Genomic DNA, 166,740 nt, shown 5'->3' on the forward strand with positions numbered 1-166,740 from the left:
CACCCATCACGGCAACGTCAGGATTTCGGCGCCTGTTTCCGTTACGACCCAACAGCACGAGCTTCGAACCATGCGGCCCACCCATCACGGCAACGTCAGGACTTCGGCGCCCGTTTCCGTTACGACCCAACAGCACGAGCTTCGAACCATGCGGCCCACCCATCACGGCAACGTGAGGACTTCGGCGCCTGTTTCCGTTACGACCAACGTGTGTTCGAACTGTGCGGTCCACTTGCGGTCCTTGGTGACCACGGTCCAGCCGTCGTCCCAGATCTCGTAGTCGATGCCGCCGAGGTTGATCATCGGTTCGATGGTGAAGGTCATGCCGGGCTCGATGATTGATTCGATGGCGGGCTGGTCGTAGTGCAGGATGACCAGGCCGCTGTGGAAGGTGGGGCCGACGCCGTGCCCGGTGAAATCGCGCACCACGCCGTAGCCGAACCGGTTGGCGTAGGACTCGATGACGCGCCCGATCACATTGAGCGCACGGCCCGGCCGGACCGCCTTGATCGCCCGCATGGTCGCCTCTTCCGTCCGCTCGACCAGCAGCCGCACCTCCTCGTCGACAGCACCGGCCAGGAAGGTCTTATTGGTATCGCCGTGCACGCCATCGATGTAGGCGGTCACATCGATATTGACGATGTCACCGTCCTGGATCACCGTCGAATCCGGAATGCCATGGCAGATCACTTCGTTCAGCGAGGTGCAGCACGACTTCGGAAAACCCTTGTAGCCCAACGTCGATGGGTAGGCGCCGTGATCGCACATGTACTCGTGCGCGATCCGATCCAGCTCATCGGTGGTGACACCGGGCGCGACCGCCTTGCCCGCCTCCTCGAGCGCCTGCGCCGCGATCTTGCCCGCGATCCGCATCTTCTCGATGGTCTCCACGGTCTGTACCCAGGGTTCGCGGCCCTCGTTCGCGGTCTTCTTCCACGCATACTCCGGACGCTCGATCGAGCGCGGAACCTCACGGGTGGGCGAGAGCGTGCCGGGAACAAGCGGCTGGCGGGTACGCACTGACATGGAACAAGACTATCCGCACCGGTCAATCGCGCACCGTCCGTGCCCGCGCCCGACCTGACCGCGAACGCGTCTTCAGCGGCCGGAATAGTTCCGGACCACGGTCCGTTTAGGCTAGTGGTTGACGTAGAAACTACACACGAACAGGACTCGAGCTGTGGAACTGGGACTCACGACGTTCGCGGAGCTGTACCCGGTCGGCAACCGACCGGCGCCCACCGCGGCCGAACGGCTGCGCGAGGTGGTGGACGAGGCGGTCGCGACCGAGCGCGCCGGACTCGACGTCTATGGCGTCGGCGAACATCACCGCAAGGACTTCGCGGCATCGGCGCCCGCGGTCGTATTGGCCGCGATTGCGGCACGAACCGAGCGGATTCAGCTCACCAGCGCGGTGAGCGTGCTGAGTTCGGATGATCCGGTACGGATGTACCAGGATTTCGCCACGCTGGACGGACTGTCGAACGGTCGCGCCGAATTGATGGCCGGACGCGGTTCGTTCACCGAGAGCTTTCCCCTATTCGGTTATGACCTGAGCGACTATGACGAACTCTTCGAAGAGAAACTGGCGCTGCTGCTGCACATTCGCGCGGACGAGCCGGTGACCTGGCACGGCAAATTCCGTGCCCCACTGCGCGATGCGGTGATCTACCCGCGCACCGACAATCGTCCGCTGCCGGTCTGGATCGCGGTGGGCGGCAGCCCGGAATCCGTGGTCCGCGCCGGACTGCTCGGCCTACCGCTGGCGATCGCGATCATCGGCGGTCAGCCCGCGCGCTTCGAGCCGCTGGTGGACCTGTACCACCGCGCGCTCGAAGAGGGCGGTCACCAGCGACAGCCCGTCGCGGTACACGCACACGGCTATATCGCCGACACCGACGAACAAGCCGTCGCCGACTTCTACGAACCGTACGCCGGGGCAATGAGCACCATTGGGCGCGAACGCGGTTGGGGCCCGATGACCCGCGCGCAGTTCGACGCCCTACGCTCCCAGAGCGGTTCACTCTTCGTCGGCACGCCCGACTACGTCGCCGAAAAGATCACCGACATCCGTGACACCCTCGGCTTGGACCGCTTCATGCTGCACACCAGCGTGGGCACCCTGCCGCACGAAAAGGTGTTGCACAATATCGAATTGCTCGGCGCCAAGGTCGCACCCCAGGTGCGCTGAAGAACCCGGCGCGCCAGGCATTCATGACGTCACTGCCTCCGGGATGTGTTGTCGATGCCGGGCTTGCGGTGTCGGAAGCGCGCCGAGAATTCCCAAATCGGGTCGCGCGCAGGCGTAGAAGCGATCCCTGGCTTCCGACGCGGCCTCGAGGGCAAATCCGACGGCCTCCGCGGAAACCGACTCATCGGTGTGCAGTACCCGCAGGTCCCACACCTGCTGCTGCCAGACCCGTGCCGCCGCCACGGTCGGACCGTCCGCGAGCAGGAGTATCGCTTCGAGCAGATCCGCGCGCGCATCCTCGGCGGCGACCAGCATCGGCCAGCCTTCCGATACCTCCAATGTTTCATGCCCCGGCCAGAGGTCCGGATGCCTGCCCGCCGCCATCTTGGTGTGCAGCCGGACCTCGTGCTTGATAGCAGCGGCGAAGGCGACATACGCCTCCCGCCGGGCGCCATCCCATCGTGTCGCATGCTGGCGGTCCCATTGCAAACGATCCTTGCGGATATTGAAGTAGTAACCGATCCAGGCCGAAGTGGCACCGGTCACGATCGCGATGGCGGCACTGTAGAGGGCGAACACCGGCCCAGCGTACGTGGCCGATCACCCACGCGCGCAACGGATCTCGGCGATATTTCGAACGGTGCCCAGCCAGCAGATCCCGGCGCATCGTGGCGGTCGGCGGACGGCGGCGAGCTTATCCGGGTTGGTTGTCGTCGAGGCTCTTCGCCACGCCGCGGCCGCCGCTGTCGGTCTACCGGGTGACCTCGGGTGCGAGGGCCGCTACGAGGGCGGTGAGATCACCGCCGAGTGTCGCGGCCATCAGTCGTTCGGCGGCCTCGGTGCCGGTATCCGGGCGCGATGTGGTGCGCGTACGTCGGGCGTGGATATGACGGCGAGCCCGTACCGCGAGTTGGCGCACCGCCGCCGGTGAGCGATCGAGCATCTCGGCGATCTCGCCGTGTGCGAACCCGAAGACGTCGTGCAGTACGAAAACGACCACACAGGCGATGTTCGCGGTCCGCTCGATCAGGCAGGCCACCGCACCGAATTCCGCGCCAGTGACGCACCCCGGATCCAGCCCGGCAGCGACCAGCAGACGAGCGGCGCGAGCTGACCGGTCCGGTTCGAGACCCTACTTGCCGAGCCGGGCTTCGAAGGCGATGCGGTCGCCACGGTAGAGGGAGCGGACGCGTTCGACCGGCTCGCCGTCGCGGTCGACGCTGCGCCGATGCAGCAGCAGTAGCGGTAGCGCCGTGGTGCATTCGAGTAGCGCGGCCTCGCGGGGGGATGCCAGTACCGTCTCGATACGCTCGGTAGCACTGCCGAGATCCACACCGGAGGCGCGGACGGCCGCATACAGCGATGCGGTCGGATCGTAGGTGCCGCGCAGGTGGCCGAAACGATCGAGCGACAGGAAAGTGCTCTCCAACCCGATGCGTTCACCGTCCGCGAGCAGCACCTGCTCCAGGTGCATGACCGGCGTGCCGATGGCGAGGCCGAGATCGCGGGCGGTATCGGCGTCGGCGGGGATATCGTCCCAACCGACCAGGAGCCGACCCGGCACGCGGCCGTGACTGATGGCACCCTCGGTGTAGGAGCGCAGCGACAGCGGCTGCACCATCTTCGGCCGCGACACCACCGTACCCCGACCCTGACGGCGGATTCGGCCCTTCGCCTTCGATGTGGACCAGGCACCGTACGAACACCTCACCGCCGTCACCGAGGAACTGCTTGGGCGCAAACTCCCGCAGGTGGTGCGGCGCTGGGCGGGCGTTTACAGCCAGAGCAGCGATCCCTGCACCATCGTGACCCGCGCGCAGGCCGGCGCGCACATCTGGGTCGTCACCGGTCCGGGTGGCCGCGGCATGACCCTCGGACCCGCGATCGGCGCGGAAACCGCCGATCTGCTGAATCTGTGAGGAGCACCGTGTCGGATAACCCTACGATGGCCCCATGTCAGCATTGCCCCTGATCTTCACCGCGGGCTGGGCGAGCGGGGTCAATGCCTATGCGGTGGTCCTGCTGCTCGGCATCTTCGGCGTGACCGGTCTGTCCGATGATGTGCCGGAAGCACTGCAGCGCACCGATGTGTTGATCGCGGCCGGTGTGTTGTTCCTCATCGAGGCCGTCGCGGACAAGGTCCCCTATCTCGACAGCTTCTGGGATGCGGTGCACACCATCGTGCGCCCGACATCGGGCGCGGTCGTCGCGGCACTGCTGGCAGGCCAGGATGGTTCGCTGCCCCAACTGGCGGCCGGTGCGGTCGGCGGAACCACCGCCCTGGCAAGCCATCTCGTCAAGGCCGGAACGCGAATGGCGATCAATACCTCGCCGGAGCCGGCGAGCAATATCGTCATGAGCCTCGTCGAGGACCTGACTGTCGGCGGCATCGTCACCCTCGCGATCTTCCACCCGGTCGCGGCGGCCGTCTGCGCGGGCACACTGCTGGTGATCGGGGTGCTCTTGGTCTATCTGCTGGCGAGCCGGATCCGCCGCTACCGCATGCGCCGCAGACAACGTCGCGAGGCCAAACGCGCGGCGGCCGTCTGAGCACGTCTACACCGGTTTGCGCCACACCAGCGAATAGCGCCAGAAGACCAGCCGACGCACTCGCGCGCCGGGCAGAATCGCGGCGACCCGCGCCCGCACCTGCCGCGTGGTCAGCGGCGGATCGAGAACAACCGGCATGACATCGTGCGATGCCTCGACCGCATACCAACTCCCCCGCCCACGCGACCGAAGCATCCGAAATACGATCCCGAACACCCGATGTCCGATCGCCGCCGCCAATTCGACGGGCAGTTCCCGCACGAGATCGGGCCGCGGCAATGCCACAGCCGCGATCACCCCACCCGGCCGCACCGCCCGCGCCAATACCGGCAGCACCTCATCGAGGGGCATATGGTGCAACGTGCTCATCGAAACGATCGCGTCGTAGGTTTCGTCCGGCAGCGGCTGTTCCAGCACATCTCCGAGAATGCACCTGACATTCTGCGGCACCGTCTGCTTCGCCAGGTCGATCATCACCGCAGACCGATCGATCGCATCGACATGCTCGACGTGCCGCGCAAGTTCCCCGGCGAACGCCCCGGCCCCACAGCCGACGTCCAACACCCGCGTACCCGGGGTGGGCAGCTGCCGCATGAGAAACCGTTGGTAGTACGCGTTGTGACTCCAATTGAGTTTGCTCATCCGGGACCCCTTGCCACGCGTCCGCGGAAAGTGCTTCCGCACTTGAAATTATGTTCCGATCGCGACGAAATTCCGTTGCGGAGCAGAGGATATCGATTAGGTGCTTCGCGGCGCGGAGGGTGATCGACACTGGCCTGGCCCGGACTCCACGGTCCGGAGTCATTCGATCACACCATTGGAGACAGTATGACCGAGTCGGTCATCCAGCTGCCGACCGCTGGAGAGACGGTTCTCGAGACCTACGAGCGAATTTCGCAACGCGGGCCGGTGGTTCCGGTCGAGTTGACCGGCGGCGTCGCGGCCTGGGTCGCGGCGAGCCACAAGGCGGTGACCGACGTTCTGGCGGGCGACGGCACAGTATTCAGCAAGAACGCCAAGAACTGTGCGGCCCTGCACGACGGCACCATTCCGGCGGATTGGCCGATGCGCGCGTTTACCGATATCGACCACATGCTGAACAAGGACGGCGAGGACCATCGGAGGCTGCGCCGGACGATCAGCGCCGCGTTCACGCCGGCTCGGGTCGCCGCACTCGAATCCCGGATTCAGCAGATCACGACGGAGTTCATCGACGACTTCGCCGGCGAGCAGGACGAAGTCGATCTTGTCCCGCGATTCACCCTCCCGTTCCCGGTGCGGGTGATCTGTGAACTGTACGGGGTCGGCGCGGCGGATCAGTCGCGGATCCGCGACTGGGCTACCACCCTCATGTCGCAAACCAGCACCGGTGAGCAGATGCAGGCCGCCATGACGGAGATGCTGGCGTACCTCGCGGAATTCCTCGAGGCCAAACGGCACGAGCCGGGCGACGACCTCACCTCCGCCATGCTCGCGGCCAACACCGACAACCTGACCGCCGACGATATGGTCAACATGTTGTGGCTGGTGATCATGGCCGGCCACGAGACCACGGTGCACCTGCTGGCCAATGCGATCATCGCACTGTGCGAGAACCCGGCACAGCTGGACAAGGCCCGCACCGAGGACCGCTGGGCGGACGTGGTCGAGGAGGCACTGCGCTTCCGGTCACCGGTCTACAGCGCCAACCTTCGTTATGCCCAGCAGGATGTCACCATCGCGGGCGTCGACCTGCCGGCGGGCGCGATCGTCATCTGGAACGGCAATGTCGGGCGAGACCCGGAGCGATACCCGAACGCCGATGCGTTCGACATCGAGCACGATCACCGCGGGCAGTTGGCCTTCGGCAGGGGCCCGCACGTCTGCCTGGGCGCACCGCTGGCCCGCCTGGAGGCGCGCATCGCGCTGTCCACGCTGTTCCATCGCTTCCCGCGGCTACGCCTGGCCCGGGATGCGGCGCTGCTTCCGGTCAGCCCGCAGTTCATGACCGCGGGCCCGCTCACTCTGCCGGTGCGGTTGCAGCCAGCCGACTGACCACCGATGCCGGCTGGCCGGTCTCGGCCAGCCGGCGTTTGCGGAATTCCCTCGGGGTTTCGCCGTATCGCGTCTTGAACGCGGCGGAGAACCAGGTGACCGTGAATCCGCTGCGCGCGGCGATTTCGCCGATGGTCATCGTCGTGCCGGGACTTTCGAGCATGGCGCGCGCCGCACGCAGTGATTCATCCTGGCGCACTTCACGATACGTGGTTCCGGCTTGCTCCAGCGCGGTACGCAATTGCCGTGGCGACCAGCTCAATGCCCGAGCCACCGCGGCCAGCCGGAGATCGGCGACTCCGATATTGTCGCGCACATACCGGCGTACGGCCTCGGCTGTCTCGGCCAGCTGGGTTCGCTGCGGAGTACTGTCGCCGACGGCCATCATGCACAGCAGTTCGGTGGTCCGGTCGCAGACCGCATTGAATTGACGGCCGGTGAGCCGGGATCGCTCGTTATGGGTGTCGCGGATCATGCTCCGGGCGATGCGTCCGAGTCCGGATTCGAGGTCGAATACCGGTCGGCGCGCGCCGAGTGGTGATATCGCGTGGTCGACCTCGGTACGTGGGATCTGGAAGCCGAATGCCACCGAGCTGGGCACCCCCAACCGCAGGGTCTGATCCAAACCGATCAGCACCGCCTGACCCGGTGCGATACAAGTGGTTTCGTGATCATCGGCGACCGTGAATGTGCCCCGCTCCGGGACCACCAGCCAGTAGAAGTCGTCGGCAGGGCCCCTGCGGATGTGTGACGGCGTGCGGAAGGCCAGCCGGTCGCCGGGCTGATCCCAGCGCAGCAGGTTGTAACTCCCCATGCTCTGGGTGATCAGTGTGACCTGCCACCGGTTCCGGTCGCGATATCGGTGATCCATCGGCATGATGCTGTTCGCCACGGCGGTCCATTCATCGACACCGGTCACGTGCAGTTCGTCATAGATCATGTCGACACCCCGATCACCTCACCGGATAACGATATCCGCTCCACTGAACAAAAGGTCGGCCGGTCGAGATCGGGCGGAGCGTGCCGACCCGACCAGTTGCGCGTGCGGCGCGCGGTTGTGCAGTTCACGCAGAAACACTTCCACCGCCAGCTGTGCCAATTGCTTTCCTGGACAGGTGTGCCTGCCGAATCCAAAGGTCAATGGCACCTTTCCGGCGCTGTCCATGGCCAGTGGATCAGCGAACGCCCGCGGATCACGATTGGCGGCACCGAACATTACCAGCACCGGCCCTCTCGGAAGCGCGGTTCCGCTTCGTAAAGTAGTGGGACGCACGATGTTTCGCTTCCAGCCAACCAACCCCGGATCGAGCTGCAGCACCTTGGCCGCGACGTCGGCGGTGCCCTTGACTTCGCCGAGCAGCTTCCACCACTGCCGATCCGGATCGCCGAGCAGTCGCTGCAGGCCCTGCTGGATGGTGCCGCTGACCGTGTGCACACCGGCCGCCAGCGAGTTCGCGACCACGGAGACCGCCACTCGCGGCGGAATACCGGCCGCGTGCAGATGCCCGGAAAAGCCCGCGGCGTGCTGGCGGCTGTGCGCCACCGCCAGTCCGCTGACGGTGAACAGTCGGCCGAGTGCACCGACCGCGTCGGCCAACTCGCGTCCGCGCATCCGCCGACCGAGCAGGCCCGACTGGGCACCGCTCCATTCCGCCACCGCGGGCCAAACTCGTTCGGGCAGACCGATGGTTTCGCCGATGACGCGGGTGGCGTAGACAATCGATGCGGCAGTCACGTCGAGCGGTTCGGATAGGTCCCCCGAGACCGGCAACGAGTGCCGGAAATGCTCGGCGAGCGCCTCGGCCCGCTCGGATCGCGTATCCGCGGGCACCGTGAAGTACCCGGTCGGTCCCGCCATAGTGGCCCATACTCGCCGATGCAAGACATCATCGGTCAGATCCGCCGTCGCCTTGGCGGGCAGCGGGAGCAAGTGCCGACAAAGATGGCCGACGGCACGCGGATTCGCGGCGATACGTCCGAAACCGACCAGCGGTCGCAGCGCGTGCGCATTCGAGATCTCGGGTGCCGTGGCTTCCAGCAGTTCGCGCACATCGGCGTAGCGCCATACCATATGCAGCCCGGAATCGTGGCGGTAACTGGGCTCGGGCCACGCATGCAGCCGCCGATACCCCTCGTCACGCTCCGAATAGGTCAGCTGGTTGGAAGTCAACTGTGCGAAGGGGAATTCCGCCGCCATTCCGCCTGCCTATCGGTCGAATACTGCGCGATGCAGCAAATATCCTGCCCGACAACTGAACCCACGTATTCGCGGCTGTCCCGAAAACATAACTTCTCTGCCTCGGAACATAATTGACGAGGCGTCCGTGACGTGGGCGACAAGTTCGTCGACCGCATGCGGCGCTCACCGTGGTCGCGGCCGGACGCAAGCCGCCGGGTAGCGCGGTCCGGTGGGACCGGCGCGGTGCTGCCCGATCGGCTTCCGGTCGCGATCGCGTGCCGAGGAATGGCGGATGGCGTAATCCTCGGCGAGCAGGGCGAGCAACCCGGCGCCGGCCAGCACGTCGCCCGATGCCGCCGCACCGGTCCCACGCGCGGCCAGTGCCGTGCACATACCGCAGGGGGCCAACTGCACGGCGGCGACGGGGAATATCCGCTGCACCGCCGCCACAATGCCGAATCCCGCACGCCATTCCAGGATTTCCGCGGGCGCGACCACCCCGGCGCGCATTCGTATTCGCCCGGCGGCGGCAATGCCGACCGCAGTGATCTCGTCGTCGCCCGCGACGTCCAGGAGCAGGTCCCGACAGCTCTGCCACACCCCGCGCGCCGGGATCTCGCGCCACACGAGGGTGCGGCCGTCGATGCCGACGACCCGATCGGCGGCGAATTCGGTGGGACGGAACACCAATGCCAGCGCGGTCACGGCGCCTCCCGGTTCGATCACAGGGTCACATGCGATATCCGGTCCAGTGTCATTGCCACCGAACCGCCTCCGGCTCGTATTCACGGACGCACAGTCTCCCAGCGTAAATTCTCTGCCCCGCAACGGAATTGCGTGCGCGCACCGCCCGGATCATCCCGCGATGGCACGGCGATCGAGGCACTCGACCAGCACCCCGCGACAGTCGAATCCGATTACCCGGCTGGGCAACTCAGCTCGATGGTGCCACCGACATACGCTCCTCACATCAGCTGGGGCAGCATGATGAGCGCGACGGTGAGCGCGAGGACGGACAGGATGATTCCCGTTACCGCCAGCCCCTTGGCGCGGCGTCGTCCGACACTGCCGACGATACCGAGGACGAGTCCGGCAATTGCGAACGGCAGACCGATCAACGGTCGCACGCCGGTCAGATCGATCGGCAGGAAGGGGAGCACACAACCGGCGATGCCGAGGATCACCGCCCCGACGGCAAGCCATGGTCCCTGCCGCCGATCGGTCGGCGGCGGGCCGCCTTGCCATCCGGGGTCGTTCGTATACACCCAGGGTTGTTGCTGCTGAGGAGGATTCGGCGACAGTGGTCCCGACGGCGGGATGGGCGCGGAGTATCCGGCGTTCGGACCGGGAGTCGCCGCGCCGGGATGCCACGCCGGGTTGGTCGGTTCCGGCGGCGGACGGTACGACATCGGTAATCCTCACTCACGAATTCTCCGAGAATGGCCTTCCATCGTTCGCGAGCCACGATAGCCGCATACCGGACGCTCGGCCCGACGCGAGTGTGCCCCCGCCGGTGACGGCTACACCCGACATCACGGGCAATCTGAAAATGGTTCCGTTCCAGGGCGGCGCAACATATATTCGAATACGCGTTCGAGGCATGGGCTCGACCGTTCGGTTTCGGCACCATCCGGCGCATCGGACATATCCTCGCAGCACGGATTCGAACGGCGGTACGACAGAGGGGCAATCGAGTATGGCAGTACAGGCGACCAAGCTGTTGCGCGATATCGAGCCGTTGACGGCCCCCGAGCGGCAGCATGCGATCGCGGCGGGGGCATTGCGATTGGCCGGCACGCCCGAGCTCGGTCAGATACTGGCCGACCTGGCTGAACGGGGATACTACGAGCGGGTCATCGCGATTCGCATGGCGGCGATCGTCGCCGAGCATGAGCATCTGCTGACCGAACTCGATTCGGGCGGGCCGGAATTCGGCACCCGAGCGGTCGTCGGGCTGGTGCGGACAGGCGTGGAGCCCGAGGTGCTGATCGAGCGACTGCCCCGGATGTCACAGCGGGTACGGCGCACCATGTATCGGGCCCTCGGCTACGGTCAGCGCTCCCGACTCGCCGATTCCCTGCTGCCGGAAGTTCGCCGCTGGTTCGGCGCTGCCGAAGCCGCTCGAGTACTGCCGAATTGCTCACCTCGGGTGGTCGCCAAATATTTGCCGGAGCTCGATTACGCGGTAGCGAACTGGGCCGCGTTGGGCCGCAGGCATATTGATGCGGTCCTCGATCATGTCGAGGGACGCGCGGCGGAAGCAGGCGAGTCGGGCTGGCCGAACCTGTGGCGATGGATTGCGGCCGGAGCCGTCCCGGCCGCCAAGCGCCACCCGAATCGGCTGCTTGCCCTCGCCGCTCAGGCAGTCCGGTACACCTCGATCTATGAACTGAGTTCGGCGGCCGGAGCACTCGCCCGGCACGACTCTGTCCGGGTCGTCGAGCTGATTCTGGATCCGACCGGGAACGGCACCGGCATGAGCGGAACCGCGCTGTGGCGGGCGCTGAGTGAACTCCCTGACGATCGGCTGGTGGCACTGGGCACGGTTTACTCCGGATGCCAGCGTGACCGGTTCCTGCACGCACTTCCGCTGGACCGGCGCGCCATTGTGGTTCGACAGATCTTCGCCCGCCCCGGTGTCGATCCCGACCTCGTCCCGATGACCGCACTCGATGCCCTGCCGCGCCAGGAACGTATGGCGCTCGCGCGGGAACTCCTGGACCGGTCCGGCGGATCCGATGAGCGCGCGGTCCGCGAACGGTTGACCGCACGTCTGCCCTGGGACCAGGCCGAACCGGTACTGGCCGAGGCGATTCGCCGCCCGAACTCGGACGAGCGCGCGCAGGCATACCCGCTGTTCATCACGGCGGCCGAGGGCACCCGCGATCCCATGATCGTCGGCGCCATGCTCGAATCCCTGCGCCGCCTGCGCAATGAACAGGACCCGGTGCGCTACACCGCACTCCAGGCGGTCAACCACCTTTCGCCGACGTTGTTGCGCGCCGAACATCTCACCGCCCTCGAACAACTCGGCACCGACGCACTGCAGGCACGCGACTGTTCCTATCCGACCAGGACGGCCATCTCCGGGCTGGCGCGAACACTGCTGCGTCGAGGCATCGAAATCGATGACCCATCGTTCACCGACTCCGCTCTGCGCCTGATCGAAAACCTGGCAGCCCACGCGATTTCCCCGGATCTGGCCGACTTGGACCGATCGCTGCCGCACGGCACGGAACAGCAAATTTTCGCGGCGCTACGCCGACGGATCGACAACGACGCCGCCCGCGACGAATGGCGCCTGACCCTCGATCTGGCCGATGGTCTGCATCGGCGCGCCTGGAAAATCCCTGCTCTGCAACAACTCCTGATACGCGCCTGCGGCGCACGCGACGATCAGGTGGTCCGGCGCGCGGTGCGATTGGCGCTGAGCAATCCGAGCACGCGCGACCAGACCCTCGCCACCCTGCTGAACCGGGACCGCTCGCTGATCACGATGGATATCGTGCAGCGGTTGATCGCCACCCGACGAACCGATCTGCTCGATTCGCTGCTCGGCTCCGCGACGCCCGGACGGTTCGCATCGCCGAAAGTGCGCCTGGTACCCGAGTTCTACTCCGGATTCGACCGGTGGACCCCACGGCAGGTCGAATCGTATGCCCGGCTGCTGATCGGTCATGCCGAGTCGAAGAAGTCGTCACAATACGAAAAGGTGCGGTCGGTTAGGATTCTGGGCCGGCTGCCGGGCAGCGCGGACCGGCTCGGGGAATACACCGATCACCCCGATATATCGATTGCCGAGGCGGCACTCACCGCCTTGGGGCGCAGCGACCAACCCGAAGCGGCGATCGCACTGCTCGCCCGCCACGTCGACACCGATCGCGCGCGCGTAGCAGTCAGCAGCATCGCGACCTGCACCAAAGGCCTTGGCCCCGATAAGGTCGCTAGTGCTGTCGCCTCACTCCTCCACTCCCCCAAGATCACCTCGCGCAAAGAAGGCGTCCGGCTGCTCGCCGAACTTCACACCCCCGATGCGATGGCAGCGATCCAATCGCTGTGGGCGCAACCGGATCAGCACCGCGATGTCCGCCGCGCCGTGGTCTTCGCCTGCCGCTGGCTGCTGGACACCGACGCGGCCTGGCGGATATTCGCCGATGCCGCAGCCGATCCCTCCGTCGCGGATGAAATCCTGAACCTGCGTCCAGAACTGCTACCGCTCGCACAGCGTTACCGCATGGCCGAGCTGATCCGGCAGATAGCGGGCGGCACCGACAGACAACTCGCCGCTCACGCAATTCCGGTACTGAACCGCTGGAGCCGGTGGAGTCCGCCCGATACCGCGATGATGTTGGCGCACCGGATCTGCGACCTCGACGAACTCGGTCTGTGGTTGCCCGCCGCGCAGGCGCTCGTCGCCGATATCGTGACCACCGTGAACGATTCGGCACTGATAACCGCAGTCGATCGGCTACTCGCAGCGAGTGATCACGTCATCCCCGGACGCGACCTACCTGCCGTACAGCGCCTGGTCGGGCTGGCCACCGCGCTCGGCGCGGCGGCCGAACGCTCCGATGCGGCCAGGTCCGCGGCGGGCGCGCTGGCCGATCGGTTGTCGACCGAGCCGTTCTGGCGTGCAGCGGCCAGCAATCTATATTTGGCCCAAATCCGCTGGGCAGAACGCGAACCGACCGCCCGGTTGATTCAACAGGCGAGTGCGGTCGCGGGTGGCGCGCTGGTCGATCATCCCGCGCAACGGCTGAAGGTGACCTTGCCGGGCGCACTGCGCACCGCGCGGCCGGAGACAATGCTCGCCATCGCGGGGGCCCTATCCGGTAGCGGCGAGTTGGCCGGCCTGCTTGCCATGGTGATGCTCATCCAGCAGTGCGGCAAGCACTTCGGCTGGTCGGCACCGTGGGTCGATCTGCTCGCCGCACTGCGCGCACACGAGATAGTCGATGTGCGGGCCGCGGCCGCAGCGGTCTGGATGGTCACCGAATGAGTTCGGGCACTGTCGAATTCACGGTAGTGGCGAATTCGAGGAGCGGCGACTTCGTGGCGGGCGTGCCGCGCCAGTCGACCACGCGGCACGCCGGGCGGGGCGCCCCGTTGCGCCCGCCGTCACTGTGCCGGCGACATTAGCATCCGGGGCGGGTCATTGGTCGGATGACGCGGACCCGGGACGTCGCCCCTCGAGCAGTACCCCTGTGGGGCAGTGTCACTATTGCGGACGAAGGTCGCCGTCGGGTCTTCACTGTTCAGGCAAACGGCGGCGGCCACCGGCCACGTCGGTTACCAGATCAGTGTAGCCGTCGACGAGTTCTGCCAAGTGGTACCAGTGTTTATGGGTATTGTCGCTGCGCGCACCATCGACATCGATCGCCGTGTTGGCGTCCACCCAACTGCGCGCCATTCGATCAACCACCGCACCGAGGCTCTCGGTATGTAGCGAGGCACCATTGCGATGCTGCGGGATCTCCTGCGCAATCCACTCATTGATATCGTCGATGAGTTCGCTACGACGGCAATCGATTTCGGCAACGAGGTTCATGTCTTGAACCTCGGCACGGCGTGCGTGCAGTTCGGCGAGAGCGTGTGCGGAACGCAGTAATTCACGATCTTGAAAACGTCGCCCCTGAAATGCGCACAATATCTGCGGAGCGGTCGGCAGCACCCCCACCGTCGGCGCGCTCATCGCCGTACCCCGAATTCACCCGACACCAACGCGCTTTGTACCAACATGATTGGCTCTCGATTCGGTTATCCCGGTCATCGGATCGGTTCTTCACAACTAGCGTAGCTGGATCATGCTCTTACAAATGCAAGAACGCAAGAGTGCGTTCTCATTGCTGCGGTAACAACCGGATCACCGCGCCGCGAACCCCACTGACAGCTGGTGACAACGACTTTCACGCTCGATACTCGATGGGAACTGAACCGGTGGCCAAGAGTTTGCCACATTCCGGCCCGGCGCGTGGGCGGTATGCGATCGGCCGCCCGCTGGGCTCGGCGTGCCGCGGTCCGCCGATCCCGTGTCGCCTACCCGGCGCCACGGCGACAGGGACGAATACCCCATATCCGGCCATCGCCGCGCGGATCTGCCGTGACGAGGGCATATCGCATCGAAAACTCCGAACTTCGTTGCTGCGAAAGGCGGTAGTCTCTGATCACACTGCGATTGCATATTCGCGGTGGTTGGCGGGCACTCACCACAACATGTACGCAAGAGTGCTAACCAGTGCGCAGGGCGAAAGGGTTGTCATGGCAGGCAAGCGCACAGTTCTCACCGCGGGTTTGCGGCGGCTCTCGGTGCTGCTGACCGAGATGCGCGATCATGCGGGGCTGAGCAAAGAGGATGTCAGCGGCAAGACCGGCATCAATATCACCACGCTGTACCGCATCGAGACGGCGCAGGCGCGGCCGCAGCGGCGCACGCTGATGGCGATGCTGGATCTCTACGACGTCACCGAACAGCAGCGCACCGACGCGCTCGAGCTGCTGTCGGACGCACTCAAGCCCGGTATGTCCCGCCCATACGAGGCGACGCTGACCGAGGTGCACGCGGCCTATATCAACTTCGAATCCGAGGCGCTCTCGGCCCGGCACTACCAAACCTCCTACATCCCAGGACTATTGCAGACCTCGGAGTACGCCGAGGCCGTCATCGACACCAATATGCCGAAGCTGGACGGTGCCACCGTGCAGCACAATGTGCGAGCGCGGATGGATCGTGCCATGCATCTCACCAAACCGGATCCGCTCGAGCTGTGGGTGGTGCTCGACGAGGCGGCGATCCGGCGCATGGTCGGCGGGCCCGATGTCATGAAGGCACAGCTGAAGCGACTGCTCGACGATTCGCAGATGAAAAACGTTATCCTGCAGATACTTCCGTTCAGCGCGGGGGTGCATCCCGGCATGGCCGGATCCTTCACGCTGCTGGACTTCAAGGATCCGGCCGATCCCGAGCTGGTGTATGTCGAGGGCATCGCCGGCGATCAACTGATCGAGGGGCATCCCCAGATCCGCCGCTTCGGCATCATTTTCGACCAACTGCGCGCCATGGCGCTCAGCCCGCGTGACTCCATGGCACTGATCGACAGGGCCACCATGGAGATGACCTGTTGACATCCTCTCCGCGGCTCGAGCCGGGGGATTCCAACTTTGAACATCGGTACCTCGACGATCTGTGTGCCCGTGTACCGGGCAGCGCTCCGCAACGCCAACTCCAGCCGATGCCACCCCATCGCGAGGATCGCCCGATTCAACCCGGCCTGCTGAGCGACCCACACCGCCGATATTCGCGTCGCTGTTCGAGCCGGGTAAGAAGACCGGACGATCCGCGTGTGGGATCTCTCGACAGGGCAGTGCGCGCGGGTGCTCGATCACCACGGCGACCTCGGTCCTACTCTGCGGGTCGGGGTCAGCGCTGACGGTGAGTTTGCCGTCGGCGCCACCGAATTCGAGGTGCGATTCTGGAGCCTGAGCAGCGGCAGCTGCGCGTGGGCGGCGAAGGCGATGCCACACCGGTTGTCAGGAGGCGGGAACGAGCTCGCGGTGGGTGGCAGGTTCACGTTCACCGCCTTCGGCGACTGCGCAATCCACATGTGGGACATGGAAACCGGGCGCAGGGTGCAATTTTTCGAGGGACATCCGACCGGTGTCGAGATCGTTCGCGCGAGCGCGGACGGCAGCGTTCTCGTATCGGCCGGTGTCGGGGACATCCGGGTGTGGCAGACAGCATCCGGGCGCGAGTGTCGCACGCTGACCGGTCACACCGGGGCAATCAATGACCTGAGTGTTGGTCTCGACGGCAGCGTGGCGATATCGGCGGGGACGGACGGGACGCTGCGTGTGTGGGACCTGACCCATGCGACCTGCCTGTACACCCTCGAAGGACATAGCCGGCCGGTGACGTCGGTCGTGCTGGGTTCCGACTGCCACACCGCGTTGTCCGCGAGTGCGGATCGCACCTTGCGTGCGTGGGAGCTGGACTGGGACTACGACTACGGTGGCGGCGCCGACCCGCGGGTGGGTGAATCCGCAGCTACGGATCTTCGCGAGCTCACCGACGCCCTCGCGGCCGTAGAGCCGTGGGTCCGGATGGCAGCGCGGTATTTTCACGCGCCGCATCTAATTGGTTGCCGAGAAGACTGTGCGGGTCCTCATCGAGGAACTCGACCGAGCTCGCGAGGAGACGCGGCCCACTGGCGACCTCACCGAGGAACTGCTCCGTCATCGAGACCTCGACCTGCTCTTCGCCCGGATCGAGGAACAGGCGGTAGAAGTGGTCCGCCGCACGAACCGCGCGCGCGCTTTGCCGCGGATCTTGGAGCACAAACATCCCGCAAGTGCCATCGAAGAGATAACCGCCCACGGTGTGCGCAGATTGAACCTGGACTATGCCTCGACCCGGCTGCCCGTCGTCCGGATCATCACCGCCCTGGAGCGCGGCGTCGCTTCCGTCATAGGGCTTGCGGGAGCCGTCGAACGCGCCCTTGACCCGACCGCTGCCTCGGATTTCACCTTGGATCGAAGTATCGCCCTGGCTCACGACCGTGCACACGCTCTCGAGCGCACCGTGGCCGCAATGATGCGCGCGCTCAACGACTTTGTGGGAGCGGATCTGCACGGCGCCGATCCGGCGCAAATCCCGCTGACCGGCGTCGTCTGGTCGAACACTACGCAATGGCCGCCGGACCGGTATCGGTCGATCGTGCGTGCCTCCGTCGAGATCCGCCCCGGCGTCTTCGTCATCCGGGTGTAACGCCATGCCTGCCGCTGTGACGTTGCCACTCGCTCGCTATCGCAAAACATGTTCGAACCCGGTCTCGTCGGGTCGCGAGACGATGCGCTGGCCTCGCGGCCTGAACCGAGGGTCTGCGCGCGCCAAGGTTTCTCTGATCAGCTCCGGCTGGCCCGCCGATAGCCGACCGCCGCGGGAATCGCGAAGACCACGAGCGCACCGAGACACCAGGCAAGGGTGGCCAAGAGTGGACCACGCACCGGACCGCCGAGTGACAGCCCGCGCATGGCATCAATGGCGTAGGACATCGGCTGATGCTGCACGATCGGCTTGGCCCATTTCGGGTACGCGACCAGCGGTACGAATCCGGAACTGAAGAACATCAGCAGTGACGAACCGAGCGAAACCGCCTCGACCAGAGCGGCTTTCGCACTGAATACGGCCACCGCCGTCACCATGGTGGAGAAGGCGATACCGAACAGCAGCGGCACCCCGAACAGCGCGATGCTCGCGACCATGCCCTGCTGGAATCGGAAGCCGAGTGCGACACCCACCGCGAACAACACCGCGGTGCACAACAGGATCCGGATCGCCTCGGCCAGGATCCGCGCGGCGAGTCCGGACGCGCGGTGCACCGGCAATACCCAGAAGCGGGCGAGCAGCCCCTCGTCGCGTTCGCGACCGAGGGTGATGGCACCGGCCACCGATCCGGACATCACGCCGACCAGCGCTACCATCGGCACCGAACCGTAGAGCGCACTCGCGCCGGAGAAGGCCGAAATCTGGCGTCCGAGCACGGTATTCAGCATCACCAGCAGCAGCGCGGGAAACAGCAGCGACTGCACGACGGTCAGCGGATCACGCCACCAGCGCACCAGCAACCGCTTGGTCTGGATCAGCGTCTGCGGGATAAGCAGCCGCCAGGTCTCGGTCCGACCGGAGACCTTGGGCAGTTCCTCGGTGCGAGTCAGTACCTCGGTCATGCCGACCTCCGGATCGAAACGTATACCGCCCCCACACCGAAGAGGATGGTCTGACCGAGCGTCCAGGCCATCGCGGGCCCGAAGATCGACCAGCCGACCACGCCTGCATTGCCCGATGGGTCACCGGCCAGCGCCCGCAGCCCGTATACGTAATGCGATACCGGTTGGTTGCGCGCGAAGCCCTGGATCCAGTGCGGGAATTGGTGGGCCGGGGCAAATCCGGTGGAGACCATGCCGAGGATCAGCTGCGGCAGGATGAGCGCCTGTGTGGTCGCCTCCGGACTCTTGGTCAGGCTGCCGAGCAGATCGGCGCCCAGGCACAGCGTCAGTCCGATCAGCAGCGCGAAACCGACGAAGCCCAGCGTGTCCCACCAGCTTCCATAGAAGCGGAAACCGATCACATAGCCGCATACCAGCGCCGCGGCCAAGGCGACCGCGGCCCGGTACATCCCGGCGGTGACGCGCGCCGCCAGCGGCACCGACGAGCCCATCGGCATCGATCCGAAGCGGATATTGAGCCCGTCCTTGGCGTCGGAGGCGGCCCGGAATGCCGCGGTGATCGCACAGAAGGCGATCGCCTGCATCACGATCATCGGCATGAGGAATTGGGCATAGCTGCTCAGGCCGTGCCCGTAGACGGTCATCACGAGGTTGAGCGGCACATAGAAGCCGACGGTGAAGACCACTGGCGCAAGCAGTGCGGTGATCAACTCACCATTGCGCCAGGACGGCCGGACCAGGCGGCTGGTCAGCGCCCACCATTGCGCCACCGTCGCCGTGCGCGGCGGCGGTGCGTCCACCAGCCGCTCGCTGCTCAGTCGGCGTAGCTCGCCGTCGCCCCGTTCCCGCTGGACGGTGCTCGAACCCGCGTCACCACCGCTGTTCATCTGCACGCTCCCATCCTGCGCGTCACCCGTGCCGTTCGGTCGGGAACGCGCTGGTCTCAGCATGTCGATACCGCATTGTCATTCTCGCTCGCTTTCGTCCCCCGCCGACCGAAAATCGGGCACGCCGCGGACCGGCGGACGACGGGTCGTCGTCCAATCTCGCCGCACCGACGATATTTCGATACCGCCCCCGAGTGTCGGCACTGTGACTCCGAGGGGTGATGAATCCCCACCAAGGTGTCCCCCTTTGCGTGAACTATGTAGTGTTGCTATAGGTTTCGCCGGATTGTCCGGTTCGCGAGGTGACTACCGCGCGTGGGGTGAGTAATGTATGCCCCGATGACCAGCATGGAAGCCCGGATCCGCGAAGCAGCGCGGACCGTGCCCCTCCCCAGTCCGTGGAATCTGTCCGCCTACCTCGCAAATATCGCCGCGCATCGCGGTCGTTCCATCTCGCTGCAGGCGGTCCCCGCGGCCGCGCTCGCGGATATCGGGTGTCGTGGCAGTGGACTCTGGGTGACACGCGGTCGCGACGACATCATCGTCTACGACGCGTCCGCCACCGGGCGCAATGCGGACCACATCATCCTGCACGAGATCGGCCACATGCTGTTCGGGCACGGCAAGCAGGACACGGCGGCGGGCGAGCCGATCACACCGTCGCTGGCCACACTGTTGCCATCCATCTCGCCGTCCTCCATCAGGCACGTACTCGGCCGCGAGTATTTCGGCGCCGACCGCGAACGGGAAGCGGAGGTATTCGCCGATATGACCATGGTCTACGCCACGCTGCCGCGCCGCCCAGCGCGTTCGTTCCGCCTGTTCGGGCGCGGGCGCTAGCCACCGGGTAGTCGGCGGGCGCCCTCGCGCAGATCGTCGATGAGATCCTGATAAATATCCGCCAGCTCGTTGAGCTGCACCCAAGCGTCATAGAAGACCGCTTCCGGCGCCGCGGACAGTGGCACGAAGGCCTGTGTGGTCAATCTGGCCAGCCGATCCACCAGCTGGCCGACGGTTTCGGAATGCAGCCGCGCTGCGGCGCACGGCACCGGCATCGCCAGCGTCACCCAGCGGTCGATCGACCGCGTCAGTTGGGCGCGCCGCCGATCCAGCTTGGCCATCTCGGATATCGGCGTTCGCTCACGAATTTCGTGTAGCTGCGCCAACTCCCCCGCGGCCTCCAGCATCGGATGATCGTCGTGCGGCAGCCCGCGGCAGGCGGCCAGCAACGTATCCCGGCCCGGAACTATCCGGCAATTTCCGACATCGCTCATCTCGGCCTCCTGCCGACGCCGGAGCCCGCAGCCGTCGGCCAACCGCCCGACCAGCAATGTCGTTGCCGCACGGCACGACCGCGCTCCTCGCCCTCGATTATCGACCCAGATCCCCGCCCACAACCAGAAACCGACGATATCAATTTGTTATAGACATGCACGCCAATGGCAAATCTTCAGTAACCAGAACTATGGTCCGACAGTCGATCGAGCGGGTGCGCGGAGTCACACCGAACCGTTCGACTAGGCGGGGATCTCCTCGGCCAGTCCGTCCGCGAGATAGTCCTGACCGCCGACGTAGAACGTGCGACCGGATTCGCTTGCCGCACTTGCGGCTTCGGCGACGACGGCGGCGAACTCCGTGACGGTCGGCAGTGTGCCGTGATCGCGGCGGGCCGAAACCGCCTCCGGATTACGGCGTTCCAGCAGGCGAACGATGATCGTGCCATCGATCATGTCGCCGGACACCACATTCAAACCGATGCCGCGTTCGGCCAGCTCCGGAATCATTGCGCGCAAGGCATCTTCGCCGGCACGCTTGCTGGCGGCGATCGGCTCATAGTCCGCCGGAACGGGTTTGCGGCCGTGGAAGTGGGCCTGATGGCTGGTCACGAAGACGATCCGGCCACCGGATGGCAGGTGCGGCAATACCTCTCGCACCAGACGGACCTGTGCGTCACGGTTCAATGCCATCGCATAGTCGGGCGCGGCATTGCGCTCGAGTCCGCCGGACGCGTTGAGCACCAGCACATCCAACCGCCCGAATTCAGCGACCACATCGGCGATCAGAGCCGCCGTGGCGTCGGCATCCGCGATATCCGCACCCGCGATCGACGCACTGCCACCGGCCGCCCCGATCTCATCGGCGATCGTCCGGGCACGCTTGCGCTTCTCCCGATAGTTGATGATCACATGATCACCGCCTGTCGCCAGCACCTTCGCCGTCTCGGCCCCTATCCCCCGCGACGCGCCGGTGATCAGCACAATTCGTCGTTCCGTCGAGTCGCCCACCATCTGCCTCTCGCTTGTGTTGATTGTTCGCTCGCTCATCCAACCCACAGCAACGCTTCTAATTTAGAATCACTATGGTAGTTCGAAATGAGAAGTGCAAATGGCGCCAAGCCGTCGCGCGGGCGAAACGACCCGGCGCACGCGCCCATGCTGGCCACCATGGAGCTCATCGGCCAACGCTGGATCCTGCGCGTCCTCTGGGAATTGGCACCCGGCCGCCTCGGCTTCCTCGAACTGCGCCGCCGCATGGGCAACTGCTCGTCGAGCATGCTCTCGACCCGCCTGCAACATCTCCAGAGCGCGGGGGTGATCACCAAGAACGCGGACAAGACCTACGAACTCACCCCCGCTGGCCACGAACTCACCACGGCCTTGCAACCACTGTGGAGCTGGTCCGAACGCTGGACCCCGCAAACCCCCGCGTCCGACTAGGACACACAACAAAGGCGGCCCCCGCACTGCCGGGAACCGCCTTCGTCTACGACCGGGTTACTTCAAGCGGAGCTTGCCGAAAAGGCCTTCCTTCTCGTCATCCGGGCCCGCGGTGAAGTACAGCGAGTCGGCGTCGCCGAGGCTCTCGCCATTGCCGAACATCAAGGCCCACAGACCTTCGATCTCGACCGGCTGTCCCTTCTCATCGCGCAGATAGTCGACGAACTTGCCGGTGGCGTCGTCATAAGCGAGCACATGGCCGAGACCGCCGAAATTGCCGACCAGCAGCTTGCCGCTCAGCGGACCGAAGTTCGCGGGAGCCACCGTGACGCCCCACGGCGCATTCAGGCGACCGCCGTCGTCGAGGATACGCACGAGCTTGCCGTTGCCGTCGAACTCCGCGACCTTGCCCTTGGCCGGCTTGCCGTTGGCGTCCTTCTCCTGGTCCTTGTCCAGTGAATCCTCTTCGGCCTTGTCGAACTTGGACGCGTCCTGCTCATCCGGCTTGGTATCGGCGTAGGAGACGAATACGCGGTTGCCGATGGTGGTCACATTGAACGGCGCGGGATCGCCGGGCTTGGCCGTCTTGCCCTTATCGGGTGCGGCCGCGTCGATCTGGTCGCCGGTGGCGAAGGGGTTGGCGAAGCCGACGGTCGGGATCAGCTGCCAGTCCTTGTCGAAGGTGCGGATCTGCGGGCTCTCGCCGAAGTCGGCGGCGAGCAGCTTGTCACCGGACGGGGCGAGCGCGATGCCGAAGAACGCCATGCCCTGGGACTCACCGTCGAAGACCAGATTCGCGGGACCGTCGTGCCGGATGATCGCGCCCTCGGGACCCTGCTCGGTCCAGGCCGAAATCTTGCCGGAGTCGGTGGCGAAGATGAACCGCGACGATCCGGTCAGCGGCACCGGCGCACCGTCGACGTCCACCGGCTGGTCACGCACGACGAACAGATCGGAGGTGATGGGAGCGCCATTGAAGACGACACCGGTGGTCTTGCCGATGCTCTTATCCGAGGTGTCGGCATCCGCGCCGGGAATGGTGACGATCTTCAGCGGATCCTGGAACAGTTTCTGCACCTTGGGATCCGCGGACGCGCCGACATCGCCGACGAACTGGAAGGACTTACCACCCGCGCCGACCCAGAAATGCCCGCCCGCGCCCTTGGGGCGATCGGCGAGCCCCCACGCGTTCACCATGTCCGGAAAGGTGTACTGCGCTTTGAATTCGGCATTGTTGGCGGCGAGGTTGGTCTGCGCGTAGTGGTTGCCGTCGAGGGCAGGTACTTCATCGTTCGACGACTTCGAATCCGAGCATGCCGCGGCCACAACCAGGGCAGCACCGAGCACCGACGCGCGCAGCAGACCATTGCGGGTCCGCGACCGCCAGGCACCGTTGCGGCGCGATTCACTAAGGCGTGCGTTCAACTTTTCGTCCTTTCCAGCCACTCGCAACCCTCATTCGGCGATTAGGCGATGCTAACCTTAGCTTGGAAGAATTTCGACCGTACGGGAACACCTCGAATCCGACAGGTTTAAGCTGTCGCGCGTGGTCGCCCCCCAACCTGCTGTCGCTCCCCATCCCGATATCGCTCCGCTCGCACCCTTGCTGGGCACATGGCGCGGACCCGGGCACGGTGAATACCCGACCATCGAGTCATTCGACTACGTCGAGGAAATCAAGTTCGGCCACCTCGGCCGTCCGTTCCTCACCTACCGCCAGCGCACCCGCGCCGCCGACGGCAGCCGGCCGATGCACGCCGAAACCGGTTATCTGCGTTGCCCGCGGCCGGATCACGTCGAGTTGATCCTCGCCCACCCGACCGGCATCACCGAGATCTGTGAGGGCAGCCTCACCATTGTCGATGGCGAACTGCATATGGAGTTCGAATCGACCAGCATCGGCCGCAGCAGCACCGCGAAACTGGTGACCGCGCTCGGCCGTTCGATGGTATTGACCGGCGACACCATCGAATACTCGCTGCGCATGGCCGCGGTCGGCGAACCGCTGACCCACCACCTCGCGGCGACCCTGCACCGCGCCTGACCGAGTCGCACCGGTCGCGTCGACACGCACGCTCAACCACATGCAGGTGTCGCCGGCGCACTGACGCTCACCTCAGGTCAGCCACGCGTCGGGTCCGGGCGCCACGGCACATAGATCCGTCCTGCGGCCTCGGCGGCAGCCTCGGCCGAGTGGAGCTGATATGGGGTGATACCGCCTGCTTCCCAAGCCCCCACCGAACCTGCCGCGACGGCTTCCGGTGACTTCGCGGTCAACCCGATCTCATTGCGCACCACCGCGATCGGCCGATCGGCCAGCGTAAACCAGTCCAGGTCCAGGAAATCGTGGCTGCCATAGGTGAGCGCCCCGCGGCGCATGGCATCGCCAAGGCGGGTCGCCATGCCCGCGGTGCTCAAATGTCCTTCGTTGGCTTCGAACAATCCGGCTCCCGCATGGAGGTAGCCGGTTTCGAAGAGCGAAATCACCATGGCGAGCAGGCTGAACGCGCGCGGGTCATCGTTGGCCCGCGCCATGAAGGCGAATACCTCGATCTCGTTCTCCAGCGTCGTGCCGTATCCGGCGAGCACATGCACCCAGTCGTGCTGGGCGAGCAGCGGCGGCGCCGAACCCGGTAGGCCGGGCGTGACGAAACCACGGTCGGCATAGAAATCGGCGACGCCGCGCCCGAGTGTGCCGACGGGCAATTCGCGCAGGGTGGCCCAGTGCGCGGCCAAGTCCGGATCATCGCTGACCTGCCCCCAGGACGAATCCAGACTTTCGGTGTGCAGTGCGGTCAACCGGCTCGGATCCAGCCCGCCGAGGTAGCCGTTGCGGTCGAAGTCGACAGCGGCCAGTTCGATCGCACCTTCGGCGTACTTCTGCGCCACCGCGATCATGTCGTCGTCGACCTCGAGCGCGTCGGCGAACTCCCGCAGTTTCGCCGCGACGGCAGGTGGCAATGGCCGCACCACCAGCGCGGACAGCAGCATCGTCTGCACGATTCGTTCCCGGAAGATCCGGTTGCGCCTGGCCAGCCCGACCGCGAAGGTTTCGGCATCGGTATGCGGCAGCGTCTCCAGTTCGACCCGATGTCCGGTCATCGACAGGAACAGTGACGGAATCAGCAACTGCTGCAGCGGGGTCAGCCCGTCCGCACCGGACGCCGCGGCGACCACACCGCTCGCCAGCAGCGCCACTTCGGCCGCATCCGGTGGGGTCAGCAGTACTTCGTCCATCCGGTCAACTCCAACAAGATCGCCGACGAGGTCCACCACGGCGGTGGACGATCCCATTATCGAGCCGAATTCGGCACGGCGCGTGGTCGTTTCGCCGACGGCGTATTCGCGGCCGGACATTACCGGCACAGTGTGCCATCGGTGCGTATGCTGAATTCCATCGCGTGACGCTTCCGTCGGCGAAACAGTCGTGGGGCAGCGGCGGCCCGGAAGCGGATTGCGTTCGGAGGGAATCCGGTGGGCTCCGCGGGCTCGAATCGACCAGCGCTCGATCTTCGAGTGCTCGGACCGGTGCGCCTGCTGGTCGACGATCGAGCGGTACCGTTGCCCGGCACCAAACTCCGGGCGCTGCTCGCCATGCTCGTCATCAACCGCCGCAACGCCGTCGCGAAAACCACACTGGCGAACAGCATCTGGGACGACGAGATGCCGAATCGCTCAGTCGACGGTCTCTACGCCTACGTCTCGAATCTGCGCACCGTGTTACGTTCGGCCGGAGTCGACGACCGGGCCATCCTGCGCACCGTGCACGCCGGATACCTCCTCGATATCGGCGAGGACCAATGCGATGTCGGCCGCTTCGAGCGGGCCAGGACCCAGGGTTCGCTGGCCTTCACCACCGGCGATCTGGAAACCGCGGCCGAATGCTTCGCCGACGCGCTCGCGCAGTGGAGCGGTGAGGCGGTCGCCGGATTGCGCGGCCTGCGCTTCGCCGACAATTTCGCCACCGATATGGACGAGCGCCGGTTGAATGCCATCGCCGATCGCCTGGACGCGGATATCGCGTGCGGGCGCGAGGGCGCAGTTCTCGGCGAACTGACCGCATTGACCGCCGAACATGGCGTGAACGAGCGCCTCTGGCGGCTGTTCATTTCCGCGCTCTACCGCGCGGGCCGCCAGGCCGACGCACTGGCCGCCTGTCTGCGCATCCGCCGCAACCTGGCCGACCAGCAGGGCATCGACCCGGATCCGCGCACCCTGGCGTTGGAGGAGGCGATCCGCAGCCAGCAGGCGTTGCCGACGGTCTCCTCCCCCGGCGCGACCAAGCGGGATCTGCCCGATGTGCTGCGGCAGGCCTGGCTGCGAGTCGGCGACGGTGAGGCGATCGCCATACCGGCGACCGGACTGCGGATCGGCCGCGAATGGGATAACGACATCGTGCTCGACGACGTCCGCGTCAGCCGCAAACACGCACGCATCGTGCCGCGCGACAACCGGATCTTCATCCGGGATCGGGATTCGGCCAACGGCGTGTACGTCAACGGTGTGCCGATCGGTGCCGATACCGCACTCGCGGACGGTGATGTCATCCGAATCGGTTCCACCACACTGCGTTATGAGATGCCAGATCGCGGCACCCCGCCGGAGACCACCGGTCGCACCGGTTCCAGGCGGGTTCAGTAGCCCGCGGGCAGGGCGGCGAGCATATCGCGCGTCACCGCGACGGCATTATCCGAACTGCCGCCCTTGACCAGCAATGTCGCGAAGGCCAGATCGCCGCGATAGCCGACGAACCACGAATGCGAGCCACCATCGACCTCGGCCTCCCCGGTCTTGCCGTACACCTCGCCCTGGTCGGCAATGCGTTCGGCGGTACCGCCGGTCACCACTTTGCGCATCATCAGGCGCAAACCATCGATCACCTCCGAACCGATGGCCGGACGGTCACCCTTGATCTCGGTGGTCCGTCCGGCGATCAGATACAGCACCGGCACCGACCCGTGCGCGACGGTCGCGGCGAGCACGGCCATGCCGAACGGACTCACCACCACCCTGCCCTGTCCGATACCGTCCTCGGTGCGCTGGATCATATCGTCGGCCGGTGGTACCGAACCCGATTCGGTCGGCAGGCCGGGAACCGTATAGGCCTGCCCCACACCGAGTTTCGCGGCGGTATCGTGCAGTGCGTCACTCGGCAGGGCACTGGCCAACTTCGCGAACGCGGTATTGCAGGATCGCTCGTAGGCGGTGGCCATCGGTACATCACCGAGTTGGAAGAGGTTGTAGTTCGGAATTGTTCGCTCCCCGATGACAATTCGGCTCGGACACGGCAAAACCGTTTCGGGAGTCGCCTTTCCGAGTGCCATGGCGGCGGCCGCCGTCACCGTCTTGAAGACCGAACCCGGCGGGTACTGGCCGATGGTGGCCACCGGACCGTCACGGTCGGCCGCCTTGTTCTGTGCGACAGCGAGAATCGCGCCGGTCGACGGCCGCAGCACCACCATCATGGTCTGCTCCGCGCGGCCGCCGACGGCACGCTGTGCGGAGTTCTGCACATTGCGGTCGATGCTGAGCGAGAACGACGGGGCAGGTTGTGCGGGCACCTCGGTGAGTACGTCGGTATCGGCGCCGTTGGCGTTCATGGTGACAACGCTCCAGCCCGCCTTGCCGTCCACCTCGGCGATCACCGTCTTGCGCACCTGCGCGAGCAGATCAGGCGCGAAATCGCGGTCGGTGGGGACCATATCCCACTGCTGGGTCAGCGTTACCCCGGGCAGACCGATGAGATCGGCACTGACCTGGCCGAATTCGTACTCGCTCAGTAGCGCGACGGTGTACTCGCCCTTGGCGGCGTATGCCGCGCTCAGGATCGCCTCGGGGGTGAGCCGGTCATCGAAGCGGTTCAGCGCTGCCGCCAACGAGGTCGCCGTATAACCCGGATCCGGTGCGGAGGTCACGGCGAACGCGACCCGAGATACCTTGCCCGGCACCAGCACATCACTGCCGGACTGCTCGTTCACGCTGGCTCGGGGAGCGGGGTTCGCGCGCAGTGCCATGGTCTGGGTGGCGCCGAGTTTGGGGTGGATATCGGAGGAGGTCCAGCGCACCATCCAGCGGCCGTCACTGCGGCCCATCTGCAATTGGCCGGTGTACTTCCAGATCCGGTCCTTGGGCAGGCGCCACTCGTAGGTGTAGTCGACGGTCGCGGTATCGCCGGTGACCCTGGCCGCGCCGGTATGCGCGGCCAACTTCTCGGCCTGCAACTCGTCCCATGCGGAACGCAGTGCGGCGGTTGCCTTCTCGGGTTGACTGGTCAGTTCGGCCGCGGCCGCGATGTCGTGGCCGGCGAAGGCGGCGAGGAAGGCATCGGCCGCGGGCACCGGTCCCTGCGGACTGGCCGAGCAGCCGGATCCCGCCGCCGCGAACGCCGCGACGGCCAGCGTAATGAGCATGCGAGTCGACATCGGGACAGATCGTATAGCCATCGGCGAGCAAACGGCTGTGGCACACCGATGTTCGGCGCCGCGTTCAGTCGAGCAGGACGGTGGCGAAGGTGGCGATCTGCCGGAATCCGACCCGGCTGTAGGCCCGGCGGGCGATGTTGTTGTAGTCGTTCACGTAGAGGCTGGCGGTGCGCCCGGATGCCACCACCGCATTCGCCACGGCAGCCGTACCTCGGGTGCCCAAACCCTTGCCGCGACGTTCGGGATGTACCCAAACGCCCTGGATCTGCCCGGTACGCCGGGACAGCGATCCGACCTCGGCCTTGAACACCACCGCGCCGTCCTCGAAACGTGCCCAGGCGCGGCCGGATTCGATCAGACTCTGAATCCGGCGCCGATAGCCGCGACCGCCGTCACCCGCGCGCGGGTCGACCCCGACCTCCTCGATGAACATGGCGATCGCCGCGGTGAGATAGCGCTCCAACTCGTCCGGCCGTACTCGGCGGACCTGCGCATCGGCGGTGGCCAGCGCGGGCTGGCCGAGGGCGAGCAGCGGCTGTGCCCGGCGTAGCTCCCGTTCCGGTCCCCAATGCGCGGACAACATCTCCCACAGTGGCAGCGTCAATTCCTGACGCCCGACCACCGACGAACACACCCGCGGCCACCGGAGCGCCCGCGTGGCGAAGGCGCGCAACGCGTCCTCATCGCCACGCAGGGGCACCAGATTCGCGCCGGAGAAGCACAGCGATTCGGCTGGACCGCCCCGGCTCCACAGTTCACCGTGGCCGACGCCGGTATCCAAGCCGAATTCCTGTAACCGCGCCGCGACCATGCACGAGGCGATCGGATCGCTGTCCAGCACCCGTAGCACCTGTGCCAGATCCCGATTCGCGAGCTGACGCGCGGGGGCATCCTTGGCCCGTCGCGCCGGCTCCAGCAGACTCCGCACATCGACAGCCTGCCACGAATCGCTCGACCGCGGTACGGCTACTCCGGAACCCACGATCACTTGCGGATCGCTCGAAGGGGTCAGCCGACCGTGACCACAGGTTCGCCGGCGCCGACCGTCTCGCCCATCTCCTCGGCGATGCGCATGGCCTCTTCGATCAAGGTCTCCACGATCTGCGCCTCCGGCACGGTCTTGATGACCTGGCCCTTGACGAAGATCTGGCCCTTGCCATTGCCCGAGGCCACACCGAGGTCGGCTTCCCGTGCCTCACCCGGACCGTTCACCACGCAGCCCATCACGGCCACCCGCAGCGGCACCTCCATGCCCTCCAGACCGGCGCTCACCGCATTGGCCAGGGTGTACACATCGACCTGGGCGCGACCGCAAGACGGGCAGGAGACGATCTCGAGTTTGCGCGGGCGCAGGTTCAGCGACTGCAGGATCTGCCCGCCGACCTTGACCTCCTCGGCCGGCGGCGCGGACAGCGACACCCGAATCGTGTCGCCGATGCCCTCGGACAGCAGCGCGCCGAAGGCGACGGCGGATTTGATCGTGCCCTGGAACGCGGGACCGGCCTCGGTCACACCGAGATGCAGCGGGTAATCGGACTGGGCGGCCAATTGGCGATAGGCCTCGACCATGACCACCGGATCGTTGTGCTTGACCGAGATCTTGATATCGCCGAAGCCGTGCTCCTCGAACAGGCTCGCCTCCCACAGCGCCGACTCCACCAGCGCCTCCGGGGTCGCCTTGCCGTACTTCTCCAACATCCGCTTATCCAGCGAACCGGCGTTCACGCCGATGCGAATCGGAATGCCCGCAGCGCCCGCGGCCTTGGCCACCTCGCCGACCCGGCCGTCGAATTCCTTGATATTGCCCGGGTTCACGCGCACCGCGGCACAGCCCGCATCGATGGCGGCGAAGATATAGCGCGGCTGGAAATGGATATCCGCGATCACCGGGATCTGGCTCTTGCGCGCGATGGTCGCCAGTGCGTCGGCGTCCTCCTGGCGCGGGCAGGCAACGCGCACGATATCGCAGCCCGAGGCCGTCAGTTCGGCGATCTGCTGCAGGGTGGCGTTGACGTCGTGGGTCTTGGTGGTGGTCATCGACTGCACGGAAATCGGGTGATCGCTGCCGACGCCCACATTGCCCACCGTCAATTGGCGGGTCTTGCGGCGAGGCGCGAGAACGGCCGCGCGTGCGGTCGGCATCCCCAATCCGATTGTGCTGGTCACTTTCGGCTGCCTACTTTCGTGCGTACTTTTTCGGGCCGTTCGCCTACCGAGCTTAGCCGCGTACTGCGGCTGCCCACCCTGTGACAGCCATGACATGAGCCATGACACACAGCTGTCCCGAAATGCCAGCAATCCGGCATTCGCGGCAGTTATCGCGGCACAACCGCGACAGGTTAGCGCGTCAGCGGAACAACTGGATCGGGTTCACGATGTCGGCGACCAGCGTGAGCACCATATACGCACCGCCGACACCACTGCGACGTAGGTCACCGGAAGCAGTTTCAGATAGTCGACCGGACCGCTCGGCGCCAGCCCCTTCCAGGCACGAACGGTATCGCGGATCTTCTCGTAGCGCACCACCGCGATATGCCCGCCGTCCAGCAGGGCAAGGGCCTGAATCGCGCCGACCGGCTCCAGCCGTACCCGATGGATATACCGACCGGCTCCAGCTTCGCTGCGCACAGCCCGTGCTAACCATGACCCGAGCGGCCTGACGTCACCGCGCAACCCTCAGAAAAGTCGGATCGGGTTCACGATATCCGCGGCGATCGTCAACAGCATGTACGCACCACCTATCACCACAACGACATAGGTGACTGGCAGTAGCTTCAGATAGTCGACCGGCGCGCCCGGCGCCAGCCCCTTCCAGCCACGAATCGTGTTTCGCGCCTTCTCGTACAGCACCACGGCGATATGCCCACCGTCCAGCGGCAACAGTGGTAGCAGGTTGAATGCGCCGAGGAAGAAATTCAGACTGGCCAGCACCAAAATGAAGACGTTCCACAAGCCGCGCTCCGCGGTCTCGCCGCCGATCTTGCTGGCACCATACACGCTGACCGGTGTCTCCGGATCGCGCTCACCGCCGGTTACCGCGGTCCACAGCGCGGAGACCTTTTGCGGCATCTGAGCCAGCGATACGAAGGTACGAGTGAACACCTGCCCGGTATATGCACCGGCCGCCGGGATCGCGGCCAGCACGTTGTACTGCAGCGGCTCGTAGTACTCCGAGCCGACGCCGACCGCGCTGACCTCCCTGCCCGGTCCATTCTTCTCCGCGTAGCGGGTGACGCGCTGCGGGGTGACCTCGATCGTCTCGGTCTTGCCGTCGCGTTCGATGGTGTAGCTGAAGGTGCCGGTCTGTTTCTGGGTTTCGGCGGTGAACTGTTGCCAGGTGTCCACCTTCACGCCGTTGACCTTCTTGACCACGTCACCGCGCTGCAGTCCGGCCCGCTGCGCCGGCCCGGTGCCGTCACAGCTCACCATCGACTGGTCCGGATTCTGCTGCGGCACACAGCTCATCGCACCGATGGTGGTAGCGGGCGGCTGGTCCAAGCGCGGCAGGCCCCAACCGACCGCGAGCACGACCAGCAGCAGGAAGCCGAGCACGAAGTTCATCGCGATCCCGCCGAACATCACGACCAGGCGCTTCCAGGTGGCCTGGCGGTACATGGCGCGGTCGAGATCCTCGGGTGCCAGTTCGTCCAATGCGGTCATGCCCGCGATATCGCAGAAGCCGCCGAGCGGCAGCGCCTTGAGGCCGTATTCGGTTTCACCGCGGCGGAACGAGAAAATCTTGGGACCGAAGCCGATGAAATAGCGCCGCACCTTCATGCCGGTGGACTGGGCGGCCCACATATGCCCGCATTCGTGCAGCGCGATCGATATCGTGATGCCGAGGGCGAACAGTACGAACCCCAACGCGAACACCATTTGCTGTACAGCCCTCCTGCGTTGCGCAGCTCGCCTCAAATGAAGTGCGGCCGCCCGCAGCGGCCGCGACTACCCGCGGACGCACACTCGTTCCGCACCGCGAGCACCCCGACCACAGTAACCGGACGCCGAGCAACCTTCGCTGCCAAGTCTGCCAGGCCACCATCCAGCGGCGCGTCCGATCGCATCGACGCTCGTTCGGTGCGGACGATCCGCCTGCGCACACATGCCACGCAAACCGCCGGTTAGGGCGCGCAATGCGGCTCATCAGGACGATGGATCACCGATCGACGAGCGCGCGGGCGTAGTCGCGCGCCCAGGTGTCGGCCGCCAGCACGTCCTGGAGTGTCTCGGGCTCGGCCCGCCACTGATCGGCGGCCTCGACGGCGCGGGCGACGGTCCGCACGATATCCGGGAAGCGAATGATCCCGTCCAGGAAGGCTTGCACCGCAATCTCATTCGCCGCGTTGTAGACCGCGGTGACGCTGCCGCCCGCCGTGCCCGCCTGCCTGGCCAGCTCGACCGCGGGGAATACCGCATTGTCGACCGGCTCGAATTCCCAGGTCGACGCCGTGCTGAAATCGCAGGCCGTGGCCGCGCCCGGCACGCGATCGGGCCAGCCGAGAGCCAATGCGATCGGCAGCTTCATATCGGGCGGACTGGCCTGGGCCAGTGTGGAGCCGTCTGTGAAGGTGACCATGGAATGCACGATCGACTGCGGATGCACCGTGACATCGATGCGGTCGTAGGGCACCCCGAACAGCAGATGTGTCTCGATCAGTTCGAGGCCCTTGTTCACCAGCGATGCCGAATTCAGGGTATTCATCAACCCCATCGACCAGGTCGGATGCGCCTTCGCCTCGGACGGATTCACCGACTCCAGCATTTCGGTGGTCCAGCCGCGGAACGGGCCGCCCGATGCGGTCAACACCAGCCGGTCCACCTCGTCGGCTCGGCCGCCGCGCAGGCACTGGGCAAGCGCGGAATGTTCGGAATCGACCGGCACGATCTGGCCGGGTGCGGCGGCACGGGTCACCAAGGAGCCGCCCGCGACCAGGGATTCCTTATTCGCCAGCGCCAGCCGGGTGCCCGATTGCAGGGTGGCCAGGGTCGGCTCCAGGCCGAGCGAGCCGACCAATGCGTTGAGTACGACATCCGCCTCGGTGCGGCGCACCAGTTCGGTGACCGCGCCGGGACCGCTCAGTGTCAGGTCGAGTCGCGTTCCAGCGGCCGGATCGGCGACCGCGACATTGCTGGTCCCGGTGGCCGCCATCTGCGCCGCGAGCAGCTCGGTATTGCCGCCGCGCGCGGCCAGGCCGACCACCTCGAACTTGTCGGGATTGGCGGCAATCACCTCGAGCGCCTGGGTACCGATGGAACCGGTGCTGCCGAGCAGAAGGACTCTCACAATGTCGGACACGGCCCCATTGTGGCAGCGGGGCTGGCGACGCGTCCGAGGGCGGTAGCCCGCGTAACCACGTAGGACACCGCTTGCACCGCCGATCGACACAGCCCTGTTCGCTACGACGAGCGGTCGTATGCCACGATATCGGCAGCAACGCCTACACCGAGCTAAGGAGCGATCGTGGCCGCCACGGAACTCGAACCCACCAGTGACCGCGCAATCGTCACCCATGTGGATACCGCCGAGGTTCCGTCCGCCGAATGGGGCTGGAGCGGGGAATCGCGCCGCACCTTCCGCACCGCGGGCTGGATCGTCTGCATCATCCTGGTGGCCATGACGATCGGCAACCACAAGGGCCATATCGAGGACGTGTTCCTTGTCGGCTTCGCCGCCGTGATCGCGGGCGTCATGATCCGCGACTCGATTCTGCGCCGCAAGCCACGGTAGTCCACGCCGAAAGGCATTGACTCGGTTGCGAATTCGCCCGCCTAACGCCCTCGGCGCTTGGCGGGCTTTTTCTTGGCTCCGGTGCTCTTGACGCCGCTCTTCCCCGTACCCCGAGTGGAGCGCTTCGCGGTGGTCTTCTTCGGCTCGGTCTTCTTGCGCTGAGCCTGGGTGCGCGAACTGCGTTCCGAGCGGCCGCGCACGATGCCGACGAACTCCTCGATCAGCTCGGTGGTCTGTGCCGCGGGCCAGGCCAGTGCGATTTCCGTATCCGGGACGCCCATCATCGTCCGATAGACGAGGTCGCGGCGGGCGTGCAGACGGGCAATCGAATGCGGAACGATGGCGACACCGACCCCGGCCGCGACCAATTCGATGGTGCTCGCGATCGCATCGATATCACCCGAGTCCTGAATCCGTTCACCCTCCAGATCGCCCATGCCCACCTGTTCGAACAGCGACAGGGTGTGGTCCTTGGGCAGCACGACGACAGGCAATTCGCGGTAGAGCGGAATCGCGCTGAGACCCGCACGGTCGATGGGTAGGCGAACGAAGCAGGCGTCGACGCGACCCTCACGTAGCGCCGCGAGTTGTTCGGCCATCGGAATCGGGATCACCTCCAGCGACGTGTCCGGAAACCGCTCACCCCAGATCCGCACCCACTTGGACACCGTGACGCCCGGTACGAAGCCGACCCGCAGTGCGACATCCTCCGCGGCCACGGGCTCGGGCTCGTCGGCGTGCGCGATGATATCCCTGGCAGCGCGCAGCAACTGCTGTCCGGCCTCGGTCAGCTGGGTCGGCTGCGCCCCGGGCACGAAGAGTTCGGTCCCGAGTTCGCGCTCCAAGTCGATCACCGTATGACTCAACTTCTGCCGAGAGATGTGCAGCGATTTCGCCGCGCGGGCGAAATGCAGTTCCTCGGCAACCGCGACGAACCAGCGCAGGCGGGTCACGTCGATGGACTCGGGGTTCATTCGTACGAGGGTATTGCCATCCGGGTCGGGGATCCGCGAGGCGGGTGGTCTGGAGCCGTGCGATGGCCGGATATTCTGTACCGGTGAGCCCGGATAAGAAACCGCAGACCATGAAGCCGCTGACCGCGGCGAACAAGCTCGGCATCTACCTTCCGGCGACGCCCGAGGAATTCCGCAACTCCCCGATCTCCCGCGCCGACCTCGAACAACTGCGCACCGATCCCCCGGCCTGGCTGACCGAGCTGCGCAAGACGGGCCCCTTCCCCCGCGATATCGTCGCCCGCAAACTCGGAGTTTCCAATACCGGCCTGGCCCGCGCCGAAGTCTCCGACGCGATGAATGCCGAGGAGATCGCCGCGCTGCTCGCCGACCCGCCCGAATGGCTGATTCGCGAGCGCGAGAACTACGCCGCAGTGCGGAAGGACGACGAGCGCATCAAAGCCCGACAGGCCGAACGCCGCGCCGCGTCCAACCGCCCCGCGAAGAACCGCCCCTAGCGCAACAGCCGCACCCATTTCGGGGTGCGGCTGTCTTTCGGGGTGATGGAAGCGGTTATGCCGCACCGGGTTTCGTGGTGACCAGTTGGCAAGTCCCGTCGGTGCACGAACGCCGCCATCGGCCACGCGAGAGGGTCTGGAGCAAGCCGATCGTCCAGCAGGTGGGGCAGCCGCGCAGTGCGACCAGGCCGACCGGCAGGAGCAGCAGGCTTATCGCGCCCACCACCGGCAGCAATGCGAATGAACCGATTGCGGCGCCGAATCCGATTGCGCCACGGGCCAAATGGCGCGATAACGACGCACTCGCGAAATCATTACGCATTACCGACCTCCAGACGCTGCTGCACCGCCACACGCGCCCGATGCAGTCGTGATTTCATCGCCGCGGTGCTCAGTCCGAGCAGATCCGCGACCATTCGACCGCTGTACCCCTGCACATCCCGCATGATCAGCACTCGCCGCTGATCGCCGGGCAGTGCCGCGATCGCCGCGGCCACCCGCTCGGCCTCCCAGCGATTGATCGCCTCCTCTTCCGCCGATGCGATGGCCGAGTCGGGAATCGGTTCGGCCCGACGCGCGCGCAACCGCAATTGCCGCAGACACTCGTTGCGCACGATCCGAAACATCCACGAGGCCAACGCACCCGAAGCCCGCAGCGTCCCGATCTTGCGATACAGAATGATCAACGCCTCCTGCGCCGCGTCCTCGGCATCCTCCGGCGTCGCGCACAGCGAGTAGGCGAACCGCCGCACATGCGGATGCGATCCGGATACCAGCGTGGTGATCGATTCGATATCGCCCTCCCGAGCCGCGGCGACGAGATGTTCGTCGGGCCAGCACCCCTCGGTCACCGCGACCGGCTCCGCCGCCGCAGCACGGTGATGCTGCACGCACAAATGAGCAGCGCCCCAACGACAATCGCGGCAATGATCACGACAAACCTCCCGATCTCGTGCCGGCCGTGTTGCCGACACAAGTATGAGAGGTGTAAACCCGCACAAAGGATTCACCGCAATCGAACGGCGCGGCTCGATCGAGGCGGACAAATGACCAGACGTTGTTACGATTTGTCGAAGAACATCAAGGAGGTGCGGTGGCTGAGGCCGATCGGGCACCGGCGGGCGTCGATCCATCCAAGCCGAACGCAGCTCGGGTGTACAACTACCTGCTCGGCGGTAAAGACAACTACACGGTGGACCAACGGGTCGCCGAGCGAATGCTCGCGGTCGCACCGGACACCAAGTCGACGGCTTGGTTCAGTCGCAAATTCCTCCACAGAGCCGTGGCAGAAGCCGCAGAGGCCGGAATTCGGCAGTTCATCGATATCGGTGCCGGTATCCCCATCTCGCCCAATGTGCACGAGGTTGCGCAGAAGATCGACTCCTCGGCGCGCGTTGTGATGATCGACTACGACCCGGTCGTGTACGTGCACACTCACGCGCTGTTGTCCGGTGCGTCCGGTGTCACATCGATACTCGGTGATATTCGTCGAACGGACGAGATCATCGAGAAGACCAAGACCGAGGGGCACATCGACTTCGACCAGCCGGTCGCGATCCTGATCGTCGGCGTGCTGCACTTCGTGATGGACGATGAGTATCCGGCGGATATCGTCGCACGCTTGCGCGATGAGATGGCGCCGGGAAGCATCCTGGCCTTCACGCACGGATCCGTCGATACGCAACCGGAGTTCGTCGAGCGGTCGACCGGAGACACCGACGGCAGCTCGGCACAGGTCCGGTTCCGGACCCCGGAAATGGTGGCCGCCTACCTGGACGGTTTCGAGGTGGTCGAACCCGGTCTGGTGCCGATACAGGAATGGCTCGACGACGACCTGCCGCGCACCAAGTTGGTGATGCTGGGCGGCGTCGGACGTAAACCCTAGGCCGCGGCGAGCGTATCGGCACGGGCCGCGAGCGTGTCGGCGATCGGACGCGGACGACGACCGAGGCCACATGAGCTCGCGACGCCGTCGACCGGTCTACCCAGTGCGTTCTCGATCATCCGTAAGGTCTCGACCTGCTCGGCGACCGTAGGAGTTTCGTGCACGAATCCCGCGTAGAAATTGGTGCCCTCGGCGAGTGACAGATCGGCGAGCGGGGCATAGAACGCGGGATTCGCCGACGGCGGGATATCTCCGGCCGCGAACGGACCGTGCAGATAGGTCAGCGGGCGATCCGACGGCCACTGCCGGACAACAGAATTGGCCAGCTCCACGAAGGGGCGCAGATCGCGCATGCTGACCCGGGACTTGTTGCGCATGCTGCCGACGCACAGATGGACGCCGAATCTGGTTCCCGCGGGCGCGGATTCGGCCAGCGCCGCGATCCCCGCGCCCAGCCGCAATGCCGCATCCAGCCGTCGGTGCAGTGGTTGTGTCCGCGCCATGAGCACCATTTCCGCTGTGGCCTCCAGCTGCAGGACCCCGTCAGTACCGACGAGTTCGTGGATGGCCGCGATATCGCGCACGGTCGCGTCACGGAATGCCTTGCGGTGTGCGCGGACACCGGAAATGCCCATGGCGATGAAAGCCAGGGTGAGATCGGTCGGCATGCCGATCTGGAGGGTCAGTTCGGGCAACTCGCGCGTCGCGCGCAGATCCCGGAATATCGGGAGCGCCTCCTGGGCCTCGGCGAGATAACCGAGGTCCATCATGTCGCCCGTCAGCTCGCGCCCCTGCGGAACCCGATGGATGGTCCGCTCCCGACTCGACTGCCATGTGCCCGATTTCTTCACCTCCAACGCGCCCTGCGCCACCAGATCCTCGATGATCGGCTGGATGTAGAACTCGTAGCGACGTGTCTCCCCGGTCGCGAGCGTGCGTAGCCGCGGTCCCGCGGCATCGAGCATCGCGCGCATCGCGTCGTCCGTACTCGTACCCGGAAAGCTACCGACGAAATGCACACCACGCGAACCCATGCGGTGCATCGTAGATCGCGTCTCCGGCACGCAACCCCATAGCTACGGATCTTCCTGTGCGGTATGGTGATTCGCCAGAAGATGGCGCGGCACACGATATTTCCCGTTCGGAGGGAACGCGGTGACGAAAAAGCTCTACGCCCGAATGCTGGTGGCCGCTACCGCGGCGGCGACAATGCTCGGTGTCGTGCCGGGCGTGGCCGATGCCGATCCGGCCGCCTCGCCGGACCGGTGTCAGGAGATCACATTCCCGGTACCGCAGGGAACCCTGGGCGCTACCCTGTGCCTGCCGGACCGGCCGACCGACACCGTCATGGTGTTGATGGCGGGCTCCAACTACAACCACACCTACTGGGATTTCCCTTACGCCCCAGAGACTTACAACTTCCGGCGCGCGATGAACGCCGCGGGCTACGCGACGCTGGTGGCCGATCGACTCGGTAACGGCGCGAGCACTCGCCCGCCGAGCATGTCACTGACCGCGACGGCCACCGCACAAGCCCTGCACGACATCGTGCAGGCCCTGCGCCACGGTCTCGCGGGTGCACAACCCTTCGGTAAGGTCGTCACCGGTGGTCATTCGCTGAGCTCGGGCACCTCGGTCATGGAGGCCACCACCTACCACGACGTCGACGGCGTGCTGCTCACCGGATACTCACACACGTTGAGCGTGCCGGACGTTCTCGGTGTGATCAGCACTTACTACCAGGCCGTGCAGGATCCCATATTCGCCAGCCGCGGATTCGATTCGGGCTATCTCGTGACCCGGCCGGGCACCAGGGCCGTCGATTTCTTCGGGCCGGACAATGTCGATCCACAGGTGCTCGCGATCGATGAGGCGACCAAGGAAACCTTCTCGCTCACCGAATATCCCGACGGGCTCACCTCTACCCTGCCCGGGATGTCGAGCCTCATCACCGCCCCGGTCATGGTGGTCAACGGCAGTTTGGACCGGTTGTCGTGCGGACCCGCCTATGCGATCTGCGCCGATGCCGCAACCCTGCAGGCCGCGGAAGCGGCGTTTTTCGGTCCGGCCGCGCGGTTGCGCACCTTCGTACTCCCCGGCAGCGGGCATTCGGTGAATCTCGCGCGGAATACCGCGCAATATCAGGCCGCCGTCATCGACTGGATGAAGTCGATCACCGGATAAGCCCGTAGCTCGATCCGCCTGCGACAGTTGGGATTCTGCGATCATGCCGGGCAACCGAAAATGAGGGCCATCATGCCAGCTCCGAAGAACCCCGGGCAGTTCGGCAATCGCAGGGACACCCGGGAGCAGGCCAGCAAGGGTGGAAGAGCCAGCAGCGGCAGCTTCGGCCGGCAGAACGCCGCGGACCCGAGCGAAACCGGTCGCAAGGGCGCACAGGCGCAGCCGACGACGGCCAAGCAGAAGGGCGGCCAGCACAGCCACAGCGGCAGCTAGCGCCACCCGTCGAACGGGCCTCGGTCTTGTCGATCCGAGGCCCGTTCGCGTGCATCGCATACCACACGCGAACCTGACACATTCTCGCCGATCCGTGGCCGAGCTGAAACGTCAGGCCCGACACCGCGACGGTCGACGGGCGCCAGACCCGGTGCTGAGCAAGCACATTCGCGAATACGTCGATGACGTCCTCGGCCACCCTCGCGCCGATGGCGGTCGTGGTGCGACACCTGTTCGCCGCATCCCGTCACTGGCCACCGAAACTCGGCCATCCGGAAGAAATGTGCCGCGCAGACCGCGATCGCCACCTGGCTGGGGTGCCCAATTCTGGTCGGACAGCAACCGCATCAGGCAAGGCCGGGCTGCCGATGATGGGCTTCCGGCTCGGTCATCTGGGCCCCGGGCTGCCCTCGCCGCGCCGGATAGCCATAGCGGGTCGGTTCCTGTTCGGCTTCCGCGACGTGATCGACTCGTTCGTCGCACACTGCCAGACCACGGCCGGATATCGCCGACCACCGGCTTAGCATTGCGAACGCAATGATTGGAGTGAGGTAGGCCTCGGCTCCGCAGATGGACCGATGCTATCGTTGCTATAGAACCGTTAAAGGCTGCCGATGCCGGACCAGCCGATCGATCACACCCGCCTGCGCACATTAACACTGCGATAGCAATGATAGGAGACAGGTGACACGGCCGAAACCCCGTCGCCGATCTCGAGGCGAGACTGGTCCGCTTGCTTCCTTCGCGGCATTCGTCGCAGAGCGGCGACGCACCCTCGAGCTGACCCAACTTGATCTAGCCGACCTGGCCGATGTCGGCGTTTCATCGGTACGGACCCTGGAGGCCGGACAAACGTCACCAACCCTCGCAATCACCCTGCGCATCATGGATGCCCTCGGACTGGCGCTCGTCGGCATGCCGAACGCGGATGCTCGAGCCCTGACCGACAGCGCCGTTACACTGCACGCCGCGGAGGACCGGTGACGGCATCCGGCGACCTGACCGACCTGCGCGACGTCGACGAAGCCGATGTCTACAAGGCCGGTCAGTTCGCCGGACAATTGCGCCGCGAACGCGACGATGTTGTGTTCATCTATGCCGAGCCATATCTAGCCGCCCGAGCGACACCACCGATCGCTTTCACCTTGCCGAAGCAGGCACGGCTGTCCCGGGCGACCGGAGGCTCGGTGCCAGCCTTCTTCGCTGGCTTGCTGCCCGAAGGACTGCGACTGACGGCGATTACATCGGCCACAAGGACCAGTGCGGACGACCACTTCAGCATTCTGCTGGCAGTCGGTGCCGACACCATCGGCGACATCCAGGTGCTGCCCGCCGGAACCGTTCTGAATGACCCACCCGCTTTGTTCGACCAGACAGACACCACGACTGCGGACTTCGCGACACTGTTCACCCGCGCCACCTCCACCGATGCCGGCGACCTCGACCGCGCCGCGCTACCCGGCGTCCAGGTCAAGGTCTCCGCACAAATGATTTCGACGCCGATCTCCACTACGCGCGGGCCGGCCATTCTGAAACTCAACCCACCGGAATACCCATTCATGGTCGAGAACGAGAACTTCTTTCTCGACATGGCCGATGCGTGCGGCATCCGAGTCCCCCACCATCAACTCGCTACCGACAGAAACGGCCGCACAGCACTGTTCATCGACCGGTTCGACCGTGTCATCCAACACGGGAAAGTCGTCCGCTTGGCACAAGAAGACGCCTGTCAGATTCTGGGACGCTACCCTGCCGCCAAGTACCGAATCACATTGCAGGAAGCGATCAAAGGCCTCGCTGCAGCCGTCGAACTGGGGCGCGGATCACGGCCTCTGGCCACACTGCAGATGCTCGAAATCGCGGCATTCAGCTATCTCATCGGAAACGGCGATCTGCACGGCAAAAATCTATCTGTCCGGCAGGATCCCGCTGGGATGTGGGAAGTGACACCTGCTTACGACCTACTCAGCACCCAACCGTATCTGGGCTGGAGCGATCCAATGGCCCTGTCGCTCTTTGGGCGCGATGGAAATCTTGGCTACCGGTGGTGGGCCGAGGCAGCCGCCCGCCTCGGAGTGCCGAAGCGAGCCATCGACCGCAGCCTGTCACGGATCGTCGAGGCGGCAGAACCATGGCTGGAGCAACTGTCCGATATCGGTTTCGACGACAAGACAACCCACCAACTGGCGAATCTGATCTCGCTGCGACGCAAGGAACTTCACCAGCCGCCCAGCACTTGAAGGTTCCGAATCCGACTGCTGCACTCGGGCTTCGTCAAACCACTGGGATCGCGGTCACAACGGACACCGAGCGCACCGCCGCTATAGCGCCGCTTCCCACGGCGGGTCGCCGAACAACACCTCTTCGCCACAGAACCGACCGCATCGAATCCCTCGACCTGCTCCGCTCAGGTTGGAACGCCGACCACCGCTAACCTTCGGCGGCGAGCTGTCCGCAGGCGGCGGCGATTTCCTGGCCTCGGGTATCACGCACTGTACACGGCACGCCCTGTGCGTTGACGCGCCGAACGAATTCGGCCTCAACAGGTTTCGGGCTGGCATCCCACTTGCTACCCGGAGTCGGGTTCAACGGGATGACGTTCACATGCACACGCGAGCCCAAGGCCTTGTGCAGCTTGGCGCCGAGCATATCCGCGCGCCACGGTTGGTCATTGATATCGCGGATCAGCGCGTATTCGATCGACACCCGACGACCACTCTTATCGGCGTAGTAGCGGGCGGCATCGAGGACCTCGGTGAGCGGCCACCGGTTGTTCACCGGCACCAGCGTGTCGCGCAGTTCGTCGTCCGGGGTGTGCAGCGATACCGCGAGCGTGACCGACAGGTCCTCGTCGGCCAGCTTACGAATGGCCGGAGCCAAGCCCACCGTGGAGACGACCACATTGCGCTGAGAAATACCGAACCCGTCAGGCGCGGGTGAGGTGATGCGGCGAACGGCGGCCACCACCCGCTTGTAGTTGGCCAGCGGCTCGCCCATACCCATGAAGACGATATTCGACAGCCGGCCCGGCCCGCCCGAAACCTCACCATCGCGCATGGCGGCGGCCGCGGCGCGGACCTGGTCGACGATTTCGGCGGTGGACAGATTGCGGTTGAGGCCGCCCTGTCCGGTGGCGCAGAACGGGCAGGCCATGCCGCAGCCTGCCTGACTGGAAATGCAGAGGGTGGCCCGGTCCGGATAGCGCATCAGGACGGACTCCAGCAGGGTGCCATCGCCCGCGCGCCACAAGGTTTTTCGCGTCTGGCCGCCGTCACAGGCAACGTGCTTGACCACCGACATCAGCGGCGGAAACAGCGCCTCGCCGATCTTGTCGCGCACCGCGGCGGGCAGATCGGTCATCTGCTCCGGATCGGCCTGCAGGCGGCCGTAGTATTGGCGCGCGATCTGGTCGGCGCGGAACTTCGGCAGACCGAGCTCCTCGACCGCGGCCTTGCGCCCGTCGGCATCGAGGTCGGCGAGGTGCCGCGGCGGCATGCCGCGGCGCGGAGCATCGAAGACGAGGGGCAGGGAGGCGGTCATAGTCTGTCCAGTGTCCCATCTCGCGTGTGCGGCTCGGACCGAAGGTCACCATTACGACGCCCGACGCGACGAAGGTCACCTTCGAGCCGACCGGCACCAGCGCTCGCGCAGCGGCCTCGCCTGGTTTGGCGGCACACCGATCCGCGGTGGCGAAACACGTGCGCCGACCATAGCGATCAGCCATGATCGGACCATGACCAGCCACGCCGAGTCGCCGGAGCCGGAGCACACCGAGGAGGTCGCACCCCCGTCGCCGGCCGACCGCAAGACCGTTGAGCCGTCCGGCCGCAAGACGGTGACGAAGACCCGGACCGGCCAGACCTGGGTCGGGTTGATCGTCGCGGCACTGATCGGGATCGTGGTGCTGATCTTCATCCTGCAGAACCTGGAACAGCAGCGAGTGGACCTGTTCTTCTGGAACTTCTCGCTGCCCGTCGGAATCCTGGTTCTGCTGTCGGCGATCGCTGGCGCCCTGGTGATGGCGCTGGTGGGTGGGGTGCGCATCTTCCAACTCCGCCGCGCCGTGAAGCGCTAGTACGCATCCCTGCCTCGTCGCCGCCGGCCGGCGAATCGGCATTGGAACGCTCGGCTGAACGCGATATCCGACGCATACCGCCACGACCTGCCCGATGCCACATCGGCGGTCGAACGCCTCGAGCGCACGGAGGGGTCGAGGTGGTCAGATCAGTGTGGACAGCACCAGCCAGGACACGAATGCCGAGGGCAGCATCGAGTCGAGGCGGTCCATGATGCCGCCGTGGCCGGGCAGCAGGGTACCCATATCCTTGATGCCCAATTCACGCTTGACCTGGGATTCGATCAGATCGCCGACCGTCGCGATCAGTACCAGGCCGACGCCGAGCACCACGCCGATCATCGAATTGGCTTTCAGCAACAGAGTGACCGTCAGCAGGCCGCCGATCACGCTGAAAACCAGTGAACCGCAGAAACCCTCCCAGGACTTCTTCGGGCTGATGGCGGGCACCATCGGATGCCGACCGAACAGCACACCCGCGACGTAACCGCCGACATCGGAGCAGACCACCAGGATCATGAAGGTCAGCACCCGAAGATTGCCGTCGGGCTCGAGCAGCAGCAGCGTCGCGAACGAGGCGAGCAGCGGAATCCAGGCCAGGGTGAAGATCGCGATCGCGGTGTCGCGCAAGAAGTTTCGCGGCGCGGTTTGCAAGCCGTGATCGAAAAGGCGCCACACCATGCAGATCAGTGTGGTCGCGGCGAAGGCGCCCGCCACGCCGCTGGCACCCCACGGCCAGCCGAGCCAGAACACCGCCTGGCCGCCGACAATGAGCGGGATGCGCGGGACGAGGACATCCGCCTCCCGAAGCCGCTTGGCGACCTCCCAGGTGGCGACGCCGACTCCGGCGGCCGCGACGCCGATGAATACCTTCGGCACGAACAGCAGGATCGCGATGAGCGAAAGACCGAGACCGAAGCCGACGGCCAAGGCGGCGGGCAGATTGCGGCCGGCGCGCGAGGCGGGGGCCGCAGGCTCCCCCGGGTTCTCCTGCTGGGCGGCGGCATTCACCGGTTCGCCCGTCGCATGTTCGGGGGTGGGGGTCGCGGATTCCTCGTTCTCGGGTCCGGGCGTCAGCGGTCCCCAGGCCGAGAGCCCACCGCTCGCAGGTGCCGGAATCGCGGGGCCATCCGCCGCGGGTCCGGGCGTCGTCGGCCCTGCGGGTGTAGCCATCGCCTTTCCAGTGGTCACGGGAGTGGTTGATCCCCGCCGCGCAGCCTCGGAGGTCGCGGAATCGGTGCGCACGGGTTCGGGAGGTGCGGCTTCGGGAACCGCGGCATCGACCGCGCGCCCGTCCGTCGCATCAACTGTGCCGTTGGCCGGCCTCGGCTCCTCGGCCGCACCGGTCGCGGCGGCGTTCTCGGCCACGATTGTCCCGTCGCTCAACTCGTCGTTCCGTTCGTCCCCCGCCCGAGCGGGCCCGAAAGATCCGGCCTCGGACCTCAGACCTCGAGCAGTTCAGCTTCCTTGTGTTTGACCAGTTCGTCTACCTGGCCGACATATTTCGCGGTGGTCCTGTCGAGCTCCTTCTCGGCCCGCCCGACCTCGTCCTCACCCGCCTCGCCATCCTTCTGGATCCGCGACAGTTCGTCCATGGCCTTGCGGCGGACATTTCGAATCGAGACCTTGGCGTCCTCGCCCTTGCCTTTGGCCTGTTTGGCCAGTTCACGGCGCCGCTCCTCGGTGAGCTGCGGAACCGAGATCCGAATGATGTCACCGTTATTGGTGGGGTTGACACCGAGATCCGAATTGCGGATCGCGGTTTCGATCGCGCCGAGCGTCGACTGCTCGTACGGCTTGATCACCACCATCCGCGGCTCGGGCACGGTAATGCTCGACACCTGGGTAATCGGGGTCGGCGAACCGTAGTAGTCGATGACAATCCGCTGGAACATACCCGGATTCGCTCGACCGGTACGGATGGACCCGAGATCGTCCTTCGCCACCGAGACGGCCTTCTCCATCTTCTCCTCGGCGTCGAAGAGCGCTTCTTCAATCACGACCGTTTCCTCCAGAGCGTCGTCATCGTCATGATCCGCGGGCGCGGGGTCAGGACCGAACCAATGTGCCGATCTTCTCACCGGCGACCGCACGGGCGATATTGCCCTTCGTCAACAAATTGAACACCAGCATGGGCATCTGGTTGTCCATACACAGGCTGAAGGCCGTCGCGTCGGCGACCTTCAGGTCACGCTCGATGACCTCTTTATGGGTGATTTCGGTGTACATGGTCGCGCTCTCATCGACCCGGGGATCCGCGGTGAAGACCCCGTCGACGGCCTTGGCCAGCAGCACCACATCGGCGCCGATCTCCAGCGCGCGCTGGGCGGCGGTGGTGTCGGTGGAGAAGTAGGGCATACCCATGCCCGCACCGAAGATGACAACGCGACCCTTCTCCAGGTGCCGCTTGGCGCGCAGCGGCAGATACGGCTCGGCCACCTGCCCCATCGTGATCGCGGTCTGTACCCGGGTGTCGATGCCCTGTTGTTGTAAAAAGTCTTGCAGCGCAAGGCTGTTCATCACCGTGCCGAGCATGCCCATATAGTCCGAGCGGGCGCGTTCCATACCGCGCTCCTCGAGTTCGGCACCGCGGAAGAAATTGCCGCCGCCGATCACCACCGCCACCTGAACTCCGCTGGAGACCACCTCGGCGATCTGCTCGGCGACCATCTGCACCACATCGGGGTCGAGCCCGACCTTGCCGCCGCCGAACATCTCCCCGCCCAATTTGAGGAGCACCCGGCGATATCCTGGGCGGTCGGTCCCGGGGTACGTCATGGGTGTTCGTCTCCTTCGGCGATAGATTTCGTTCTGTCGACACAGCACGTGGGCCGGATGGCAACGCGGAGGCTCGATACGGAGCGCCTTTATCCTGCCCTACTCGGATTCGATGTGGGTAGAAGACCCCCTCGGACGCAACGAACTCGCCCGGTCGAGCTCGGGAATTGCGGATGAACGGGCAGCGTCCGGACAGCCGAAACCCCTCGTACACCGGATCCGGAGCACGAGGGGTTTCGCAGGTCTGATCAGGCCTGACCGACCTCGAAGCGGGCGAAGCGGGTCACGGTGACACCGGCCTCGTCCAGCAGCGCCTTGACGGTCTTCTTCGAATCGGTGACCGACGCCTGCTCCAGCAGGACGACATCCTTGAAGAAGCCGTTGACGCGGCCCTCGGTGATCTTCGGCAGCGCGGCCTCGGGCTTGCCCTCTTCCTTGGCGGTCTGCTCGGCGATGCGGCGCTCGTTCTCGACCACGTCGGCCGGCACCTCCTCGCGGGTCAGGTACTTGGCCTTGAGCGCGGCGACCTGCATGCCGACCGCACGCGCGGCGTCGGCGGCGGCGGCACCCTCGCCCTGGTACTCGACCAGCACGCCGACGGCGGGCGGCAGATCGGTGGCACGCTTGTGCAGGTAGACGGCGACCGGGCCGTCGAAGGAAACGACGCGACGCAGCTCGAGCTTCTCGCCGATCTTGGCGGCCAGCGCCTGCAGCGCCTCCTCGACGGTCTGACCGTCCAGCTTCAGTGCCTTCAGGGTGTCCAGGTCACCGGGCTTGGCGGCCGCGGCGGCGGTCACGATCTTGTCCGCGAGCTCCTGGAACTCGTCGTTCTTGGCGACGAAGTCGGTCTCGGAGTTGATCTCGATCAGCACGCCGTCCCTGGCGGCGACCAGACCCTCGGCGGTCGCACGCTCGGCCCGCTTGCCGACATCCTTGGCGCCCTTGATACGCAGCACCTCGACGGCCTTGTCGAAATCGCCGTCGGTCTCCACCAACGCGTTCTTGCAGTCCATCATCCCGGAGCCGGTCAGCTCCCGCAGCCGCTTCACGTCAGCGGCGGTGTATGTCGCCATGGGTGGCGATCCTCCTGTGTGTTGTTTCGGGTGGTAACACCACCTTGCCGACCGCTCCTATGCAGGAGAGGTCGGCAAGGTGAACAGACGCTGTCGCGACAATCAGGCGTCGGCCGGGGTGGCGGGGGCTTCGGCGGCAGCCTCGGCCTCGGTCGCGGCGGGCGGCGCGGCCTGCGCGAGCAGCTCCTGCTCCCACTCGGCGAGCGGCTCGCCCGCACCGGCTTCCGGCTTCTCGTCACCGGAGGAGATACCGGCCCGCGCCTGCACGCCCTCGGCCACCGCGGAGGCGACGACCTTGGTCAGCAGAGCGGCGGAACGGATCGCGTCGTCGTTACCCGGGATCGGGTAGTCGACCAGGTCGGGATCGCAGTTGGTGTCCAGGATCGCGATGACCGGGATGTTCAGCTTGCGCGCCTCGCCGACGGCGATGTGCTCCTTATTGGTGTCGACGACCCAGATGGCCGAGGGCACCTTGGCCATATCGCGGATACCGCCGAGGGTGCGCTCCAGCTTGTTCATCTCACGCGTGAGCATGAGGATTTCCTTCTTGGTGCGACCCTCGAAGCCACCGGTCTGCTCCATCGCCTCGAGCTCCTTGAGGCGCTGCAGGCGCTTGTGCACGGTGGAGAAGTTGGTGAGCATGCCACCCAGCCAACGCTGGTTGACGTAGGGCATCCCGACGCGAGTCGCCTCGGCCGCGATCGACTCCTGGGCCTGCTTCTTGGTGCCGACGAAGAGGACGGTGCCACCGTGGGCGACGGTCTCCTTGACGAACTCGTAGGCCTTGTCGATGTAGGTCAGCGTCTGCTGCAGGTCGATGATGTAGATGCCGTTGCGGTCGGTGAAGATGAACCGCTTCATCTTCGGGTTCCAGCGCCGAGTCTGGTGTCCGAAGTGCGCGCCGCTGTCGAGCAGCTGCTTCATGGTTACGACAGCCATGGTGCCGTATCTCTCTTTCGTTGCCGGTTGCCGCGGCGAATCGGTGATCCGCCGCCCTGGCGCCTCCGAATCATCGGACCCGACCGCGAGGATCAGGACCAGCCGATGATTCCCTGCTTCGCATGCGCTGCCGATTCACGAAGTCGAGCTTCGTTCGAACAGCGCCGTTACGAACAAGCACGGGGTGGCGCGCGAAGTCGGTCCGTGCAGGCACAGACCGCCCGACCAGTCTACGGGCTGAGGGGGTGAGTTTCTAAATCGCCCTGTCACGGGTCGAAACGGGCCATTTCCACAACCGAGCAAGTTGTCCACACTCGCCGAAGCGAGGGTCCTGCGGCCGCCGTGCACATACGACGCTTGAAGCATGAATCGCATAGCAATCTCGATGACCATGCTCATCCCACCGCTGTTCCTGCTGTCACTCGCTCTGGCACAGCCGGTTTCGGCCGCACCACCCGATGGCGCGGCCGCCGTCGCGCTGCCTTGGGGACCTGCGGCAATCCCTGGTTCGGAAGTCGTGTCCGGGGAGTGCACGGGTTCGGCTTGTTCGGCGTCGAGCGCAGGAGGTGGGCCCGCGCACGTGCCGGCTCCGCTTCGGGCTGCGCCGCTCGTTGTGAATGTCACGCCCGACCCAGCCCGTGCGAACGTCGCACCTGGCACGCTGGGCGTGAATGTCGCGCCAAATGCATTGCGCGTCAATGTCTCTTCCGACGGTCTCCGCACTTCCGACGGACTCCCTGGCAAGGTCGCTCTGGAACCACTCCAGGTGAATGTCGTGTCCGATGCACCACTGGTGCCCGTCCCGGCGGATGCACTCCGTGTCGATGTCGCGCCCGACGCACTCCGCGGCGGTCCTGTATCCAAGGCGCTCCGGGTGGACAGTGCGTTCGATATGGGTTCTGCCGATGGCGGGCCGACACCGATCTCCGAGGACGGCGGGATACTGATCGCCAGCGACATCGCGCGTGGGGATGGCACCGGATCGGCGAGTTCGTTGCCGCGGATTGTCGGCGATCTGTTGTCGCGGCTGCTGGATCTGGTTCGGCGGGCGCCCCTCCTTCTGCCGCATTGATCTCGGATGAACGGCCTCGGCAAGCCACATCGGCGGCGGCTGATTTCGATCGTCCTCGGGGTAACCGGTCTGCTGGGGCTCGTTGCGGAGCAGTCGGTTTCGGCTGCTCCGCACGGGGAGTACAGCTGGCCACTGCAGCCACGGCCCGCGGTCGAGCGGCAATTCGACAAACCGGCACGGGACTGGCTACCCGGGCATCGCGGAGTCGATCTGGCAGGTGCGGCTGGGCAGGCGGTCTTGGCGGCCGGAGGCGGAATCGTGGTGTTCGCGGGAACGGTCGCCGGAAAGCCGGTCGTGTCGATCGATCATCCGGGCGGCCTCCGAACCACATACGAACCGGTGCGGGCAGAGGTTCCGGTGGGCCTGCGAGTCGGCCGCGGAACGCGAATCGGCACCTTGGCGGCCGGACACGAAGGTTGCGCGGCAGCGTGTCTGCATTGGGGTGCGAGACGAGAAGCGAGCGGACACAGCCGACGTGAGTACATCGATCCACTCGGATTACTGCACCCGACTCCCCTGCGACTGAAGCCCGTGCCATGAATCCGGGGCCTAGCAGGACCTTCGAAGGACACTCTTCCGTCGTGACGGTTCCGGGGCGAGGATCGGGTTATGGGATATGCGCTCGGAGACCCGCCGTTCACGTACACCGAGGTCGGCGCGACAAAGGGGACGCTGCCTGCGGGCTATCACGGGTTTCGGCTGCGCCGACGCATCGGATCCGGGCGGGCGCTGTTCGAGCGCGCGGGCACGGACATCCTGGCGTATCGGATGCAGAAGGGCACCGGCATCTTCCAGGACGCCGACACACCGACGGCGGAGCCGGGGGCGCGACTCACGGTACGGTTGGGCGCCGGTCCGATCGGCATCACCGCGCCGTGCCGGGTCGTCTATATCCTCGACGAACCCGACCGGCGCGGCTTTGCCTACGGCACGCTGCCCGGACATCCGGAGATCGGCGAGGAACTATTCGCCGTCGAATACGACCCGACCGATGACTCCGTCTACGGCCTGGTCACGGCCTTCTCCCGCCCAGGGGCCTGGTACGTCCGGCTCGGCGGACCGGTTGTGCGAGCCCTCCAGCACCTCATTGCCGGAAAGTACATAGACGCCCTTTCGAGGCCCGTCTAGGACAGCTGCGCCTCGAGTGCGGCGGCTTCGGCGCGCAGCAGGTCGCCGTGATCGGAACGGCCAAGAGTGTCGTATTCGGTGGCGGCCTGATGCCGGTCGACGATTTCGGCGCGGACGATCTGCTCGATATCGGCCTCGGTGAGATCGCGGCGGCGAGCTTCGGCGGCGCCGAGCCCGACCGCACTGCTCTCGATGGCTCCGGCCTTGGTGCCGACGGCGTCGACGGCTTCGGCGTTATCGATGGCGCCGAGGGCGGAGCGCAGTCCGGTGATGGCGCTGCGGTCGCGGGTCTTCATCGCGGCGGACAGCGCGGTGCGGAGGCGCTCGCGCAAGGGTACGGAGTTGTCGATGGCTTCGGTGGACATGGTCGCCGACCGTACGCGTCGGCACCGCACGGGTCGAGCGATTTAGCCGAGCGACCTGCGAGGTCACGGCCTCACGGTGTGACGATGGCGAAGTCCGGATCCGGCGCATCGATCGCACCGACCACGGCGGCCAGCCGGCTGGGATCACCGGCGATGGCGATATCGCCGGCGGCGACCAGTGCGCCGAGATCCTCGCCTGCCAACAGGACTCGGATCAGGATGGGCCTGGTCACGGTGAAGGAGGCGTCCGGATCGGGTAGGTCGGGCCCGTCGGGCTTGTCGTAGTGGACCAGCAGACCGTTGCGCAGTTCGAGGCGGTAGGTGCGTTTCTCATCGGTGATGTGCCAGTCGGTCACTACGCGCAGATTCCACGCCTTCGGCCCGTCGATGCGCAACGCGATCGCGTCGAAGATCTGCTCGGTGGTCAGCGCGGCGAGCATGGTGGGAGCATTCATCGTCGTCGGCGTCCCGAACGAGCCGTTGCGCAGCTCATAGGCTCCGCTGAGGTAGAAATTGCGCCAGGTAGCGTTCTCCGCGCCGTAGCCGAGCTGTTCGAAGGTATTGGCCTGCAACGTTTTCGCCGTCTCGTTGGCCGGATCGGCAAAGATGACGTAGTTGACCACCTGGGCGACCCACCGGTAATCCCCCGCGTCGTAGGCGACTTGCGCCTTGCGCAACACCTCGTCGGCACCGCCCATGAATTCCACATGGCGCCTTGCGGATTCGACCGGCGGATGCTCCCACAGATGCGCCGGATTACCGTCGAACCACCCCAGATACCGCTGGTAGATCGCCTTGACATTGTGGCTGACCGAGCCATAATACCCGTGCGTATGCCAGGCATCGGCAATGGCCGGTGGCAGCTCCAGCATCTCGGCGATCTCGCCACCCACATACCCTTGATTGAGCCTGCGCACCGTCTGATCATGCAGATATCCATACAGATCCCGTTGCAGCGAGAGGTATTCCACCAGCCGGTCGGTGCCCCAGGTCGGCCAGTGATGCGAGGCGAAGACCACATCGGAATCACGGGCGAACAGATTGATCGACTCGGTCAGGTATTTGGCCCACACATGCGGGTCGCGCACCAGCGCGCCACGCAGCGTCAGCAGGTTGTGCAGCGTATGCGTCGCATTTTCGGCCATGCACAGCGCACGCAGATCCGGGAAGTAGAAGTTCATCTCGGCGGGCGCCTCGGTGCCCGGGGTCAGCTGGAAGACGATCCGGATTCCGTCGACCGTTTCTTCCTGACCGGTGGTGGTGATATCCATCGTCGGTGGAATCAAGGTGATCGTGCCCAGCGATGTCGTTTGTCCGAGTCCGGCCCCGACCTGCCCCTTCGGCCCTCGCGGCAGCGCGGCGCCGTACATATAGGCAGACCGACGCCCCATCGCCGTTCCCACATAGATGTTTTCGGCAACCGCGTGTTCGAGGAATCCGGCCGGTGCGAGTACCGGGCAGCGGCCCGCCGCGACATCGTCGACCGTCGTCACACCCATCGCACCGCCGAAATGGTCGGCGTGCGAATGGGTGTAGATCAACCCGGTCACCGGTCGATCGCCCCGGTGCCTGCGATACAGCGCCAAGCCCGCCGCGGCGGTCTCCGCCGAGATCAGCGGATCGATGACGAGCACACCGGTGGCGCCCTCGATCAGTGTCATATTCGACAGATCGAGCCCGCGGATCTGATAGATGCCCGCCGCGACCTCGTAGAGCCCCTGTTTGACGACCAGACCGGACTGCCGCCACAGACTCGGATTGACCGACGCCGGGCAGGTTCCCTGCAGGAAGGCGTAGGAGTCGTTGTCCCACACCACTTTCCCATCCGGCGTGCGCACCACACCGGGCTCCAGTGCCGCGACAAAGCCGCGGTCCGCATCCGCGAAATCGGCTGTATCAGCAGGCAGTTCGGCCGTCGCTCGTTCCTGCTCGGTGACGATGAATTCGCTCGGCTCGGTCGCTGTGCTCATATCCATCCTCCTGTGGTTGTCAGCCGAACATGTCCGGCCCGCAACGCATTAGGGCCGTGGATCCGTAAAACCGACTGCGACCGCGACACCTGCGACGGCCAGCACCGCCAGCACAGTCGCGGCAATGGCGCCCCCGCCGTGGCCGAAGCGCCCCTGATGCAAGGTCCGATTGCGCGACAAGCACAGGCCCGCGACGGCCACCATGGTGATCGCCGCCCCGATCGGTGCGATGGCGGCGGTGCGCCACCCGCTGGTCGCGGCATGATTGAGGAAAAGCGCCGCGACGACCATCGCGGCAATGGCGGTGCGCCGCCACGCCAATGCGGTGCGCTCCGCAGCCAGAGTCTTGGGGCTCATCGGAGCAACACCACCACACACGCGAATACCGACACGACGGCTATACCCACCGACAGAATCGGCACCATGATCGTGTCGGGCAGCGGTTCCCCCTTTCGCATGGCCCGACCGACGCGCTGCCAATGCCCGTATGCACCGACCGCGATGATCACGGCGAGCACGATGCAGCTCATGGCGAGCACGCGGCGTAACCCCGACATCCGCATCGGCTGCACCAGCGTATGTACCGCGACACCACCCGCGAGCAGGCCGAGCGAAGTGCGTATCCAGGCCAGGAAGGTGCGTTCGTTGGCGAGGGTGAAGCGGTAATCGATCTCCTCTTCCCCCTCCTCGGATTCCTCGGCGGGATTAGGGAGGGTCACCTCGCCTCGACTCGGGTTTCGGATTTCACGGGCACCTCTCGATCGCTGGTCGGTTTTCCTGCCGCATGCGAACGCTCCGCTACGTCAGGTTATCGAGCGGCGTTGTGGTCGTCTACGAAGATCACGACCGAAGGTGCCGCGGACCGGTAGATCCACCGGTCAGACGGGAGTGGCGTCCTGGAAGGTCATCGCGAGCCGATCAACGGTCGAGGCCATGAGTGCGCGCCTGGGTAATCCGAGGGAGCGCAATTCGTCGGCCCAGGCATGCTCGCCGAGGGACAGTTCGGCGCCGCCGGGGCGAGCGCGCATACCAGACGGTTCCATCTGCCACTGGGTACACCGCGTGACCCCGTCGATGTGGGAGTACGCGTCGAACGAGGAACCGCCACGGCGTTGCGGGACCGCCAGGCCGGGGCGGATGGCGAGATCGACGACCAACTGACTGTTCTGATGCAGTACGCCACGTCGCCTGCTGCCCTCGTGTTGCGCATCGAAATCGGCAATTTCCTTGGGAAATCCCCAGATGCCGCGGCCCGCGGCGAGGGTGAATTCGCCGTCGACGGGGAGGCGATGAATGAAGACGCCCGCAGCGCCGGTGGACAGCGCACGCAGATCACCGAGTGCGCTGGCGGGTCCGGCGGTGTGGTGCCGGACCATGAAGGACACACCGAACTCGTTATATGGCCCCAGGTCGCCATCGATGTAATCGACGAATACGAGCGTGCACATGGCGCGACCACCCGTCAGTCGAAGGATCTCCAGGTCGGAGTAGTCGATGAGTCGCTGCGCGGCAGCCGCCGATACCGAGTAGGTCGCCATGAAGGCGTGTGCGAGCCGAATCCGCACCGGCATCCGGACTTCCTTGCCCAGCACGGTATGCGTACTCATCGGCCCCACCCCGATACGGCAGTGCAGTGTGCGCCGACCACCGACCGGTCGACAAATCGCGCGGCGTTCACGAATCCTCCAAAATAGAACTCGTGTCAGAATAGTCGCCGTTTCAGGTCTATCGCAGCGCTTTCATTCACAAGAACACGTTTCATAAGTTCCATCGGATGTCCAGCTGCGGGCCGTATGCATCGAGTTCGCACGCCATCATCGGCTGCACACCACTAGTGGTGAACAAACCCCTGCAGTGCGAGCATGCCGTCGCTGCACGCGACCTCAACCGATTCCGCCCCGCGGACAGGACCTCCACCCCGATCAGGACCTTTGTTTCCACAGTCACCAGCGATCCGTGGGCGATCAGGCGCGCGGGTGGGCCTGATCGTGGACCTTCTTCAGGCGCTCGATGGAGACGTGGGTGTAGAGCTGGGTAGTCGCCATGCTGGCGTGGCCGAGCAGTTCTTGTACGACGCGCAGGTCCGCGCCGCCCTCGAGTAGATGCGTCGCGGCCGAATGCCGCAGGCCGTGCGGACCCATATCGGGTGCGCCCGGAATTGCCGAAACGACTTCGTGGACAACCGTTCTCGCCTGACGTTGGTCGAGCCGTTTGCCGCGACGGCCCAGCAGCAGCGCCCGGCCGGAGTCGGCTGCCGCGAGTGCGGGGCGGCCGTACCGTAGCCAATTCGCGATTGCCTCGTCGGCCGGAACTCCGAAGGGCACCGAGCGCTCCTTATTGCCCTTACCGATAACACGGAGGAGGCGCCGCTCCCGATCGATATCGTCGAGATCCAGGCCGCACAACTCGCTCACCCGAATGCCGGTCGAGTACAGCAGCTCCACAATCAGCCGATCCCGCAATGCCATCGGATCGCGTTGCATGGCACCGGATTCCGCCGCATCCATAGCCGCTACAGCCTGCTGTTTCCCGAGCACCGCGGGCAATACCCGATGCGCCTTCGGCGACCCGAGCCGCAGCCCCGGATCGATCGACAGCCGCCCGGTACTGGTCAACCACGCGGTGAACGTCCGCGCCGAGGACGCCCGCCGCGCCATGGTCGTCCGCGCCGCCCCACCCGCCGACTGCGCCGCCAACCACGACCGCAACAACGCCAAATCCATTTCCCGCACCGCCGAATCCGCCGCACGCGCAACCAAATGCCCCAATAACGACCGTGCATCCCCTACATACGCCCGCGCCGTATGCGCCGACCGATTCCGCCCGAGCCGCAAATGCCGCTCGTACTCCGCAAGCAACGCCTCGAGATCCTCCGGCAACTCCATCACCCCACCGTCACCGTGCTATCCCCCCTTGGCAAGTCAGCACGCCGCAACGCCGCGGGTTTACCTGCCGTGTACGCGGCTCTGCCGCTCACCGTGCCCACTGCGTCTCGACCGGGTCTCGTGCCGCTGTTCGGTCAATTCCGCGTTGCGCAGGGCCGCGCCGATCTGGATATCTGCCGTATCCATCAGCCCCGGGCAGCGAGCGCACCGAGCAGAATCAGTCGGCGGTCCCGGATGGTGCGGCCGGGACGCGACCGGATTTCGGCGAAGAGATCGTTCCCCCAACGTCAGTGGACGAACTACGCCGAGATCCGACTGCCCTGGTCCGGACCGATTCGATGCCAACACCGGTGTAGACATCTCCCGGCGCGGAATCCTCCGCTCGAGCGCACCGACGCACAATGGTCCTCGCGGCCGAGCGCGTACCCTTCGTACCCGGATCCCCGGCAGCACGCGACCCACACCGTTCACGAAGTGCCGACGTCACCTCCCTTCGCGCCGCGGAGTGCTGAGCTGTCATCGTTCACCGGCTCGGCGGATTCGCGGTTCGGTGCCAACCGTCTTCGTCCATGCCGACCAGGCCGGCGAGTTCCAGGGCGGGCAGGATGGCGCGGACGGCGGGGAGTTCCACGCCGGAGTTTTCGGCAATGGCGCGGGGTTGGCGGGAGCCGATTCTCGGGAGGGTGGCGTAGACCGACGCTTCGTCGCCTTGTAGTCGGTCGCTGGGGTCGAACGGCTGGGTGGTTGGTAGCGAAAGGCGTAGTGGGCCTGCCTCATCGATGACCTCTTCGGCGCGGGTGACCAGCAGGGCCTCGCCTTCGCGGATCATGCGGTGGCAGCCCGCCGACGCGGCGGCAGTAACCGGACCGGGGATGGCGAGGGCGGGACGGCCGAGGCGGCGAGCCCATTTGACGGTATTGCGGGCGCCGCTGCGTAGTCCGGCTTCTACGACGAGGACGCCATCTGCCAGCGCGGCAATCAGACGGTTGCGGGCCAGGAACTGATTCTTGTGGGCCACCGTGCCTGGCGGGTATTCGCTGATCACCAAACCGGTTTCGGCGATCTCGGCCAGTAATCGCTCATGCTGGGCCGGGTACGGGCGATCGACGCCACATGCGAGAACAGCGATCGTCGGCGCACCGACGGCGAGGGCGGCGCGATGCGCCGTACCGTCGATGCCGAATGCGGCACCGGAGACGATCGTCCAGCCCTGCGCGGCGAGATCACCGACGATCTCGCCGGTGACGTGCTCCCCGTACCCGCTGCTGCACCGCGCCCCGACCACCGCGATCGCCCGCTCGCTCGACTCCACCAACGACCGCGGCCCGCGCACCCATAGCACCAATGGCACCGCCCCGTCCCGATCGCGTCCGGGCTCGAGTTGGCAGAGCCCGAGCATCCGCCAGGTCGGCCACTCCGCATCGTCCGGAGTCACCACCCGCCCGCCCAGCCGCTCCATGACCTCGAGATCCCTTGCCGCACTATCGATCTCCCGCCGCATGACCGTTGGCCCGAGCAACGACTCCGGCAACTCGCACTCCCGCACCGCCCGCGCCGCCTCCAGCACCCCCACGGATTCGATCAACGACGACAGCGCCGCACACGGCCCCTGCACAACCCGTGACAAATACGCCCAAGCCAACCGCCGCTCATCAGCATCCCCACCGGAAGCCGCCGACCCCGAGCAACCCGAATCCCCACCATCCAGATCCACAACCCCACGCCCCGAGCGACGCGCACCGCCGTCCCCCGCCGCAGCCAACCTGCTGACCACCGAGGCGACCGGATACGTCGCACTTGCCGCCAACGCACCCGCAGTACCCGCTGCCCCACCTGCCGAAGCACTGGATTCACCGCCGGCCAAAAGCGCGCGCCTCGGCGCAACGGCCGAATCCCCTGTGGGACATGGGCGCTCGCCCATCAAAGAGCCCACCTCCGGCACCGCGGCCCCAGTCGCGACGATTCCACCGTCGATCGGGCGCTCATCGCCCGTTGCCGCGCTCAATGTGCGCCCCGCTGCCGGAAGTTCAAGGCGGCCAATACGTCTTGGGCGCTGGGTTGGTCGGCATTGCGGAGGTCGGAGATGGTCCACGCGACGCGGATGGCGCGATCGGCGCCGCGGGCGGAGAGGCGACCAAGACGCAGGGCGGCTTCGACGGGGGCGGTCGCCTCGTGCGGGAGTCGAAAGCGTTGGCGCAGGATATGGCCGGGGACTTCGGCATTGGTTGCCCAACCGTAGTCCTTCCACCGTTGTACCGCGGCTTGCCGTGCGGCCGCGACTCGACGGCGCACGACCTCACTGCTCTCGGCTTCCTCGGCGGCGAACGATGCGCCGGAGTGTCCGTGCATCTGCACCCAGATGTCTATGCGGTCCATCAACGGTCCGGACAGCTTGCCCAGGTATCGGCGACGTGCGAGCGGGGCGCAGATGCAGTCGACATCTCGGGCAGGCGCGCAGGGGCACGGGTTCGCGGCCAGGACAAGTTGGAAACGAGCCGGGTAGCGAGCCACTCCGTCACGGCGAGCGATGCGAACCTCGCCTTCTTCCAGGGGTGTTCGCATCGCTTCCAAAACCTTGGTCCCTATCTCCGCACATTCATCGAGAAATAGGACCCCGCGATGGGCGCAGCTGACGGCGCCCGGACGCGCAGTACCCGATCCCCCGCCGACCATGGCGCTGGCCGAGGTCGAGTGATGCGGAGCGACGAAAGGTGGCATCGTGATCAACGGGTGACCATCGGAGAGTGCACCCGCCACCGAATGGATGGCCGTCACCTCGAGCGCTTCGGATTCGGTCAGTGGCGGCAACAGTCCCGGAAGACGTTGCGCCAACATCGTCTTGCCGATGCCGGGCGGCCCGGTGAGCAGCAAGTGGTGTCCACCTGCCGCGGCCACCTCCAGCGCCCACCGCGCTTCCTCCTGACCGACCACCTCGTTCAGATCCCCACCAGAGCGCGCGGTGTCGGGCAGCATGCCGTCGGGTTCCACGAGACCGCCCTCACCGCGCAGCCAGGCCACGACGGTCCGCAGGCTGGCGGCCCCGAAGACCTCGATGCCATCCACCAGACCGGCTTCGGCCAGTACGGACTCCGGCACGATCACCCGTGTCCAGCCCGCATTGCGCGCCGCGAGTACCGCGGGCAGGATGCCGCGCACCCGGCGGACTCGCCCGTCCAACGCCAATTCCCCGAGCAATACGGTCTTTCCGAGCCGATCGGAAGGAACCGCGCCCGCCGCGTCCAGCACGGCGATCGCGAGGGCCAGATCGTAGACACTACCGATCTTGGGCAGCGTCGCCGGAGACAGTGCCAGGATCACGCGGCCGTCCGGCCACTTCTCCCCGATATTCGCCACCGCGGAGCGCACCCGGTCACGGGATTCCTGCAGTGCGGTGTCGGGCAGCCCGACCAGGTGCACCGAGGGCAGCCCCTGCCCGATATCCGCCTCGATCTCGACCAGTTGGCCGTCCACTCCGCTGACCGCGACCGAATACGCCACCCCCAATGCCATCAGAACACCGCTTTCAGGTGATCGATGACCGGTCGGTGGCCGCGGTGCAGCAGCACCGAAATGACATCGAAGCGGATCTCGCGCCACGGACCGTCCTGTTCGGCCAGCCACACCAGCGCCAACCGCCTGATCCGCTGCTGCTTATCGAAGGTGACCGCCTCGGCGGGCGTACCGAATTTCGCTCCGGTTCGCGTTTTGACCTCGATGAAGGCGGTGACGCGGCCGTCCCGGGCGATCAGATCAAGTTCGCCGTACTTGCACCGCCAATTCCTGCTGATGATCTCCATCCCCGCGGCCTGCAGGAATCGGGCCGCCAGTTCTTCCCCTTGTGCGCCGAGCGCCTGGTTGTCTGCCACCGGCTCAGCGTGCCCGGACCGCGCCCACGGCCGACGACAGTGACCTGCGCAAATAGAAAACCTGTGGATACCCGCTCAGCTGTGGACAACCCGGGGGTCCAGCCCCTGTCCGCCACCCACTCGTCGGTACCCGATGCTATCGGGCCAGCGGGTGATCAGCAGCAACCAGAAGTCCGCGCTGATCAGCGCATTCGACTACTCCGGCAACCGCAGATCCGGCTTCTCCAACTCCTCGATATTCACGTCCTTGAAGGTGATCACCCGAACATGCTTAACGAAGCGCGCGGGGCGGTACATATCCCACACCCAGGCATCGCTCATGCGCACCTCGAAGTACACCTCGCCGTCGGCGTTCTGCGGTCGCAATTCGACGGAGTTGGCCAGATAGAAGCGGCGCTCTGTCTCCACCACGTACGAGAACTGACCGACGATGTCCTTGTACTCCCGATACAGCGAGAGCTCCATCTCGGTTTCGTATTTCTCCAGGTCCTCGGCACTCATCGGGTGGGACGTCCTCCTTCTCGCCGCACTGCGTCTACTGACATCATCATCGCGCATGCGCCGCGTCGGTAGCCACTCGGCTATCCGGTTCGACGCCCTCCAGCAAAACCTCGTCGGCCAGTTCCGCATCGGCATACTCCGCCGCCGCTACCGGCCGCAACCCCGCCGCCGCCCGCACATTGCGCCAAGATCGGCGGTGCTCACTGCTCGGTCCGAGCCGCTCCAACGCCGCCGTATGCTCGGGCGTGTTGTAGCCCTTGTGCGCGGCGAATCCGTATCCCGGAAACCGCTCGTCCAGCTCGACCATCATCCGATCCCTGGTCACCTTGGCCAGGATGCTCGCCGCCGCGATGCACGCCGCGGCCGCGTCACCGCCGATGACCGGCAGCGACGGCACCGGAATTCCGGGCACCCGGAATCCGTCGGTAAGCACATACCCCGGTGTCTGCCCGAGCCCGGCGACCGCGCGGCGCATGCCCTCGATATTGGCGACGTGGATGCCGATCGAGTCGATCTCCCAGGCCGGAATGACGACCACCTTCCAGGCCAGCGCCAACCGGGTGATAACCGGGTACAACTCCTCGCGCACGGATTCGGTGAGCTTCTTGGAATCGTCGAGTCCGGCCAGCCGGTCATAGGCCTTGGGAGCGAGTAGACACGCGGCAACCACCAAGGGGCCCGCGCAGGGGCCACGCCCGGCCTCGTCGACGCCGGCGACCGGGCCGAGTCCGCTGCGGATCAACGCCGCCTCGAGGGTGCGCAGCCCACCGGCGCGACGCATCACGACACGCGGCGGCCACCCGTTGCCCGGAGTCGCGCCATCAGCCCTAGCCACTCGACCCTGCCCCACCATCCAATTATCCTGCGGCTCGCACCGATCAGTTCGTCTGGGGATCCTGTGCTTTCACCGGACCGATCCGGCTGGGCGGCCAGATCTTGAAGACTGTCTTGCCGCGCACATTGTCGATCGGAACGGTGCCCTGCAGGTTATCGCTGACATGGGCGCGTGAGTCGGCGGACTGGTTGCGGTTGTCGCCCATCACCCACAGATTGCCCTCGGGCACCTTGACCGGGCCGAATACCCGACCCGCCGGATAGGTCGCATTCTGCTGACCCGGGTACCACGGGTAGTCGTTCAGGACGTACGGCTCGTCCAACGGTTTACCGTCCACCATGACCCGCCCCTGCGCGTCACAGCACTGCACGGTCTGGCCGCCGACGGCGATCACTCGCTTCACCAGATCGTTCTCATCCGGTGGCACGAGCCCGAAGAAGGAGAAGAAGTTCTGCACGCCGCGCACGACGACATTGCTGGACCGGATCGACTGGTAGCGGGTATTCCAGGACGGCGGGCCGACGAACACCACGACGTCACCGGGCTGTGGCTCGCCCCAGTAATAGCTCGGCTTCTCCACGTAGATGCGGTCGCCGATGAGCAGCGTGTCTTCCATCGACTGCGACGGAATGACGTACGGCCGCCCGACAAAGCTGACCATGAGTGCCGCGATGACCGCGGCGATGACAATGAGGACCGGCAGTTCCTGCCAGAAGGGGCGCTGCTTGCGCTTCGAGCGTCGTGAGCGGCGGCTCACGCTCTCGTCGTCCGAATCGGACACCGTCATCGACCCACTTTCGTCTGCCACGCGGAACAGATTAGCCCGGCACCGCGACCAACGTCCGATGCCGGGCTAGCTGAAGAACTTTCGTGCCGAGCGGGTGCCGCTACTCGGTCAGCGCTTTTCCTTGATCTTGGCGGCCTTGCCGCGCAGATCGCGCAGGTAGTAGAGCTTGGCGCGGCGGACATCACCGCGGGTCACGACATCGATGTGGTCGATGTTCGGGCTGTGCACCGGGAAGGTGCGCTCCACGCCGACACCGAACGACACCTTGCGGACGGTGAAGGTCTCGCGGATGCCACCGCCCTGACGCCGGATCACGACGCCCTTGAAGACCTGGATGCGCTCCTTCGAGCCTTCGATGACCTTCACGTGCACGTTGAGCGTGTCGCCCGGACGGAAGTCGGGGACGTCGCTGCGCAGCGACTTTTCGTCGACGAAGTCAAGGGTGTTCATTTCATCCTTCTGATGTTTGCGCGAGCAGAGGAACCTGGCGGCACTCACGTGCTCGACCGGTTCATGCTCCGAATAAAGGGTGCTCCGTGGGCCGAATGCACCCAGGGCAACCTGTGCATTGTGCCAGATCGGCGGGTCGTCGGAAAAATCGGGCCGGACGCAACGATCAATCGCGATGGGAGTGGTCGGACATCGTGGGTAGGTGCCAATGGGCGGGTGCGGGTGGTGCGGGGACGACGGTGCGGGCCAATTCCGCCTCCGCGGCCTCGCGTACGTGGACGACATCGGGTTTTCCGGCGATGAGGTCCTGGATGAAGATTTTGGCCCGGATCACCGGGCGTCGGTAGCGGCGTTCACGAACTATCGCCCGATACATCAGGCGTCGCTTGCCCGGATAGCGCCAACGGGCCCACGGTGCGCCCGGTCTGCTCAGGCGGAAAGCGCCGACCACGAGCAGCGGCAGAAAGAACATGCCGAACAGGCCGGTCCAGATCTTGCCCTTGGCAATGACGATTGCCGCCAGCCCGAGATTCACCGCGGCGAAGCAGACGACGAAGACTCGGACTTCAGTGCTGGGGTCGCGACGGAAGTCGTTGATATCCAATAACCACAGCGGGTGGAACCCGAGCAGCAGCAGTCCGGTCACCGCGAGCGCGACGAAGACCGCGTCGACCGAGGTGCGGCCCTGCTCCTCCCAGTACACATCGCGCAGATAGAAGATCAGCGCGAATTCGTCGAGGGTCAGGGCCGCGCCGACACCGAAGGATGCGGCGAGCAGGCTCGCGGAGAGCGTATCGGCGCTCTCGTAGGTGGTGACCATCCCGATGCCGGATAGCAGCACCAGGATGACCCCGAACACCATGTGGTGGATGTGCACACCGCCGGAGCGCAGATTGCCGGGCCACCAGCGAACCTGCTTGCGAATCAATCGGACGCTGAGCCGGATCAGCAGGAAGCCGACGATGAACCCGAGGAGAAAACACAGCAGCGGCAGGCGGCCGTGCGCGATCACATCGTCTTCGAGCCACCGTCGCATGGCCGCCTACAAACCTCCGCCCGTATCGCCCTACTGCCCGAAACCGGCCCGCCGCAGCGCATCCGCCATCGAACCGCTCGGTGCGGGGGCGTTGCGCCGCTGGTTGCCTTGGTTGCGGGCCTGATTCTGCTGCCTACCCTGGCCCTGCTGCCTACCCTGACCATTCTGCCGCTGTCCGCCGCGATCCTGCCCGCCCCGACCGCCTTGACCGCGGCCGCGGCCGCCATCGCCCTTGGCCGCGACGCCCGGCTCGTCGTCCAGCCGCAGCGACAACCCGATGCGCTGGCGTGCGACATCGACCTCGAGCACCTTCACCTTGACGACATCGCCGGACTTCACGACCTCGCGCGGATCCTTGACGAAGTTGTGCGACATGGCCGAGACGTGCACGAGTCCGTCCTGGTGCACGCCGATATCGACGAAGGCACCGAAGGCGGCCACATTGGTGACCACCCCTTCGAGCACCATGCCCGGTTGCAGATCCGCGACCTTCTCCACGCCCGCCGCGAATTCGGCGGTCTTGAACTCCGGACGCGGGTCGCGACCCGGCTTCTCGAGTTCGGAGATGATGTCGGTGACGGTCGGGATACCGAACTTCTCATCGGTGAAGTCGGCGGGTCGCAGCGCGCGCAGAGCCGTGGTGTTGCCGATCAGTTCCGCCATGCCGCGTCCGGTCGATTCCAGGATGCGCCGCACCACCGGATAGGCCTCGGGGTGCACGGCGGAGGTGTCGAGCGGATCGTCGCCGCCGCGGATGCGCAGGAAGCCCGCGCACTGCTCGAAGGCCTTGGGGCCCAGCCGCGGCACGTCCAGCAGCGCGCTGCGGCTGCGGAACGGGCCGTGCTGATCCCGGTGCGCCACAATGCTTTCGGCGATCGAATTGGCAATACCGGATACCCGTGACAGCAGTGGCACCGATGCGGTATTCACATCGACACCGACCGCGTTCACCGCATCCTCGACCACCGCGCCCAACGAGCGAGCCAGCAGCGTTTCGGAGACATCGTGCTGGTACTGACCGACGCCGATGGACTTCGGGTCGATCTTCACCAATTCGGCCAGCGGGTCTTGCAGACGGCGGGCGATGGACACCGCGCCACGCAGCGAGACGTCCATATCCGGCAGTTCCTGCGAGGCATACGCCGATGCGGAGTACACCGACGCGCCGGCCTCGGAGACCACGATCTTGGTCGGCTTGTTCTCGGGAATGCGCGAGATCAGTTCGGCGGCAAGGGCATCGGTCTCGCGCGAGGCGGTGCCGTTGCCGATGGCAATGAGGTCGACGCCGAAGCGGGCGACCAGCGCGCCGAGTACGGCCAGGGATTTCTCGGTCTGCCCCTGCGGCTTGTGCGGGTAGATGACCTCGGTCGCGACGACCTTGCCGGTGGCATCGACGACGGCGACCTTCACGCCGGTGCGGTAGCCCGGATCCAGGCCCATGGTGGTGCGGGTGCCCGCGGGCGCGGCCAGCAGCAGGTCGCGCAGATTCGCGGCGAAGATGTCGACGGCGTCCTTCTCGGCGGCCTGCCGCAGCCGCATACGGGTGTCGATGCCAAGGCTCACTTGCAGTTTCGTGCGCCACGCCCAGCGCACCGTATCCAGCAGCCAGGTATCGGCGGCCCGGCCGCGATCGGCGATATCGAACTTCACCGCGATACGGCCCTCGTATACGGAGCGCTCGCCCGGCTCGAGTTCTTCGGTATCGGGTTCGAGCTGCAGCTGCAGGATCTCTTCCTTCTCACCGCGCAGCAGCGCCAGGATCCGGTGCGAGGGCAGCTTGCCGAACGGCTCGCTGAATTCGAAGTAGTCGGCGAACTTCGCACCCGCCTCCTCCTTACCGGGTCGCACGCTCGAGCTGACCTGGCCGCGGTTCCACATCAGCTCACGCAGCTCACCGACCAGGTCGGCGTCCTCGGCGAAACGCTCGACCAGAATGGCGCGGGCGCCGTCGAGTTGTTCGGCGGTGTACTGCGCGGGATCGGTGGTCGGATCGCCGATCAGCGCGTCGGCGACGGGTTCGTGACCGGCTTCGCGGGCGATCTGCGCCTTGGTGCGCCGCTTCGGCTTGTACGGCAGGTAGATGTCCTCGAGGCGAGCCTTGGTTTCGGCCGTCATCAGCTGCCCGAGCAGCACGTCATCGAGTTTGCCCTGGCCCTTGACGGATTCGATGATCGCGCCGCGGCGCTCGTCGAGTTCCCGCAGGTAGGTCAGGCGCTCGTCGAGCTGGCGGAGCTGGGCGTCATCGAGGCCACCGGTGACCTCTTTTCGGTACCGCGCGATGAAGGGCACCGTCGAACCCGCATCCAGCAGCTCGACTGCGGCCCGGACCTGGGTCTCGCGCACGCCGAGTTCGTCGGCGATACGCCGGCCCACACTGGCCAGGGCTGTGGTCGCGGCCGGTGCGGCGGCGGTCGTGTCGGTGTTCGTCGCTGAACTGGCGGTCTCGGGCGCTGTCGTCACGCCCGAGACACTACCGTTGTCACCTGACAAACAGCCCACGCCCAGGTAAACCGGCCTGCTCCCCCGGCCTTCACCGGTCGTGCGGTGGCCGACAATTGCCTTCGCGGCCGGCGGTCGAGCCGTCGGCAGAGTTTTGGACGGCCCCGATGAGCTACCCATGTGCTCGCGAATTCAGTCGTCACGGTCCGAAGCTACGAGCAGTTCCACAGCCAGCTCTCGCATTTCGGCCTTGCGGATCTTGCCGGTCACCGTCATCGGGAACTCGTCGACGATGTGCACATAGCGCGGGATCTTGAAGTGGGCGAGCTTGCCGGTACAGAAAGCGCGGATCGCATCGGCGTCCAAAGGTGTTGTGCCGTCCTTCATTCGGATCCAGACCATCAGCTCCTCGCCGTACTTCGGGTCGGGAACGCCGATCACCTGGGCGTCGAGGATGTCCGGGTGGGTGTAGAGGAATTCCTCGATCTCACGCGGGTAGATATTCTCGCCACCCCGGATCACCATGTCCTTGATCCGGCCGGTGATCGCGAGGTATCCGTCGTCGTCCATGACGCCGATATCGCCGGTGTGCATCCAACGGGCGGCATCGATGGCATCGGCGGTCTTCTCGGGTTCGGACCAGTAGCCGAGCATAACCGAGTAGCCGCGGGTGCACAGTTCGCCGGGTTCGCCGCGCGGCACGGTCAAACCTGTTGCAGGGTCGACGATTTTGACCTCCAGATGCGGGCCGACCCGGCCGACGGTCGCGGTGCGCCGGTCGATGGCGTCGTCGCGGCGGGTCTGGGTCGATACCGGGGAGGTTTCGGTCATGCCGTAACAGATGCACACCTCGCTCATCCCCATGCGATCGATCACCCGCTTCATCACTTCGACCGGACAGGGTGATCCGGCCATGATGCCGGTGCGCAGGCTGGACAGGTCGACGTCGCTACCCGAATCCAGTTCCGCGAGTAGGGCGATGAACATCGTCGGTACACCGTAGAGCGACGTGCAGCGCTCCTTGGCGACCGCATCCAGCGTCGCGACCGGATCGAAAGCGGGCGCCGGAATAACCACGGCCGCACCGTGACTCGTGCTTGCCAGGTTGCCCATGACCATGCCGAAGCAGTGGTAGAACGGCACCGGCACGCAGATCCGGTCCTGTTCGGTATAGCCGCAGAGTTCGCCGACGAAGTAGCCGTTGTTGAGGATGTTGTGGTGGCTCAACGTCGCGCCCTTGGGGAAACCCGTTGTGCCGGAGGTGTATTGGATATTGACAGGATCGTCCATGGACAGCGTCGCGGCGATCGTCGCGAGTCGCGCCGCGTCGATATCCATCTGCGCCACCGCATCCCATTCGGGAGTGCCGAGTACCAGCACTTGCTCCAGACCAGGACAATGCGGTCGGACCCGCTCGATCATCGCGACGTAGTTCGAGGTCTTGAATTCCGGCGCGGCGATCAGCATGCGCACACCGGCTTGGCGCAGTACGTATTCCAGTTCGCTGGTGCGGTAGGCCGGGTTGATATTGACCAGGATCGCACCGAGTTTCGCGGTCGCGTACTGGGTGAGGAACCATTCCGCGCAGTTCGGCGCCCAGATGCCGACTCGGTCACCCTTGGCGATGCCGCGCGCGGCCAATCCGGTGGCCAGTGCGTCGATCGCGGCCGCGAGTTCGCGATAGTTCCAGCGACGCCCGGTTGGACAGTCCACCAGGGCTTCTCGGTCCGCGTAGGCGGCGGCCATGCGGTCGAAATCATCGCCGATGGTATCGCCGAGCAGCGGGGTTTCCGCGGTGCCGGATGCGTAACTCGGAAGTGCGGACATCACCGAACCCCCTGCTGCCGCAAGATGAACCGCTGTACCTTGCCGCTGGGCGTCTTGGGCAGTGCGGCCACGAAATGCACCGTGCGCGGATACGCGTGCGCGGCGAACTTGCGTTTGACCAGGGTCTGCAATTCGGCCTCGAGTTCGGCATTTCCTTCGAAACCGTTGCGCAGCACCACGAATGCCTCGAGCACCTCACCGCGTAATTCGTCGGGCATGCCGACGACGGCGGCCTCGACCACCCGCTCATCGAGAACGAGCACGCTTTCGACCTCGAACGGGCCGATGCGGTATCCGGCCATGATGATGACATCGTCGTCGCGGGCCGAGAAGTGGAAGAATCCGTCCGCATCCCGGGACCCGGCATCGCCGGTCAGATACCAGCGGCCGTCGGCGGTGTAGCGCTGTGCGGTGCGATCCGGGGTGTCGAGGTAGCCGAGGAACCACAGCAGCGGGCTGCGCTGGGTATCGATGGCAACTCGGCCCAGTTCACCGACGGGCGCTTCGACATCGGCGTCGTCCGCGAGCACCGCGCAATGCCAGCCCGGCATCGTCCGGCCCATCGAGCCCGCCGGTGTGTCCACGCGCAGCGCGTCGTGCCAGGAATTGCAGATGAGCATGCCGTGCTCGGTCTGCCCGTAGTGGTCGCGCACCGCGATGCCCAGCGTTTCGACCGACCAGGTGACCACATCCGGGGTCAGCGGTTCGCCCGCGGACGAAGCCCTCCGCAACCGGAGATCCGTTGGGGCAGTGGTACTATCGGCACGCAATGCCCGGTAGACCGTCGGCGCGGCGGTGAAATTGGTGACGCCGAAGCGTTCGAGTACCTGCCAGGTCAGCGGCGCGGAGAAGGCGGCATGCAGCAGCAGGCTCCGGATTCCGGAGGCCAGCGGACTCAGGATCGCCCAGTACAGTCCGTACGCCCAACCTGGATCTGCCGCATTCCAATAGACGTCGTCCGAGCGCACGTCCAGCGAAAACTCCTGGTACGCATGGAATGCCGCGAGCGCCCGCACCGGAATCGGCACGCCCTTCGGCGTGCCCGTCGTGCCGCTGGTGAACAGCTGCACCAGCAGACCATCCCCGCCGACCCGCGCGGCAACGGCTCGCGGATCGTCGGAGGTATGCGCGGCAAGCAGGTCCGCGAACCGCAGTGGGCTGGTCGTTGTCGCATCGGCCGCCCCGCCGTCTCCGGCAACGATGACGCGCCAGGGCGGATCGGCCGGGATGTCATCGCTCGGTACCAGCTTTGCCGCCTGATCGACGTCCGCGATGACGATCGTCGCGCCGCTCGCGGCCAGCCGGAAGGCGATGGCGGGTGGGGCGAAGGCGGTGAAGAGCGGGACGTGGACCGCGCCGCGACGCCAGATGCCGAGTAGCGCCACCACCAGGTCGGCGGACTTCGACATGAGCGTGGCGACGCGGTCGCCGGGTTCGACGCCGAGCTCGGCGAGCGCGGCGGCGCAGCGCTGGGAGCGCTCGCGCAGCTCACCGTAGGTGAGATCGGTCGAGGTCAGATCGGGGTCGACGACGGTGAACGCGACCCGGTCGGCGGGGTGCCGGTCGCACAGCAGATCCGCCGCGCTGACGTCGGGTCCGTCGTAGGTCTTCAGTAGCTCGCGCACGCGCGCATTCAGGTCCGCGGTCATCTCGCCTCTCCTCATCGGTGATCCAGGCCACCTCGATCTCCAATAGGATGTGGGTCACATCACGTTCGGCACTACCCCCGAAAAGGGGTGAGTCTTTTGACCCACACCACCGCGCTGCTGCGGCCGCGCGACGGCGATGCGCTGCGCGCCGAGATCCGCTGGGTAGCGAATAAGGCCGGCGTGCCGGTGGTGTTCGGCGGTGCGGTGCACAACGATGCGCTGCTGCTCACCGAATTCGTGGGCACCGTCACCAATGGCCTGCGCGGTTTGACCGTGCTGCGCACCTCCGGGCTGGGCGGCCGGGTCATGGACATGCGCCGCCCGGCCTCGGTCGCCGACTACCGCAGTGCCTCCGAGATCACCCACCACTACGACGGTCCGGTTTCCGGCGAACACATCCGCTCGGTGCTCGCGGTGCCCGTGGTGGTCGACGATCACTCCCGTGCGGTGCTCTATGCCGCCAACCGTGGCGGCACACCGCTCGGCGACCGCACCGCCGATCTGGTCGTAGCGGCCAGCCGACGCCTGGCCACCGAGATCACCATCCGCGACGAGGTGGACCGTCGCCTGCGCCTGCTGGAAATGACCACGCCCGCGCCCGACACCGCACCGGCCGTCGCCGAGGAACTGCGTGAGATCAATGCCGAACTCCGCGGCGCGGCCCGCTCAGCCGAGGACGAACGCCTACGTGAACGCCTGCACTCGGTATGCGAACGCCTCACGCGCGTCCTGGTCGGCGACCGCCCCGCGGATGCCCCGCGCCTGTCCCGCCGCGAAGTCGACGTGCTCTCCCAAATCGCCCTCGGCTGCACCAACCACGAAGCCGCCCAACGCCTCTCACTCAAACCGGAGACAGTCAAAAGCTACCTACGCAACGCGATGACAAAACTCGACGCGCACTCCCGCCACGAGGCCGTCGTCACCGCCCGTCGCTTCGGCCTGCTGCCCTGACGCCGCCACGAACTCCCGCGCGCGAATTCGCACGACACGCATCGAATCAGCCCGAATTCTGTGCGCGGCGGGCGGACTCGTGCGTGACACGATGACGAACGCGGTCAGCGCCCGCCGGTGCAGACCCCTTCGGGGGTGTACTGGCAGGGGCGCTCGTTGCGGCCCTTGTATTGGCCGTGGTTGGTGCTGCGGCCGCGCTGGCCTGCGCTGTTGCCGCTACGGCCGGCATCCGGCTCATGGGTGTCCCGATCCGCGGCGACTCTGCTCACGGTGAATTCGGGCGCGACCAGATCCGATAAGACGATCATCGCGCCGCCGATGAGAGTCGAGGCCACCGCTCGACGCACCGTCCCGACCCGAGCCACTGTCACCATAGCCACCTACCGTTGTTTAACGTCCCGTTAACTAACGATACATTCTGAGTGGCGTGAAGGTTAACATTTCAATCGGCGTTGTCGGCAAGAAGATCCGGACGCCGTTCACGGGTCCGGGCGAGGGACTGTTCGCGCCGCCACGCGGCGACCTTGGCATGGTCACCGGACAGCAGGATCGGCGGCACGTCGAGGCCGCGCCAAGAGACGGGGCGCGTATAGCTCGGCCCCTCGAGCAGTCCGTCGGAGAACGAATCCTCTTGATGGGATTGCTGATTGCCGAGTACACCAGGGATCAGGCGGACCACGGCCTCGACCATGACGAGAACCGCGGCTTCCCCGCCGATGAGAACGTAGTCACCGATGCTGACCTCTTCGACGCGAACCCGGCGGGCAGCGTCGTCGAAGACGCGTTGATCGATGCCTTCATAACGTCCGCAGGCGAATACCAGGTGTTTCTCGGTCGCCCAGCGTTGCGCGGTGGCCTGGGTGAAGGACACTCCGGCGGGCGTCGGCACCACGAGCAAGGCGTCGTCGAGGCATACCTCGTCGAGGGCGTCGCCCCAGACCGTCGGCTTCATGACCATGCCGGGCCCACCGCCGTAGGGCGAATCGTCGACGGACTTGTGCACGTCATGCGTCCAGTGACGCAGATCGTGCACGTCGAGGGAGATCAGCCCCTTATCGATGGCCTTGCCCAGCAACGCCGTCCGCAGCGGCTCCAGATACTCCGGAAAGATTGTGACGACATCGAGTTTCATGCAGTCCTTACGTTTCCGGTGGATCGGCGATCCGCTACTCCGGATCGAGCAGACCCTCCGGCGGATCGATGACGACCAGTTGATCGGCCAGCGAGACCGTCGGCACGATCGCGGTGACGAACGGGATCAGGATCTCCCTGTCGTCGTCGGCGGCGCGTACCGAAAGCAATTCTCCCGCAGCCGAATGCAGCACCTCGGTGACCTTGCCGACAACGGTGCCATCGGTGAGCTGGACGGCCAGCCCCTCCAACTCGTGGTCATAGAACTCGTCCGGATCCTCCGACGGCGGCAGCTGCGCACTGTCCACGACGAACAGCATGCCGCGCAGCGCATCGGCGGCGGTGCGGTCGGAGACCCCGACGAGTTGCACGAGGAGTCGGCCCGAATGCTCCCGGGCCGACTCCACGGTGAACTCACGGACTTCGTTGGATCGCGCCGCCCGCCCGCGCAGCCGCACACCGGGTGCGAAACGCGCGTCGGGATCGTCGGTGCGTACCTCGACGACCAGTTCCCCGCGCACACCGTGCGATTTGGCGACTCGACCTACGACGAGTTCCATTCAGGCGTCGGTATCGACCACGTCGACCCGGATCCCCCGGCCGCCGATGCCGGCGACGAGGGTGCGCAGCGCGGTCGCGGTACGACCGCCGCGACCGATCACCTTGCCCAGATCGTCGGGGTTGACGTGCACCTCGACGGTGCGTCCGCGGCGGCCGGTGATCAGCTCGACCCGGACGTCATCCGGATGGGCGACAATGCCGCGAACCAGATGTTCGACAGCATCGGCGACGACTGCGGACATTACTCGGCAGCCTCGGACTCAGCGGCCTCGTCCTTCTTGGCGGCCTTCTTCTTGGGGGTGACGGCCTCGGCGACCGGCTCGTTATCGGCGGCGGCCAGCGCGGCGTTGAACAGGTCCAGCTTGGAGGGCTTCGCGGGCTTCACCTTCAGGGTGCCCTCGGCGCCCGGCAGGCCCTTGAACTTCTGCCAATCGCCGGTGATCTCCAGCAGCCGCTGCACGGCCTCGGTCGGCTGCGCGCCGACACCCAGCCAGTACTGCACGCGCTCGGAGTCGATCTCGATCAGCGACGGCTCTTCCTTCGGGTGGTACTTGCCGACGTTCTCGATGGCGCGGCCGTCACGACGGGTGCGGGCGTCGGCGATGACCACGCGGTACTGCGGGTTGCGGATCTTGCCGAGACGGGTGAGCTTGATGCGAACAGCCATGTGCTGATCTGCCTTTCGATGGTTGGTCACGGCGCAATTCAGCGACTCGCACGGTCTGCGAGCCCGGTTTTGCGCTTGGAGTGTGTGACCGCCGCGCGGTACGTAACCGGAGACGGGCTGACACTTGTCCAGGAAGGACGATGGTCCATTGTGCCAGACCAGTCCCTCGCTCCTGAAATCGCGTCGTCTGTAAACGGTCGGCCGCCCGGTTCGGATAGTCACGATATGGGGATCTTCAGAAGGCGCCGTCGGCGTAGGCGGGGTGAGGTTGCCGAGGCGGCGACCGAAATCGGCGGTGACGCGGCCGTGGAATTGCTCGCGCCCGGCCTCACGCGGGCCGCTGTCGGCGGTATTCGTGGTGTGATCAGCGGGATCGCGGACCTGCTCAGCTGACAGTCGAGCCGCCGTCGATACCGCGATTCTCCAGCGCAGCAGCACGCGCCGACGGCTCTCGATCAGTAGCGCTTCCGCGCAGGCCTGCCGTGCCGACGGTAATTGGAACAGGTCCGGAGGCCACGACCGTCTCGCCCGCCGCAACGTATACCTCCTGACGGTATCCGCGCGCACCGAGCCGGTACCCCAGAAGTATGGGTTGTCCTGGGGCAATTCCACGAAATGGGCGCTCAGGTCAATGGCTCAGCGAACCAATGGCGCCAGCGTGCGCCCGGCCAGATCTACCGCACCCGGCTCATGGCCGTTCGTCACCATATTGACAATGAGCCCCTGCACGCCGTGATCGAGCACCCGGGTCCGCAGTTGTTCCGCGACTTCGGCCGGGGAGCCGACGAACTGGCGGTCGGCGATGGTCTGCTTGCGCTCGTCTTCCGAGAGCGTGGACAGGTCGACGCCGATGCCGCGCAGCAGATCCTGCTGTTGCTTGCGGGCACGGTCGCCGTCTGCATCGATCATCAGGAAACAGAGGAAGCTGACCTCCAAAGTGCCAGGGTCGCGGCCGATTTCGGCACAGCGCTGGTGCAGCGCCGCCATCTTGCGGGGCAGTTCGGAGGCGTTGCAGACGATATTGAGATGGTCGGCGAAGCGGGCCGCCAGCGCGAAGGTCTTCTTCTCGCCGCCGCCACCGAGCAGAATCGGCAGGTCATTGCGCAGCCGCGGCTCGTTCATGGCGTTATCGGTGTGATACCACTTGCCCTCGAAGGTCGAATGTTCCCCGCGCAGCATCGGGGTAATGATCTGCAGCGCCTCGTCGAGCCGCTGGAATCGTTCGGTGAAGGTACCGAATTGGAAGCCGTAGGACTGATGTTCGAGCTCGAACCAGCCGGCGCCGATGCCGAGTACGGCCCGTCCGCCACTCACCAGATCCATGGTGGTGACGGTCTTGGCGAGAAGTGCGGGATTGCGATAGGTGTTGCCGGTTACCAACGCCGACAACTGAATTCGTTCGGTAGACGCGGCGATTCCGGACAGTGTGGTGTATGCCTCCAGCATGGGATCACTCGGCTGGCCGATACCGGGCAACTGGTAGAAGTGATCCATGACGAAGACCGTGTCGAAGCCGGCGGCTTCGGCCTCCCTGGCCTGCGCGACCACGGTCGGAAAGAGTTCGCTGACGGGCTGGCCATAGCTGAAGTTGGGCATCTGGTAACCGAGGCGAATGGTCATGACCCGACCCTACGCGCGCACCACCCCTACCTTTCCGATCTTGCCCACATCAACCCGCTGACCTGGGGAGATCCCATACGACACACCAGCGATGCGCCGGGTCAGCGGTGACCGGTGACCGGACTGTGGGTTTTGACGAGACGGCCCCGCAGGACGACGTACTGGGGCTCGGTGAGGACGGCCGGGTTGATACGCGGGTCTTCCTGGTAGACAACGAAATCCGCGGGTGCGCCGGACTCGATGCTCGGTCGGCCGAGCCAGGCGCGGGCATTCCAGGAGGCGGCGCCGAGTGCGTCGTGTTCGGACAGCCCCGCCCCGGACAGCGCGGCGATTTCGTCGGCGATGCGGCCGTGGCGAATGGATCCGCCCGCGTCGGTGCCCGCGAAGATCGGAACCCCGGCATCGTGCGCATTGGCGACGGTGCGCCGCACGCGCGCGTGCAGATCGCGCATATGTGCGGCGTAGATGGGGAATTTGCCCGCACTGTCGGCGATTCCGGGGAAGGTATCGATATTGATCAGCGTCGGGACCAGTGCGGTGCCGTGTTCGACCATCAACTCGATGGTGTCGTCGGTCAGACCGGTGCCGTGTTCGAGACAGTCGATACCCGCGTTGATCAGGCCGGGCAGGGCATCTTCGCCGAAGACATGAGCCGTCACCCGCGCACCATTGGCGTGCGCGGCGTCGATCGCCTCCTTCAGGATCGCATCGCTCCACAGCGGTCGCAGATCGCCCACGGACCGGTCGATCCAATCCCCGATGATCTTCACCCAGCCATCGCCGAGCCGAGCCTGTTCGGCGACGATCTCCGGCAGATCGCGCTCATCGTCGAGTTCGATGCCGAGTTCCCGGATGTATCGCCGCGGCCGGGCGATATGACGGCCCGCGCGGATGATCCGCGGCAGTTCCTCGTGCTCATCGATGAAGCGCGTATCGATCGGTGAGCCCGCATCGCGCAGCAGCAGCGCACCCGCGTCCCGCTCGGTCTCGGCCTGCGTGATCGCCCCGCCCCGATCCTCATGTCCCCCGCCGTACCGGATACCGACGTGACAGTGCGCATCGACGAGACCGGGCACGATCCACCCCGTGCCGCACAGTGTTTCGACCCCCGCGACGGGTTCGAACGACACCAGCCCGTCCCGCACCCAGAGGTCACGCACCTCGTCCTCCGGCAGCACCACACCCCGCAGATGCACAGCAACCTCCTCGACGTCCTCGGCATTGCCCAACCTACTGCCGATGCCCCTCGACCGGGTCACCTCACCCGCTCGCGCAGACCGATACGCCGGGCACCCCGTCTTCACACCGGGCACCCCCTGCACGGGATGCCCGGTTAGCAGACAGGGTGCCGATCGAGAGCTCGGTGCGGCAGCGCGACCGAAACGGCTACTTCTTGGGGAAGTTCAGCTTGGACAGGTCGAAACCCTCGAGCCCTGGCGGCAGCTGGTCCAACCCCGCCGGCATACCGGACAGGTCCGGCATACCGGCGGGCATACCGGGCATGCCGGGGAAGCCACCGCGCATCTTGGGGGGCGTCGGTCCGCGACCACCCTTCTTGCCCTTCTTGCCCTTCTTGGTATTGCCGCGGCGCGAACCGGGCAAGCCCATCTGGCGGCCCATCATGGCCATCATCTTCTTGGCCTCGAAGAAGCGGTCGACGAGCTGGTTGACCTCGGAGACCTGCACGCCCGAGCCATTGGCGATGCGCAGGCGGCGAGATGCGTTGATGATCTTCGGATTCGCTCGTTCGGCCGGGGTCATACCGCGGATGATCGCCTGTACCCGGTCGAGCTGCTTATCGTCGACCTGGGCGAGCACATCCTTCATCTGTCCCGCACCGGGGAGCATGCCGAGCAGGTTGCCGATGGGACCCATCTTGCGAATGGCGAGCATCTGATCGAGGAAGTCCTCGAGCGTCATCTCGCCGCTGCCGATCTTGCGGGCGGCTTCCTCGGCCTGCTGCTGGTCATAGACCTGTTCGGCCTGTTCGATGAGGCTCAACACGTCACCCATACCGAGGATGCGCGAGGCCATCCGATCCGGGTGGAAGACGTCGAAGTCCTCGAGCTTCTCACCGGTGGAGGCGAACATGATCGGCGCACCGGTCACATTGCGGACCGACAGCGCCGCACCACCACGGGCGTCACCGTCGAGCTTGGTGAGTACGACGCCGGTGAAGCCGACACCGTCGCGGAAGGCCTCCGCGGTATTGACGGCGTCCTGACCGATCATCGCGTCGAGCACGAACAGCGTCTCGTCGGGCTTGACCGCATCGCGGATTCCCGCGGCCTGAGCCATCAGCTCGGAGTCGATACCGAGGCGACCCGCGGTATCGACGATGACCACGTCGTATTGCTTGCTGCGGGCCTCCGCGACACCGGCTTCGGCCACCGCGACCGGATCGGCCGCCGAAATGCCGAGCGGATTCTCGCCGCCGCCGATGGAGGTGCCGGGATGCGGCGCGAAGACGGGCGCACCCGCGCGCTCACCGACGACCTGGAGCTGGGTCACCGCGCCGGGACGCTGCAGGTCGCACGCCACCAGGAGGGGCTGATGGCCCTGCCCCTTCAGCCATTTCGCGAGCTTGCCCGCCAGGGTCGTCTTACCGGAACCCTGCAGACCGGCCAGCATGATCACCGTCGGCGGGTTTTTGGCGAGGATCAGCCTGCGGGTTTCGCCGCCGAGGATTCCGATGAGTTCCTCATTGACGATCTTGACGACCTGCTGGGCCGGATTGAGAGCGGCGGAGACCTCCGCTCCCTTGGCCCGCTCCTTGATCTTCGCGATGAAACCGCGCACCACGGGTAGTGCGACGTCGGCCTCGAGCAGGGCCAGGCGAATCTCGCGGCAGGTGGCGTCGATGTCGGCCGGTGACAGACGCCCCTTACCGCGAAGATCCTTGAGGGCACCGGTAAGCCGGTCGGACAGGGATTCGAACACCGATCGCGCTCCTGATCTCGTGGGACGTCACTTGGTATCCCAGGGTAATGGGACTGCCCACATGTTCGCGCAAGCGGTGCTCGCTTCCCGGAGTTATTCCATCGTGCGGCGGCGCGGTTTGGCGGTTTTGCGGTAGTCGTGGTTCTCCTGAGCAACCATGAAAACCGCCTCCCGACCGGTGAGACCGAGCTCGAGGGCCAGATCGTCGAGCATGGCCCACGCCACACCGGTCGGCACATCGTGGGTGGCTACGGTGGTGGCAATCGTCATAGCGGTCACAGCCTGCTGTCCGGACAGGGTCCGGCCGGGCAGCCAGGAGACCACCCACCGATCACCGCCGACGCAGCGCGCCATATGCGTGGTCTCGTCACTCGTCATCATCGACGCCGAAACGACTTCAATTGCCACCGACCTGCTCCCCTCGTGCTCGCGATAGCCAGACGCTCTGATATTAGGGTGCGGCAGGCTCGCTGCATACGCTTTCAGCAAATCTTGTGCAAATGTCAATTATCCTGGTCAGGAGACCGAGTTGGTACCGGGTTGGCCGACTCCCTCCGGCGGCTTCGGAGCGGGCCGCGGCACCACGCCCATAACCGCCTTTTCGATGGTTTCGCGACGCTCCGGGATATCGACGCCGAGGTCAAGGCTGAAGGCGTCGACCACGGCGGAACCCATGGTCACCACCTTCGCCCAGCGCACATCCGCACCGCATTCGGCAAATGCCGCGGCCAAACGGCTGAGCAGCCCGATCCGATCCTCGGCACGCAACTCGAGGACCACCTGGCCGGGGGTCGATGTCGCCGACCAGATCACCCGGGGCTGCGCCTGCGCGTACGGGCTGGGACGAGCACCGGTGGCCTCGCGTTCCCGCTTCGCGAGTTGCGCGGACAGATCCAGATCGCCCGCGGTCGCCCGGATCAGCTCCTGCCGCAGCAGGCCGCCATCCGGCGGATCGCCGAACTTCGGGGATACCACGAAAGTATTGACGGCCGCCGAACCCGCACTGCCGACGGTCGCCGAGAGCACTCGCAGCGAATGCAGAGCCAATACCCCGGCGGCATCCGAGAGCAGACCCGGTGTATCCGGTGCGATCACGGTAACCGTATAGGTGTACTTGCCCTCGCCGGGCCGCAGATCGACGTGCACGCCGCCCGCCGCGGCCTTGGCCAGCAGTTCCGGTGCAATCGGCTCCGGCTCCGGCAGCTGATCCCCCGCCATGACCAGGCGGCAGCGTCGCACGAGTTCCCCGATCAGCGAGGCCTTCCAATCACCCCACACCCCCGGGCCGGTGGCCAGCGAATCGGCCTCGGCCAAGGTGTGCAGCAGCTCGAGCAGTTGCACGTCGCCGCCGAGGGCATCGACGACGAGCTGCACGGTATCGGGATCGGCCAGATCGCGCCGAGTCGCGGTGTCGGGCAATAACAGATGGTGGCGCACGATGGCGCTGAGCGTTCGCACATCCGATGGCCACAGGCCGAGTCGCCGCCCGATATGGGTGGCCAGTTCGGCACCGACAATGCTGTGGTCACCGGCGCGGCCCTTGCCGATATCGTGCAGCAGCGCACCGAGCATCAGCAGGTCGGGACGGGCGACGCGGGTGCTCAACGCGCTCGCGTAGGCGACCGTCTCCATCAGATGCCGGTCCACGGTCCAGGTGTGCAGCGCATCGCGGGGCGGCAGGTCGCGCACCGCACCCCATTCCGGAAGGAGCCGGCCCCACAAGCCCGTTCGGTCCAGCGCCTCGACCGCATCGATGGCACCGCGACCCGCTCCGAGCAGGATCAACAGATCGTTGAGCGCGTCCTTCGGCCACGGCTCGCGTAGCTCCGGCGCATCCTCGGAGAGCCGATTGAGCGTGGTCGCGGACATCGGTAGCCCGGTCTGCGCCGATGCCGCGGCCACCCGCGGGATCAGTCCGGGATCGCGCTGCGGCCGCGCATCCCGCGCCAACACGACTTCCCCCGCGTGTTCGACCACCCCCTCATCGAGTGGTCGGCGAACCGGCATGCGTCGAAGCCGGGCGAGGCCACGACGGGGCAGTGCATTGGCGGCGGTGCGCAAACCGACGTCGACGGAATAACTCACGGTCCGCGCCGAATCGCTCAGTGTGCGAGCGAGATCGAAACGGTCACCGATGCGCAAGGCCGCGCCGATCTCGTCGGCATCCTGGGCTCGCAGCTGATCGCGGGCCCGGCCCGCCACCCGATGCAGCTCCGTGCGAACATCCAGCAAACGGCGACGCGCATGCTTCAGACCGCCGCCCGGCACATCCGGTCCGAGCCCCGGCATCGCATCGGTCAGCTGCGCGATGGCCAGCGCGTCGAGCAGTTGGATATCGCGCAATCCGCCGCGCCCGTTCTTCAGATCAGGTTCGGCACGATGGGCGATCGCACCGCTGCGCTGCCATCTGGTCTCGGCCTGTTCGATCAATTCGTCGAAGCGCGAACGGATTCCGGTGCGCCACTCCCGGCGCACCCCACCGATCAGCAGATTGCTCAGCTCCATATCCCCGACGATGTGCCTGGCCTCGAGCATGCCGAGGGCCGCGATGAGATCGTCGGAGGCCACGCGCAACGCCTGCGGCACGGTCCGCACACTGTGGTCGAGTTTGATATGCGCATCCCACAGCGGATACCAGAGCTGATCGGCCACCTCGGCCACCCGCGCCGGATCGACGTCGTCGTGCAACAACACCAGATCCAGATCGGAATACGGCAGCATCTCCTTGCGTCCGAGTCCGCCGACAGCGACCACCGCGAGACCGCTGTCGCGATCGATGCCCAGATCGGTGCCCTTGGTGGTCAGCCACAGATCGAACAGATCGACCAGTGCCGAACGCAGGGATTCCGCGTCCAGCCGCGGATTACGGGGCAGTCCGCCCTCGAGCAATTGATTACGTGCCCGGACCAGGTCGGTCGCGCCATTGGAGACGTTCGTGCCGACATCCTCGGTTACCTGTCTGCCGTCTTGCTCGTGACTACCCACAAACCACCGTCCCTGCGAATGCGTACGGCCCCGCCCCGACCGGGCTATCCGGTGGGAGCGGGGCCGCCGCTCGATTTCGATTTTCCGTTTACAGAGCGTCGGTACCGCGTTCGCCCGTCCGCACTCGGATGATCGACTCCACCGGGGTCACCCAGACCTTGCCGTCACCGATCTTGCCGGTGCGGGAGGCCTCGACGATCACCTCGACGACCTTGTCGACCGAGGCATCGTCCACGACCACCTCGACCCGAACCTTCGGCACGAAATCCACCGAGTACTCGGCGCCGCGGTAGACCTCGGTGTGTCCCTTCTGGCGGCCGTAGCCCTGTACCTCGCTGACGGTCATGCCCAGCACACCCGCCTGCTCCAGCCCGGACTTGACGTCCTCGAGAGTGAACGGTTTGACGATAGCGGTGATCAGTTTCATGTCGTCATGCCTCCTTGACGGCGGTACGTGCCGTGCCACCCACAGCAGCGAAATCGTATGCCGTTTCAGCGTGCTCGGATTCGTCCATGCCCACCGACTCGGCTTCCTCGCTGGCGCGCAGCCCAATGGTGAACTTCACGATATAGGCAATGATCAGGGTCGCGATGAAGGAGAACGCAAGTACCGCACCGGCACCGACGGCCTGACGCCACAACTGGTCGAAACCGCCGCCGTAGAACAGGCCGGTCTTGGCCGCGCCCGCCTCCGGGGCCGCCACCAGGCCGACCATCAGGGTGCCGATGATGCCGCCGACGAGGTGCACGCCGACCACGTCGAGCGAGTCGTCGAAGCCGAACTTGAACTTCAGGCCGACCGCCAGCGCACAGATCGCACCGGCCACGAAGCCGATCGCCAGCGCGCCGACCACATTCACCGAGGAACAGGACGGGGTGATCGCGACCAGACCGGCCACCACACCCGAGGCCGCACCCAGCGAGGTGGGCTTGCCGTCGCGGAACTTCTCCACCAGCAGCCAGGCCAGCATCGCCGCGCAGGTCGCGAGGGTGGTGGTGATGAAGGTCGAACCGGCCAGGCCACCCGAGGTGACCGCGGAACCGGCGTTGAATCCGAACCAGCCGAACCACAGCAGACCGGCGCCGAGCATCACGAACGGCAGGTTGTGCGGACGGAACGGGGTGCTCGGCCAGCCCTTCCGCTTACCGAGCACGAGCACCAGGGCCAAGCCCGCCGCACCGGCGTTGATATGGACCGCGGTACCACCGGCGAAGTCGACCGCGAGCAGTTTGTTCGCGATCCAGCCGCCTTCGTGCACGACATTGCCGTCGGCATCCTTGACGTCGAAGTCGAAGACCCAGTGCGCGACCGGGAAGTAGACGACCGTCGCCCAGATACCGGCGAACAGCAGCCAGGAGCCGAACTTCAGGCGGTCGGCGACCGCACCCGAGATGAGGGCAACCGTGATGATCGCGAACATCAACTGGAACGCGACGAATACCGTCGCCGGAATGGTGCCCGCGAGCGGAATGTTCACGGCCTCGGTGGTCACGGTGCCGGCGGCATCCTTGACCTCGGCAACCGAATTGCCGCCGATCAGACCCTTGAGACCGAAGAACTGCGCCGGATCGCCGACAACGCCGAACTTGTTGTCACCGAACGCGGCCGAGTATCCGTATAGCGACCACAGCACGCCGACCAGCCCCATGGCACTGATGCTCATCATGATCATGTTGAGCACGTTCTTGGAACGGACCATGCCGCCGTAGAAAAACGCCAGGCCAGGCGTCATCAACAACACGAGCGCTGAACTGGCCAGCATCCAGGCGGTGTCACCGGTATCCGGTGCACCGGTAAGGGGAAAAGCCACCTTAATGTCCTCCTCATCTCGGGCCCAGCCGACTCCGGCAATTGGACCTGCACAGAAGGGTCCTCATTCGGTGTTTCATCCGTGATGATGCCGTGTTTCACCTAAGTGAACGCGTGGGGCAGTTGTGTTGCTACCACGTTTCCTGGCGTACACAGACGTTTCATCGCAGGTGTGCTGTGTTGGATTTGCCGCGCATTCGCGCTGCGTGTTCGCGGCCCCCTGGTGTCTCGCGTCCGACCCTGTCGAGCGACCTGCAAGCAGTCGCCAGCGGCGCGGTCGAGACTCGCGTCTGCAGCGCATGCGCTTCGACGGCTCGGCTGTGTTCGATGGCCGCGCCGACGGCGCGGACGTGAGACCGGCCGCGAACTCCTCGCTCGTAAGACTCGCTCCGTGGTGGTTATGTCCGCGCCGGCTGTCGCCGCTGACCGCTCGATCAGCCCAGGAGAGCGTCCACGAAGGCGGCGGGTTCGAAGGGAGCCAGGTCGTCGGCGCCCTCGCCGAGGCCGACCAGTTTCACCGGAACACCGAGTTCGTGCTGCACCTGGAAGACGATGCCGCCCTTGGCCGTTCCGTCCAGTTTGGTGAGCACGACGCCGGTGATATCGACAACCTCCGCGAAGACACGCGCCTGCATGAGGCCGTTCTGTCCGACGGTGGCGTCCAGGACCAGCAGGACCTCGTCGACCACACCCGGAGCGGAGCCTGCGGAGCGACCACGCGTTATCGCCTTCTCCACGACGCGCTTGACCTTGCCCAGCTCGTCCATCAGACCGGTCTTGGTGTGCAGTCGACCCGCGGTATCGATCATGACGACATCGACACCGCCCTCGATACCCGCGCTGACCGCATCGAAGGCGACGGCCGCCGGATCCGCGCCCTCCCGGCCGCGAACCGTCTCGGCGCCGACCCGCTCACCCCAGGTCTGCAACTGATCGGCGGCGGCGGCGCGGAAGGTGTCGGCGGCGCCGAGCAGGACCCGGCGGCCGTCGGCGACCAGTACGCGGGCGAGCTTGCCGGTAGTGGTGGTCTTTCCGGTGCCGTTGACGCCGACGACCAGCAGGATCGACGGATGATCGTCATGCGGGAGCGCACGCACCGAACGGTCGAGTTCCGGACGTAGCGCCTCGACCAATACCTCGCGCAGCACGGCGCGAGCCTGTTCGGTATCGCGAACGCTGCGCGCGGCCATCTCCTCGCGCAGCCGCTCCACCACCGCACTGGTGCTCGCGGTGCCGAGATCGGCCAGGACCAGGGTGTCCTCTACCTCTTCCCAGGAATCGTCGTCCAGATCGCCGCCGCCGAGCAGGCCGAGCAGGCTCTTGCCGACCGCGTTCTGGGAGCGCGACAGGCGGCTGCGCAGGCGGACCAGGCGGCCCGCGGTGGGCTCGATGTAGTCGAGGGCGGGGGCGGTGGCGGCATCGGCGGCGGTGGGCTCGGGGGCGGTTTCCACGGAGGTTTTGTCCGGGGTTGCCGCTGGTGCGGTGTCCGCGGGCGGGGCAGGTGCGGTGTCCGTCGGCGCTGCGGTTCCGGGGTCGGCGGTGTCCGACGGCGCGCCGACATCGGTGCTCGTGGGCGGGGCGGTCGCCCCGTCCGATTCGACAGTGGTATCCGATTCGGCCGTCGCGGTTGCGGATTCGGCCGTAGTGGCCGCCCCATCGGTTTCGACCGAAACAGGCTCCGCGGTGTCGACATCACCCTCGGGCAGGGGCACGTTGGTAATGCCGCGCTTCGGCGCGTCACGCGGAATCGCGGCATCGTCGCCGACATGGGGTTGCCCCTCGGTATCGGTTCGCTCGATCGGCGCGGGCTCCGGGCGTGTCGCGGTGGCCGTGCCACCCTGACTGAAGTTGAAGCCGCCCGAGGCCGCGTAACCGCCCGACCGATCGGTCAGTTCTTTCTCGGCGGCGGGTGGCGTCAGTGTGACGCGACGGCGCTTGTACAGGACGAATCCGGCGACAAACGCCACCACCAGCAGGGCGGCGACAGCGGCAATCAGGATCCAGGCTTCGGAACTCACGCCGACCATCCTTGCAGAACCAGGTCCTTCGCCTTACCACAGCGTCCCGGACCCGACACACAACCCCCGAGATTTCTTGTCCTGCGGAACTTCTCGCGACGGGACAATAGTATCGGCGACGTGACCGATCGAAACGTGCTTGGGGGGCCGCTGGAAGAGTGCGGCACCGATCCTCTCACCGGCTTCTACCGGGACGGCTGCTGCAGTACCGGGCCGGAGGATCTGGGCAGCCATACCGTGTGCACCGTCGTCACGGCTGAATTTCTCGAACACCAGGCGTCCATCGGCAACGATCTGAGTACGCCGCGCCCGGAGAACAACTTCCCGGGGCTGCAGCCGGGAGACCGGTGGTGTGTGGTGGCCGTGCGCTGGTTGCACGCCCACGAGGACGGTGTCGCCGCGCCCGTGGTACTGGCAGCCACCCATGAAAACGCCCTGGAAGTGATCTCGATGGACATTCTGCGCAAATACGCCGTCGACGTCCCGGATGACGTGAGCGATTTGCTCTGACTCCCCCCGCGTCAGGTGCCGACCGTCGATGCCCAGAGCGCTCTGTCCCGGGCAGACGGTCGCCGGGCGGAATCCGAATTCGGTCGGCGTTATCGCAGCGCGGCCACCTCGGCCACCGCGGCGCGGGCCGATCTTCGGCGGTGTGCCTTTTGGCGGCAGGCGGCCGAGCAGTAGCGGGCCGGGCGGCCGGTGCCGGTGAGGCGGATCTCGGTGTCGCAGATCGGACAGCGCGGCGTTTCGTTACGAAGGCCAGTTTCGTTACCAGAATTGGCCGCGGCATCAGGTTTCGTTACGGGCCGGATTCCAGGGTCGGCGCGCATGGCATCCAGCATGATCGCGACAGCCCGAAGCAGTGGCCCGCCGGGGCGTTGACGTCGCTGAACCGCCACGCATCCGGTGAAAACATCCAGTACATCGGCGATTTCGAGATCGGAACGGACCGCGCCCTGACGCTGCGCGGCCGTCAACAGGGCGCCGAGCGCGTGCTGAAAGCGATCGCCAGCGCTGCGTAGCAGCGCCTTCGGCCAGCCGTCATCGGACTGGACGACATCGCAGAGCGCCTGGCTGCGCGGGGCGGAGCTGACCACCTCGGTGCAGACCGCGAAGAATGCGGCACCGGGATCCGGCGCGTCGAGATATTCGGCGGCCAGTGTCGCGAGCCGGTCGATGCGCTGTTGCATGACCGCTTCCAGCAGATCGGTTTTCGTGGGGAAATGCCGATAGACAGTGCCCGCGCCCACCCCGGCCCTGCGGGCGACCTCGGCCAGGGAGACCGAGGTGCCGTGTTCGGCGAAGGCACGTTGCGCGGCGGCCAGCACCAACGCGCGATTGCGGCGGGCATCGGCCCGCGCGGCGACCGCGGACGGCGCCGAAGTGGACAGCGAAGCAGACATTTCGTTACGGCCTTCCGTGCCTGGACCTGGCCAAGCGGGTGATCGCGCCCATATCGTCCGAATACGGGTTATCCGACCCGATTGTATCGAGCAGAGAAGGCGAGTATGTCCCTTCAGCAGAACCCCATCCTGGTCACCGGCGCAACCGGCAAGCAGGGCGGTGCGACCGCGCGCCGACTGCTGGCCGACGATATCGCGGTGCGTGTGCTGGTCCGCGATCCGCAGGCGTCCTCGGCCCGTGCACTGGCCGACGCGGGCGCCGAACTGGTGACCGGTGATTTCGACACTCCCGCAACGCTGGACGCCGCCGTCGCCGGAGCGCGCGGTGTATTCCTCGTGCCCCCGGCCGCTTTCGGACCGAACGGCTGGCAGGCCGATTTGGAGGCCACCCGCGGCATCGCGGTGATCGACGCGGCCAAGCGTGCGGGGGTCGAACAGATCGTCTTCACGGGTGTCGCTTCGATAACCGATGACGCCGCCTGGGGCCAGGCTGGAAAGAAAAGCATCGAGGATGCCGCGGCGGCCAGTGGATTGCGCTACACCCTGTTGCGTCCGGTGCGCTTCATGGAGAACTACATCATGCGCGGCAGTCCGGTGGACGGCATCGTCGACGGCGTGCACAGGCATCTGTTCCCGGCCGACCAGCCGCTGCAGATGATCGCGATCGACGATATCGCGGCCTTCGCCGCACTTGCCTTCGCCGACCCGGACCGCTTCCACGGCCGAATCCTCGAATTGGCCGGTGACGCAATAACTCCCATCGCGGCCCTGGCGGCGATCACGCGGGCCACCGGATATCCGCTGCGTTACCACGAGGTCACCGAGGCCGAAGCGGATGCCCTCGGCGAACAGATCGGCAACACTTGGCGGTTGGTCCGCAAGTCCGCCGGATGGCACGCCGACATCCCCGCGCTCCGGGAAATCTATCCCGCCCTCAACACCCTCGAATCCTGGCTCACCACAACCGGTGCCGCCGAGATCGAGGCCCAGCAGAACGGCGACCGCCGCGCCGCCGCACACTGAGCGAATCGTCGGGATCCGCACTTGGTGCGCACACGGGATGCGGATCCTGAGGTGGCGGAGGTCAGGTGTCCGGTGGAGGTTCGAGTGCGTCGCGCGCGAAGGCTCGGCGAATGCGGTTCAGCAGGCCGTCGGTGCTGGGCAGGGTCGCGTCGCGGCACGCGGCGAGGGTGCGCCCAGTGTGCGGATGATCGGGGCCGAGGAGCCGGAGCTGATCGGTGAGCAGTTCCTCCAGTTCTTTTGCGGCAGTCGCGGTATCGCCGGCGCGGCCACGCGCCCGCGCCAGGTGATATCGGGTCACCAGGGTGCGTGGGTGCTCCTCGCCGAAGATGCGGTACTCCTCGATGAGCAGCCGTTCGAATTCGCCGACAGCGACGGCGACGGCACCGGTTTCACAACGCCAGAGCGCCAGTTCATTTCGATTCAGCAGCGTGTCCGGGTGATCAGGCCCGAGGACCCGGATGCGGTCGGCGAGTAACGATTCCAGCTCGGCGACCGCGCTGGGCAGATCCCCGGACACGGCACGCCAACAGGCGAGATCGTGTCTGGTGCGGAAGGTATTCGGATGTGCTGGTCCGTGCACCCGGGTCCGGTCGACCAGGACCGACTCGAATTCGGCCAGGGCAGTGGCGATCGCACCGCTCGCGGCGCGGAAGTACGCGAGATTCGCACGGGTGCGCAAGGTATCGGGATGGTCCGGACCGAGCACACGCAGGCGGATCGGCAGCAGCTGTTCGAATTCGAGGCAGGCGGCGTCCGGATCGCCGCCGGCACCACGGAAGTAGGCCAGATTGTGCAATGTCGACAAGGTGTCGTGGTGATCCGGGCCGAGAATCCGGCGCCGATCGCGCAGCAGCCGTTCGTATTCGCCGATGGCCGTGGCGTATTCGCCGGTCTCGGCGCGCCATCGGGCCAGATTGTGGCGGGTCCGCAGCGTATCGGGATGGTCCGGGCCGAGTACCCGGCGCCGGACCGGAAGCAGCCGCTCCAGGTCGATGAGCGCGGCGGTGATATTGCCGCTCTCGCCGCGCCAGAAAGCGAGATCGGCGCGAGTGCGCAGGGTGTCGGGATGGTCGGGCCCGAGCACCGCGAGCTGATGGGTGAGCAGTTCCTCGTATTCGGCCACGGCGGTCGTGGTGTGGCCACGCTGTCCACGGAAGAAGGCAAGCTTGGTCCGGGTGCGCAGGGTGTCGGGATGGTCGGGTCCCAGCGCGGCGAGCTGGTCGGCGAGCAAACGCTCGTATTCGCTGACGGCCGTGGCGGGATCGCCGCTCTCACCGCGCCAGTAGGCGAGTTGGTAGCGAGTGCGCAGCGTATCGGGGTGGTTGGCGGGCAGGACCCCGAGTCGATCGACGAGCAGTCGGCGGTACTCGTCGAGAGCCGTTGTCGGATCACCGCTTTCACCGCGCCAGAAGGCGAGTTCGTCCCGCGTTTGCAGCGTATCGGGATGTGCGGGGCCGAGCACCTGGAGCCGGGCCGGAAGCACCTTCTCGAATTCGGCGACCGCGGTGACATAGTGACCGATTTCACCGTACAGATGTGCGAGGTTATGGCGCGATCGGAGCGTGACGGGGTGATCCGGTCCGAGGATGCGCTGTTCGTCGGCGATCAATGTCCGGAATTCGGCGATGGCGGTGGTGTGGTCACCGCTGGCGCCGTGCCAGTCGGCGATGCTGCTGCGGGTGCGCAGCGTATGCGGGTGGTCGGGTCCGAGAATGCGCGTTCGATCGGTGAGCAGTTGCTCGAATTCCGCGATGGCGGTGGCATGGTCACCGCTGGCGCCGTGCCAGCGCGCGATGTCGTTTCGGGTGACCAGTGTCCGCGGATCATCGCTGCCGTGCACGCGTTCCTGCTCCGCGAGCAGCGTACGGAGTTCGGCGATGGCGGTGGCATGGTCACCGCTCTCGGCGTGCAGCTGAGCGAGATGGTGGCGGGTGGTGAATATCGCCGGATGGTCGGAGCCGAGAATGCGCTGCTGATCGATGAGAAGATGGTGGAAATCGATGATGGCGGTGGCGAGGTCGCCACTTTCGCCGCGCCACCGGGCGAGCTCACGCCGGCTGGCGAGGGTGTCGGGATGGTCGGCGCCGAGCACGCGCAGCCGGTCGGTGAGCAGACGCTGATACTCCACGATGGCCTTCGCGAGATCGCCTTGTTCGCCGTGGAAGTGCGCGAGATCGTCCCGGGTTCGCAGGGTGTGCCGATGCTCGGCGCCGAGGACCCGGGTTCGATCGACGACCAGCTGCTCGAATTCGGCCACGGCGGTGGCCAGGTCACCGCTCTCGCCGTGCCAGCGAGCGAGGTTGGTTCGAATGGTGAGGGTGCCCGGATCGTCGGCCCCGAGCACCCGAGTCCGCTCGACGAGCAGCTCCTGATGCTCGGCGATAGCGGCGGCCAGGTCACCGCTTTCGCCACACCAGAAGGCGAGATTTTTTCTGGCGGTGAGGGTGTCGGGATGGTCGCGGCCGACCGAGGTCACGAAGGAGGGGATCCATGCGGCCCACTGATCACGGTTGTCCGCGGCCCGCAATGTATCCAGATCCTTCAAAAAGGCAACCGCCGCAGCCGAATCCCCGTAACCGAGGTAATGACGCACCGCCGATCGTCGCGCGTAATCGGAGATCCGCGGGGAATGCCTCGACGAACCGGCGTCCTGCTCGATCGCCTGCACCAGCGCCCGATCCGCCTTCCTGCGCCGCACGATGGGACGGTCGGCGGCCAGCGCAGGACGAAAGGCATTGTGCGCCAGGCCGAGCATCTCATCGGAGGTACCGGGACGCCCTCGACTTACCAATACGCCGAGTCGAACCACGAGATCGCGAATCCGGTTGGTGCTCAGGCCGACACCGAGAAACGCCAGCGCGCCTTCCAACAGTTCCAGCGGCAGCACCGGACCCGCACCCGCCGCCAGCAGAACGCCGAGCAGTGCGAACATTGCCTCGGCCGGACCGGCATCGACTTCGTCGACCACATCACGGACCCGACGCCAGACCAGCGTGTCCAGCCCGATGCCCGCGGCCAGATCCGAAGGGGTGATGTCGGAACGGATCTCGATCAACAGCCGGGCCAGCAGCCAACCACCGGCGGGGGTCTGTTGGAGTAGACCGTCGATCCATTCGCGCCAATTCGTATGTTCGGTGTGCCCCCGAGCCGCCGCGACGGTTTTGGCGAGGTCCGGAGTCGTCGGCGCGGGCAACTCGATTCGATGCATATGGGCGAGCTGGGCCGAGTTCTCGATGCCGGTTCCTTCACGGACGCCGACGATGAGTCGAACATGGGCCAGTTCAGGACGACAGGTCAGCTCGGCGATCGCGTCCACGAGCAGTGCTCTGGTGCCCCGCGGCGGATGATCGAGCCCGTCCACCACGATATGGACCGGTTTCGTCGCGTCCAGTCTGGCCAGCGGCTGCAGAATGGTGATATCGAATTGGTCGAGCCGGCTGCTGTCCTGGTCGGTGAGATCGAATTCGACCACGCGAGTCGCCGCGTTGAAGCCGTCGAGCCTGCTGCCGAGCTGGTAGGCCAGTTCCGCGGTGAAGGATTCCACAGTGCTTGTCGCGTCGAGGAATACCGCCGCCGTAATGTATCCGACCTTGATCGGCAGAATATCCACCCAGCCGGGCCGGATGAGAGTTGCCATGAGCGTGGATTTGCCGCAGCCCGCGGGCCCGATGACACCGCGCAACCGATGGGCGCCCGCGTCGACCACGCCGATGAGCCGCTCGCGCAGCGACCGCGACACCACCAGACCGTTGATCAACTGATCGATGAAACCCGCTGCGGCGCGACCACTTACCGCGTCATCGTGCCGGGCCACATTGGGGACCAACCACAGTCCGGGATCGCTGCTGCGGTTGCGGATTCCGGAGGTGAAGGAAAACGATTGCGGCTCCAGGGCCGGACACAAACGCAACGGCTGCACCAGATCCGAGGGCAACAGGCTCTCGCCGCCGCGCGGCACACCCTTGCCGAAGGTGGTGATGACCGTCTTGGTGAAACAGCCGAAGTAGGCGGGACCGCGCCCGGTGGCGACCAGCAACTCGATCCGCCCGTTCGGTCCCGCCGCCTCCGGCCAGCGCCGCGCGGCGCCGCGGACACCTTCTTCGGTTTCGCAGGCGTCGACCAAAATGATCAGGCCGTCCAGTCCGGACGATGCGTTCAGCCGTTCCTGAATCTCTTGGGTCAGATGAAAGGCATTGTGCACGTTCAGCGTCGGGGCGGGCGAGTCGTGCGCGAGCAGGTAGAAGTTCTCCGACGCGGTGGTCATGCCATGGCCGATGAAGCTGATCAGCAGCGTCGCTTGCCGTTTCGACGCCTTATCGAAGGCTTCGTCTACCGCATCGACCAACTCGCGGAAAGTCGGGTTCAGCAGCGGACCGTGGTGATCGGTGGCGGACTGCCATCCGCCCAGGTCACGCAGTTCGGTGTGGAGCTCGGTGGCGTATTCGTCGGTGAAACCCAAGGTGGGCAGCGCTGCGCACTCCGAGCCGACTACCAGCGCCACCCTCCCGCTCATATTCCGCAACGTACCCGGCGGGCGTCGGCGCCGGGCCACAACGGGGAATCGAAAAGGCCACGATCACAAGGGAATTGTGAAGGGCACTTACACTCAGCTGGCCGCGCCGACCGGGGTCAGGGTCTCCCCGCGCAGCCGCTGACTGATCACCTGAGTGATGCCGTCACCGCGCATGCTGACGCCGTAGAGGGCATCGGCGATCTCCATGGTCGGCTTCTGGTGGGTGATGACGATCAGCTGACTCTTCTCGCGCAGCTGCTCGAACAGGCCGATGAGGCGGCGCAGATTGGTGTCGTCCAGCGCGGCCTCGACCTCGTCCATCACGTAGAACGGCGAGGGGCGGGCGCGGAAAATGGCCACCAGCAGGGCAACCGCGGTCAGCGACTTCTCGCCACCGGACAGCAGCGACAGTCGCTTTACCTTCTTGCCGGGCGGGCGGGCCTCCACCTCGATACCGGTGGTCAGCATGTCCGACGGATCGGTGAGCACCAGCCTGCCCTCACCGCCTGGAAACAGTTTCGCGAAAACGCCGACGAATTCGCGTTCGACGTCCTCGTAGGCCTCGGTGAACACCTGCAGGATGCGCGCATCCACCTCGGCCACCACGTCCAGCAGATCCTTGCGTGCACTCTTGACGTCCTCGAGCTGGGTGGCGAGGAAGTTGTAGCGCTCCTCCAGCGCCGCGAACTCTTCCAGAGCAAGGGGATTCACCTTGCCGAGGGTGGCGAGATCCTTCTCGGCGCGCTTGGCCCGGCGCTCCTGGGATTTGCGGTCGAACGGCATCGGCGCGGGCGGGACCACCTGCTCACCGCGCTCCTTGGCCTGCTCGTACTCCTGCCACTCCAGATCCGAAGGCGGCAACGACACATCCGGACCGTATTCGGCGATCAGATCGGTCAGTGCGATGCCGAACTGTTCGGCAATGGTCGCCTCGAGCTGCTCGATACGCAGTGCCGCTTGCGCTTTGGCGACCTCGTCGCGGTGTACGGCGTCGGTGAGTTGGGCCAGTTGGGTGGTCAGCGCACGGACCCGTTCCTTGACCTGCTCGACCTGACCGGCGCATTCGGTGCGGCGGCGCACCAATTCGTCGCGGCGCGCACCAGCTTGCGCCACAACGGATTCCAATTCTGCGGCGACCTTGGCACCGGATTCGGCAACGGCGGCAGCGACTTCGGCGGCCTGCCTGCGCGCGGCCTGTGCGCGTTCGGCGCGCGCCCTGGTCTCGCGTTCGGCGCGCGCGGCCCGGCGCAGCGAATCAGCCTTGCCGCGAACCGATTCCGCACGTTCCTCGGAGGTACGCACGGCCAAGCGGGCCTCCACCTCCATGGACCGTGCCTCGGCCAGTGCCGCGGCGGCTTCCTCGCGGTCGCGGCCAGCGGAGTCGGTGCCCGCGGCGCCCATGCCATCGTCGGCATCGGATTCGATCTCGGTGCGGCGCAGCCGTTCTTCGAGATCGGCCAGCGCCGCCAGTGCCTCGTCGCGACCGGACTCGGTTTCCGCGCGCTGCCCGGTGAGCCGGTCGATATCGGTTTGAGCCGTGCGCGCCACCTCGCCGAGCCTGCCCAGGCGGTCGTAGATCACGACCAGGGCCTGATCGGATTCGTGCAGTGCGAGCAGTGCCTGATCGACGGCGTCTTTGCGATCGGCTTGTTCGGCCAACGCACCGGACAGGGCCGCCTCCAGTTCTTCGGCGCGGCGTTGCGCGGCGACCAGTTCGACCTCGGCGGCATCGATATCGGCCTGGATCTCCAGCTGACTCGGTGCGCGATCGGATCCGCCGAGCACCCAACCGGTTCCGGTGAGATCACCGTCGCGGGTGACCACACGCAGCTCCGGCCGAGCCCGAACCAGTTCGGTGGCGGCGGCGAGATCGTCGACCACGGCGACACCGACAGTCAGCGCGGCAATGGCGCCGCGTACATTGTCCGGTCCGTCGACCACGTCCGCCAGCCAGCGCGCTCCGCCGGGCGGCACACCGTCGGACGTGATCGGCGCGACCGCCGCATCGAAGACCAGCGCGGCGCGACCGCCATCGGCCTCCTTCAAGGCTTGTACCGCGGCGTGTGCGGAGTCTCCGGTATCGGCGGCAACGGCGTCGGCGAGCGGGCCGAGGGTCGCGGCGACGGCGGCCTCGTAACCACCGTGCACCCGGATCAGCCCGGAGAGCGGACCGAGCAGGCCCTGTGCGCGATTCTCGACCAGCCAGGCGGCGCCGTCCTTGCGCGCCGAACCCATACCCAGTGCTTCGATGCGGGCACTCAGCGACGCGACTCGCTTAGTGGCATCGCGATCCTGTTCCCGCAGCTCCGTGACGCGCTGATCGGCCAATTCGAGAGCCTGCACCGCATGCTCGTGCTGGGCGTCCAGACCGGCCTCACCGGCCTCGAGTTCACCGAGTTCGCCCTGGCCCGCCTCGAATTCGGCCTCGGCCGTCTCGCCGCGCTGGCGCGCCTCGCCGATCGCGACGGTGAGCCGGGTGATCTCCGCGTCCACCGACTGGGATCGGGTGCGCAGGGTTTCGACCTGGCCGGACAGCCGAGCCAGCCCCTCACGACGGTCGGCGATGGCGCGCACCGCGGCCAGATGGGCCTGTTCGGCGGCCTTCGCGGCCTGCTCGCGCTCGGCCAGCGCCTCGCGCGCGGCCTCCAGGGTTTCGGACGCGATTTCGACCGCCTCGCGCAGTTCGGCCTCCTCGGCCTCCACCCGTTCGGCCTCGGCCTCGAGCTGCTCCGGATCGCGGCCGCTGCCGACGGGCAGTTCGGTGTGCAGGTTGCGGGCTCGGTCGCCCGCGATTCGGATGGTGGCATTGACCCGCTCGGCCAGCGCGGACAGCTGGAACCAGATCTGCGCGGCGGCCTCGGCGCTCGGGGTCAGCCGAGACAGCTGGAACTCCTGCTGTGCCAGTGCGGCATTCCCGGCATCGAGTTCGGTCTGCACCGTGATCTGCTGTTCGCGTGCGTACGCCTCTTTGCTCTGCTGGCTCTCCAACTCGTTGCGCCGGGTGACCAGATCGTCGGCGGCCAGTCGCAGGCGCGCGTCGCGCAGGTCGGCCTGTACGGTCTGGGCGCGGCGGGCCACCTCGGCCTGTCTGCCGAGCGGTTTGAGCTGGCGGCGCAGCTCGGTGGTGAGGTCGGTGAGGCGGGCGAGGTTGGCCTGCATCGCCTCGAGTTTGCGAACCGCCTTTTCCTTGCGCTTGCGGTGTTTGAGCACGCCGGCCGCCTCTTCGACGAAGGCGCGGCGGTCCTCGGGGCGCGATTCCAGGATGGCCGAGAGTTGGCCCTGTCCGACGATGACGTGCATTTCCCGGCCGATGCCGGAGTCGCTGAGCAGTTCCTGCACATCCATCAGGCGACAGGAGCTGCCGTTGATCTCGTATTCACCTGCGCCGTCGCGGAACATACGCCGGGTGATGGAGACCTCGGCGTAGTCGATCGGCAGCGCGCCGTCGGAGTTGTCGATGGTCAGCGTGACCTCGGCGCGACCGAGCGGCGCGCGTCCGGAAGTACCGGCGAAGATGACGTCCTGCATCTTGCCGCCGCGCAATGCCTTCGCACCCTGTTCGCCCATCACCCAGGTGAGCGCGTCGACGACATTGGATTTTCCCGAGCCGTTCGGGCCGACCACACAGGTGATGCCCGGCTCGAACCGCAAGGTCGTCGCGGACGCGAAGGACTTGAAACCCTTCAACGTCAGACTCTTCAGGTGCAAATTCGACGACCCTTCCCTGCGCGATGGTCGGACAATTCGTCGTTCCACTAGGCGACCAGCCATGGTATCCGCCGAGCATCGGCTGCCCGGTCAGCGGGCTGACACCGCTCGGCCTCCTCCGTAGGTTATCGACTCCGCGCCCGATGTCACGCATTTCGGTGTGCTCCATATTTGCTGGCCGCGCGTTAGTTTCGCACCCCCCGTCGGTGTTCGCACCTCGGGCGTGCAGGGTGTCGATATTGCGGAAGGTGGCGGGGGTTCGGCGTGCCGCGCAGATCAGCAACCGCTTGGCGTCCAGGATGATTCGCGCATCGACGAGTTCTTCGGCGCTGCGGCAGATGTTCTCCCTGGCCACGCGGTTGGGATAGCCGCGTTGCGCATGGTCGGGCACTCCGACTCCGCCGGACTGACCGGTATGCGCTTGCGGTATCGCCGGACTGCCGGGGCGCATACGATCCAGTCTGATTCGCCAGCGGACCGTTCGTTCGGGAGTGCAAAGCATGTCATCGGCCAAGACCAGCATTGTGCTCGGTCTAGTCCGGCATGCGACAACGCTGCGCCTGACGCGGATCGCGACCCTGGTCCTGGGGAGCCTGGTGTTTCTGTATGCGTGCGAGGTCAGCCGGGAAAGCGATCTGTCCGATGTCTGGGTGCAGGTCGCCGTCGCCGCCGGATTCGCGCTGACCGGCCTGATTACCGCCTGGTTCGAGGTGCGGGCCGCCGACCACGCCGCCACCCGCGCCCGCACCGACATTCGTGGTTTCCTCATCGAATCCGACGGCATAACGGTGCGGGCCCGCATCACCCGCTCCGGCGATCTCGTCTTCCACGGCCATGACACCAGTGGCACCCATCCGGCCTACGAATGGGATTGGGCCTTCCGCGCCACCACCTTCCCCAGCATCCGCGCCGCTCTCGGCGGCGGCCGGGGCGATCTGCTCGACCTGCTCGAACACACCGTTCCCGACCTGGACCGCCGACACCGCCACGACCCTGGCGCCTGGCTGCACAACCAGGGCATCCCCGCGGCGTTCCGCGAACGCGGCGATACGTCCCATCGCATCACCCGTGAGCTGCCGGTGGTCAACCCCGAAGCCCCCGAACAGGATCCGTCTCGCGAATCCACCCGCGCACACGAGCTGTCGAGCATGCGCCGCAGCGCCCTGGTGGACCCGCCGCGCCCCAACCGATCGACCCGCCGCGACCCACCACGCGACCAGGACCCTCCAGCCCGTACCCGCCGCAGAGCCGCTGCCCCCCAACCCTCCCAAGATCCTCGGAACTCGGCCGGACACTACGACGAACCACCAACCCGACGCCGCGATCAGCCGTCGAACATCCGCCGAAGAGCCGGCGATCGGCGGGAGGCACAGTTGGCGGCTCATCCGGACAGAACGAGCGATCACCGGGATGCCCCGCCAAGCGATCGTCGGGACGCACCACCGAGCGATCAGTGGGACGAACCACCGACACGTTCCCCCCGGCGATCGGACGCATCCCGCTACGAACCCTCGCCCGATCATGGGGTCGATCCCTCGGCCGCCCGTCGCGCAACCCCCATGAATTCGCCTCGGCCCGAGCCTTCGAGTGAACGCTGGGACGAGCACCCGGACGCACGCGGCCGTCTGGACCAGAGTTCCCGCACACATCACGACTGGTCGGATCCGTACGGCTATGAACCGCCGATGGATCGGCGAAACGAACCACACACGGGTCGAGGCACACCACCCGGCCGACGCGCCCCGCGATGAACTGGGCGCACCGGGAGGCGCCCGTCGCGAAACCCCTACGGATCCACGGCGGTCGCCACCGTCGGGTGATACTCCCGCCACCCGCTCCGGAGAACGCGACTACCGCACCGGCGCGCCCAGCGACGAAGGCTCCGGCGCACACCGCCACCTGCTATCCGGCGCGCACCCCAACGACCCCCTCAGCCGAACCAGCGATAACAACAGCGGCGAAGTGAGCAATTCAGTCGGCGTCACCGCAGGTCGCACCAGCTCATGAGCGGATACCGCGCCGCGTAGCGCATCGAGGCAGTGGCGGAACCGAGCGCATCGGCGGCAACCGAGTGAGCAGACCGCGCGTGTCCGCGGTCGATCGCCCGACCGCATGGCCGCATTCATCGAGGCCAATGCGTCAGCCCCGGATCTTGTACGCACCGCCACCGGGCCCGAGCGCGGCCGCTTCTGCAACGCACCGCCACACCAGGGTTGACATTCCACATTGGAGGGTGCATTCTGATTTCACCTTCCAATGTGGAATATGGATCTAGTCGTTAGGAACTCGACATGGAAATCTCGCCTGGTACTCGGGCCTCCGATGCGGAGCGCGAGAAGGTCGTGCGACTGCTCGGACGGCACATGACGGACGGTCGGATCGATCTCGCCGAATACGATCAGCGCGTCGCGCGCGTCTATGAGACCGGCGTTCGCGACGATCTGCAGCTGGTGCTGTCGGATCTGCCGAAGTTGCCGAAAGAGTCTGCCGCACAGAAGAATACGATGAGCCGCTTCCCGATCTGGCAACAGATCGAAGGTACCTCGTGGCTCGGCGTGAGCGTGCTCGTACTGACCATCTGGGCGGCGATCTCGATCAGCGTCGGTGAATTCACCTATCCGTGGCCGATCTGGGTCATCGGTCCGTGGGGTGCCGTCCTCGCATTCCGAATGCTGGCCGGTTTCGAATCGGGCCGATTCGGCCGTCACACCAACTGATCACGGCCAGCGCTCCAGCCGGGGCAGGACATCGAGAACGCCACTCCATCAGTACATCTCGACACCGACCGGGCGAGCCGGCCGCTCACCTGAGATCAGCAGCATCGCGGGTTCTTCGGGATCGTATTTGCGGTGGCTTCGAGCAAGGCTACGGTGCGCGACCCGATGCTGATACCGATGATGTTGGTACGCATCGGGTTTGCGTCTCGATCTTCGGTGGTATTACGGAATCGTGAGGGCTTCAAAGTATTTGGCCTCGCTCGTGAGTGTGCTGATGGCCGGTTTCGCGATTTCTGCGGTATCAGTTCGCCCGGCGATGGCGGCACCGCAAGTGGTCGGCGAGACACCGCTGGACAATGCGGTCTCGCAAGTGGACATCTACTCACCCGCGATGGATCGGGTGGTGAGCAACAGGGTGATTCGAGCCGCGGGTGGTCCCGCGCCGACGCTGTATCTGCTCACCGGAATCGGTGGTGGCACCGATGGCATCTCGTGGTGGGACGATACCGACGTCCGGCAGTTCTTCGCCGATAAACATGTCAACGTGGTGATGCCGATCGGCGGTGCGTACAGCATGTACACCGATTGGCTCAGCGACGATCCGGTGGTCGGCCGCAACCGGTGGCAGACCTATCTCTCGCGGGAACTTCCGGCCGTCCTCGACCCCCGACTCCGCAGCACCGGACGCAATGCGATCGCTGGTGTGTCGATGAGTGCCGGGTCGGCGGTGGACCTGGCGATCCAGTCGCCCGATGTGTACAGCGCGGTGGCGGCCTACAGCGGATGCCCATGGACATCGGATGCGCTCGGGGTGGCGATGGTCAGCGCGCAGGTCGTGCGCGGCGGTGCCAATCCGGTGAATATGTGGGGTGAGCTGGGCCAAGAGATCTGGCGGAGGCACGACGCATTCGCCAATGCGGGTGCCTTGGCTGGAAAGACGATCTACCTCTCGGCTGCCACCGGCACTCCCGGTCCGATCGACGAAGGCGGACTCGGCTTCCCACCCGTCGAGGCCATCGCCAGCTCCTGCACGGACGCATTCGCCGACCGCCTCACCGAACTCGGACTCCCCGCGATCCACATCAACCGTCCCGAAGGCTCTCACACCTGGGGCCAATTCGAAACGGACCTGCACGACTCCTGGCCCCACCTGGCCCGAGCCCTCACCGCATAACCACACCTCCCCCGCCGCGCGCGGACGTGAGGTTGCCGACCGTGTGGGGCGGGACACTACCGTGGGGTGGCATGGACAGCGTCGCTTCGGTGGAGTGCGTCGATGTCGGCGCGCCTGCGCGTAGTCGGCGGAGGCCAGGGGGGCGGCGGGGTGTGCTCGGGGTGGCCTTCGGGCTTGTGCTGGTGCAGCTGGTGGTGCGGTGGGGGGTGGCGGGGAGTGGGTTTTTCTACTGGGACGATCTGATTCTGGTGGGACGGGCGGGGAGCTATCCGCTCTGGTCGGCGGATTTGCTCTTGTACAACCACGATGGCCACTTCATGCCGTTGGCGTTCGCTACTGCGTGGGTGGTGACTGCGCTTGCGCCGTTGACGTGGGCTGGGCCGATGGTGTCGCTGATCGTGTTGCAGTTCGCGGCTTCGGTGGCGGTGGTGCGGATGCTGGTCGTGCTGGTGGGGGTGCGGTGGGCGATTCTGGTGCCGCTCGGGTTCTATTTATTCTGTCCGCTGACGCTCCCGGCGTATGCGTGGTGGGCCGCCGCGCTCAATGCACTGCCGCTGCAATTCGCGCTCGCGTGGGTGATCGGTGATGCAGTGCGGCTGGTCGAGACGGGACGGCAGCGGTATGCGGCGTCGGGTGTCCTGGTGCTGGGGGTGGCGCTGCTCTTCTTCGAGAAGTCGGTGATCGTGCCGTTCGCCGCCTTCGCTGTTGCGGTGCTTGTCCGGCACGTCGACGGTCTCGGATCCGCGCTGCGAGTTGTGGCGCGGCGCGGGGCGGCGCTGTGGGGCGGATCCGGTCTGGTGATCGCCTGTTGGCTGGCCGGATATCTGACGGTGGTGGATGTTTCCGCCATGCATACCAGTCCGGCGGAGTTGCGTGACTTATTACCCGGCGCAACGTCATTGGGGATTGTGCCGACGCTGTTCGGCGGACCGTGGAGTTGGGAGCGCTGGTTGCCGTCGACACCGTGGGCGGATCCTCCGGTGTGGGCGGTGGTGTCGGCCTGGATCGCGTTGTGTGCACTGGTGCTGCTGTCACTGCGTGCCCGACTTCGTGTCGGGCCGGTCTGGGTGATGGCCGCGGCATACGTGCTCATCGCCCAACTGCCGGTCGCATTGGCCCGCAGCGGACCGAACACCGCTGCCGAACTCATGCAGTCCCTCCGCTATTTCGCCGATATCGCAGTGGTATCGACCGCAGCGGGTGCGCTGATACTGCGTGCCCGACCGCGGGATCATGCTTCGGACTTACTTCCAGATCGGGGAGATGACGTGACAGTCCCAGGCAGTGGGGATACACCGGCTCCCGCTGCGCGGGGCGGGGCGGGGTTACCGGTGCGGGGGCCGGGGTGGTGTGGTGGTCGGGTGGTGGGGTGGGTTATCGGGATAAGTGGGCGCTGGTCGGGTTCGATGGCAGGTTCGCGGGTTGCGGCCGTGTCGGCGGCGGCGTTTCTGGTGAGCAGTCTTTGGTCTACCGCGTCTTTTGTGCAGTCTTGGCGGGTCAATCCGACGAGAACGTATATGGCGAATGTGAAGTCGGCGTTGGCGGGGACGGATGGGGTGCCGTTGCTCGAGCAGGAGGTGCCGTGGAATGTGTTGAATCCGACGGCGTATCCGCAGAATCTCACGAGTCGTGTGCTCGCACCGCTGGCACAGCCCAACACCTTTGCCGATTCGACTCCGCAGCTGCGAATGATCACTGATACCGGTGCGATCGTCGAGGCGGCGGTTTGGTGGAACCGCAGTATTCTGCCCGGACCGGAGCCCGGCTGTGGCTACCGGATCCGGGGGCCGCAACCGACCGATGTTCCACTCGACGGGCCGATGCTCGAACACGAATGGACCGCAAGGCTCAACTATCTGGCCAACCGAGACGGACGCATCACGGTGTCGTTCGAACACGGCGATCCCGTGGCCGCCCCGGTCCGCAAGGGACTGAATACCGTCTACATCCGCGTGGTCGGTAGCGGTTCAACCCTCCGAATCAGCCCTCGCACACCAGGACTCGACCTCTGCCTCGGGGTCGGGCCGGTAGGAGTCGCGTCCTACGACAACTGACCTCGGGCCGTCAGCCACGGCCGTCATGGTCACGGCTCGACGCTGAGGATTGGCGCATGCGTGCAGGTCAACCACCCGCACTGTGGCGACCGGAAACCCGTTCGTCAGCTGAACTCACTGTCATGTCGGATCGAATGGAACGATCAGCCCATTCTCGGAGAACTACAGAATGGCGAAGGCGACAACCAGACCGAGCGCGAAATGCGCGGCGGCCACCACGAGCACCTCGGTGGTGTACACATCGGATGCCAGCGCCGCGCCGATATCGATGCCGAGCGCGCGCTCGAGCACCCGCACTGAGATCACCTGCGCGACAATACCGACCAGCCCGTAGACGCTGGCCGCGATGAGCCCCTCGGAGAGTTTGCCCGCCGAGGCGTACGTCGCCAGCACCACGATCAAGGCCATGCTGACCATGCCCGCGGCGGTGACGATGATGGCATTGGGCTTACCCGCGGCGACCAGCGCGCGCAGCTTGCCGGGGGTGGTCAGATCGATGGCGTAGAAGCCGACGAGCATGAGGGCCAAGCCGACAATGGCGTAGAGGACGATGGCGCCGACGCCGGTGCCGAGCGAGTTCCAGTAACCCGATTCGAGGGCAACTGCGGTCATCGTGATCCTTCCGAGGTGAGGTCGCGTAGGGAGCTACTGTGTAATGCGGTGCGGGACAAAGGCCGAGCCGTCGTCGGTGATCAATCCGGCGGTTTCGCGTATCCCGAGCCCAGCCGCATTGTCGCCGACGATCCAGGCGCCCAGGACCGGGCGCATGTCGTCGAATTCCGGTAGCGGGTCCAGCAATTGGTAGACGAATCCCTCTTCGCCGTAGACCCCACCGGTGGCCGTCTCCAGGCCCGCGCCGACAATGGTCATATTCGCGCCCTCGCGCCCGAGCTTCGGCTTGCGAATGTATTCGGTGAGTTCATTGGGCTGATCGAGGTAGGCGGGCAAGAGATTCGGGTGCCCGGGATACATCTCCCACAGGATCGCGAGGATCGCCTTATTGCTCAACAGGGTCTTCCACAGCGGCTCGACCCACATGGTCTGCGGCAGGCTCGCGACTACCCGCTGACCGAAATCGTCGTCGAGCACCCACTCCCACGGATAGAGCTTGAAGATCGCATCGATCGAACCCTCGGCCAGATCGACGAAACGCGCCAGCTCGCTGTCGAAGCCGACTTCCTCGATCGGTAGCGCGATGGTATCGAACCCGGCCTCGGCCGCGGTCTCCTGCATATACGCGGTGGTGACATTGTCCTCGCCGGTGGCATCCGCGCCGGACCAGGTGAAATGCAATTGCGCCGAGGGCAGGATCTCGCGCAACTCGGTCCAGCGCTCGACCAGCTTCTCGTGCAGGGAATTCCACTGATCGCCGTCCGGATACAGCGCGGTGAGCCAGTGCCACTGCACAATTGCCGCCTCCAGCAGTGAGGTCGGCGTATCCGCGTTGTACTCCAACAGTTTTGCCGGACGGCGCGCGTCGTAGCGCAGATCGAATCGGCCGTAGACGTGCGGGTCATGGCGCTTCCAGGATTCCGCGATCGGCCCCCAACTCCATTCGGGCAGACCGAAATCCTGGTACCGCTCGGTGAGCACCACGTGCTCGACGGCGTTCAGACACATCGAATGCAGCAGTTCGACATCGGCCTCCAGCGCGAGGATCTCCGACATCTCGAACTCATAGTGCACCGATTCATCCCAATACGGCCGGGGCAGACCGCTCGCATCCCGGCCGGGCGAACCATAGACCAGCCCCTGCCCCTCGATGATCTGCTGCCAACCGGGCCGCGACGTACCGCGCACGCGTCGCATTACGAACCCCCGCTGCTCTTGCTGCTGGTGCCGAGACCGCCGCGGGTAACGGTGCTGCCACTCTTGGTCGAGATCTGAGCACCCTTGGGTTGCACCGTGGTTCCGCCGGTCGGCGGTTTGCCTACGGTGTTGTTGCCGCCGTAGTAGTAGCGGTACTGGTGCCCGTTGTAGATGAAAATCCCATTGCTGCCGGTGTACGCGCCGGTCGCGCCGGATCCGACGGCGGTCGAGGCGGTTTCGCACTGATCGTCGGGCGCGACGACCTCCTGACCGTTCTGATCGATCACGGTGCAATACGCGGTCACCTGATCGGGTTTGGTGAGTGCACGATACGCGAGGTAACCGCCGCCGACCAGACCCGCGACACCGACGATCGCGACACCACCAATGAGTACACGCTTGCGGGTGCGCTTCTTCTGCTCGGCGGCGGCCGTGGCGGCCCGCTGCGCCTCCTCGGCACGTTTACGTGCCTTGTCGCGCGCCCGTGCCTCGGCCACCGTCGGCGGACGCGGCTGAGTGACACCGGGTTCCTGACGCTGAATACTGCCCTGGCGCGGCGGCGTACCGAACCGACGCGACTCGGCACCAGGCGAACCCGGCCCGGCGTCCGGTGAGCCTGACCCGGCGTCCGACGAACCCGGCCCAGCGTCCGGCGTGCCTGCCCCGGCGTCCGATGCACCAGATCCACCGCCAGCCGAACCGGACCCGCCACTTACCGAACCATCCCCACTACCCGCCGAAAGCGGTTGCGGCGGTGTGGCTTCAGACCCTCCGTGCCCGGACACCGGAGCACCAGGCGTCGAAGACCCCGGCTCGGGCTCGGACCGCCCCGCGTCGTCTCCCGCCCCCGGACCTCCCGTACTCAACGATCACATCGCTCGGTCGTAGAAACCACTACCGCTCCTCGAATCCGGACAAACCACCCCGCGCGGGCTCCCAGCTTTCCACAACGAGGTCGACCCGACCAGGAGTATCTCCAGAACGCAGAAGATCCAGCAACATTTCGCATGCGGGTCGCGGACCTTCGGCCACCACATGCACCCGACCGTCGCGCGCATTGGTGGCGTGTCCGACCAGTCCGAGCGCCAGCCCCCGCGAGCGCGTCCACCAGCGGAAGCCGACGCCCTGGACATAGCCGTGCACCCATGCGCTGAGCCGAACCGATTCCGACATCAGGCGTCGATGGCGTCGATATCGAATGTCAGCGTGACCTTGGCACCGGCCTTCAGCGTCCGACCGACGGTGCAGACCTTGTCGATCGCGCGCTGCACGGTGACCAGCAGTCGCTCGCGAGCCTCTTCGTCCAACTCGCTGAGGTCCAGCTCGAACACCTCGTCGAGCTGCGGGTATACCTCGTTCTCGCGGTCGGCATCGCCGGAGACGCGAATAGTCGCATCGAAGGTGTCGCCGAGCTTGCGCGAGAGCGGGAAGTCCGCGCTCAATCCGGAGCAGCCCGCGAGGGCGATCTTCAGCAGCTCACCCGGGGTGAAGGCCCCGGGTACGCCCTGCGATGCGATCAATACCTCGGCACCGCGCGAGCTGCGGCCGGTGTACGCCCTGGTCCCGGTGCGCTCGACCCACAGAGTGGTCGGCTCGGTCGCCGCGGTGGTCGTGGTCGCGGATGCGGTGGTCTGGTCAGTCATGTGTCGATCCTGCCAGTTCCGCCGCCCCGAATATTCAGGCCATACCAGTTGGGCGCCTCTCGAGTCCCGCTCAGGTCCTGCGTTGTGTGCCGGGTCGGGCGTACCCGACGAGTTACCCGTGTTCTTCCGAAATCAGTTGTCACGTTGCGCGCAACAGCTGCCGCCTCCGGTCCTATTCCTGGAAGCGGTAGCCCATTCCGGCCTCGGTCAGCAGATGCTTCGGGTTCGACGGGTCGATCTCGAGCTTGCGGCGCAACTGCGCGAGATACACCCGCAGATAATGCGTTTCGGTGGCGTATGACGGTCCCCACACCTCACGCAGCAACTCGCGCCGGCCGACCAATTTGCCACGGTTGCGCACCAGCATCTCGAGCATGCCCCACTCGGTCGGGGTCAGGTGTACCGGCTCGCCGTTCTTGGTGACCTGCTTCGCGCTGAGGTCGACGGTGAACGAGGAGGTCACCACCACCGGATCGGAGGCATCGGTATCGGTCGCGCCGCGGCGGACCGCTGCCCGCAGCCGGGCCAGCAACTCATCCATGCCGAACGGCTTGGTGACATAGTCGTCGGCGCCCGCGTCCAGCGCCTCCACCTTGTCGGTCGAATCGGTGCGCGCCGAGAGCACGATCACCGGCGCGGCGGACCAGCCACGCAACCCGGCCAGCACCTCGATGCCGTCCATATCGGGCAGACCGAGATCGAGGATGATCACATCGGGATGTTTATCGGCCGCCGCGCGCAATGCCGCCGCGCCGGTGGCCGCGGTGATCACCTCGTAGCCACGCACCGACAAATTGATGCGCAGTGCGCGCACGATCTGCGGTTCGTCATCGACCACCAGCACCTTGATGGACGGTGCTTCCTGCTTCTTGTCGGTCATCACGACTTCCTGTGCGGTCCGCGGTGTCGTTGTGCTAATCATCGGCTGCTCACCTCGGTTTCGTCGGCAGGCAGGTCCACGATCATCGTCAATCCTCCGCCCGGTGTCGGTTCGGCGTGCACGGTGCCGCCCATCGCCTCGACGAAGCCGCGCACCACCGACAGGCCGAGCCCGACCCCCGTGGTGTTGTCACGATCGCCGAGCCGCTGGAACGGCTCGAATAATTGCTCCTCGGTGCCCGGCGGGATACCGGGACCGACATCCACCACCGCGATCGACACCCGGTCGCCGTCGCGTTCGGCGGTCACCCGCACGGGCGTATCGCGCGTCGAATGCCGCAGCGCGTTATCGATCAGATTGGCCAGCACCCGCTCGAGCAAGCCGCTGTCCGCCCGCACCGAAACCTCGCCGACCTCCACCTTCACCCGATCCATTGCCGCGCGCCGCAGACCGCGCGCGCCCATCCCGACGCTCACCAGCGCCTGGTGCACGACCTCGTCCATGTACACCCGACGGAACTGCGGCTGCACCACCCCGACCGCCAAGCGCGACGAGTCGAGCAGATTGCCGACCAGCGCGGTCAGCTGATCCACCGATTCCTCGATGGTTTCCAGCAATTCGACGGTGTCCTCGGGCGAGAACTCGATGTCGTCACTGCGCAGACTGGAAACCGCGGCCTTGGCACCGGCCAGCGGCGTGCGCAGGTCGTGACTCACCGCGGACAACAGCGCCCGACGCAACCGGTCGGCCTCGAGCAGGGCCGCGGCGGCACTGGCCTCCTCGGCCAGCCGGGACTGGCGAACCAGCCCGGCCGCCTGGTTGGCGACCGCGTTGAGCACCGGTCGATCGGTCGCTGCCAGGGGCCGTCCGGCCAGCAGCAGCCAACTCGTCGCATCGCCCGCCTGAATCGCGGTCTCGGCCTCGGAAGCTCGCTGTGGCGGACTCGTACCGGCCGCCGCGATCACCTCGTCGCCGGACTGCATACTGACCGCGCGCAGCCCATAGGTTTCGCGGACCTGTTCCAGCAGATTGGGCAGATCCGCGCCGTGCAGCACGGCGCCGGCGAACAGCGTCAGCAATTCGGCCTGCTGGGAGGCTCGGCGCGCCTGGCGGGTCTGCTTGGCGGCCACATCCACCAGCGCCGCGACCGCCACCGCGACGATCAGCAATACCACCACCGTGATGAAGCTGTCCGGTTCGGCAATGGTCAGGCTGTAGCGCGGATCGACGAAGAACCAGTTCAACAGCACGCCCGACAGCAGCGCCGAAAGTGCCGCGGGTACGACACCACCCAGCAATGCCACCGCGACGACGCCGATGAAGAACACCGCGCTGAGCCCACCGAGCTCGAGATAGCCATCCAGGAAGGAACAGATCACCGAGACCAACGCCGGCACCAGCACCGCCGCGAGCCAGGCCCGGATCGGCTGGTGCGGCATCAGTGAATAACGACGCAGCCCACGGTTGGCCTCCTCGTGGGTGACCATGTGCACGTCGATCTTGCCGGAGGCCTGCACCACGGCCGAGCCGATGCCCTCATCGAGTATGCGCGCCCAGCGCGAACGCCTGGAGGTGCCGATCACCAACTGGGTCGCATTCACCTCGCGGGCGAATTCCAGCAGCGTACTCGGCACGTCCTCACCGGTGACCGTGTGCAGCGAAGCATCCAGACTGGCGGCCAGTTCCCGCAACCGGTTCAGCCGTTCGGTCGATACCCCGGCCAGGCCATCGCCGCGCACCACGTGCAGCAGGACCAGTTCGGCACTCGACTTGGTCGCGATGCGACTGGCCCTGCGCACCACGGTCTCCGACTCCGGACCGCCGGTCACCGCGACCACGACGCGTTCGCGCGCTTCCCACAACTCCGTGATCTTGTGGTCGGCCCGATATTTCGCCAACGCGGCATCGACCTGGTCGGCCAGCCACAGCAGCGCCAATTCGCGCAGCGCGGTCAGATTTCCGGGCCGGAAATAGTTGCGCAGTGCCGCGTCGACCTTGTCGGCGGCGTACACGTTGCCGTGGGAGAGCCTGCGCCGCAACGCCTCCGGCGTGATATCGACCAGTTCGACCTGGTCGGCGCTGCGCACCACGGCGTCGGGCACGGTCTCCTTCTGCTGGATGCCGGTGATCTGCTCGACGACATCGTTGAGGCTCTCCAGATGCTGCACATTGACCGTCGAGATCACATCGATGCCCGCGGCCAGCAAATCATCGACGTCCTGCCAGCGCTTGGCATGTTTGCTACCCGGAGCATTCGTGTGGGCGAGTTCGTCTACCAGCACCACCGCCGGTGCCCGCCGCAGCACCGCCTCCACATCGAGTTCGGGGAGCGTGGTACCGCGGTACGCCACCATGCGCGGTGGAATCTGCTCGATGCCCGCCAGCAGTTCCGCGGTTTTGGCTCGGCCGTGTGTCTCCACTACCGCAGCTACCACGTCGCGGCCGCGTTCGAGTCGGCGATGAGCCTCGCCCAACATGGCGTAGGTCTTGCCGACCCCCGGTGCCGCACCGAGGTAGATGCGCAGTTGACCGCGTTTCACTCGTCCATCATCGCGCGGTACGGCGTGTCGCCGAACAACCGGACCGGTTCTGTCGCGACTTCCGAATCCCGCCCGTGCTCCGACATCGACAGCGCGCGAATGATCAGCGCGCAACAGACGAATCCGATGAGCACCGCGACCGTGACAGCCGACATGACGATCCTTTCACCAACCAATAGGAACCCCGGTTGCGCTGGCATCCCCCGCATCGCCGGTCGATGAATTTCTACTCCCGTATCGGCCTGCTATCAGGATCTTTACGGTGTGTTGACGGGTTGTCCGCCTACCTTGACGGCATCCTTTCACCCAGCGCCCGCGCCATCCCCGTAAACGAAGCGTCAATGCTCACCAATGGGCCGCTAAGGACCCGTAAACAAGCTCCGCACCAGCTCGAATGACCGCTTGACTCACCCTGTCGCGCTCCATGCAGGGAGCGCCAATGGAGGTTGTGTAAATGTCTGTCGTGGTGTTCACGGTGCTCACCGTGGCGATCTTCGCGCTACTGGGCCTGATCCAGCGTGGGGTGGAAAAGCTGTGATCGCGAACCTGATCGGTCTGGTCCTGGCCATCCTCGTCGCCGTCTACATGGTGGCAGCGCTGCTCTATCCCGAGAGGTTCTAGGTGAACACGACAACCGCAGGGATCGCGTTCCTCGCATCCCTGATCATCGCGTTGGCCCTGGTGCACGTGCCGCTGGGTGACTACATGTTCCGGGTGTACAACGCCAAGAAGCACTCCCGCGCGGAGCGGGTCATCTACAAGGCCATCGGTGTACACCCCGAGGTCGAGCAGACCTGGGCTGTCTACGCCCGCAGTGTGCTGGCGTTCTCCGCGGTCAGTGTGCTGTTCCTGTTCTTCTTCCAGCTCATCCAGGGCAAACTGCCACTGCACCTGAACGATCCCGGCACCGAAATGACGCCCGCCCTGGCGTGGAACACCGCCATCAGCTTCGTCACCAACACGAACTGGCAGAACTACTCCGGTGAGTCGACCCAGGGCCACCTGGTGCAGATGGCCGGGCTCGCGGTGCAGAACTTCGTCTCCGCGGCCGTCGGCATCGCGGTGGCCATCGCACTGGTCCGCGGCTTCGCCCGCAGGCACACCGGCGATCTCGGCAACTTCTGGGTGGACCTGGTCCGCGGCACCATTCGCATCCTGCTGCCATTCGCGTTCATCTTCGCGATCATCCTCATCGCCGGTGGCGCCATCCAGAACTTCCACCTGCACGATCAGGTCGCGCAGACGCTGAACGGCACCGAGCAGACCATTACCGGCGGGCCGGTGGCCAGCCAGGAGGTCATCAAGGAACTCGGCACCAACGGTGGCGGCTTCTACAACGCGAACTCCGCGCACCCCTTCGAGAACCCGACCACCTGGACCAACTGGCTCGAAATCTTCCTGCTGCTGGTGATCAGCTTCTCGCTGCCGCGCACCTTCGGTCGCATGGTCGGCAGCAAGCGCCAGGGCTACGCGATCGTGGCGGTGATGGGCACGATCGCGTTGATCAGCGTGACCTTGCAGAACTTCTTCCAGTTGCAACACCACGGCACCGTCCCGACCGCGATCGGTGCGTCCATGGAGGGAATCGAAACCCGTTTCGGCGTAGCGGATTCCGCGACCTTCGCCACCGCGACCACGCTGACCTCCACCGGTGCGGTCGACTCGTTCCACGACTCCTACACCAGCCTTGGCGGCATGATGACGATGTTCAACATGCAGTTGGGTGAGGTCGCGCCCGGTGGTACCGGTTCGGGTCTGTACGGCATGCTCATCCTCGCGGTGATCACCGTTTTCGTGGCCGGTCTGATGGTCGGTCGCACACCAGAATATTTGGGTAAGAAGATCACCCCGCGCGAGATCAAGCTCGCTGCCTCGTACTTCCTGATCAGCCCGCTCATCGTGCTGGTGGGTACGGCGGCGGCGATGGCTATGCCGGGACAACGCGCGGGCATGCTCAACTCCGGGCCGCACGGACTCTCGGAAGTGTTGTACGCCTTCACTTCCGCGGCCAACAACAACGGCTCCGCCTTCGCGGGCCTGACCGGCAATACCGAGTGGTACAACACCGCCCTCGGCCTGGCCATGGTGTTCGGCCGCTTCCTGCCGATCATTTTCGTACTGGCTCTCGCCGGTTCACTCGCCCAACAGGGGCAGACCCCCGAGTCGATCGGCACGCTACCGACACACCGGCCACAGTTCGTCGGCATGGTCGTCGGTGTCACCGTGATCCTGGTCGCGCTGACCTTCCTGCCCGCACTCGCACTCGGGCCGCTCGCCGAAGGAATCCACTGAAATGACCACTACGACAACCGAAACGACCGCGGATACCGCCCACAAGAACCGCGGTGTCCAGCGGGGCGTACTCGATCCGAAGTTGCTGCTGACATCGATTCCGGACGCGGCGCGCAAGCTCGATCCGCGCACGATGTGGCGCAATCCGGTGATGTTCATCGTCGAGATCGGCGCGGTGTGGTCGACCGTGCTCGCGCTGGTCGAGCCGACATTCTTCGCCTGGGCGATCGTCGTATGGCTGTGGCTCACCGTCATTTTCGCCAATCTGGCCGAGGCGGTCGCCGAGGGGCGCGGTAAAGCGCAGGCCGATACGCTGCGCAAGGCAAAGACCGACACGATGGCCCGGCGGCTGGTCGACTGGTCGCCGGGTGCGCGGATCGTCGAGGAGAGCGTCGGGGCTCCGGCGCTGCAACGCGGCGACTACGTCGTCGTCGAGGCGGGCCAGGTCATTCCGGGTGACGGCGATGTCGTGGAAGGCATCGCGTCGGTGGACGAATCGGCCATCACCGGCGAATCGGCACCGGTGATCCGGGAATCCGGCGGCGACCGCTCGGCGGTCACCGGCGGTACCACGGTGCTCTCGGACCGGATCGTCGTCAAGATCACCCAGGAGCCCGGTGCGAGCTTCATCGACAAGATGATCGCGCTCGTGGAAGGCGCGTCGCGGCAGAAGACGCCGAATGAGATCGCGCTGAATATCCTGCTCGCCGCGCTGACCATCATCTTCGTCTTCGCCGTTGCCACACTGCAGCCGCTGGCGATCTTCTCCAAGTCGAACAACCCTGGCGTGGCCGATACTTCGGCGCTGGACATGCACGGTGTCACCGGCATTGTCATGGTCTCGCTGCTGGTGTGCCTGATCCCGACCACCATCGGCGCGCTGCTGTCGGCCATCGGCATCGCCGGTATGGACCGCCTGGTGCAGCGCAATGTACTGGCCATGTCCGGCCGCGCGGTCGAGGCCGCCGGTGACGTGAACACCCTGCTGCTGGACAAAACCGGCACCATCACCCTCGGCAACCGCCAAGCCTCGGAATTCGTACCGATGCCCGGCGTCTCCGATGACGAATTGGCCGATGCCGCACAGCTTTCCAGCCTCGCCGACGAAACCCCCGAAGGTCGCTCCATCGTCGTCTACGCCAAACAGGCCTTCAACAAACGCGAACGCACACCGGGCGAGCTGACCGGCGCGACCTGGGTGGAATTCACCGCCCAGACCCGCATGTCGGGGGTGAATCTCCAGGACGGGCACCAGCTGCGCAAGGGTGCGGCCAGCGCCGTCACCGATTGGGTTCGCGCACAAGGTGGGAACGTACCCACCGAGGTCGGCGTGATCGTCGACGGGATCTCCGCATCCGGCGGTACACCGCTGGTCGTCGGTGAAGTCAACAACGGCAAGGCCCGGCTGCTCGGCGTCATCCACCTGAAAGACGTTGTGAAGCAAGGCATGCGGGAGCGCTTCGACGAGATGCGCCGCATGGGCATCCGCACGGTGATGATCACCGGCGATAACCCGTTGACCGCCAAGGCGATCGCCGATGAAGCCGGTGTCGACGACTTCCTCGCCGAAGCCACACCCGAGGACAAACTCGCCCTGATCAAGAAGGAACAGGACGGCGGCCGTCTGGTCGCCATGACCGGTGACGGCACCAATGACGCTCCGGCACTCGCCCAAGCCGATGTGGGTGTCGCGATGAACACCGGCACCTCGGCGGCCAAAGAGGCCGGGAACATGGTCGATCTGGATTCGGATCCGACCAAACTCATCGAAATCGTGGAGATCGGCAAACAGCTGCTGATCACCCGGGGTGCGCTGACCACCTTCTCGATCGCCAACGATATCGCCAAATACTTCGCGATCATTCCCGCACTGTTCGTGGCGCTGTTTCCGGGCCTCGACCTGCTGAACGTCATGCGGCTGACCAGCCCACAGTCGGCGATCCTGTCGGCGGTCATCTTCAACGCGCTGGTCATCATCGCGCTGATACCGCTGGCCCTGCGCGGGGTGCGCTACCAGCCGAGCAATGCCTCGAAACTGTTGAGCCGCAACCTGACGATCTACGGCCTCGGCGGCATCGTCGCACCGTTCATCGGCATCAAACTGATCGACCTCGTTGTCCAACTCCTCCCCGGGATGTCCTGATATGCGTATCTCAACTTGGATCCGGCAGCATCTGGCCGCGTTGCGTGCGCTGCTGGTGCTTACCGCGATCACCGGAATCGTCTATCCGCTGGCGGTTTTCGCGGTCGCTCAGCTGCCCGGCCTGCACGACAAGGCGGAGGGCTCGCTGATCGAGTCCGACGGCAAACTCGTCGGCTCCAGTCTGATCGGACAATCGTTCACCGATAAGGACGGCAACGCGCTGGTGCAGTACTTCCAAAGCCGCCCGTCCGCGGCCGGTGACGGCTATGACCCGCTGTCCACCGCCGCGTCCAACCTCGGCCCGGAAAGCGTCGTCGACACCCTCGACGCCGATCCGGCCAATGTGAAGTTGAGCCTGCTCTCGACAGTTTGCGCGCGCAGCAAGGCCGTCGGCGACCGTGAGGGGGTCGACGGCAGCCGCCCGTTCTGCACCAGAGACGGCCTCGGCGCGGTGCTCTCGGTCATCGGACCACGCGACGCCGACGGTGAGGTCTCGCATCCGGTGCAGGTGGTGAGCGTCAACCAGGCGTGCCCGACGACACCGTTCGTCGACGCCTACAAAGGTGTCGAAGTGGAATGCGCCAAGCCGGGCGAGGACTACTCCGTCGGCCGGATCATCCCGATCATCGGCGATGCCTCGACCGACACCCCGGTGCCGACCGACGCGGTCACCGCCAGCGGCAGCGGCCTGGACCCGCACATCTCACCTGAATACGCCGCCATCCAGATCGCGCGAATCGCCAAGGCCCGCAATATCTCCGCAGATCAGGTGCGCGCACTCGTCGACGCGCACACCGACGGCCGAACCCTCGGCTTCCTCGGTGAACCGCGCGTCGATGCGGTCGAACTCAACCTCGACCTCGACAAGCAGTACCCCTTCCGCGGCTAGCGACCCGAGCGCTCATTCCCGAACAGCATCCACCGAATCCGCTGGAATGTGCTGCGGGAATGGGCGCTCGGCCGTTTTCGTTCAGTCTTCCTCGTCGCAAGCGAGGCAATACGCCAACGCGGCGAGGTACTGATGACAGTCCGGACCGTGGCCCGCATGCGTGCTGCAGATGAACCGAGCCAAGTCCAGATCGAGATCCATGGGCTCGGCACTGCAATCACGGTGCTGAGTGCTCCACAGATCCCGGCGATCCAGTGATGTCTGCATTGTGCACCTCCAGCCTGCTGGTATTCAGTGGAGAAGCAAACCAATGTCCCTACAGTGGTGGATTACCCGATCCGGCGCCGTTCATCGCGTGATCTGCCAATCATCGGGCAGCCGCACCGTGGTGACCTGATCGCCCTCGGCCTCCAGATCCACGGTCGCCGAACCCAATCGCAGATCGGTCAGCGTGACCGTGCCCCAGTGCGGCGGCAGTTGCGGTCTGACCGTGAGCGTGCGCGACGGCGCGGCCGGATCCAGTCCGAGGAACGAGCGCACCAGCAGCAGCGGTGCCGCGCTGGCCCACGCCTGCGGTGAGCAGGAAGTGGGATACGGGACCGGAACCGCGAACTGATCACGCGGAAATCCACAGAACAGCTCCGGCAATCGACCACCGAAAGATGCCGCCGCGTCGAGTAATCCGCCCGCCAGCCGGGTGGCGAGCTCGACCGCACCAGGCACCTGCCGGTAGCGCAGCAGGCCCGCGACGGCGATCGCGGTATCGTGCGGCCAGACCGATCCGCAGTGATAGCTCATCGGGTTGTAGGCACCCATCGACGAAGCGAGTGTGCGCAACCCGAAACCGGTATCCATTTCGGGACCGGAGAGCCGCCCGATCATTTCGGCGGCGTGCTCGTCACTGGCGATACCAGTCCAAAGACAGTGCGCCACATTGCTTGTCAGGGCGTCGACCTGCCGTTTGCGGCCGTCGAGCGCGACCGCGTACCAGCCCTGCTGCGGCAACCAGAACTGTTCGGCGAATTTGCCGCGCAGTTCGGCGGCCCGCTCGCGCAGCCGGGTCGCGGCGCGCTGATCGTCGAAGGCCTCGGCCAACTCCGCGCGGGACAGCAGTGCGGCATACGCATAGCCCTGCACCTCACACAGCGCGATCGGCGCCTCCGCGAGATGTCCTGCGGCATCGTTGATTCCGTCGAAACTGTCCTTCCAACCCTGATTGATCAGGCCGCGATCGGTGGCACGGCGATATTCGACGAAGCCGTCGCCGTCGCGATCGCCGTAATCGGTGATCCACCGCACGGCGGCATCAGCGGCGGGCAACAGTTCCCTGATCACCTCCGGATCCGCACCCCACCGATGACATTCCGCCAGCAACATGATGAAAAGTGGTGTGGCATCGGCGGTTCCGTAATAGGTGCTGCCACCGAGCACCTGCCCGCTCGCCGGGCCGCGCCGCATCTCGTGCATGATCCGTCCCGGCTCCTCCTCGGTGAGCGGATCGAGGCACTGCCCCTGCGATTCGGCCAACTGCTGCAGTGTGCCCAGCGCGAGGTCCACTTCCAAAGGCAGCGCCATCCACGCGGTGAGCAAACTGTCCCGGCCGAACAGGGTCATGAACCAGGGCGCGCCCGCCGCGACGAACGGACGACCCTCGCCGGATTCGTCGTGGATCTGCAACGCGCCCAAATCACTTTCCGAACGCCGCAGCACCTGGGTGAGCACCGGATCCGCGGCAGAGATCTTCGTCGCGGTGTGCCGCCACGCCGCCATCTTGCGGCTCGGTGCGCTGAGCCCGTGGTGCTCCCCCGGCGCCAGCGGGGGCTGGATCCGCTGATTGCCGACCGTCGGCTGTGCGACGATCTCGGTCTGCCAGCGTTCGCCGGGCAGAACGACCACCCGCCAGAGCAGGGTGCCGGGCAGGACGGCGGGCTCGACGGTCGCCGAAACCGTCAGCCCGCGCATCCGATCGGTGCGGTCGTGCAGCAGCAACTCGCCTTCGGCCACGCTGACCTCGGCGCGGCCGTGCGCGACGCGGCCCTCCTTGACCGCGAACAGATCGACGAAATCCGCGTCGACATGCAATTCCAAGCTGACCGCGGTGGCCTCCCGGCCCATATTCTCCAGGGTCAGTATCTCGTGCATGCCATCGGCGATGAGGCGTTCGCGCACCACGAGCAAGGTGCTGTCGGCCTGTCCGGCCTGCGGTGGTCGGCGCAGCACGAATCTGGCCGCGAATGCCTCCGGGCTGAGTACCGACAGCGATTCGGCGGGTTTGCCGTCCACCAGCAGTTCCCAGCGGGAGATGACGCGGGCGTCGCGGAAGAACAACCCGTGCGGATGTCCCGGTTCGACATCGCCGAGCCGATTCGACAGGCAGAAGGTTCCGCCCTCGACCAGGGTCACCGAATTACCGCAACCGCCGAGACCGGTCGGCTCACCTGAATTCAGCGGTGCGGGATTCGACGCGACGCCGGCGTCTGCGGTCATACGCGTTCGCTCGCGGGAATGCGAACCGGCACCGTCTCATCGAGCAGCAGCGCCGCGCGCGCAAGCCGCCGCGAACGCAGCAGTTGGTGATAGACCTGCTCATAGCCGCGCCCGAGTGTGCCGGAACCGAAGTTCGCCTCGACGTGCGCACGGCACGCGGCCGGATCGTACTCGCTCACCTCGGCGATCGCGGCGGGCAGCTCGGCGGGATCGTCACAGATCCGGCCGGTCACACCGTCGACGATGACCTCGGCGACCGCACCGCCGCGGAGCGCGACCACCGGTGTGCCACAGACCATCGCCTCGATCATCACCATGCCGAACGGTTCCTCCCAGTCGATCGGGAAAAGCAGGCAGCGCGCACCCGCCAGCAGTTTGCGCTTGGCCGAGGCATCCGCCATGCCGAAAAGGTGATCCCGCTCGGTGATCAGTGGGCGCACCTTCTTTTCGAAATATGCCCGCTCGGGGGCTTCACTGCACTTACCCGCGAGTACCAGGGGAATACCGGCCTCATGCGCGGCTGCCAATGCCAGATGCGGGCCCTTGGTTGCGGTGAAACGGCCGAGAAACAATGCGTAGTCGCCTTTTTCGGTTTGGTACGGCCACTGATCGACATGCAGTGCATTGTGTACGCGACCGACCCAATTCAGATCGGGCGCCAATTCGCGTTGCCGATCGCTGATGGCGACCAGCGAAACTTCCTGGCCCAATTCGCGGTAGTAGTGGTAGCAGTCGCCCTCGTCGACCGGCCCGTGCACGGTCACCACAGTCGGTAAGCCCAGGCCCATATACGCCGGGGCATTCAGTGGTCCGGCAAAGGTGTGGTCGTGCACCAGATCCACGCCGGAGGTTGCGGCGACCTCCTCGATCGCCCTACGCACCTTCAGAGCGTGCACGACCTCGGGAAACGGCTCGCCGAGCCGTTCGGGCAATGCGCGATCCCACACCGGAACGAATTTCGCCGTGGTACCGGGTTCACCGGCGCCGAACAATGTCACATCGTGTCCGCGCGCGACCAGTGCGTCGACCAAATCGGCGACGACGGCCTCGACGCCGCCATAGGCCTTCGGCGGTACGTCGAAGTATGGCGGGACAACCATCGCAATGCGGAATCGTTCACCGACATGGTCGGTAGACAGCAAATCCGAAGCGGCAATCTGCGCCGAATTCGGCGCGAATAGACCTGCGCTCATGACCATCCTTCCAGGGACAACCGTGTGCACATCCACCCAGCACTCGGTGCGCTGGGCGCCGAACGTGGTGGCCGCCGCGGCGGAGGTGGAGACTCGAGCCTGCACCGCCGTCCATGAGGGCTTGGTTGGCCTGGTCACTCCGATTGGCGTGAACAGGGGGGCCGCACACAGACGTACCTTATTTCCGGTTGCTCAAACCAGGCAGTTGGTCTGAAATCTCAGTATTTGGGATAAAATCGCCCATTATCCGGCCTTGACATCAAGGGGACTTACCGAGGTCTTGACATATATCGAAATGGTCCGAAGCCGGAACTCATCAGCTCGAAACCGTATCAGTGATGCCGCGCCGGATCTCGCCGGGGCTGTGTTCGGCGCGTTGCACCGCCCTGGCGGCCGACGAACGAAGTTGCCAGGGCACACTGGTCACCATCACCCCCGGCTCGAAGAGCAGGCGAGCCTTCAGCCGCAGTGAGCTCTGGTTGTGCAGCAGATTCTCCCACCAGTGGCCGACCACGTATTCGGGAATGAAGATGCTGATCACATCGCGCGGCTGGGACTTGCGCACCCGCTTGATGTAATCGATGACCGGACGGGTGATTTCGCGGTATGGCGACTCGATCACCTTGAGCGGTATGGCGACATCGTGTCGATCCCAATCCTGGTGCAGCTGACGGGTATCGGCATCGTCGACATTGACGGTGATCGCCGTGATGGTGTCCGGTCTGGTGGCACGGGCGAATTGGACGGCGCGCCGAGTTGCCTTGTGCCAGCCCGAAACCAGTACGAGGGCGTGCACCCGGGCAGGTAGAGTCTCCGCCTCGTCATCGACATCGAGTTCGGCGCGCACGGCGGTGTAGTGCCGATGGATCAGATACATCAGCACCACCAGGATCGGAATCGCGAAGACGACCAGGTACGCGCCGTGGGAGAACTTCGTGATCATCACGACGACCAGGACGACGCCGGTGAAGCAGGCGCCGAACGCATTGATCAGGCGTCCGCGATGGATGCGCAACCGCTCCGATGGCGTTGTCGCGGTGGCCAGTTCACGGTTCCAGTGCCGGACCATACCGGCCTGACACAGCGTGAACGAGGTGAAGACGCCGATGATGTAGAGCTGGATCAGGCGCGTCACCGAACCATCGAAGGCGTAGATGAGCACGCCCGCGATGACCGCCAGCAGGATGATGCCATTGGAAAATGCCAGCCGGTCACCTCGGGTGTGCAGCTGGCGCGGCATGTATCGATGTTGGGCCAGAATCGAATTCAGCAGGGGGAAGCCGTTGTAGGCGGTGTTCGCCGCGAGAATCAGGATGAGCGCGGTCGTCACCATGAGGAAGTAGAAGGGAATACTGTTGCCGCCGAAGACCGCCGCGGCGATCTGCGCGATCACGGTGCGTTGCGGATCGGTGTTGCAGTCGCCGGGAAATCCGATCAGATCGCAGGTGTTCTCGGTCACCCGGGTATGGGTGATCATCGCCAACGCCGTGACACCGGCAAACATAGCGATCGAGATGGCCCCCATCGCGGTCATGGTGCGAGCAGCATTGAGCGCCTTGGGCTTACGGAAGGCCGGGACACCATTGGAGATCGCCTCGGCTCCGGTGAGCGCGGTACATCCGGACGAAAAGGCACGCAGGACAAGGAAGGCCAACCCGGCTGCACCGAGACCGACTTGTTCGGAGTGGATTTCGTAGTGCGCGCTCTCGGCGACCGGCGCGTGCCCGAACACGGCCGCACCGAGTCCCACCACGACCATGACGAGAACGCCGACCACGAACGCATAGGTCGGAATCGCGAACGCCCGCCCCGATTCCCGCACTCCGCGCAGATTCATGGCGGTGAGAAAGGCGATGAATCCGATATTGATCGCGACCCGATGCGCATTCAGATCGGGTACCGCGGAAATGATGTTGTCCACGCCCGCGGCGACCGACACCGCCACCGTCATCACATAATCGACGAGCAGTGCCGCGGCGACCACCAGCCCCGGAACCGATCCCAGATTCTTGGCGGCCACCTCATAGGAACCACCCCCGGACGGGTAGGCCTGCACCACCTGGCGGTAGGACAGCACGACTACGGCGAGCAACACGATCACCGCACCAGCGACCCACGGCGCCAAATGCAGATACGCGAGCCCGCCGAGGGTGAGAATGAGCAGGATTTCCTGTGTCGCGTACGCGACCGAGGACAGCGGGTCGCTGGCGAAGATCGGCAGTGCCAGCCGCTTCGGCAACAGCGTTTCACCGAGCCTGTCACTTCGGAAAGGTCGTCCCAGAACGAGACGTTTGACGAGGTCGATCGGTGAAGCCACGATGGGCCAGCCTAAGGCCGCCGGATAGGTACGACCGTGCCAGCAGCCGTATTGATTTCGTAAAAACCAATGGGTGGCCCACAAAGATCTTGTCAGGAGCCGCCGTGCGACAACATCGCGAATTAGCGTCGGCGCCTACCGTCCTGGTATACGCATACATATAATGCATGCATGTTCGATCCAATCACCCTTGCTTTCGGAGCTGGGATCGCCGGTGTCGGCTGGGCGGTCGGGCGGTTCGGCCGACGATCGCCGGCACAACCCGCCGTCGCGCAGTGCGGCTGTGGACACGACCTGGCGCTACACGATCCGAAGGCGGGCACCTGCCATGCCGAGCTGGGCCGCAAGACGATGGTCGGTCGGGTATGGGTGCAGTGCACTTGCCGCCGCTACACCGGTCCGGTCCCGGTCGAGGATTTCTTCAGCCGCCCGATTATGCCGTCGACCGACTGATCGAGCACAGATCACCACCTTGCCATCGGCGCCTGGCGCGATGAAGCCCAACAGGTGCTCCGCTTCGGTGCGCACCGCGTCCTCGTCCGCCGCGGTGAGCGGATGCCATCAGGCCGCCGACAGGTCCATCAGACCGCTGTCGGCTGCATGCGCAGCGGCACCCCGATCCGGTTCCACAGGTTGATCATCGCGGTGACCGCGACCAGCCCGGCACGCGCGCCCTCGTCGAAGTTCTTCTCCACCTCGGCCCAGATCTCATCGCTGACACCGTGTTCACCCAGTTTGGTGACCGCCTCCGCGTAGGCGAGGGCAGCGCGTTCGGCCTCGGTGAATTTCACCGACTCACGCCAGGCATTGAGGTAGTAGATCCGCTGTTCGGTCTCGCCCGCCATCCGCGCGTCGGTGGTGTGCATATCAATACAGAACAGGCAGCCGTTCATCTGGGAAACGCGGATCTTCACCAGTTCCCGCACGGTCGGATCCAGTGGTCCGCGGCGGATGGCCTGTTCGGCGGCGAACCAGGCCTGGTAGATCTCGGGTGCCGCCTCGGCGAGTTGCATGCGTGACATGAGTCGTCCTCTCTCGAAATCGCTGTCCCGAGTACGACGAGATAGCCGCCGAATTCGTGACAACGTCACGAAGACGGCCGGCAGCGGGCCCGGTCGGGAAGCTCACCACACGGTTCGTTGCCATGCTCGCGCAGCACATCCTTACCGGTCAGATCGGTCAGGAAGTGCAGAAAGCTGGCGGCGAGCGAGTCGCCGGGGAGTTCGCCGTAGCTGTAGGCGTATTCGACGCCCCAGAACGGGTAACTGCGGTTGACGGCGGCGTCACGCCCCGGCGTCACGCCATCGATGGTGAGGGTTGTGGCTCCCGCCTGCACCGCCTCGGAGAACTCGCTGTAGCCGATGGCACCCGGAATATCGCTCACCGCCTTCTGCATATCCTTGGTGACCTGCACATCGCAATATCTGGCCACCGTGGGCGCACCATCCTTGATCGCGACACAGCTGACATGCGACCGATCGGGCTGCGAGCCGCCGAGTACCCTGCGCTCCAACGTATTCCGGGTGCCCGATCCGGGTATCCGATTGACCAGCACAACCGGCAGATCGGGACCGCCGACATCGCGCCAGTTGGTGATCCGGCCCTGATACAGATCCTGGATCTGCGCGACCGACAGGTCGGTGACGCCGACGTCCTTGTGCACGATCATGGTGAACACCGATAACGCCAGCGGACGATCCAGCAGCGGTTGGTACCCATCACCTTTCGGGCCGTCGCTGATCGCGAGCAGATCGGGGTTGTCCTTGCCCTCCTCGGTGACCCGGTCGAGGCCGCGTTCGGTGCCCTCGAAGCCGAAAGTGAACTCCGCTCCGGTGCACCGCTTCCCGTACTGCGCGGCAGCATCGCGGATGACCGGTTCGAATGCCGACGAGCCGACCACGGTGAGTTTGCCCACGGCACAGTCCAATGGCGTCGGATCGGGCGCAAACACGGCTACCACGAGCTGGACGACGATCACCGCGACCAGAAAGGCCATGAGTGCCACCATCACTCGCGAAATACCGGTACGGCTCTGCGTTTCGATGATCCGCCCACCCTTGAGGCCGCCGCGCAGCGTCGGCGCCGGATACTCCCCCGTACCCTCCGAACGCTGCAGGATCGCCAGGATCTTGTAGTGATCGGCGCGGTTGAGCGACACTCTCGGCAGATCGATGACGCCGATCTGCCCGGCCGTATCCTCTCGAACCGCGATGCCCGAATCACGGTCCAGTGAATCGGCCAGAACCGGATCGCTCAGCTCGGTCACGGCCATGCCGATGACCCGGCGCTGTGGAAAGTTCAGATGCAAACCGACCCGGCCTGCCTCCGGCGCCTGGTAGTCATGCGTGTCGATCGGTGTCGCACCGCTGTTTTCGATGCGGACCAGCACCACCGACAGATCTTTCAGCGGCGGGCTCACACCACCCTGCTCTGGGCGTAGCTGCGGCAGTACACCGGGAAAGACCGATTCGATCTCACCGGTGACCGGCGTATCCATCTGCACCCGATAGCCGAGTTCCTTGCGTCCGACGAAGACGAACTCCCACAGGAACGCGATGATCGGCACCGCGATACCGATGAGTCCGAGCACGATTTCGATCGGAAATCCACCCACCGGTGCCGCCACCCCCAAGAGATCTGTGTGTCAACCATTTTCGACCGTCATCCGGCATCCTCCTGGATACCGCACGAGTGTTCGGCAACAGTTAACCCTGCGGCCAACCTGCTCGCACTGTCAGACGGTGCCACCGAAACAGCCGGAATAGCCACCGCCGCAACCGGAATGACCCGATCCGTAGTCGCTGCCGCGTATGCCGTAGACCCCCGTGCGGCCCTTCGACCGGGGCGCATTCGGATCACGCGGAAACGAATCGATTTCGATACCGGTGAGCTCCTGCCAACCAGCCACCTCGGTCCGGTACTTCTCCCGCAGTGCGCGCCCCGTTTCCTGCGCCCACATCACCGGGGTGTATGGGTACTCCGCACGTTCGACCACCAACTCGGCCTGGACCTCGGCCGGAGTCAGCCCGACCTCCTCGCCCGTCGAATAGGGGCGGTCGAGGCTGGTCTGGTAGATCCAGAAGCTGCGATCGCCGGAAAGTTCCTTGATCTGGTAGGTCCACTCCGGATCGGTGTCACTCGCCACGGCCTGCTCGCGCCGTAGGCGAGCCTGCTCTTGTTCGCGCCACGCTCGTTCCTGCTCTTGTTTGTAGTACCGCTCCTGATATTCGGGCAGGTCACCGGCTCGGGCCTGGTATTCCGCGAGCGCCGCGTCGAACGCCGCAAGCAGTTCGGCCTTCGCCTGGTCATATTGCCTGCGCAGCAACCGATTTCGCTGCGCATGCCGCAGGCGCCAACGCAGCTCACCGCGCCAGGGCGGGTTCAGGTGCAGGCTGGCCAGTCGCTCCTGTTCCTGTAATGCAGCGATAGTCGTCAGCAGGTACCGGGTCGCCGCGCACCAACGGTTGCAGTCCGCCGCGCTGGCTTCGGGATCCGAGGAATAAGCGGCCCGCTTGGAGTCGAGCTCGACCGCGCACCGTAGCTCGCGGTTTTCGCTTATCCGGGCACCGATCACATCCACTGTCCACGGGCCGACCAATGACCCGAGTGACATCACCTGCACTCTGCGGTCCATCGCACCACCCTGGCGAATCGGAGGCGACTACATATCAACTCTACGGTCGCAGCCGCAATCAAACCACTTCCCCCGCTGCCGACTTCGTCCAGGACAGCAGCTTCTCCGCCGGCCAAGTATTGATGACCCGTTCCGCCGCAACGCCATTCGCGACGGCGCGCTCGCAGCCGTAACCCTGCCAATCCAACTGGCCGGGAGCATGCGCATCGGTATCGATCGAGAAATAGCAACCCATTTCGACCGCCAATCGCAGCAGCCGCGACGGCGGATCGAGCCGCTCGGGACGACTGTTGATCTCTACGGCGGTGCCGTAACTCCGACACGCCTCGAAGACGAGCTCGGCATCGAAACTCGACTCCGGCCGCAGACCCCGCTCCCCCGCGATCAGTCGACCGGTGCAGTGGCCGAGCACATCCACATTCGGATTCGCCACCGCATACACCATGCGCTTGGTCATGGTCTCGCTGTCGGCACGCAGATGCGAATGGACGCTGGCAACCACGATATCGAGTTCGGCGAGCAGATCGCTCTGTTGATCCAAGGTCCCGTCGTCGAGGATGTCCACCTCGATTCCGGTGAGAATTCGGAAGGGTGCGACGCGCTCGTTCAGCTCGGCGACCACATCCAGCTGCCGTCGCAATCGGTCGGCCGAGAGCCCGTTGGCGACGGTCAACCGCGGCGAATGATCTGTCAGCGCACAGTATTCGTGACCGAGCGCGGCCGCGACGCCCATCATCTCCGCGATCGGACTGCCCCCGTCGGACCAGTCGGAGTGGGTGTGCAGATCGCCACGCAATTGGGCCCGCATGGGCTTGCCCGGTACCCCGATGGGCTGTGCGGCCGTGCGCAGTTCGCTCAAGTACTCCGGCACCGCATCGGAATACGCCTGTTCGATGACGGCGGCGGTCTTCGGTCCGATCCCCGCGAGTTCGCGCCAGCTGCGTGCCGCGCGATGGGTCGCCCGTTCGTCCTCGGAAAGCCCCGCCACGATATCGGCGGCCCGCCGGTATGCCTTCACCCGATGTGTTTGCGCCCGTGCGCGCTCGAGCCAGAAGCCGATCTCGCGCAGCGCCGCCTCCGGACCCGGAGCGTTCCCCGGATCCGGAGCGACGATCGAATCGTCTTCCGCCACAGCGGTTATCGAATCCTACTGTACTTCACGAAGGCGACGCCGTCCTCGAACACCCGGCTGGTGATCACCCGGAAGCGGGCCGCCTCGGGCAGGCGCGCACCGGAACCGAACAGCGAACGCCCCTGGCCGAGTACGACCGGATACAGCTTCAGGAAGATCTGATCGATCTCCGGCAGCAACACCTGCGCCAATTCCCCGCCACCGCACAGCCAGATCCCGAGTCCGTTGTCCCGCTTCAACTCTCGCACGGTGGCGAGGGGATCGGCCGAGATCAGCTCCACCGACGGATCCGGACTCTCCGGCAGCGTCGTCGAGACGACGAATTGCCGCAGGTGTGAGTACGGGCTGGAGGTTCCGGTCCGCACCCCGAAATCGTGGGTCTTGCGACCCATCAGCACGGTGTCGAAGTAACGGTTGCGCTTATCGATGCCGAGGGCCTCCCGCACCTTCGTCGGCAGGGTCTCGGGGTACTGCGCGGTGATCGCCGGGCCGTGATCGCCACCGACCGGAAAGAAGTCGACCGACCCCTCCTCGGTGGCAATGAACCCGTCGATAGTCGAAGCGACGTAGTAGGTGAGCTTGCGCATATGTCCTTCCTACACGGCCGGTGTGCCGAACAGCCTAGAAGAAACGGTAGCTCGCTGACGCCGATCTTTTCGAGCGACCTGCAAGCTGTCGCTACGGGAACCTGCGACGGGCCTTCGGTTGGCAGCGCGGGCAGGAGTAGGAAGAACGGTTCATGAACTTCTCCCGCACGATGGGCGCACCGCAGCGACGGCACGGTTCGTCCTCGCGGCCGTAGACCGCGAGCGAGCGTTCGAAGTAGCCGGATTGGCCGTTGACATTGACATACAGCGCATCGAACGAGGTGCCACCGGCCGCGAGCGCCTCGCCCATCACCGCATCGACCTCGGTGAGCAACGTGCGCACGGCGGGTCTGCTCAGACCGGATGCCAGCCGGTTGCCGTGGATCTTCGCCCGCCACAGGGATTCGTCGGCATAGATATTGCCGACGCCGGAGATCACGGTCTGATCCAGCAGCACCCGCTTGATCTCGGTCTGTTTGGCGCGCAGCGCGGCCACCACTACCTCGGGGGCGTAGCACGGGTCCAGCGGATCCCGGGCGATATGCGCAACGGGCTCGGGCACCAGCGTCCCGTCGACCTCGACCAGCGGCGCGAGCGCCCAGCCGCCGAAGGTGCGCTGGTCGACGAAGCGCAATTGCGCACCGTCATCGAGGGTCGCGAGGATATGCGCGTGCTTCTCCACCGGAGCATCGGCGGGCTGCACCAGCATCTGCCCACTCATACCGAGGTGGACCACGAGCGAGGTGTCCGGATCGTCGAAGGTGAGCCACAGGTATTTGCCGCGCCGCTCGGCGGCGGCGACCCGCAGCCCCTTCATCCGGGCGGTCAGGTCGTCCGCGCCTTCGAGATGGCGGCGCACCGACCTGGGGTGCGTCACCGTGACGGCTTCGACCACCCGCCCGACAACGTGTTCGGCGAGTCCGCGCCGGACGACCTCGACCTCGGGCAACTCCGGCATTCGTGCTCTCCTATCGGCCCACGCGCGAGTCTTACGAGCGCCGTTCGCGGCCCGTCTCGCGTCCGAGTGGCCGAAGCGCATGCGACGCAGTCGCGAGTCTCGGCCGCTCGGACGCGAGACATCCGGGGGCCGCGAACACGCGGTGCCGAAGGTGCCGCAAATCAGACACAGTCGGTCAGCGCCTGATAGGCGGCGCCCGCGGCCTTCTGCTCGGCTTCCTTCTTGGAGCGGCCGATGCCCTGACCGTATGGACGACCGCCGATCACAGTGGTCGCGGTGAATTCCTTGTCGTGGTCGGGACCTGTCGAGGTGATCTCGTAGCTGGGCACGCCGAGGCCACGCTCGGCGGTGAGCTCCTGCAGGCTCGTCTTCCAGTCCAGCCCGGCACCCATCCGCGGGCCGCGCTCGAGCAGATCGGCGAACAGGCGCAGTACCACCTCGCGCGCGACGTCGATACCGTGCTCGAGATGGACCGCGCCGAGCAGCGACTCCATACCGTCGGCGAGAATGCTCGGCTTGTCCCGGCCGCCGGTGAGCTCTTCGCCCTTACCGAGCAGCAGATGCACGCCGAGCCCGCCCTCGCCGAGCCCGCGCGCCACCTCGGCCAGTGCGTGCATATTCACCACGCTCGCTCGCAGCTTGGCCAGTTCGCCCTCGGACTTGTCCGGGTGCTCGTGGTAAAGCCGCTCGGTGATGCTCAGGCCGAGGACCGAGTCGCCGAGGAATTCCAGACGCTCGTTGGTCGGCAGCCCGCCGTTCTCGTACGCGTACGACCGGTGCGTCAGCGCCAGCCGCAGCAGATCGGCCCGCATGTCGACGCCGAGCGCCGCGAGCAGGCTCGCATGTTCACCGAACGGGCTGGGTTCGTCCTTGCTGGCGGTCACGTCGATACGACAGGTCGAACGATCAGACAGCAGCGGTGACCTGGCGGCCCTTGTAGGTACCGCAGGAGGGGCACGCGATATGCGGCAGCGTCTTCTCGCCGCAGGCGCGGTTCGGGCACGTGATCAGGGTCGGCGCGGCGGCCTTCCACTGGCTGCGCCGCGACCTGGTGTTGGAACGGGACATCCGGCGCTTGGGAACGGCCACGACTACTTCTCCTCTTGTCCTATTGCCTGCCGGTACGGCAGCACTGTCTCGGTCTTAATGGTCTGTGTTGGTTGCACCCGAATCGGGGCTGCCATTGCCGGGCGACTCGGCGGCGAATTTCGCCAATCCGGCCCAGCGAGGGTCAAGTATCTCATGCCCATGGCCGGAACCCGCAATCGCCATCCGGACACCGCATTCCGGGCACAGGCCGGCGCAGTCCGGAGTGCACAGCGGCTGCAGCGGAAGTTCGAGCCCGATCGCGTCGGTGATCACCGGTGCCAAGTCGATCTTGTCGTCGACGATGCGGTAGATCTCGTCGTCCTCGGTGGTCTGCTCGGTCGCGCTGTCCGGGTAGGCGAACAGCTCCGTGAGCTGGATCTCCACCGTGCCGGTGAACGGTTCGAGGCAGCGCGCGCACTCCCCCGCCGTCGGCGCGGAGACCGTTCCGGTGACCAGCACCCCCTCGGACACCGCCTGCAATCGCAGATCGAGATCCACCTCGGCGCCCACCGGAATGGCGATCAGGTCCAGCCCGATCCGCTCATCGGAGGTGACGACGCGATGCAGCTCCTTCATCGTTCCGGGTCGACGGCCCAGGCTGATGACATCCAGCACGAAACCCGCGTCCGGCGCACGGCGCGAGGCCGAACGAGGGCGCGAATCGGGACCGGAACCGGCGGACATCACGAACTCACTTCACATTCGAGGGGAAATGGGCAACCACTCCACAATACGCGAGGGCACGGTGCGGGCCCAAACCGTCAGCGGCGATAGTCGGCCGCGTAATCCGGAGCACCCGCTCCGGAGCGCAGTTGGTGCCGTCCGCCGCGCACAGTACGCAGGGTGGAGTTGAGGGTCTCCTCGAAGTCGGCGAGCCTGCTGTCGACATAGTGGTCGCACTCGTCGCGCATCCGATCGGCCTCTTCGTTCGCGCCGTCGATCAACCTGGCCGATTCGGCATGTGCGGCACGCACCACTTCGGTCTGTTCGACCAAGCGATCGCGCTCGGTCTTGCCCTCGACGACCGAACGGTCATAGGAGGCCTTGCCCGCCTCGATCATCCGCTCGGATTCGATACGGGCCCGGCCGGTGACGGCCTCGAATTCGGCATTGCCGTCGGCGACGATGCGGTCGGCCTCGGCCTGTGCGGTATTCACCAGATGGTCGGCATGGGCACTGGCCTCGGCGACCATGCGGTCGGCATGCGCCTTGGCGTCGGCGAGGATCCGATCGGCCTCCTCGCGGGCCGATCCGATGGTCTGCTGCGCCTGGTCGTTGGCGGTGGTCACGGTCGTCTCGGCGGAGGTGCGGGCATCGGAGATGATCTTGTCGCGATGGTCGAGCACATCCTGGGCGTCGTCGAGTTCGCCGGGTAGCGCATCGCGCACATCGTCCAGCAGTTCGAGCACATCACCGCGCGGCACGATGCAGCTGCGGGTCGGTGGGATGCCGCGCGCCTCCTCGACGATGGCGACCAGCTCGTCGAGAGCTTCGAATACGCGATACATACTCCTACCCCACTCTCCTGCAGACCTACGGCGAAACTTTCCGCCGTGGCCCAGTGTGCCCCTCGTCACGGCTCGTGCCGAGTCACCCACCGGTGTGTCGTGCAGGTGTCTCGTACGCCACAAAAACAAGTGGAGGATATGTCTCCACTTGGTGTTACATTTATCCAGGAAGGTCAAAACAAGATCTTCTTAAGTGGATCGCAGGCCCCGACCGGGACTGTGGGGATAGTGGAGGCCTACCGGGCGGATTCCTTCACCTCAGGGGAAGGATGCGATAACCATCGCGGTTATCCGTACGGAAGGCTCGTGTGGGATCGGAAAGACAATGACCGTACTGGAACTACCGCGGACGGCGGTTCTGCCGACAAGCAGCCTGTACACGCCGTGGGTGGGCCCGTACCCGGTACTGCAGTCGGCGACGGCCGCTCGGCTCGGCCAGTTGATGCAGTATCTGCGCGGTGATCGGGCGCTGCCTCAGCTGATCCGCTTCGCCCTGGTCGGCGGTTCCAGCAATGTCGCCTACGTGCTGCTGTTCTTCGCGATGCACGGCATCGGTCCCCTGGTCGCCAATATCGCGGGCTCGGTGGTGAGCACCGTGATCGCCAATGAAATGCACCGTCAGCTCACCTTCCACGCGGCCGGCCGGGTCGGCTGGTTCACCGCACAGTGGGAGGGCGGCGGACTCGCACTGGTGGGACTCGGCATCACCACCGCCGCACTGGCCGCGCTCGAGGTGTGGACCCCCGGTATGGGCGGCGCTTTCCAGGCCGCGGCCATCCTTGCCATCACCGCCGCGGTCGGCGGTATGCGCTTCCTCGCTCTACGCGGCCTGGTCTTCTGACGATTTCCGTTGCAGCCCATACGAATCCGCCCCAGTTCCGACGAACCGGGGCGGATTCGTACGCAACCCGCGTCGCACCCGACTTGTATGGCCGGAATACGCGGAGAGGCGGATGAGGCGAGGGGAATTCGTGCGTGGGCGGCGATTACCCCTTGCGTTCAGCCAGGCGATCGAGTAGGCGCTTGTGGACGGCGGGCGGGAGCATGTCGGTGACATCGCCGCCGTAGGACGCGACCTCCTTGACCAGTGAGCTGGACAGGAAGCTGAAGGTCGGGTTGGTGGCGATGAAGAAGGTGTCGACGCCGCTGAGCTTCTTGTTCATCTGCGCCATCTGCAGTTCGTAGCCGAAATCGGTGGCATCGCGCATCCCCTTGACGATCGCGCCGATCCCCTCCTGCTTGGCGAAATCCACCGTCAGCCCCTGCCAGGACTCCACCCGCACATTGGGCAGGTGCGCAGTGGCCTCGCGCAGCATCTCCATGCGCTCCTCGACGCTGAACATGCCCTGCTTCTTGGGATTGACCATGACGGTCACCACGACCTCGTCGAACTGAGCCGCGGCCCGCGCGAAGACGTCGATATGTCCATTGGTCACCGGGTCGAACGAACCCGGGCACAACGCTCCTGCCATGAACAGACGGTATCAGGAGGCCGGATCGGCACCTCGAATGCCGCGACGGTGGAGTTACTCCGGGGCGAATTCAGCTAGTTCGATGCGGGTTTCGCCGTATTTGCGCGCCTTGGCGGGGATATAGCCTGCGGGCCAGACGATCTCGGGTGAGCGGATGGAACGCTCCACCACGACGAGGGCGTCCGGTGCCAGCCAGTCGTGCTCGGCGAGGGCGCGCAAGTCGGCGGTGACCGTCGTGGTGTCGACGCCGTAGGGCGGATCGGAAAAGACGACGTCGTATTTGCCCGCACCGCCGCCCGCCAGGACCGTGGCGACAGATCCGATGCGGAGTTCGGCGCCGGACAGTCCGAGTTCGGCGATATTGCCGCGCACGATGGCCGCGGCCCTGCGGTCGGATTCGATGAGCAGGGCGTGGGCAGCGCCGCGGGAGACGGCCTCCAAGCCAAGTGCGCCGGATCCCGCGTAGAGGTCCAGTACGCGGACGCCGTCGAAATCGATGCGGGCGTCGAGGGCGCTGAACAGCGCCTCGCGCACCCGGTCGGAGGTGGGCCGGGTACCCGCGGGCGGGACGCGTAGCCGCCGCCCGCCCGCGGTACCCGCGACGATCCTGGTCATTCGGCCGCGGACTCGCGCACCGTGAGTTCGACCAGCAGGTCACCGCCTTCGACCTGCTGCACCTTGCCGATCGCGACCCGGCCGACGATTCCTGCACGAGGCGCGGTGATCGCGGCCTCCATCTTCATCGCCTCGATGGTGCCGACGATATCGCCCGCCGCGATCGAATCGCCTTCGGACACAGCAAGTGTCACCACACCGGCGAACGGGGCGGCGATATGGCCCTGGTTGTTCTTATCAGCCTTCTCCGCGGCCGGGACATCGCTGGCGATGGAGCGGTCGCGCACGGCGACCGGGCGCAGTTGGCCGTTCATGATGCACATGACCGTGCGCATACCGCGCTCATCGGGTTCGGAGATGGCCTCCAGTCCGATGAGCAGGGTGACCCCCTTCTCCAGTTGCACACGGTGTTCCTCGCCGCGGCGCAGTCCGTAGAAGAACTGGTTGGCCGAAAGGCCCATGGTGTCGCCGTACTTTTCCCGGTGTGCGAGGAATTCGGCGGTGGGACCGGGGAACAGCAGCCGGTTGAGCGTGGCGCGGCGCAGTTCGGACGAACCGGCGAGCCCGGCTTCATCCGCTGGGGTAAGCGGTGTCTCCGGCTTGGCCGGACCACGCCCGGCCAGGGCCCGACTGCGGAACGGTTCGGGCCAGCCACCCGCCGGATTGCCGAGTTCGCCACGCAGGAAACCGATTACCGAATCCGGAATGTCATAGCGGCCCGGATCGGCGGCGAAGCTTTCGATATCGACACCGGTGCCGACCAAAGCGAGCGCGAGGTCGCCGACCACCTTCGAGGACGGGGTGACCTTCACCAATCGACCCAGCAGCCGGTCTGCCGCAGCATATTTCGCCTCGACCTCCTCGAACCGGTCACCGAGACCGAGCGCGATGGCCTGCTGGCGCAGATTCGACAACTGACCGCCCGGAATCTCGTGGGTGTACACCCGGCCGGTCGGCGCGGGCAGCCCGGATTCGAAGGGCGCGTACACCTTTCGCAGCGTCTCCCAGTACGGCTCCAGATCGCAGACATTCTGCAAGTTGAGGCCCGTGTCGAATTCGCTGTGCGCGGCGGCCGCTATGATCGCGGAAAGCGCTGGCTGACTCGTGGTTCCGGCCATGGCCGCGCTCGCACCGTCTACCGCATCGGCACCGGCCTGCCACGCGGCGAGATAGGTGGCGAGCTGACCGCCCGGAGTGTCGTGGGTGTGCACATGCACCGGGAGGTCGAAGTTGCTGCGCAGTGCGGACACCAGGGTCGCGGCGGCCGGAGCGCGCAGCAGGCCCGCCATATCCTTGATGGCCAGCACGTGCGCACCCGCGTCGACGATCTGCTCGGCCAGCTTGAGGTAGTAGTCGAGGGTGTAGAGGTTCTCGTCCGGGTTCGACAGGTCACCGGTGTAGCTCATCGCGACTTCCGCGATGGCCGTACCGGTTTCGCGCACCGCGTCGATGGCCGGACGCATCTGGTCGACATTGTTGAGCGCGTCGAAGATACGGAAGATATCGATGCCGGTAGCGGTCGCCTCGGAGACGAATGCGCGCGTCACCTGCTCCGGATACGGCGTGTAGCCGACGGTATTGCGTCCGCGCAACAGCATCTGCAGACAGATATTCGGTACGGCCTCGCGCAGTGCGGCCAGCCGCTCCCACGGGTCCTCGAACAGGAAGCGCAGCGCCACATCGTAGGTCGCGCCGCCCCAGGCCTCGATGGACAGCAGCTCCGGCGTCAGGCGCGCGACATGTCCGGCGACACCGAGCAGACCATTGGTGCGCACGCGGGTGGCCAGCAGTGACTGATGTGCGTCGCGGAAGGTGGTGTCGGTGACGCCGACGGCCTTCTGCGCACGCAACGCCTGCGCGAACCCCTCGGGGCCCAGGCGCAGCAGCCGCTGACGCGAACCGTCCGGCGGCGGGACGCTCAGATCGATGGCGGGCAGCTTGTCGTGCGGATACACCGTGGTCGGCCGCTCGCCGTGCGGCTTGTTCACGGTGATATCGGCGAGGTAGTTCAGGATCTTGGTGCCGCGGTCGGCCGAACCGCGCAGGGTCAGCAGTTGCGGGCGCTCATCGATGAACGAGGTGGTGACCCGGCCCGCCTTGAAGTCGGGATCATCGAGCACCGCGAGCAGGAACGGAATATTGGTGGTGACGCCGCGGATTCGGAATTCCGCAAGTGCGCGACTGGCTCTTGCTACGGCGGCGGGCAGATCGCGTCCGCGGCAGGTGAGCTTGACCAGCATCGAGTCGAAGTAGGCGCCGATCTCCGCGCCCAGGTTCGCACCGCCGTCGAGGCGGATGCCCGCGCCGCCGGGGGTGCGGTAGGCGGTGATGCGGCCGGTATCGGGGCGAAAACCGTTGGCCGGATCCTCGGTGGTGATCCGGCACTGCAGGGCCGCACCGCGAATGGCGACCTTGTCCTGGCTCAGGCCGAGCTGTTCGAGGGTCTCCCCCGCCGCGATGCGCAGCTGGGACTGGACCAGATCGACATCGGTGATCTCCTCGGTCACCGTGTGCTCGACCTGGATGCGCGGGTTCATTTCTATGAAGACGTGGTTGCCGCGCTCGTCCAGCAGGAATTCGACGGTGCCCGCGCAGCTGTAGCCGATCTGGCGGGCGAAGGCGACCGCGTCTTTGCAGATGCGCTCGCGGAGCGCGGGATCGAGGTTGGGCGCCGGAGCGAGCTCGATCACCTTCTGGTGGCGACGCTGCACCGAACAGTCGCGCTCGAACAGGTGCATGACATTGCCCTGCTGATCGGCCAGGATCTGCACCTCGATGTGGCGCGGGTTCACCACGGCCTGTTCCAGGAAGACCGTCGGATCACCGAAGGCCGACTCCGCCTCGCGGGATGCGGCCTCGATCGATTCGCGCAGCTGTGCCGGATCGGCGACCCGGCGCATCCCGCGCCCACCGCCACCCGCGACGGCCTTCACGAAGATCGGATAGTCCAGGTCCGCGGAGGCGGCCAGCAGTTCGTCGACATCGGCGGAGGGGGCGCTGGACTTCAGCACCGGCAGCCCCGCCGCCCTGGCCGCCTCGATCGCGCGGGCCTTATTACCGGCCAGTTCGAGCACATCGGCCGACGGACCGATGAAGATGATGCCCTCGCGCGCGCATGCCGCCGCGAGATCCGGGTTCTCGGACAGGAAGCCGTAACCAGGGTAGATGGCGTCGGCACCCGCGGACTTGGCGGCCGCGATGATCGCCTCGATCGAGAGATACGCCCGGACCGGGTGTCCTTGCTCGCCGATCTGGTAGGACTCCGCGGCCTTCAACCGGTGGACCGAGTTGCGGTCCTCGTATGGGAAGACTGCGACCGTCCCGATGCCGAGTTCGTAGGCCGCACGGAAGGCGCGGATGGCGATCTCACCGCGGTTCGCAACCAAGACTTTCGAGAACATTGAACTAAGGTACCCGGCGCGGAATCGTGCCCTGACAGGGAAGTCCCATTAGCAGAAATCTTCACAACGAGTCCTAGCAGAGTTGCGAAGTTGTGTTCATGCTGCGTTAATTTGCCGCGCATTCGCGCGGCGTGTTCGCGCGCAAGACTCGCTCCGTCGTGGTCGGCTGGGCAGCGACCGTCTCCGTGATCACAAGTGCCGTCAAACCGGGTTGCGCGTGTGCCTATGCTTGGTGTTGCAGCTGGTTCGCCGTGCGTTGACGAGATGGAGCCCCGACGTCGCGTTACGGAGTCGAGTTCGCGGATCGGTGCAGCCGGTGCGCGGATGAGAGGGAACCCGGTGAGAATCCGGGACTGTCCCGCAGCGGTATGCAGGAACGACCGCCGTCATCAGCACTGGGTGACCACCCGGGAAGCGACGGCCAGTAGGTGAGCCCCGTCCGGGGTCGGCCAGAAGGCCCGTGCCCGCAAGTCCGAAGACCTGCCAGCCGTGTCGGATACGCCGTATCCGGCGGCCACCGCCTCGTGGATTGGGCGCGCGGACCTCTGTGTGATTGTCGGGCTCCGTCGTTCGGTCGGTACGCCGGCACGTCACTGGGTCTCCGCTAGCTCGTAGGGCGATGGTCTTCGATCTCAGCACTGGAGAAATTCGTGACTGTTACGCATAACCCGTTCACCGCGACGGTTCTCGGTCTCCCGCGGGTGGGGCCGCACCGTGAGCTCAAGCGCGCCACCGAGTCCTACTGGGCCGGACGCATCGACGCACGGCAACTGCACGCGACCGCAAGCAACCTGCGGCGCCGCCAGTTGACCGAATTGCAAAGCGCCGGACTGGATTCCATCCCCGTCGGCACCTTCTCCTATTACGATCAGATGCTCGATACCGCCGTGCTGCTCGGCGCGCTGCCACCGCGGGTGGCCGATATCGCCGATCCGCTGGATCGCTATTTCGCGGCGGCACGCGGCACCGAAACGGTCGAACCGCTGGAGATGACCAAGTGGTTCGATACCAACTACCACTATCTCGTGCCGGAAATCGGTCCCGAGACGGTGTTCTCGCTGCATCCGTCGAAGGTGTTGGATGAGCTACGGGAGGCGCTCGCACTCGGCGTGCCCGCACGTCCGGTGGTGGTCGGGCCCATCACCTTCCTGAAGCTGGCGAAGGCGACCGGCGGTGCGGCGCTGGATCGGCTCGACGAGTTGGTGCCGCACTATCGGGAGCTGTTGCGGCTGCTGGCCACGGCGGGCGCGGAGTGGGTACAACTCGACGAGCCGGTCTTGGTCACCGATCTGACCGCTGACGAAGTCGAACTCGTACGGCGCACCTACACCGAACTGTCGGCCGCGACGGATCGCCCCGCACTGCTGGTGGCCACTTACTTCGGCAGGCCGGATACGGCGTCGAGCGCCTTGGCCGAGACCGAAATCGAAGGCATCGCACTCGATTTCACCGTTGCCGCCGAGCTCTCCGAAGCGGCCGGCGTGCCCGCGCTGGCGAACAAGCTGCTGGTGGCGGGTGTGGTCGACGGTCGAAATGTCTGGCGGGCGGACCTGGACCGGGCCTTGGCGACGCTCGGGACACTGCTGGGGGGCGCGAAATCCGTTGCGGTGTCGAGTTCCTGCTCGCTACTGCACGTGCCCTATACCTTGGCGAGCGAAACCGGCCTCGACGAGCGGCTGCGTTCGTGGTTGGCGTTCGGTGCGGAGAAGGTCGCCGAGGTGCGGCTGCTCGCGACCGCACTGAGCGCGGGACCCGAAGCGATCACCGATGAATTGGCCACAGTCCGTGCAGCTCTCGCCACCAGACGCACCGATCCTCGGTTGGACAATTCGCAGGTGCGGGCGCGGCTGGTCGCGCTCGGCCCCGATGCTACCCGACGGGCTCCCGCGGAGCAGCGACGGGCATTGCAGGCCGAGCGGCTGCGGTTGCCCTCGCTGCCGACGACGACAATCGGTTCGTACCCACAGACCTCGGCGATCCGGCTGGCGCGTGCGGCACTGCGCAACGGTGCGATCGATCAGACCGAGTACATGCGGCGGATGCGGTCCGAAATCGCGGATGTCATTGCGTTACAAGAGAAACTGGGCCTGGACGTGCTGGTGCACGGCGAGCCGGAGCGCAATGACATGGTGCAGTACTTCGCCGAACAGCTCGACGGATTCGCCGCCACCGAAGCGGGCTGGGTGCAGTCCTATGGCACCCGCTGCGTACGGCCGCCGATTCTGTTCGGCGATGTGGCGCGCCCCGAGCCGATGACCGTGGACTGGATCACCTACGCGCAATCGTTGACCGATAAGCCGGTCAAGGGCATGCTGACCGGCCCGGTCACGATTCTGGCCTGGTCGTTCGTGCGCGATGATCAACCGTTGGCGGATTCGGCACGTCAAGTGGCGCTGGCCATCCGGGACGAAACGGTCGATCTGCAGGCCGCGGGCATTCGGATCATCCAGGTCGACGAGCCCGCGCTGCGAGAGCTGCTGCCGCTGCGCGCGGCCGATCAGGGCGAATACCTGGGGTGGTCGGTCGGCGCCTTCCGATTGGCGACCTCCGGAGTCTCGGATGCCACCCAGATCCACACCCACCTCTGCTATTCGGAATTCGGTGAGGTCATCGATGCGATCGCGGGATTGGATGCCGATGTGACCTCGATCGAGGCGGCACGGTCGCACATGGAGGTGCTCGACGATTTGAATGCCGCGGGCTTCGATCTCGGCGTCGGACCAGGCGTTTACGACATCCACTCACCCCGGGTGCCAAGCGTGGAAGAGATCACGGCGTCGCTGCGGGCGGCACTGAAGGCCGTTCCCGCCGAACGGCTTTGGGTCAATCCGGACTGCGGATTGAAGACGCGTGGACCAGTCGAGGTCGAGGCGTCGTTGCGCAATCTGGTCGCGGCAGCGGCAGCGGTGCGCTGATCGGATAGCGCGCTCGCCCTCCTGAAGTCGGAGGGCGTGCGCGCTCCGTGGGTTCCCTATCCCCGAAGACCGGACAGCCCGATAGCGCGCGGTAGTCACGCGCTATCGGGCTGCGTATCAATGCGATTCGGCCCCCGGGAAGGGCCGAAGCCGACGACGCGGCGTGTATCTCTCACAACTCTCGCCATTGCGCACCATCGGCCGGATACGCGAGCGCGCGCCCAATCCCCGCCGCCAGGCCGTATGACATTCCGAGCAACGATCCATGCGTAACCCCTCCTCATACGTCGCCATCGGGATATCACCCCCGATGTCCTATTCGACGCGCGGACGACCGATTCGGTTCCGCCGATCCCCGCCGATTATTCGGCCGCGGGCTCGGCTCCGAAGGCACGGTTGATGGCGGCCATATCGAAGTAGTCGCGCCAAGCGGTGATGGCGCCGTCGGCGACTTCGAAGACGCCCACTACCGGCAGCGGCGTGTCCTTGCCCAGGCCGCGGAGGATATCGGTGCGTTCGTTCATGACGATATTTCCGGCGGCGACCTGGTGGTGGACGTCGAAATCGATGGATTCGAAGGTGGTGAGGAAACCGGCGATGAATTCCCGGATGGCGGGGCGACCATGGATGGGTTCCATCGGAATATTGTGGTAGACGGCATCTTCGGCGAAGAAGGCGCTGATCTGGTCCGGGTCGGGATCGGCCCAGCTGCGGCACATGGCGGTGACGATTTCGTCGGGGCTCGGCATTCGGTTCGCTCGCTTCCTTGCGCCGATGGGATCGGGCATATCGGTCGATTCGATCGCACCGATTACACCAAACAATCGCTTGGTTGAGGAGTGCTTACCCGAGATCAGCCGGCAACTCGGGCGGACAAAACAGGCCAACCACCCCACTTCGCACACTACGCAGGATTGATCTTCGGCAAAATCCCTTGCAACAGCAGATTTCTGCGGGCCAGAATCCTGCATTTTGCGATGATTGCAAATTGCGAGGGCTACCATCTTGCGGTGCGCAAGATGTACGCGGGCGCCCGACTAAGACGGTTGCGCGAGGAACGGCGGATGACCCAGGCGGCACTGGCGAAATCCCTGGATCTATCGCCTAGCTACCTCAATCAGCTCGAGCGCGACCAGCGACCGCTCACTATTCCGGTGCTACTCAAGCTCAACTCCACCTTCGACCTCGACGTGCAATTCTTCGCCGCCGACTCCGACGCCCGGCTGGTCTCGGATCTGCACGAGGTACTCGTCGACGCGGCGGGCGGTGACAGTGCGCCGCTGACAGAGGTGGAGGAGCTGGCAACGCGACTTCCGGAGGTATCGCGAATCGTCGTCGCGATGCATCGGCGATTACGCGCCGCGACGGATCAACTCGATCTGCTCTCCGCACGCGTGGCCGCGCCCACGGGCGCCCCCGGCGTGCCCATGCCGTACGAGGATGTGCGGGACTTCTTCTACGACCACCACAATCACATCGCCCAACTCGATCATGCGGCCGAACAACTGTTCGAGGAGTGCGGTCTGAGCATCGGGTCACTCGATAGGCAACTCGCCAGAGTGGCCGAGGAGCGCGCGGGGGTCACCGTACTGGTGCGCGGCGACGGCGCGGATCCGTCCATCCCGAAACGGCATTACGACCCGGACAGCCGCACGCTGACGCTGGCGCGGCGGCTGCGTCCCGGGCAGCGCGCATTTCAAATCGCAACCACCCTCGGATTTCTGCTGTACGGCAAGGAATTGGATGCCGTACTGGCCGAAACACCGTCGCTCACCGGCGAATCCAGGACATTGGCACGTATCGGGTTGGCCAATTACTTCGCGGGCGCGCTCGTGTTGCCGTACGGCCGCTTCCTGCGGTCGGCCGAGGAACTGCGCTACGACATCGATCTGCTCGGCCTGCGTTTCGAAGTCGGCTTCGAGACCATCTGCCACCGATTGAGCACCCTGCAGCGGCAGGGGCAGCGGGGGGTTCCGTTCTTCCTCGTCCGCACCGACCGAGCGGGCAATATCTCGAAACGCCAGTCCGCCACCGCATTCCATTTCTCTCGGGTCGGCGGCAGCTGTCCACTGTGGGTGGTGCACGAGGCCTTCGCCAATCCGGGTCGCATCCTCACCCAGATGGCTGCCATGCCCGATGGCCGCCGCTACCTCTGGATCGCCCGCACCTCGCTGGCGGGACCCCACGGATTCAGCACGGCGACAAAGGATTTCGCGATCGGTCTGGGTTGCGATATCGAATATGCCGACCGGCTGGTGTATTCGAACGGGCTACACCTGGACAGTCCGGCCGCGGCGGTGCCGATCGGCGCGGGCTGCAAGGTCTGCGAGCGGCCCTCCTGCCCACAGCGCGCCTTCCCCCAGATCGGCAGTCCACTCGCGGTCACCGAGCACCTCAGCACCGACCTTCCCTACCCCCGAGCCCTGCGCTAGCCATATCTACTGGCCGCCAACCGATCACCGCGCACCGACGCGGGCAAACTTCGGCTGCTTACCTTTGCGGCGGCCCGTCGCGCGGGCCGTGCCCGGCGGCCGTCTGAACGAAGCTGAGCCACATCGACATTCAGCGGCTCCCAAACGGGAACTCCATTCTCGACGATCAAGACTTCGCCAAGTATTCGAGGCGTTCGGTGTTCACCGCAGCATGCATCATGGTGGCGAGGCCGGGGTGGTTGTGCAGGCCAGGGTCGGATTCGACCAGTCGGCGGGCGAGATCTTGTGCGGCGGTGATGACTTCGAGGTCGTCGAGTAGCGAGAGCAGGCGCAGGGAACGGGCGGTGCCGGATTGGGCGGCGCCGAGGACGTCGCCTTCCCGGCGTTGGCGCAGGTCGAGTACGGCGAGTTCGAAGCCGTCGGTGGTGGCGGCGACGGCGTCGAGGCGGGCCATTGCGGTGCCGGTGGGGCCTGCGTCGGTGATGAGCAGGCACAGGCCGGGATGCTTGCCGCGGCCGATGCGACCGCGCAACTGATGCAGCTGGCTGACACCGAAGCGGTCCGCGTCCACGATGACCATGATGGTCGCATTCGGGACGTCGACGCCGACCTCGACGACCGTGGTGCAGACCAGCACGTCGATATCGCCGTCATTGAATGCGCGCATCATCTGGTCTTTTTCATCGGTCGGAAGTCTGCCGTGCAGCAGGCCGACCCGGACGCTCGCGAGCGGACCGGTGCGCAGCATATCGAAGACCTCGAGCGCGGCGGCCGTGGTCGGGCCTTCCTTCTCCGCTGTCTCTTTCGACTTGCCGGACTTACCGTTGCGGCCCTTGCCGTTCTCCTCGTCGTCGCCGATGCGTGAGCACACCACATAGGCCTGCCGTCCGGCGCCGACCTCCTCCAGGATCCGCTCCCAAGCACGGTCGACCCAGTTCGGATGCTGTTTGCGCGGGACCACCTTGGACACGATCGGCGAGCGGCCGCGGGGCAGCTGGGTGAGGGTGGAGGTCTCCAGATCGCCGAGGGTGGTCATGGCGATGGTGCGGGGAATCGGGGTCGCGGTCATGACCAGCAGATGCGGGCTGGCACCGGATTTCGCCTTGGCGCGCAACGCATCCCGCTGTTCGACACCGAATCTATGCTGTTCGTCGACGATCACCATGCCGAGATCGAAGAACTCCACCGCGTCCTGGATGAGCGCGTGCGTGCCGATCACGATGCCCGCTTCGCCGGTGACCGCAGCCAATAGCGCGGCCTTCTTCGCCGACGCCGACATCGAACCGGTTACCAGCACCACCTTGGTCGCATTGTCGGCGGCACCGAGTTCACCGGCGGTGCCGAGGTCGCCGAGCATCGTGCGCAGCGACCGATAGTGTTGGGCAGCAAGAACTTCCGTCGGCGCGAGCAGTGCGCACTGCTGACCGGAATCGACCACCTGCAGCATGGCATGCAGCGCGACGATGGTCTTCCCCGAACCCACCTCCCCCTGCAGTAGCCGGTGCATCGGATGGCTGCGCGCGAGATCGTCGGAGATCTCCGCGATCACCTGCTGCTGCCCCTCGGTCAGTTCGAATGGCAGGCGGGTGTCGAAAGCCGCTGCGATACCGTCGGATCGGGGTGGACAGGGCCGGGCCGCACGTGCCTCCGCATCGTGTCGCCGCTCGGCGAGCACCAGTTGCAATGCCAGCGCTTCATCGAAACGCAAACGCTGCCTGGCCTGTTCGATATCGGACTTGTGTTCGGGCAGGTGGATCAGGCGCAATGCGTCGGAGACCTTCATCAGCCCGCGGTCCTCGCGCAGGTCACCGGGCAGCGGATCGTCGATCGGGTCGAGTTGGTCGAGTACCTGCCGGACACATGCGAGCAGATCCCAGCTCTGCACCTTCGCGGTCGCCGGGTATACCGGGATGTATTCCCGTTCGAAGAACGAGACATCCACTCCTTCTTTACCTTTTGCGCTCTGCGCCAATCCGCGCAGGGCACCGCCGCCGCGCACCGAGGTGAGGTTCTCTATCGAACCCTCTTCCTTCTCGGGCAGGATCAGATAATCCGGATGCGAAAGGTTCCAGCGATCCGGGCGCCACCAGTGCACCGTGCCCGACATCATGGCCCGGACCCCTTCGCGGACAAGGTAACTCACCTTGTCGCCATTGAAGAAGGTGATGTCGATCGGAGCGACCGAACCGGTATCGAGGGCGACCTTCAGCAATCGGCCCCTGCGGTTCTTCATCGGGCGCAGTTCGGTTTTCGTCACCCGGCCGATGACCGTGATATGCGCGCCCTCCTCCGGCTGCTCCTGGGTGAGCGGCTGGCCCTGGGTGGCATAGCGCAATGGATAGTGCCGCAACAGATCCTCGACAGTGTGCATGTCGAAGGCGTCGGCGAGCGGCTCGGCCGCCTTCACGCCGAGCAGGTGGTCCAGCCGATCGCTGAGTGTCGCCATATCCCTATTCCACCCCTATCTGCACCAGATCCGCTTGCTGCCCACCGGAATACACACTCACCTCGACACCGGGAAAGCCGTTCGCGATATGCGCGGCCAGTTCGTCCGCGAGTTCGGCGGGTGCCGCCGCACCCATGAGCAGGGTGACCAGCTCACCGCCGAAGCCGAGCATCCGGTCGAGCAGGGTCCGGGCCGCGGTCGGCACATCTCGATCGATCACCACGACATCGTGACCGACCAGACCGAGCCCATCACCGGCCTCACAGGTGCCGACCATGGTGAGCGCCCGCTCTGTCGCGGCATGCACAGATCCCCAGCGGGTCGCGGCCGCCGCCTCCGACATCGCGAACGCATCGTCCACCGCGATCCGGCCGCAATCGTGCACCGCCAGCGCCGCCAAACCCTGCACCATGGACCCGCTCGGCAACAACAACACGTCCCGGTGCGCGTCACGAGCCGCAACACCGACCGCGACCAATTCGTGCGCGGGCAGCGCACCGTTCGGCAACACCAACACCTCCCGATTCGGCAGCCGTCGAATCGCCGCGAGCAGAGCGGCGCTGGTCACGATCCCGTCACCGCCGAGCACCACCGCACCCCCGGCCTCGAACAGCACCGCCGCCCCATCCCCCGAAGCAACAGCCAGCACCGCACGGTCCGCGGGGCCATCGTGATCAGATCCGGGGTATGCGGTCGCACCCGATCCGGTTGCGGCCACGAGAGTTTCGGCACGCGCGGTCGCGTCGGCGCGTGCGGCACCACCAGGCTGCGCGGCGATATCAGGGCGATCCACCACGCCGGCCGAGGCGAGATCGCGGCGGCCGCTGACATCGGCACGCGCTGGCGGGACCACACGCGCGCCACCAGCCCGCCCGTCGACATCGGTGCGATTCACACCGTCGGCCTGGGCTCGATCGCGGCGGCCGCCGGCATCAGCGCGCGCGGAGGGGGCCACAGGCCCACCAACGGGGGCACCGGCACGACCAGAAACGTCGGCCGAGGCTTCGTCGGAATGCCCGTCGACCTCCGCGCGACCAGCGCTGTCGGTGCCCGCGGCTATGCCGCTGAACGCGGTCGCGTCGGGATACGCGGGGGTTGGGCGGGCGGTGATGGTGAAGCTTTCGATGCGGATGGCGCTGAGGGTGCCAGTGGCAATGCCTGCTTCTACGGCGGCGCCGGCGTCGGCGCAGTGGACGTGGGCGGACCAGGAGCCCGCGCCGTCACCGACGACCACGACGGAGTCGCCGAGGTCGGCGAGGCGGTCGCGGAGTCGCGCGATCCGCTGGTCGTCGGTGTCGGACAGGAGGTACATCACCTCGAAGTGGGGTTCGGCGCTGTTCAGCGGTCCGGCACAGCTGCCGTGCGGTTCGGCATCGGCTCGCGGTACGGAGTCGGCGTGCGCCGCTGCGGTGGCACGATCAACACCTGCCCGGTCGCCAACGAATGCGAATTCGCCGGGCGCGTATTCCGGCCGAGCGGGTATCTCACCGAGGGTGACCGCGACCAGACTGTCGAGCAGCACCACCAACCCGCGCGCACCCGCATCGACCACCCCCGCCTCGCGCAGCACGCCGAGTTGGGCGGGCGTATCACCGAGCGCCACGGCGGCACCGTCGGCCGCGGCCACCGCCACCGCGGCCACCGCAGATTCCGGACAGGCCGCGGCGGATTCGGCTGCCCGCTCCAGGACGGTCAGGATGGTTCCCTCGACCGGCACACTCAGCGATGCCCGCACCAGCACCGATGCCGTGGCCAGCGCGTCACGCAACGTCTGCGCCGTCAGCGGCCCGCCGCGCGCCGCTTCGGCAATCCCCCGCAACACCTGCGACAGGATGATTCCGGAGTTCCCACGCGCACCGAGCGTCGCCCCGCGCGCCATCGCCGCGGCCGCATCGTGCGTCGAGAGCGATTCGCGCGGTTCGCGATGCCCGTCCCCACGCGTCGAGGTCAGCGCGGCCTCTGCGGCCTGCACCGCCGCTCGCATGGTCGCGAGCATGTTGGTACCCGTGTCGGCATCGGCGATGGGGAAGACATTGAGTGCGTTGATCTCCGCGCGCCGCTGCTGCAGGCCTTCGAGGCAGATTCGGCCCCAGCGCAGTAGGGCCGGGCCGTTCAGTTCATTCGGCTCGGTAACGGCAGGCAGTCCCGCGTCCGGGCCGTCGCCCATCATGTCCCGCAATCCGGGCACCGCCACCTCTCTCCGCGATCGTCCACACCGCCACCCGCAGCCAAGTAGCTGCTGGCAGATCGCTCGAAAGGATCTGCCGCCGTTGGCCAGGTTAGCCGGCGATACCGACAGTGGATCGGCGACACCGATGCACTACCATCGGAAGTGCCCGAGGGGCGTCATGCCATGACCCGGTTTGGCGGATCAGGGCGCCGCCAGCTACCCTTGCAGGGTTGCCTAGCGCGGCCGAGAGGGTTTGCGCTGGCCGACATCAGTCGGCAGGGCATTAAGACATTGTTTCCGGACATGCCGCCGATGCGCGGCCGTCCCCACATGACATGAAGGAGTTCGCGACTATGGCTGCCGTCTGCGACGTTTGCGCCAAGGGCCCCGGCTTCGGGAAGTCGGTCTCGCACTCGCACCGGCGTACCAACCGTCGTTGGAACCCGAACATCCAGACCGTGCGCGCACAGGTCGCGCCGGGCAACACCCGCCGCATGAATGTGTGCACCTCCTGCCTGAAGGCGGGCAAGGTCGTTCGCGGCTGATTTCCCAGAGACCGACACACGCCCCGACACCACCAGGTGCTCGGGGCGTAGTCATCTGCGGACCTCTCGGCAACGATGGTCCGCATGACCCAGCCAGCCTGGCGCATAGCCCCACTCGCCGCCGAACACGTCCACAGCCTGGCCGAATGCCATATCGCCTGCTGGCGTGAGGCCTATCGCGGCCTGGTCCCCGATCACATACTGGATGCGTTCGACGTCGAGCACCGCGCGGAGCGATGGGAACGCATCCGAGTCCGTTACCCGCGGAGCACCTGCGTCGCCCTCGTCGACGACGAGGTAATCGGTTTCGCGAGTTCGGGCCCGCCACGCGACGAATCTCCGGTCACCCCAAACGAACTCAATGCCCTCTACGTCCGTGCCGCCTGGTACGGCACCGGCGTCGCCGACGACCTCATCCGCGCCGCCATCGCCCCCGACGTAGCGTGCTCGCTTTGGGTCTTCGAGCAGAACCCACGCGCCCAGTCCTTTTACCGCAAACACGGCTTCGAACTGGACGGCACCCGTCGCATCGAGGCCTTCACCCCCGCCGTCGAGGTCCGGATGGTGCGCCGCTGCCCGAAAGGCGGCAGCTAGTGTGCTGGCCATGACTTCCACGCACACCGAGTACGTCACCGTCGTCGACGGCGTACTACAGATCACCATCTCGACCGCCGCGAACGGCACGTCCCTGGACTTCGCCGGCATCAACGCGGGCACCAAGGCATTGCGGTCGGCGGGCCGCGAGATCGGGGCCGTGCTGCTGACGGGCGCCGGATCGAACTTCTCCGCAGGCGGCAATGTGCGCGGTTTCGCGGCGGCCGAGGATCGGGCCGGTCATATCTTCGGCCTCGCGACGGATCTGCACAATTTCGTGCGGGCCCTCGACGAGGCCATCGCGCCCGTCGTCGCGGGGGTACAGGGATGGGCAGCCGGAGCCGGGATGAGCCTGGCGTGCGCGGCGGATATCGCGATCGGCGGGCCGAGCACCAAGCTGCGTCCGGCATATCCGGGCATCGGGCTGAGCCCGGACGGCGGCATGTCGTGGACGCTGCCGCGGATCGTCGGCGCCGGACGCGCCCGCGAAATCCTGCTCACCGACGCGATTCTCGATGCCGAGACCGCGGTGCGCCTCGGCATTCTGAGCCGACTCGTCGACGACGAGCAAGTGCGCGACGAGGCAATGAATGTGGCCCGAACCCTCGCCGCCGGACCGCGATCCGCCTACGCGAGCATCAAATCGCTACTGGCACGGTCGAATTCGTCGACGTTGAGCGACCAGCTCGACTACGAGCGCGATGCGATCAGCGCGGCGGCGAACAGCCCGGCCGGGCGCGAGGGCGTGGACGCCTTCGTCGAGAAGCGCAAGCCCGACTACCAGAACCGGTAGTCAGCCGCGCACCTGGAGCACGAATTTCGCGACCGCGTCGGTGAACGAATCATTGTCGTCACCGGCCGCGGTATGTGCCGCACCACCGATCTCGACCAGCTGTGCATGCGGCACCAATGCCTGGAATTCCGCGGCGCCCTCCGGCGACACCACATCGGACTGCATGCCGCGCACCAGCAGCACGGGCATGGTGAGGGCGCCCGCGGCGGCCTCCATCTCCTGGACCATTTCGCTCGGATCCTCGACGCGGTGGGCGAGCATATCCGGATCCCAGTGCCAGTACCAGCGGCCGTCGCGCTGGCGCAGATTGCGCAGCAGGCCGTCGGTGTTCTTGGGCCGTGGCCGATGCGGCATATATTCCGCGACGGCGTCGGCGGCCTGCTCGAGGCTGTCGAAGCCGTCGCGATATTTGCCGAGGAAATCGATCACCCGCGCCACACCGGCGGGTTCGGGGCGGGTGACGATATCGACGAGCACCAGGGCGGTGATCGCCGTGCCACCCGGATGCGCGGTGGTGAGCAGCCCGGTGATCCCGCCCATGCTCGCACCGACCACGACCGCGGGGGCAGCCAGCTGTTCGAGGACCGCGACGAGGTCCTCGACCATCGTGGCGCGCCGGTAATCGGCGTGCGGCGACCACGCGCTGTCGCCGTGGCCGCGCGCGTCGAGCGTGACGACCCGCATCCCGGCGGCGGCCAGCTTCGCACCGGTCTGCTTCCACGAGTGTCTGGTCTGACCGCCACCGTGCAGAAACAGGACGAGCGGGCCGTCCGCCGGGCCGAACTGGTCGGCGGCCAGCTCGATCCCATCGGAACCGCGTAGCCGCAGCCGGATGGGATCGAGAAGGTTGTTCGCATTACTCACGATCCGAGGATCGCACAGTTACCGCTGGGGCTCACGTGAGCCCCGGTCAACGAGACCTCAGCAGTCCCACTTGCCCTGCGCGCTGATGGTGTTCTGCAGCAGGCACGCGACCTTGGCATTCACCGAGGACGAGATGGTCGAGGAGCCATTGGAGGTGAATTCCTCGCCGACCGGAGCGGCGGTGGTGGGCGCGGAGGTATCCGCGGCGGACTCGAGCGGCAACCCGGCCGCATTCGCCGCCGCACTGCCGCCGGCCAGGGCCGCGCACAGGGCCAGCGTGGCGGTGGTGCCGCGCAGTGCGCCGCGAACGGTCTTATTCTGCATGAAATTGTGCTCCTCTACTGTGATTTAACCTCGACGCCCGAGATCTAGGGCAGGCGCCAGTCAACAGGTTCGGCACCCAGTTCGTCGAGTAGTTCATTCACTCGTGAGAAGGGTCGCGAACCAAAAAAACCGCGCGAGGCCGACAGTGGTGACGGGTGCACGGATTCGATATAGGGCACCTCGGCCGCGGCGAGCTGCGGCTTCAGTGTCTGCGCGTCACGACCCCACAGGATCGCGACCAGCGGCTCATCCCTGGCCACCAGCGCGCCGATCGCCTGATCGGTCACCGCTTCCCAGCCCTTGCCGCGGTGCGAGGCGGGCTGTCCCGGCGAAACCGTCAGAACTCGGTTCAGCAACAGCACGCCCTGATCCGACCACGGGCTCAGATCGCCATTGGACGGTGTCTGGTGACCGAGATCCTTGCTGTATTCGGCGAAGATATTGGCGAGGCTGCGCGGCACCGGCGAAACATCCGGGGCGACAGAGAAACTCAGGCCCATCGGATGTCCGGGCGTCGGATACGGGTCCTGGCCGACGATGAGCACGCGCACCGCATCGAACGGCCGCTGGAAGGCGCGCAGCACATTCTCACCGGCCGGTAGATAACCGCGGCCCGCCGCATTCTCCGCGCGCAGGAATTCACCCATTGCCGAGATCTGTGCCGCAACCGGTTCGAGAGCCTTCGCCCAACCCGGATCCATTATTTCCGTCAGTGGTTTCGCGCCCATGACCGCACAACCTATCGTGGCTCGGGCTCGGATGCCGAGTCCACCCCGCTGAACGATTCCCAGCCCCCACTGCCCGGCTGCCGCACGCCGTCGACGGTGACGCCCTGACCTGCCAGCACCCGTCCGATCGGCACCCACCCGGGCGGCAGTTCCCGCTGCCAGGGCCACGTTCCGACGAAGGCATGATCCTCACCACCGGTCAGAATCCATTGCGCCGCATCGGCATCCAGACGCCGCGCGATTGTCGTCAGCGCCGGATCGCGCAATGTCTTCGAGTGGATATCGATCGCGACTCCGGATGCCTCGGCGATATGGCCCAGATCCGCGAGCAGTCCGTCCGAGATATCGGTGAGCGCGGTAGGTATCGCGGGCCATTCGGAAGCAGATCCGATGATGCCTTCCGATCCGAACTGCGCCGCATTCGACTGTTCCGACACCCCGATGTGCTCCGAATCCAGTACCCCTTGCGCGGGGGACGCACCCGAGTTGTCCACCTCGGCAGCGGAATCGGCGACCACGGCGAGCACCGCCGAATAGGGCGGCTGTGGGACCCGATGGGCCGCAAGCACTTCGGCGAAGAATTCGTCTGCCGGATCGAGTCCGGCAGTCAGCACCGCCAACCCAGCGGCGGACCAACCGAGGCGACCCACCACCGCGACCGTATCCCCCACGCGCGCACCGGCTCTGGTGATCGGCGCGCGGCCGTCCAGGTCACCGAAGGCGGTGACCGAGATGACCAGCTGCGGACTGCGCACCACATCGCCACCCGCGATGGAGCCACCCGCGCGGCGCGCCTCGGCCCACATCCCATCGGTGAGCCGATCCACCAGCTCGAGCGGCGTATCGGCCGGACAGCCGAGCGCCACCACGAATGCGGTCGGTACCGCACCCATGGCGACCACATCCGCGGCGTTCTGCGCGATCGCCTTGCGCCCGATATCGCGCGGACCGGACCAGTCGAGCCGGAAATGTCGATCCTGGACCAGCATGTCGGTGGTGACCACGAACCGGCCGTCCGGCGCGGCCACCACGGCGGCGTCGTCACCTGGGCCGAGCAGCACGCCGGGCGCCTGTACCCGCCCCGTGTTGATCCGCTCGATCAGTGCGAACTCCCCCAGTTCACGCACTGTCTTCGGCCGTGTGCCCTCGCTGATGACCTGGTCCCTTCCCGGCGTCGTGCTGGCTGAAATCGCACCGAGGGTACCCTTTCCAGGGCAATCGAGTACTACCAGGCCGGTGCGCGGCATCCATCTCCCAGGTGACCGGGCCCCACCAGCGCGAACAGGAAGGAAGGATCGGTGAGCATGGCGGCGGAGTCGTCGGAGGCCGAGCGATCGAAGGACGCGGAGCCGTCGAGCAGGACGGCCGATTCGGCTGCGGACAGCGCTGCGGCCGAAGCCACGCCCACTGCCGATCGCAGCGAAGCCGAGAGCACTCCCTCAGCCGCCGCCGCCCGTCCCGCAACAGCCTCAACCGGTGCCGCCGATGCCGAGCCTTCGAGCTCAGACAGCACCGAACCCACCGGCGAGCCCCCAGTCGAACCCGGCGGTTACCCACCCGCGCTGATCGCGACCGCGGTCGCACTCCCGGTCGTGCTGATCGTCGCCGTGCTGGTCGCCGCGGTGCTGGCCCGCCGCGCGCCGACCGAACGCGAACCTCTGGTCCTCGGTCCGGTTCCCGCACCCGCCGCGGACGGACCCGCATGCACCGCGCTGCTGCCCGCATTGCCGGTCGATCTCGGCGACTACTCCAAATCCACACTGGTGGAACCGGCGCCCCCCGCGACCCGCGCCTGGCAGCGCAAAGACGGCGGGGCCGCCATCGTGCTGCGCTGCGGTTTGGAGCGGCCGTTGGAGTTCAATCGCGCCTCACCATTGCAGATCGTCAATGGTGTGCAGTGGTTCGAGGTCCGTGATGCGACCGCGAAGGCGAGCACCTGGTTCGCCGTCGATCGCGCCACCTATATCGCGCTGACCGTTCCCGACGGCTCCGGACCGACTCCGTTACAAGGAGTTTCGGACACGATCACCGCGAACCTGCCCGCTCAGCCGATCGATCCAGGTCCACTGCCGAATTGATCGACGGCGGGCCGAAGCGCACCGAAAGCACGGTCCGCGTGTCCGGAGCGAGTACAGCTAGCGCAGCCCGGTCCCTCGGGTCAACGCCGTCTCGATCAATGTGGAAACCAATGTCCGGTAATCGATTCCGGTCGCTTCCCACATCCGCGGATACATGGAAATCGATGTGAATCCGGGCATCGTATTGATCTCGTTGATCACCGGGCCCTGCGCCGTGACGAAGAAGTCCACCCGCGCCAACCCTTGGCAGTCGAGCGCTTTGAACGCACGCACCGCGAGCTCTCTTATGTTGTCGGATACTTCGTCGTCCAGCTTCGCCGGAACATCGAATTCGCAGACATCGTCGAGGTATTTGGTGTCGAAGTCGTAGAACTCCGGTGCCGCCGCATCGGCCTCCGGCATCCGGATCTCGGCGACCACGCTGGCGGCCACCCGACCATCCGAGAATTCCAGTACGCCACATTCGACTTCGCGTCCGACAATGCCCGCCTCCACGATCACCTTCGGATCGTGTTCGCGCGCTGTCGCGATCGCCGCGTCCAGTTCGCGCCAGTCGGTGACCTTGGTGATGCCGATCGAGGAACCACCGCGCGCCGGTTTGACGAAAACCGGCAGGCCGAGCAGCGCCCGATCGTCCGCACCGAGGGTGTCGGTCCCGCGCCGCAGCACCACCTGGCGGCCGATCGGCAGTCCCTCCGCGGCCAGCAGCTTCTTGGTGAATTCCTTATCCATGCCCGCCGCACTGGCCAGCACGCCCGGCCCGACATAGGGCACCCCGGCGAGTTCGAGCATGCCCTGCAGCGTGCCGTCCTCCCCGAACGGGCCGTGCAGGATCGGGAACACCACATCCACCGACCCCAGTGCCGCACCCGGATCATCGAGCGCGACCAACGACCCGGACCGGCTCGGATCGGCGGCCAACGTGAGCGCGGTGCCGCTGCTGTCGACCGCGGGCAGCGCATTGTCCTTGAACCCGAGCGCCGCCACCTCGGACCCACCGAGCACCCAGGCACCGTCGATGGTGATGCCGATGGGCACGGCCTCGTACTTTTCCGGATCGAGGTTGCGCAGCACGCTACCGGCCGACACACACGAGACGGCGTGCTCGTTACTGCGCCCGCCGAACACCACAGCAACCCTGATCCGGTTCGTCATGCACCGAACCGTACCCGTTTTGGACGCCGAACCAACCTCGCGCCCGTGCGGCTATAGCGTGCGCCCCCATTCCGGTTTGATCCGACGGCCCAGCAGATTGCCGACCGCCTCGCTCACCGAAAGGCCCTCGTGACATACCTGGTGCACCGATGTCGTCAGCGGCATCTCGACATCGTGCGCCGCCGCCAGTGCCCGAACCGATGTGCACGACTTCACACCCTCGGCGACCTGACCATGGGTGGCCTCCTGGGCCGCCTCCATGGACCCGCCCGCTCCGAGGACATGCCCGAACGACCGATTGCGCGACAGCGGCGAGGTACAGGTCGCGACCAGATCGCCGACCCCGGCCAGCCCCGCCAACGTGACCGGCTCCGCGCCGAGTGCGACCCCGAGCCGGATGATCTCGGCCAGCCCGCGGGTGATCAGGCTGGCGACCGAGTTGTCACCCAACCCCATTCCCGACGCGATGCCGCACGCAAGGGCGATGACGTTCTTGCACGCCCCACCGATCTCGCAGCCGATCACATCGGTATTGGTGTAGGGCCGGAAATAGCCGTTGGCGCATGCCTGCTGCAGGGCGACCGCCCGCGCGGCATCGGTGCACGCGATCACGGTGGCCGCGGGCTGCTCGTCCGCGATCTCCTTGGCCAGATTCGGGCCGGACAGCACCGCGATGCGGCTCTCGTCCGCACCGGTGACCGCACCGATGACCTGGCTCATCCGCAGCAGCGTGCCGGTCTCGATGCCCTTGGCCAGACTCAGCAGTGCGGCATCCGGCCCGATCGCATCCCGCCACTTCTCGAGATTCGCGCGCAGGGATTGCGATGGAACCGCGAGCACGACGATATCCGCACCGTCGAGCGCTTCGGCGTGGTCGTGGGTCGCCGCCACGCTGGGCAATTGCACATCGGGCAGATAGAACGGATTGCGATGTTCGGTGGCCAGGGCCTTGGCCACCTCGGGCCGCCTTGCCCAGATCGTGACGTCGGTTCCCGCGTCCGCCAACACCTTCGCGAACGCGGTCCCCCATGATCCCGCGCCCAGCACTGCCGCCCTCGTCATCTGCCCAATATGCCACGGAACCACTCATGAAAGGATCAGGACCATGCATGCGTTGCACGCCGTGATCGCGGTGAAGAGCCTCGATCAGGCCAAGAGCCGCCTGGCCGATCGGCTGCGCCCGGAACACCGGGCCCGGCTGGTGCTCGCCATGCTCGCCGATACCGTGTCCGCCGCCGTCGCGGTGCCGCGGATCGCGTCGGTCACCGTGGTGACCCCGGATCCGGTTGTCGCCGAGCGGGCGCGCAGACTCGGCGCGGTGGTGCATCCCGAGCCCCGTCGCGAAGCGATCGATACGACCGATCCGGACGGCCTGAACACCGCGCTCACCGACGCGGCGACGGCATTGCGGCACCGGCACGGTCCGGTCGAACTGCTCGCCCTGCAGGCGGACCTGCCCGCCTTGCGCCCCGACGAACTCTCCGGGATGCTGACCACCGCACCGATCGGCGTTCGATCGATCGTCGTCGACCACGCGGGCAGCGGCACGGCCGCGCTAGTGGTTCGCGATACCACCGCCGCGCTGGATCCACGCTTCGGTCCCAGCTCGGCGCGGCGGCATATCGCGGCGGGCGCGGTCGACCTGCACGGTGACTGGCCCGGATTGCGGCTCGACGTCGACACCGCCGACGATCTGGACCGCGCCATCGAACTCGGCGCCGGGGTTTCGACAGGTGCTGTTCTGCACGACATCGGTTGGCCGATTCACGTTCACGAGCGGGTACGCCGGGTGTGCTAGCCGGTCGCCGCATCCCCGTGATGCGCGCGGCAATGATGATGTCGGGCTGTGCACGGCCTGGTTCGTAGGGGATGATCGTTGGCGTGAGTGAGCGAAGCAAGCGATTTCGGAACCAGCGTGCCTCGCGCGTGTCGGGGCCGCGTCCCAGCGAGGCGCGGACATGAGCGATATCGAAACCGTCAAACAGCAGATACTGCCGAACGCACTGCCCGCCGCGACACCGCCGGCCGCGGATGCCATCGCGCAGCGGTTGCCACGTGATCGCTACCTGAACCGCGAACTCAGTTGGCTGGACTTCAACACCCGAGTGCTCGCACTTGCCGAGGACGCGTCGCTGCCATTGTTGGAGCGCGCCAAATTCCTTGCGATCTTCGCCTCCAATCTGGACGAGTTCTATATGGTCCGCGTCGCCGGTCTCAAACGCCGTGCCGAGACCGGACTTTCGGTGCGTTCGGCCGACGGCCGGTCGCCCACCGAGCAGTTGGAACTGATCGCGGCACGTGCCCAGGAGATCGCCGACCGGCACGCTCGCGCGTTCCTGGACTCGGTGCTGCCCGCATTGACCGCCGAGGGCATCGCGGTCATCGACTGGTCCGATCTGGACGACGATGAGCGGCGGCGGCTCTCGGGCTACTTCCAGGATCAGGTTTTTCCGGTACTCACCCCGCTCGCGGTGGATCCGGCGCATCCGTTCCCCTACATCAGCGGGCTGAGTCTCAACCTCGCGGTGACGGTGAAGGATTCCTCCACCGGCGGTGAGCATTTCGCTCGCGTCAAGGTGCCCGACAACGTCGATCGCTTCATTCGTGTGCGGCGCACCGATTCCGGGTCGCCCGTCGCGGCGTTCCTGCCGATGGAGGAACTGATCGCCGCACACCTCGATATGTTGTTTCCGGGTATGAAGGTGGTCGAACACCATTCGTTCCGGATCACCCGCAATGCCGATTTCGAGGTCGACGAGGATCGCGACGAGGATCTGCTGCAGGCGCTCGAGCGCGAACTCGCCCGTCGCCGCTTCGGATCGCCGGTTCGACTAGAGGTCTCCGACGATATGACCGAGCACATGCTCGATCTGCTGCTGCGTGAACTCGAGGTCGATCCCGGCGATGTGATCCAGGTGCCCGGTCTGCTTGATCTGTCCTGCTTGTGGCAGGTGTGCGGCGTGGACCGGCCCAATCTCAAGGACGCACCATACGTCCCCGCAACGCCGCCCGCGTTCGGCGAGCGCGAAACCCCGCGCAATGTCTTCCAGGCGCTGCGCGAGGGCGATGTGCTGGTGCATCACCCCTACGACTCGTTCTCCACCAGCGTGCAGCGCTTCATCGAACAGGCCGCCGGCGACCCGCAGGTACTCGCGATCAAACAGACCCTGTACCGGACCTCCGGTGATTCCCCCATCGTGAACGCGCTCATCGACGCGGCCGAGGCGGGTAAACAGGTCGTCGCACTGGTCGAGATCAAGGCCCGCTTCGACGAGCAGGCCAATATCAAATGGGCCCGCGCGCTGGAACAGGCGGGGGTGCACGTGGTCTACGGCCTCATCGGCCTCAAGACGCACTGCAAGACCTGCCTGGTCGTGCGCCGCGAGGGTTCGACCATCCGCCGCTACTGCCATATCGGTACCGGCAACTACAACCCGAAGACCGCGCGACTCTACGAGGACGTCGGGTTGCTCACCGCCGCACCGGAAATCGGCGCCGATCTGACCGATCTGTTCAATTCGCTGACTGGTTACTCGCGAAAGTCCAACTACCGCAACCTGCTTGTCGCACCGCAGGGGGTACGCGCCGGAATCATCGAACGGATCCAGCGCGAGATCGAACTGGCACAGCAGGGTGTCCCGGCACGAATCCGGATAAAGGCCAATGCAATTGTCGACGAGCAAGTCATAGACGAGCTCTACCGAGCTTCTCAGGCCGGTATACCGGTGCAGATCGTGGTACGCGGCATCTGCGGTCTGCGCCCCGGCGTCGCGGAAATGAGCGAGAACATCGAGGTGCGCTCGATTCTCGGTCGCTTCCTGGAGCATTCGCGAATTCTGCACTTCCAGGCCCAGGACGAATACTGGATCGGCAGCGCCGACATGATGCACCGGAATCTGGATAGGCGCGTCGAAGTCATGGCGCAGGTCAAAGATCCGAAGCTGTGCGAGCAGCTGGGCTCGGTCTTCGACTCGGCGCTGTATCCGACGACCCGCTGCTGGGTCCTCCAGCCCGACGGCAGCTGGCTTGCCTCGCCCGACGGCGCCGATCGCAATGGCGTCGAGGTACGTGACCACCAGGAATTCATGATGCGACTGCGGAGACCGGATCAGCCGTGAGCCGTACGACGGGATATGAGCAGGGCGGGGGGCCGTTCTGGGATCCCCGGGTAACAGCCAACATTCACGCCGCGGGTGCGGTGCTGTGGCGCAAAGCGGCCGCCGAATCCGACGCCATCGAGATCGCCGTGGTGCACCGTCCCAAGTATCAGGATTGGTCGCTGCCGAAAGGCAAACTCGATCCGGGCGAGACGCCGGTGCTCGCCGCCGTGCGCGAGGTCCGTGAGGAGACAGGCCTGGATTGCCGGCTCGGCCGCTACCTCGGACACGTCACCTATCCGATTCCGGGTCACCGGAAACTCAAGCGGGTCGATTATTGGGCAGCCGAGGTTTCCGGCGGTGAATTCAGCGCCAATTCCGAGGTCGATGTGCTGTCCTGGTACTCCTTGGACCGGGTGATGGACCAATTGTCGTATCCGATGGACCGACAGGTGATGCGCGCCTTCACCCGCCTGCCCGCGGCCACCGCCACGCTGCTTGTGGTGCGGCACGCCAAGGCGGGCAGCAGGGACCGATTCGACGGTACGGACGAGCAGCGCCCGCTGGAGCGGGCCGGTCGGGCCCAAGCCGCGGCTTTGGTCCCGAATCTGCTGGCATACGGTGCGTCCGAGATCTTTTCGGCCGATCCGGACCGCTGCGTCCAGACAGTGGAACCACTGGCGGCGAAACTCGGCGCGCCCATCAACATCGAACCGGATTTCTCCGAAACCGCTTATGCCGCAGCGCCGGACAAGGCTCGACAGCGCGCCGTTACCCTTGTCTCGGATCATGCGGTGCGCGTTCTGTGCAGTCAGGGCAAGGTAATTCCCGATCTGCTGCGGTGGTGGGCCGATCGAGACGGCATTACGCTGCCGTCCGCGCGCAACCGCAAGGGCAGTGTGTGGGTGTTGTCGTTCGTCTCGGGGCGACTGGTCGCCGCCGACCACCTCGACCGGTCACTGTCGGACGCCATCGTCAAATCCTGACGCGCTGTGCCTACCCACCCCGCCGGCTCCGCAGGCTGCCGTCCCCGAAGAAGGCCGACAATCGTCACACAGTTGTTTCTCGATACCAAACCGAGACGCGGACAGCCGAAACGGCCCCGGGGCGAGCCCCGGGGCCGTCTCGAGCCGGTATTGGGGGGTGATTCTGCCTAGCGGAGCCGAATCACCCGGTGACGCCGCATCTTCAGTGTCAGCGCGCGCGGCGCGCCGGAGCCTTCTTGGCCGCGGTCTTCTTGGCGGGTGCCTTCTTCGCGACCGTCTTCTTGGCGGCGGTGGCCTTCTTGGCCGCTGTCGCCTTCTTGACCGGAGCCTTCTTGGCGACGGTCTTCTTGGCGGGTGCCTTCTTCGCGGCCGTCTTGGCGGCAGTTGTCTTGCGCGCCGTCGTCTTTGCCGGGGCCTTCTTGGCCGCGGCCTTCTTGGCGGGCGCCTTGGTGGCGGTCGCCTTCTTCGCGGCGGTCTTCTTTGCCGCCGTCTTCTTGGCGGCCTTCTTCGCCGCCACCGCTACATTCGCGCCGCGTTTGACGGCGGGGCCGGTCGCGGTCAGCTTCTGCTTACCCGCGATGACGGCCTTGAACTGCGCGCCCGGACGGAACGCCGGCACCGAAGTGGGCTTCACCTTCACGGTTTCGCCGGTACGCGGGTTCCGCGCGACGCGAGCCGCACGCTTACGCTGTTCGAACACACCGAATCCGGTGATTGTGACGCTCTGACCCTTGTGCACCGCGCGCACGATGGTGTCGACCACATGCTCGACTGCCGCGGTGGCCGTGCGCCTGTCCGTACCCAACTTTTCGGTCAGAACGTCGATCAGTTCCGCCTTGTTCATTGAATCCTCCGCAGACTAATGGCCCGTCGTCGGACCGACTAGGTACCACGGTAAACCCACTTTGAGCAAGAGTCTATGTGCCACGCCAAAATTCATGTGGTTTAGCACACGTCCAGCTACCGCCTCAAGGCGAACTCAGCTATCGCTACCGGGTGATTACGCCTGCGAAATATGCGCCGGGAGGGTTGTGGGTTTCCAACTTGGCCTTGCCTTTTCGAACTCGCCGATGACGTCACTACGCCGCAGTGTCAGCCCGATGTCGTCCAATCCTTCGAGCAGACGCCACCGCGTGTAGTCATCAATATCGAACGGCAACACGACGGTTCCGGCCGTCACCGTGCGTGCCTCGAGGTCTACTACCAATTCGAGACCGGGCTGTTCCTCGAGCAACTTCCAGAGCATTTCGACATCGTTCTGTGACATCTGCGCGGCCAACAGTCCACCCTTGCCCGCATTGCCGCGGAAGATGTCCGCGAAGCGCGCGGAGATGACGACTCGAAAGCCGTAGTCCGACAGCGCCCATACGGCGTGTTCACGTGACGATCCGGTGCCGAAGTCCGGACCGGCCACCAGCACGCTGCCCCGGTTATACGGTTCGGTGTTCAGAATGAAGTCCGGATCCGATCGCCATGCTGCGAACAGTCCGTCCTCGAATCCCGTTCGCGTCACCCGCTTCAGGTACACGGCCGGAATGATCTGATCGGTGTCGACATTGGATCGGCGCAGCGGCACGCCGATCCCCTTGTGCACGGTGAAGGCTTCCATTTGCTGATTCTCCTGGGTCATTAGGCGATTTGAGCTGATCGTTTCGAGTGACCTGCAAGCAGTCGCTACGGCTGCCGTTTCGAGCGACCGACAAGCGGCTGCCAGCGACCGGAAAGAGCGATTCGGCGCAGACACAACGGTGTCCGCACGCCGATCAGTCCAGATCCGCAGGCGAGGACAGGGTGCCGCGAACAGCCGTAGCGGCCGCTACGAGCGGGGAAACCAGGTGTGTACGGCCACCTTTGCCTTGCCTTCCCTCGAAGTTGCGGTTCGAAGTGGAGGCGCAACGCTGACCCGGCGCGAGCTGATCGGGATTCATTCCCAAGCACATCGAGCAGCCCGCCTGACGCCATTCGGCGCCCGCCGCTGTGAAAATCTCGCCCAGTCCTTCTTTTTCCGCCTGGGCGCGAACCCGCATAGATCCCGGTACAACCAACATTCGCACCCCGTCCGCGACGTGGCGTCCCTGCAAAATCCCGGCCACAGCACGCAAATCCTCGATGCGTCCGTTGGTGCACGAGCCGACGAATACGGCGTCGACCGATACATCACGAAGTGGAGTACCCGGCTCCAAATCCATGTATCGCAACGCTTTCTCCGCGGACTCGCGCGCCGTCTCGTCGGTAATCCGCGCGGGATCGGGCACGCTGTCGCCCAGCGGCGCACCCTGCCCCGGGTTGGTGCCCCAGGTGACGAACGGGGTCAGCGAGCTGGCGTCGATGTGCACCTCGGCGTCGAAAACCGCGCCATCGTCGGTCTTCAGCGCCTCCCAGGCGGCCACTGCGGCATCCCAGTCGGCTCCCTGCGGCGCGTGCGGGCGGCCTTTGAGGAATTCATAGGTGGTTTCGTCAGGAGCGATCATGCCGGCCCGCGCGCCCGCCTCGATCGACATGTTGCAGATGGTCATTCGCGCCTCCATGGACATGGCGCGAATGGCCTCGCCGCGATACTCGAGCACGTAGCCCTGACCGCCGCCGGTGCCGATCTGGGCGATGACGGCCAGAATCAGGTCCTTACTCGTGACACCGGGCGGCAATTGGCCGTCGACGGTGATCGCCATGGTCTTGAACGGGCGCAGCGAGAGTGTCTGGGTGGCAAGGACGTGCTCGACCTCGCTGGTGCCGATACCCATCGCCAGCGCGCCGAACGCGCCGTGCGTCGAAGTATGGCTATCGCCGCACACCACCGTCATCCCCGGCTGGGTCAGGCCCAATTGCGGCCCGACGACGTGCACGATGCCCTGATCCAGATCCCCCATCGGATGCAGGCGCACACCGAATTCCGCACAATTACGGCGCAGCGTCTCGACCTGGGTGCGCGAAATCGGGTCGGCAATCGGCTTATCGATATCGATCGTCGGGACGTTGTGGTCCTCGGTCGCGATGGTGAGATCGGGGCGGCGCACCGGCCGGCCCGCGGCGCGAAGTCCGTCGAAGGCCTGCGGGCTGGTCACCTCGTGTACGAGGTGCAGATCGATGTAGATCAGATCGGGCGCACGCGAGGCGCCCTCGCCCTCCCCGTGGGCGACGACGTGCTGCTCCCACACCTTCTCGGCCAGTGTGCGGCGCTCGGCCATTCTCGATCACCTTTCCGACGAGCAACCGATGCACGCGATCCGGGCTGAGGCGCGCGCACGGTTGCACAAGTTTGGCTGTTTTCGACGCGTCCGGAGCGAGCAGACCATTGAGTGGCTTTCTCAGTATCCGAGACGCTAATATCGTTCTATGAGACAGCATAGCGGTATCGGCGTCCTCGACAAAGCGGTGTCAGTGTTATATGCCGTCGCGGAGCACCCATGCGGTCTCAACGAACTGTGCACCCGCACCGGACTGCCTCGGGCCACCGCCCACCGCCTGGCCGTCGGCCTCGAGGTACACCGACTGCTCGCCCGCGACAACAACGGTCTGTGGCGGCCCGGCCCCGCCCTCGCCGAACTCGCCGCGGGGGCCACCGATCCACTGCACGAGGCCGCCGCTGCCATTCTCCCGCGCCTGCGCGAGATCACCGGCGAGAGCGTCCAGATCTACTGCCGAGACGGTAATGCGCGGGTCTGCATCGCCGCGCTGGAACCGCCGGTCGGCCTGCGCGACACTGTGCCGATCGGAGCGCGCCTGCCGCTGACCGCGGGTTCGGCGGCAAAGGTGCTGGTCGCCTGGGCGGATCCGGAACTGCAGCGCACCATCCTGGCCGACGCGGTCTTCGGCGAGCGGGCATTGGCCGAGGTCCGCAAGCGCGGCTGGGCCCAGAGCGCCGCCGAGCGGGCCAGCGGCGTAGCCAGCGTCTCGGCACCCGTGCGCGACGCCGCGGGCCACGTCATCGCGGCGGTCTCGGTATCGGGACCGATCGATCGCATGGGCCGCAGACCCGGCGCCCGCTGGGCGGCCGACCTGGTCGCCGCCGCGGACGCACTCCACAAAAGGCTGTAACACGTTCTAGTTACAGCCTCTAGAGTTGGTGCGCATGGGAGTAAACCAACGGGCGCAGATCGTCATGTCCGACGCCGAGATTTCCGAATTCCTGGAGCGCAGCCGCATCGCGACGCTGGCCACCATCGGTCCCAACGGTGCACCGCACCTGACCGCGATGTGGTACGCGCTCATCGATGGCGATATTGCGCCCGACGGCATGGTCCGCAAGCTGCCCGAGCTCTGGTTCGAAACCAAGGCCAAGTCGCAGAAGGCGGTGAATCTGCGCCGCGATCCCCGCATCACCTGCATGGTCGAGGCAGGCCAGACCTACGACCAATTGCGCGGCGTCTCCATCGAGGGCCATGCCGAGATCATCGACGATCCGGAGAAGCTCTACGCCGTCGGCGTGAGCGTCTGGGAGCGCTACACCGGCCCCTACAGCGAAGAGGTCCGCCCGCTCGTCGAGCAGATGCTCAACAAGCGCATAGCGGTCCGCGTGGTCCCGAATCGCCTGCGCAGCTGGGACCACCGCAAGCTCGGCCTCCCCCAACTCCCGCTCGGCGGCACCACCGCCCGAGCACTCGACTGATCGCGCCACGCGGGCAAAATCCGCCTGACACGCCGCACCCGGCACAGTAGCGTCAACCCTGTTCGACCCGAATCGGCAGCGCGGCGACGCCCCGTGGCGCGACGCGCGGCCGCGACGACGAGGAGCAGACATGGCGGAAAGTTCCAACGGCAAGGCGGCCCCCAGCACCGAAGAGGTCAAACGCAAGTTCAAGGAAGCCCTGGAGCGCAAAAACCAGCACCACGCCAAGTCGACCGACCACCTCGACGGCCGCTCCAAAGCAACCACCACTCATGGCAACGCCAGCCACAAGCGAGAGTTCCGCCGCAAGAGCGGGTAGGAAGCTCACCAACCCGAAAAGGCCCTCCAGCGAAACCCCTGGAGGGCCTTTTGCGTGCCGCCGAACTCTCTTCCTATGGATCAGAGCCTGGGGAACCCCCGGATATCCGGGCGCAAAGCCCTCCGGGCAACGCGGAAATCGCGTACTACCACGACATACCGCCCAAAGGCGCGCCACCAAGTCCAACGGCACTTCTGCCAGCCGAGCTCAGGACGAAGCTCCCGACCCAACTCATGGCCCAGGAGCGAAGCCCACCCAGTGGGATATGAGATTCAACCCACACCCAACTGATGAACCGGTCCCCGCCAGCACGACAACACCCAGTAGCGCGCCACATCCATACAACGGCACCCGACCTGCCGTTCTGAAGGTAGCCACCCGAGTCGGTCGTCCGAGAGCGGAGCCCACCCGCGGTATGGATCTCCAACTCATAACCTCAACGAACAAGTCACCCGCCAGTACGACAACACCCGAACGGCGCGGAATCGGAGCGACCTCCACAATGGCGCCCTGACCTGCTGTTCCGGGGCGAAGCCCACGGCCGGACTCGGCGCCACAAGAACGAAGCTCTTCAGCTGGGGCATGAGATTCCGCCAAACAGCGAATTGCCGAACCCGCCCCGTCTCCACGCCAAACCCCAGCAGCAACTGACAGAGTCACACTCTCACAACGGCACCCTGACCTGCTATTCCGGGGCGAAGATCCCGGCGGGACTCGGGGGCCGGGGGCGAAGCCTCCGGGTGAGGGGCACCCCCCACAAAACAATGCGAAGCAGAAAAAGGCCCATGCTCTCCATGAGCATGGGCCTATTATTCTGCGTAGCCCCGACGGGATTCGAACCCGCGCTACCGCCTTGAGAGGGCGGCGTCCTAGGCCGCTAGACGACGGGGCCAGGACTCGATCCCCCACATCTCAGTGGGTGATCTTTCCGGTTTGATCTTTCGATCAGTGGAAGCTCGGTTAGCTTAGCCGACCGAAGCTCGGCGACCAAATCGCCGGATGCTGAACAACTTTCGGTCGCGCACCGAGAGACGAACAACATTCTCCGCTGGGGTACCAGGACTCGAACCTAGAATGGCTGAACCAGAATCAGCTGTGTTGCCAATTACACCATACCCCAATGACCAGGACGTTCGACCTCGTGTCCGGCTGACCCGAGGCCCTGTTCCGAGCCGAGAAGAAGAGTACCAAACCGCATACGGTCTACTACAAATCGCCTGGTCAACGCCCTGTTTTTCGGTCAGAGGCGGAATTTCAGGCCGGTGCCGTCCAGTCCCGAGCCGAGCGCAGCCGAGCCAGGCACGCCTCGCGGCCGAGCAGCTCCAGCGATTCGTACAGCGGCGGGCTGATGTGCGAACCCGTCACCGCCACTCGCACTGGTGCGAACGCCTTACGCGGCTTGAGCCCCAGATCATCGATGAGCGCGGTTTTGAGTGCATCCTCGATAGCGGGGGTGGTCCAGGCCGTCAGCGGCTCCAGCGCGGCAATTGCGGCGTCCAATACCGACGTCGCGTCGGAACCGAGATTCTTCGACCCCGCCGCGGGATCAATCGCGAACTCTTCCGCAGGTGCAAACAAGAAACGCAGCAGATCCCATGCGTCGGACAACACAACGATTCGGGTCTGCACCAGTTCGGCGGCCGCGGCGAACAACTTATCGTCGATGTCGGCGCCTATGTGGCCGTGTTCGGTGAGGAACTCACGCAAGCGGTGCGCGAAATCACCCGGCTCCAGCAATCTGATGTGTTCGGCGTTGAGTGCGTCCGCCTTCTTCTGATCGAATCGGGCGGGATTCGAATTCACCTTCGAGATATCGAAGGCCGCCACCATCTCGGCCATAGAGAACACATCGCGATCTTCCGCGATGCCCCAGCCGAGTAGCGCCAGGTAATTCAGCAAACCCTCCGGGATGAATCCCCTGTCCCGATGGACGAACAGATTGGACTCCGGATCGCGCTTGGACAACTTCTTGTTGCCCTGCCCCATCACGAACGGTAGATGACCGAACTCCGGAGTGAACTCCGCGACGCCGATCCGGCGCATCGCAGCATAGAGCGCGATTTGGCGCGGGGTGGACGAAAGAATGTCCTCGCCGCGCAACACGTGGGTGATCTTCATCAATGCGTCGTCGACCGGGTTAACCAGCGTATAGAGCGGATCGCCATTACCGCGGGTGAGTGCGAAATCGGGCACGGTACCCGCTTTGAAGGTGGTTTCACCGCGCACGAGATCGTGCCAGGTGATGTCATCGTCAGGCATTCGGAGCCGGATTACCGCCGGGCGTCCGGCGGCCCGAAAGGCCTCGATCTGCTCGGGGGTGAGATCACGGTCGTAGTTGTCGTAGCCGAGTTTCGGATCGCGGCCCGCGGCGCGATGGCGCGCCTCGACTTCCTCGGGCGTGGAGAACGATTCGTACGCCTCACCAGCCGCCAGCAAATTCCGCACGACCTCCATATGCAGCTCGCGTCGCTGTGATTGCCGATAGGGCGCATAGGGCCCGCCGACCTCCGGGCCCTCATCCCAAGTGAGGCCGAGCCAGCGCAACGCGTCCAGGATCGCACCATAGGATTCTTCGGAATCGCGTGCGGCATCGGTATCTTCGATGCGGAAGACGAACTTGCCACCGGTGTGGCGGGCGTATGCCCAATTGAACAGCGCCGTCCGGACCAGGCCGACATGCGGCGTTCCGGTCGGTGACGGGCAGAAGCGGACCCGTACTTCAGTCATGGCTCTCTTTCGACTAGCGCTTGGCGGCAACAGGATTGGTGAGGGTTCCGATGCCCTCGACGGTCACGGAGACGTTCTGCCCCGCCTGCAACGGGCCGACACCCTCCGGGGTGCCGGTGAGCAGCACATCGCCGGGCAGCAGCGTCATCACCGTGGTAACCCATTCGATGAGCTTCGGAATATCGTGCAGCAGAAGCGAAGTACGGCTGCGCTGGCGAATCTCGCCGTCGACTTCGGTGACGATCTCCAGATCCGAAGGGTCGAGCGAGGTTTCGATCCACGGGCCGAGCGGGCAGAAGGTGTCGTAGCCCTTGGCACGGGTCCACTGGCCGTCATGCTTCTGCTGATCACGCGCGGTCACATCGTTGGCGACGGTGTAGCCGAGCACCACATCGAGCGCGCGGGCGGCGGGCACATCCTTGCACGGACGGCCGATGACGATGGCCAGCTCACCCTCGTAGTCGACCTGGGATGAGCTGGGCGGCAATATGATCGACGCGTTCGGGCCGATGATCGAGGTACTCGGCTTCATGAAGATCACCGGATCCGCCGGTGCGACCCCACCCATTTCGGCCGCGTGCGCGGCGTAGTTCTTACCGATGCAGACCACCTTGCTGGCCAGAATCGGCGCGAGCAGGCGCACGTCGGCCAGCGGCCAACTCCGCCCGGTGAATGTCGGAGTACCGAACGGATGTTCCGCGATCTCTTTGGCGACGCTCTCGCTCCCCTCCCCCTCGATGCTGACGAAAGCGACTCCATCGGGACTGGCGATTCGACCTAGACGCATGCACCGCAGTCTATCGACCGCCCTCGACCTGCTCGAACGCGCCCGACCGAGCGGTCCGGAATCGCGCGCGCGAGCGGGTTCCGCCGCCCGCGGTGTGAGCAGTTCGACAGAAGCACAAGCGAATCCGCTCGACCACCGGGTGTATGGTGACTCCCAATGTTCATAGAATGAGAACTCATTCCCATATTCTGAGACACTGAGGTGAGGCCGATGGCTACGACCGTGACGCAGATGCGCGACATCCGACGATGGTCCATGCTCGGCCTCGGCGTGTTCGCGCAGGCCTCGAGTGCGGTCTTCGTCCACGGGGTGCCATTTCTATTGCCCGCGCTGACGGCCGATGGCATGCCACTGGCGACCGCGGGCATGCTGGTGGCCATGCCGACCGTCGGCCTGGTATGCACGCTGATCGCCTGGGGATATGTCGTCGACCGGATCGGTGAGCGCAAGGTGTTGGTCGGCGGGCCGCTGCTGATGTTCGGCGCGGGCGTCGCGGCGGCCGCCGTCACCGACTACGTACTGCTCGGCGCCGTGCTGTTCCTGGGCGGCGTCGGTGCGGCGAGTACCAATGGCGCCAGCGGCCGGGTGATCGTCGGCTGGTTTCCGCCGCAGCGACGCGGACTGGCCATGGGAATTCGGCAGACCGCACAACCCATCGGCGTCGGAATCGGCGCGCTCAGCATTCCCGCCGTTGCGGCCGCGCATGGCATCGCGGCGGCCATTCTGGTGCCCGCGGTGATGGCGGGAATCGCCGCGCTGGGCTGCCTGATCGGGATCATCGATCCGCCACGGCCCACAGGCGCGGCGGTGGATCGGACCAACCCGTATCGCGGCGATGCCACGCTGTGGCGCATCCACGCGGTGTCGGTGCTGCTGTGCATTCCCCAAGGCACCGTATGGACTTTCGCATTATTGTGGTTGCATAGTGACGTCGGCTGGTCGCTGCCCGCAGCGGGTGCTCTGGTGACCGGAACCCAATTCCTCGGCGCCCTAGGACGAATCGGCGCGGGCGCTTGGTCCGATCGCGTCGGCAGTCGTCTGGGACCGCTGCGCACCGTCGCCATCGCCGCCGTAATCGCCATGGCCGCCTTGGCTTCGGCCGCATGGGCGCATGCATGGTGGGCCGCGATCCCGCTGCTGATCGCCGCATCGGTCATCACGGTCTCCGATAACGGTTTGGCCTTCACCGCGGTTGCCGAAATCGCCGGACCGTACTGGAGCGGACGCGGTCTGGGCATTCAGAACACCGGCCAGAATCTCGCAATAGCCACCATCCCACCGGTTTTCGGCGCGCTGATCACCGCGAGCGGCTTTTCTGCCGCATACCTGCTGGCCGCCGTGCTGGCAATGGCTGCCGTTCCCTTGGTTCCCGTCGATCGACGGTCCGAATAACGGCCCCTGACGAATTCGCGCCCGTCCCGGTCCTGCCGGGGCGAGCGCTTCGCATGCACCAGGCACGTTCGGCCATCTCCTCGATAGGCGATCGTGACTCGCCGAGTCAGCAGTCGAGCAGTGCCGCGGCATCGAAGCTCGCCCCGAAAGACGTTGTCCGCCTCGACCTCCGGGGACATTGCACGGTAGCCCAGCCGGTTCTGCCGTCGGCACCATCCTCGAAGCGATCGATTCAGGACTCCGATTACGGTCCATTGCGATATGCCGAGCGTGGCCTGTTCGCGAATCTTGGGTACTCGCCGACCGCGCACTCACCCCAGCCCACGCGCACACACGGCCCGCGCATACACCCAGCCGACACCACGGGCACTCGGCCGGGCCCCACGCACACGCACGTGCCCACAGCCACGCCCACACACGGCCCGCGCATGCAGCCAGCCCACACAGGGCAGTCGGCCGGCTCACGCACTCGCCCAGCCCACGCCACGCACTAGCCCACCCCACGCCAGCCGCCCACGGACACACACTAGCCCACCCACCCCACGCCAGCCTCCCTCGCACTCGGCACTCGCACTCGCCCAGCCCACGCATACCCCTATTCCACACACAGGCACTCGGCCAGGCCCTACGCACACGCACGTCCCCACAGCCACGACCACACACGGCCCGCGCACACGGACGGCCCACGCATGCAGCCAGCCCACACAGGGCAGTCGGCCGGCTCACGCACTAGCCCACCCACCCCACGCCAGCCTCCCTCGCACTCGGCACTCGCACTCGCCCAGCCCAGGCATACCCCTATTCCACACACAGGCACTCGGCCAGGCCCTACGCACACGCACGTGCCCACAGCCACGCCCACACACGGCCCACGCATGCAGCCAGCCCACACAGGGCAGTCGCCCGGCTCACGCACTAGCCCACCCACCCCACGCCAGCCTCCCTCGCACTCGGCACTCGCACTCGCCCAGCCCAGGCATACCCCTATTCCACACACAG

Annotated in this window: 151 protein-coding genes, 2 tRNA genes, 5 pseudogenes and 1 riboswitch; of the genes and pseudogenes, 51 read left to right on the forward strand and 107 right to left on the reverse strand. The window is 65.9% G+C overall.

The window, feature by feature from the left end:
* Positions 1–162: 162 nt before the first annotated feature.
* Positions 163–1,026, reverse strand: a complete 864-nt coding sequence (gene map, locus AB0L58_RS20425; protein WP_364388892.1) for a type I methionyl aminopeptidase — start codon at positions 1,024–1,026, stop codon at positions 163–165.
* 154 nt (positions 1,027–1,180) lie between these two features.
* Between map and AB0L58_RS20430 the strand changes: the two genes are divergently transcribed.
* Complete coding sequence (locus tag AB0L58_RS20430; protein ID WP_364388895.1) at positions 1,181–2,191, forward strand: LLM class flavin-dependent oxidoreductase; 1,011 nt, start codon at positions 1,181–1,183, stop codon at positions 2,189–2,191.
* 21 nt (positions 2,192–2,212) lie between these two features.
* Here the strand turns inward: AB0L58_RS20430 and AB0L58_RS20435 are convergent, their stop codons facing one another.
* The 3 genes and pseudogenes from AB0L58_RS20435 to AB0L58_RS20445 all read right to left on the reverse strand — a co-directional run.
* Complete coding sequence (locus AB0L58_RS20435) at positions 2,213–2,770, reverse strand: hypothetical protein (protein ID WP_364388897.1); 558 nt, start codon at positions 2,768–2,770, stop codon at positions 2,213–2,215.
* Positions 2,771–2,942: 172 nt separating this feature from the next.
* Positions 2,943–3,230, reverse strand: coding sequence for a sigma factor-like helix-turn-helix DNA-binding protein (locus tag AB0L58_RS20440; protein WP_364388899.1), 288 nt, complete (start codon positions 3,228–3,230; stop codon positions 2,943–2,945).
* 93 nt (positions 3,231–3,323) lie between these two features.
* Positions 3,324–3,863: pseudogene (locus AB0L58_RS20445) on the reverse strand (GntR family transcriptional regulator); the annotation flags it as partial.
* On the opposite strand from AB0L58_RS20445, the pseudogene AB0L58_RS20450 reads away from it, so the two are divergent.
* Positions 3,859–4,110, forward strand: a pseudogene (locus AB0L58_RS20450) (FAD-dependent oxidoreductase); the annotation flags it as partial. The pseudogenes AB0L58_RS20445 and AB0L58_RS20450 overlap by 5 nt on opposite strands.
* A 34-nt stretch (positions 4,111–4,144) precedes the next feature.
* Positions 4,145–4,741, forward strand: coding sequence for a DUF4126 domain-containing protein (locus tag AB0L58_RS20455; protein WP_364388902.1), 597 nt, complete (start codon positions 4,145–4,147; stop codon positions 4,739–4,741).
* Positions 4,742–4,747: 6 nt separating this feature from the next.
* On the opposite strand, the gene AB0L58_RS20460 is transcribed toward AB0L58_RS20455, so the two are convergent.
* The gene (locus AB0L58_RS20460) at positions 4,748–5,383 is read right to left on the reverse strand and encodes a class I SAM-dependent methyltransferase (protein ID WP_364388904.1); all 636 of its coding nucleotides are present in this window, start codon (positions 5,381–5,383) and stop codon (positions 4,748–4,750) included.
* Between the two features lie 186 nt (positions 5,384–5,569).
* On the opposite strand from AB0L58_RS20460, the gene AB0L58_RS20465 reads away from it, so the two are divergent.
* On the forward strand, positions 5,570–6,775 hold the full coding sequence (locus tag AB0L58_RS20465; protein ID WP_364388906.1) for a cytochrome P450: 1,206 nt from the start codon (positions 5,570–5,572) through the stop codon (positions 6,773–6,775).
* On the opposite strand, the gene AB0L58_RS20470 is transcribed toward AB0L58_RS20465, so the two are convergent.
* The 4 genes from AB0L58_RS20470 to AB0L58_RS20485 all read right to left on the reverse strand — a co-directional run bounded on the left by AB0L58_RS20470 (position 6,741) and on the right by AB0L58_RS20485 (position 10,363).
* The gene (locus AB0L58_RS20470; RefSeq protein WP_364388909.1) at positions 6,741–7,715 is read right to left on the reverse strand and encodes an AraC family transcriptional regulator; all 975 of its coding nucleotides are present in this window, start codon (positions 7,713–7,715) and stop codon (positions 6,741–6,743) included. The genes AB0L58_RS20465 and AB0L58_RS20470 overlap by 35 nt on opposite strands.
* 18 nt (positions 7,716–7,733) lie before the next feature.
* Positions 7,734–8,972 (reverse strand): hypothetical protein, encoded by a 1,239-nt coding sequence (locus AB0L58_RS20475; RefSeq protein WP_364388911.1) that lies wholly within the window; start codon positions 8,970–8,972, stop codon positions 7,734–7,736.
* 165 nt (positions 8,973–9,137) lie between these two features.
* Entirely contained in the window at positions 9,138–9,680 is a 543-nt protein-coding gene (locus tag AB0L58_RS20480) for a hypothetical protein (RefSeq protein WP_364388913.1), read from the reverse strand.
* A gap of 239 nt (positions 9,681–9,919) precedes the next feature.
* Positions 9,920–10,363, reverse strand: coding sequence for a DUF4190 domain-containing protein (locus AB0L58_RS20485; protein WP_364388915.1), 444 nt, complete (start codon positions 10,361–10,363; stop codon positions 9,920–9,922).
* Between the two features lie 287 nt (positions 10,364–10,650).
* On the opposite strand from AB0L58_RS20485, the gene AB0L58_RS20490 reads away from it, so the two are divergent.
* Positions 10,651–13,953: a hypothetical protein gene (locus AB0L58_RS20490; RefSeq protein WP_364388917.1), complete on the forward strand. Its 3,303-nt coding sequence runs from the start codon at positions 10,651–10,653 to the stop codon at positions 13,951–13,953.
* Between the two features lie 249 nt (positions 13,954–14,202).
* Here AB0L58_RS20490 and AB0L58_RS20495 read toward each other — a convergent pair whose 3' ends face one another.
* Positions 14,203–14,646 (reverse strand): DUF4254 domain-containing protein, encoded by a 444-nt coding sequence (locus tag AB0L58_RS20495; RefSeq protein ID WP_364388919.1) that lies wholly within the window; start codon positions 14,644–14,646, stop codon positions 14,203–14,205.
* Positions 14,647–15,212: 566 nt separating this feature from the next.
* On the opposite strand from AB0L58_RS20495, the gene AB0L58_RS20500 reads away from it, so the two are divergent.
* The 3 genes and pseudogenes from AB0L58_RS20500 to AB0L58_RS20510 all read left to right on the forward strand — a co-directional run bounded on the left by AB0L58_RS20500 (position 15,213) and on the right by AB0L58_RS20510 (position 17,715).
* Positions 15,213–16,076, forward strand: a complete 864-nt coding sequence (locus AB0L58_RS20500) for a helix-turn-helix transcriptional regulator (RefSeq protein WP_364388921.1) — start codon at positions 15,213–15,215, stop codon at positions 16,074–16,076.
* A 486-nt stretch (positions 16,077–16,562) separates the two neighbouring features.
* A pseudogene (locus AB0L58_RS20505) lies at positions 16,563–16,922 on the forward strand (hypothetical protein); the annotation flags it as partial.
* Between the two features lie 181 nt (positions 16,923–17,103).
* Positions 17,104–17,715 (forward strand): hypothetical protein, encoded by a 612-nt coding sequence (locus AB0L58_RS20510; protein ID WP_364389263.1) that lies wholly within the window; start codon positions 17,104–17,106, stop codon positions 17,713–17,715.
* Positions 17,716–17,852: 137 nt separating this feature from the next.
* On the opposite strand, the gene AB0L58_RS20515 is transcribed toward AB0L58_RS20510, so the two are convergent.
* Both AB0L58_RS20515 and AB0L58_RS20520 read right to left on the reverse strand, forming a co-directional pair.
* Positions 17,853–18,677: an ABC transporter permease gene (locus AB0L58_RS20515; RefSeq protein WP_364388923.1), complete on the reverse strand. Its 825-nt coding sequence runs from the start codon at positions 18,675–18,677 to the stop codon at positions 17,853–17,855.
* On the reverse strand, positions 18,674–19,564 hold the full coding sequence (locus tag AB0L58_RS20520) for an ABC transporter permease (protein WP_364389228.1): 891 nt from the start codon (positions 19,562–19,564) through the stop codon (positions 18,674–18,676). The genes AB0L58_RS20515 and AB0L58_RS20520 overlap by 4 nt, the downstream gene beginning before the upstream one ends.
* Before the next feature lie 339 nt (positions 19,565–19,903).
* Between AB0L58_RS20520 and AB0L58_RS20525 the strand changes: the two genes are divergently transcribed.
* Entirely contained in the window at positions 19,904–20,404 is a 501-nt protein-coding gene (locus AB0L58_RS20525; RefSeq protein ID WP_364388926.1) for a hypothetical protein, read from the forward strand.
* On the opposite strand, the gene AB0L58_RS20530 is transcribed toward AB0L58_RS20525, so the two are convergent.
* Both AB0L58_RS20530 and AB0L58_RS20535 read right to left on the reverse strand, forming a co-directional pair.
* On the reverse strand, positions 20,401–20,838 hold the full coding sequence (locus AB0L58_RS20530; RefSeq protein ID WP_364388928.1) for a DUF4254 domain-containing protein: 438 nt from the start codon (positions 20,836–20,838) through the stop codon (positions 20,401–20,403). The genes AB0L58_RS20525 and AB0L58_RS20530 overlap by 4 nt on opposite strands.
* A gap of 243 nt (positions 20,839–21,081) precedes the next feature.
* Entirely contained in the window at positions 21,082–21,852 is a 771-nt protein-coding gene (locus AB0L58_RS20535) for an SDR family oxidoreductase (protein WP_364389229.1), read from the reverse strand.
* A gap of 84 nt (positions 21,853–21,936) precedes the next feature.
* Here AB0L58_RS20535 and AB0L58_RS20540 point away from each other — a divergent pair, with 84 nt between their 5' ends.
* A complete protein-coding gene (locus AB0L58_RS20540; protein ID WP_364388929.1) occupies positions 21,937–22,281 on the forward strand; it encodes a helix-turn-helix domain-containing protein in 345 nt (114 codons plus the stop codon).
* A gap of 57 nt (positions 22,282–22,338) precedes the next feature.
* On the opposite strand, the gene AB0L58_RS20545 is transcribed toward AB0L58_RS20540, so the two are convergent.
* Positions 22,339–23,613: a TIGR03118 family protein gene (locus AB0L58_RS20545; protein WP_364389230.1), complete on the reverse strand. Its 1,275-nt coding sequence runs from the start codon at positions 23,611–23,613 to the stop codon at positions 22,339–22,341.
* 205 nt (positions 23,614–23,818) lie between these two features.
* Between AB0L58_RS20545 and AB0L58_RS20550 the strand changes: the two genes are divergently transcribed.
* Positions 23,819–24,325 carry a peroxynitrite isomerase gene (locus AB0L58_RS20550; RefSeq protein ID WP_364389232.1) on the forward strand — a complete coding sequence of 169 codons (507 nt, stop codon included), beginning with the start codon at positions 23,819–23,821 and terminating at the stop codon, positions 24,323–24,325.
* Positions 24,326–24,402: 77 nt separating this feature from the next.
* On the opposite strand, the gene AB0L58_RS20555 is transcribed toward AB0L58_RS20550, so the two are convergent.
* Positions 24,403–25,638, reverse strand: a complete 1,236-nt coding sequence (locus AB0L58_RS20555; RefSeq protein WP_364388930.1) for a hypothetical protein — start codon at positions 25,636–25,638, stop codon at positions 24,403–24,405.
* A gap of 159 nt (positions 25,639–25,797) precedes the next feature.
* Between AB0L58_RS20555 and AB0L58_RS20560 the strand changes: the two genes are divergently transcribed.
* Positions 25,798–26,922 (forward strand): BTAD domain-containing putative transcriptional regulator, encoded by a 1,125-nt coding sequence (locus AB0L58_RS20560; protein ID WP_364388931.1) that lies wholly within the window; start codon positions 25,798–25,800, stop codon positions 26,920–26,922.
* On the opposite strand, the gene AB0L58_RS20565 is transcribed toward AB0L58_RS20560, so the two are convergent.
* From AB0L58_RS20565 to dxr, 6 genes and pseudogenes are all read right to left on the reverse strand, one after another.
* The gene (locus AB0L58_RS20565) at positions 26,916–28,703 is read right to left on the reverse strand and encodes a penicillin-binding transpeptidase domain-containing protein (RefSeq protein WP_364388933.1); all 1,788 of its coding nucleotides are present in this window, start codon (positions 28,701–28,703) and stop codon (positions 26,916–26,918) included. The genes AB0L58_RS20560 and AB0L58_RS20565 overlap by 7 nt on opposite strands.
* 64 nt (positions 28,704–28,767) lie before the next feature.
* Positions 28,768–29,631, reverse strand: a complete 864-nt coding sequence (locus AB0L58_RS20570; RefSeq protein ID WP_364388935.1) for a GNAT family N-acetyltransferase — start codon at positions 29,629–29,631, stop codon at positions 28,768–28,770.
* 80 nt (positions 29,632–29,711) lie between these two features.
* Positions 29,712–30,869 (reverse strand): flavodoxin-dependent (E)-4-hydroxy-3-methylbut-2-enyl-diphosphate synthase, encoded by a 1,158-nt coding sequence (ispG, locus tag AB0L58_RS20575; RefSeq protein WP_364388938.1) that lies wholly within the window; start codon positions 30,867–30,869, stop codon positions 29,712–29,714.
* A gap of 181 nt (positions 30,870–31,050) precedes the next feature.
* A pseudogene (locus AB0L58_RS20580) lies at positions 31,051–31,250 on the reverse strand (zinc metalloprotease); the annotation flags it as partial.
* Between the two features lie 129 nt (positions 31,251–31,379).
* Positions 31,380–32,579 (reverse strand): site-2 protease family protein, encoded by a 1,200-nt coding sequence (locus tag AB0L58_RS20585; RefSeq protein WP_364388940.1) that lies wholly within the window; start codon positions 32,577–32,579, stop codon positions 31,380–31,382.
* Positions 32,580–32,859: 280 nt separating this feature from the next.
* Positions 32,860–33,999 (reverse strand): 1-deoxy-D-xylulose-5-phosphate reductoisomerase, encoded by a 1,140-nt coding sequence (dxr, locus tag AB0L58_RS20590; RefSeq protein WP_364388942.1) that lies wholly within the window; start codon positions 33,997–33,999, stop codon positions 32,860–32,862.
* A gap of 165 nt (positions 34,000–34,164) precedes the next feature.
* On the opposite strand from dxr, the gene AB0L58_RS20595 reads away from it, so the two are divergent.
* The gene (locus AB0L58_RS20595) at positions 34,165–34,431 is read left to right on the forward strand and encodes a DUF2631 domain-containing protein (protein WP_364388944.1); all 267 of its coding nucleotides are present in this window, start codon (positions 34,165–34,167) and stop codon (positions 34,429–34,431) included.
* Between the two features lie 41 nt (positions 34,432–34,472).
* Here the strand turns inward: AB0L58_RS20595 and AB0L58_RS20600 are convergent, their stop codons facing one another.
* Positions 34,473–35,405 carry a LysR substrate-binding domain-containing protein gene (locus tag AB0L58_RS20600; RefSeq protein ID WP_364388945.1) on the reverse strand — a complete coding sequence of 311 codons (933 nt, stop codon included), beginning with the start codon at positions 35,403–35,405 and terminating at the stop codon, positions 34,473–34,475.
* Positions 35,406–35,488: 83 nt separating this feature from the next.
* On the opposite strand from AB0L58_RS20600, the gene AB0L58_RS20605 reads away from it, so the two are divergent.
* On the forward strand, positions 35,489–35,902 hold the full coding sequence (locus AB0L58_RS20605) for a DUF5997 family protein (RefSeq protein ID WP_364388947.1): 414 nt from the start codon (positions 35,489–35,491) through the stop codon (positions 35,900–35,902).
* Positions 35,903–35,957: 55 nt separating this feature from the next.
* Here the strand turns inward: AB0L58_RS20605 and AB0L58_RS20610 are convergent, their stop codons facing one another.
* Both AB0L58_RS20610 and AB0L58_RS20615 read right to left on the reverse strand, forming a co-directional pair.
* Positions 35,958–36,224: a hypothetical protein gene (locus AB0L58_RS20610; RefSeq protein WP_364388949.1), complete on the reverse strand. Its 267-nt coding sequence runs from the start codon at positions 36,222–36,224 to the stop codon at positions 35,958–35,960.
* Positions 36,217–36,792, reverse strand: a complete 576-nt coding sequence (locus tag AB0L58_RS20615) for an RNA polymerase sigma factor (RefSeq protein WP_364388951.1) — start codon at positions 36,790–36,792, stop codon at positions 36,217–36,219. Before AB0L58_RS20615 ends, AB0L58_RS20610 begins: the two co-directional genes overlap by 8 nt.
* Before the next feature lie 203 nt (positions 36,793–36,995).
* Between AB0L58_RS20615 and AB0L58_RS20620 the strand changes: the two genes are divergently transcribed.
* Positions 36,996–37,787 (forward strand): SAM-dependent methyltransferase, encoded by a 792-nt coding sequence (locus AB0L58_RS20620; RefSeq protein ID WP_364388953.1) that lies wholly within the window; start codon positions 36,996–36,998, stop codon positions 37,785–37,787.
* Here AB0L58_RS20620 and AB0L58_RS20625 read toward each other — a convergent pair.
* A complete protein-coding gene (locus AB0L58_RS20625; RefSeq protein WP_364388954.1) occupies positions 37,784–38,821 on the reverse strand; it encodes a hypothetical protein in 1,038 nt (345 codons plus the stop codon). The genes AB0L58_RS20620 and AB0L58_RS20625 overlap by 4 nt on opposite strands.
* A 121-nt stretch (positions 38,822–38,942) precedes the next feature.
* Here AB0L58_RS20625 and AB0L58_RS20630 point away from each other — a divergent pair, with 121 nt between their 5' ends.
* The 5 genes from AB0L58_RS20630 to AB0L58_RS20650 all read left to right on the forward strand — a co-directional run bounded on the left by AB0L58_RS20630 (position 38,943) and on the right by AB0L58_RS20650 (position 42,484).
* The gene (locus AB0L58_RS20630) at positions 38,943–39,971 is read left to right on the forward strand and encodes an alpha/beta fold hydrolase (RefSeq protein WP_364388956.1); all 1,029 of its coding nucleotides are present in this window, start codon (positions 38,943–38,945) and stop codon (positions 39,969–39,971) included.
* Between the two features lie 72 nt (positions 39,972–40,043).
* Entirely contained in the window at positions 40,044–40,244 is a 201-nt protein-coding gene (locus AB0L58_RS20635) for a hypothetical protein (RefSeq protein WP_364388958.1), read from the forward strand.
* A 182-nt stretch (positions 40,245–40,426) separates the two neighbouring features.
* On the forward strand, positions 40,427–40,768 hold the full coding sequence (locus AB0L58_RS20640) for a hypothetical protein (RefSeq protein WP_364388960.1): 342 nt from the start codon (positions 40,427–40,429) through the stop codon (positions 40,766–40,768).
* A 160-nt stretch (positions 40,769–40,928) separates the two neighbouring features.
* A complete protein-coding gene (locus AB0L58_RS20645; protein ID WP_364388961.1) occupies positions 40,929–41,228 on the forward strand; it encodes a helix-turn-helix domain-containing protein in 300 nt (99 codons plus the stop codon).
* Complete coding sequence (locus AB0L58_RS20650; RefSeq protein WP_364388963.1) at positions 41,225–42,484, forward strand: HipA domain-containing protein; 1,260 nt, start codon at positions 41,225–41,227, stop codon at positions 42,482–42,484. The genes AB0L58_RS20645 and AB0L58_RS20650 overlap by 4 nt, the downstream gene beginning before the upstream one ends.
* 190 nt (positions 42,485–42,674) lie before the next feature.
* On the opposite strand, the gene rlmN is transcribed toward AB0L58_RS20650, so the two are convergent.
* The gene (gene rlmN, locus AB0L58_RS20655; RefSeq protein ID WP_364388964.1) at positions 42,675–43,784 is read right to left on the reverse strand and encodes a 23S rRNA (adenine(2503)-C(2))-methyltransferase RlmN; all 1,110 of its coding nucleotides are present in this window, start codon (positions 43,782–43,784) and stop codon (positions 42,675–42,677) included.
* A gap of 193 nt (positions 43,785–43,977) precedes the next feature.
* On the opposite strand from rlmN, the gene AB0L58_RS20660 reads away from it, so the two are divergent.
* On the forward strand, positions 43,978–44,319 hold the full coding sequence (locus AB0L58_RS20660) for a lipopolysaccharide assembly protein LapA domain-containing protein (protein WP_364388966.1): 342 nt from the start codon (positions 43,978–43,980) through the stop codon (positions 44,317–44,319).
* A gap of 144 nt (positions 44,320–44,463) precedes the next feature.
* Here the strand turns inward: AB0L58_RS20660 and AB0L58_RS20665 are convergent, their stop codons facing one another.
* From AB0L58_RS20665 to rpsB, 5 genes are all read right to left on the reverse strand, one after another.
* A complete protein-coding gene (locus AB0L58_RS20665) occupies positions 44,464–45,330 on the reverse strand; it encodes a phosphatidate cytidylyltransferase (protein WP_364389234.1) in 867 nt (288 codons plus the stop codon).
* Positions 45,331–45,761: 431 nt separating this feature from the next.
* Positions 45,762–46,319, reverse strand: a complete 558-nt coding sequence (frr, locus tag AB0L58_RS20670) for a ribosome recycling factor (protein ID WP_364388968.1) — start codon at positions 46,317–46,319, stop codon at positions 45,762–45,764.
* Between the two features lie 49 nt (positions 46,320–46,368).
* Positions 46,369–47,097, reverse strand: a complete 729-nt coding sequence (gene pyrH / locus AB0L58_RS20675; RefSeq protein ID WP_364388970.1) for a UMP kinase — start codon at positions 47,095–47,097, stop codon at positions 46,369–46,371.
* Between the two features lie 248 nt (positions 47,098–47,345).
* Positions 47,346–48,170, reverse strand: a complete 825-nt coding sequence (tsf, locus tag AB0L58_RS20680; RefSeq protein ID WP_364388972.1) for a translation elongation factor Ts — start codon at positions 48,168–48,170, stop codon at positions 47,346–47,348.
* Between the two features lie 102 nt (positions 48,171–48,272).
* Positions 48,273–49,109: a 30S ribosomal protein S2 gene (gene rpsB / locus AB0L58_RS20685; RefSeq protein ID WP_364388974.1), complete on the reverse strand. Its 837-nt coding sequence runs from the start codon at positions 49,107–49,109 to the stop codon at positions 48,273–48,275.
* 364 nt (positions 49,110–49,473) lie between these two features.
* Between rpsB and AB0L58_RS20690 the strand changes: the two genes are divergently transcribed.
* From AB0L58_RS20690 to AB0L58_RS20700, 3 genes are all read left to right on the forward strand, one after another.
* Positions 49,474–50,181, forward strand: coding sequence for a hypothetical protein (locus AB0L58_RS20690; protein WP_364388976.1), 708 nt, complete (start codon positions 49,474–49,476; stop codon positions 50,179–50,181).
* Between the two features lie 6 nt (positions 50,182–50,187).
* Complete coding sequence (locus tag AB0L58_RS20695) at positions 50,188–50,721, forward strand: M23 family metallopeptidase (protein ID WP_364388977.1); 534 nt, start codon at positions 50,188–50,190, stop codon at positions 50,719–50,721.
* 69 nt (positions 50,722–50,790) lie between these two features.
* Complete coding sequence (locus AB0L58_RS20700; RefSeq protein WP_364388980.1) at positions 50,791–51,309, forward strand: DUF1990 domain-containing protein; 519 nt, start codon at positions 50,791–50,793, stop codon at positions 51,307–51,309.
* Here AB0L58_RS20700 and AB0L58_RS20705 read toward each other — a convergent pair.
* The 18 genes and pseudogenes from AB0L58_RS20705 to AB0L58_RS20790 all read right to left on the reverse strand — a co-directional run bounded on the left by AB0L58_RS20705 (position 51,306) and on the right by AB0L58_RS20790 (position 69,919).
* Positions 51,306–51,674 (reverse strand): hypothetical protein, encoded by a 369-nt coding sequence (locus AB0L58_RS20705; protein WP_364388982.1) that lies wholly within the window; start codon positions 51,672–51,674, stop codon positions 51,306–51,308. The genes AB0L58_RS20700 and AB0L58_RS20705 overlap by 4 nt on opposite strands.
* Positions 51,675–51,745: 71 nt before the next feature.
* Complete coding sequence (locus AB0L58_RS20710) at positions 51,746–53,644, reverse strand: alkyl sulfatase dimerization domain-containing protein (protein ID WP_364388984.1); 1,899 nt, start codon at positions 53,642–53,644, stop codon at positions 51,746–51,748.
* A 48-nt stretch (positions 53,645–53,692) separates the two neighbouring features.
* Positions 53,693–54,001, reverse strand: coding sequence for a DUF202 domain-containing protein (locus AB0L58_RS20715; protein ID WP_364388987.1), 309 nt, complete (start codon positions 53,999–54,001; stop codon positions 53,693–53,695).
* On the reverse strand, positions 53,998–54,363 hold the full coding sequence (locus AB0L58_RS20720; RefSeq protein WP_364388989.1) for a DUF202 domain-containing protein: 366 nt from the start codon (positions 54,361–54,363) through the stop codon (positions 53,998–54,000). Before AB0L58_RS20720 ends, AB0L58_RS20715 begins: the two co-directional genes overlap by 4 nt.
* A gap of 159 nt (positions 54,364–54,522) precedes the next feature.
* Positions 54,523–55,251, reverse strand: coding sequence for an acetoacetate decarboxylase family protein (locus AB0L58_RS20725; protein ID WP_364388991.1), 729 nt, complete (start codon positions 55,249–55,251; stop codon positions 54,523–54,525).
* Between the two features lie 357 nt (positions 55,252–55,608).
* Positions 55,609–56,529 (reverse strand): tyrosine recombinase XerC, encoded by a 921-nt coding sequence (locus AB0L58_RS20730; RefSeq protein ID WP_364388993.1) that lies wholly within the window; start codon positions 56,527–56,529, stop codon positions 55,609–55,611.
* Between the two features lie 117 nt (positions 56,530–56,646).
* A pseudogene (locus tag AB0L58_RS20735) lies at positions 56,647–56,807 on the reverse strand (carboxymuconolactone decarboxylase family protein); the annotation flags it as partial.
* Positions 56,808–57,052: 245 nt separating this feature from the next.
* Entirely contained in the window at positions 57,053–58,237 is a 1,185-nt protein-coding gene (dprA, locus tag AB0L58_RS20740) for a DNA-processing protein DprA (protein WP_364389235.1), read from the reverse strand.
* A gap of 293 nt (positions 58,238–58,530) precedes the next feature.
* Positions 58,531–60,039 (reverse strand): YifB family Mg chelatase-like AAA ATPase, encoded by a 1,509-nt coding sequence (locus AB0L58_RS20745; protein ID WP_364388995.1) that lies wholly within the window; start codon positions 60,037–60,039, stop codon positions 58,531–58,533.
* Positions 60,039–60,395 (reverse strand): YraN family protein, encoded by a 357-nt coding sequence (locus AB0L58_RS20750; RefSeq protein ID WP_364388997.1) that lies wholly within the window; start codon positions 60,393–60,395, stop codon positions 60,039–60,041. The genes AB0L58_RS20745 and AB0L58_RS20750 overlap by 1 nt, the downstream gene beginning before the upstream one ends.
* 195 nt (positions 60,396–60,590) lie before the next feature.
* Entirely contained in the window at positions 60,591–60,896 is a 306-nt protein-coding gene (locus AB0L58_RS20755; RefSeq protein ID WP_011210678.1) for a DUF2469 domain-containing protein, read from the reverse strand.
* A gap of 46 nt (positions 60,897–60,942) precedes the next feature.
* Positions 60,943–61,731 (reverse strand): ribonuclease HII, encoded by a 789-nt coding sequence (locus tag AB0L58_RS20760; RefSeq protein ID WP_364388998.1) that lies wholly within the window; start codon positions 61,729–61,731, stop codon positions 60,943–60,945.
* Positions 61,732–61,774: 43 nt separating this feature from the next.
* Positions 61,775–62,518, reverse strand: a complete 744-nt coding sequence (gene lepB / locus AB0L58_RS20765) for a signal peptidase I (RefSeq protein WP_364389237.1) — start codon at positions 62,516–62,518, stop codon at positions 61,775–61,777.
* Between the two features lie 108 nt (positions 62,519–62,626).
* Positions 62,627–62,968: a 50S ribosomal protein L19 gene (gene rplS, locus AB0L58_RS20770; protein WP_011210681.1), complete on the reverse strand. Its 342-nt coding sequence runs from the start codon at positions 62,966–62,968 to the stop codon at positions 62,627–62,629.
* 166 nt (positions 62,969–63,134) lie between these two features.
* A complete protein-coding gene (locus AB0L58_RS20775) occupies positions 63,135–64,004 on the reverse strand; it encodes a hypothetical protein (RefSeq protein ID WP_364389000.1) in 870 nt (289 codons plus the stop codon).
* Between the two features lie 30 nt (positions 64,005–64,034).
* On the reverse strand, positions 64,035–66,386 hold the full coding sequence (locus AB0L58_RS20780) for a Tex family protein (protein WP_364389238.1): 2,352 nt from the start codon (positions 66,384–66,386) through the stop codon (positions 64,035–64,037).
* Between the two features lie 249 nt (positions 66,387–66,635).
* Complete coding sequence (locus AB0L58_RS20785) at positions 66,636–68,270, reverse strand: AMP-binding protein (RefSeq protein WP_364389002.1); 1,635 nt, start codon at positions 68,268–68,270, stop codon at positions 66,636–66,638.
* Complete coding sequence (locus tag AB0L58_RS20790) at positions 68,270–69,919, reverse strand: AMP-binding protein (RefSeq protein ID WP_364389004.1); 1,650 nt, start codon at positions 69,917–69,919, stop codon at positions 68,270–68,272. Before AB0L58_RS20790 ends, AB0L58_RS20785 begins: the two co-directional genes overlap by 1 nt.
* A 96-nt stretch (positions 69,920–70,015) precedes the next feature.
* Between AB0L58_RS20790 and AB0L58_RS20795 the strand changes: the two genes are divergently transcribed.
* On the forward strand, positions 70,016–70,870 hold the full coding sequence (locus tag AB0L58_RS20795) for a LuxR C-terminal-related transcriptional regulator (protein WP_364389007.1): 855 nt from the start codon (positions 70,016–70,018) through the stop codon (positions 70,868–70,870).
* Between the two features lie 104 nt (positions 70,871–70,974).
* Here AB0L58_RS20795 and AB0L58_RS20800 read toward each other — a convergent pair whose 3' ends face one another.
* The 5 genes from AB0L58_RS20800 to rpsP form a co-directional block, all read right to left on the reverse strand.
* Positions 70,975–71,244 carry a hypothetical protein gene (locus AB0L58_RS20800; RefSeq protein WP_364389009.1) on the reverse strand — a complete coding sequence of 90 codons (270 nt, stop codon included), beginning with the start codon at positions 71,242–71,244 and terminating at the stop codon, positions 70,975–70,977.
* 68 nt (positions 71,245–71,312) lie between these two features.
* Positions 71,313–72,002, reverse strand: a complete 690-nt coding sequence (gene trmD / locus AB0L58_RS20805; protein ID WP_364389010.1) for a tRNA (guanosine(37)-N1)-methyltransferase TrmD — start codon at positions 72,000–72,002, stop codon at positions 71,313–71,315.
* A gap of 34 nt (positions 72,003–72,036) precedes the next feature.
* Entirely contained in the window at positions 72,037–72,561 is a 525-nt protein-coding gene (gene rimM / locus AB0L58_RS20810; protein WP_364389012.1) for a ribosome maturation factor RimM, read from the reverse strand.
* Positions 72,562–72,804, reverse strand: a complete 243-nt coding sequence (locus AB0L58_RS20815) for an RNA-binding protein (RefSeq protein WP_364389014.1) — start codon at positions 72,802–72,804, stop codon at positions 72,562–72,564.
* Positions 72,804–73,229 carry a 30S ribosomal protein S16 gene (gene rpsP / locus AB0L58_RS20820; RefSeq protein ID WP_364389239.1) on the reverse strand — a complete coding sequence of 142 codons (426 nt, stop codon included), beginning with the start codon at positions 73,227–73,229 and terminating at the stop codon, positions 72,804–72,806. The genes AB0L58_RS20815 and rpsP overlap by 1 nt, the downstream gene beginning before the upstream one ends.
* 225 nt (positions 73,230–73,454) lie before the next feature.
* Between rpsP and AB0L58_RS20825 the strand changes: the two genes are divergently transcribed.
* On the forward strand, positions 73,455–73,622 hold the full coding sequence (locus AB0L58_RS20825; protein ID WP_364389016.1) for a hypothetical protein: 168 nt from the start codon (positions 73,455–73,457) through the stop codon (positions 73,620–73,622).
* 243 nt (positions 73,623–73,865) lie between these two features.
* Here the strand turns inward: AB0L58_RS20825 and AB0L58_RS20830 are convergent, their stop codons facing one another.
* The 8 genes from AB0L58_RS20830 to ftsY form a co-directional block, all read right to left on the reverse strand.
* Positions 73,866–74,849 (reverse strand): LLM class F420-dependent oxidoreductase, encoded by a 984-nt coding sequence (locus AB0L58_RS20830; protein ID WP_364389019.1) that lies wholly within the window; start codon positions 74,847–74,849, stop codon positions 73,866–73,868.
* Between the two features lie 101 nt (positions 74,850–74,950).
* Positions 74,951–76,045 carry an amidohydrolase family protein gene (locus AB0L58_RS20835; protein WP_364389240.1) on the reverse strand — a complete coding sequence of 365 codons (1,095 nt, stop codon included), beginning with the start codon at positions 76,043–76,045 and terminating at the stop codon, positions 74,951–74,953.
* A gap of 190 nt (positions 76,046–76,235) precedes the next feature.
* Positions 76,236–77,789, reverse strand: coding sequence for a signal recognition particle protein (gene ffh, locus AB0L58_RS20840; protein ID WP_364389022.1), 1,554 nt, complete (start codon positions 77,787–77,789; stop codon positions 76,236–76,238).
* A gap of 93 nt (positions 77,790–77,882) precedes the next feature.
* Positions 77,883–78,197, reverse strand: coding sequence for a hypothetical protein (locus AB0L58_RS20845; RefSeq protein ID WP_364389024.1), 315 nt, complete (start codon positions 78,195–78,197; stop codon positions 77,883–77,885).
* 108 nt (positions 78,198–78,305) lie between these two features.
* Positions 78,306–80,774 carry a [protein-PII] uridylyltransferase gene (locus tag AB0L58_RS20850; RefSeq protein ID WP_364389027.1) on the reverse strand — a complete coding sequence of 823 codons (2,469 nt, stop codon included), beginning with the start codon at positions 80,772–80,774 and terminating at the stop codon, positions 78,306–78,308.
* A gap of 88 nt (positions 80,775–80,862) precedes the next feature.
* Positions 80,863–81,201: a P-II family nitrogen regulator gene (locus AB0L58_RS20855; RefSeq protein ID WP_040868325.1), complete on the reverse strand. Its 339-nt coding sequence runs from the start codon at positions 81,199–81,201 to the stop codon at positions 80,863–80,865.
* Between the two features lie 4 nt (positions 81,202–81,205).
* Positions 81,206–82,585, reverse strand: a complete 1,380-nt coding sequence (locus AB0L58_RS20860) for an ammonium transporter (RefSeq protein WP_364389030.1) — start codon at positions 82,583–82,585, stop codon at positions 81,206–81,208.
* A gap of 433 nt (positions 82,586–83,018) precedes the next feature.
* A complete protein-coding gene (ftsY, locus tag AB0L58_RS20865) occupies positions 83,019–84,602 on the reverse strand; it encodes a signal recognition particle-docking protein FtsY (RefSeq protein ID WP_364389033.1) in 1,584 nt (527 codons plus the stop codon).
* 120 nt (positions 84,603–84,722) lie between these two features.
* Between ftsY and AB0L58_RS20870 the strand changes: the two genes are divergently transcribed.
* On the forward strand, positions 84,723–85,112 hold the full coding sequence (locus tag AB0L58_RS20870; RefSeq protein ID WP_019048221.1) for a DUF2237 domain-containing protein: 390 nt from the start codon (positions 84,723–84,725) through the stop codon (positions 85,110–85,112).
* 89 nt (positions 85,113–85,201) lie between these two features.
* Here AB0L58_RS20870 and AB0L58_RS20875 read toward each other — a convergent pair whose 3' ends face one another.
* Positions 85,202–86,005, reverse strand: a complete 804-nt coding sequence (locus AB0L58_RS20875; protein WP_364389035.1) for a TetR/AcrR family transcriptional regulator — start codon at positions 86,003–86,005, stop codon at positions 85,202–85,204.
* A gap of 105 nt (positions 86,006–86,110) precedes the next feature.
* Between AB0L58_RS20875 and AB0L58_RS20880 the strand changes: the two genes are divergently transcribed.
* Positions 86,111–87,028, forward strand: a complete 918-nt coding sequence (locus tag AB0L58_RS20880; RefSeq protein ID WP_364389038.1) for an NmrA family NAD(P)-binding protein — start codon at positions 86,111–86,113, stop codon at positions 87,026–87,028.
* Positions 87,029–87,089: 61 nt separating this feature from the next.
* Here AB0L58_RS20880 and AB0L58_RS20885 read toward each other — a convergent pair whose 3' ends face one another.
* A complete protein-coding gene (locus tag AB0L58_RS20885; protein WP_364389041.1) occupies positions 87,090–91,541 on the reverse strand; it encodes a tetratricopeptide repeat protein in 4,452 nt (1,483 codons plus the stop codon).
* 93 nt (positions 91,542–91,634) lie between these two features.
* On the reverse strand, positions 91,635–95,249 hold the full coding sequence (gene smc / locus AB0L58_RS20890) for a chromosome segregation protein SMC (RefSeq protein WP_364389043.1): 3,615 nt from the start codon (positions 95,247–95,249) through the stop codon (positions 91,635–91,637).
* A 500-nt stretch (positions 95,250–95,749) separates the two neighbouring features.
* On the opposite strand from smc, the gene AB0L58_RS20895 reads away from it, so the two are divergent.
* The 4 genes from AB0L58_RS20895 (at position 95,750) to AB0L58_RS20910 (ending at position 101,194) form a co-directional block, all read left to right on the forward strand.
* Complete coding sequence (locus AB0L58_RS20895) at positions 95,750–97,000, forward strand: hypothetical protein (protein ID WP_364389045.1); 1,251 nt, start codon at positions 95,750–95,752, stop codon at positions 96,998–97,000.
* Positions 97,001–97,540: 540 nt separating this feature from the next.
* Entirely contained in the window at positions 97,541–97,966 is a 426-nt protein-coding gene (locus AB0L58_RS20900) for a DUF1707 domain-containing protein (RefSeq protein ID WP_364389047.1), read from the forward strand.
* A gap of 316 nt (positions 97,967–98,282) precedes the next feature.
* Positions 98,283–99,140, forward strand: a complete 858-nt coding sequence (locus AB0L58_RS20905) for an alpha/beta hydrolase family protein (protein ID WP_364389049.1) — start codon at positions 98,283–98,285, stop codon at positions 99,138–99,140.
* A 71-nt stretch (positions 99,141–99,211) separates the two neighbouring features.
* A complete protein-coding gene (locus AB0L58_RS20910; protein ID WP_364389051.1) occupies positions 99,212–101,194 on the forward strand; it encodes a hypothetical protein in 1,983 nt (660 codons plus the stop codon).
* A gap of 162 nt (positions 101,195–101,356) precedes the next feature.
* Here the strand turns inward: AB0L58_RS20910 and AB0L58_RS20915 are convergent, their stop codons facing one another.
* From AB0L58_RS20915 to AB0L58_RS20950, 8 genes are all read right to left on the reverse strand, one after another.
* Positions 101,357–101,806, reverse strand: a complete 450-nt coding sequence (locus AB0L58_RS20915; protein ID WP_364389053.1) for a DUF350 domain-containing protein — start codon at positions 101,804–101,806, stop codon at positions 101,357–101,359.
* 33 nt (positions 101,807–101,839) lie between these two features.
* Positions 101,840–103,003: a glutathionylspermidine synthase family protein gene (locus AB0L58_RS20920; protein ID WP_364389055.1), complete on the reverse strand. Its 1,164-nt coding sequence runs from the start codon at positions 103,001–103,003 to the stop codon at positions 101,840–101,842.
* The gene (locus AB0L58_RS20925; RefSeq protein WP_364389056.1) at positions 103,003–103,500 is read right to left on the reverse strand and encodes a hypothetical protein; all 498 of its coding nucleotides are present in this window, start codon (positions 103,498–103,500) and stop codon (positions 103,003–103,005) included. Before AB0L58_RS20925 ends, AB0L58_RS20920 begins: the two co-directional genes overlap by 1 nt.
* Before the next feature lie 397 nt (positions 103,501–103,897).
* Positions 103,898–104,176 carry an acylphosphatase gene (locus AB0L58_RS20930; protein ID WP_364389058.1) on the reverse strand — a complete coding sequence of 93 codons (279 nt, stop codon included), beginning with the start codon at positions 104,174–104,176 and terminating at the stop codon, positions 103,898–103,900.
* Positions 104,176–104,646, reverse strand: coding sequence for an OsmC family protein (locus AB0L58_RS20935; protein ID WP_364389060.1), 471 nt, complete (start codon positions 104,644–104,646; stop codon positions 104,176–104,178). The genes AB0L58_RS20930 and AB0L58_RS20935 overlap by 1 nt, the downstream gene beginning before the upstream one ends.
* Before the next feature lie 172 nt (positions 104,647–104,818).
* The gene (locus tag AB0L58_RS20940; RefSeq protein ID WP_364389241.1) at positions 104,819–105,526 is read right to left on the reverse strand and encodes a response regulator; all 708 of its coding nucleotides are present in this window, start codon (positions 105,524–105,526) and stop codon (positions 104,819–104,821) included.
* Positions 105,527–105,564: 38 nt separating this feature from the next.
* On the reverse strand, positions 105,565–108,066 hold the full coding sequence (locus AB0L58_RS20945; RefSeq protein ID WP_364389061.1) for a sensor histidine kinase KdpD: 2,502 nt from the start codon (positions 108,064–108,066) through the stop codon (positions 105,565–105,567).
* On the reverse strand, positions 108,063–108,221 hold the full coding sequence (locus tag AB0L58_RS20950; RefSeq protein ID WP_364389062.1) for a hypothetical protein: 159 nt from the start codon (positions 108,219–108,221) through the stop codon (positions 108,063–108,065). The genes AB0L58_RS20945 and AB0L58_RS20950 overlap by 4 nt, the downstream gene beginning before the upstream one ends.
* A 379-nt stretch (positions 108,222–108,600) precedes the next feature.
* Between AB0L58_RS20950 and AB0L58_RS20955 the strand changes: the two genes are divergently transcribed.
* The 4 genes from AB0L58_RS20955 to AB0L58_RS20970 are packed head-to-tail and all read left to right on the forward strand — an operon-like array spanning position 108,601 to position 113,390.
* A complete protein-coding gene (locus AB0L58_RS20955; RefSeq protein ID WP_364389242.1) occupies positions 108,601–108,687 on the forward strand; it encodes a potassium-transporting ATPase subunit F in 87 nt (28 codons plus the stop codon).
* A complete protein-coding gene (gene kdpA / locus AB0L58_RS20960) occupies positions 108,688–110,358 on the forward strand; it encodes a potassium-transporting ATPase subunit KdpA (RefSeq protein WP_364389063.1) in 1,671 nt (556 codons plus the stop codon). It begins immediately after the preceding gene.
* 1 nt (position 110,359) lies between these two features.
* On the forward strand, positions 110,360–112,501 hold the full coding sequence (gene kdpB / locus AB0L58_RS20965) for a potassium-transporting ATPase subunit KdpB (protein ID WP_364389066.1): 2,142 nt from the start codon (positions 110,360–110,362) through the stop codon (positions 112,499–112,501).
* 1 nt (position 112,502) lies between these two features.
* Positions 112,503–113,390: a potassium-transporting ATPase subunit C gene (locus AB0L58_RS20970; protein ID WP_364389068.1), complete on the forward strand. Its 888-nt coding sequence runs from the start codon at positions 112,503–112,505 to the stop codon at positions 113,388–113,390.
* Positions 113,391–113,471: 81 nt separating this feature from the next.
* Here AB0L58_RS20970 and AB0L58_RS20975 read toward each other — a convergent pair whose 3' ends face one another.
* The 4 genes from AB0L58_RS20975 to AB0L58_RS20990 all read right to left on the reverse strand — a co-directional run bounded on the left by AB0L58_RS20975 (position 113,472) and on the right by AB0L58_RS20990 (position 119,387).
* A complete protein-coding gene (locus AB0L58_RS20975) occupies positions 113,472–113,657 on the reverse strand; it encodes a hypothetical protein (protein WP_364389070.1) in 186 nt (61 codons plus the stop codon).
* An 81-nt stretch (positions 113,658–113,738) separates the two neighbouring features.
* Entirely contained in the window at positions 113,739–115,877 is a 2,139-nt protein-coding gene (locus tag AB0L58_RS20980) for a glycogen debranching N-terminal domain-containing protein (protein ID WP_364389071.1), read from the reverse strand.
* Complete coding sequence (locus AB0L58_RS20985) at positions 115,874–116,977, reverse strand: glycosyltransferase family 4 protein (protein WP_364389243.1); 1,104 nt, start codon at positions 116,975–116,977, stop codon at positions 115,874–115,876. The genes AB0L58_RS20980 and AB0L58_RS20985 overlap by 4 nt, the downstream gene beginning before the upstream one ends.
* Positions 116,978–117,386: 409 nt before the next feature.
* Entirely contained in the window at positions 117,387–119,387 is a 2,001-nt protein-coding gene (locus AB0L58_RS20990; RefSeq protein ID WP_364389072.1) for an APC family permease, read from the reverse strand.
* Between the two features lie 171 nt (positions 119,388–119,558).
* Between AB0L58_RS20990 and AB0L58_RS20995 the strand changes: the two genes are divergently transcribed.
* A complete protein-coding gene (locus tag AB0L58_RS20995) occupies positions 119,559–119,840 on the forward strand; it encodes a hypothetical protein (protein ID WP_364389073.1) in 282 nt (93 codons plus the stop codon).
* Between the two features lie 128 nt (positions 119,841–119,968).
* Here AB0L58_RS20995 and AB0L58_RS21000 read toward each other — a convergent pair whose 3' ends face one another.
* The 10 genes from AB0L58_RS21000 to AB0L58_RS21045 form a co-directional block, all read right to left on the reverse strand.
* Positions 119,969–120,409: a carboxymuconolactone decarboxylase family protein gene (locus tag AB0L58_RS21000; RefSeq protein ID WP_364389074.1), complete on the reverse strand. Its 441-nt coding sequence runs from the start codon at positions 120,407–120,409 to the stop codon at positions 119,969–119,971.
* A gap of 65 nt (positions 120,410–120,474) precedes the next feature.
* Positions 120,475–122,001 (reverse strand): substrate-binding domain-containing protein, encoded by a 1,527-nt coding sequence (locus tag AB0L58_RS21005; protein ID WP_364389075.1) that lies wholly within the window; start codon positions 121,999–122,001, stop codon positions 120,475–120,477.
* 120 nt (positions 122,002–122,121) lie between these two features.
* On the reverse strand, positions 122,122–123,021 hold the full coding sequence (locus AB0L58_RS21010; protein WP_364389076.1) for a hypothetical protein: 900 nt from the start codon (positions 123,019–123,021) through the stop codon (positions 122,122–122,124).
* A 58-nt stretch (positions 123,022–123,079) separates the two neighbouring features.
* Positions 123,080–124,153, reverse strand: a complete 1,074-nt coding sequence (locus AB0L58_RS21015) for a PHP domain-containing protein (RefSeq protein WP_364389077.1) — start codon at positions 124,151–124,153, stop codon at positions 123,080–123,082.
* A 5-nt stretch (positions 124,154–124,158) separates the two neighbouring features.
* Positions 124,159–124,740, reverse strand: a complete 582-nt coding sequence (locus AB0L58_RS21020) for a dihydrofolate reductase family protein (protein ID WP_364389078.1) — start codon at positions 124,738–124,740, stop codon at positions 124,159–124,161.
* 91 nt (positions 124,741–124,831) lie between these two features.
* On the reverse strand, positions 124,832–125,698 hold the full coding sequence (gene mutM / locus AB0L58_RS21025) for a bifunctional DNA-formamidopyrimidine glycosylase/DNA-(apurinic or apyrimidinic site) lyase (RefSeq protein WP_364389079.1): 867 nt from the start codon (positions 125,696–125,698) through the stop codon (positions 124,832–124,834).
* Positions 125,699–125,859: 161 nt separating this feature from the next.
* A complete protein-coding gene (gene rnc / locus AB0L58_RS21030) occupies positions 125,860–126,582 on the reverse strand; it encodes a ribonuclease III (protein WP_364389080.1) in 723 nt (240 codons plus the stop codon).
* Positions 126,583–126,604: 22 nt separating this feature from the next.
* Positions 126,605–126,787: a 50S ribosomal protein L32 gene (gene rpmF, locus AB0L58_RS21035; RefSeq protein ID WP_039799574.1), complete on the reverse strand. Its 183-nt coding sequence runs from the start codon at positions 126,785–126,787 to the stop codon at positions 126,605–126,607.
* A gap of 54 nt (positions 126,788–126,841) precedes the next feature.
* Entirely contained in the window at positions 126,842–127,471 is a 630-nt protein-coding gene (locus AB0L58_RS21040) for a DUF177 domain-containing protein (protein WP_364389082.1), read from the reverse strand.
* A 77-nt stretch (positions 127,472–127,548) separates the two neighbouring features.
* Positions 127,549–128,295, reverse strand: coding sequence for a DivIVA domain-containing protein (locus tag AB0L58_RS21045; protein WP_364389083.1), 747 nt, complete (start codon positions 128,293–128,295; stop codon positions 127,549–127,551).
* 325 nt (positions 128,296–128,620) lie between these two features.
* Here AB0L58_RS21045 and AB0L58_RS21050 point away from each other — a divergent pair, with 325 nt between their 5' ends.
* Positions 128,621–129,136: a GtrA family protein gene (locus AB0L58_RS21050; RefSeq protein WP_364389084.1), complete on the forward strand. Its 516-nt coding sequence runs from the start codon at positions 128,621–128,623 to the stop codon at positions 129,134–129,136.
* Positions 129,137–129,281: 145 nt separating this feature from the next.
* Here the strand turns inward: AB0L58_RS21050 and coaD are convergent, their stop codons facing one another.
* From coaD to AB0L58_RS21065, 3 genes are read right to left on the reverse strand one after another with little or no spacing between them, the layout of a single operon-like run.
* Complete coding sequence (gene coaD, locus AB0L58_RS21055) at positions 129,282–129,767, reverse strand: pantetheine-phosphate adenylyltransferase (RefSeq protein ID WP_364389085.1); 486 nt, start codon at positions 129,765–129,767, stop codon at positions 129,282–129,284.
* A gap of 54 nt (positions 129,768–129,821) precedes the next feature.
* Positions 129,822–130,382 carry a 16S rRNA (guanine(966)-N(2))-methyltransferase RsmD gene (gene rsmD, locus AB0L58_RS21060; RefSeq protein WP_364389086.1) on the reverse strand — a complete coding sequence of 187 codons (561 nt, stop codon included), beginning with the start codon at positions 130,380–130,382 and terminating at the stop codon, positions 129,822–129,824.
* Complete coding sequence (locus AB0L58_RS21065; RefSeq protein WP_364389088.1) at positions 130,379–133,783, reverse strand: pyruvate carboxylase; 3,405 nt, start codon at positions 133,781–133,783, stop codon at positions 130,379–130,381. The genes rsmD and AB0L58_RS21065 overlap by 4 nt, the downstream gene beginning before the upstream one ends.
* A gap of 288 nt (positions 133,784–134,071) precedes the next feature.
* A riboswitch (cobalamin riboswitch) is annotated at positions 134,072–134,286 on the forward strand.
* Positions 134,287–134,433: 147 nt separating this feature from the next.
* On the opposite strand from AB0L58_RS21065, the gene metE reads away from it, so the two are divergent.
* Complete coding sequence (metE, locus tag AB0L58_RS21070) at positions 134,434–136,698, forward strand: 5-methyltetrahydropteroyltriglutamate--homocysteine S-methyltransferase (RefSeq protein ID WP_364389089.1); 2,265 nt, start codon at positions 134,434–134,436, stop codon at positions 136,696–136,698.
* Positions 136,699–137,060: 362 nt separating this feature from the next.
* On the opposite strand, the gene AB0L58_RS21075 is transcribed toward metE, so the two are convergent.
* Positions 137,061–137,447, reverse strand: a complete 387-nt coding sequence (locus tag AB0L58_RS21075) for a limonene-1,2-epoxide hydrolase family protein (RefSeq protein WP_364389090.1) — start codon at positions 137,445–137,447, stop codon at positions 137,061–137,063.
* Positions 137,448–137,708: 261 nt separating this feature from the next.
* Here AB0L58_RS21075 and AB0L58_RS21080 point away from each other — a divergent pair, with 261 nt between their 5' ends.
* Positions 137,709–139,130 carry a short-chain fatty acyl-CoA regulator family protein gene (locus AB0L58_RS21080; RefSeq protein WP_364389091.1) on the forward strand — a complete coding sequence of 474 codons (1,422 nt, stop codon included), beginning with the start codon at positions 137,709–137,711 and terminating at the stop codon, positions 139,128–139,130.
* A gap of 166 nt (positions 139,131–139,296) precedes the next feature.
* Here AB0L58_RS21080 and recG read toward each other — a convergent pair whose 3' ends face one another.
* Positions 139,297–141,576 (reverse strand): ATP-dependent DNA helicase RecG, encoded by a 2,280-nt coding sequence (recG, locus tag AB0L58_RS21085; RefSeq protein ID WP_364389093.1) that lies wholly within the window; start codon positions 141,574–141,576, stop codon positions 139,297–139,299.
* Positions 141,577–141,580: 4 nt separating this feature from the next.
* On the reverse strand, positions 141,581–143,743 hold the full coding sequence (locus tag AB0L58_RS21090; protein WP_364389245.1) for a DAK2 domain-containing protein: 2,163 nt from the start codon (positions 143,741–143,743) through the stop codon (positions 141,581–141,583).
* A 356-nt stretch (positions 143,744–144,099) separates the two neighbouring features.
* Between AB0L58_RS21090 and rpmB the strand changes: the two genes are divergently transcribed.
* The 3 genes from rpmB (at position 144,100) to AB0L58_RS21105 (ending at position 145,678) form a co-directional block, all read left to right on the forward strand.
* Positions 144,100–144,291: a 50S ribosomal protein L28 gene (gene rpmB, locus AB0L58_RS21095; RefSeq protein ID WP_011210730.1), complete on the forward strand. Its 192-nt coding sequence runs from the start codon at positions 144,100–144,102 to the stop codon at positions 144,289–144,291.
* A gap of 84 nt (positions 144,292–144,375) precedes the next feature.
* On the forward strand, positions 144,376–144,885 hold the full coding sequence (locus AB0L58_RS21100; RefSeq protein WP_364389094.1) for a GNAT family N-acetyltransferase: 510 nt from the start codon (positions 144,376–144,378) through the stop codon (positions 144,883–144,885).
* Between the two features lie 10 nt (positions 144,886–144,895).
* Positions 144,896–145,678, forward strand: coding sequence for an enoyl-CoA hydratase-related protein (locus AB0L58_RS21105; protein WP_364389095.1), 783 nt, complete (start codon positions 144,896–144,898; stop codon positions 145,676–145,678).
* Here the strand turns inward: AB0L58_RS21105 and AB0L58_RS21110 are convergent, their stop codons facing one another.
* The 4 genes from AB0L58_RS21110 to thiL are packed head-to-tail and all read right to left on the reverse strand — an operon-like array spanning position 145,679 to position 148,721.
* On the reverse strand, positions 145,679–146,542 hold the full coding sequence (locus AB0L58_RS21110; protein ID WP_364389096.1) for an alpha/beta hydrolase: 864 nt from the start codon (positions 146,540–146,542) through the stop codon (positions 145,679–145,681).
* Between the two features lie 57 nt (positions 146,543–146,599).
* Complete coding sequence (locus tag AB0L58_RS21115; RefSeq protein ID WP_364389098.1) at positions 146,600–146,866, reverse strand: hypothetical protein; 267 nt, start codon at positions 146,864–146,866, stop codon at positions 146,600–146,602.
* A gap of 44 nt (positions 146,867–146,910) precedes the next feature.
* Positions 146,911–147,594, reverse strand: coding sequence for a uracil-DNA glycosylase (locus tag AB0L58_RS21120; RefSeq protein WP_364389099.1), 684 nt, complete (start codon positions 147,592–147,594; stop codon positions 146,911–146,913).
* 11 nt (positions 147,595–147,605) lie between these two features.
* Positions 147,606–148,721, reverse strand: coding sequence for a thiamine-phosphate kinase (gene thiL / locus AB0L58_RS21125; RefSeq protein ID WP_364389246.1), 1,116 nt, complete (start codon positions 148,719–148,721; stop codon positions 147,606–147,608).
* A gap of 177 nt (positions 148,722–148,898) precedes the next feature.
* Here thiL and AB0L58_RS21130 point away from each other — a divergent pair, with 177 nt between their 5' ends.
* Positions 148,899–149,672: a DUF3515 domain-containing protein gene (locus AB0L58_RS21130; protein ID WP_364389247.1), complete on the forward strand. Its 774-nt coding sequence runs from the start codon at positions 148,899–148,901 to the stop codon at positions 149,670–149,672.
* A gap of 57 nt (positions 149,673–149,729) precedes the next feature.
* On the opposite strand, the gene AB0L58_RS21135 is transcribed toward AB0L58_RS21130, so the two are convergent.
* Together AB0L58_RS21135 and AB0L58_RS21140 are read right to left on the reverse strand one after the other, a co-directional pair.
* Complete coding sequence (locus AB0L58_RS21135) at positions 149,730–150,827, reverse strand: D-alanine--D-alanine ligase family protein (protein ID WP_364389100.1); 1,098 nt, start codon at positions 150,825–150,827, stop codon at positions 149,730–149,732.
* Between the two features lie 51 nt (positions 150,828–150,878).
* Positions 150,879–151,889: an NAD(P)H-dependent glycerol-3-phosphate dehydrogenase gene (locus AB0L58_RS21140; protein WP_364389102.1), complete on the reverse strand. Its 1,011-nt coding sequence runs from the start codon at positions 151,887–151,889 to the stop codon at positions 150,879–150,881.
* 43 nt (positions 151,890–151,932) lie between these two features.
* Here AB0L58_RS21140 and cofC point away from each other — a divergent pair, with 43 nt between their 5' ends.
* The 3 genes from cofC (at position 151,933) to AB0L58_RS21155 (ending at position 155,910) form a co-directional block, all read left to right on the forward strand.
* Entirely contained in the window at positions 151,933–152,625 is a 693-nt protein-coding gene (cofC, locus tag AB0L58_RS21145) for a 2-phospho-L-lactate guanylyltransferase (protein WP_364389103.1), read from the forward strand.
* 160 nt (positions 152,626–152,785) lie between these two features.
* The gene (locus AB0L58_RS21150; RefSeq protein WP_364389104.1) at positions 152,786–154,945 is read left to right on the forward strand and encodes an RNA degradosome polyphosphate kinase; all 2,160 of its coding nucleotides are present in this window, start codon (positions 152,786–152,788) and stop codon (positions 154,943–154,945) included.
* Positions 154,942–155,910 (forward strand): bifunctional NUDIX hydrolase/histidine phosphatase family protein, encoded by a 969-nt coding sequence (locus tag AB0L58_RS21155; RefSeq protein ID WP_364389105.1) that lies wholly within the window; start codon positions 154,942–154,944, stop codon positions 155,908–155,910. Before AB0L58_RS21150 ends, AB0L58_RS21155 begins: the two co-directional genes overlap by 4 nt.
* Before the next feature lie 208 nt (positions 155,911–156,118).
* Here the strand turns inward: AB0L58_RS21155 and AB0L58_RS21160 are convergent, their stop codons facing one another.
* The 3 genes from AB0L58_RS21160 to leuC form a co-directional block, all read right to left on the reverse strand.
* Positions 156,119–156,754, reverse strand: a complete 636-nt coding sequence (locus AB0L58_RS21160; RefSeq protein WP_364389106.1) for an HU family DNA-binding protein — start codon at positions 156,752–156,754, stop codon at positions 156,119–156,121.
* A 156-nt stretch (positions 156,755–156,910) separates the two neighbouring features.
* Entirely contained in the window at positions 156,911–157,519 is a 609-nt protein-coding gene (gene leuD / locus AB0L58_RS21165; protein WP_364389249.1) for a 3-isopropylmalate dehydratase small subunit, read from the reverse strand.
* A 154-nt stretch (positions 157,520–157,673) separates the two neighbouring features.
* A complete protein-coding gene (leuC, locus tag AB0L58_RS21170; protein ID WP_364389107.1) occupies positions 157,674–159,095 on the reverse strand; it encodes a 3-isopropylmalate dehydratase large subunit in 1,422 nt (473 codons plus the stop codon).
* A 148-nt stretch (positions 159,096–159,243) separates the two neighbouring features.
* Between leuC and AB0L58_RS21175 the strand changes: the two genes are divergently transcribed.
* The 3 genes from AB0L58_RS21175 (at position 159,244) to AB0L58_RS21185 (ending at position 160,835) form a co-directional block, all read left to right on the forward strand.
* Positions 159,244–159,945, forward strand: coding sequence for an IclR family transcriptional regulator (locus tag AB0L58_RS21175; protein ID WP_364389108.1), 702 nt, complete (start codon positions 159,244–159,246; stop codon positions 159,943–159,945).
* Between the two features lie 34 nt (positions 159,946–159,979).
* Positions 159,980–160,516 carry a PPOX class F420-dependent oxidoreductase gene (locus AB0L58_RS21180; RefSeq protein ID WP_364389109.1) on the forward strand — a complete coding sequence of 179 codons (537 nt, stop codon included), beginning with the start codon at positions 159,980–159,982 and terminating at the stop codon, positions 160,514–160,516.
* Between the two features lie 130 nt (positions 160,517–160,646).
* Positions 160,647–160,835, forward strand: coding sequence for a DUF5302 domain-containing protein (locus AB0L58_RS21185; RefSeq protein ID WP_364389110.1), 189 nt, complete (start codon positions 160,647–160,649; stop codon positions 160,833–160,835).
* An 819-nt stretch (positions 160,836–161,654) separates the two neighbouring features.
* Here the strand turns inward: AB0L58_RS21185 and AB0L58_RS21190 are convergent.
* The 4 genes from AB0L58_RS21190 to AB0L58_RS21205 all read right to left on the reverse strand — a co-directional run bounded on the left by AB0L58_RS21190 (position 161,655) and on the right by AB0L58_RS21205 (position 164,349).
* Positions 161,655–161,727: transfer RNA gene (locus AB0L58_RS21190), tRNA-Glu, on the reverse strand.
* Between the two features lie 156 nt (positions 161,728–161,883).
* A tRNA-Gln gene (locus AB0L58_RS21195) sits at positions 161,884–161,955 on the reverse strand.
* 134 nt (positions 161,956–162,089) lie between these two features.
* Positions 162,090–163,562 (reverse strand): glutamate--tRNA ligase, encoded by a 1,473-nt coding sequence (gene gltX / locus AB0L58_RS21200; RefSeq protein WP_364389111.1) that lies wholly within the window; start codon positions 163,560–163,562, stop codon positions 162,090–162,092.
* A gap of 13 nt (positions 163,563–163,575) precedes the next feature.
* Positions 163,576–164,349 (reverse strand): fumarylacetoacetate hydrolase family protein, encoded by a 774-nt coding sequence (locus AB0L58_RS21205; RefSeq protein WP_364389112.1) that lies wholly within the window; start codon positions 164,347–164,349, stop codon positions 163,576–163,578.
* A gap of 210 nt (positions 164,350–164,559) precedes the next feature.
* On the opposite strand from AB0L58_RS21205, the gene AB0L58_RS21210 reads away from it, so the two are divergent.
* Positions 164,560–165,741 (forward strand): MFS transporter, encoded by a 1,182-nt coding sequence (locus AB0L58_RS21210; protein WP_364389113.1) that lies wholly within the window; start codon positions 164,560–164,562, stop codon positions 165,739–165,741.
* The last annotated feature ends 999 nt before the right edge of the window (positions 165,742–166,740 follow it).

The sequence above is a fragment of the Nocardia sp. NPDC052112 genome, from assembly GCF_040680135.1.
Taxonomy (GTDB): Bacteria; Actinomycetota; Actinomycetes; order Mycobacteriales; family Mycobacteriaceae; genus Nocardia.

Coding starts and splice junctions, on each gene's coding strand:
- AB0L58_RS20940 (WP_364389241.1), bottom strand. CDS start 105,526: ATGACCGACAAGAAGCAGGAAGCACCGTCCATCAAGGTGCTGGTGGTC.
- AB0L58_RS21050 (WP_364389084.1), top strand. CDS start 128,621: ATGACCGTACTGGAACTACCGCGGACGGCGGTTCTGCCGACAAGCAGC.
- AB0L58_RS21100 (WP_364389094.1), top strand. CDS start 144,376: ATGACCCAGCCAGCCTGGCGCATAGCCCCACTCGCCGCCGAACACGTC.
- AB0L58_RS20530 (WP_364388928.1), bottom strand. CDS start 20,838: ATGAGCGATGTCGGAAATTGCCGGATAGTTCCGGGCCGGGATACGTTG.
- AB0L58_RS20920 (WP_364389055.1), bottom strand. CDS start 103,003: ATGCGACGCGTGCGCGGTACGTCGCGGCCCGGTTGGCAGCAGATCATC.
- AB0L58_RS20640 (WP_364388960.1), top strand. CDS start 40,427: ATGACGTCCTCGGCCACCCTCGCGCCGATGGCGGTCGTGGTGCGACAC.
- AB0L58_RS20825 (WP_364389016.1), top strand. CDS start 73,455: ATGGGGATCTTCAGAAGGCGCCGTCGGCGTAGGCGGGGTGAGGTTGCC.
- AB0L58_RS20495 (WP_364388919.1), bottom strand. CDS start 14,646: ATGAGCGCGCCGACGGTGGGGGTGCTGCCGACCGCTCCGCAGATATTG.
- gltX (WP_364389111.1), bottom strand. CDS start 163,562: ATGACTGAAGTACGGGTCCGCTTCTGCCCGTCACCGACCGGAACGCCG.
- AB0L58_RS20710 (WP_364388984.1), bottom strand. CDS start 53,644: ATGAGCACAGCGACCGAGCCGAGCGAATTCATCGTCACCGAGCAGGAA.
- AB0L58_RS20855 (WP_040868325.1), bottom strand. CDS start 81,201: ATGAAACTGATCACCGCTATCGTCAAACCGTTCACTCTCGAGGACGTC.
- tsf (WP_364388972.1), bottom strand. CDS start 48,170: ATGGCGACATACACCGCCGCTGACGTGAAGCGGCTGCGGGAGCTGACC.
- AB0L58_RS20785 (WP_364389002.1), bottom strand. CDS start 68,270: ATGTCCGCACTTCCGAGTTACGCATCCGGCACCGCGGAAACCCCGCTG.
- AB0L58_RS21180 (WP_364389109.1), top strand. CDS start 159,980: ATGGGAGTAAACCAACGGGCGCAGATCGTCATGTCCGACGCCGAGATT.
- AB0L58_RS20910 (WP_364389051.1), top strand. CDS start 99,212: ATGGACAGCGTCGCTTCGGTGGAGTGCGTCGATGTCGGCGCGCCTGCG.
- AB0L58_RS21160 (WP_364389106.1), bottom strand. CDS start 156,754: ATGAACAAGGCGGAACTGATCGACGTTCTGACCGAAAAGTTGGGTACG.
- rpsB (WP_364388974.1), bottom strand. CDS start 49,109: ATGGCTGTCGTAACCATGAAGCAGCTGCTCGACAGCGGCGCGCACTTC.
- AB0L58_RS21010 (WP_364389076.1), bottom strand. CDS start 123,021: ATGGACCGCAGAGTGCAGGTGATGTCACTCGGGTCATTGGTCGGCCCG.
- AB0L58_RS20525 (WP_364388926.1), top strand. CDS start 19,904: ATGACCAGCATGGAAGCCCGGATCCGCGAAGCAGCGCGGACCGTGCCC.
- AB0L58_RS21175 (WP_364389108.1), top strand. CDS start 159,244: ATGAGACAGCATAGCGGTATCGGCGTCCTCGACAAAGCGGTGTCAGTG.
- AB0L58_RS20690 (WP_364388976.1), top strand. CDS start 49,474: ATGAATCGCATAGCAATCTCGATGACCATGCTCATCCCACCGCTGTTC.
- map (WP_364388892.1), bottom strand. CDS start 1,026: ATGTCAGTGCGTACCCGCCAGCCGCTTGTTCCCGGCACGCTCTCGCCC.
- AB0L58_RS20975 (WP_364389070.1), bottom strand. CDS start 113,657: ATGCAGACATCACTGGATCGCCGGGATCTGTGGAGCACTCAGCACCGT.
- AB0L58_RS21140 (WP_364389102.1), bottom strand. CDS start 151,889: ATGACGAGGGCGGCAGTGCTGGGCGCGGGATCATGGGGGACCGCGTTC.
- AB0L58_RS20935 (WP_364389060.1), bottom strand. CDS start 104,646: ATGACTGACCAGACCACCGCATCCGCGACCACGACCACCGCGGCGACC.
- AB0L58_RS20535 (WP_364389229.1), bottom strand. CDS start 21,852: ATGGTGGGCGACTCGACGGAACGACGAATTGTGCTGATCACCGGCGCG.
- AB0L58_RS21210 (WP_364389113.1), top strand. CDS start 164,560: ATGGCTACGACCGTGACGCAGATGCGCGACATCCGACGATGGTCCATG.
- AB0L58_RS20725 (WP_364388991.1), bottom strand. CDS start 55,251: ATGAGTACGCATACCGTGCTGGGCAAGGAAGTCCGGATGCCGGTGCGG.
- AB0L58_RS20970 (WP_364389068.1), top strand. CDS start 112,503: ATGCGTATCTCAACTTGGATCCGGCAGCATCTGGCCGCGTTGCGTGCG.
- rplS (WP_011210681.1), bottom strand. CDS start 62,968: ATGAACACCCTTGACTTCGTCGACGAAAAGTCGCTGCGCAGCGACGTC.
- rsmD (WP_364389086.1), bottom strand. CDS start 130,382: ATGACCAGGATCGTCGCGGGTACCGCGGGCGGGCGGCGGCTACGCGTC.
- AB0L58_RS21075 (WP_364389090.1), bottom strand. CDS start 137,447: ATGCCGAGCCCCGACGAAATCGTCACCGCCATGTGCCGCAGCTGGGCC.
- AB0L58_RS20705 (WP_364388982.1), bottom strand. CDS start 51,674: ATGTCCACCGAAGCCATCGACAACTCCGTACCCTTGCGCGAGCGCCTC.
- AB0L58_RS20995 (WP_364389073.1), top strand. CDS start 119,559: ATGTTCGATCCAATCACCCTTGCTTTCGGAGCTGGGATCGCCGGTGTC.
- AB0L58_RS20715 (WP_364388987.1), bottom strand. CDS start 54,001: ATGAGCCCCAAGACTCTGGCTGCGGAGCGCACCGCATTGGCGTGGCGG.
- rpsP (WP_364389239.1), bottom strand. CDS start 73,229: ATGGCTGTTCGCATCAAGCTCACCCGTCTCGGCAAGATCCGCAACCCG.
- AB0L58_RS20520 (WP_364389228.1), bottom strand. CDS start 19,564: ATGAACAGCGGTGGTGACGCGGGTTCGAGCACCGTCCAGCGGGAACGG.
- rpmB (WP_011210730.1), top strand. CDS start 144,100: ATGGCTGCCGTCTGCGACGTTTGCGCCAAGGGCCCCGGCTTCGGGAAG.
- lepB (WP_364389237.1), bottom strand. CDS start 62,518: ATGACGGTGTCCGATTCGGACGACGAGAGCGTGAGCCGCCGCTCACGA.
- AB0L58_RS21020 (WP_364389078.1), bottom strand. CDS start 124,740: ATGCGCAAGCTCACCTACTACGTCGCTTCGACTATCGACGGGTTCATT.
- AB0L58_RS20885 (WP_364389041.1), bottom strand. CDS start 91,541: ATGAGCGGGAGGGTGGCGCTGGTAGTCGGCTCGGAGTGCGCAGCGCTG.
- kdpB (WP_364389066.1), top strand. CDS start 110,360: ATGACCACTACGACAACCGAAACGACCGCGGATACCGCCCACAAGAAC.
- AB0L58_RS20555 (WP_364388930.1), bottom strand. CDS start 25,638: ATGTCCGGCCGCGAATACGCCGTCGGCGAAACGACCACGCGCCGTGCC.
- AB0L58_RS21130 (WP_364389247.1), top strand. CDS start 148,899: ATGGCGGCGGAGTCGTCGGAGGCCGAGCGATCGAAGGACGCGGAGCCG.
- AB0L58_RS21090 (WP_364389245.1), bottom strand. CDS start 143,743: ATGGGCGACGGCCCGGACGCGGGACTGCCTGCCGTTACCGAGCCGAAT.
- AB0L58_RS20625 (WP_364388954.1), bottom strand. CDS start 38,821: ATGGGTTCGCGTGGTGTGCATTTCGTCGGTAGCTTTCCGGGTACGAGT.
- AB0L58_RS20905 (WP_364389049.1), top strand. CDS start 98,283: ATGGCGGCACCGCAAGTGGTCGGCGAGACACCGCTGGACAATGCGGTC.
- rlmN (WP_364388964.1), bottom strand. CDS start 43,784: ATGACCGCCTCCCTGCCCCTCGTCTTCGATGCTCCGCGCCGCGGCATG.
- AB0L58_RS20695 (WP_364388977.1), top strand. CDS start 50,188: ATGAACGGCCTCGGCAAGCCACATCGGCGGCGGCTGATTTCGATCGTC.
- AB0L58_RS20900 (WP_364389047.1), top strand. CDS start 97,541: ATGGAAATCTCGCCTGGTACTCGGGCCTCCGATGCGGAGCGCGAGAAG.
- AB0L58_RS20600 (WP_364388945.1), bottom strand. CDS start 35,405: ATGAACCCCGAGTCCATCGACGTGACCCGCCTGCGCTGGTTCGTCGCG.
- AB0L58_RS20875 (WP_364389035.1), bottom strand. CDS start 86,005: ATGTCTGCTTCGCTGTCCACTTCGGCGCCGTCCGCGGTCGCCGCGCGG.
- cofC (WP_364389103.1), top strand. CDS start 151,933: ATGCATGCGTTGCACGCCGTGATCGCGGTGAAGAGCCTCGATCAGGCC.
- AB0L58_RS20455 (WP_364388902.1), top strand. CDS start 4,145: ATGTCAGCATTGCCCCTGATCTTCACCGCGGGCTGGGCGAGCGGGGTC.
- leuD (WP_364389249.1), bottom strand. CDS start 157,519: ATGGAAGCCTTCACCGTGCACAAGGGGATCGGCGTGCCGCTGCGCCGA.
- AB0L58_RS20815 (WP_364389014.1), bottom strand. CDS start 72,804: ATGTCCGCAGTCGTCGCCGATGCTGTCGAACATCTGGTTCGCGGCATT.
- AB0L58_RS21115 (WP_364389098.1), bottom strand. CDS start 146,866: ATGCAGAATAAGACCGTTCGCGGCGCACTGCGCGGCACCACCGCCACG.
- AB0L58_RS20895 (WP_364389045.1), top strand. CDS start 95,750: ATGTCATCGGCCAAGACCAGCATTGTGCTCGGTCTAGTCCGGCATGCG.
- AB0L58_RS20790 (WP_364389004.1), bottom strand. CDS start 69,919: ATGACCGCGGACCTGAATGCGCGCGTGCGCGAGCTACTGAAGACCTAC.
- AB0L58_RS20610 (WP_364388949.1), bottom strand. CDS start 36,224: ATGCGTAATGATTTCGCGAGTGCGTCGTTATCGCGCCATTTGGCCCGT.
- recG (WP_364389093.1), bottom strand. CDS start 141,576: ATGGCGACACTCAGCGATCGGCTGGACCACCTGCTCGGCGTGAAGGCG.
- AB0L58_RS20985 (WP_364389243.1), bottom strand. CDS start 116,977: ATGGTTGTCCCGCCATACTTCGACGTACCGCCGAAGGCCTATGGCGGC.
- AB0L58_RS20485 (WP_364388915.1), bottom strand. CDS start 10,363: ATGTCGTACCGTCCGCCGCCGGAACCGACCAACCCGGCGTGGCATCCC.
- AB0L58_RS20830 (WP_364389019.1), bottom strand. CDS start 74,849: ATGACCATTCGCCTCGGTTACCAGATGCCCAACTTCAGCTATGGCCAG.
- AB0L58_RS21000 (WP_364389074.1), bottom strand. CDS start 120,409: ATGTCACGCATGCAACTCGCCGAGGCGGCACCCGAGATCTACCAGGCC.
- mutM (WP_364389079.1), bottom strand. CDS start 125,698: ATGCCGGAGTTGCCCGAGGTCGAGGTCGTCCGGCGCGGACTCGCCGAA.
- AB0L58_RS20980 (WP_364389071.1), bottom strand. CDS start 115,877: ATGACCGCAGACGCCGGCGTCGCGTCGAATCCCGCACCGCTGAATTCA.
- trmD (WP_364389010.1), bottom strand. CDS start 72,002: ATGAAACTCGATGTCGTCACAATCTTTCCGGAGTATCTGGAGCCGCTG.
- AB0L58_RS21120 (WP_364389099.1), bottom strand. CDS start 147,594: ATGGGCGCGAAACCACTGACGGAAATAATGGATCCGGGTTGGGCGAAG.
- AB0L58_RS21045 (WP_364389083.1), bottom strand. CDS start 128,295: ATGTATCGCGTATTCGAAGCTCTCGACGAGCTGGTCGCCATCGTCGAG.
- AB0L58_RS20500 (WP_364388921.1), top strand. CDS start 15,213: ATGGCAGGCAAGCGCACAGTTCTCACCGCGGGTTTGCGGCGGCTCTCG.
- AB0L58_RS20950 (WP_364389062.1), bottom strand. CDS start 108,221: ATGTCGGCTGTCACGGTCGCGGTGCTCATCGGATTCGTCTGTTGCGCG.
- AB0L58_RS20775 (WP_364389000.1), bottom strand. CDS start 64,004: ATGCGACGGTGGCTCGAAGACGATGTGATCGCGCACGGCCGCCTGCCG.
- AB0L58_RS21185 (WP_364389110.1), top strand. CDS start 160,647: ATGGCGGAAAGTTCCAACGGCAAGGCGGCCCCCAGCACCGAAGAGGTC.
- AB0L58_RS20660 (WP_364388966.1), top strand. CDS start 43,978: ATGACCAGCCACGCCGAGTCGCCGGAGCCGGAGCACACCGAGGAGGTC.
- leuC (WP_364389107.1), bottom strand. CDS start 159,095: ATGGCCGAGCGCCGCACACTGGCCGAGAAGGTGTGGGAGCAGCACGTC.
- AB0L58_RS20465 (WP_364388906.1), top strand. CDS start 5,570: ATGACCGAGTCGGTCATCCAGCTGCCGACCGCTGGAGAGACGGTTCTC.
- AB0L58_RS20490 (WP_364388917.1), top strand. CDS start 10,651: ATGGCAGTACAGGCGACCAAGCTGTTGCGCGATATCGAGCCGTTGACG.
- AB0L58_RS21065 (WP_364389088.1), bottom strand. CDS start 133,783: ATGTTCTCGAAAGTCTTGGTTGCGAACCGCGGTGAGATCGCCATCCGC.
- AB0L58_RS21205 (WP_364389112.1), bottom strand. CDS start 164,349: ATGCGTCTAGGTCGAATCGCCAGTCCCGATGGAGTCGCTTTCGTCAGC.
- AB0L58_RS21105 (WP_364389095.1), top strand. CDS start 144,896: ATGACTTCCACGCACACCGAGTACGTCACCGTCGTCGACGGCGTACTA.
- rimM (WP_364389012.1), bottom strand. CDS start 72,561: ATGGAACTCGTCGTAGGTCGAGTCGCCAAATCGCACGGTGTGCGCGGG.
- AB0L58_RS20515 (WP_364388923.1), bottom strand. CDS start 18,677: ATGACCGAGGTACTGACTCGCACCGAGGAACTGCCCAAGGTCTCCGGT.
- AB0L58_RS20700 (WP_364388980.1), top strand. CDS start 50,791: ATGGGATATGCGCTCGGAGACCCGCCGTTCACGTACACCGAGGTCGGC.
- AB0L58_RS20475 (WP_364388911.1), bottom strand. CDS start 8,972: ATGGCGGCGGAATTCCCCTTCGCACAGTTGACTTCCAACCAGCTGACC.
- AB0L58_RS21040 (WP_364389082.1), bottom strand. CDS start 127,471: ATGTCCGCCGGTTCCGGTCCCGATTCGCGCCCTCGTTCGGCCTCGCGC.
- AB0L58_RS20470 (WP_364388909.1), bottom strand. CDS start 7,715: ATGATCTATGACGAACTGCACGTGACCGGTGTCGATGAATGGACCGCC.
- AB0L58_RS20930 (WP_364389058.1), bottom strand. CDS start 104,176: ATGTCGGAATCGGTTCGGCTCAGCGCATGGGTGCACGGCTATGTCCAG.
- AB0L58_RS21135 (WP_364389100.1), bottom strand. CDS start 150,827: ATGACGAACCGGATCAGGGTTGCTGTGGTGTTCGGCGGGCGCAGTAAC.
- AB0L58_RS20745 (WP_364388995.1), bottom strand. CDS start 60,039: ATGGCATTGGGGGTGGCGTATTCGGTCGCGGTCAGCGGAGTGGACGGC.
- AB0L58_RS21150 (WP_364389104.1), top strand. CDS start 152,786: ATGAGCGATATCGAAACCGTCAAACAGCAGATACTGCCGAACGCACTG.
- pyrH (WP_364388970.1), bottom strand. CDS start 47,097: ATGACGTACCCCGGGACCGACCGCCCAGGATATCGCCGGGTGCTCCTC.
- AB0L58_RS20585 (WP_364388940.1), bottom strand. CDS start 32,579: ATGGTGTTCGCGTTGGGGTTCGTACTGTTCGCCCTCGGCATCACGATA.
- AB0L58_RS20540 (WP_364388929.1), top strand. CDS start 21,937: ATGAGAAGTGCAAATGGCGCCAAGCCGTCGCGCGGGCGAAACGACCCG.
- AB0L58_RS20880 (WP_364389038.1), top strand. CDS start 86,111: ATGTCCCTTCAGCAGAACCCCATCCTGGTCACCGGCGCAACCGGCAAG.
- AB0L58_RS20800 (WP_364389009.1), bottom strand. CDS start 71,244: ATGGTGACAGTGGCTCGGGTCGGGACGGTGCGTCGAGCGGTGGCCTCG.
- AB0L58_RS20915 (WP_364389053.1), bottom strand. CDS start 101,806: ATGACCGCAGTTGCCCTCGAATCGGGTTACTGGAACTCGCTCGGCACC.
- AB0L58_RS20565 (WP_364388933.1), bottom strand. CDS start 28,703: ATGTCGACTCGCATGCTCATTACGCTGGCCGTCGCGGCGTTCGCGGCG.
- AB0L58_RS20460 (WP_364388904.1), bottom strand. CDS start 5,383: ATGAGCAAACTCAATTGGAGTCACAACGCGTACTACCAACGGTTTCTC.
- AB0L58_RS20730 (WP_364388993.1), bottom strand. CDS start 56,529: ATGGAGTTGCCGGAGGATCTCGAGGCGTTGCTTGCGGAGTACGAGCGG.
- AB0L58_RS20635 (WP_364388958.1), top strand. CDS start 40,044: ATGCCAGCTCCGAAGAACCCCGGGCAGTTCGGCAATCGCAGGGACACC.
- coaD (WP_364389085.1), bottom strand. CDS start 129,767: ATGGCAGGAGCGTTGTGCCCGGGTTCGTTCGACCCGGTGACCAATGGA.
- AB0L58_RS20755 (WP_011210678.1), bottom strand. CDS start 60,896: ATGAGTGCCGAGGACCTGGAGAAATACGAAACCGAGATGGAGCTCTCG.